This window comes from Streptomyces sp. SYP-A7185, from assembly GCF_046103685.1.
In the GTDB taxonomy this organism is placed as follows: domain Bacteria; phylum Actinomycetota; class Actinomycetes; order Streptomycetales; family Streptomycetaceae; genus Streptomyces.
The window spans coordinates 2,520,124-2,746,985 of the sequence record NZ_CP122310.1 but is presented as its reverse complement, the minus strand read 5'-3'; the positions used below and the strand labels follow the sequence as shown (position 1 = coordinate 2,746,985).

The 226,862-nt window shown below is 71.4% G+C and carries 201 protein-coding genes, 3 rRNA genes, 5 pseudogenes and 1 riboswitch (2 of these 210 only partly in view); of the genes and pseudogenes, 113 read left to right on the top strand and 96 right to left on the bottom strand.

What is annotated here, in order from left to right:
* The 4 genes from QBL25_RS12060 to QBL25_RS12045 form a co-directional block, all read left to right on the top strand.
* Positions 1-634, top strand: partial view of a hypothetical protein gene (locus tag QBL25_RS12060; protein ID WP_409057028.1) — the 3' portion only. The gene continues 35 nt to the left of window position 1, outside the view; only the last 634 of its 669 coding nucleotides appear in the window; the start codon falls outside the window, past its left edge; it ends in the stop codon at positions 632-634.
* A gap of 65 nt (positions 635-699) precedes the next feature.
* A complete protein-coding gene (locus tag QBL25_RS12055; protein WP_409057027.1) occupies positions 700-1,488 on the top strand; it encodes an SGNH/GDSL hydrolase family protein in 789 nt (262 codons plus the stop codon).
* Positions 1,489-1,567: 79 nt separating this feature from the next.
* Positions 1,568-2,164 (top strand): antibiotic biosynthesis monooxygenase, encoded by a 597-nt coding sequence (locus tag QBL25_RS12050; RefSeq protein ID WP_409057026.1) that lies wholly within the window; start codon positions 1,568-1,570, stop codon positions 2,162-2,164.
* 198 nt (positions 2,165-2,362) lie between these two features.
* Positions 2,363-3,103 (top strand): SRPBCC family protein, encoded by a 741-nt coding sequence (locus tag QBL25_RS12045; RefSeq protein ID WP_409057025.1) that lies wholly within the window; start codon positions 2,363-2,365, stop codon positions 3,101-3,103.
* Between the two features lie 55 nt (positions 3,104-3,158).
* On the opposite strand, the gene QBL25_RS12040 is transcribed toward QBL25_RS12045, so the two are convergent.
* A complete protein-coding gene (locus QBL25_RS12040; protein WP_409057024.1) occupies positions 3,159-5,018 on the bottom strand; it encodes an endonuclease/exonuclease/phosphatase family protein in 1,860 nt (619 codons plus the stop codon).
* A gap of 337 nt (positions 5,019-5,355) precedes the next feature.
* On the opposite strand from QBL25_RS12040, the gene QBL25_RS12035 reads away from it, so the two are divergent.
* Complete coding sequence (locus tag QBL25_RS12035; protein WP_409057023.1) at positions 5,356-6,816, top strand: hypothetical protein; 1,461 nt, start codon at positions 5,356-5,358, stop codon at positions 6,814-6,816.
* A gap of 92 nt (positions 6,817-6,908) precedes the next feature.
* On the opposite strand, the gene QBL25_RS12030 is transcribed toward QBL25_RS12035, so the two are convergent.
* The 4 genes from QBL25_RS12030 to QBL25_RS12015 all read right to left on the bottom strand — a co-directional run bounded on the left by QBL25_RS12030 (position 6,909) and on the right by QBL25_RS12015 (position 9,776).
* On the bottom strand, positions 6,909-7,355 hold the full coding sequence (locus QBL25_RS12030) for a hypothetical protein (RefSeq protein ID WP_409057022.1): 447 nt from the start codon (positions 7,353-7,355) through the stop codon (positions 6,909-6,911).
* Between the two features lie 28 nt (positions 7,356-7,383).
* Positions 7,384-8,538, bottom strand: coding sequence for a hypothetical protein (locus tag QBL25_RS12025; protein WP_409057021.1), 1,155 nt, complete (start codon positions 8,536-8,538; stop codon positions 7,384-7,386).
* A gap of 65 nt (positions 8,539-8,603) precedes the next feature.
* On the bottom strand, positions 8,604-8,831 hold the full coding sequence (locus QBL25_RS12020) for a hypothetical protein (protein ID WP_409057020.1): 228 nt from the start codon (positions 8,829-8,831) through the stop codon (positions 8,604-8,606).
* 177 nt (positions 8,832-9,008) lie between these two features.
* On the bottom strand, positions 9,009-9,776 hold the full coding sequence (locus tag QBL25_RS12015) for an SDR family NAD(P)-dependent oxidoreductase (protein WP_409057019.1): 768 nt from the start codon (positions 9,774-9,776) through the stop codon (positions 9,009-9,011).
* A 194-nt stretch (positions 9,777-9,970) separates the two neighbouring features.
* On the opposite strand from QBL25_RS12015, the gene QBL25_RS12010 reads away from it, so the two are divergent.
* From QBL25_RS12010 to QBL25_RS11990, 5 genes are all read left to right on the top strand, one after another.
* Entirely contained in the window at positions 9,971-11,410 is a 1,440-nt protein-coding gene (locus QBL25_RS12010) for an alkaline phosphatase PhoX (protein WP_409057018.1), read from the top strand.
* 604 nt (positions 11,411-12,014) lie between these two features.
* The gene (locus QBL25_RS12005) at positions 12,015-13,520 is read left to right on the top strand and encodes a VCBS repeat-containing protein (protein ID WP_409057017.1); all 1,506 of its coding nucleotides are present in this window, start codon (positions 12,015-12,017) and stop codon (positions 13,518-13,520) included.
* A 166-nt stretch (positions 13,521-13,686) separates the two neighbouring features.
* The gene (locus QBL25_RS12000) at positions 13,687-17,232 is read left to right on the top strand and encodes a LamG-like jellyroll fold domain-containing protein (RefSeq protein WP_409057016.1); all 3,546 of its coding nucleotides are present in this window, start codon (positions 13,687-13,689) and stop codon (positions 17,230-17,232) included.
* A 105-nt stretch (positions 17,233-17,337) separates the two neighbouring features.
* Complete coding sequence (locus tag QBL25_RS11995; protein ID WP_409057015.1) at positions 17,338-24,195, top strand: polymorphic toxin-type HINT domain-containing protein; 6,858 nt, start codon at positions 17,338-17,340, stop codon at positions 24,193-24,195.
* A complete protein-coding gene (locus QBL25_RS11990) occupies positions 24,192-24,440 on the top strand; it encodes a hypothetical protein (protein ID WP_409057014.1) in 249 nt (82 codons plus the stop codon). The genes QBL25_RS11995 and QBL25_RS11990 overlap by 4 nt, the downstream gene beginning before the upstream one ends.
* Positions 24,441-24,528: 88 nt before the next feature.
* Here the strand turns inward: QBL25_RS11990 and QBL25_RS11985 are convergent, their stop codons facing one another.
* The 3 genes and pseudogenes from QBL25_RS11985 to QBL25_RS11975 all read right to left on the bottom strand — a co-directional run.
* A complete protein-coding gene (locus QBL25_RS11985; protein WP_409057013.1) occupies positions 24,529-25,818 on the bottom strand; it encodes a tyrosine-type recombinase/integrase in 1,290 nt (429 codons plus the stop codon).
* Positions 25,818-26,042 (bottom strand): helix-turn-helix domain-containing protein, encoded by a 225-nt coding sequence (locus QBL25_RS11980; RefSeq protein WP_409057012.1) that lies wholly within the window; start codon positions 26,040-26,042, stop codon positions 25,818-25,820. The genes QBL25_RS11985 and QBL25_RS11980 overlap by 1 nt, the downstream gene beginning before the upstream one ends.
* Positions 26,042-26,299: pseudogene (locus tag QBL25_RS11975) on the bottom strand (replication initiator); the annotation flags it as partial. The pseudogene QBL25_RS11975 and the gene QBL25_RS11980, both read right to left, overlap by 1 nt.
* Positions 26,300-27,711: 1,412 nt before the next feature.
* Between QBL25_RS11975 and QBL25_RS11970 the strand changes: the two are divergent.
* The 3 genes from QBL25_RS11970 (at position 27,712) to QBL25_RS11960 (ending at position 29,301) form a co-directional block, all read left to right on the top strand.
* The gene (locus QBL25_RS11970) at positions 27,712-28,023 is read left to right on the top strand and encodes a hypothetical protein (protein WP_409057011.1); all 312 of its coding nucleotides are present in this window, start codon (positions 27,712-27,714) and stop codon (positions 28,021-28,023) included.
* Complete coding sequence (locus QBL25_RS11965) at positions 28,016-28,303, top strand: hypothetical protein (RefSeq protein ID WP_409057010.1); 288 nt, start codon at positions 28,016-28,018, stop codon at positions 28,301-28,303. The genes QBL25_RS11970 and QBL25_RS11965 overlap by 8 nt, the downstream gene beginning before the upstream one ends.
* A gap of 563 nt (positions 28,304-28,866) precedes the next feature.
* Positions 28,867-29,301 (top strand): hypothetical protein, encoded by a 435-nt coding sequence (locus tag QBL25_RS11960; protein WP_409057009.1) that lies wholly within the window; start codon positions 28,867-28,869, stop codon positions 29,299-29,301.
* A 154-nt stretch (positions 29,302-29,455) separates the two neighbouring features.
* On the opposite strand, the pseudogene QBL25_RS11955 reads toward QBL25_RS11960, so the two are convergent.
* The 3 genes and pseudogenes from QBL25_RS11955 to QBL25_RS11945 form a co-directional block, all read right to left on the bottom strand.
* Positions 29,456-30,761 (bottom strand): annotated as a pseudogene (locus QBL25_RS11955) (tyrosine-type recombinase/integrase).
* On the bottom strand, positions 30,761-30,985 hold the full coding sequence (locus QBL25_RS11950) for a helix-turn-helix domain-containing protein (protein ID WP_409057008.1): 225 nt from the start codon (positions 30,983-30,985) through the stop codon (positions 30,761-30,763). Before QBL25_RS11950 ends, QBL25_RS11955 begins: the two are co-directional and overlap by 1 nt.
* A complete protein-coding gene (locus tag QBL25_RS11945; protein ID WP_409057007.1) occupies positions 30,982-31,137 on the bottom strand; it encodes a hypothetical protein in 156 nt (51 codons plus the stop codon). The genes QBL25_RS11950 and QBL25_RS11945 overlap by 4 nt, the downstream gene beginning before the upstream one ends.
* Before the next feature lie 2 nt (positions 31,138-31,139).
* Between QBL25_RS11945 and QBL25_RS11940 the strand changes: the two genes are divergently transcribed.
* The 4 genes from QBL25_RS11940 to QBL25_RS11925 all read left to right on the top strand — a co-directional run bounded on the left by QBL25_RS11940 (position 31,140) and on the right by QBL25_RS11925 (position 34,405).
* Complete coding sequence (locus QBL25_RS11940) at positions 31,140-31,397, top strand: hypothetical protein (protein WP_409057006.1); 258 nt, start codon at positions 31,140-31,142, stop codon at positions 31,395-31,397.
* 866 nt (positions 31,398-32,263) lie between these two features.
* Positions 32,264-32,908, top strand: coding sequence for a GntR family transcriptional regulator (locus QBL25_RS11935; protein WP_409057005.1), 645 nt, complete (start codon positions 32,264-32,266; stop codon positions 32,906-32,908).
* 26 nt (positions 32,909-32,934) lie between these two features.
* A complete protein-coding gene (locus QBL25_RS11930; RefSeq protein ID WP_409057004.1) occupies positions 32,935-33,957 on the top strand; it encodes a 1-aminocyclopropane-1-carboxylate deaminase in 1,023 nt (340 codons plus the stop codon).
* 220 nt (positions 33,958-34,177) lie between these two features.
* Positions 34,178-34,405 (top strand): CarD family transcriptional regulator, encoded by a 228-nt coding sequence (locus tag QBL25_RS11925; RefSeq protein ID WP_135329399.1) that lies wholly within the window; start codon positions 34,178-34,180, stop codon positions 34,403-34,405.
* A 134-nt stretch (positions 34,406-34,539) separates the two neighbouring features.
* Here QBL25_RS11925 and QBL25_RS11920 read toward each other — a convergent pair whose 3' ends face one another.
* From QBL25_RS11920 to QBL25_RS11890, 7 genes are all read right to left on the bottom strand, one after another.
* Positions 34,540-35,775 (bottom strand): TerD family protein, encoded by a 1,236-nt coding sequence (locus QBL25_RS11920; protein WP_409062618.1) that lies wholly within the window; start codon positions 35,773-35,775, stop codon positions 34,540-34,542.
* Between the two features lie 126 nt (positions 35,776-35,901).
* Entirely contained in the window at positions 35,902-36,891 is a 990-nt protein-coding gene (locus QBL25_RS11915; protein WP_409057003.1) for a zinc-dependent alcohol dehydrogenase family protein, read from the bottom strand.
* The gene (locus tag QBL25_RS11910; protein WP_409057002.1) at positions 36,888-37,757 is read right to left on the bottom strand and encodes a carbohydrate ABC transporter permease; all 870 of its coding nucleotides are present in this window, start codon (positions 37,755-37,757) and stop codon (positions 36,888-36,890) included. Before QBL25_RS11910 ends, QBL25_RS11915 begins: the two co-directional genes overlap by 4 nt.
* On the bottom strand, positions 37,754-38,710 hold the full coding sequence (locus QBL25_RS11905; protein WP_409057001.1) for a carbohydrate ABC transporter permease: 957 nt from the start codon (positions 38,708-38,710) through the stop codon (positions 37,754-37,756). Before QBL25_RS11905 ends, QBL25_RS11910 begins: the two co-directional genes overlap by 4 nt.
* A complete protein-coding gene (locus QBL25_RS11900) occupies positions 38,707-40,074 on the bottom strand; it encodes an ABC transporter substrate-binding protein (protein WP_409057000.1) in 1,368 nt (455 codons plus the stop codon). Before QBL25_RS11900 ends, QBL25_RS11905 begins: the two co-directional genes overlap by 4 nt.
* Positions 40,075-40,294: 220 nt before the next feature.
* Positions 40,295-41,065: a DeoR/GlpR family DNA-binding transcription regulator gene (locus QBL25_RS11895; RefSeq protein ID WP_409056999.1), complete on the bottom strand. Its 771-nt coding sequence runs from the start codon at positions 41,063-41,065 to the stop codon at positions 40,295-40,297.
* A 266-nt stretch (positions 41,066-41,331) separates the two neighbouring features.
* Positions 41,332-42,141, bottom strand: coding sequence for an NAD-dependent epimerase/dehydratase family protein (locus QBL25_RS11890; protein WP_409056998.1), 810 nt, complete (start codon positions 42,139-42,141; stop codon positions 41,332-41,334).
* Positions 42,142-42,423: 282 nt separating this feature from the next.
* Here QBL25_RS11890 and QBL25_RS11885 point away from each other — a divergent pair, with 282 nt between their 5' ends.
* The 3 genes from QBL25_RS11885 (at position 42,424) to QBL25_RS11875 (ending at position 45,977) form a co-directional block, all read left to right on the top strand.
* Positions 42,424-43,377, top strand: coding sequence for a 5-dehydro-4-deoxyglucarate dehydratase (locus QBL25_RS11885; protein WP_409056997.1), 954 nt, complete (start codon positions 42,424-42,426; stop codon positions 43,375-43,377).
* On the top strand, positions 43,374-44,540 hold the full coding sequence (locus QBL25_RS11880) for a hypothetical protein (RefSeq protein ID WP_409056996.1): 1,167 nt from the start codon (positions 43,374-43,376) through the stop codon (positions 44,538-44,540). Before QBL25_RS11885 ends, QBL25_RS11880 begins: the two co-directional genes overlap by 4 nt.
* Before the next feature lie 93 nt (positions 44,541-44,633).
* Positions 44,634-45,977, top strand: a complete 1,344-nt coding sequence (locus QBL25_RS11875) for a S28 family serine protease (protein WP_409056995.1) — start codon at positions 44,634-44,636, stop codon at positions 45,975-45,977.
* Here the strand turns inward: QBL25_RS11875 and QBL25_RS11870 are convergent.
* A complete protein-coding gene (locus QBL25_RS11870) occupies positions 45,952-47,160 on the bottom strand; it encodes an MFS transporter (protein ID WP_409056994.1) in 1,209 nt (402 codons plus the stop codon). The two genes, QBL25_RS11875 and QBL25_RS11870, sit on opposite strands and share 26 nt — an antisense overlap.
* 206 nt (positions 47,161-47,366) lie before the next feature.
* Here QBL25_RS11870 and QBL25_RS11865 point away from each other — a divergent pair, with 206 nt between their 5' ends.
* On the top strand, positions 47,367-47,954 hold the full coding sequence (locus QBL25_RS11865) for a TIGR03086 family metal-binding protein (RefSeq protein ID WP_409056993.1): 588 nt from the start codon (positions 47,367-47,369) through the stop codon (positions 47,952-47,954).
* Positions 47,955-48,006: 52 nt separating this feature from the next.
* On the opposite strand, the gene QBL25_RS11860 is transcribed toward QBL25_RS11865, so the two are convergent.
* From QBL25_RS11860 to QBL25_RS11835, 6 genes are all read right to left on the bottom strand, one after another.
* Positions 48,007-49,455: a peptidoglycan D,D-transpeptidase FtsI family protein gene (locus QBL25_RS11860; protein ID WP_409056992.1), complete on the bottom strand. Its 1,449-nt coding sequence runs from the start codon at positions 49,453-49,455 to the stop codon at positions 48,007-48,009.
* A 123-nt stretch (positions 49,456-49,578) separates the two neighbouring features.
* The gene (locus tag QBL25_RS11855) at positions 49,579-50,247 is read right to left on the bottom strand and encodes a response regulator (protein WP_409056991.1); all 669 of its coding nucleotides are present in this window, start codon (positions 50,245-50,247) and stop codon (positions 49,579-49,581) included.
* Between the two features lie 76 nt (positions 50,248-50,323).
* Positions 50,324-51,610 (bottom strand): sensor histidine kinase, encoded by a 1,287-nt coding sequence (locus QBL25_RS11850; protein WP_409056990.1) that lies wholly within the window; start codon positions 51,608-51,610, stop codon positions 50,324-50,326.
* The gene (locus tag QBL25_RS11845) at positions 51,607-52,572 is read right to left on the bottom strand and encodes a hypothetical protein (RefSeq protein WP_409056989.1); all 966 of its coding nucleotides are present in this window, start codon (positions 52,570-52,572) and stop codon (positions 51,607-51,609) included. The genes QBL25_RS11850 and QBL25_RS11845 overlap by 4 nt, the downstream gene beginning before the upstream one ends.
* A 180-nt stretch (positions 52,573-52,752) precedes the next feature.
* Complete coding sequence (locus tag QBL25_RS11840) at positions 52,753-53,223, bottom strand: GNAT family N-acetyltransferase (RefSeq protein WP_409056988.1); 471 nt, start codon at positions 53,221-53,223, stop codon at positions 52,753-52,755.
* Between the two features lie 11 nt (positions 53,224-53,234).
* The gene (locus tag QBL25_RS11835; protein ID WP_160504308.1) at positions 53,235-54,005 is read right to left on the bottom strand and encodes an IclR family transcriptional regulator; all 771 of its coding nucleotides are present in this window, start codon (positions 54,003-54,005) and stop codon (positions 53,235-53,237) included.
* Between the two features lie 136 nt (positions 54,006-54,141).
* Between QBL25_RS11835 and QBL25_RS11830 the strand changes: the two genes are divergently transcribed.
* Both QBL25_RS11830 and QBL25_RS11825 read left to right on the top strand, forming a co-directional pair.
* Positions 54,142-55,671 (top strand): aldehyde dehydrogenase (NADP(+)), encoded by a 1,530-nt coding sequence (locus QBL25_RS11830; protein ID WP_409056987.1) that lies wholly within the window; start codon positions 54,142-54,144, stop codon positions 55,669-55,671.
* Positions 55,672-55,676: 5 nt separating this feature from the next.
* Positions 55,677-56,285: a DUF1349 domain-containing protein gene (locus QBL25_RS11825; protein ID WP_409056986.1), complete on the top strand. Its 609-nt coding sequence runs from the start codon at positions 55,677-55,679 to the stop codon at positions 56,283-56,285.
* Positions 56,286-56,381: 96 nt separating this feature from the next.
* Here QBL25_RS11825 and QBL25_RS11820 read toward each other — a convergent pair whose 3' ends face one another.
* Positions 56,382-57,788 carry an MFS transporter gene (locus QBL25_RS11820; protein WP_409056985.1) on the bottom strand — a complete coding sequence of 469 codons (1,407 nt, stop codon included), beginning with the start codon at positions 57,786-57,788 and terminating at the stop codon, positions 56,382-56,384.
* A gap of 71 nt (positions 57,789-57,859) precedes the next feature.
* On the opposite strand from QBL25_RS11820, the gene QBL25_RS11815 reads away from it, so the two are divergent.
* The 6 genes from QBL25_RS11815 to QBL25_RS11790 all read left to right on the top strand — a co-directional run bounded on the left by QBL25_RS11815 (position 57,860) and on the right by QBL25_RS11790 (position 63,129).
* Positions 57,860-58,864, top strand: a complete 1,005-nt coding sequence (locus tag QBL25_RS11815; protein WP_409056984.1) for a GlxA family transcriptional regulator — start codon at positions 57,860-57,862, stop codon at positions 58,862-58,864.
* A gap of 35 nt (positions 58,865-58,899) precedes the next feature.
* Positions 58,900-59,439 (top strand): GNAT family N-acetyltransferase, encoded by a 540-nt coding sequence (locus QBL25_RS11810; RefSeq protein ID WP_409056983.1) that lies wholly within the window; start codon positions 58,900-58,902, stop codon positions 59,437-59,439.
* Positions 59,440-59,517: 78 nt separating this feature from the next.
* Complete coding sequence (locus QBL25_RS11805; RefSeq protein WP_409056982.1) at positions 59,518-60,225, top strand: DsbA family oxidoreductase; 708 nt, start codon at positions 59,518-59,520, stop codon at positions 60,223-60,225.
* A gap of 85 nt (positions 60,226-60,310) precedes the next feature.
* Positions 60,311-61,357 carry an aminotransferase class V-fold PLP-dependent enzyme gene (locus tag QBL25_RS11800; RefSeq protein WP_409056981.1) on the top strand — a complete coding sequence of 349 codons (1,047 nt, stop codon included), beginning with the start codon at positions 60,311-60,313 and terminating at the stop codon, positions 61,355-61,357.
* A gap of 69 nt (positions 61,358-61,426) precedes the next feature.
* Positions 61,427-62,110 (top strand): RNA polymerase sigma factor, encoded by a 684-nt coding sequence (locus QBL25_RS11795; protein WP_409056980.1) that lies wholly within the window; start codon positions 61,427-61,429, stop codon positions 62,108-62,110.
* Positions 62,110-63,129: a maleylpyruvate isomerase family mycothiol-dependent enzyme gene (locus QBL25_RS11790; protein WP_409056979.1), complete on the top strand. Its 1,020-nt coding sequence runs from the start codon at positions 62,110-62,112 to the stop codon at positions 63,127-63,129. Before QBL25_RS11795 ends, QBL25_RS11790 begins: the two co-directional genes overlap by 1 nt.
* Positions 63,130-63,248: 119 nt before the next feature.
* Here the strand turns inward: QBL25_RS11790 and thpD are convergent, their stop codons facing one another.
* From thpD to QBL25_RS11760, 6 genes are all read right to left on the bottom strand, one after another.
* Positions 63,249-64,148, bottom strand: coding sequence for an ectoine hydroxylase (thpD, locus tag QBL25_RS11785; protein ID WP_409056978.1), 900 nt, complete (start codon positions 64,146-64,148; stop codon positions 63,249-63,251).
* Between the two features lie 146 nt (positions 64,149-64,294).
* Positions 64,295-64,699 carry an ectoine synthase gene (locus QBL25_RS11780; RefSeq protein WP_409056977.1) on the bottom strand — a complete coding sequence of 135 codons (405 nt, stop codon included), beginning with the start codon at positions 64,697-64,699 and terminating at the stop codon, positions 64,295-64,297.
* A gap of 97 nt (positions 64,700-64,796) precedes the next feature.
* On the bottom strand, positions 64,797-66,068 hold the full coding sequence (ectB, locus tag QBL25_RS11775) for a diaminobutyrate--2-oxoglutarate transaminase (protein WP_409056976.1): 1,272 nt from the start codon (positions 66,066-66,068) through the stop codon (positions 64,797-64,799).
* Between the two features lie 73 nt (positions 66,069-66,141).
* Positions 66,142-66,735 carry a diaminobutyrate acetyltransferase gene (ectA, locus tag QBL25_RS11770; protein ID WP_409056975.1) on the bottom strand — a complete coding sequence of 198 codons (594 nt, stop codon included), beginning with the start codon at positions 66,733-66,735 and terminating at the stop codon, positions 66,142-66,144.
* A 332-nt stretch (positions 66,736-67,067) separates the two neighbouring features.
* On the bottom strand, positions 67,068-67,592 hold the full coding sequence (locus tag QBL25_RS11765) for a DinB family protein (protein ID WP_409056974.1): 525 nt from the start codon (positions 67,590-67,592) through the stop codon (positions 67,068-67,070).
* Positions 67,593-67,731: 139 nt separating this feature from the next.
* Complete coding sequence (locus tag QBL25_RS11760; protein WP_409062617.1) at positions 67,732-68,832, bottom strand: pyridoxal-phosphate-dependent aminotransferase family protein; 1,101 nt, start codon at positions 68,830-68,832, stop codon at positions 67,732-67,734.
* Positions 68,833-68,908: 76 nt separating this feature from the next.
* On the opposite strand from QBL25_RS11760, the gene QBL25_RS11755 reads away from it, so the two are divergent.
* On the top strand, positions 68,909-69,997 hold the full coding sequence (locus QBL25_RS11755; protein WP_409056973.1) for an amidohydrolase family protein: 1,089 nt from the start codon (positions 68,909-68,911) through the stop codon (positions 69,995-69,997).
* Positions 69,998-70,047: 50 nt separating this feature from the next.
* Here the strand turns inward: QBL25_RS11755 and QBL25_RS11750 are convergent, their stop codons facing one another.
* Positions 70,048-70,818, bottom strand: a complete 771-nt coding sequence (locus tag QBL25_RS11750) for a 2-phosphosulfolactate phosphatase (protein ID WP_409056972.1) — start codon at positions 70,816-70,818, stop codon at positions 70,048-70,050.
* A 337-nt stretch (positions 70,819-71,155) separates the two neighbouring features.
* On the opposite strand from QBL25_RS11750, the gene QBL25_RS11745 reads away from it, so the two are divergent.
* Positions 71,156-72,100 carry an SCO1860 family LAETG-anchored protein gene (locus QBL25_RS11745; protein ID WP_409056971.1) on the top strand — a complete coding sequence of 315 codons (945 nt, stop codon included), beginning with the start codon at positions 71,156-71,158 and terminating at the stop codon, positions 72,098-72,100.
* Between the two features lie 197 nt (positions 72,101-72,297).
* On the opposite strand, the gene cobC is transcribed toward QBL25_RS11745, so the two are convergent.
* From cobC to cobM, 6 genes are read right to left on the bottom strand one after another with little or no spacing between them, the layout of a single operon-like run.
* Positions 72,298-73,422 carry an Rv2231c family pyridoxal phosphate-dependent protein CobC gene (gene cobC, locus QBL25_RS11740; RefSeq protein ID WP_409056970.1) on the bottom strand — a complete coding sequence of 375 codons (1,125 nt, stop codon included), beginning with the start codon at positions 73,420-73,422 and terminating at the stop codon, positions 72,298-72,300.
* The gene (locus tag QBL25_RS11735) at positions 73,406-74,344 is read right to left on the bottom strand and encodes a sirohydrochlorin chelatase (RefSeq protein ID WP_409056969.1); all 939 of its coding nucleotides are present in this window, start codon (positions 74,342-74,344) and stop codon (positions 73,406-73,408) included. The genes cobC and QBL25_RS11735 overlap by 17 nt, the downstream gene beginning before the upstream one ends.
* Positions 74,341-74,961 carry a precorrin-8X methylmutase gene (locus QBL25_RS11730; protein WP_409056968.1) on the bottom strand — a complete coding sequence of 207 codons (621 nt, stop codon included), beginning with the start codon at positions 74,959-74,961 and terminating at the stop codon, positions 74,341-74,343. Before QBL25_RS11730 ends, QBL25_RS11735 begins: the two co-directional genes overlap by 4 nt.
* Positions 74,958-76,706: a precorrin-3B C(17)-methyltransferase gene (cobJ, locus tag QBL25_RS11725; protein WP_409056967.1), complete on the bottom strand. Its 1,749-nt coding sequence runs from the start codon at positions 76,704-76,706 to the stop codon at positions 74,958-74,960. The genes QBL25_RS11730 and cobJ overlap by 4 nt, the downstream gene beginning before the upstream one ends.
* Positions 76,703-77,983: a precorrin-6y C5,15-methyltransferase (decarboxylating) subunit CbiE gene (gene cbiE / locus QBL25_RS11720; RefSeq protein ID WP_409056966.1), complete on the bottom strand. Its 1,281-nt coding sequence runs from the start codon at positions 77,981-77,983 to the stop codon at positions 76,703-76,705. The genes cobJ and cbiE overlap by 4 nt, the downstream gene beginning before the upstream one ends.
* Positions 77,980-78,804, bottom strand: a complete 825-nt coding sequence (cobM, locus tag QBL25_RS11715) for a precorrin-4 C(11)-methyltransferase (protein WP_409056965.1) — start codon at positions 78,802-78,804, stop codon at positions 77,980-77,982. Before cobM ends, cbiE begins: the two co-directional genes overlap by 4 nt.
* A gap of 102 nt (positions 78,805-78,906) precedes the next feature.
* Between cobM and QBL25_RS11710 the strand changes: the two genes are divergently transcribed.
* A complete protein-coding gene (locus QBL25_RS11710; protein ID WP_409056964.1) occupies positions 78,907-79,638 on the top strand; it encodes a ZIP family metal transporter in 732 nt (243 codons plus the stop codon).
* A 20-nt stretch (positions 79,639-79,658) separates the two neighbouring features.
* Here QBL25_RS11710 and cobI read toward each other — a convergent pair whose 3' ends face one another.
* From cobI to QBL25_RS11660, 10 genes are all read right to left on the bottom strand, one after another.
* Entirely contained in the window at positions 79,659-80,408 is a 750-nt protein-coding gene (gene cobI, locus QBL25_RS11705) for a precorrin-2 C(20)-methyltransferase (RefSeq protein WP_409056963.1), read from the bottom strand.
* Positions 80,405-81,778 carry a cobyrinate a,c-diamide synthase gene (locus tag QBL25_RS11700; protein ID WP_409056962.1) on the bottom strand — a complete coding sequence of 458 codons (1,374 nt, stop codon included), beginning with the start codon at positions 81,776-81,778 and terminating at the stop codon, positions 80,405-80,407. The genes cobI and QBL25_RS11700 overlap by 4 nt, the downstream gene beginning before the upstream one ends.
* A complete protein-coding gene (gene cobO, locus QBL25_RS11695; protein WP_409056961.1) occupies positions 81,772-82,380 on the bottom strand; it encodes a cob(I)yrinic acid a,c-diamide adenosyltransferase in 609 nt (202 codons plus the stop codon). Before cobO ends, QBL25_RS11700 begins: the two co-directional genes overlap by 7 nt.
* Positions 82,380-84,446 carry a putative cobaltochelatase gene (locus tag QBL25_RS11690; protein ID WP_409056960.1) on the bottom strand — a complete coding sequence of 689 codons (2,067 nt, stop codon included), beginning with the start codon at positions 84,444-84,446 and terminating at the stop codon, positions 82,380-82,382. The genes cobO and QBL25_RS11690 overlap by 1 nt, the downstream gene beginning before the upstream one ends.
* 46 nt (positions 84,447-84,492) lie before the next feature.
* Entirely contained in the window at positions 84,493-88,167 is a 3,675-nt protein-coding gene (cobN, locus tag QBL25_RS11685) for a cobaltochelatase subunit CobN (RefSeq protein ID WP_409056959.1), read from the bottom strand.
* Positions 88,164-89,696 carry a cobyric acid synthase gene (locus tag QBL25_RS11680; RefSeq protein ID WP_409056958.1) on the bottom strand — a complete coding sequence of 511 codons (1,533 nt, stop codon included), beginning with the start codon at positions 89,694-89,696 and terminating at the stop codon, positions 88,164-88,166. Before QBL25_RS11680 ends, cobN begins: the two co-directional genes overlap by 4 nt.
* Positions 89,693-90,634, bottom strand: coding sequence for a cobalamin biosynthesis protein (locus QBL25_RS11675; protein ID WP_409056957.1), 942 nt, complete (start codon positions 90,632-90,634; stop codon positions 89,693-89,695). Before QBL25_RS11675 ends, QBL25_RS11680 begins: the two co-directional genes overlap by 4 nt.
* A gap of 106 nt (positions 90,635-90,740) precedes the next feature.
* A riboswitch (cobalamin riboswitch) is annotated at positions 90,741-90,884 on the bottom strand.
* Between the two features lie 106 nt (positions 90,885-90,990).
* A complete protein-coding gene (locus tag QBL25_RS11670; protein ID WP_409056956.1) occupies positions 90,991-91,227 on the bottom strand; it encodes a hypothetical protein in 237 nt (78 codons plus the stop codon).
* 12 nt (positions 91,228-91,239) lie between these two features.
* Positions 91,240-92,508, bottom strand: a complete 1,269-nt coding sequence (locus tag QBL25_RS11665) for an anion permease (protein WP_409056955.1) — start codon at positions 92,506-92,508, stop codon at positions 91,240-91,242.
* Between the two features lie 200 nt (positions 92,509-92,708).
* Positions 92,709-93,449: a lysozyme gene (locus QBL25_RS11660; RefSeq protein ID WP_409056954.1), complete on the bottom strand. Its 741-nt coding sequence runs from the start codon at positions 93,447-93,449 to the stop codon at positions 92,709-92,711.
* Positions 93,450-93,568: 119 nt separating this feature from the next.
* Between QBL25_RS11660 and QBL25_RS11655 the strand changes: the two genes are divergently transcribed.
* The 3 genes from QBL25_RS11655 to QBL25_RS11645 all read left to right on the top strand — a co-directional run bounded on the left by QBL25_RS11655 (position 93,569) and on the right by QBL25_RS11645 (position 97,158).
* Complete coding sequence (locus QBL25_RS11655) at positions 93,569-94,246, top strand: class II aldolase/adducin family protein (RefSeq protein ID WP_409056953.1); 678 nt, start codon at positions 93,569-93,571, stop codon at positions 94,244-94,246.
* A gap of 136 nt (positions 94,247-94,382) precedes the next feature.
* Positions 94,383-95,519, top strand: a complete 1,137-nt coding sequence (locus tag QBL25_RS11650; protein WP_409056952.1) for an alpha/beta hydrolase family protein — start codon at positions 94,383-94,385, stop codon at positions 95,517-95,519.
* An 88-nt stretch (positions 95,520-95,607) separates the two neighbouring features.
* Positions 95,608-97,158 carry a hypothetical protein gene (locus tag QBL25_RS11645; RefSeq protein ID WP_409056951.1) on the top strand — a complete coding sequence of 517 codons (1,551 nt, stop codon included), beginning with the start codon at positions 95,608-95,610 and terminating at the stop codon, positions 97,156-97,158.
* A 61-nt stretch (positions 97,159-97,219) separates the two neighbouring features.
* Here the strand turns inward: QBL25_RS11645 and QBL25_RS11640 are convergent, their stop codons facing one another.
* Positions 97,220-98,110, bottom strand: a complete 891-nt coding sequence (locus QBL25_RS11640; protein ID WP_409056950.1) for a neutral zinc metallopeptidase — start codon at positions 98,108-98,110, stop codon at positions 97,220-97,222.
* A 268-nt stretch (positions 98,111-98,378) separates the two neighbouring features.
* Between QBL25_RS11640 and QBL25_RS11635 the strand changes: the two genes are divergently transcribed.
* From QBL25_RS11635 to QBL25_RS11620, 4 genes are all read left to right on the top strand, one after another.
* On the top strand, positions 98,379-99,164 hold the full coding sequence (locus QBL25_RS11635) for a PQQ-binding-like beta-propeller repeat protein (RefSeq protein ID WP_409056949.1): 786 nt from the start codon (positions 98,379-98,381) through the stop codon (positions 99,162-99,164).
* A gap of 92 nt (positions 99,165-99,256) precedes the next feature.
* Positions 99,257-100,855 (top strand): ABC-F family ATP-binding cassette domain-containing protein, encoded by a 1,599-nt coding sequence (locus QBL25_RS11630; RefSeq protein ID WP_409056948.1) that lies wholly within the window; start codon positions 99,257-99,259, stop codon positions 100,853-100,855.
* 368 nt (positions 100,856-101,223) lie between these two features.
* Entirely contained in the window at positions 101,224-101,445 is a 222-nt protein-coding gene (locus tag QBL25_RS11625; RefSeq protein WP_055550175.1) for a helix-turn-helix domain-containing protein, read from the top strand.
* Positions 101,446-101,613: 168 nt separating this feature from the next.
* Positions 101,614-102,426: an enoyl-CoA hydratase/isomerase family protein gene (locus QBL25_RS11620; RefSeq protein WP_409056947.1), complete on the top strand. Its 813-nt coding sequence runs from the start codon at positions 101,614-101,616 to the stop codon at positions 102,424-102,426.
* A 5-nt stretch (positions 102,427-102,431) separates the two neighbouring features.
* Here QBL25_RS11620 and QBL25_RS11615 read toward each other — a convergent pair whose 3' ends face one another.
* Positions 102,432-103,169, bottom strand: a complete 738-nt coding sequence (locus QBL25_RS11615; protein WP_409056946.1) for a nucleopolyhedrovirus P10 family protein — start codon at positions 103,167-103,169, stop codon at positions 102,432-102,434.
* A gap of 112 nt (positions 103,170-103,281) precedes the next feature.
* Here QBL25_RS11615 and QBL25_RS11610 point away from each other — a divergent pair, with 112 nt between their 5' ends.
* The 5 genes from QBL25_RS11610 to amaP are packed head-to-tail and all read left to right on the top strand — an operon-like array spanning position 103,282 to position 105,649.
* A complete protein-coding gene (locus tag QBL25_RS11610) occupies positions 103,282-103,779 on the top strand; it encodes an Asp23/Gls24 family envelope stress response protein (RefSeq protein WP_409056945.1) in 498 nt (165 codons plus the stop codon).
* A 60-nt stretch (positions 103,780-103,839) separates the two neighbouring features.
* A complete protein-coding gene (locus QBL25_RS11605; protein WP_249590721.1) occupies positions 103,840-104,028 on the top strand; it encodes a hypothetical protein in 189 nt (62 codons plus the stop codon).
* A gap of 3 nt (positions 104,029-104,031) precedes the next feature.
* Positions 104,032-104,376: a hypothetical protein gene (locus QBL25_RS11600; protein ID WP_409056944.1), complete on the top strand. Its 345-nt coding sequence runs from the start codon at positions 104,032-104,034 to the stop codon at positions 104,374-104,376.
* A complete protein-coding gene (locus QBL25_RS11595; protein ID WP_409056943.1) occupies positions 104,373-105,065 on the top strand; it encodes a DUF6286 domain-containing protein in 693 nt (230 codons plus the stop codon). The genes QBL25_RS11600 and QBL25_RS11595 overlap by 4 nt, the downstream gene beginning before the upstream one ends.
* 5 nt (positions 105,066-105,070) lie before the next feature.
* Positions 105,071-105,649 (top strand): alkaline shock response membrane anchor protein AmaP, encoded by a 579-nt coding sequence (gene amaP, locus QBL25_RS11590; RefSeq protein WP_409056942.1) that lies wholly within the window; start codon positions 105,071-105,073, stop codon positions 105,647-105,649.
* Positions 105,650-105,795: 146 nt separating this feature from the next.
* Here the strand turns inward: amaP and QBL25_RS11585 are convergent, their stop codons facing one another.
* The 5 genes from QBL25_RS11585 to QBL25_RS11565 form a co-directional block, all read right to left on the bottom strand.
* Entirely contained in the window at positions 105,796-106,551 is a 756-nt protein-coding gene (locus QBL25_RS11585; RefSeq protein WP_409056941.1) for an SDR family oxidoreductase, read from the bottom strand.
* 51 nt (positions 106,552-106,602) lie between these two features.
* Positions 106,603-107,391, bottom strand: a complete 789-nt coding sequence (locus QBL25_RS11580) for an SURF1 family protein (protein ID WP_409062616.1) — start codon at positions 107,389-107,391, stop codon at positions 106,603-106,605.
* 105 nt (positions 107,392-107,496) lie between these two features.
* Positions 107,497-107,730 carry a hypothetical protein gene (locus tag QBL25_RS11575; RefSeq protein ID WP_249590727.1) on the bottom strand — a complete coding sequence of 78 codons (234 nt, stop codon included), beginning with the start codon at positions 107,728-107,730 and terminating at the stop codon, positions 107,497-107,499.
* 89 nt (positions 107,731-107,819) lie between these two features.
* The gene (locus QBL25_RS11570; protein WP_409056940.1) at positions 107,820-108,827 is read right to left on the bottom strand and encodes a DEDDh family exonuclease; all 1,008 of its coding nucleotides are present in this window, start codon (positions 108,825-108,827) and stop codon (positions 107,820-107,822) included.
* A gap of 103 nt (positions 108,828-108,930) precedes the next feature.
* Positions 108,931-109,581: a TetR/AcrR family transcriptional regulator gene (locus QBL25_RS11565; protein ID WP_409056939.1), complete on the bottom strand. Its 651-nt coding sequence runs from the start codon at positions 109,579-109,581 to the stop codon at positions 108,931-108,933.
* Positions 109,582-109,665: 84 nt separating this feature from the next.
* Between QBL25_RS11565 and QBL25_RS11560 the strand changes: the two genes are divergently transcribed.
* From QBL25_RS11560 to QBL25_RS11535, 6 genes are all read left to right on the top strand, one after another.
* Positions 109,666-110,463 (top strand): acetoacetate decarboxylase family protein, encoded by a 798-nt coding sequence (locus tag QBL25_RS11560; protein ID WP_409056938.1) that lies wholly within the window; start codon positions 109,666-109,668, stop codon positions 110,461-110,463.
* A 1-nt stretch (position 110,464) separates the two neighbouring features.
* Entirely contained in the window at positions 110,465-111,349 is an 885-nt protein-coding gene (locus tag QBL25_RS11555; protein ID WP_409056937.1) for an SDR family NAD(P)-dependent oxidoreductase, read from the top strand.
* Between the two features lie 10 nt (positions 111,350-111,359).
* Positions 111,360-112,652 (top strand): amidohydrolase family protein, encoded by a 1,293-nt coding sequence (locus QBL25_RS11550; protein WP_409056936.1) that lies wholly within the window; start codon positions 111,360-111,362, stop codon positions 112,650-112,652.
* Positions 112,649-113,887: an amidohydrolase family protein gene (locus QBL25_RS11545; RefSeq protein ID WP_409056935.1), complete on the top strand. Its 1,239-nt coding sequence runs from the start codon at positions 112,649-112,651 to the stop codon at positions 113,885-113,887. Before QBL25_RS11550 ends, QBL25_RS11545 begins: the two co-directional genes overlap by 4 nt.
* 217 nt (positions 113,888-114,104) lie before the next feature.
* Entirely contained in the window at positions 114,105-115,103 is a 999-nt protein-coding gene (locus QBL25_RS11540) for a sterol desaturase family protein (RefSeq protein WP_409056934.1), read from the top strand.
* The gene (locus QBL25_RS11535) at positions 115,100-115,762 is read left to right on the top strand and encodes a lysoplasmalogenase (RefSeq protein WP_409056933.1); all 663 of its coding nucleotides are present in this window, start codon (positions 115,100-115,102) and stop codon (positions 115,760-115,762) included. The genes QBL25_RS11540 and QBL25_RS11535 overlap by 4 nt, the downstream gene beginning before the upstream one ends.
* On the opposite strand, the gene QBL25_RS11530 is transcribed toward QBL25_RS11535, so the two are convergent.
* The 4 genes from QBL25_RS11530 to QBL25_RS11515 all read right to left on the bottom strand — a co-directional run bounded on the left by QBL25_RS11530 (position 115,731) and on the right by QBL25_RS11515 (position 120,679).
* A complete protein-coding gene (locus QBL25_RS11530) occupies positions 115,731-116,741 on the bottom strand; it encodes a CopD family protein (RefSeq protein WP_409062615.1) in 1,011 nt (336 codons plus the stop codon). The two genes, QBL25_RS11535 and QBL25_RS11530, sit on opposite strands and share 32 nt — an antisense overlap.
* Positions 116,742-116,915: 174 nt before the next feature.
* Positions 116,916-117,467: a hypothetical protein gene (locus QBL25_RS11525; RefSeq protein WP_409056932.1), complete on the bottom strand. Its 552-nt coding sequence runs from the start codon at positions 117,465-117,467 to the stop codon at positions 116,916-116,918.
* A gap of 69 nt (positions 117,468-117,536) precedes the next feature.
* On the bottom strand, positions 117,537-119,123 hold the full coding sequence (locus QBL25_RS11520; protein WP_409056931.1) for a S8 family peptidase: 1,587 nt from the start codon (positions 119,121-119,123) through the stop codon (positions 117,537-117,539).
* Positions 119,124-119,137: 14 nt separating this feature from the next.
* Complete coding sequence (locus tag QBL25_RS11515; protein WP_409056930.1) at positions 119,138-120,679, bottom strand: S8 family serine peptidase; 1,542 nt, start codon at positions 120,677-120,679, stop codon at positions 119,138-119,140.
* Positions 120,680-120,955: 276 nt separating this feature from the next.
* On the opposite strand from QBL25_RS11515, the gene QBL25_RS11510 reads away from it, so the two are divergent.
* The 3 genes from QBL25_RS11510 to moaA all read left to right on the top strand — a co-directional run bounded on the left by QBL25_RS11510 (position 120,956) and on the right by moaA (position 124,195).
* On the top strand, positions 120,956-121,375 hold the full coding sequence (locus QBL25_RS11510) for a DUF485 domain-containing protein (protein ID WP_409056929.1): 420 nt from the start codon (positions 120,956-120,958) through the stop codon (positions 121,373-121,375).
* Positions 121,372-123,006: a cation acetate symporter gene (locus tag QBL25_RS11505; RefSeq protein WP_409056928.1), complete on the top strand. Its 1,635-nt coding sequence runs from the start codon at positions 121,372-121,374 to the stop codon at positions 123,004-123,006. The genes QBL25_RS11510 and QBL25_RS11505 overlap by 4 nt, the downstream gene beginning before the upstream one ends.
* Positions 123,007-123,187: 181 nt before the next feature.
* Entirely contained in the window at positions 123,188-124,195 is a 1,008-nt protein-coding gene (moaA, locus tag QBL25_RS11500) for a GTP 3',8-cyclase MoaA (RefSeq protein ID WP_409056927.1), read from the top strand.
* Here the strand turns inward: moaA and QBL25_RS11495 are convergent.
* Positions 124,192-124,407, bottom strand: coding sequence for a hypothetical protein (locus QBL25_RS11495; protein WP_409056926.1), 216 nt, complete (start codon positions 124,405-124,407; stop codon positions 124,192-124,194). The two genes, moaA and QBL25_RS11495, sit on opposite strands and share 4 nt — an antisense overlap.
* Before the next feature lie 189 nt (positions 124,408-124,596).
* Positions 124,597-124,986 carry a DUF3099 domain-containing protein gene (locus tag QBL25_RS11490; protein WP_409056925.1) on the bottom strand — a complete coding sequence of 130 codons (390 nt, stop codon included), beginning with the start codon at positions 124,984-124,986 and terminating at the stop codon, positions 124,597-124,599.
* Between the two features lie 215 nt (positions 124,987-125,201).
* On the opposite strand from QBL25_RS11490, the gene QBL25_RS11485 reads away from it, so the two are divergent.
* A complete protein-coding gene (locus tag QBL25_RS11485; RefSeq protein WP_371529949.1) occupies positions 125,202-125,477 on the top strand; it encodes a GlsB/YeaQ/YmgE family stress response membrane protein in 276 nt (91 codons plus the stop codon).
* Between the two features lie 100 nt (positions 125,478-125,577).
* Here QBL25_RS11485 and tyrS read toward each other — a convergent pair whose 3' ends face one another.
* The 3 genes from tyrS to QBL25_RS11470 form a co-directional block, all read right to left on the bottom strand.
* Positions 125,578-126,852 carry a tyrosine--tRNA ligase gene (gene tyrS / locus QBL25_RS11480; RefSeq protein WP_409056924.1) on the bottom strand — a complete coding sequence of 425 codons (1,275 nt, stop codon included), beginning with the start codon at positions 126,850-126,852 and terminating at the stop codon, positions 125,578-125,580.
* Positions 126,853-126,926: 74 nt separating this feature from the next.
* The gene (locus tag QBL25_RS11475) at positions 126,927-128,318 is read right to left on the bottom strand and encodes a metallopeptidase TldD-related protein (protein WP_409056923.1); all 1,392 of its coding nucleotides are present in this window, start codon (positions 128,316-128,318) and stop codon (positions 126,927-126,929) included.
* On the bottom strand, positions 128,315-129,838 hold the full coding sequence (locus QBL25_RS11470; RefSeq protein WP_409056922.1) for a TldD/PmbA family protein: 1,524 nt from the start codon (positions 129,836-129,838) through the stop codon (positions 128,315-128,317). Before QBL25_RS11470 ends, QBL25_RS11475 begins: the two co-directional genes overlap by 4 nt.
* A 185-nt stretch (positions 129,839-130,023) precedes the next feature.
* Here QBL25_RS11470 and fabG point away from each other — a divergent pair, with 185 nt between their 5' ends.
* The 3 genes from fabG to QBL25_RS11455 all read left to right on the top strand — a co-directional run bounded on the left by fabG (position 130,024) and on the right by QBL25_RS11455 (position 131,982).
* On the top strand, positions 130,024-130,743 hold the full coding sequence (gene fabG / locus QBL25_RS11465; protein WP_409056921.1) for a 3-oxoacyl-[acyl-carrier-protein] reductase: 720 nt from the start codon (positions 130,024-130,026) through the stop codon (positions 130,741-130,743).
* A gap of 5 nt (positions 130,744-130,748) precedes the next feature.
* Positions 130,749-131,510 carry an enoyl-ACP reductase FabI gene (gene fabI, locus QBL25_RS11460; protein ID WP_409056920.1) on the top strand — a complete coding sequence of 254 codons (762 nt, stop codon included), beginning with the start codon at positions 130,749-130,751 and terminating at the stop codon, positions 131,508-131,510.
* Between the two features lie 136 nt (positions 131,511-131,646).
* Positions 131,647-131,982, top strand: coding sequence for a hypothetical protein (locus QBL25_RS11455; RefSeq protein WP_409056919.1), 336 nt, complete (start codon positions 131,647-131,649; stop codon positions 131,980-131,982).
* A 30-nt stretch (positions 131,983-132,012) separates the two neighbouring features.
* On the opposite strand, the gene QBL25_RS11450 is transcribed toward QBL25_RS11455, so the two are convergent.
* A complete protein-coding gene (locus QBL25_RS11450) occupies positions 132,013-132,705 on the bottom strand; it encodes a FadR/GntR family transcriptional regulator (protein ID WP_409056918.1) in 693 nt (230 codons plus the stop codon).
* Positions 132,706-132,866: 161 nt separating this feature from the next.
* On the opposite strand from QBL25_RS11450, the gene QBL25_RS11445 reads away from it, so the two are divergent.
* From QBL25_RS11445 to QBL25_RS11430, 4 genes are all read left to right on the top strand, one after another.
* Entirely contained in the window at positions 132,867-134,174 is a 1,308-nt protein-coding gene (locus tag QBL25_RS11445) for a CynX/NimT family MFS transporter (protein WP_409056917.1), read from the top strand.
* A gap of 120 nt (positions 134,175-134,294) precedes the next feature.
* Positions 134,295-134,411, top strand: coding sequence for an SGM_5486 family transporter-associated protein (locus QBL25_RS11440; RefSeq protein ID WP_107059069.1), 117 nt, complete (start codon positions 134,295-134,297; stop codon positions 134,409-134,411).
* 181 nt (positions 134,412-134,592) lie between these two features.
* Complete coding sequence (locus QBL25_RS11435; RefSeq protein ID WP_409056916.1) at positions 134,593-134,817, top strand: hypothetical protein; 225 nt, start codon at positions 134,593-134,595, stop codon at positions 134,815-134,817.
* An 88-nt stretch (positions 134,818-134,905) separates the two neighbouring features.
* Positions 134,906-135,424, top strand: a complete 519-nt coding sequence (locus QBL25_RS11430; protein ID WP_409056915.1) for a SixA phosphatase family protein — start codon at positions 134,906-134,908, stop codon at positions 135,422-135,424.
* A gap of 83 nt (positions 135,425-135,507) precedes the next feature.
* Here QBL25_RS11430 and serB read toward each other — a convergent pair whose 3' ends face one another.
* A complete protein-coding gene (gene serB / locus QBL25_RS11425; protein ID WP_409056914.1) occupies positions 135,508-136,722 on the bottom strand; it encodes a phosphoserine phosphatase SerB in 1,215 nt (404 codons plus the stop codon).
* 293 nt (positions 136,723-137,015) lie between these two features.
* The gene (locus tag QBL25_RS11420; RefSeq protein WP_409056913.1) at positions 137,016-138,965 is read right to left on the bottom strand and encodes a streptophobe family protein; all 1,950 of its coding nucleotides are present in this window, start codon (positions 138,963-138,965) and stop codon (positions 137,016-137,018) included.
* 266 nt (positions 138,966-139,231) lie between these two features.
* Between QBL25_RS11420 and QBL25_RS11415 the strand changes: the two genes are divergently transcribed.
* Positions 139,232-141,829 carry an FHA domain-containing protein gene (locus QBL25_RS11415; RefSeq protein ID WP_409056912.1) on the top strand — a complete coding sequence of 866 codons (2,598 nt, stop codon included), beginning with the start codon at positions 139,232-139,234 and terminating at the stop codon, positions 141,827-141,829.
* A gap of 105 nt (positions 141,830-141,934) precedes the next feature.
* On the opposite strand, the gene QBL25_RS11410 is transcribed toward QBL25_RS11415, so the two are convergent.
* The 3 genes and pseudogenes from QBL25_RS11410 to QBL25_RS11400 form a co-directional block, all read right to left on the bottom strand.
* Complete coding sequence (locus tag QBL25_RS11410) at positions 141,935-142,654, bottom strand: transglycosylase SLT domain-containing protein (protein WP_409056911.1); 720 nt, start codon at positions 142,652-142,654, stop codon at positions 141,935-141,937.
* A gap of 295 nt (positions 142,655-142,949) precedes the next feature.
* Positions 142,950-144,032, bottom strand: a pseudogene (locus QBL25_RS11405) (S-adenosylmethionine:tRNA ribosyltransferase-isomerase).
* Entirely contained in the window at positions 144,029-144,817 is a 789-nt protein-coding gene (locus QBL25_RS11400; protein ID WP_409056910.1) for an SDR family NAD(P)-dependent oxidoreductase, read from the bottom strand. Before QBL25_RS11400 ends, QBL25_RS11405 begins: the two are co-directional and overlap by 4 nt.
* Before the next feature lie 193 nt (positions 144,818-145,010).
* Between QBL25_RS11400 and QBL25_RS11395 the strand changes: the two genes are divergently transcribed.
* The 3 genes from QBL25_RS11395 (at position 145,011) to QBL25_RS11385 (ending at position 147,227) form a co-directional block, all read left to right on the top strand.
* Positions 145,011-146,156, top strand: coding sequence for a GAF domain-containing sensor histidine kinase (locus tag QBL25_RS11395; protein WP_409056909.1), 1,146 nt, complete (start codon positions 145,011-145,013; stop codon positions 146,154-146,156).
* Positions 146,149-146,811, top strand: a complete 663-nt coding sequence (locus QBL25_RS11390) for a response regulator (RefSeq protein ID WP_409056908.1) — start codon at positions 146,149-146,151, stop codon at positions 146,809-146,811. The genes QBL25_RS11395 and QBL25_RS11390 overlap by 8 nt, the downstream gene beginning before the upstream one ends.
* 170 nt (positions 146,812-146,981) lie before the next feature.
* Positions 146,982-147,227 carry a chaplin gene (locus QBL25_RS11385; RefSeq protein WP_409056907.1) on the top strand — a complete coding sequence of 82 codons (246 nt, stop codon included), beginning with the start codon at positions 146,982-146,984 and terminating at the stop codon, positions 147,225-147,227.
* A 118-nt stretch (positions 147,228-147,345) separates the two neighbouring features.
* On the opposite strand, the gene QBL25_RS11380 is transcribed toward QBL25_RS11385, so the two are convergent.
* The gene (locus QBL25_RS11380; protein WP_409056906.1) at positions 147,346-148,131 is read right to left on the bottom strand and encodes a hypothetical protein; all 786 of its coding nucleotides are present in this window, start codon (positions 148,129-148,131) and stop codon (positions 147,346-147,348) included.
* Between the two features lie 123 nt (positions 148,132-148,254).
* Here QBL25_RS11380 and QBL25_RS11375 point away from each other — a divergent pair, with 123 nt between their 5' ends.
* From QBL25_RS11375 to QBL25_RS11365, 3 genes are all read left to right on the top strand, one after another.
* On the top strand, positions 148,255-149,052 hold the full coding sequence (locus QBL25_RS11375; protein ID WP_409056905.1) for an ABC transporter ATP-binding protein: 798 nt from the start codon (positions 148,255-148,257) through the stop codon (positions 149,050-149,052).
* 83 nt (positions 149,053-149,135) lie between these two features.
* Positions 149,136-149,564 (top strand): NfeD family protein, encoded by a 429-nt coding sequence (locus tag QBL25_RS11370; protein ID WP_409056904.1) that lies wholly within the window; start codon positions 149,136-149,138, stop codon positions 149,562-149,564.
* A gap of 119 nt (positions 149,565-149,683) precedes the next feature.
* On the top strand, positions 149,684-150,622 hold the full coding sequence (locus QBL25_RS11365; protein WP_409056903.1) for an SPFH domain-containing protein: 939 nt from the start codon (positions 149,684-149,686) through the stop codon (positions 150,620-150,622).
* A gap of 3 nt (positions 150,623-150,625) precedes the next feature.
* Here the strand turns inward: QBL25_RS11365 and QBL25_RS11360 are convergent, their stop codons facing one another.
* From QBL25_RS11360 to QBL25_RS11350, 3 genes are all read right to left on the bottom strand, one after another.
* Positions 150,626-151,132: an HNH endonuclease gene (locus tag QBL25_RS11360; RefSeq protein ID WP_409056902.1), complete on the bottom strand. Its 507-nt coding sequence runs from the start codon at positions 151,130-151,132 to the stop codon at positions 150,626-150,628.
* A 147-nt stretch (positions 151,133-151,279) separates the two neighbouring features.
* On the bottom strand, positions 151,280-151,819 hold the full coding sequence (locus QBL25_RS11355; RefSeq protein WP_409056901.1) for a YbhB/YbcL family Raf kinase inhibitor-like protein: 540 nt from the start codon (positions 151,817-151,819) through the stop codon (positions 151,280-151,282).
* A 60-nt stretch (positions 151,820-151,879) separates the two neighbouring features.
* Positions 151,880-152,662 (bottom strand): sporulation protein, encoded by a 783-nt coding sequence (locus QBL25_RS11350; RefSeq protein ID WP_409056900.1) that lies wholly within the window; start codon positions 152,660-152,662, stop codon positions 151,880-151,882.
* Between the two features lie 161 nt (positions 152,663-152,823).
* Between QBL25_RS11350 and QBL25_RS11345 the strand changes: the two genes are divergently transcribed.
* The 6 genes and pseudogenes from QBL25_RS11345 to QBL25_RS11320 all read left to right on the top strand — a co-directional run bounded on the left by QBL25_RS11345 (position 152,824) and on the right by QBL25_RS11320 (position 161,608).
* Entirely contained in the window at positions 152,824-153,465 is a 642-nt protein-coding gene (locus tag QBL25_RS11345; RefSeq protein ID WP_409056899.1) for a DNA-3-methyladenine glycosylase, read from the top strand.
* A 540-nt stretch (positions 153,466-154,005) separates the two neighbouring features.
* A 16S ribosomal RNA gene (locus tag QBL25_RS11340) occupies positions 154,006-155,530 on the top strand.
* Between the two features lie 291 nt (positions 155,531-155,821).
* Positions 155,822-158,944, top strand: a 23S ribosomal RNA gene (locus QBL25_RS11335).
* Positions 158,945-159,083: 139 nt separating this feature from the next.
* A 5S ribosomal RNA gene (gene rrf, locus QBL25_RS11330) occupies positions 159,084-159,200 on the top strand.
* Together the 16S, 23S and 5S rRNA genes form the textbook arrangement of a ribosomal RNA operon.
* 305 nt (positions 159,201-159,505) lie before the next feature.
* Positions 159,506-160,351: pseudogene (locus tag QBL25_RS11325) on the top strand (hypothetical protein); the annotation flags it as partial.
* Positions 160,352-160,744: 393 nt separating this feature from the next.
* Positions 160,745-161,608 carry a hypothetical protein gene (locus QBL25_RS11320; RefSeq protein ID WP_409062614.1) on the top strand — a complete coding sequence of 288 codons (864 nt, stop codon included), beginning with the start codon at positions 160,745-160,747 and terminating at the stop codon, positions 161,606-161,608.
* A gap of 115 nt (positions 161,609-161,723) precedes the next feature.
* Here the strand turns inward: QBL25_RS11320 and QBL25_RS11315 are convergent, their stop codons facing one another.
* The gene (locus tag QBL25_RS11315; protein WP_409056898.1) at positions 161,724-163,001 is read right to left on the bottom strand and encodes a DUF1015 domain-containing protein; all 1,278 of its coding nucleotides are present in this window, start codon (positions 162,999-163,001) and stop codon (positions 161,724-161,726) included.
* 72 nt (positions 163,002-163,073) lie between these two features.
* On the opposite strand from QBL25_RS11315, the gene QBL25_RS11310 reads away from it, so the two are divergent.
* On the top strand, positions 163,074-164,102 hold the full coding sequence (locus QBL25_RS11310) for an HAD hydrolase-like protein (protein ID WP_409056897.1): 1,029 nt from the start codon (positions 163,074-163,076) through the stop codon (positions 164,100-164,102).
* Positions 164,103-164,298: 196 nt separating this feature from the next.
* Here QBL25_RS11310 and QBL25_RS11305 read toward each other — a convergent pair whose 3' ends face one another.
* On the bottom strand, positions 164,299-165,132 hold the full coding sequence (locus QBL25_RS11305) for a siderophore-interacting protein (RefSeq protein ID WP_409056896.1): 834 nt from the start codon (positions 165,130-165,132) through the stop codon (positions 164,299-164,301).
* The gene (locus QBL25_RS11300) at positions 165,132-166,160 is read right to left on the bottom strand and encodes an ABC transporter substrate-binding protein (RefSeq protein ID WP_409056895.1); all 1,029 of its coding nucleotides are present in this window, start codon (positions 166,158-166,160) and stop codon (positions 165,132-165,134) included. Before QBL25_RS11300 ends, QBL25_RS11305 begins: the two co-directional genes overlap by 1 nt.
* Positions 166,161-166,390: 230 nt before the next feature.
* On the opposite strand from QBL25_RS11300, the gene QBL25_RS11295 reads away from it, so the two are divergent.
* From QBL25_RS11295 to QBL25_RS11285, 3 genes are read left to right on the top strand one after another with little or no spacing between them, the layout of a single operon-like run.
* Positions 166,391-167,437 (top strand): FecCD family ABC transporter permease, encoded by a 1,047-nt coding sequence (locus tag QBL25_RS11295; RefSeq protein WP_409056894.1) that lies wholly within the window; start codon positions 166,391-166,393, stop codon positions 167,435-167,437.
* Complete coding sequence (locus QBL25_RS11290; RefSeq protein ID WP_409056893.1) at positions 167,434-168,462, top strand: FecCD family ABC transporter permease; 1,029 nt, start codon at positions 167,434-167,436, stop codon at positions 168,460-168,462. Before QBL25_RS11295 ends, QBL25_RS11290 begins: the two co-directional genes overlap by 4 nt.
* Positions 168,459-169,352 (top strand): ABC transporter ATP-binding protein, encoded by an 894-nt coding sequence (locus QBL25_RS11285; RefSeq protein WP_409056892.1) that lies wholly within the window; start codon positions 168,459-168,461, stop codon positions 169,350-169,352. Before QBL25_RS11290 ends, QBL25_RS11285 begins: the two co-directional genes overlap by 4 nt.
* On the opposite strand, the gene QBL25_RS11280 is transcribed toward QBL25_RS11285, so the two are convergent.
* The gene (locus QBL25_RS11280) at positions 169,336-169,683 is read right to left on the bottom strand and encodes an SCP2 sterol-binding domain-containing protein (RefSeq protein WP_409056891.1); all 348 of its coding nucleotides are present in this window, start codon (positions 169,681-169,683) and stop codon (positions 169,336-169,338) included. The genes QBL25_RS11285 and QBL25_RS11280 overlap by 17 nt on opposite strands.
* A gap of 42 nt (positions 169,684-169,725) precedes the next feature.
* Here QBL25_RS11280 and QBL25_RS11275 point away from each other — a divergent pair, with 42 nt between their 5' ends.
* From QBL25_RS11275 to QBL25_RS11265, 3 genes are read left to right on the top strand one after another with little or no spacing between them, the layout of a single operon-like run.
* Positions 169,726-170,055: a hypothetical protein gene (locus QBL25_RS11275; RefSeq protein ID WP_409056890.1), complete on the top strand. Its 330-nt coding sequence runs from the start codon at positions 169,726-169,728 to the stop codon at positions 170,053-170,055.
* A gap of 7 nt (positions 170,056-170,062) precedes the next feature.
* Complete coding sequence (locus QBL25_RS11270; RefSeq protein WP_409056889.1) at positions 170,063-170,878, top strand: TlyA family RNA methyltransferase; 816 nt, start codon at positions 170,063-170,065, stop codon at positions 170,876-170,878.
* The gene (locus QBL25_RS11265) at positions 170,875-171,780 is read left to right on the top strand and encodes an NAD kinase (protein ID WP_409056888.1); all 906 of its coding nucleotides are present in this window, start codon (positions 170,875-170,877) and stop codon (positions 171,778-171,780) included. The genes QBL25_RS11270 and QBL25_RS11265 overlap by 4 nt, the downstream gene beginning before the upstream one ends.
* A 113-nt stretch (positions 171,781-171,893) precedes the next feature.
* Here the strand turns inward: QBL25_RS11265 and QBL25_RS11260 are convergent, their stop codons facing one another.
* The gene (locus QBL25_RS11260; protein ID WP_409056887.1) at positions 171,894-173,243 is read right to left on the bottom strand and encodes an FtsX-like permease family protein; all 1,350 of its coding nucleotides are present in this window, start codon (positions 173,241-173,243) and stop codon (positions 171,894-171,896) included.
* Between the two features lie 221 nt (positions 173,244-173,464).
* Here QBL25_RS11260 and recN point away from each other — a divergent pair, with 221 nt between their 5' ends.
* The 3 genes from recN (at position 173,465) to QBL25_RS11245 (ending at position 177,505) form a co-directional block, all read left to right on the top strand.
* Complete coding sequence (gene recN / locus QBL25_RS11255) at positions 173,465-175,192, top strand: DNA repair protein RecN (RefSeq protein WP_409062613.1); 1,728 nt, start codon at positions 173,465-173,467, stop codon at positions 175,190-175,192.
* A 118-nt stretch (positions 175,193-175,310) separates the two neighbouring features.
* Complete coding sequence (locus tag QBL25_RS11250) at positions 175,311-176,087, top strand: hypothetical protein (protein WP_409056886.1); 777 nt, start codon at positions 175,311-175,313, stop codon at positions 176,085-176,087.
* Positions 176,088-176,368: 281 nt separating this feature from the next.
* Positions 176,369-177,505, top strand: coding sequence for a glycosyltransferase family 4 protein (locus tag QBL25_RS11245; protein WP_409056885.1), 1,137 nt, complete (start codon positions 176,369-176,371; stop codon positions 177,503-177,505).
* A 22-nt stretch (positions 177,506-177,527) separates the two neighbouring features.
* On the opposite strand, the gene QBL25_RS11240 is transcribed toward QBL25_RS11245, so the two are convergent.
* The gene (locus QBL25_RS11240; RefSeq protein WP_409056884.1) at positions 177,528-179,165 is read right to left on the bottom strand and encodes a PucR family transcriptional regulator; all 1,638 of its coding nucleotides are present in this window, start codon (positions 179,163-179,165) and stop codon (positions 177,528-177,530) included.
* A 160-nt stretch (positions 179,166-179,325) separates the two neighbouring features.
* Here QBL25_RS11240 and QBL25_RS11235 point away from each other — a divergent pair, with 160 nt between their 5' ends.
* On the top strand, positions 179,326-180,837 hold the full coding sequence (locus QBL25_RS11235; protein WP_409056883.1) for an APC family permease: 1,512 nt from the start codon (positions 179,326-179,328) through the stop codon (positions 180,835-180,837).
* A gap of 10 nt (positions 180,838-180,847) precedes the next feature.
* On the opposite strand, the gene QBL25_RS11230 is transcribed toward QBL25_RS11235, so the two are convergent.
* On the bottom strand, positions 180,848-182,659 hold the full coding sequence (locus tag QBL25_RS11230; RefSeq protein WP_409056882.1) for a glycoside hydrolase family 15 protein: 1,812 nt from the start codon (positions 182,657-182,659) through the stop codon (positions 180,848-180,850).
* 413 nt (positions 182,660-183,072) lie between these two features.
* Here QBL25_RS11230 and QBL25_RS11225 point away from each other — a divergent pair, with 413 nt between their 5' ends.
* The 11 genes from QBL25_RS11225 to QBL25_RS11175 all read left to right on the top strand — a co-directional run bounded on the left by QBL25_RS11225 (position 183,073) and on the right by QBL25_RS11175 (position 195,958).
* Positions 183,073-184,737: a CTP synthase gene (locus QBL25_RS11225; RefSeq protein ID WP_409056881.1), complete on the top strand. Its 1,665-nt coding sequence runs from the start codon at positions 183,073-183,075 to the stop codon at positions 184,735-184,737.
* An 86-nt stretch (positions 184,738-184,823) separates the two neighbouring features.
* The gene (locus tag QBL25_RS11220; RefSeq protein ID WP_409056880.1) at positions 184,824-185,450 is read left to right on the top strand and encodes an NUDIX domain-containing protein; all 627 of its coding nucleotides are present in this window, start codon (positions 184,824-184,826) and stop codon (positions 185,448-185,450) included.
* Between the two features lie 208 nt (positions 185,451-185,658).
* A complete protein-coding gene (locus QBL25_RS11215; protein ID WP_409056879.1) occupies positions 185,659-187,758 on the top strand; it encodes a tetratricopeptide repeat protein in 2,100 nt (699 codons plus the stop codon).
* A 144-nt stretch (positions 187,759-187,902) separates the two neighbouring features.
* On the top strand, positions 187,903-189,018 hold the full coding sequence (ald, locus tag QBL25_RS11210) for an alanine dehydrogenase (protein ID WP_409062612.1): 1,116 nt from the start codon (positions 187,903-187,905) through the stop codon (positions 189,016-189,018).
* 366 nt (positions 189,019-189,384) lie between these two features.
* A complete protein-coding gene (locus QBL25_RS11205) occupies positions 189,385-190,527 on the top strand; it encodes a ParA family protein (RefSeq protein WP_409056878.1) in 1,143 nt (380 codons plus the stop codon).
* Positions 190,512-191,105: a hypothetical protein gene (locus QBL25_RS11200; protein ID WP_409056877.1), complete on the top strand. Its 594-nt coding sequence runs from the start codon at positions 190,512-190,514 to the stop codon at positions 191,103-191,105. Before QBL25_RS11205 ends, QBL25_RS11200 begins: the two co-directional genes overlap by 16 nt.
* A 17-nt stretch (positions 191,106-191,122) precedes the next feature.
* On the top strand, positions 191,123-192,127 hold the full coding sequence (locus tag QBL25_RS11195) for a segregation and condensation protein A (protein ID WP_409056876.1): 1,005 nt from the start codon (positions 191,123-191,125) through the stop codon (positions 192,125-192,127).
* Between the two features lie 14 nt (positions 192,128-192,141).
* Positions 192,142-192,816: an SMC-Scp complex subunit ScpB gene (gene scpB, locus QBL25_RS11190; RefSeq protein ID WP_409062611.1), complete on the top strand. Its 675-nt coding sequence runs from the start codon at positions 192,142-192,144 to the stop codon at positions 192,814-192,816.
* Positions 192,817-192,826: 10 nt separating this feature from the next.
* Positions 192,827-194,050, top strand: a complete 1,224-nt coding sequence (locus QBL25_RS11185; protein WP_409056875.1) for a pseudouridine synthase — start codon at positions 192,827-192,829, stop codon at positions 194,048-194,050.
* A gap of 136 nt (positions 194,051-194,186) precedes the next feature.
* A complete protein-coding gene (locus QBL25_RS11180) occupies positions 194,187-194,960 on the top strand; it encodes an NUDIX hydrolase (RefSeq protein WP_409056874.1) in 774 nt (257 codons plus the stop codon).
* Positions 194,957-195,958 carry an ADP-ribosylglycohydrolase family protein gene (locus QBL25_RS11175; RefSeq protein ID WP_409056873.1) on the top strand — a complete coding sequence of 334 codons (1,002 nt, stop codon included), beginning with the start codon at positions 194,957-194,959 and terminating at the stop codon, positions 195,956-195,958. Before QBL25_RS11180 ends, QBL25_RS11175 begins: the two co-directional genes overlap by 4 nt.
* On the opposite strand, the gene QBL25_RS11170 is transcribed toward QBL25_RS11175, so the two are convergent.
* The 4 genes from QBL25_RS11170 to QBL25_RS11155 are packed head-to-tail and all read right to left on the bottom strand — an operon-like array spanning position 195,931 to position 198,460.
* Positions 195,931-196,647 (bottom strand): DNA polymerase beta superfamily protein, encoded by a 717-nt coding sequence (locus QBL25_RS11170; protein ID WP_409056872.1) that lies wholly within the window; start codon positions 196,645-196,647, stop codon positions 195,931-195,933. The genes QBL25_RS11175 and QBL25_RS11170 overlap by 28 nt on opposite strands.
* Positions 196,648-196,669: 22 nt before the next feature.
* The gene (locus tag QBL25_RS11165; protein ID WP_409056871.1) at positions 196,670-197,137 is read right to left on the bottom strand and encodes a Rieske (2Fe-2S) protein; all 468 of its coding nucleotides are present in this window, start codon (positions 197,135-197,137) and stop codon (positions 196,670-196,672) included.
* Positions 197,134-197,727 carry a DUF6529 family protein gene (locus QBL25_RS11160; protein ID WP_409056870.1) on the bottom strand — a complete coding sequence of 198 codons (594 nt, stop codon included), beginning with the start codon at positions 197,725-197,727 and terminating at the stop codon, positions 197,134-197,136. The genes QBL25_RS11165 and QBL25_RS11160 overlap by 4 nt, the downstream gene beginning before the upstream one ends.
* A 28-nt stretch (positions 197,728-197,755) precedes the next feature.
* The gene (locus tag QBL25_RS11155; protein ID WP_409056869.1) at positions 197,756-198,460 is read right to left on the bottom strand and encodes a hypothetical protein; all 705 of its coding nucleotides are present in this window, start codon (positions 198,458-198,460) and stop codon (positions 197,756-197,758) included.
* 216 nt (positions 198,461-198,676) lie between these two features.
* On the opposite strand from QBL25_RS11155, the gene QBL25_RS11150 reads away from it, so the two are divergent.
* The 6 genes from QBL25_RS11150 to der all read left to right on the top strand — a co-directional run bounded on the left by QBL25_RS11150 (position 198,677) and on the right by der (position 203,716).
* Positions 198,677-199,138 carry a YidB family protein gene (locus QBL25_RS11150; RefSeq protein WP_409056868.1) on the top strand — a complete coding sequence of 154 codons (462 nt, stop codon included), beginning with the start codon at positions 198,677-198,679 and terminating at the stop codon, positions 199,136-199,138.
* 121 nt (positions 199,139-199,259) lie between these two features.
* On the top strand, positions 199,260-199,622 hold the full coding sequence (aroH, locus tag QBL25_RS11145; RefSeq protein WP_409056867.1) for a chorismate mutase: 363 nt from the start codon (positions 199,260-199,262) through the stop codon (positions 199,620-199,622).
* Positions 199,619-200,704: a prephenate dehydrogenase gene (locus QBL25_RS11140; RefSeq protein ID WP_409056866.1), complete on the top strand. Its 1,086-nt coding sequence runs from the start codon at positions 199,619-199,621 to the stop codon at positions 200,702-200,704. The genes aroH and QBL25_RS11140 overlap by 4 nt, the downstream gene beginning before the upstream one ends.
* A gap of 141 nt (positions 200,705-200,845) precedes the next feature.
* Complete coding sequence (cmk, locus tag QBL25_RS11135; protein WP_409062610.1) at positions 200,846-201,529, top strand: (d)CMP kinase; 684 nt, start codon at positions 200,846-200,848, stop codon at positions 201,527-201,529.
* Complete coding sequence (locus QBL25_RS11130; RefSeq protein ID WP_409056865.1) at positions 201,487-202,173, top strand: lysophospholipid acyltransferase family protein; 687 nt, start codon at positions 201,487-201,489, stop codon at positions 202,171-202,173. Before cmk ends, QBL25_RS11130 begins: the two co-directional genes overlap by 43 nt.
* 70 nt (positions 202,174-202,243) lie before the next feature.
* Positions 202,244-203,716, top strand: a complete 1,473-nt coding sequence (der, locus tag QBL25_RS11125; protein WP_409056864.1) for a ribosome biogenesis GTPase Der — start codon at positions 202,244-202,246, stop codon at positions 203,714-203,716.
* Between the two features lie 89 nt (positions 203,717-203,805).
* On the opposite strand, the gene QBL25_RS11120 is transcribed toward der, so the two are convergent.
* Together QBL25_RS11120 and QBL25_RS11115 are read right to left on the bottom strand one after the other, a co-directional pair.
* Positions 203,806-204,108, bottom strand: a complete 303-nt coding sequence (locus QBL25_RS11120; RefSeq protein WP_409056863.1) for a hypothetical protein — start codon at positions 204,106-204,108, stop codon at positions 203,806-203,808.
* Positions 204,109-204,285: 177 nt separating this feature from the next.
* Positions 204,286-205,092, bottom strand: coding sequence for a hypothetical protein (locus tag QBL25_RS11115; protein WP_409056862.1), 807 nt, complete (start codon positions 205,090-205,092; stop codon positions 204,286-204,288).
* Positions 205,093-205,617: 525 nt separating this feature from the next.
* Here QBL25_RS11115 and QBL25_RS11110 point away from each other — a divergent pair.
* Together QBL25_RS11110 and QBL25_RS11105 are read left to right on the top strand one after the other, a co-directional pair.
* Positions 205,618-206,271, top strand: a complete 654-nt coding sequence (locus QBL25_RS11110) for a transglycosylase family protein (RefSeq protein ID WP_409056861.1) — start codon at positions 205,618-205,620, stop codon at positions 206,269-206,271.
* A gap of 120 nt (positions 206,272-206,391) precedes the next feature.
* Entirely contained in the window at positions 206,392-207,375 is a 984-nt protein-coding gene (locus QBL25_RS11105; RefSeq protein WP_409056860.1) for a transglycosylase family protein, read from the top strand.
* Here QBL25_RS11105 and QBL25_RS11100 read toward each other — a convergent pair.
* Genes QBL25_RS11100 through QBL25_RS11090 form a run of 3 tightly spaced genes read right to left on the bottom strand, consistent with a single transcriptional unit; the run spans position 207,350 to position 211,213 of the window.
* Positions 207,350-208,057: an ABC transporter ATP-binding protein gene (locus tag QBL25_RS11100; RefSeq protein WP_409056859.1), complete on the bottom strand. Its 708-nt coding sequence runs from the start codon at positions 208,055-208,057 to the stop codon at positions 207,350-207,352. The two genes, QBL25_RS11105 and QBL25_RS11100, sit on opposite strands and share 26 nt — an antisense overlap.
* Positions 208,054-210,696, bottom strand: coding sequence for an ABC transporter permease subunit (locus tag QBL25_RS11095; protein ID WP_409056858.1), 2,643 nt, complete (start codon positions 210,694-210,696; stop codon positions 208,054-208,056). The genes QBL25_RS11100 and QBL25_RS11095 overlap by 4 nt, the downstream gene beginning before the upstream one ends.
* A gap of 4 nt (positions 210,697-210,700) precedes the next feature.
* Positions 210,701-211,213 carry a hypothetical protein gene (locus tag QBL25_RS11090; RefSeq protein WP_409062609.1) on the bottom strand — a complete coding sequence of 171 codons (513 nt, stop codon included), beginning with the start codon at positions 211,211-211,213 and terminating at the stop codon, positions 210,701-210,703.
* A gap of 201 nt (positions 211,214-211,414) precedes the next feature.
* Between QBL25_RS11090 and QBL25_RS11085 the strand changes: the two genes are divergently transcribed.
* The 5 genes from QBL25_RS11085 to QBL25_RS11065 all read left to right on the top strand — a co-directional run bounded on the left by QBL25_RS11085 (position 211,415) and on the right by QBL25_RS11065 (position 216,659).
* Positions 211,415-211,930, top strand: coding sequence for a hypothetical protein (locus QBL25_RS11085; protein WP_409056857.1), 516 nt, complete (start codon positions 211,415-211,417; stop codon positions 211,928-211,930).
* Complete coding sequence (locus QBL25_RS11080; protein WP_409056856.1) at positions 211,905-213,185, top strand: ABC transporter substrate-binding protein; 1,281 nt, start codon at positions 211,905-211,907, stop codon at positions 213,183-213,185. Before QBL25_RS11085 ends, QBL25_RS11080 begins: the two co-directional genes overlap by 26 nt.
* 163 nt (positions 213,186-213,348) lie before the next feature.
* Positions 213,349-214,629 (top strand): glycosyltransferase family 4 protein, encoded by a 1,281-nt coding sequence (locus QBL25_RS11075; protein WP_409056855.1) that lies wholly within the window; start codon positions 213,349-213,351, stop codon positions 214,627-214,629.
* Positions 214,626-215,501, top strand: coding sequence for a hypothetical protein (locus QBL25_RS11070; protein WP_409056854.1), 876 nt, complete (start codon positions 214,626-214,628; stop codon positions 215,499-215,501). The genes QBL25_RS11075 and QBL25_RS11070 overlap by 4 nt, the downstream gene beginning before the upstream one ends.
* An 87-nt stretch (positions 215,502-215,588) precedes the next feature.
* Positions 215,589-216,659, top strand: coding sequence for a helix-turn-helix transcriptional regulator (locus tag QBL25_RS11065; RefSeq protein WP_409056853.1), 1,071 nt, complete (start codon positions 215,589-215,591; stop codon positions 216,657-216,659).
* A 46-nt stretch (positions 216,660-216,705) separates the two neighbouring features.
* Here QBL25_RS11065 and ctaD read toward each other — a convergent pair.
* Positions 216,706-218,232 (bottom strand): annotated as a pseudogene (gene ctaD / locus QBL25_RS11060) (cytochrome c oxidase subunit I); the annotation flags it as partial.
* Between the two features lie 432 nt (positions 218,233-218,664).
* On the opposite strand from ctaD, the gene QBL25_RS11055 reads away from it, so the two are divergent.
* Positions 218,665-218,880, top strand: a complete 216-nt coding sequence (locus QBL25_RS11055; protein WP_409056852.1) for an I78 family peptidase inhibitor — start codon at positions 218,665-218,667, stop codon at positions 218,878-218,880.
* 154 nt (positions 218,881-219,034) lie between these two features.
* Here the strand turns inward: QBL25_RS11055 and QBL25_RS11050 are convergent, their stop codons facing one another.
* Positions 219,035-220,048 carry a phosphatase PAP2 family protein gene (locus tag QBL25_RS11050; protein WP_409056851.1) on the bottom strand — a complete coding sequence of 338 codons (1,014 nt, stop codon included), beginning with the start codon at positions 220,046-220,048 and terminating at the stop codon, positions 219,035-219,037.
* Between the two features lie 236 nt (positions 220,049-220,284).
* Positions 220,285-221,445 carry a hypothetical protein gene (locus QBL25_RS11045; protein WP_409056850.1) on the bottom strand — a complete coding sequence of 387 codons (1,161 nt, stop codon included), beginning with the start codon at positions 221,443-221,445 and terminating at the stop codon, positions 220,285-220,287.
* Positions 221,446-221,675: 230 nt separating this feature from the next.
* On the opposite strand from QBL25_RS11045, the gene QBL25_RS11040 reads away from it, so the two are divergent.
* On the top strand, positions 221,676-223,301 hold the full coding sequence (locus tag QBL25_RS11040) for an MFS transporter (RefSeq protein WP_409056849.1): 1,626 nt from the start codon (positions 221,676-221,678) through the stop codon (positions 223,299-223,301).
* A 128-nt stretch (positions 223,302-223,429) separates the two neighbouring features.
* Positions 223,430-224,626 (top strand): acyl-CoA dehydrogenase family protein, encoded by a 1,197-nt coding sequence (locus QBL25_RS11035; protein WP_409056848.1) that lies wholly within the window; start codon positions 223,430-223,432, stop codon positions 224,624-224,626.
* A gap of 13 nt (positions 224,627-224,639) precedes the next feature.
* Here QBL25_RS11035 and QBL25_RS11030 read toward each other — a convergent pair whose 3' ends face one another.
* A complete protein-coding gene (locus tag QBL25_RS11030; protein ID WP_160504177.1) occupies positions 224,640-225,083 on the bottom strand; it encodes a cell division protein SepF in 444 nt (147 codons plus the stop codon).
* 289 nt (positions 225,084-225,372) lie between these two features.
* On the opposite strand from QBL25_RS11030, the gene QBL25_RS11025 reads away from it, so the two are divergent.
* On the top strand, positions 225,373-226,644 hold the full coding sequence (locus tag QBL25_RS11025; RefSeq protein WP_409056847.1) for a DUF5685 family protein: 1,272 nt from the start codon (positions 225,373-225,375) through the stop codon (positions 226,642-226,644).
* A 62-nt stretch (positions 226,645-226,706) separates the two neighbouring features.
* On the opposite strand, the gene QBL25_RS11020 is transcribed toward QBL25_RS11025, so the two are convergent.
* Positions 226,707-226,862 carry the end of a transporter substrate-binding domain-containing protein gene (locus QBL25_RS11020; protein ID WP_409056846.1) on the bottom strand. 804 nt of this gene lie beyond the right edge of the window, so the window shows 156 of its 960 coding nt (coding positions 805-960); the start codon falls outside the window, past its right edge; the stop codon is at positions 226,707-226,709.

Genomic DNA, 226,862 nt, shown 5'->3' with positions numbered 1-226,862 from the left:
GCCGCCGACCGGATACAAGATCGCCCGCCTCGCGCTGTCCCAGGACGGCGCGAGGGCCGGGTTCACCGGCGTCTCCCTGGGCGCCGCCCTGCCCTATGGCGTGCTCGACGAGGCCCACTGCGTCTACGGCAGACGGCACGCGGCCCCGCACCGCCGCTGCGACTGCGGCTTCCACTGCGTCCACGGGCGGGCCGCGGCGGAGGCGTTCCTGTGCACCGGCGAACACCGCGGGGCGGCGCTCCTGGAAGTGACGGTGCTCGGCGCGTACATCCGCTTCGAGCAGGGCTTCCGGTACGCGCGGCAGCGGGTGCGCGCGGTGACCGTGCGGCCGTGCGGCTGCGGGGCGGGTGCCTCGGTCCTCGCGGACGCGGGGTGGGGCAGGCCGGGCTGGCGGGTGGTCGAGGGGGTGTGCGGTGCCTGCGTGGGCCGCCGTGCGGCGCTGCGGCTCGCGGAGTTCGCCCGCCTCGCGGGGGAAGGTCTCACGGTCACCGCGGCGGTGCCGGAGGCCGTGCCGGGGGTGCGCTCGCCGGCCATGGGGGTGCCCGAACTGGTCGCGGAGGCGGCGCTGCTGCAAGCCCGACTCGACGTCTTCCAGGGTGAGTTGGCGCGTCTCGCGGGTGAGGGGGCGGGCTGAGGGCCGCGGGCGCCGGTGGTCACCACCACGTTGACGTGCCCTGACCGCGGGGGGAGGCTCTGGCCATGACCACGCATGCGTACGCGCGCTATGTCGCGCTCGGCGACAGCCAGACCGAAGGGGTCGGCGACGGTGACGAGACCCACGGCTACCGCGGCTGGGCCGACCGCCTCGCCGAGATCCTGGCCGAGGGCAACCCGGACTTCGGCTACGCGAACCTCGCCGTACGGGGCAGGCTGACGGCCCGGATCAAGGCGGAGCAGCTGGCCCCGGCCCTCGCGCTGCGGCCGGACCTGGTCACCGTCATGGCGGGCATGAACGACCTGGTGCGGCCCGGCTTCGACGCGGCCCGGGTGGCGCGCGACATCGAGGACATGTTCACCGAGCTGACGGCGGCGGGCGCGCGCGTGGCCACGGTGACGTTCCCCGACCTCGGGCGGATCTCGCCGCTCGCGCGCAGGGCGCTGCCCCGCGTGCTCGACCTGAACGCCCGCATCCGCGCGGCGGCGGACCGCCACGGGGTCACCGTCCTGGACACGTTCCCGCACCGGGTCACCACGGACCCCCGGCTGTGGAGCACCGACCGGCTGCACGCGAGTCCGCTGGGGCACGCCCGGATCGCCGCCGGGATGGCGGACGCGCTGGGGGTGCCCGGCCACGAGGACTGGGTGCGGCCGGTGCTGCCCCCGGCGCCTCCGGTGTCCGCGCTGCGGGCGGTGGCGGCGGAGACGTCCTGGTTCGCCGGGTTCATGGGTCCGTGGCTGTGGCGGCGCGTCAGGGGGCGCTCGTCGGGCGACGGGCGCGCGGCGAAGCGCCCGGAGCTCGTCCCGGTGGCCTCTCCCGAACGGGCTTGACCTCAAGCAAACTTGAGGTCGCAGGGTGGACGGAGAGGGGCACGGCGCCCCCTCCCCGCCCATCTCGAAGGAGCAGGCCATGCAGGCGTACACCGACACCACCACCCTCCCCGACCCGGCCCGCGCGCACGGCGGGCTCGTCTTCCTCAGCACCTGGAGCACGGGCACGCCGGACCGGCAGCGGGCGACGGTCGAGGCGATCGCCGCAGCCTGGGGGAGCCGTCCGTGGCCGCACGAGGGGCTCCTCTCGTACACCGTGTACGCCGGTATGGACGGTTCGACGGTGGCGCACCGCTCGCACTGGCGGGACGAGGAGGCGTACGAGGACTTCTTCGCCCACGGCAGGGACGAGCGGAACTCCGAGATCGACGCGGCCGTGCCGGGCATCGAGCGCCTGCGGCTGCACAAGACGCTTCTGCGGGACGGGACACCCCGGGCGGCGGGCGACGACCGGGCGGTCCGGGCGATCGTGATGGCCGAGGGCGTGGGCGAGCGGGAGAGTGAGGGTGTGGATGCGGGCGACGGGCGGTCGGAGCGGGCGCCGGGTCTGGTATCCGCCCACGTCCACGTGACGACGGACGGCCGGCGCGTCCTGCGCTACGAGGAGTGGGCGAGCGGGGAGGGGCTGCCCGAGGAGGGCACCTACCGCCTGGCCCTCCGGATGGAGCCGCGCTGATCCCTGCCGGTGCCTGGTGCTCCCCGCGATCCTCGCGGCTCCCCGGTCATCGCGGCTCCCCGCCGTCTCGCGTCCGCGCCCGCGGTCAGTGGCGATTTCGCCCCCATTGACCCCACTTTCCCCGGTCGCGCCACGCCTCTGGACGGGAATGGTCGTCGGTGGGACGTTGAACCGACGCGGGACGTCAGGGGGGTCGCCATGGCCGCAGGCAAGGAGTTCGAGATCGCGCGGGAGTTCGAGGTCGACGCCTCTCCCGCCGAGGTCTGGGACGCGTTCACCACCGGTACCGCCTGCTGGCTCTGGCCCATGGTGGAGCACGAACCCCGCGAGGGCGGCGCCGCACCCTGTGGCGGCGTCGTCACCCACTGGGAGCCGCCGCACCGCCTCACCGACCGCGTCGACGACCCCGCGGGCCTCCCGCGGGGCCAGATCCGCAACGCGCTCGACCGCGTCATCGAGCCCCGCGACGGCGGCCGCCGCTCGTGGGTCCGCTATCTGCACAGCGGCGTCTTCACCGGCGACTGGGGCAGCCAGTACGACGGGGCCGCCAAGCACACGGACTTCTACCTGCACACCCTGCGCCAGTACCTGACGTACTTCGCGGGCCTTCCCGTCACCTTCACCAGCCTCGACGGCCCCGCGCCCGCCATGGCACCGGAGGCCTTCACCAAGCTGGGCCGCCGCCTCGGCCTCCCCGACGACGCGTCGGAGGGCGCCCGCATGCGCGTGGACGCCCCCGGCGCACTCCTCGACGCGATGATCGACTTCCGCACCCGGCACTTCATCGGCCTGCGCACGGACACCGCGCTCTACCGCTTCTTCGGCCGCAACCACTTCGGTGCCCCCGTGGCCGTCAGCATCCACGACTTCGCGCCGCACGCCGACGCCAAGGGCACCGAACTGGCCTGGCGGGACTGGCTCCTCCGGCTCTACGCGTGACCCGCCGGGTCACGCGCGGAGGCCGGCGGGTCATGCGCGTCCTTCCGGTTCGGTCCTACGGCCGGAACCGCAGCACCTGCGGGTCGTGGTCGCTGTTCTGGTCGGCGAACTCCGCGTTGATGTGCACGCTGTCGTACGCGAAGCCGCGGGCGCTCCCGACCCCGGGGCTGGTCAGGATCTGGTCCAGGACCTGCGCGTTGCCCTGGTAGACGTACGAGTAGCGCTCCGAACGGGGGAGGGACTTCACGGCCGACTTCAGCGCGCCCCCCGACTCCAGGGCCTGCGTCGTGGCCGAGAACTCGAAGTCGTTCACGTCCCCCACGACCACCACGTCCGCGTTCTTCTGCACCGTGCGCACGTCCCGCACGAAGGAGTTCACGGCCTGCGCCTGCCGCAGCCGCTTCGCCTCCGAGGACCGCACCGGCGGCTGGTGCCGCGACGTGAGGCCCTCGTCGCCGCCCTTCGACCCGAAGTGGTTGGCGACCACGATCACACTGCGCCCCCGGAAGCTGAACTCCCCGGCCAGCGGCTTGCGGCTGTCCTCCCACGCGGTGTTCGCGGGGTCGACGCGCCCGGGGGAGAGGGTCAGCGCGGCGCGCCCGGCGGACCGCACGACCCCCGTGCCCGTGGTCGCGTCCCCGTGGCCCCGGTCCGTGAAGGAGACCCGCTCGGGGTTGAACAGGAACACCTGGCGGATGTTGCCGCCCGGCTCCCCGCCGTCCTTGTTGTTCTGCGGGTCGATGGACCGCCACGCATACCGCGGCCCGCCCGCGGCGACGATCGCGTCCGTGAACTTCTTCAGGGTCGCCTCCGCCGAGACGGTCCCGTCGTTCTTCGCGCCGTTGTCGTCCTGGATCTCCTCCAGGGCGAGGATGTCGGGCGAGGCGAGGTTCGAGACGACGGCCCCGGCGAGGGCGTCGAACTTCGTCTGCGGGTCGGTGGGGTCGAGGTTCTCCACGTTGTACGTGGCGACGGCGAGCTCACCCTTGGCCTGCCGCCGCGTCTTCTCCCGTACGAGACCCTCGTCCGTGACCTTGCCGAGGGTGCGCGCGACCAGCGTATACCCGCCGAACTGGTTGAAGTCCAGGGGGCCTTCGGCGCCGCCGGACAGCGTGTCGCCGACGTTCGCCTTCGGGAAGGGCTGCTCGGAGACCGGAGCGAGCTGCTGGATCTGGAGGCGGCCGGTGTTCTGGTCGTCGTAGGACTTGTAGACCGTGCCGCCGCGCCGGTTCGGGTTCTCGTGCGGCTTCACGGTGACCCACAGCTCCGCGTACGGATCCGTGGCGCCGACCACGCGCGAGCTGCCGACGCGTACGTTCATGCCCTCCAGGGACTCGTACAGGTCCAGGGCGTACGAGCGGGGCTTCAGCGGCAGCGCGTTGATGCTGCCGCCGGCCGCGGGGTCGCCCTCGGGCGCGTACGCGGAGGGGACCGCCTTGGCGTTCACCGTGACGGGCGCGGGCAGGGCGTTGCCGGACGACTCGACCGTGACCGTCGGCTTGGTGAGCTGGGTCAGGGACTGGTTGCCGGAGGCCTCGCCGCCGGGGACGTACTCGCCGACCGTCCCGGAGACGCGCACCGCGTCACCGGCCCGCACGGTCAGGGCGGCGGAACCGGTGTAGACGAAGACGCCCTCGCTGGTGGAGGGGTCGGAGTCGGCCTTCGGGTCCTGGATCCAAAAGCCCTTCGAGCCATACGCGCGGACGCCGGTCACGATGCCCGTCACGTCCGTGACCTGCTGTCCAACGAGGGGCGAGAGGCGGGTGGTGCCCTGGATGTCGTGGACGCGCACCTCGGCGGCGGACGCGGAGGAGGAGCTCACGGCGAGCAGACCGGCCGCGAGGGCCGTGGCCACGACGGTGGAGACGGCGGCGGATCTCACGGCGGGCCGGGTGGGGCGGGATATGTGCGGCATGACGAGACTCCGGATGAGGGTGAGGTCGTATGAAGCAGATGAGGGAAACGCACGGGAGGGACAGGTGAGAGCGGCCGGGAGCCAGGAGTCAGGGAGGCTGACCGGCGGGCCCGGCGAGACCCGGTGGCGCCCGGCACTCTACGCGCGTCAATCTCTTGTGTGGCCAGGGGAGTTGTCAAGGTTCGGCGGGTGTTCTCGCCGTGTATGTCTGCTGACAGGGACATGAACCGGGCGGCATGGGTCCAAATCCGTCTAGGCTTTGGTCCTGCGACCTTTCCCCGGGCCCTCGACCTCGTGCGAGCCGGGGACGCCCCATCCTTCGGAGGAGAACCAGCCGATGTCCGTAAGTCCCGCCACCCTGCCGCCGGTGCTGCTGCACTCCGAAGCGGAACTCGCGCGGGCCGCGCTCGCCACACCGCTGCTCTCCCGTGCCGCGCGGCTCGCCCGCTGGGCGGGCCCCGAGACGCGTGTCGGCGCGGGCGGTGAGCTCGTCGAGGAGCAGCTGCCGGCCGCCGTGGCCGAGCTGGGCCTCGCGGCGGACGATCCGGACGCCGTCGCGTACACGAGCGAGGCCTGGCGCGTGGCCGTCGACACGGGCCTGGTGGACGTGACGGACGCCGACGCGTCGGAGGGCGAGGACGCGCCGGGCACGGTGGCGGCCGGCGAGGACCTCGCCGCGCTCACCTCCGGCAGCCCGCAGGACATCCTGGCCGTCTGGCTCGGCGCCCTGGACACCGTGTACGCGGACGCGACCGTGCCCGACATGGACAACCTCCTGGACGTCCTGGAGGAGAACGGCGAGCTCGACTTCGAGGAGCTGGGCTGGGACCCGCAGGCGGAGGCGGACTTCCTGGACGGCGTCCTCGGCAACCTGTACCTGCTCACCGCGGGCGAGGCCGGTGCGGGCGAGGGCCCGGTGCCGCTGCCCGCGCTCGCCGCGTCGATGATCGTGCCCGACGACATGGGCGAGCCCACGGACGACGTCCTGGAACAGGTGTCGGACGCGATGATGAAGCTCGACGACCAGTTCCGGCTCTTCGAGCCGCTCGGGCTCGTCGAGTACCAGCCGGTCGACGAGGCCCTCATGGTGGACATCGACGAGGCCGAGGCGCCGCTCCCGGACGACGCCGAGGACGTCACGCGGTACGGCATGGTCAAGCTGACGCCGCTCGGGGTGTACGGCATCCGGGCGCGGATGCTGGAGGCCGGTGTGGACGCCCCCGCGGTCGGCGATCTCACGGACAAGGGCGCCGACGCGCTGCTCGAAGGGACGGCCGGTTTCCCGCAGGCCGCCGCGCAGGCCGAGATCGAGCAGTGGCTCGCCCGGCACGAACCGCTCGCCGCAGCACGGGAGTTGCTGGCCGCGGCGCGCGGCGGTGACGAGGGGGCGCCGCTGCGCCGGCTCCGGTGCCAGCAGGCGCTCTCCCTGGTGGGCCGCGAGGCGGAGCCCGCCCTGCGGGAGGTCCTCGACGACGCCGAGCTGGGCGGGCTCGCCCGGGTGTGGCTGGCCGAGCACGGGGCGGCCGACGTGCCGGCGCCCTCCGAGGCGCTGGTCTTCTGGCTGACCATCGACACGATCGCCGCGCAGCTGGCCGCCGAGGGCAACTCGGACGAGCTCCAGGGTCTGGTGGAGGGCCTGTCCCAGCAGCACAGCGGGTTCTTCGCCGCGGCCTGGCGGGTCGAGCACCCCGCCACCGCGGACGTCCTCGAAGCGATGGGACGGCTGCACCCCGACAAGAAGGTGGCCAAGGAGGCCCGCAAGGCGGCGTTCAAGGCGCGCTCCCAGCAGGGCGCGTGACACGGCGGGGCATCTGACGCCGACGGTGGCCGGACCGCGAGGCGCGGCCCGGCCACCGTGCCGCTCGGCTCAGCGCCGAGACGGCTCTTGGCTCAGCACTTGTACAGCGTGGTGTGCTTGAACGACGAGGTCGCGCCGTCGAAGCCGTACGTGCCCCGGTAGGCCGGCGGGTTCTGGTACTCGCCGACGATCGTGATCGTGTTGGCGCAGGAGCCCTGGCCCGTGCGCTTGGCGTCCAGGCGCAGGGTGTCGCCGATGAGGCCGCCCGTGATGTCCCACGGAGCGCCGCAGATGCCGGAGGTGATCTGGCCGCCGGTCACCACGTGCGGGTAGGTGTTCGGGTTGAACTTCACCTCGACGGCGAAGGTGACCGCGCCGTTGTGCAGCTCCAGCTTGCAGGTGGTGGCGACCGCCTCGGCGGACACCTCCTGGGGCGCGGCGAAGGCCTCGTCGCGCGTCTTGACCTCGGCGCCCTGCGGGTTGTGGAAGCGGTGCTCCGCGCGGGCCTGGCCCTTCTGCTTGCGTGCCTGAGTGGTCATGGAAGCCCTCCTCTCGTGGTGCGACCGGTCAGGCCAGCTGTTCGGAGACCTCGACCCGCAGCAGCGCGCGGACGTTCTCGAAGTGGTTGAGCACGGTGACGGTCGAGGAACCGGCGAACAACAGGCCGAGCGCGACGTTGTCGAGCGAGGTCACCAGGGACCCCGAGTCGCCGCCCGCCGAGATGTTCGTCGTCAGGATCTGGTCCTTGAAGCGGGCCGTGCCCGCCGTGCCGTAGTTGACGTCGATGGTGGCGTCGACGGCGATGATCCGGCCGAAGGAGATGTTGGTGGTGCGGCCGGTCTTCTTCACCAGGTCGCCGACCGCGACGTTCGCCTTGCGGCGCCAGGCGCGCGGCGCACCGCTGAAGTACGTCTCGCGGGTGGCGTCCTGGAAGTCGACGGTGCCCAGGGCCGCGTCGACGACGTTGTTGTGCCGCTCCAGCGGAATCTGCGGGGCGAACTGGATCGTGATGAAGCGCTCCAGGGTCGCGATGCGGTCGGCCGGGTCCTGGCCGCCGTCGAAGACGCCGGGCTGCACGATCGCGCTGCCCAGCTGGGCGCGGTTGGAGTCGGCGAGCACGTGGTTGTTGGAGAGGATGTAGAACTTCGCCGGTACGCCGAGGCCGGGGCCCGGCGGGTCGACCGAGGCGCCGGGCAGGAAGTCGTAGACCACGCTGCCGAGCGTGCCCGCCGTCACGCGGACGTTGCCGACCGAGAAGCCGGAGGGGCACGGGCGCATCCGGCGCTTGAGGAGCTGCGGCTCGAACGCGCCGAGGCCGCCGAGCTCTTCGAGCATGGGCTGCGAAAGGCCCGCGAGCTGCCCGCTCACGCCGCCGTCGGGGCCGTACGTCACGGAGCGGTCCTCCGCGCGGCCCGACGTGCGCTGCTGCCGCTGGGCGGCGACATGGCCGACGGCGACGACGTCGGTGGGGGTGCCGTCGTCCATCTGGGCGGGGATGACGTCCCGCTCCGGGAGCATGGACTCCGGGACCTTCTGGGTCACGAACACGATGACCGCGGGTTCGCCGGTGGGCTCACCCTCGATCCACTTCACGCCGTGGCCGAAGCCGACGACGTTGGCCAGCGACGTCTGGGGGCCCAGGAAGTCCCCCATCGCCTGCTGGCGTGAGCTGTCGCTGAGCTGACCGCCGGTGGGTCCTCGCATCAATTCGGGCTGGCTCACCACGCCAGACCACCTCTTCCCCTTGGTTGAAGGGTGGAGTCCCGGTCGGCTCGCGCGGGTCCGTCCTACTGCGCCGCGGGCTCGCCGATGGCGAGCACGCGCACGGGGACGCCTTCGAGCACTTCCGGAACCACGTCTTCGTCCCGGAGCCGGTCACGGGGCACCTTGCGGGTCACGAACACGACGATCACGTCCGCCCCCGAGTGCTCGTCCTTCCCGATGCCGACGCCGTTGACATTGGCCAGCTTCATCAGCCGGTCCTCATGGAGGCTGCGTGCCTGCGACGCGTCCACACGGCTCGCCTCCCCCAACGGGTGATGCAGGTAGGGGATGTCTATTGCCGTGTGGAGGGCGGGTCAAGGCGTTCCGCACGAAATCTTGGCTTTACGGGTGATCCGCCCCCGTTGACCTTGTTTACGAAGTCTCTTCCGACCACTGCCGTGGGGTGCCCGCGGCGTGTGGTGTCCGCTTCACGTACGCAGGTGGGACGCGCCGTTGAGGTCGAGGACCGTGCCGGAGGCCCACTCCGCCACCGGCGAGGCGAGCCAGAGGACCGCCGCGGCGATCTCCTCCGCCGTGCCCGCCCGGCCGAACGGGCTCTGCGCGCGGATCGCCGCGCCCTCGTCCCCGCTCAGCCGGTGCGCGACCCGCTCCGTGCCGAAGAAGCCGGGTGCCACCGACGCCACCGCGATCCCGTACGGCGCGAGCGACACCGCGAGGGACTGGCCGAGTGCGTGCACGGCCGCCTTGGTCGCCCCGTACGCCGGGTGGTCGGGCTCCCCGCGGAACGCGCCGCGCGAGCCGACGTTCACGATCCGGCCGCCCGTCCCCTGGTCGATCATCCGGCGGCCCGCCAGATGGCTGAGGTTCGCCGTGGCCAGGAGGTTCACCGCCACGTGCCGCTGCCAGAGCTCCGCCCACTCCTCGTACGACGTCTCGGCGAGGGGGTGCGGCAGGTTCACGGCGGCGTTGTTGACCAGCACGTCGATTCCGCCGAGCGCGGCGGCGGCCCGCCCCGCGACGTCCGCCGCGCCCGCGGGAGCGGACAGGTCTCCGCCCACCAGCGCGTGGCCCTCGCCCGCCAGGGACGCGAGCGTGGCGCGCGCCTCCTCCTCGCGCGAGCCGTAGTGCACCGCCACGCGGTCGCCGTTGGCGGCGAAGGCCCGCGCGAGCGCTCTGCCCAGGCCTCGGGAGGCCCCGCTGATCAGTACACGGCGGCCGGTGGCAGGCAGGTTCATGGAAGGAGGCCCCTTGATGTCGGACAGCGTTCAACCGCCGTTTATACGTGAGCGGGAGCGTGACGCGGACAGCGGCCCGGCCGGCCGGCGTGCCCGCACCCGGAGCACGCGGGCCGGGACCGGCCGCCGCACGAGAGCAGTCCGCACGTACACAGTCAGCCCGTAGCCCGCTCGTACGCGCCCCAGGAGACATCATGCCGCTCACCCGCAGGGACTTCACCAGACGCTCCGCGCTCACCGGTGCGGGGGTCGCGCTGGCCGGCAGCGTCGGCGCGCTCGCCTCCGCGCCCGGTGCCCTCGCCGCCGAGGAGACCACCCAGGACGGGACCGACGCACTCGGCGGGGCCCCCGGCTACGGGCCCCTCCTGCCCGACCCGAAGGGCCTGCTCGCGCTGCCCGCCGGATTCTCGTACCGCGTCCTCACCCACAGCGGCAGAACGAGGCTGGAGAGCGGCGAGTTCACGCCGTCCCATCACGACGGCACGGCCGCCTTCGAGGGCCCGCGCGGCAGCACGCTCCTGGTCAACAACCACGAGCTGGGCGGCCCCCGCGCCAAGTGGGCGCACCCGGTCCCGCTGACCGAGGGACTCGTCTACGACCCGGCCGCGTCCGGCGGCTGCACCGTCGTCGAGGTCCGCCGCGACGGGCACACGGCCGAGTGGGTCGGCATCGCGGGCACGGCCACCAACTGCGCGGGCGGCAGCACCCCGTGGGGCACCTGGCTGACCTGCGAGGAGACCGAGGACAAGGCCGGCCAGAACGGCATGACCAAGGACCACGGCTACGTCTTCGAGGTCGACCCCCACGACGGGCGCGCCAACCGGGCCCCCAAGCCCCTCAAGGCGCTCGGCCGCTACGCCCACGAGGCCGTCGTCGTCGACCCCAAGCGCGGCGACCTCTACCTCACCGAGGACGCCTCGGGCCCCAACGGCCTGCTCTACCGCTGGACCCCGCCGCACGGCTTCCGGCACGGCCGCGGCAAGCTGCGCACCCTCGCCGACGACGCGGGCGTCCTGAAGGCGCCCAAGTGCTTCGACTCGGGCGGCCGTTTCGTGGACGACCTGTCCCGCGCCACGAAGATCGGCACGGTCTACGGCGTGGACTGGGTCGAGGTCCCCGACCGCGACGCCCGCACGGTCCCGGTGCGCGAGCAGTTCGACGACGGCGACATCACCCGCGCCCGCAAGCTCGAAGGCATGTGGTGGGGCGACGGCGGCGTCTACGTCGTCGCGTCCTTCGCCCGTGACGAGAGCCCCGTCCCGCACGACGGGCAGGTGTGGTTCTACCACCCCGCGCGCCGCACCCTCACCCTGAAGGTCCTGCTCGGCGTCAACCCCGACCCTTCCCGGGACGGCGCCTTCGACGGCCCGGACAACATCACCGTCTCGCCGTACGGCGGACTCGTCATCGCCGAGGACGGGGACGGCATCCAGCACCTCTTCGGAGCCACCGAGCGCGGGCGCACGTACCCGATCGCGCGCAACGAACTCAACGCGGGCACGCCCGAGAAGCCCTCCTACAGCGAGTTCACCGGCGTCACGTTCTCACCCGACGGCAGGACGCTCTACGCCAACATCCAGACGCCCGGCATCATGCTGGCGATCACCGGGCCTTGGCGGCGCCGACGCCACTGACCGCAGCCACACCGATCCAGAGTCGCCGCCCAGCCTGCGACTGTCGGCTCGTGGTGTTGCCGCCGTCGGCCTGAAGCGGAGGGGGCTGACCTACTTCGGGGTCCGATGGTGCCTTTGGAGGGGATAAGCCGCGGGCCACGATGACGAGCCTCTGTGTGTGCGTGTGGCGCACGTTAAGTGACAGTAGGTGCTGAAGTGAAAACGTACGGTGGCCAGTTCCAGCCTGGGTGGCTGCCCGTCCGGGTGGGGTCACAGATCCCGAACTACGTTCTGTTGAAGGTGTTTTCGCTTGCGCCCGGCCGGGGGCGGCGGACGACGTCCTTGACGATGGGGCTTGGCGCATTTGTCATGGGTGATGCGCCCGCTTCGTAACGGTGAGTAGCGAACTTCCGTGGGTCGCACTAATGGAGCAAGTCGGTCACCTATCGCTATTCCGCCTGTTCAACGCCGCAGGGAAACCTTGAAGTTGATTCAAGTTCCCATTGACGTCGGTGGCGGTTGGAGCGTTAACTCACCTCGCCTGTGAAGAAAATGTGACTCTGGGGTGGGGACTGTGGGGTTGGGCTGGGGCGTGCCTGGGTGCACGCGTGTGATCACTGTGGGGATGGCGTCCGCGTTCCTCGCTGCCGCCGGGACGTTCTGGCTCGGGGCCTCGCCTGTTGCTGCCGCTGCGTGCACAGCAGGGGCGGAATCGGACTTCAATGGCGACGGCGTGCGAGACATGGCGATCGCTGATCCGCAGGCGACGGTGGACGGCCAGGCGGGTGCTGGCCTGGTCAGGGTCGTATTCGGCGCCGGCAAGGGCGTTTTCGAGATTTCGCAGGCCCTGGGCCAGATGACTGCCAACCCCGAGGCGGGGGACCAGTTCGGATACGCGATCTCGGTCTACGACGCCGACGAGGACGGTTGCGCGGACCTGGTAGTGGGCGCTCCCTACGAGGACGTCACCACGACCGACGGTGCGCAGCAGGATGCCGGTTCGGTCTATGTCATTCACGGCACACCGACGGGCATCGGTGCCGGCTCCGCCGTGGAGAGCTACACCCAAGCAGGGCTGGACGGCTCGACCACCACCGAGGCAGGTGATCTGTTCGGCCTGTCGCTGGCGGCTGCCAAGACCTCGGGCGGCAAGCCGTTCCTGGCGATCGGGGCCCCGGGAGAAGCAATTGGATCGCTCAAGGAAGCAGGCTGCATCCATTACCTGCAGGGCACGACGAAGTCGACGGTGAACCAGGACGACCCGGGGATTCCTGGCGTCGCTGAGGCGCACGACCGATTTGGCTATGCGCTGGCGGCACGCAGCCGCTACTTCGTGGTGGGAGCGCCAGGAGAGGCGATCGGGTCGCAGTCGTTCGCGGGTTCCGTGACGGTCTTCAATCACACTTTCACCGATGGCCGCCCGACCTCGCTGGGGGCGATCGATGAGGACCAGCCTGAGCTGAAGTCGGGGACCGCGGAGAAGGATGACCGCTTCGGCACTTCCGTGGCTGTTGTCTCCTATCGCCCGGCGGGCGCCTCATCGGAGTCCGATGCTCTGGTGGCGATCGGCACGCCCAACGAGGACGTGGGCAACGTCGCCGATGCGGGTGCAGTGACCGTGGTGCACGTCAAGCCCTCGGGCGCGACGAGCGAAGTGAATCTGATCGACCGGCTGTCACCGGAGGTGGAGGGGGAGCCCGTGGTGGGCGACTTCTTCGGGCAGCGCGTGGTCATCTCCAACACCGATGCCGGTGAGGTGGGTACGGCGGCGACGGTGAAGCTGGCCGTGAGTGTGCCCAATCAGGAGGTCGGCGCGGCGGAGAACGCCGGGGCGGTGCACGTCCTGCCGGGCCTGGGCGCACCCGGCGTCGAGGACAAGATCCTGACGCGAGGCGACGGGCTGCCGGACACGGCCGAGGCGCGTGACTTTGCCGGCCTTGGCCTATGGGGAACGGGTTCGCGGCTGTACGTGGGCGTTCCCTACAGCAAGACAGCGGGAGCGCAAAAGGGCGTGATGTATTCGCTGCCATGGTCGGTGATCGGCGGTGGGACGGGCACCGTCAGCACGCTGAGGCCCGGATCGGGCGACATTCCCGATGCGGGTAAGGCATTCGGCTCGGCGATCCGCTAGCAGACCGGCAACGGCGCGGCACACAACAGGGGTGGGGAACGTGGGAAGCCGGTTTCTGAGAACGGGCCGATGGAGAACCAGACAGCGGGCTGCGATGGTGGCTTGCGCGCTGGCATCGGTGCTCGCGATGGGTGGGGGAGGCTTGTCTCCTGCTGCCGCGGCGGACGTGGCCCTGGCCACGGCCGCAGAGGATGCAGGAGCGAAGAAAAAGGCCGTGAAGCCCGCCGTGTCGGAGAGGGCGGCACGCGACGCCGCCGCCGAGTCGGGCAAGCGGGTCGAGGTCGCCACCCTGCGCGACGAGCGAAGCCAGACCTTCGCCAACCCGGACGGGACCTTTACCGTCAAGGAGTACGCGCAGCCTGTGCGCACCCGCAAGGACGGCGCGTGGGCCGATATCGACACCACGTTGGTCAAGCAGCCCGGCGGTCGTCTGACGCCCAAGGCAACGAGCGCGGCCATGAGCATCTCCGGAGGTGGGGACACCACCTTCGCGACGCTGGTGCGCGACCGCAAGACGATGTCGGTCGAGTGGCCCACGAAGCTGCCGAAGCCGGTGGTGAGCGGGGCCACGGCGACCTACACATCCGTCCTGCCTGATGTCGATCTTGTGGTCAGGGCCGAGAACGACGGCTTTTCACACGTCCTGGTGGTCAAGTCGGCCAAAGCCGCGGCCAACCCTAAGCTCTCGAAGATCACGCTACCGGTCAGGTCCGGCGGGGTTGCGGTGAGCGAGGACGACGACGGAGGCCTGGTCGCCCTGGACAAGGCGTCCGGAGGCACGGTGTTCGAGGCCCCGCAACCCGTGATGTGGGACTCGAACGGCACACTCCCGCGCAGTGCGGAGCACGCGGCCAAGGCAGGCCCCGGCCCGCCGGAGGGGGCCAAGGTGGCCGACGTAGGCCTGTCGGTCAAGCAGGATGCGATGGTCCTCAAGCCGGACACCAGCCTGCTGCGGGGCAAGGCGACGCGTTATCCGGTGTTCATCGACCCGGTGACCAAGACCGCGTCCCGCACCGGCTGGACGTGGGTGTCCTCGGCCAACCCGGGCTTGGAGGGCTGGAAGTTCTCCAACTCCAGTGACGGCATCGAGTCGGGCAAGGGTGTCGGCCGCTGCCCGGCGAACGAATCCGTGCGCTGCACCGGCACCAATGACGTGCAGCGGCAGTACTACGCGCTGCCCACCGGCAGTTTCGAGGGCAAGACGATCCTCAAGGCCGAGTTCTCGATCACGCTGGTGCACGCTTACGACAGTGAGGCCCGCTCCGTGCAGCTGCACCGGATGAACAGCTCGGGCGGCAGCGCGATCAACTCCGGCACGAACTGGTCCAACCGGCCTTCCAGCAAAGACCACATCACCTCGGAGTCGCCGACCAACCGCACGGGTTCGTGCTCGTCCACCAACCAGAACGTGCGGTTCGGTGTGACCGGCACGGTGCAGAAGGCCGCGACCAGCGGATGGGACACCACGACCTTCGGTCTGCAGGCTGCCTCGGAGGACTCTTACGGCTCCTGGAAGAGGTTCTGCAACAACGCGGCCCTGGAGGTCACCTACAACCGACCTCCTTACCAGCCCCAGCTGGATGAGCTGTCGATGAACCCTGGCGGCAAGTGCACCTACGGGCAGGCCACGAAGCACTACACGAAGAAGACGCCGACCCTGTCCGCCACCATCTGGGACCCCGACCACGGGGACAACGGCGGCAACACGGAAAAGGTCCGGGCGCAGTTCGAGATCTTTTGGACGACGTCCAGCGGCAGTACCAAGAGTTACACCGTCACCACCGACTACAAGCAGTCCAACAGCGACCGTGACCGGGACAGCGGCTGGGAACGGTTCAAGTACACCGTGGGCGACGACATACCCGGCGACGGGACCGGTGCGTTCACGCCTCCGCAGAACACCGTGATCGGCTGGTGGGTGCGCGGCAACGACGGTGAGGCGTGGGGCCCGTGGAGCAACGCGGGATCCGGCACGCGTTGTGAGTTCATCCTGGACTCGACCAAGCCCGAGGCCCCCACCGTGATGTCGGACGAGTACCCCGACGATGACCTGTGGCATGCGGGAGTGGGTGACTACGGCACCTTCGAGCTCTACTCCCCGGGCACCGATGTGACCAAGTACATCTATGAGTTCACCGGTGAGGGCGAGAAGACCATCATCCCCGACGAGCCGGGCCGCGCGGCCAAGGTGCGCTGGATGCCGGGGCGCGAAGGCCCCAAGACGCTCATCGTCAAGGCCGTCGACCAGGCGGGCAACGCGAAGCAGGCCACTGCCGGCTACACCTTCCGGGTCTCCAAGGGGCGATCTCCCAAAGCATCGTGGGCACTGTCCGATCCGGCCGGATCCACGCAGGCCACCGGCGCCGACAACGCTCCGATCGCTTCGGCCGGCTCAGGCGTCACATTCGGCGCGAAGGGCCCGCACGGTTCGGTGCGCACGGCTGCTTCGCTGGACGGAACCCCCGGTGCGTACCTCAACGCGGGGCAGCACATCGTCGACACGGACAAGACGTTCTCGGTGGCTGCGTGGGTGATGCTGCCCCAACTGCCGACCACCTCCATGAGCGTGCTGAGCCAGGACGGTTCGGCGCAATCAGGGTTCTCGCTCGGCTTCGACGCCGGTTCGAAGAAGTGGTCGTTCTTGGCACCGGACAGTGAGATCGACTCGATGGTCTCCTGGGAGGTCCTTGGCCCCAAACCAGTTCCGGGCGAGTGGACGCACCTGGTCGGCGTCTATGACATGAACGACGGCGGAGCACCGGGCACGATGCGCATGTATGTGAACGGGACGCTGGTTGCGGGGGACATCCAAAAGCGGGCCACGACCTGGAATGCCTCGGGGGCGCTGCAGATCGGTCGGGCCCTTGACCTCGCGGGCTACACGGCGAACCTCAAGGGCACCATCGCCGACGTTCAGGTCTTCGACCGGGTCGTGGCGGCCGCAGAGAGCAAGAAACTGGGTGGCATCCCGCCGCTGCAACTGGCGTACTGGGACATGGACGAAGCCGTGGGCGGATCGATTCCGGATCGCTCGGGGGGAAGCGGTCTTGCCCTGCACGGGGGAGCTTCGGTCTACCAACCCGACGACTCCTGCGACATAGGGACCGATCCCGATTGCACCGCGGTGGACCAACCTCTCTGGGGTGACGGCCACTTGGCGCTGTCCGGTACGGCTGCCTACGCGAACCGCCCGGGCGGCCTGCTGAAGTCAAAGGCAAGCTTCACCGTGGCGGCAAGGGCCCGGCTGGCCGCACCCAATCCAACGGTTGATGAGACCGTCCTGTCGTTGCCCGGCGCGGCGACATCGGCCGCGCTGGTGCGCTATGACAGGGACAGCCGCCGCTGGCAACTCTCGCTGACTGAAAAGGATGCCAAGGACGCCGTCGTCACCAATGCGGTCGCGGCCGGGGTCCAGCCGGCCAGCGACGGAGACGGCGATCATCTCGCGTTGTCCTACAACGCACTGTTCGGTGAGGTGCGGCTCTTCGTGAACGGACAGTGGACCGGCGAGGTCATCTCCTGGCCCAACGGCTGGGATCTGTCCAAGGCAGGGGTGCAGGTCGGCCGTTCCGGATCCGGCACCGGCGGCAACCAGTACTTCTCCGGTGCCGTCGATGAGGTGCGTGTCTTTGAGGGCGCATTTGACGAGCAATTGGCGGCCACCGTGGCGGGCCTGGAGTCCGGCTCGAGCCTGGGCGGATCGGTGACGTAGCGGGCGGTCGGTTGGGCGGTCCCCCCCCCGAGGGGATCGCCCGGCTCGTCGCGCCCTGTTCCATTCGCTTCGCTGCCCGCTTCACCTTCACCGGAGGAATCCGTCATGGCTACACCCCGCTGGTTTCGCTCGTCGTCCACGCCCCGCCACCGCAGCCTGCGCAGTTGCATCGTGTCCGCCCTGGGCCTGACCCTCGCGGTCGGGCTGCTGCCCCAGTACACGCCAGAGGCACAGGCCGCCGACAAGGGGCGTTCCCGACCAGGTGTGCAACAGGATCTGGGCGATCCGGTGGCGGGCAAGACGCGTAAGGCAAAGAGCCACGGCGCCAATCCGGCGGAGAAGGCCCGGGTGACCTCCCCGGCCAAGGTCACCTGGCCGAGGCCGGGCAGTGACGAGATATCTCTGCGCTCCAAGCCGGTGAAAATGGCCGGTCTACCCCTCGAAGTCGGCCCACCCAAGAAGGCGACCCGCTCCAGACCGGCCCCCACCGACGTTCACGTCGAGGTCGCCGACCGCAAGCAGACCAAAGCCGCCGGCATCGACGGCGTCCTGATGACGGTTGCCCGCTCGGATGAGTCCGAGAAGGCAGGTGAGGCCCGGGTCCAGCTGGACTACGCGGGCTTCGCCAACGCCTACGGCGCCGGTTATGGCTCCCGGCTGCGCCTGGTGCAATATCCCGCCTGCGTGCTGACCACCCCGGGCAAGAAGGAGTGCGCCACCGGGCGGCCGCTGGCCAGCACCAACAGCCCGGTGAGCCAGACGCTGAGCGCGGACGTTCCCCTGGCCGCACAGAAGTCCGGCACTGCCCCGGCGACGATGCTGGCCGCCGAGGCAGGATCCTCCGGTGACCAGGGCAGCTATGGGGCGAGCCCGCTCTCGCCCGCCGCGGAGTGGAGCGTGTCCAACTCCTCGGGCGCCTTCAACTGGTCCTACCCCATGCGGGTGCCGCCTGCCCCGGGAGGCCTGACGCCCTCCGTTTCCCTGGGCTACAACTCCCAGTCCGTGGACGGGCAGACCGCGGCCACCAACAACCAGGGCTCCTGGATCGGCGAAGGCTTCGGCTACGAACCGGGCTTCATCGAGCGCCGCTACAAGCCCTGTGCGGACGACGGACACGACAAGACCAACGGCGACCAGTGCTGGGCCTACGACAACGCCACCCTCCAGGTCGCCGGAGGCCCCTCCGGCCAGCTGATCCTGGACGACGAGACCAACAAATGGCGCCTGAGCAGCGACGACAACTCCAAGATGGAAAAGCTCACCGGCGCGAGCAACGGCGACAACAACGGCGAGCACTGGCGTCTGACCACCACCGACGGCACCCAGTACTACTTCGGCCTGGACAACCTGCCCGGCTACACCTCCGGCAACGAACAGACCGGTTCGACCTGGACCGTCCCGGTCTACGGTGACGACTCCGGGGAGCCCTGCTACAACGCGACGCTGGCCAGTGCCCACTGCACACAGGCCTGGCGCTGGAACCTCGACTACGTCGTCGACCCGCACGGCAATGCCATGTCGTACTTCTACGGCAAGGAGACCAACTACTACACGCAGGGCCTGCGGACCGGCGAGAACGGCAAGCCCTATACCCGCGGCGGCTACCTCAAGCACATCGACTACGGCCAGCGCGACGGCAAGGTTTACGACACTCCGGCCGCCGCCCGGATGGTCTTCGACACCGGCGAGCGGTGCCTTGCCGCAGCCGCCGACTGCGAACCGGGCGATCTGACAGATGCGACCGCGACCCGGTGGCCGGACGTACCCTGGGACCTCAACTGCAAGGCCGACACCAAGTGCAAGGGCCAGAACTCCCCGACCTTCTGGACCCGTAAGAAGCTGTCGAAGGTCACCACGCAGATCCGCTATGGAAGTGGCTACGCGGACGTCGACTCCTGGACGCTGGGCCACCTGTTCACCGACAACGGCGACAGCTCCAAGTCCCTGTGGCTCAACACCATCAAGCAGACCGGACACGCGGGCTCCGGAACTGCCGACATGCCCGCGGTGGAACTGCTGGGCCAACAGCTGCCCAACCGCGTCGACAAGCCCGGCGACAACATCCAGGCGATGAATCGCTTCCGTCTCTCCGGAGTCGACAACGACACCGGCGGCACGCTGGACATCATCTATCGCGACGTCGAATGCTCGGCTGCCGGCCTGCCCGCACCGGACGCCTCGACCAAGGCCTGCTACCCCGTCAAGTGGAACCCGCCAGGTGCCGAGGACCCCATCACCGACTGGTTCCACAAGTACCTCGTGCGCAAGGTCGTGCAGACCGACCTGACCGGTGGCGCACCCGACATGGTCAGCGAGTACGACTATCTCGGTGACGCCGGCTGGAAGAAGGCCAGGGCAGATGGCATCGGCAAGGACGAATACCGCACCCACAGCGACTGGCGCGGCTACGGCAAGGTCCGGGTCACCAAGTCGGCCGGTACCGTCAGCGACGCCAACCAACGCACCGAGCACGTCTTCCTGCGCGGCTTGGGCGGCGAGGTCACCGATTCCGAGGGCGTGAAGCACTCCGACGCCAACGAACTGTCGGGCCAGGAATTGGAGACGACCACCTACAACGGCGCTTACAGCGCCGACAAGGTCGTCTCGAAGAACATCAGCACCACCTGGCAGCGCACCACGGCCACCCGTAAGCACAGCTGGGCCACCGCCAACGCCTATTACGTACGCCCGGCCACCACGTCCACTTACACCACCCTGTCCGGTGGCGGTCGGCAGTTGGTCAAGTCCACCACCCGCTACGACGACGCGACCGGACGCCCCACCCAGACGGACGACTACGGAAAGGACGGCCAGAGCAGCGACAACCAGTGCATCCGCACCGAGTACGCGGACAACGCCGACAAGAACATGCTCATGCTGGTGTCCCGGGTGGAGAAGGTGGCGGTTTCCTGCGCCACCACACCCGACCGTCAGACTCAGGTGATCTCCGATGACCTGACGTTCTACGACGGCAAGGCGCTGGGCGCAGCGCCCACCAAGGGCGACACCACCAAGGTTCAGCGTCTGGCCTCGCACAACGGCACCAAGGCCACCTACGAGACCGTCACGTCCTCCGCCGTGGCGGACTTCGACCACTATGGCCGCCCGTTGAAGGTGTCCGATGCCACCGGCACTGCGACCACCTCTGTCTATACCGAGACCGACGGGCTGACCACCAAGAAGGTGGACACCAATCCCCTGGGGTGGACCGCCACCACCGAGTACGTGCGCTCATGGGGCTCGGCAGCGGCCCAGACCGACATGAACGGCAAGCGCACCGATCTCGGCTACGACGCAGTGGGCCGCCTGACCTCGGTATGGCTGCCCGACCGCCCCAAGGCCGACGACTTCTCGCCGTCGATCAAGTACAGCTACCTGATTCGCAGTACCGCCGCCACCGCCGTCAAGACCGAGAAGATCGAGAAGGACGGCACCTCCTACGGCGTCGAGTACGCCCTGTACGACGGGCTGTTGCGGCCACGCCAGCAGCAGACGGAAGGCCCGAGCGGCGGCCGCGTCATCGCGGACTCCTTCTACGACGGGCTGGGCAATGTCGTCGAGACCTACGCCGACTACTACGCCACCGGCGCCCCCCGCGACACCGTCTTTCAACCCACCGGCCAGGTGAACGGACACACCACCACCCAGTACGACGGCGCCGGCCGCAAAACAGCGGAAATTTTCAAGGTCGCCGACGAGGAGAAGTGGCGCAGCACCTACACCCACGGCGGTGACCGGGTCCACGTCGACCCGCCTGCGGGAACCGCACCCACCACCACGATCACCGACGGCCGTGGCCAGACCACGGAGATTCGCCGCTACAAGGGCGACAAGCCGCTGCCCTCGGGTACCGCGGAGGACTACGAGTCCACCCGCTACACCTACACCCCCGCGGGCCAGCTGGAATCGGTCACGGACGCCGCCTACAACACCTGGTCCTACGGCTACGACCAGCGCGGCCGCAAGACCGCAGGCACCGACCCCGACACCGGCACGTCCACCCTCACGTACGACGCGCTGGACCGTTTGACGAGCACCACGGACGCCCGCAGCAAGAAGCTCTCCACCAAGTACGACGTGCTCGGCCGCCCCGTCTCCACCTGGGAGGGCGAGCCCGACACCGGCACCAAGCTGACCGTCACCACCTACGACAAGGTGGCCAAGGGCCAGCTGCACGGCACCTACCGCTATGCCGACGGCGCCGTGCAGTCCTCGACGGTCAACACTCAGCTGGATGAGATGTACCAGCCGACCCTCACCACGCTGACAGTGGCAGGCAAGGAGGCGGCTGAACTCAAGGGGGCCTACGAGTTCGGCACGCAGTACAACCAGGACGGCACGGTCCAGACAACCCGGCTGCCCGCCGCCGGCGGATTGCCGGCGGAGACCCTCACCTACTCCTACGACGACCTGCAGCGTCCCACGACGATGACCTCGTCGCTGGGTGGCTCCTATGTCGGCGATGCGGCCTACGCCACGACCTCCCAGTTGCAGCAGCTGGCCCTGGGTGCCATCGGTACCGACGGCAAGCAGGCTTGGCTGACCTACGGATACGAGCAGGGAACCAATCGGCTGACCAACTCCCGCGTGGACGTCGAGGACGTGGCGGCGGTGACCTACGACGCCGACTACACCTACGACGACTCCGGAAACGTCACCTCCATCGCCGACAGTCCCACCGGTAGTCAGAGTGACGTCCAGTGCTTCACCTACGACTGGCAGCAGCGCCTCAAGGCTGCTTGGGCCACGTCCAACTCCTCCGACGGCGCCTCGGGTTCGGGCAAGCAGAACCAGGCGTGCGCCGCGGCACCCACGACGAGCACGCTCGGAGGCGCGGCCGCGTACTGGCAGTCCTTCGACTACGACAAGGCGGGAAACCGCACCTCGCAGGTCCTGCACGGGCTGTCGGGCGATCCTGATGTCACCCGTACCTACACCTACGGCAAGGACGCGGCCGGCAACGGCGGTCCGCACACGCTGAACAAGGTCGTGCAGAACACCCCGGCCTCCGGCAGCAAACCGGCCGTGACCAGCCAGGACACCTACACCTACGACGCGTCCGGCAACACCAGGCAGCGGGTCCTCAACGGCGACAGCCAAAACCTGACGTGGGATGCCGAGGGCAGGGTGGCCGCGGCGGGCCAGGACACGTCCTATGCCTACGATGCGGGGGGCGGCCGCCTCCTGCGCAAGGAGAAGGACAAGCAGACCCTCTACCTGCCGGGCATGGAGTTGAACCTCAACACCGCCACCCGCACGGTCGAGGCCACCCGCTACTACACCTTCGCCTCGCAGACCGTGGCTCTGCGCACTTCCAAGGGCGTCCAGTTCCTGGCCGGCGATCACCACGGCACGATGTCGGTAGCGGTCGACGCGAAGACGGGTGCGGTCACCCGCCGTCGCATGGACCCCTTCGGCAACGAGCGGGGCAAGACCACCGAGCCGTGGGTCGACGACAAGGGGTTCCTCGGCAAAACCGTCGACTCCTCAACGGGCCTGACCCACGTCGGGGCACGTGAATACGAGCCGGACAACGGCCGGTTCATCTCCGCCGACCCCATCATCGACTTCACCGATCCCCAGCAGATCAACGGCTACGCCTACGCCGCCAACAACCCGGTCACCCGCAGCGACCCCTCCGGCCTCAAGGACGACGGCTGCCTGCTGGTCGGCGTCCAGTGCTCCGCGGGCGCCAACGGCGGTTGGGACATCAAGGTCACCAAGACGTACTACACCTACTACCAGGTGCATGCGACCCCGGCGCAGAAGAAGGCCACGGCAGCCCGCTCCGAGGCCAACGCCCGTGAAACGCGCATCAAGAGAGCAGCGCAGGAACTCGCCGGCATCGTCGCCGACGAACTCGGCATCACCGACGCACTGGACTGCTTCACCACCGGCAGCCTGGGAGCTTGCGGCGCGACCATCGTCAACATCGCCACCAGCATGGTCGGCGGCATCCTCGGCAAACTCGCCAAGAAGTACGGCGTGCCCTGGAACTGGAAGAAGGGTGCCGCTCTCGCCAAGAAGATCGCCGGGCTGGTCGGAGGCCTGGTCAAGGACTTCAAGGCCTGGTTGAAGCTGGAAAAGAAGGCCGACAAACTGGAGGATGCGGCCGACAGGGCGGGAAGCTGCGTAGCCAACAGCTTCACACCAAAGACGAAAATCTTGATGGCAGACGGCAGTACCAAGGCCATCAAGAACGTCAAGATCGGTGACAGGGTCCGGGCCACCGATCCCAAGACCGGCAAGACCATCACGAAGACGGTCACCGCCGAGATCAAGGGCAAGGGCGTCAAGCGCCTCGTCAAGATCACCATCGATCCTGACGGCAAGGCAGGACCAAAGAAGACGGCCTCCGTCACCGCGACAGATGGACACCCCTTCTGGGTGCCTGAGCTGGGCGAATGGATCGACGCCACCGACCTGCGTGCAAACGAGACGCTGCGCACCAGTGCAGGCAACCGTGTCCAGATCAGTGCAGTCAAGCGATGGAGCACCCAACAGGCAACGGTCCACAACCTCACCGTTGCCGATGCCCACACGTACTATGTGCTGGCGGGGGCTACGCCGGTCCTCGTTCACAATTGCGGAAATGCGTCCGTTGACGAGCTGGCTGAGGCGGCGACTGGGCCTTACAAGAAGGCCAAAATCGACACGCGTACCGGTAAAATTGCTCGCGGTCAAAGCAATGCAGGGCGGGCGTTGCAGAAGCATGCAGACCCCAGTCGAGGGCCAGCTCATGCGAGCAAGTTCCCGACCCTCGCGTCGGATGCAGAGCGTACGGAAATGGGCGACGACATGGTCCTTGAGTTGCTGACCAATCCAGGTAGTACAGACACACTGGGTTCCGCCTCGGCGCACTATGGGGGAACTGTTCGCGACATATGGCATCCAAGCGGAAGCTACGGTGCACGCTGGAGTACGCGCGGAGGCGGACTCACGTTCGAAGGGTTCCTCGGGTGAGGATTGCAGAGATTTCCGGGCGTCAATATCGCCTCTTCATGGTGGCCAGCATTCACGAAGATGCCAGCTATGTTGAATGCCGTGCCATGGATACTGGAGATTGCGTATGCGAGATCCGTATTGATTCTCCAGAGGGGCTCTATCTGATGCCCATGGCGAGGGAGGCCGATGTGGATGTGGTCGCCGAGACGATCGCTTACGCGAAAGAAATAGCGCGCCCTTCAGCGGGTGCGGCGAGTAATTAGAGTTCATTCGCTGAATGATCGCAAAGCCCCACCGGCAGTGGTGCCGGTGGGGCTTTCGGGTGCCTTGACGGCAACGGTGACGGCAACGTCAGCGGACGATGACTGTGACGGATGGGTTGTCGGGGTCGTCGTCGCTCTGGCTGAGGGCGTTGCCGAGGGTGTCGATGGCCTGGCGCTGGAGGCGGAGTCGGACATGGGCGTAGACGCCGGCGGTGACGCCGATGTGGGCGTGGCCGAGCAGTTCCTTGATGATGACGAGGTCGATGCCCTGTTCCAGGAGCAGGGTGGCGGTCGAGTGTCGGAGGTCGTGGAACCGGATGCGGCGAAGTCCTGCACCGTTGAGGAGTCTGCTGAAGCTGCGGGTGAGGTTGGCGGGTTCGAGTGGGCCGCCGGTGGGGGTGGTGAACACGAGGCCGTTGTCCGACCAGATCGTCCCCGCGGCCCGGCGTGCTTCCTCCTGCTGTTCCCGATGAATCTTCAGGGAGTTGACGCATTCGGTGGGGAGGACGATGCGGCGTTCGGAGGCGCGGGTCTTGGTGTGCAGGATGGTCAGGCCGCCGATGCGGGTGCGCTGGAGGGAACGGTGGATGGTGGCGGTTCCCGTGTTGAGGTCAAGGTCTTCCCAGTGCAGCCCGAGGAGCTCGCCCTTGCGGAGGCCGGTGCGCAGGGCGAGTTCGTACAGGGCGTGGAGCCGGTCGCTGCTGGCGGCGTGGAGGAACTGCCGGGCCTCGCTCGCGGTGAAGGGTTTGAAGCGCCGGGGGCGGGGTGCTGGGGTCTTGACGTTGCGAGCGACGTTGCGGGGCAGGTCGTCTTCGCGGACGGCGTGCTCCAGGGCGGACTTGAGGACCGAGTGGACGTAGGTCACGGTCAGCGGGGAGAGCCGCTTGTTGCAGCACTGCCCGATTGCGCAGCAGGAGTGCCGGTCGGTGTCGCGTCCTTGGGCGCAGCACTGGCAGGTGAGGCGGAGGCGGTCGAGGAAGGTGCGGACGTCGCGGGCGGTGAGTCGGGCGAGCTTCTTGGCCCCGAGGCCGGGGTTGAGATGGAGGCGGACGCAGGCGGCGTATCGGGTGTGGGTGTTCTCCCGTATCTGACGGATGGCGACGCCGTTCAGCCAGTACTTCAGGTACGCGCTGAGGGTGATGTTGGCCGCCGCGACGGGCAGGCCGAGGTTGCTGGTGGCGATCTTCTCGGTGAGCTTGGCGAGGGCATCCTTGCGGGTGGTGCCGTAGACGCGGATGCGCTTGCGGGTGTTGCCGGGGGCGAGGATGTATCCGGCGGCTTCCCAGCGTCCGTCCTTGCGCTGGTAGACGGTCCCGTCGCCATTTGCACGGGCACGGGCACGGGAGCGGCGGGAGGAGGCGGGGCGAGGTGTGGTCATCAGGCCGCGTCCTGTTCGAGGCGGGTGCGGATGAAGTCGGTGAGGGCATGGGTGGGGATGCGGCGGGCGCGGCCGAGGGTGATTGAGGCGAGCTGGCCGGTGCGGAGCAGGTCGTAGACGGCGGAGCGGCCGAGCTGGAGACGGGCCATGACTTGTGGAACAGTCAGCAGCTCCCCCGGCGTGCTCGGCCCCTGGTGGGGTGCGGCGGCTGCCTGCATGGTCATCAGTAACCCCCTTCGGCCACGAACTGCCGTGCGATTTCTCTGCGGTGCCAGACGGCGGCGGCGAAGAGCGCGGCGCCGGGGCTGTAGCCGGTGCCGAGGTAGGCCCAGTGGCCGACGACGAGCGTGGTGGCCGGCTCGGGCTCGGGCAGGCCGGCATGAGCGCGGATCTGTTCGGTGCGCCAGGTGCGGCGGGCGTCGCGCAGCGCGCCGAGGGTGGTGGAGTAGCGGCGGGATTTGGTGGAGAAGTGGCCCCGGAAGGGACCCCCTCCCACTCAGGCCCGGAATCTGCCGGAGACTGACTCCGGCCGGCGGACGGCCGACTCCGAGGGCGCTCAGGACGCCAGCAGTTCGGCGACTTCGGGCACGTCGCGATAGGCCCGCAGTCGATCGAGCACGATCCTCGTGCGTTCCGCCGTGCGTTCGCTGCCGCTCTGCCCCAGGGCACATCCGGCCCGCTGTTCCCGCTGCGGCCTCGGGCTCGTTGGCCTCGGCGTAGGCCACTGCCAGCCAGGAAAGGTACAGCGCCAGCTCCCGGGCGTGGCTGGCGTCGTAGAGTCCGAGCACGTCCGTCAGCAGCGGCACGGCCCGCAGCGGGCGCCGCAGTTCGGTGTAGACGCGGGCCTCCATGACCTGCAACTCTCCGGCGTCCATCCAGTACAGGTACGACGGAGATTCGGTGCCGGCCGAGTCCTCGGACAGAGCCTCGGCTGCTTCCCGGAGTGCGGTCATCGCCGGGCGGTCCTGCCCGGCACGGGTATGTGCCCAGGCGACACGGTCCAGGTACAGCGCGCGTGCCTTCGCCGGGGCGTCCGGACCCGCATCCTTCAGCGCGGCGCGGGCCAGTCCCACTGCGTCCGCTGTCCGGCCGGTGTTGCTCCACTGGTAGGCCAGCGAGCCCGCCACGTTCCCGGACAGCACGCCGTCCCCGGCGGCCTGTGCGGCGCTCATGCCGAGCTGGTAGATGCGCTCCGCCTCGGCATGCTCCCCCGCATCCGAGGCCACCCACCCGGCGATCTGCGCCAACTCTCCGATGGCCCGTAGAAGTTCGCGCCCCACTTCCTCGGTGTGTGTGCCCTCGCGGTAGAGCTTCACCGCCGCTTGCAGCTCGCGCAGGGCGGGCCTGATCAGGTCCTTGCCGTAGACCACATCGTCAGCCAGCCGCAGGCCGTGGACCCTCTGGGCCAGGTCGGCCACCTGTCCCGCCCCGATCCGGCGGCCCGTACGAGCACGCAGCGGGGCCAGCGGATCGCCCTCGGGCAGAAAGTCGGCGACGGACCGCACCGACGGCGCGGACTCGACCGGCTGAACGGCCTTTGCCATCTCCAGCATCTCGCGCGGCACTTGAAGCACCTGCGCGAGGAAGGGCAGCCACTCGCGCGGAGACCGTGTCCCGATCTCCCAACGGGACACGTCATTTCGCGTCGGCGGAACGCGCCCAGGAGCAGCCTCGGCGAGCCGCCGCTGACTCCAACCACGCGCCAGACGCAGCCGCCTGACCAGTTCTCCGACTGTCTCCCGCACCCCACCAGCTTGGCAGACAGCTAGGCAGACATGCTGGCTCCTCCGCAAGGTCCACGCCAGCGGGACGCTGATCAACAACCCCTGATCGAGTCGAGGAGAGGGCAACACGATGGCTGAGCGTGCGACACCGTGGCCAGAGGGTCCCGCTATGCAGGGGCCGCGCCTACTGCAGTGGGCCACCGCCGAGGGGAAACCCTGCTACCTCAGCACCGACGGCCGCGGCTACCTCGCCACCCTCGCCGACAACATCGAGTCGGTACAACTCGGTATGGGTGCGGAACTGCTGGAGTACGCCCGAGACACCACAGCCCCCGGCGCGAAGATCCTGTCGGCCACCGAATACCGCTGGCTGGCCTGCCGGTTGACCGAAGCCCTCTCCGACGCACTCCGGGTCGCCGACTCACGCGGACAACGCCTCCCGGGCCCGGAGGAGGAAGAGGAAGCGGGCGAAGATGTCTGACTCCACGAACACCGACGCACCGGCCCGCAGTACTGCCCGTGGCCGCTTTCGATTCCGCGAGTACCACGTGACCACCGTCCCCGACACCTTGGCCCTGCCGACCGTCGCGGCGGAGTGCGTCACCGGCGAAGACCGCAACTGCGGTGGCACCTCCGGCCCCCTGCACACCCCGGACGAACTGACCCGCTGGATCGCCGGACACTGCGCCGCCACCGGCCACGAGCTGTACGAACAGACCACCCGCACCCTCCTCTGCGCTGAGCCCGGAGCCTGGCAGTAAAGTCCCCTGCCCCAGCACCACTTCAGGTACAGCGCGACCGCGCGGCCAGTACCGTCTGACGGCAGTAGCGACGGCAACACCCACGGATTCCCCCGTACAACCACGGACACCGGCGGAACCCAAAAGCGCCGCTGATCTGCGAATACGCAGATAGAGAGGGGCCGCGTAGCACACGTACTATGTACTGGCAGGACGGACGCCGGTCCTAGTTCACAACTGCAATCTCATTGATGAAGACCACGTTCATGTGAACAGCCTGAACGAGGGGCGTGACGTAGCCAGGGCAGAGGCGGGGCTGGGGGATGATGCAGTTCCGTTCAAGCAGGAGCTCGGGCCCATGAAGGACAAGGTGTATTCGGGAATGCAGAGTCCCGACGGGCTGCGTGGGTGGAGGATGGACTTCGATCCGAAGTCGCCTAAGGGTGTTCACATCAACTGGTGGGACAGGACCAGTGGACCCAAGAGGAGTTCTGGCCGGAGAGGTGGGGCAGCCATATTGGACGACATGACCGAGGGTGGCTACCGCGCAATCATGAACCGCTTCCCGCGCACCTAGGTCGGGCATGAACTACATCGAGAATGAACACTTGGCGCAGTGGATCTCATCTGGGCGGGCTTTGGTGGCTCCGCAAGAGGCTTGCGCGGAGTTCCACGACTACCTCATCGAGTTCCCGTGGCTGCCGACTCGATTGGATTGGCGCAACGTTGACCATGAGGAACTTGACGCATCGGGAGTGAGTGAGGCCGAATTTGTATCGCGTGCTATGCGATACAGGGTCGGCGCGCATTCAAACCTGCTCGCCCTGTTCTCCCCCGAGCAACCGGGAATCATCTGCTCGTTGGAGGACGGGCTTTCCAACTTGGATTACATCTACTGGAAAGCGCCAGGAATCCGATACTTCTGTGGACTTGACATCGACCCTGCGGGTGCGCCTCAGTACTGCTATGAGGATTTTGGTGAGTTCGACGGTTTCGCCGGGGTGACGTTTCGGCTGTAGTGCGGAGTATTCGCGCACCCTGCACAGGGCGGATGGTGCGGGCGCGTCGACCCCCGTAATACATTCAAGATAGTTGCAACTGTAAATCTGAGGCCCCATCGGCTGTGCCTGATGGGGCCTCAGCGGCGTTTGACGGCAGTAGTTGACGGCAACGTTAACGGACGGTGGCTCCGACGAGGGGTGGTTCGCCGCCGTCATCGGGCTTGCCGGTGATCTCGGCAGGGTTGCGGAGGGCGTGGCCGAGGAGGTCGATGGCGTCGCGTTGGAGGCGGAGTCGTACGTGGGCGTAGATGGTGGCGGTGACGCCGATGTTGGCATGACCGAGGAGTTCCTTGATCACGACGAGTTCGACGCCTGTTCCAAGAGCAGAGTGGCGGTGGAGTGGCGGAGGTCTTGGAAGCGGATGTGGCGGAGGCCGGCCTTGCGGAGGAGCGCGATGAAGGTGCGGGTCAGGTTTGTCGGGTCGATCGGTCGACCCTGCGCTGTGGTGAACACGTGCCCGCTGTGCTGCCACGCCGTGTCTGCGGTCGCACGTTCGTGCCGCTGCTGTTCGTGGTGGTGCTTCAGCGACTGGACGCAGCGGGTAGGGAGGGCGATGCGGCGTTCGGAGGCCCGGGTCTTGGTGGGCAGCGTGGTGAGCCCGCCTGCGGCCTTGCGCTGCAAGGTTCGGCGGATCGCGGCGGTGCCCGCGTCAAGGTCGAGGTCTTCCCAGTGCAGGCCGAGGAGTTCGCCCTTGCGGAGTCCGGTGCGGAGGGCGAGTTCGAACAGGGCATGCAGCCGGTGGCCTTGGACGGCGGTGAGGAACTGGCGGGCTTCCTCGGCGGTGAGGGGTTCGATGCGTCGGGGCCATGGGGTGCCGGTGCGGACGTTGCGGGCGACGTTGCGTGGGATCTCTTCTTCGCGGACGGCGTGTTCCAGGGAGGACTTGAGTACGGAGTGGATGTAGGTGAGCGTCAGCGGGGAGAGCAGCTTGTGGCAGCACTGGTCGGCTGCGCAGCAGCGGGGCTGGTCGCGTCGGGCGTCGAGGCCGCGCGTGCAGCACTGGCAGGTGGTGCGGAGCTGGTTGAGCCAGGTGCGGACGTCCTTGGCAGTGAGCTTGGCCAGCTTCTTCTTGCCGAGGCCGGGGATGAGGTACCGGTTGATGCAGGTGGTGTAGCGGGTGTGGGTGTTCTCGCGGAGGTGGTGGACGGCGACGTTCCCCAGCCAATAGGTCAGGTACGCGACCACGCTGCCCTGCGCGGAGGGGATGCGGAGGCCGCGGTTGCTGTTGGCGATCTTCTCGGTGAGCTTGGCCAGGGTTTCCTTGCGCGTCGTGCCGTAGACGCGGACGCGCTTGCGGGTGTTGCGGGGGCGAGGACGTACCCAGCGGCTTCCCAGCGGCCGTCCTTGCGCTGGTAGACGGTCCCGTCACCGTTGGCGCGCACGCGGCGGGAGGCGGAGTTGTCGCGGGGCGTGGCCATCAGGCAGCTTCCTGTTCGAGGCGGGTGCGGATGAAGTCGGTGAGGGAGTGGGCGGGGATGCGTCGGGCGCGGCCGAGGGTGATCGAGGCGAGCTGGCCGGTGCGGAGCAGGTCGTAGACGGCGGAGCGGCCGAGCTGGAGACGGGCCATGACCTGGGGCACGGTCAGCAGCTCTTCCGGCGTACTCAGTCCCCGCCGGGGCGGGGCGGGTTCCTGCGCGTTCATCCGCAGCCCTCTTCGGCGATGAACCGGCGTTCCAGTTCCCGGCGGTGCCAGACGTGGGCCGCGAGGAGCGCGCCGCCGGGGCTGTAGCCCGAGCCCTGGTAGGCCCAGTGGTCGATGACGAGGGTGGTGTCCGGGTCGTGCCCGCGAGGCACGTGTGGCCGCCACCGAGTTCGCCGACCTCAGCGACGAGGAGCTGCTGGCGCGGGAAGCAGAGCTCGACCGACGATGGGACGTGGTTCGGGAGGAGCATCAGCGGCTTTACGGCGAGCGCCGGAAGGTCAAGCGGGAGAAGAGCCGACGCGGCCTGTTCCTGCCACCCCTGCATGACGACGACGCCGAGCCGGACATGTCGCCGAGCGAGAAGCTGGCGGGATTGAAGAGCGCGAGGAGAAAGAATGTCCCTTCCGGATGATTGGGCATGGTTGGAAGAGATGCCTCCATCATGGCCTCCACCTGCCGAGCTGTCAGGGCCCACTGGGATGATCAAGGTAGATCTGCCGATCCGAATGCTTTCAAGTAATACGGTCGGAAATGATCTCATCGACTTGATTGGGCAACTCTTGAGTGAATGCGCTCGATTCAGTATTTGGCTTGGTTCTGAGGGTAAGAGTTGCTCCGCTTCCGAAAGGGAGCTAGCGGAACTGTCCTATGTGACCAATAATCAGCTCCGGAGTGTTTATGAGTCCTGGGTCTCATATTTGGATGCGTACAGGATCTCCGGGGGGAAGGTGGGCGAGTTTGATGTCGAGGAACGTTCGCTTGGGCGTTCGCTACTTGATGTGATCAGCAACATAAATGCGGCGCGTAGGCGTTTCGAGAGTAGGGGCTGACTCGTCTTTGGGTGGCAAACTCGTCGGCGAGGCGATTGCGGTTCTCTGACGATCACTCGGTAGTTCTCATCGGTAAACGCCTAGCCTCCTTCACGTCCGATATCAAGTGCTATCTCCATAGCTTCCGGCAGTAGTTGACGGCGACGGCGGCGGACATCAGGGGCGCTCGCCGCCGTTGCGTGCGTTCGTCAGGGGCGGTCGGGGGCTTGAGCGGTGAGGTGACGCCGATGTGCGCGTGACCCAACAGCTACTTGATGACGACGGGTTCGAGGCATTCCTCAACGCCCCTCCGCAACTAAGGCGACGGGATCCTCGATGCGTCGCGGGGCGACTGCCGATGAAGTTGGCGCCGGTGTGCGCGAGGGTGTCGAGCGACTGGCCTTGGTTGCGCGCGTGAGGCTGCAAGCCCCTTGTCCGTGACGGGAATTGGTATCTAACATTTCAGTGCATGGGAGCCATGCAACCGGTGCGCCGCACCCTGCTCAGGGACCAGGCGTACGCATCGATCCGTGACGCGATCGTCGGCGGCGACATCCCGCCGGGCAGCGTCGTGCGGGACGCCGACCTCGCCGCGTCGCTCGGCCTGTCCCGCGCGCCCGTCCGTGAGGCGTTCGCGCGGCTCGTCGACGAAGGCCTCCTGGAGTCCAAACCGCAGAGCCACACCCGTGTGACGCCGCTGGACGCGGCCGGCGTCCGGGACGCGGCGGCCGTCGTCCGCGCCATGCACGAGCTCGTCGCGCGCGGCGCGGTGTCCCGCCTGGAGCCCGTCCACCTCCACGCGATGCGGGAGGCCAACCGCCGGTTCGCGGCGGCCGTCGCCTCCGGTGACGTGGAGGGCGCCCTGCGGGCCGACGACGACCTGCACGGCGTCCTCGTCGCGGCCTGCGGCAACCGCGCGGCGGCGGCCACCATCACCCGCTACACCCCGCTCATCCGCCGCCTGGAGAGGCAGCGCTTCGGCGAGGGCGTGACCTGCGGCTCCGCCGAACTGCACGCGCGGCTGATCGACGCGTGCGCGGACGGCGACCCGGAAGCGGCGGCGGCCGTCACCACGGAGATCTGGCGCGGCCTGGAAGAACTCGCCCACCCCTGACGACACCGCATCCCACGGAGGCCCCCGTGCCCGCACCTCTCGACTCGTACGCCCGCTACCCCCTGCTCTTCGGCCACTCGCCCGTCCACCCGCTCGACCGGCTCACCCACCACCTCGGCGGCGCCACGCTCTGGGCCAAGCGCGAGGACTGCAACTCCGGCATCGCGTACGGCGGCAACAAGACGCGCAAGCTGGAGTACCTGGTCGCCGACGCGCTCGCCCAGGGCTGCGACACCCTCGTCTCGATCGGCGGCGTCCAGTCCAACCACACCCGCCAGGTGGCGGCCGTCGCAGCCCGCGCCGGACTCAAGTGCGTGCTGGTCCAGGAGAGCTGGGTCGACTGGCCGGATTCCGTCTACGACAAGGTCGGCAACATCCTCATCAGCCGGCTCGCGGGCGCCGACGTACGCCTCGTGCGCGCCGGATTCGGCATCGGCGTCAAGGAGAGCTGGGAGCAGGCGGTCCGCGAGGTCGAGGAGGCGGGCGGCAAGCCGTACGCGATCCCGGCGGGCTGCTCCGAGCACCGCCTCGGCGGCCTCGGCTTCGCCCAGTGGGCGTACGAAGTGGCCGAGCAGGAGGAGGACTTGGGCGTCTTCTTCGACACCGTCGTGGTCTGCTCGGTGACCGGCTCCACGCAGGCCGGCATGGTCGCCGGGTTCGCCGCGCTCGCGGAGGAGGGCGGGCGTCCCCGCCGCGTGCTCGGCATCGACGCCTCCGCCGATCCCGGCCGCACCCGTGAGCAGATCACCAGGATCACCCGCGGGACGGCCGAACTCATCGGCGTCCAGACCGAGGTCGAAGACGCCGACATCGAGCTGGACGCGCGCTACCACGCGGGCACCTACGGGCTCCCGGACGAGGCGACCCTCGACGCGATGCGGCTCGCGGCCCGCACGGAGGGCATGGTCACCGACCCGGTCTACGAGGGGAAGTCGATGGCCGGGATGATCGATCTGGTGGACCGGGGAGAGATCCCCCGCGACGCGACCGTCCTGTACGCCCACCTCGGCGGGCAGCCCACCCTGAATGCCTACAGTGCCCTGTTCTGATGAGGTTCCTCACCCGGCGCTTTCCCGCCGCCGCCCCGCGAGGACGGAAAGGCGATCGGGAGACGCGGGGCACAGATGTGCCCGTCGTGCGCGTGGGGCCACGGAACAACTACGTTCCGCTACGAGGGCCGTGCCATTGTGTGTCGGTTTGATGCCGATGTGAGGACCGTGTGAGCTCGGAGCATGGTGCGCCGGGGTCCGGAGGGCGCATACTCGGAACATGACGAGGCCCCCCGGTACCCGACGCCACCTGCCGAACAGTCCTTTCAACGTTCCGCCGCCCCCCGCACCGCCCATCGAGCAGTTCGCCGTGGGCGACCGGGTCTCCCACGACCAGTACGGACTCGGACGGATCGTCGGAGTGGAAGGCGAGGAAGCAGTGGTCATCGACTTCGCAGGCCGCCAGGGAAGGTTCCTGAGCCCCTACCCCAAGCTGGCCAAGCTCTGACCTGACGTACGCCTGCGCGCGCGTCCCCACGCACGACAAGGGGCGGCCGACGGGGAAGGTGCACCCTTCCCCGTCGGCCGCCCCTGCGCTGTCCGCCCGCGGGTCACACACCCCGCGCGGGCGCCCGCGCGGGGCTACAGCGCCTGCGCCGCGGGCTTCACCATGCCGCGCACGGTCCGTGACTTCACGAAGTCACCCATGGCGGTCATCTCCCACTCTCCGGTGAACTGCTTGATGAGCTTGGCCATCATCACGCCCGTCTGCGCCTCGGCGTTCGTGAGGTCGAAGCGGACCAGCTCCTCGCCCGTGGCCGCGTCGAGCAGGCGGCAGTAGGCCTTGGCGACCTGCGTGAACTTCTGGCCCGAGAACGAGTTCACCGTGAAGACGAGACCCGTCACGTCCTGCGGCAGCCGGCCCAGGTCCACGACGATCACCTCGTCGTCGCCGCCGCCCTCACCCGTGAGGTTGTCGCCGGAGTGCTTGATCGCGCCGTTCACGATCGACAGCTTGCCGAAGTAGCAGCTGTCCACGTGGTTGCGCTGCGGGCCGTACGCGATGACCGAGGCGTCCAGGTCGATGTCCTTGCCGCCGTACGCGGGCTCCCAGCCGAGGCCCATCTTGACCTGCGAGAGCAGCGGACGGCCGCCCTTGACCAGGGACACGGTCTGGTTCTTCTGGAGGCTGACCCGGCCCTTGTCCAGGTTGATCTTCCCGGCACCGGGGGCGGGGGCCGCGGGCGCGGGGGGAGCGGCGGGCGCGGCGGGTGCGGCCAGACGGGGGTCCGCGGCCGGCGGGGGCGGGCCCTGGACCGGGGCGCCGGACGGGGGCGCCATCGGGGCGGCGGGCGCCGCGGCGGCCGGAGCGGCCGGAGCGGCAGGCTCCTCGACCGAGACACCGAAGTCCGTCGCGATGCCGGCCAGGCCGTTCGAGTACCCCTGGCCGACGGCGCGGGCCTTCCAGGCGCCGTTGCGCAGATAGACCTCGACGATCACCAGGGCGGTCTCGCCGCCGAGCTGCGGGGGCGTGAAGGTGGCGAGGACGGAGCCGTCGTCCGCGTTGCGGATGGTGGCGGTGGGCTCGATGCCCTGGAAGGTCTGGCCCGCCGCGTCCGGGCTCGCCGTGACGACGATCTTCTCGATGCCCGCGGGCACGGCGGTGGTGTCCACCGTGATCTTGTCGGGGGTCGTGCCGCCCCCCGACGTGTAGGTCACGCCGGGGCCCGCGGGCTGGTTGAAGAAGATGAAGTCGTCGTCGGAGCGCACCTTGCCGTCGGCGGTGAGCAGCAGACCCGACACGTCGAGCCGCACCGGTGCGGCGACGTCCACCGCCACGCGGGGGGCGGTGAGAGGGATGTTCGAGCCGGGTGTCATAGCGGTCATGTCCGGGGTAACGAACGTCCCGGCTTTGCCGTTCCCTTACCTATGGAGATTTCTTCCGGGCGTTCCCCGAATGCCGGAAGGGGGCCGGAACCCGGCCCCCTTCCGGCATCCGCGCTCCTACGGCACGACCACGATCTTGCGCCCCACGCCGGAGGCGAACCGCTCCAGCGCCTGCGGGTAGGTGTCCAGCGGCATCCGGTCGCTGATGAACACCTCGGGGTCGAGGACGCCCGCGGCGAACAGCTCCGCCGCCCGCTCGTAGCTGTGCAGGACCGCCATCGACCCGGTGATGGTGATCTCCTGGTTGTAGATGCGGTACGGGTCGATGCTGACCCGGGTCGCGTAGTCGGCGACACCGAACTGGAGGAACGTCCCCGCCTTGGCGACCCGCCCGAGGCCGTCCTGGATCGCCGCCGCGTTTCCCGTGGCGTCGACCACGATGTCCCAGCCCTGCGGCCGCTCCAGCTCGTCCGCGCCCGCGGCCGACCCCGAGACGCCCAGTTGCCGGGCCGTGGCCAGGCGGTCCGCGTTGAGGTCGACGACGTCCACGCTCGCCGCGCCCGTGCGCTTGGCGAGTTCCAGCATCATCAGGCCCATCGTTCCCGAGCCGTAGATCAGGACGTGGGCGCCGAGCCGGGCGCGGAGCACGTCGTAGCCTCGCACCGCGCAGGACAGCGGTTCGATGAGGGCCGCGTCCTGGGTGCGGACGTGCTCGGGCAGCTTCACGCAGTTGGCGACCGGCGCCACCGCGTACTGGGCGGCGCCGCCCGCCGTGGTGACGCCGATGGCGGCCCAGCGCTCGCAGAGGTTGTTGTGGCCGGTGCGGCAGTAGCGGCACTCGTAGCAGTAGAGCGAGGGGTCGACCGCGACCCGGTCGCCGACCGCGAGCTCCGTGACCTCACGGCCGAGCCCCACCACCTCACCGGCGAACTCGTGCCCGGGCACCACGGGGAGCGTGGGCGCGAACTCGCCCTGGAGGATGTGCAGATCGGTCCCGCACAGACCGCACGCGGCGACCTCGACGACGACCTCGCGCGGTCCCGGAGTGGGGTCGGGCACCTCGCCGACGACGGCCTTGCCGACGGACTCGATGATGGCGGCCTTCACTTGACGGCTCCCAACGACAGGCCCTGGACCAGCTTGTCCTGGGCGGCGAACCCCGCGGCGAGCACCGGCAGGGAGATCACGAGCGACGCGGCGCACACCTTCGCCAGGAACAGGCCCTGGCTGGTGATGAAGCCGGTCAGGAACACGGGCGCGGTCTGGGCGACGACGCCCGTCAGGACCCGCGCGAAGAGCAGTTCGTTCCAGCTGAAGATGAAGCAGATCAGGGAGGTCGCCGCGATCCCCGGCAGCGCGATGGGGGCCACCACGCGCGTGAGGATGGTCGGCAGGCGCGCCCCGTCGATCTGCGCGGCCTCGATGATCGCGACCGGCACCTCGGCCAGGAAGGACTGCATCATCCACACCGCGATCGGCAGGTTCATCGACGTGTAGAGGATGACGAGCAGCCAGATGTTGTCCAGCATCTCGGTGTTCTTGGCGAAGAGGTAGATCGGCAGCAGGCCCGCCACGACGGGCAGCATCTTCGTCGACAGGAAGAAGAACAGGACGTCCGTCCACTTCTTCACCGGCCTGATGGACAGCGCGTACGCGGCGGGCAGCGCCAGGACGAGCACCAGGAGCGTCGAGGCGAGCGAGGCCACCGTCGAGTTGATCAGCGAGGGCCAGGGGCTGGCGCCGCCGCCCGAGCCGAAGAAGTCGCGGTAGCCGTCCAGGGTGAGCGAGGCGGCCAGGGACGGCGGGTTGGTGGCCGCGTCCTCCTCCGAGTGGAAGGAGGTCAGGGTCATCCAGGCGATGGGCAGGAAGAACAGGATCCCGGCCAGCCAGGCGGCGAGGCCGAGGCCCGCCGAGCCCCGGATGCGGAACCGGCTGCCGGGCCGGGCGGATGTCTGCGTCACGGCGGTGCTCATGCGCGGGACGCCTCCTCACGGAACAGGGACGAGACGACCCGCAGGGCGAAGGTCGCGATGATGATGGAGCCGATGACGACGAGGACGCCGGCGGCGGACGCCAGACCGTTCTCGTGGGCCTGGTAGAAGCTCTGGTAGACGGTGTAGGGCAGGTTGGCCGTGCCCAGACCGCCCGAGGTGATCGTGAAGACGGCGTCGAAGTTCTGCACGATGTAGATGGAGCCGAGCAGTGCCCCCAGCTCCAGATAGCGGCGCAGATGCGGGAGCGTCAGATGGCGGAACACCTGCCAGTTGCCCGCGCCGTCCATGCGGGCCGCCTCGATGAGTTCGCTGTCGCGGCTCTGCAGCCCGGCCAGCAGGATCAGCATCATGAAGGGCGTCCACTGCCAGATCAGGGAGGCCTCGATGGCGATCAGCGGGGTGTTGGAGACCCAGTCGGGCTGGGCCGCGCCGTCGCCGCCCACCCAGCGGAGCAGGCCGTTGAAGAGCCCGTACTCGGGGTTGTAGAGCACGTGCTTCCACAGCAGCGCGGCGGCCACCGGGACCAGCAGGAAAGGCGCGATGAGCAGCGTGCGCACCGCGCCGCGGCCCCGGAACCTCCGGTCCAGGAGCAGGGCGAGGCCGAGCCCGATGACGAGGCTGGCGATCACGACGGTGGCCGTGAGCACGATGGTCGTCAGGACGGACTTGCGCAGGTCCGCGTCGGTCAGGACCTCGGCGTAGTTGTCGAACCCGGCGAAGCTGCGGGCGTCGGGGTAGAGGGCGTTCCAGTCGAAGAAGGAGATCACCAGCGTGGCCACGAAGGGCAGCTGGGTGACGACGACCATGAAGATCAGGGCGGGCAGGAGCGGGGCCCTGGTGGCCCAGGCCCGCAGCCGCCCGCCCGGCTTCCTGGCCGGGGACACGCGCGCGGTCTTCGGCGCGGCGGTGGTGGTGCTCGCGGTGGCGGTCATCGTCCCTCGTACTCCTCGGCGATCTTCTCGGCGAGCTTCTGCGACTTCTTCAGGGCCGACGCGACGGACTGGCGTCCGGCGATGGCCGCGCTGATCTCCTGGGAGACCCGGGTGCCGAGGTCGGTGAACTCGGGGATGCCGACGAACTGGATGCCGGGCGCGGGCCGGGGCTGCACGCCCGGGTCACGCGGCCGTGCGCCCTCGATGGCGGCATGGGTGACGTCCTGGAAGGCGGCGGCTTCCTCGCGGTACTCGGCGTTGGCGTACGTCGAGGCGCGCTTGCCCGCGGGGACGTTCGACCAGCCGATCTTCTCGCCGACCAGTTCCTCGTACTCCTTGCTGGACGCCCAGGAGACGAACTTCCAGGCCTTGTCCGGGTTGCGCGAGGCCTTCTGGAGGCCCCAGGCCCAGGTGTAGAGCCAGCCGGAGCTCTTGGTCTTCTCCACGGGCGCCGGTACGTAACCGATCTTGTCCTTGACCGGGGACTTGGCCGACTCCAGCGAACCGGCGGCGGCCGTGGCGTCGTACCACATGGCGGTCTTGCCCTGGGTGAGGTTGTTCAGGCACTCGGCGTAGCCGGACTGGGCGGCGCCGGACTCGCCGTGCTCGCGCACGAGGTCCACGTAGAACTGCGTCGCCTTCTTGAACTCGGGGGAGTCGAGGCGGGCCTTCCAGTCCTTGTCGAACCACGTCCCGCCGAAGGTGTTGACCACGGTCGTCAGGGGCGCGATCAGCTCGCCCCAGCCCGGGAGCCCGCGCAGGCAGATGCCCTTCATGCCGGACTCGGCCCCGTCCACGTCGGCCGCGAGCTTCGCCACCTGCTGCCAGGTCGGCTTCTTCGGCATGGTGAGCCCGGCCTTCTTGAAGACGTCCTTGCGGTACATCAGGAAGGACGACTCGCCGTAGAAGGGCTGGCCGTAGAGCTTGCCGTCGTCCCCGGTGAGGGACTGGCGCATGGACGGCAGGACGTCCTTCTCGTCGTACGCCGTGTCCTTGCGGGTGTACGAGCCCAGTTCGTGCAGCCAGTCGTTCTTGGCGTAGATCGGGATCTCGTAGTTGCTGAGGGTGGCGACGTCGTACTGGCCCGCCTGGTTGGCGAAGTCCTGGCTGATCTTGTCGCGGACGTCGTTCTCGGGCAGGACCGTGAAGTTCACCTTGATGCCCGTCTCCTTGGTGAAGTGGGCGGCGGTGAGCTTTTGCAGTTCGACCATCTGCGGGTTGTTCACCATCAGGACGTTGATGGAGTCGCCGCCTGAACCGGTCCCGCCCGCCCCGGCCCAGCAGCCGGAGAGCAGCGGGGCAAGCAGCGTCCCTGCGGCTGCCGCGGCGAGTGTGCGCGACCTCCGTCGGCTCTGGGTTCGCATGAATGCTCCTGAACATATGGGGACGTGGGAGGAGTTATGGGGTGCGAGAGGGGTGTGGGTGGTGCGGCGGTGGTGCGTGCGTCGGGGCTGCGTCGGAGGCGGATGAGGGCGTGCGGGACCACGGAACGTGCGGGGGCGACACGGCGAGGGGGCTGAGGGGAGGGCCTGGGAGGAGACCGAGACCTGGCAGGAGGGCCGGCGTGTGCGGGGATTCGGGGGGTCAGACGCGGATGACCTGCGGGCCCTGGAGCGAGTAGCGGTGGGCCTCGGAGGCGGGCAGCTGCGTGCTGGTGACGATCGCCTCCAGCTCGCCCACGTGCCCGAACCGGCAGAAGCTCGTCGCCCCGAACTTGGTGTGCACGCCCGTGAACACCGTGCGCCGGGAGGCGCGGATGGCCTGCGTCTTGACCTCGCTGACCGCGGGGTCGGGCGTGGTCAGGCCGTGCTCGCGGGAGATGCCGTTGGCCCCGATGTAGGCGAGGTCGATGACGAACCCGGCCAGCATGCGCGTCGTCCAGTGGTCGACGGTGGCCAGGGTCCCGGGGCGGACGCGGCCGCCGAGGAGCAGGACGGACATGTTGTCGGCCTCGGCGAGGACGCCCGCGGTGGCCAGGGACGCGGTGACCACGGTCAGGGCGCGCCCCTTGGCGGCTTCGGGGAGGGCCTCGGCGATGAGCTGCGGGGTGAAGCCCTCGTCGACGAAGACCGTCTCGGCGTCGCCCAGGAGTTCGGCGGCCGCGGTGGCGATCCTCCGCTTCTCCGGGACGTGCATGGTGGTGCGGAAGGCGAGGGTCGTCTCGAAGCCGGCGCTCTCCACGGGGTAGGCGCCGCCGTGGGTGCGGCGGACCAGGCCGTGGTCCTCCAGGGCGCGCAGATCGCGGCGGACGGTCTCCTTGGCGACGCCCAGTTCACTGGCGAGCGCGGTGACGTCCACGGAGCCGGAGGTCCGCGCGACCCGGACGATTTCCCGCTGCCGCTCTTCCGCGGTCATGGCCGCCTCCTTCCCTCGCCGTGCCCGTTCGGGCCCTGGGGGAAAGTTCTACCGCCGGGCGGCGGTGTGTGACCAGGCTCGGAACGGGAGCGATGGTGCCCGGGTGTGCCCGTTTGGCAGGGCCGCGGCCTCTGCTTCGGGCTGAGGGCGTGCCCGTTCGGGGGGTGGAGGGTGCCCGTTCGGTGCCCGAATGGGGGCCGCGGGACGCGTTGTGGAACGCCGTACGGCCGAAAACGCAACCTGGCGGCCCCGGGGGAGGAATGCCCTCAGTGGGGCCACACCGGGGGATTCGTGCAGAAGTGGCCGCCCAGGTGCGCGTGATCCGGGTCGGCGGGGTCCAGTTCACCCTGCTCGGCGACCAGCTTCTCGGCGTACTGCTCGGAGTCGTCCCGGGGCTCGTAGCCGAGGGACCGTGCGGACGTGAGGTCCCACCACAGCCGGGTGTTCGCGGACGAGCCGTAGACCACGGTGTGTCCCACCGAGGGGGCGGTCAGCGCCGCGTGGAAGAGCCGGGCTCCGTCACCGGGGCTCAGCCAGACCGACAGCATCCGTACGCTCGTCGGCTCCAGGAAGCACGAGCCGATCCGCACCGAGACGGTCTCCGTGCCGTGCTTGTCCCAGTAGAGCTGGGCGAGATCCTCGCCGAAGGACTTCGACAGGCCGTAGAAGGTGTCCGGACGGCGCGGGGTGTCGATCGGGATCAGCGGGTCGTCGCCGACGGGCCGCGGCGTGAACCCCACCGCGTGGTTCGACGACGCGAAGACGATCCGGCCGACGCCCTCTTCGCGCGCGGCCTCGTAGAGGTTGTACGTCCCCTCGACGTTCGCCCGCAGGATCTTGTCGAAGGAGGACTCCAGGGAGATGCCGGCGAGGTGGATGACCGCGTCGACGCCCCGCACGGCCTCGCGCAGCGCCTTCTTGTCGGCGAGGTCGGCGGTGATCGCGTCCGGCTCGCCCTCGATGGGGCGCACGTCGAGCAGGCGCAGCCGGTAGCCGTAGGCCGGCAGGAGCCCCCGCATCAACGTGCCGAGGCCGCCTGCGGCGCCGGTGAGCAGGACGGTGCGGGGAGCGGGCATGAGGGGGTCTCCTCGGATCAGCGGTGGATCGGCCGACGGCGTGCGTGGCTACGACATGTGTTCGCATCCACGTATGTCATTCATATCCGTGGACAAGCTAAGGATCAACGGCTCGTCGCGTCAAGTGTCGTACGGAGGCCGCGAATCCGCTCTTGAATCGGCGGACGAATCGCGGTTCTCTTGCGGACCTTGACGCTTGACCGGGGCTCAAGGGGCGGCTTAGCGTGGGTGCGTTCAGAAATATGGACGTGGATCAGAAACGTGCACGCTAAGGGAGAGCCCGTGACGTCAGCACCCCTCGCCGCTCGACTCGACATCCCCAGCGGGCCGCTGTTCTTCCCGGTCACCGCGTACGGTCCGGACGGCGCCGTCGACCTCGACGTCTTCCGCGCGCACGTGCGCGCGGGCGTCGACGCGGGTGCCGCGGCCGTCTTCGCCTGCTGCGGCACGGGGGAGTTCCACGCCCTGACGCCCGAGGAGTTCCGGGACTGCGTCGCCGCCGCCGTCGAGGAGTCGGCGGGCCGGGTGCCGGTGGTCGCGGGCGCCGGGTACGGCACCGCGCTGGCCGTGCGGTACGCGCGCCTCGCCGAGGAGGCGGGCGCCGACGGGCTGCTCGCGATGCCGCCCTATCTCGTCGTCGCCGGGCAGGAGGGGCTGCTGCGGCACTACGCCGAACTGGCCGCCGCGACCTCCCTCGACGTCATCGTCTACCAGCGCGACAACGCCGTGTTCACGCCGGAGACCGTCGTCGGCCTCGCCCGCACCGAGGGCATCATCGGCTTCAAGGACGGCCTCGGCGACATGGACCTGATGCAGCGCGTCGTCAGCGCCGTGCGAACGGAAGTCCCCGAGGAGTTCCTCTACTTCAACGGCCTGCCCACCGCGGAGCTGACCGGCCTCGCCTACCGGGGCATCGGCGTGTCGCTCTACTCCTCGGCGGTCTTCTGCTTCGCGCCCGACATCGCGCTCGCCTTCCACCGGGCGTTCAACGCCCGCACCCCCGAGGGCGACGCCACGGTCAACCGGCTCATCGACGGCTTCTACCGCCCCTTCGTCGAACTGCGCGCCGAGGGCAGGGGATACGCCGTCTCGCTCGTCAAGGCGGGCGTACGCCTGGCCGGGCTCGACGTCGGCGGGGTCCGGACGCCGCTGCACGAGCCCGCCGACGAGCACGTCAAGCGCCTGGCCGAGCTGACCGAGCGCGGGCACGCCCTGGTGCGGGAGGAGGGCGCGTGAGGACCTCCGCCTTCCTGTACCCCTGGGACGTCGTCGGCGACCCCGCGGCCCCCGCGCGCGTCGCGGACCTCGGCGTCCAGCAGGTCACCCTCGCCTCCGCCTACCACTCCACGCGCGCGCTGACCCCGCGTCACCCGCGCCACCGCGTCGTCACCGCCGAGCACGCGGCGGTCCTCTACGAGCCCGACGGCCGCTGGGCGGGCCGGGAACCGCGCCCGTACGCCGCCGGAAGCTGGGCCCCGGGCGACGCCTACGGAGAGGCCGCCGAGGCGCTGGCGGACGCCGGGCTGGACGTGCACAGCTGGGTGGTCCTCGCCCACAACTCCCGCATGGGCGCCGAGCATCCGGACACCTCCGTCGTCAACGCCTACGGAGACCGCTACCCCTGGGCGCCCTGCATCGCACGGCCCGCCACGCGCGCGTACCTCGTCGACCTCGCGGCGGAGGCGGCCGTGCGCCCCGGCGCGCGCGGCACCGAGCTGGAGTCCCTGGGCTGGTACGGCCTCGCGCATCTGCACGCCCACGACAAGATCGCGGGGGTGCCGCTCGGGGAGGCCGGGCAGTACCTGATGTCGCTGTGCTTCTGCGCGGACTGCCGTGCCGGGTACGCCGGACAGGGGCTCGACCCGGCCGAGGCGGCGGCCGGCGTCCGCCGCGCCCTGGAGCCCGTGTGGCGGGGCGACGAACCCTCCGGCGGCTGGCAGGCGGTGGAGAAGCTCCTGGGCGCCGGCCCTGCCACCGCCACGCGCGCGTGGCGCGAGGAAACCGCCCGCACGCTCCAGGAGGCGGCCGTCGAGGCGGTGCGCGCCGCGGCCCCGGACGGCTTCCGGGTACTGCTGCACGCCGACCCGGTGGCGTACCACTGCGGGGCCAACGCGGGCGTCGACCCGGAGCACATCCTCTCCGTGGCCGACGGCGTGGTCGTGCCCTGCACCGGCGGCGCCGGAGCGCTGACGCCCTTCCACGCGCACCGCACGGCCCGCACCACCCTCGCCGCGAACCTCACCGTCGTCTCCGGCATGGGCGGCAGCCCCGCGACCCTCGCCGCCGACGCCGCGCACGCGGTCACGCTGGGCGCGGACGAACTGCGGCTCTACCACGCCGGGTTGGCGTCGGACGCGGATCTCGCGCACGTACGGACCGCCCTGGCGCAGCTGGACTGACCCCGGCGCACACGCCACGGACACCCTCTGTCGCCCGCCGAGTGGAAGCGGTTACCATCCGCCCAACCATTCGCTCCAGTACGAGGAGACAAGGTGCGCGACAAGGGGATAGCGGCGCTGGTCTGTGCCGGGATCATGGCGGGCGCGGCGGTACTGGGCGGGGCCGGACCCGCCGCCGCACGGTCCGACGACGGACAGGCCGCCGCCCCCGACATCCGGGAGCGCCTGGAGCAGATCCCCGGCATGAAGGTCGTCTCCGTGGCCGACCGGGAGGGACACCCCTTCTACACGCTCTCCTACGCCCAGCCCGTCGACCACAAAAACCCGCGCGCCGGCACGTTCACGCAGCGCGCCACGCTCTGGCACAAGGCCACGGACAAGCCGACCGTCCTGTACACCGGCGGCTACACCCTGGCGTCCAACACCACCGCGCTCACCAAGCTGATCGACGCCAACCAGGTCAGCGTCGAGCACCGCTACTTCGAGCAGTCCCGCCCCTCGGGCGCGGCCGGATCGGACTGGTCCAAGCTCACCGTGCAGCAGGAGGCCGCCGACGAGCACCGCCTCACCCGGGCCCTGCGCGGCATCGAGAAGGGCAAGTGGCTCGGCACGGGCGCCAGCAAGGGCGGCATGACGGCGACGTACCACGAGCGGTTCTACCCCGACGACCTGGACGCGGTCGTCGCGTTCGTGGCCCCGAACGACGCGAACAACAGGGACGACAGCGGCTACGAACGGTTCTTCAAGTCCGTCGGCACCGCCGAGTGCCGGGCCGCGCTCGACGCCGTGCAGCGCGAGATGCTCGTCCGCCGTGACGCGCTGATCCCCAGGTTCGAGGCGGACGCGAAGGAGGCCGGCGACACCTTCGAGGAGACGCTCGGCACCACCGACCGCGCCTACGAGTTCGCGGTGCTCGACCAGGTGTGGAACTTCTGGCAGAGCGGCACCGTCGACAACTGCCCGACCGTGCCCGACGCGAAGAAGGCCACCGACGACGAGCTCTACGACTGGTCGAAGAAGCACGGCTTCAGCGTCTACCAGGACGAGACCCTCGGCACGAACGGCACGGGCCCCTACTACCGCCAGGCCGCCACCCAGCTCGGCTGGGCCGACCTGAAGTTCAAGCACCTCAAGGACGTCCGCCGCTATCCCGACCTCTACCAGCCCAACTCCGTCCTGCCCGAGGGGATGCGCGGCTCGTACAGCAACGGGACGATCGCGGACGTCGACCACTGGGTGAAGACCCGCGGCCAGCGGATGATGTTCGTCTACGGCGAGAACGACCCGTGGAGCGCCGAGAAGTTCACCCCGAGCCACCGGGACTCCTACCGCTACGAGGCCCCGGCCTCCAACCACGGCGCCTCCATCGCCAAGCTCCCCGCGGCCGACCAGGCCGAGGCCATCGCGACGATCAAGCGGTGGGCGGACGTGAAGTAGCCCGCACCGGACGGCCCGTGAGGAGGGGCGCGGCGATCAGCAGCCGCGCCCCCGCCAGGACGGGCAGCAGGACGCGGTGGTCGACGGTCTCGACGAGTCCCGCACCCAGGGCGATGCCCAGGGCGGTCGGCGTGAACATCAGGGTGTTGGCCGTCGCCGCCGCTCGGCCCAGCAGCGCCCGCGGGGTCTCGCGCTGCACCGCGGTCAGGCCCGCGATCAGCACGCAGGGCAGCCCGAGGCCGTTGACGAAGCTGCCCGCGAGAACCGCCGCGTCGTACGGCAGCGCGTGCAGGACCACGGCGAGCGCGGTGAGCGCGATGCCCGCGCCCCCGAACCGGCGTTCTCCGAAGTGCCGCATCAGCGCACCCGACGCGAGGCCGACGAGCACCGAACCGGCGCCCTGCACGCCATACAGCACGCCCGTGTACGCGGGGGAGCGGCCGAGCCCCGCCACGACCGCGTGGACCGCCGCCCCGCTGATCCCCGAGGTCAGCATGGTCAGACCGCCCGCGAGGACGAGCGGACGCAGCCGCGGATCGCCCCACACGTGGCGTGCCCCTTCGGCGGTGCGCCCTCGCCGGCCCGAGTCGTCGCGCACGGGCGCCTCCTCACGCACCCGCAGCAGCGTGAACATCCCGGCCGCGAGCACGAAGGTGGCGGCGTCCAGGAGCGCCACCCGCGCCCCCCCGTGCGCGGCGAAGAGGCCCGCTCCGGCGAGCGGCGCGACCAGCTTCATGCCTTCGTTCGCCGCCATCCGCAGGCCGTTGAAGTCCCCCGTGAGGTCCTTGCCGACCGCCGCCGCCACCAGGGCCGCCTCCGCCGCGTCGGTGACGGCGCCGCACGCCCCGTACAGGAAGAGCACCGCGTACAGGATCCACAGGGTGCCGGCCGAGTCGACCAGCAGGAGGGTGGTCAGCAGGGCGCCCAGGGCCAGGTTCGTGGCGACGAGCAGGGGTCTGCGGCGGGTGCGGTCGGCGATCGTGCCGAGGAGAGGGCCGGCCAGGGCAGGGGCCCAGAGCGCGAAGGCGCACAGGGCGGCCAGACCGTCCGAGCCGGTCAGCTCCTTCGCCCAGATCCCGGAGACCAGCCACATCGCGGAGCTTCCGAAGCCGGAGACCAGCACCGCGCCCAGGCAGAGGCTCGCGTCGCGGTCGCGCAGGATCCGGGTGATCGTCGGTGTCATGGCAGGTGATCGTGGCTCTAAGGCACCCGGTGGGGCGTAGGGCAGGTGCGGTAGATCCCGGCTGGTCCGTGGGGGCCGCCGGGTGCGGTGCAGCCGGTGGGCCGGTTTTCCGGACGGCTTCGGCGATGAGTTGGCGGTGTCCGGGCGGTCTACAGGGCAGGGAGTGCGGTCCGCGGGGCGGGGCCGCCCGGATTTCTGGAGGACGTATGACCGAGACGATCGACTTCGCGCCGCAGGCCCGGCTCGTGGCGGCCATCGCGGAAGGGGTGCGGGACGAGCAGCTCGACGGGCCCACGCCCTGTCCGGAGTACCGGGTGCGCCAGCTGCTGGGGCATCTGGTCGGTCTGACCGGGGCGTTCCGGGACGCCGGGCGCAAGGAACTGGGCGCCCACCTCGACCAGGCCCCGGGGAACGCCGTGCCGGAGCTGGGTCCCGGGTGGCGCGCCGAGCTGCCGAAGCTGCTCGACGAACTGGTGGAGGTGTGGCGCGACCCGGCCGCCTACGAGGGCATGACCCGGGCCGGCGGCATCGATCTGCCGGGGGCCGTGGCGGGGGCGGTCGCCCTGGACGAACTCGTCGTGCACGGCTGGGACGTGGCGCGGGCGACGGGACAGGCGTACGCGCCCGACGAGACGAGCCTGCGGGTGGCCCAGGGGCTGCTCACCCCGGCGGAGGGCGACGACTCCGGGAGCAGCCTGTTCGGGCCCGTGGTCCCGGTCCCGGACGACGCCCCGCTGCTCGACCGCGTCATCGGGCTGAGCGGCCGCGACCCGGGATGGACGCCCCGGGCGTAGCCCGTCGAGGCGGGCAAGCGCCGGCACCCCGCGACGGCCGCTCACCCGGCGGTCACGACCTGAGCGCCGCCGACATCATCGCCTTGGCGATCGGCGCCGCCAGGCCGTTGCCGCTGACCTCCGACCTCGCCGCGTCCGAGGACTCGACGATGACCGCCACCGCGACCTCCTTGCCGTCGCCGCCCTTGGCGTACGACGTGAACCAGGCGTACGGCGTCTTGCTGTTGTTCTCGCCGTGCTGGGCCGTGCCCGTCTTGCCGCCCACGTCCGCGCCGCTGATCCGCGCGTTCGTGCCGGTGCCCTTCTCGACGACCGTCTCCATCGCGGACCGGAGCTGGTTCGCCGTGTCCTCGCTCATCACGCGCTCGGAGTCCGGGTCGTCGAACGATTCGAGGACGTCGCCGTTCGAGTCGGTGATCTGGGACACCATGTGCGGCGAGACCAGCTCGCCGCCGTTGGCGATCGCCCCCGACACCATCGACATCTGAAGCGGCGTCGCCGTCACGTCGAACTGGCCGATGCCGGTCAGCGCGGTCTGGGCCCGGTCCATGTCCGAGGGGTAGCCGCTCTCGGCGGCGCGCACCGGCACGTCCAGCTTGTCGGCGTTGAAGCCCATCTTCTCGGCCATCGACTTGACCTTGTCCTGGCCCAGGTCGACGGCCATCTTCGCGAAGACGTTGTTGCACGAGTACTGGAGCGCCGTACGGATCGTGGCGTCCTCGCAGGGCGCGCTCGCGCTCTCGTTCTTCAGGACCGTGGTGGTCCCGGGGAGCGTGTACGGGTTGGGGCTCGTGGTCCTGGTGTCCGCCGAGCCGTAGAGCCCGTCCTCCAGGGCCGCCGCCGCGACGACCAGCTTGAACGTCGAACCGGGCGGCAGCGGCTGCCGCAGCGCGCGGTTGACCAGCGGCTTGTCCTCGTCCTTCAGGAGCGCCTGCCACGCCTTGGAGTCCGTGGACCCGCTGATGTCCGAGGGGTCGTACGACGGGGTCGACACCATGCCGAGGATCTTGCCCGACTTCGGGTCGACGGCGACCGCCGCGCCCTTCTTGTCGCCGAGCGCCTTGTACGCGGCCTTCTGGACCGCGGGGTCGATCGTCGTGACCACGTCACCGGGGTCGGCGCGCTTGTTGGTGACCGTGTCCAGCGGGTTCTTCAGCCGGGTGTCGGTGCCGTCGAGGACGTCCTTGTAGATGCCCTCCAGCTGCGTGGCCCCGTAGACCTGCGAGCTGTAGCCCGTGACGGACGAGTACAGGTCGCCGTCCTTGTAGGTGCGCTTGTACCGGAGGTCGCCGCCCTTCGTCCGCTCGGAGCCGGTGATGGCCTCACCGCCCACGATGATGTCGCCCAGCGGGTTCGCGTACTGCTCGATCACGTTGCGCCGGTTCAGCTTGTCGTCCGCGAGTGCCTTCGAGTCGTAGAACTGCACCCACGTCGCCCGCACCAGGAGGGCGAGCACGAGCAGCAGCGTGAAGACCGAGGCGTTCCTGATCGTCTTGTTCATCCCATAAAAGGACGAGCGGCCCGGACGTATTCGTTCCGTTCTGCCGGGTTTCTTAGAGATTCCTCATACGGGGACTCACACGGGGAGCTTGGACCGCCCCGAAGCTCCCGTAGCTTTCCGGAGTCAGTCCGTCTTCATGAAGCCCGCCTCGTACGCCGCGATCACCGCCTGCGTGCGGTCCCGCGCCCCCGTCTTGGCCAGCACCGCCGCCACATGCGTCTTCACCGTCGCCGGGCCCACGCCCATCCGCCCCGCGATCTCGGCGTTGGTCAGCCCCTTGGCCATCAGCCGCAGCACCTCGCTCTCGCGCCCTGTCAGCCGGCCCACCCAGGCCGGGGCCGCGGGCGTCTCGCGCGCGTACTCGGCGGCCAAGGCGCGCACCGCCGCGGGGAAGAGCAGCGAGTCGCTGCGCGCGACGAGCCGCACGGCCTGCACGAGCGAGTCCGCGTCGGCCCGCTTCAGGAGGAACCCGGAGGCCCCGGCCCGCAGCGCCTCGTACACGTAGGAGTCGTTCTCGAAGGTCGTCACGACCACGATGCGCGGCGGGTCGGCCTGCGTCCGCAGGATCTGCTCGGTGGCGCGGATGCCGTCGGTCTCCGGCATCCGGACGTCCATGAGCACCACGTCGGGCGCCAGCTCGCGCACGACGGACACCGCCTCCGCGCCGCTCGCCGCCTCGCCGACGACCTCCAGGTCGGGCTCGGCGGAGAGGATCACGCGCAGGGCGGTGCGCACCATGCGCTCGTCGTCGGCGAGGACGACGCGGATGGGGGCTGCGGCCGTCTCGGTCATGTGCGTTCGGCTCCCTTCGGTTCGGTCGGCATACGGGTCCTCGCGGCGGTCGTCGTGGTGGCCCGCGCGACGGCCGTCACGCGGGGCCCTTCAGAGGGAGGCGTACGCGCACGCGCCACACCCCGTCGGCGGGCCCGGTCCGCACGGTGCCGCCCAGGAGCCTGGCCCGGTCGGTGATGCCGCGCAGGCCGTGGCCGCCGCCGGGGCGGGCCGCGGGGGCGCCGCGGGGCAGCGGGTTCTCCGCGAGGATCACCAGGTCGGTGCCGTCCAGGGCGATCGTGAGCGTCACCGGGGCGGCGGGGCCCGCGTGCCGCAGGGCGTTGCTCAGGCTCTCCTGGACGATGCGGTAGGCCTCGCGGGACACCATCGGGGGCAGGGCGTCCGCGCCTCGGGGGCCGAGACCGACCGTGGCGCGCACCCGCAGGCCGCCCGCGCGCGTGCGCTGGAGCAGCCCGTCGAGATCCGCGGCGAGGGTGGGTGCGGGGGCGGTGGGGCTCGCCTGGTCTCCGCCCTCCCGCAACACCCCGAGGACGGCGTCCAGTTCACCCACCGTGCGCCGGGTCGTCTCCTCGATGGCGGCCAGCGCCTCGCGGACGAACTCCGGGTCGCGGTCGAGGACCCTGCGGGCGGCGCTCGCCTGGAGCGTGACGGCGCTCAGGGCGTGGCCCACCGAGTCGTGCAGCTCCCGGGCGAGCCGGTTGCGCACCGCCAGGTCCGCGGCGCGCTGCTCGGCCGCCGCGAGCCGGTCGGCGGGCGAGGGCCCGAGGAGTTCGGGCGCCCAGCGGGCGAGCAGGCCGCCGGCCGCCGCCGCGCACCCCGCGAGCGCGACGAGGGAGAGGATCCCGAAGACCGGGCAGAGCGCGAGGACCCAGCCCTCGCCGAGGACCTCGGGCATCGCGAGCTCGCCGTCCCGCAGGGCCGCGGCGAACGGCAGCGCGATCAGCACCACCGCGAAGGGCGGCAGCGCGAGCGACATCCCGCTGATGATCCCGCCGACCCCGAGGTGCAGCGTGAACCAGGCGACGGTCCGCCCCCGCGCCTGCCGGGACCGCGCGGGCCCGTCGGCGAGCGCGTCGCCCGGCACGTCGCACAGGGCGCGTACGGCGGCCGCCGACATGGGCCGGGTGAGCGGGAAGAGCGCGGTGAGCGCGGCCAGCGGCAACCCCGCGGCGAACGCGCCGAGCTGGGAGGTGAGCGAGCCGAAGACGTCGTCCTCGCCGAGCAGCGGTCCGACGACGACGGAGCCCACGAAGACGTACGGCATGGCGAGCGCGCCGCCGAGGATCAGATGGATCCACCGGCGCCGGGCCCGCCGCCCGAACAACGCCCCCGGGGCCGCCAGGACCGCCGTGCGGGCGCTCACGCGGGGAGCCGTGTCTCCGGGGTGACCGCATTGGCCCGCTCCCGGAGGAAGCGCGCCGCGAGGGCGGCCACGAGCGTCCCGACGATCATCTGCACAGAGTAGGTCAGGAGCATTCCCGCCGTCGGGCGCCGGGCGATGTCGTCCACGCCGGCGAGCGAGGCGAACAGCGGCCAGGCGCCCCAGCAGACGAGCGCGCCCGAGCCGGTCCAGGCCAGGGCGAGCGGCACCTTGACGGGCAGGGCGGGGACCCGGCGGAAGGCGATGAGCAGCCCGCCGGCCACGGCGGAGCCGAGGTAGACCAGGTCCATCGCCTCAAGGACGAAGAAGTCGGTCGTACGTGCCTCGATCCGCGCCTCGTCGAGACCGACGGTGGAGCCGGTGATCCAGAGGAGGTGCAGGGCGGCCGGGACGAGGGCCAGGAGGGCGGCGGCGACGGCGGCGGCCCGCCCGAAGCCGTCGCGGTCCTGGCCCTCGTCCCGGCCCCGCCAGAGGTGGCCCCAGCGGTCTCGCGCGTACAGGACGAACAGGGTGCCCAGGGCGAGGCCCTGGAGGATGAAGCCGCCGTAGACGACGCCGAAGACCCACTCGTCGAGGAAGGCGCCGCCGCTGTCCTCGGAGGGCCGGGCGACGCTCCCGCCGAACGCCTTGACCAGGAGCTGGAGCGGGAACCCGGCCATGATCGGCGTGAGCAGCCCGGTGGCGGCCCACATGGGGAACGCGAGCAGCCAGGCGGGGGTGCGCAGACCCCAGGGGCGGGTCAGGAGCAGGGCGAGGAGGATGACGCACGCGTCCATCAGCACGGTGAGGCCGTTGGCGAAGGCCATCGCGACGCGGTGGTCGAGCAGGCTGCTGTCCTCGGGGATGCCGACGTGGCTTCCCGCGATCCAGGCGACCTTGAGGGTGAGGTAGGGCAGGGCGGCGAGGATCGCGAGGGCGCGTAGTGCTCGGCGGGTCTGGCTCATGCCGTCCACGCTCCCGTGAAGGGGAGCGGGGCACGTCCTGCGCGACGACGATCCGGGTCCGCCGCACGGGGGAGAGGCGGGGAGAGGCGGCCTCGGACGCAGGCCGGGCCGGGTGTTCTCGGGCCGCGCGGCGTTCGAGGACGGGCCCGGCGCGCCCGGCGACATCGGTGCCCGGGGCGCCTACGCCAGCATCAGCACGGCCTCGTCGATCTCCTCGCCCCGTGCGTGCGCGAACCCCCGGGCCGTGGACGTCACCCGGAACCCGCACTTCTCGAGCACCCGCAGGGACCCCGTGTTGTCCGCCGCCGCGCGCGCGTACAGCGGCCGTTCCGCGACCTCGTCGAGGAGCCCCCGCAGGGCAGCCGTGGCGACGCCCCGGCCCCAGTAATAGCGGTCGATCCAGTACGTGACCTCGCGCTCGCCCGGCTCCCCGTACACCGCCACGCTGCCCACCACGTCGCCGTCCGCGAGGACCGTCCGCACCACGACGTCGGCCGACTCCCGGATGCCCTTCCAGTGGGCTTCGAAGGACGTCCGGTCGGCCGTCTTCGGCGAAGTGAACGCGGCGACGCGGCTGGACTCGGGATCGTTCATCTGCCGGTAGAAGACCGGGAGATCGCTGTCGTGGACCGGGCGCAGAACGACATCCATGCTCATCATGGTCAGAGCCTACGAGTCGCCAGTGTCAGTCGGTCCCGGGCGTCGAACAACGCGTCCTTCACCATCTGTTCGTGCGCGGGCGTCAGCCGCGCCACCGGCACGGAGCAGCTGATCGCGTCCCGCGCGGGTGTCCGGTACGGGATCGCGACGCCGAAGCAGCGCAGGCCGAGCGTGTTCTCCTCGCGGTCCACCGCGAAGCCCTGCTCGCGGACCGTGCGCAGCTCCTCGATCAGCTTCTCGCGGTCGGTGATGGTGTGCTCGGTGAGCGCGGGCAGCGTCTCCGGGAGCATCTTGCGGACCTGCTCGTCGGTGTGGGTGGCCAGCAGCGCCTTGCCCAGGGACGTCGAGTGCGCCGGGAGGCGGCGGCCCACGCGCGTGAAGGGCCGCAGATAGTGCTGGGACTGGCGCGTGGCGAGGTAGACGACGTTCGTGCCGTCCAGACGCGCCAGGTGGATGGTCTCCGTGGTGTCGTCCGAGAGGCGGTCCAGCGTCGGCCGCGCCGCCGCCACCACCTCGTCGCCGTCGATGTACGAGGTGCCGACCAGCAGGGCCCGCACCCCGATGCCGTACCGCGTGCCCGTCGCGTCGGTCTCGACCCAGCCCAGCTCCACCAGCGTACGAAGGAGCATGTACAAGCTGGATTTGGGGTAGCCGACGGCTTCCTGGACGGCGGCCAAGGAGTGCATTCCGGGCCGGCCCGCGAAGTATTCGAGCAACTCCACCGTCCGCACCGCGGACTTGACCTGTGCCCCGCCAGTCTCGCCAGCCGACATCGCCCTTGACCCCTTAGTTCGACGAGAAATAGTCTCCGAAGTCTCCGCTATTCATCATCGGAGACAGCGTTCAGCATATCGAACAGCCCAGGTGGGTGGCAGCACATCTGTGGCATCACCTCTGGAGGAGCCCGCGGTGGCAGCAGCACCAGTCTGGAGTGTCGACCCCCGAACCGGGAAGCAGCGCGAGCAGGTTGCGGTCGAAGCCACGGCCCAAGAGGTGGACCAGGCGGTGCGCGCCGCCCTGGCCGCCAAGGACGCGCTGGCCGACCGCGCCGTGCGCGCCGCCTTCCTGCGCTCCGCGGCCGACCTGCTCGACGGAGCCAAGGATCACCTGGTGGAGGCCGCGGACGCGGAGACCGCGCTCGGTCCCGTCCGGCTCACCGGTGAACTCGCCCGCACCTGCTATCAGTTCCGCGCCTTCGCGGACGTGGTCGACGAGGGCGGGTTCCTCGGCGTCGTCATCGACCACCCCGACAGCAGCGCGACACCGCCCATCCCGGACCTGCGGCGCTACAAGATCCCGCTGGGCGTCGTGGCCGTCTACTCCGCGTCCAACTTCCCCTTCGCCTTCTCCGTCCCCGGCGGCGACACCGCGAGCGCGCTCGCCGCGGGCTGCCCCGTGGTCGTCAAGGCGCACCCGGACCACCCGGCCACCTCCGAGCTGGTGGCGGCGACGCTGCGGCGGGCCGCGGCCCTGCACGGCATCCCCGACGGCGTCCTCGGCCTCGTGCACGGCTTCGACGCGGGCGTGGAGCTCGTCAAGCACCCCCTCGTGTCCGGCGCCGGCTTCACGGGCTCGATCCGCGGCGGCCGCGCCCTCTTCGACGCGGCGGCGGCCCGCCCCGTGCCGATCCCCTTCCACGGCGAGCTCGGCTCCCTCAACCCGGTCGTCGTGACCGAGGCGGCGGCCGCCGAGCGCGCGGAGGAGATCGGGACGGGACTCGCGGGCTCGATGACGCTCGGCGTCGGCCAGTTCTGCGTCAAGCCCGGCCTGGTCTTCGCACCGGCGGGCGCGGGCGGCGACCGCCTCGTCAAGTCCCTCACGGCCGCGGTCAGCGACACCGAGGCCGGGGTCCTGCTCGACCACCGGATGCGGGACAACTTCGTGGCGGGCGTGCGCGAGCGCGGTGAACTGCCGGACGTGGAAGCACCGGTGACCCCGGGCGCGGGCGGCGAGCACACGGTGAGCGCGGGCTTCCTGACCGTCCCCGCGGCCAGACTCGCCACCGAGGGCGAGCACGACCTGCTCCTGGAGGAGTGCTTCGGCCCGGTCACGGTCGTCGCGCGCTACGAGGACGACGCGGAGATCACCGCCGCCCTCACCCGGCTCTCCGGCAACCTCACGGCGACGGTCCAGCTGTCCGCCGAGGAGGCCGCGGGCGAGGGGCGCGGGGCCGCGCTGCTCGCCGAGCTGACGCCGCTGGCCGGGCGCCTGCTGGTCAACGGCTGGCCGACCGGGGTCGCGGTGGCGCCCGCACAGCACCACGGGGGTCCCTACCCGGCGACGACGTCCACCTCCACCTCGGTGGGCGGCACGGCGATCGAGCGCTGGCTGCGCCCGGTGGCGTACCAGAACACGCCCGCCGCGCTGCTGCCTCCGGAGCTGCGCGACGACAACCCGCTGGGGCTCCCGCGGCGCTACGACGGGCGCCTGGAACACTGACGCCCATGGACGTCAACATCTCCGAACTGCCCTTTTCCCTGCGCACGTACGGCCCCGACGGCAACTGGTCGTACGAGGACGGGGTGCTCACCGGCTGGGCGGGCTCCCGGCAGGACCGCTTCGTCCCGCCGACGGGCGAGGCGCTGGACCCCGCGTCGGACGCACCGCGTCTGCTCGGCGCCCCCGAGGGGGACTTCCAGCTCATCGCCCGGGTCACGGTGGGCTTCGCCGCGGCGTTCGACGCGGGCGTCCTGTACGTCCACGTCGGCGACCGGGAGTGGGCGAAGCTGTGCCTGGAGCGGTCGCCGGACGAGGCGACGGTCTGCACGGTGGTCACCCGCGGCCGCTCCGACGACGCGAACGCGTTCGTCGTGGACGGCAGCAGCGTCTGGCTCCGGATAAGCCGCACCGGCTCGGCGTTCGCGTTCCACGCGTCGTCGGACGGCAAGCGGTGGACGTTCGTCCGGATCTTCTCGCTCGGCGAGGAGAAGACGGCGGGCGCGGCCCTGGTCGGCTTCATGGCGCAGTCCCCCGTGGGGGAGGGGTGCGTGGCGACGTTCGACGAGATCGAGTTCCGGCCGAACTGGCCCCAGGGCCTCAGGGACGGATCCTGACCCCCGGCCGCGCGCCCCGCTGATCAACGGGGCGCGCGGTGTCCGGCTTCACGCGCCGGATGGGCCGGCCACCTCGGCCCGTCCGGCGCCCGGGCGTCAGCGTCCCCGGCGCAGCCCCAGCGTCGCCACTCCCGTCACCGTCAGGAGCCCCGCCGCGATCAGCAGACTCACCCGCATCCCGGGAACGAAGTCCCCGGCCACGAGCCCTCCGAAGGCGGCGATCCCCAGGCCGCCGGCCACCTGGCGGGCCGAGTTGAGGACGCCCGCCGCCAGGCCCGCGCGGTCCGCGGGCACCGCCTCCATCATCGCCGCGGTGAGCGGGGGGATCGTCAGGGCGCAGCCCAGGGCCAGCGGCACCATGAGGAACGCCAGGCCGAGCGCCGGTGTCGTCGCGTCGGTGCACAGCAGGGCCAGCAGGCCCAGTACGGCCAGGCTCTGGCCCGCCAGCATCGGCAGCCGCGGGCCCACCCGCGCCGCCAGCTTCCCCGCGACGACGTTCGTGACCGCGATGAGCCCGGTCATCGGCAGGAACATCAGCCCGGCCCACAGCGCCGAACGCCCCTGCACCTCCTGGGCGAAGAGGCTGAAGACGAACACGAGCCCGTAGAAGGCGACGCTGCACGCGGCTCCGGCCGCCACGGTGATCGCGACCGTCCGGTCGCGGAAGAGGCCCAGGGGCACCACCGGATGCGCCTGGCGCTTCTCCGTCCACAGGAACAGCGCGCCTGCCGCCACCGCCACGGCCAGGGCGGCCAGACCCGTCGTACCGCCCTCGATCACCGCGAACGTCACCGCCGTCAGCGTCAGGACCGCCAGCAGCTGGCCCGGCACGTCCAGGGGCGCGGGCCGGCGCTGCGAGCGAGGCGCCCGCAGCAGCAGGACCAGCGCCGCGGCCCCCAGCGGGACGTTGATGAAGAAGATCCCGCTCCAGTTCCACGCCGTGGTCAGCGCGCCGCCCGCGACCGGGCCCAGGGCCACCGCCACCGAACCGCCCGCCGCCCACAGGGCCACCGCCCGCGCCCGCCTCGCCGCGTCGCCGTACGCCTGGCGGACGAGCGAGAGCGAGGCGGGCAGGACCACGGCGGCCGCCACGCCCTGCACGACCCGCGCGCCGATCAGCACCGGCAGCGACGGCGCGAACCCGCACGCCACCGAGGCGGCGGTGAACACCGCGATGCCGATCGCGTACGCCTTCGTCGCGCCGATCCGGTCGGAGAGGGCGCCGGTGGAGAGCATCAGGGCGGCGAAGGCCAGCGTGTAGGCGTCCACGACCCACTGGAGGCCGGACATGCCGCCGCCCAGGGAGTCGCCGATCGCGGGCAGCGCCACGTTCACCACGGAGGCGTCGAGCGTGATCAGGGCGAAGCCGAGCAGGGCCGCCGTGAGCGTGAGGCCGGGCGAGGTGCGGCCCTTGCCGGGGCCGGGCCGGGCTGCCGGGTCGGGGAGCGGGGGCGCCGGGCGGCCCGCCGAACGGGAGCCCTCGGTGAGGGAGTTCGTTGCCATGTCCATGAGTCTGGGGTCGGCCGCGCGGCTACAGTAGTGGCCTGAATGCCATACCTCCGGAGGTTCTGGCCATGCCCCGCACGCCGACCGCCCACCGGCCGCACCGCGTCGCCGTCATCGCGCCCTCACCGGTGTCGATGTTCAACCTCGCGATCCCCGAGATGCTCTTCGGCCGGGTCGAGGTGGCCGGCGGACCCGGCTACGAGGTGGTGGTCTGCACCCCTGAGCCGGGCGCCGTCGCCACCACGGGCGGCCTCACCCTCCAGGTGGAGCGCGGGCTCGACGCCGTGCGGGACGCCGACACCCTCCTGGTCGCGGGGACCGGACACCGCTACGAACCCGACCCCAGGACCGTCGCCGCCGTCCGGGAGGCCGCCGACGCGGGCCGGCGCATCGCCTCCATCTGCAGCGGCGCCTTCGTGCTGGCGGAGGCGGGCCTGCTCGACGGCCGCAGCGCCACCACGTACTGGCAGCTCGCCGAGGAGCTGCGCAGCCGCTATCCGGCGCTCGACCTCAAGGGAGACGTCCTCTACGTGGAGGACGGGCAGGTCATGACGTCCTCCGGGTACGCCGCCGGGATCGACCTGTGCCTGCACGTCATCCGCGGTGACTACGGTGCGGCCGTCGCCAACGAAGTGGCCAGAGCCGCGCTCGTCGCCCCCGTACGGCCCGGCGGCCAGACCCAGTTCACCCAGACCCCGCTGCCGCCCGAGCGCGGCACCGCCTGCTCCGACACCCGGGGCTGGGCCATGCGCCACCTCGACGAGCCGCTCACGCTCACCGACCTCGCCCGGCACGCGGGCGTCAGCGTGCGCACCCTCACCCGGCGCTTCCACGCGGAGAGCGGGGTGAGCCCGTTGCAGTGGCTCCTCCACCAGCGCGTCGAGCGGGCCAAGGAGCTCCTGGAGACGACGAAGCTCTCCATGGACCGGGTCGCGGAGGCCTGCGGGCTCGGCACCGCCGACTCGCTCCGCGGCCATCTGGTGCGCCGCACCGGGCTCACCCCGAGCGCCTACCGCGCCCAGTTCAGCCGCCTCGGAACTCACGGCTCCCGGAACACGTCTATCGCAGCGTGATCCACTCAGCACCCCCCACGACGACGCGGACCGTGATGCCGACCGTCATACGCAGCGCCCTCACCGCCGACGCCCCGGCCCTCGCGGCGCTGCACGCCCGCGCCCGTGCCACGTACTACCCCGAGGGGCTGCCGGGCGGAGGCCTCGACGCGACGGCGACGTGGCGGGCGGCCGTCGAGCGCCGGGACGGGCACGTGCTGTGCGCGGTCCGGGAGGGCCGGATCGTGGGCCTCGCGTCGTTCCGTACGCCCGAGGGCGACGCGGCGGACACCGCGAAGCTCTTCCAGTTCCACGTCGACCCCGAGCGCTGGGGCGCGGGCGTCGGCACGGACCTGCACGCCGCGTGCGTGGAGGAGTGGCGGGCCGACGGCGTCCGGGAGGTCCGCCTGGACGTGCACCGCGCGAACCGCCGGGCCCAGGCCTTCTACGCCCGCTGCGGCTGGCGCCCCGAGGAGCCGGACGCGGGGACGGGCACGCATCTGCGGATGTGGCTGCGGCTGAGGGCCGGGGTCACGGCAGGGGACACCGCCGGGGAGACGGCAGGCGAGCCCGCCGGAGAGCCCGCCGGGGAATGAAGCGGGGCAGGTCGTACGTTCTTCAACTGACCGGAGGGATCCTCCGCACTACCGTTCGACCTGAAGAGAGCTAGTCACATGCGCGTCGAGATCTGGTCCGACATCGCCTGCCCCTGGTGCTATGTCGGCAAGGCCCGCTTCGAAAAAGCCCTCGCCGCGTTCCCGCACCGCGACGACGTCGAGGTGGTGCACCGCTCCTTCGAGCTCGACCCCTCGCGCGCCAAGGGCGACAGCGGACTCGTGATCCCGATGCTCGCCAAGAAGTACGGCATGAGCGAGGAGCAGGCCCAGGAGGCCGAGCGGAACCTCGGCGTGAACGCCGCGTCCGAGGGCCTCGACTACCTCACCGAGGGCCGCGACCACGGCAGCACCTTCGACATGCACCGCCTCCTGCACCACGCCAAGGAGCAGGGCAGGCAGGACGAGCTGCTCGGGCTCCTCTACCGCGCCAACTTCGCCGAGGAGCGCTCCGTCTTCGACGACGACGAGCGGCTCGTCGAGCTGGCCGTCGCGGCCGGGCTCGACGCGGACGCCGCCCGCGCGGTGCTCGCCGACCCCACCCGCTACGCCGACGACGTACGCACCGACGAGCGCGAGGCCGCCGAGCTCGGCGCGAACGGCGTGCCGTTCTTCGTCCTCGACCGCAAGTACGGCGTCTCCGGCGCCCAGCCCGCCGACGTCTTCGCGCAGGCCCTGGAGCAGGCCTGGGACAGCCGTTCGCCGCTCACCACGCTCGCGGACGGCGACGCCTGCGGCCCCGACGGCTGCGCGGTCCCGCAGGCCTGAGGCCCGGCGCGCGGGCGTCACCGGCCGGCCACCGGGCCCGTACCGATGATGGACGTGGGCGCGAACGGAGGCGAGAGTTGATCCCATGGGGATCATCACCGGCGCCGAGTTCGCGCCCACGTCGACGTATCTGAACACGGCGAGCTGCGGCCTGCTGCCCGCCCGGGCCGTCGAGGCCATCCAGGCACTCGCCGCCGAGAACGGCGCGGGCAGACGCGGCGGGGCGGGCGACTTCGGGATCGTCGAGGAGGCCCGCGCGGCGTACGCGCGGATCGTCGGCGTGCCGCACGCGCGCGTGGCCTACGGCGGTTCGGTCGCCGTCCACACCGGACTGATCGCGGCGGCGCAGCGGCCCGGCGCCGAGATCCTCTTCCCCGAGGGGGACTTCAGCTCGATCATCAACCCCTTCGTGGTGCGCGGCGACCTCAAGATCCGCTTCGCGCCCCTCGACGAGCTCGCCGAGGAGATCCGCCCCACCACGGCCCTCGTCGTGTACTCCGGCGTGCAGTCGGCCGACGGCCGCGTCGCCGACGACGCGGCGGTGCGCGCGGCCGCCGCCGCCCACGGCGCCCGAACCCTGAACGACGCCACCCAGACCGTGGGCTGGCTGCCCTTCGACGCGGGCCTGTACGACTACACCGTCACCGGCGCCTTCAAGTGGCTGCTCTGCCCGCGCGGCACGTCCTTCCTGACGGTGAGCGAGGAGGCGCAGGAGTCCCTCGTCCCGCTGCACGGCGGCTGGCTCGCGTCGGCGGACACCTGGGACTCCATCTACGGTCCGCTGCCGGAACCGGGCCCCGACGCACACCGTTACGACGAGCCACCCGCCTTCCTCGCCTACCACGGGGCGGCCCAGGCCCTCGGGTACGTGGAGGAGACCGGTGTCGCGGCCGTGCACGCCCACGACACCGCGCTCGCGGCCCGCTACCGCGCCGGCCTCGCGGACCTGGGCCACGCACCGGTGCCCGGCACGTCCCCCATCGTCTCCGTGCCCGGACTCGCCGACCGGGAGCCGGAGTTGAGCCGGGCCGGGATCATCACGTCCGCGCGGGCGGGACACCTGCGCGCCTCGTTCCATCTGTACAACACCGAGGCGGACGTGGACCGGATCCTCGACGTGCTCTCCGGCTGAACCCTGGCGCGCCGGGCGGCGGGGCGCTAGGAAGGCAGGACGGGGTGGCCTCACGAGGCGGTGGTGTCAGTGGCTCAGCAGTCCTGTCAGGACAACGGCCTGCACCAACGCCTGGTGTACGGCGACGAGACGGCGCTCGCCGAGGTCTTCGACACCTACGGGCCCCTCGTCCACCGCGTCGCGGGGCGCGTCACCCGCAGCCCCGCCGCCGCGGAGGACGTCGCCCAGGAGGTCTTCGCCCATCTGTGGTCCCGGCCCTACGCGTTCGACGCCCGGCGGGGCAGTCTGCGCACCTGGCTGTGCATGCTGGCGCATCGCAGGGCCGTCGACTGGGTACGCGGCGAGGAGCGCCACCGCAAAGCGGCCCACGCCGACGACTCGACCCTGCACACCATCCCGACCCCGGACCCGCCCCCGGAAGACGTGGTCATGGCACGCGAACGCTCCTTGCTCCTGCACTCCGCCCTGGCGAGACTCCCGCTCCCGCAGCGCCAGGTGGTGCACCTCGCGTACTTCGCGGGCTGCACGTACCGCCAGGCCGCGGTCGAACTCGGCATCCCGGAGGGCACGGCCAAGACCCGCTTACGGGCGGCCCTGCGCAGACTGGCCGAGGCCCTGGCCGACCCCCCGGACCCGGCGGACCCCGCGGGCCCGACCGATACAGCTGCCCCATCAAGCTCCTCAGCCCCATCAGCCTCATCAGGCACATCAGACTCCGCACTTGCCGACGCTCCAGGCGAAAGAGGCGCGTGATGACCACGGATCACGAAGCCGTACAGGACCTTCTCGGGGCATGGGCCGTCGGCGCGCTCCTGCCGGGCGACGAGCGGACGCTCGCCCCGCACCTGGCCGACTGCGACCCGTGCGCGGCGGAGGCCACCCGGCTGCGGGCGGCGGTGACCGCCCTGGACGGCCCGCCCTTCGCCGACGAGCCCGCCCCCGACGGCCGGGACCGCGTCCTCGGCCTGGCCCTGCGCACCCGCCCCCCGGCCGCCCGCACGGCGCCGCACGCCGCTCCGTACGCCGCCGCCGTGGCCGGACTGAGGGCGCTCCTGGGCGAGTTGGACACGCACGAGTCCTGGGCCGTCCCCGTCGTGCACGGCTGGAACGTCCACGAGACCGTCGCGCACCTCCTGGCCGCGGACGAGCCGCTCGCCGTGCGGCTCGGGCTGCGCGAGCCCGGCCCGTACGACGCCGTGGACGAGACGCCCTGGCGCGTGGTGTGGGCGGCGCGCACGGACGCCGTCCTCGAACGGGAGCGGGCCCGCACCCCCGCGCGGACCCTGGAGTCCTGGCACGACCAGGCCGCCGCGCTCCTCGCCACACCCGAGGCGCTGGACGGCGAACTGGCCGGCCGGGCCACGACGCTGATGGGCGCCCGGCTGCCGCTGACGGACCACTTCCTGGTCAGGGCCTTCGAGGCGTGGGTGCACACGGACGACATCGGCAGGGCCCTGGACATCCCGGTGCCCCCGCCCCGCACCCCCCACCTGTGGCAGCTGGTGCGGCTGGCCGTACGGATCCTGGGCCGGGCCCTGGGCGACAAGGCACCGGCCGTCGCGCTGACCGTCGCGGGCCGGGGGGACGAGATGTCCTGGGTGCTGGGCAGCGAGGCGGATCCGGTGAGCGCGGAACTGGTCCTGGACCCCGTGGACTTCTGCCTGCTCATGGGCGGCCGCGTGGACCCCGCGGACGTGCCCAGGGGCGTCGGCGGCAGCGAGAGCGCCGCGCGGCACGTCCTGACCCGGGCGGCCTCGCTGGCCTGGCTCTAGCGGCGCGGGGAGCCGGCCGGCCCGGCTCCGGCGGCGCCGGGACGGCCCGCGGGACGAAGCAGGGCCCGGCACCCCCAGGCGCCGGGCTCCACTGTTGTGCGAATCTTGTGCGAAGTCGCTTACTTCACCGGGGTGAAGTCGCGCGCCCCGATGTACTCCGGCCGCCGGATCGGCGCCGCGAACGGCTCCACCGCCGTGTTCTCCACACTGTTGAACACGATGAAGACGTTGCTGCGCGGGAACGGCGTGATGTTGTCCCCCGAACCGTGCATGGCGTTGCAGTCGAACCAGGTCGCGGAGCCCGCCTCACCGGTGAAGAGCCGGATGCCGTAGTCGCAGGCGAGGCGCGTCAGCGTCTCGTCCGACGGGATGCCCGCGTCCTGCATCTGCAGGGACCGCTTGTAGTTGTCCTTCGGGGTGGCGCCCGCGCACCCGAGGAACGTCTTGTGCGACCCCGGCATGATCATCAGACCACCGTTGGTGTCGTGATTCTTGGTGAGCGCGATGGAGACGGAGACGGTCCGCATGTTCGCGAGGCCGTCCTCGGCGTGCCAGGTCTCGAAGTCGGAGTGCCAGTAGAACCCCGAGGCCCCGAAGCCCGGCTTGACGTTGATCCGCGACTGGTGGACGTACACGTCGGAACCCAGGATCTGCCGGGCCCGACCCACCACGCGCGGATCGGCGGCGAGCTTCGCGAACAGCTCGCTGATCTTGTGCACCTCAAAGATGGTGCGGATCTCCTGGGAACGCGGCTCCACGATCGAGCGCTCGTCCGCCCGCATCGTGGGGTCGTCGATCAACCGCGAGAGCTCCGCGTGGTAGACGCTCACCTCGTCAGGGGTGATGAGCTGGTCGATCGCCAGGAATCCGTCCCGGTCGAACCCCGCCAGTTCGTCGGCCGCGATGGGCCCCGGCGTACCCGGCTCGGACCACACGACGGGGTCCTTGCGCTCGATGAGGACCTCTTCGGTGCCTCGCGTCGGGTACAGATCGGCGGTGCGTTCGGGTGCGGTGGTCATGGTGTTGCCTGCCTCTCCTCTCGTACGGCCCTTTCCGGGATGTACACCCCCGCCGCCCAGAGGAAGAGGGCGGCGGGGGAGATCTGTGGGGCGTGCGTCGGCCCTGCGGTGCGGCGCCGGGACGCGGGCCCGGCGCCGGCCTTCCGTCAGGCCGTCTCCGGCTCCGTGAGCAGCGGGTACACGCCGTTCTCGTCGTGGTCCTCACGACCCGTGACGGGCGGGTTGAAGACACAGATGCAGTGGAAGTCCTCCTTGATCCGCATCGTGTGCTTCTCGTGCCCGTCGAGCAGGTACATCGTGCCCGGCGTGATCGTGTACTTCTTGCCGGTCGTGTCGTCGGTCAGCTCGGCCTCGCCCTTGGTGCACACGACGGCCTCGATGTGGTTGGCGTACCACATCGACGTCTCCGTACCCGCGTACAGGATGGTCTCGTGGACCGAGAAGCCCACCCGCTCCTTGGCGAGGACGATGCGCTTGCTCTCCCAGGTGCCGGACGCGGACTTCACGTGCCGGTCGGTGCCTTCAATGTCCTTGAACGAACGGACGATCACGGTGAGTTGGTTCCTTTTCTCTTACGGGGGTGAAGACGCGGGGCCGAGAGCCGCCCGGACGGCGCGAACGCACCGTCCGGGCGGCTTCCGGTACCGCTCAAGCGGTCTCGCGCACCGCGCGGGCGAGCGTACGAAGTCCCTCGTCCAGCTCGTCGGCGGTGATGGTCAGCGCCGGAAGGAGCTTGACGACCTCGCTCTCGGGGCCCGAGGTCTCGATCAGCAGGCCGAGCTCGAAGGCGCGCTTGGCGATGGCGCCCGCGCGCGCCTTGTCGAGGAACTCCATGCCCCACACGAGACCGCGGCCGCGGTACTCCTTGATGGCGCCGGGGTTCTCCTCGACGATCGCGGCGAAGGCCTCCTCGACCTGCTCGCCGCGGGCGCGGGTCTGCTTCTCCATGGCCGGGCCGTCGGACCAGTAGGTCTCCAGGGCGGCGGCAGCCGTGACGAACGCCGGGTTGTTGCCGCGGAACGTGCCGTTGTGCTCGCCCGGCTCCCAGACGTCGAGCTCCGGCTTGAACAGCGTCAGGGCCATCGGCATGCCGTAGCCGCTGATGGACTTGGACACCGTCACGATGTCCGGCACGATGCCCGCCTCCTCGAAGGAGAAGAACGCGCCGGTGCGGCCGCAGCCCATCTGGATGTCGTCGACGATGAGCAGCATGTCCCAGCGCTCGCACACGTCGGCGAGCTTGCGCAGCCACTCGGCGCGGGCGACGTTGATGCCGCCCTCGCCCTGGACCGTCTCGACGATCACGGCGGCGGGCTGGTTGAGGCCGGAGCCCTGGTCCTCGAGCAGACGCTCGAACCAGATGAAGTCGGGCGTCTTGCCGTCGAAGTAGTGGTCGAACGGCATCGGCGTGCCGTGGACCAGCGGGATGCCGGCGCCCGCGCGCTTGAAGGCGTTGCCGGTCACCGCGAGCGAGCCGAGCGACATGCCGTGGAAGGCGTTCGTGAACGACACGATCGACTCGCGGCCCTTGACCTTGCGCGCCAGCTTCAGCGCGGACTCGACGGCGTTGGTGCCCGTCGGGCCCGGGAACATGACCTTGTACGGCAGGTCACGCGGGCGCAGGATGATGTTCTGGAACGACTCGAGGAACGCGCGCTTGGCGACCGTGGACATGTCCAGGCCGTGCACGACGCTGTCGCGCTCCAGGTAGTCGATCAGGGCGCGTTTGAGGACCGGGTTGTTGTGGCCGTAGTTGAGCGAGCCGGCCCCGGCGAAGAAGTCGAGGTACGAGTGGCCGTCCTCGTCGAACATGCGGCTGCCCTGCGCACGGTCGAAGACAGTGGGCCAACCGCGGCAGTAGCTGCGCACCTCCGACTCCAGGGTCTCGAAGACGCTCAGGTCGGGCTGGGTGATGGTCACAGCAGATCTCCTGGGAGATGGAAAGACTGGGGAGTGGGGGGCGACGGGTGGTGCGTGGGGGGAGCGGCGGAACTCAGCCGACCGGCTCGACCGGTTCGATCTGCGCGACTTTCCCGGTCTGGCCTATCGGCTCGATGAGGAACAGGACCTCGGGCTCGTGCCCCTCGTCGGGGAAGAGTCCGGCATCGAAGAGCACCGTGCGCTCGACCGATGCTCCGTGGCGCTGTGCGTACGAAGTGAAGAGCCGCTGGGACGGGGCGTTGTCCGGCGTGATGGTCGTCTCGACCGAGACCAGCTCCCGGTCGGCGGCGACCTTGGCGGTCAGACCGTCCAGCAGCGCGCCGGCGAGGCCGCGGCCGCGGTGCGCCTGGTCGACGGCCACCTGCCAGACCACCAGAGTGCGTGGCCGTTCGGGCCGGATGTATCCGGTGATGAACCCGGCGGGCTCACCGTTCGAATCCCTGGCCACCACGGAGGTCGCCGCGAAGTCGCGGCACCACAGCAGGTAGCTGTACGAGGAGTTGAGGTCCAACACCTTCGAGTCGCGGGCGATGCGCCAGATCGCGGCGCCGTCGGCGACGTCGGGGGTGTCGAGTCGCAACCCCTCGGGCATTTCCAGGGAATTCGCGTGCAGGTCGGTCGGTAGATCGGCTTGTGCAGCGGTCATGCGGATTGAATTTACCGAGCAATTTCTTTAATTGCATCGCCGGGAGGGGTTACGTAAGGACGCCTCATGTGTTATCACGCGTGGGTGCGCGCCCGCAGGAATCCCCGGCATTTTGGCCTGATTTGATGGGGTCATACGGCCCATAACGGGCGCGATGTGGAGTACGTCACAGAACCGTAACTCCCTCGAAGCATGTCCGAATTGTGAGACTTCCTGCTGACGAAACCTTAGTGTTTAGGTCCCTGGAAAGCGGGCAGAAGAATACGGGAAGCTGTGCTCCTAAAGTGGATAAAGAAGCGGAGAGAATTCGTCCGTGAATTTACGTAGAGTATTTACGGCCCGGTCACCCCGTCGATGCCCTCCCGCAGGAGATCGGCGTGACCGTTGTGCCGCGCGTACTCCTCGACGAGGTGGAGCAGGATCCAGCGCAGGCTGACCTCGGCGCCACCGATCAGGGATGCGTCCTGCTCGCTCAGCCGTCCGACCGCGTCCAGCGGGAGTCCCTCGCAGAGCTCCCGGCTCACCGCCACCTCGCGTCGCCACACGGCCAGGGCCTCGTCGAGCGTCCGCTCCGGGTCCAGGGTGAAGCCCCCCGCCGGATCGTCGTACACCGTCGGCACGTCCCGCCCGCCGAGGACCTGCTGGAACCACTTCCGCTCCACCTCGGCCAGATGCTGTACGAGGCCGAGCAGGGTGAGCGAGGAGGGCGGGGCCGACGCGACGCGCGTCTGTGCGTCATCGAGCCCGGAGCACTTCAGCACGAGCGTGGCGCGGTGGAAATCCAGCCAGGTGGCCAGCATCGCCCGCTCCCCGGCGGTCGGGGCGGGAACAGGGCGGCCGTCCGGGAGCGTGGGCATGGCGGTCACGCTGCCACGCCGGCCGCTCCGGACGCCCGCTGTTCGCTGTGAGCTTGGGACCGGCCCGCACCGCATGGAATCGGCGCGAGCGGGAAGACGGGGGCGCCGCCGGGGGCAGGGGCACCCGGCGGAGGTGCGCCTACTGCCAGGCGGCCGTCACCGCGCGGCGGGCCGCCTCCAGGTCCACCGCCAGACCTGCCTCGCCCATCGCGGCACCGAGCGCGGCCAGCGAGGCGTGCACGACGCCACGGGTCGCGTCCGGGCCGTAGTGGTTGACCCGGATCATCTCCGTGGCCAGCGCGCCCCCGCCGGCGACCAGCGGAAGCACCGGGTCCGCCGCGAGTGCCTTGGCGACGAGCTCCGAGGCGTCGATCCCCTCCGGGGTCCGCAGCGTCGTGGCGACCGGAGCGGCGTCCCGCGCCTCGTGGACGTACGGCGTGAGGCCGCCGCCCAGGGCGATCGCGCCCGCGCGGGTCGCCGCGGCGGCGGTGGCGTGCCGCGCCGTCAGTGCGTCGAGCCCCTCCGCCTCGATGCGCTCCACGCACGCTTCGAGGGCGAGCATCTCCAGCTGGGCCGGGGCGTGCAGCAGGGCCTTGCGCCCGCCGTCGATCCAGCGCTCCTTCCAGTCCAGGAGGGAGAGGTACGAGCGGCGCGGCGCCTGTGGGTTGGCCGCGAGGCGCGTCCAGGCCCGCTCGCTCACCGAGACCGCCGAGACGCCCGCAGGGCCGCCCATGGCCTTCTGTGCGCCGATGACGCACAGGTCCACGCCCCACGCGTCCGGCAGGAGCGGCTCGGCGGCCACCGAGGCGACGGCGTCGAGCATGAACAGCGCGCCGTGCTCGCGGACGACCTCGCCGATCTCCGCCACCGGGTTGGTGTTGCCGGTGGCGGCCTCGGCGTGGACGAGCGAGACGAAGTCGATCTCGGGATGCGCGGCCAGGGCCTGACGCACCTGCTCGGCGGTGACAGCTGTGTGGAAGGGCACGGCCAGGTCGACGACGGTCGCGCCGCAGTCCCGCAGCCAGTTCCCGAAGGTCTGGCCGTACGGACCGGTGATGACGTTCAGCGCGGTCGTGCCGGGCCGGGCGGCACCCCGGATGCAGCCCTCCAGCGGGAGCAGGGCCTCGCCCTGCATGATCACGACGTCCTGCGAGGTGGAGAGCAGCCCGGCGACGCGCTCCTCGATGGAGGCGAAGTGCTGGGCACTCAGGGGTGCCAGGTCAAGGAAGGGGTGCGTCACGGTGGTGCTCACTTCGCTCACGAGTTCGTTCGGGCTGCCGGACCGAGCGTACCGACAGGCTCCTAAGCTGCTGTACATGAGCGATCACACGGTGCTGCACGTCAAGGGGCGGGTGCTCGTCGGCCCGGACGAGGTCCGGGACGAATTGTGGGTGGTCGGGGGCAGGGTGACGTACGACCGCCCGGCGGCGGCGCCGGACGTCACGGTCCAGGGCTGGACGCTGCCCGGCCTGGTCGACGCGCACTGCCACGTGGGCCTGGACGCGCACGGCCCGGTGGAGCCGGAGGTGGCGGAGAAGCAGGCGCTGACCGACCGCGAGATCGGCACCCTCCTGATCCGTGACGCGGGCTCACCGTCCGACACCCGCTGGATCGACGACCGCGAGGACCTCCCGAAGATCATCCGGGCGGGCCGCCACATCGCGCGCACGCGCCGCTACATCCGCAACTACGCCCACGAGATCGAGCCGTCCGACCTCGTCGCGTACGTCGCCCGGGAGGCCCGGCGCGGCGACGGCTGGGTCAAGCTGGTCGGCGACTGGATCGACCGCGACGCCGGGGACCTGACGGCGTGCTGGCCCCGCCCCGAGGTGGAGGCGGCGATCGCGGAGGCGCACCGCCTGGGCGCGCGTGTGACGGCGCACTGCTTCGCCGAGGACTCCCTGCGGGACCTGGTGGAGGCGGGCATCGACTGCATCGAGCACGCCACGGGTCTGACCGAGGAGACCATCCCGCTCTTCGCCGAGCGGGGCGTGGCGATCGTCCCGACCCTGGTGAACATCGCGACGTTCCCGCAGCTCGCCGACGGCGGCGAGTCCAAGTTCCCCCGGTGGTCGCGCCACATGCGACAGCTGTACGAGCGCCGCTACGACACCGTACGGGCCGCCTACGACGCCGGAGTACCGGTCTACGCGGGCACGGACGCGGGCGGCTCCCTGGCCCACGGCCTGGTCGCCGCCGAGGTGGCCGAGCTGAGGCTCGCCGGAATCCCGGCCCTGGACGCCCTGTCGGCGACCACCTGGGGAGCGAGGGCATGGCTGGGACGCCCGGGCCTGGAAGAGGGAGCACCGGCGGACCTGGTGGTCTACGGGGCGGACCCCCGGGAGGACGTGGGAGTACTGGGAAACCCGCGCAGGGTGGTGCTGAACGGAAGAGTGGTGGGATAGCCCCGCGGCGGCGGGGCGGGGAGCCGCGAGTGGTGGTCCCAGGGGCGCCGTCAGTGGGCGGCGTCAGGGGAGAAGAACGCTCCGTCCGTCAGTACCGGTACGCCCTGTGAAGCTCCCGTCTCCACGGCCACCTCCACGTCCTGCCCGAAGCCGTACGAGGCGAGTTCCTGCCCCGAGGCGCAGTCGGTGACCGCCGAGGCGAGGTCCGCGCACGCCGTGTAGGCGGCGGCCGCCGCCGTCGCCTCCGGTGAGACCTCCGCCCCGCGCAGCGCGGAGATGACCGCCCCCGCCCCCAGGAGGTCCTCCACGGCGGGGCGCAGGCTGTCGTCGGGCCAGCGTTCGCCGGCGGCGACCACGGCGAGGGGGCGCTCGGCGGTCCCGTAGCCCTGATCCGTCAGCCAACTCCCCACGGCCGCCGCGTTCCTGAGGCAGCCCGCGACGACGACCCCGGAGGCGCCCGCCGCCGCGGCGATCGCCGAGCCGTTGGGCGAGGGCAGCACGAGCCGGGGCGTGAACGGGGCCCGGCGCAGGGCGGCGGGGGAGAGCGACCACGGGGACCCCTCGGTCACCCCGCGCCGCCCGACCGCGAGGGCCGCGTCCCGCTCGCGGGCGAAGGCGACGGCGCTCTCGTCCCGCCACGCGTGCGGGAAGACCCTCGTCCCCGCGTCCGTCGCGACCGACACCGCCGTCGTGAACGACAGCACGTCGACGACCACCAGGCACGCCACGTCCCCGCCCGCCACCAGGCGCCGCGCTCCCTCGGGCCCCCACTCGAACCGCACTCCGTACGCGCCCTGCGCGGACCACTCCTCATTACCCATGCGTTCCGTCTGCCCCAAGTGACCCGTATTGACGCAGCGTTACGTGTAGGGGCCTCTGTTCGTTGTACACGATTCGGCCACCGGCGCGGCGTCAACCGACGTGTTCGAGCCAGGGAGTTGCCCACGTGGCTCGTGGGAACGCCCGTGCAGGGAGATTCGAAAACAAGGGCGGAAACCTCCCTTTGGAGTGAACTCACGCTTCGTCGCTGGCTATTCACTCTCAGTGCGTAAAGATTCCCTCTGTCGATGTTGCCGGTGTCGTGCTCATGCGATGTCCCCATCCAGCGAAGCGCGACGCTTCCGGCGGCTCCGTAACTCTTGTGGGGGTTCCACCACCTTGAACAGCAACACCTTCCGCCTGCCCGCACGCCGCCTCGGCGTGATCGCCACCGCCACGGTCCTCGCCGCGGGACCCGCGGCGCTCGCCACGGCGGGCACCGCCTCGGCCACGGGCGGCGACAAGGGGCGCGCGAACGCCGTCGTGCTGCGTACCGGGCTCGACGTCTCCCTGCTCAACAAGACCGTGAACGTCCCGCTCAAGGTCTCGCTCAACGAAGTGCAGGCGCCGGCCAGCGCCGCCAAGACCGCGCTCACCGCCGAGCTGAACGGCGTCAACGGCGGGCAGCCGTTCAGCGTGCTGCGGGCGGACGTCGCCACCGCGAAGGCGACCGTCGAGAAGGGCAGGGCCGAGGGGTACAGCAACATCGCGCGGGCCAAGGTGCACGTGCCCGGTCTGCCGCTGCTGTCCCTGATCGAGGTCGACCAGGTGACGTCCAAGGCGGTCTGCGCGGCGGGCAAGAAGCCGGTCGCCGAGGCGAATCTGTTGGGCGGCGTGACGGTGCTCGGCAAGAAGATCACGCTCACCGCGGGGGGAACGACCCAGGTGAAGGTGCCGGGGGTCGGCGAGGTGCGGCTCGACCTGTCGAAGACGCACACGACGTCGCGTACGGCTGCGGCGTCCGCGCTGGAGCTGACGGTCTCCGTGAACCCCCTGAAGCTGAACGTCGCGGAGGTCGAGGGCACGGTGACGCTGGCGGGCGCGTCCTGCGAGACGCCCGCGGCCGCGGCCGAGCCCGAGCCGTCGGCTCCGGTGAAGCCGCAGGGGGGCAAGGAGGCCGAGCCGGTCGCCGAGAGGCCGGAGAAGCCCGCGAAGCCGGCCGAGGCGAACCTCGCGGAGACCGGCGGGAACTCGTCCACGCCGTATCTGCTGGGCGGCGGCGCGCTGTTGCTCGCCGGGGGCGGCGGGGCGGTGGTCATGGCCCGGCGGCTGCGGAAGAGCTGAGGCAGGGTTTGGGGGTGGGGCGGCGTTGTGGCCGGGGCGGGGCCCTGCGGGGCTCTCCCCGAGCCCCCGGCCCGGGGGTTCTCGGCCCGTCCGGCGTTTGAGGACGGGCTCGGCGCAGCCGGCGACGGGCGGCGTGCAAGGCCCCCGCGCCAGAGCGGGTTTCCGGGAAGGGGCGGGGCCGGGGAGAGAGAAGAACCTCAGCCCCCCAGCTCCTCCCGCAACGCCCCGAGCAGCCGGTCCGTCGTCCCCCGGTCCCGCACCGCCACCCGCAACCACTCCGCCCCGAGGCCGGGGAACGTGTCCCCCCGCCGCAGGGCGAACCCCCGCTCCCGGAGGCGGGCGCGCAGCGCCGGGGCCTCGGGGGCCCGGAGCAGGACGAAGGGGCCCTCCGCGGGCTCCACGGCCCGGACCCCGCAGGGAGTGAACTCCCGCAATCCGGCCAGGAGATGGGCCCGGTCGGCGGCCACCCGCAGCGCGGCGGCCGCCGCCTCCTCCAGCGCCGCGGGCCCCACGCACGCCTCCGCCGCCGCCAGCGCCGGAGAGGAGACGGGCCAGAGCGGCTGCGCCCGCGAAAGCGCGGCGATCGTCCCGGAGTCGGACAGGACATAACCGATCCGCAGCCCCGCGAGGCCCCACGTCTTGGTGAGGCTGCGCAGCACCACCAGACCCGGCACGTCCGTACGGCCCGCCAGCGCCTCCCGCTCACCCGGCACCGCGTCCATGAACGCCTCGTCCACCACCAGCACCCGGCCGGGGCGGGCGAGTGCGGTGATCGAGGCCGCCGGGTGCAGGACCGACGTCGGGTTGGTCGGGTTGCCGATCACCACCAGGTCGGCGTCCTCGGGCACGCGCGCGCCGGCGAGGCGGAAACCGTCCTCCTCCCGGAGCAGCACCCGCCCCACCGCATGCCCGGCGTCCCGCAGCGCGGCCTCCGGCTCGGTGAACTGCGGGTGCACCACCACCGGGTGACGCACCTTCAGGGCGCGGGCCAGGAGCACGAACGCCTCGGCCGCGCCCGACGTGAGCAGCACCCGGTCCGGCAAAACGCCGTGCCGTCGCGCCACCGCAGCCCGTGCCGCCCGGCCGTCCGGGTAGGCGGCCAGGCCGTCCAGCGAGGCGACGAGATGCCGCTTCAGCCAGGCGGGCGGGGTGTCCGCGCGGACGTTCACCGCGAGGTCGGTGAGGCCGTCGGCGCCCCGCACCTCGGCATCCCCGTGATGCCGCAGGTCCGGTTCGCCGTCGTGCCCGGCGGCCCCGAAGGCCTCGGGGCGCCCAGGTGTCCCCGGGGCCCCGGAGGTCCCGGTCTCAGTGGGAGTGCGCATGGGACCCGTGGTGGTGGCCGTGCCCGTGGCCATGGCCGTGCGCGTGGTCCCCGTCGTCGTCCGGGTGGAAGTGCGGCTGCTGCGGCGCCCCCACCTTGTCCTCGAAGCCGGGCAGCGCGATGCGGTAGACGCAGGAGTCGCAGTTCATCCGCAGATCGCCCTTGACCGCCTCGCGGTAGCGCTCCATGACGAGGTCGAGCAGCTCCTCCTCGGGGCCGATCACGTCCGCCGAGCGCACCTCGACGTCGGGGTGGGCCGCGGCCCAGCCGTCCGTCTGCTGGCGCACGCGGTCCGGCAGGATGCCCGTGAAGAGGAAGTACGGCAGGACCACGATCCGCCGGGCGCCGAGCCGCACGCAGCGGTCCAGACCCGAGGGCACGTCCGGCGCCGCGAGGGACACGAACGCCGTCTCCACGCCCGCGTAACCGCGCCCCTCCCACAGCAGCCGCGCCGCCTTGAGCACCTCGGCGTTGGCGTCCGGGTCGGTCGAACCGCGGCCCACGAGCAGCACCGTGACGTCCGCGCGGTCCTCGGGCGTGCGGGCGGTGCCGCCGAGCGCCTCGTCCAGGCGGCGGTCGAGGACCTTCAGGAGCGAGGGGTGCGGGCCCAGCGGGCGGCCGTAGGTGTACGAGATGCCGGGGTGGCGCTCCTTCTCGCGGGTGAGCGCCGCGGGAATGTCCCCCTTGGCGTGCCCGGCGGACACCAGCATCAGCGGGACGGCGGCGAAGCGTTTGACGCCCCGCTCCACGAGGTCGGTCACCGCGTCGCCCAGCGGCGGCGGCGACAGCTCGATGAAGCCGCCGGCGACCGCGAGTTCGGGGTTGCGGCGGGCGAGCTCCTGCACGAAGTCCCGGAAGGCGGCCGCCCCGGCCTCGTCACGGGTGCCGTGTCCGGCGATGAGCAGTGCGGGCGGGGTGGTCACTGGGACTCCTTGGGTGCTTCGGTTGTGGTTTCGTTCACGTCGGCCTGCGGGGCGGGGTGGTACAGCAGCGCGTTCAACGCCGCCGCGGCCACCGCGGAACCGCCCTTCTCCGACACGTTGCTGACGGCGGGAAGACCGCTCTCGCGCAGCGCCGCCTTGGACTCCGCCGCCCCCACGAAGCCGACCGGCAGGCCGATCACCAGGGCGGGCGCGGCGTCGAGCACGAGCAGCTCCTCCAGGGCGGTCGGCGCGCAGCCGATCACCCAGAGCGCTCCGGGGCCCACTTCCTCGTACGCGAGGCGGATCGCGTGGGCCGAACGCGTCAGGCCGGGACCGGCCTGCGCGTCCTTGAGGCGGCAGACCGTCCGCCGCTTGGTGATGCCCGCGGCGACCATCTCCACGTCGGCGACGACGGGCGCGCCCGCGTGCAGCGCCGCGTGGGCGGCCACCAGGGCGTCCTCGTCGGTGACGAGGTCCGTGGCGTACTCCAGGTCGGCGGCGGAGTGGATGACGCGCTCCACGACCGCGCGGGTCAGGGGCGCGAAGTGCGAGGTGTCCAGGCGAGACCGCAGCCGCCGGAACGACTCCTGCTCGATGGGGTGGACGACACGGGTCATCGGGACACCTCCGCCTGGTCGGCCTGGTCCTGGTGGTCCGCCTGAGCCGAGGGGTCCGCGTGCTGCCAGCGGTAGCCGCGCGGGGTCACCATGCGGCCCGCTATCGCGCGGGTCGCGGTGTTGCCGACGGTCACGACCGTCATCATGTCGACCGTCGCCGGGTCGAGTGCGCCGATCGTGCTCAGGCGCGCCGACTCGTCCGGGCGGGACGCGTTGCGCACGACCCCCACCGGGGTCGTGGGCTCCCGGTGCCCGGCCAGGATCGACAGGGCCTTCGGCAGCTGCCAGTCGCGGCCCCGGCTGCGCGGGTTGTAGAAGGTCACGATGATGTCCGCCTCGGCCGCCGCGCGCACCCGGCGCTCGATGACCTCCCACGGCGTGTGCAGGTCGGACAGGCTGATGGACACGTGGTCGTGGCCGAGCGGCGCGCCCAGGATCGCCGCGGCGGCGAGCGCGGCCGTCACGCCGGGCACGCCGACGACGTCGATGTCGTCGCTCGCCTCGGCGAGCGCGGGCGAGGCCATCGCGTACACGCCCGCGTCACCGGACCCGATCAACGCGACCGCCTGACCCTTCTGGGCCTCGGCGACCGCCGTGCGGGCACGTTCCTCCTCGGCGCCCAGACCGGACTCGACGACCTTGGTGCCGGGCCTGAGCAGATCGCGGATCTGGTCGACGTACTGGTCCAGGCCGACCAGGACCGAGGCCCTGCGCAGCTCCTCACGGGCGCGCGGCGTCAGCAGGTCGCGCGCGCCGGGGCCGAGCCCGACCACGGCGAGCCGCCCGCGCGGCGCACGGCGCACGATCGCGCAGGTCGCCATGGGCGCGCGGCCCTCGGGCGCCGACTTCCGCTTGGGCACGAGGAGTTCACCGCCGCCGCGCAGGGCAGCGGCCTCCGCCACGGAGGGCGTGCCGACGGCGGCCAGCGGCGCGTCGGAGGGGTTGGGCACCTCGACGCCGGCCAGCTCGTCGGCCGCGTAGGTCACCAGGGGCACCCCGAGCCGGGCCGCCGCCCCGACGATGCCGGGCTCCTCGGCCTTCGCGTCGACGGTCGCGAGGGCGGCGACGGACGCGGGGGACAGGCCCGCGTCCCGCAGGGCGTCCTCGACGAGCCCGAGGACCTCCTCGGTGGGCGCGCCCTTGCTGGCGCCGACGCCCACGGTGAGCGAACCGGGCCGCAGCACGGCCTCGCCAGGGCCGAGCGCCAGCACCCGGTCCGTCACGCGCACGACCGGCCGTGCCTGCCCCGGCGTGACGTTGGACGGCAGCGCGGGCAGCGGGTGGGCCCACTCCGCGTCCAGGGACACCGGTTCGCCGTCCAGGATCGCGCGGGTCACCCCGGCGACGTCCCCCTCGACCGGAAGCCCGAGCGTGTCGAGCCCCGGCACGTCCACGGCGTCGGTCGCCGTCGTCACGACGGGCGTGGCCCCCAGGACGTCGCCCACCTCGCGGGCCAGGGCGTTGGCGCCCCCTTCGTGCCCGCCGAGCAGCGCGACGGCGAACCGCCCCGCCTCGTCGACGCACACGACACCGGGGTCGACGTCCTTGCCGCGCAGGAGCGGCGCGGCGAGGCGCACCACCGCGCCGGTGGCGAGGAAGCAGACCACCTGCTCGCACTCGGCGAAGGCCCGCTCCAAGGCCTCCCGCACGGGACCCTCGTACACCCGCGTCCGCGAGGACCACGTCGCGGCGAGGCGGTCGCGTGCCGCGCCGCCCGCCGCGGTGGCGGAGATCAGGCCGATCACTGAACTACTCCTTCAGACAAGGAAGACGCGGGGCGGGTGCCCCACACCAGGAAGACGGGATTGGCCGCGGCGAGCCGCGACACCTCACCGGGCAGCGGCGCGAGCCGCGACGACTGGAGCAGTACGCCGTCGCAGGCGTACCCGGCGCCGGTCAGCGCGGCTCGGACCGCCGGCACCCGGTCGATCGCCGCCATGGCCACCACGACGGTCCGCGGCGCCCGCCGGGCGCACGCGGTCACGATGGCGGGCAGCTCTCGGCCGCCGCCCCCGACGAACACGGCGTCCGGGTCCGAGAGATCGGACAGGACGGTGGGCGCGGCCCCGTGCACGGCGCGGACGTCGACGCCGTGCGCGGCGGCGTTGGCGCGCACCCGCTCGACCCCGTCGGCGGTCTTCTCCACGGCCACGACGGCCGCGCCGAAGCGCGCGCACTCCACGGCGACCGAACCGGAGCCCGCGCCGATGTCCCACACCAGGTCGCCCGGGCGCGGCCCGAGCCGGGCCAGGGCCAGGGCCCGCACCTCGAACTTGGTGATCATCGAGTCGCGGTGGGTGAACTCGTCCTCGTCCAGGGCCCACCGGTCGGGCGAGAGCCGCGGCCCGGCGACGGTCCGCACGGGCGCGAGAACCCGCTCCTCGTCCAGGCACAGGACGACGCTCACCGCGCCGCCCCAGTCACGGGCCGCGGCCTCGGCCGGCGTGACCCGCTCGACGCGCTCGTGCTCCGGGTCGCCCAGGGCGGAGGCGACGACGAGGACGCGGTTTTCGGTGCGGCGGCCCAGCTCGGCGCCGAGTTCGGCGGGGCCGCTGCCCGGGCCGGTCAGGACGGCGACCTTGGGGTGGGTGCGGCAGACGTTCACGGCGGTGCGCAGCGCGCGTCCGTGCGCGCTCACCACCACGGCGTCGTCCCACGGGAGACCGGCGCGCGCGAAGGCGGTGGCGACGGACGAGACGCCGGGCCTGACGTCCAGCGCGGCGGGCCCGAACCGCTCGGCGAGCGCCCGCACGATCCCGAAGAACCCGGGGTCCCCGGAGGCGAGCACGACCACGCCGCCGTCCACCGCGCCCGGTGCCGCTCCGTCGGCCTTGGCCAGCTGCTCCTCGATGGCGTCCAGGGCAGGGGCGAGCGGCCCCATCACCACCCGGGCCGTCCCCGGCGGCGGCGCGGCGGCGTCGATGTGCCGCCGGGCGCCGACCACGAGCCCCGCGGCGCGCACCGCTTCGAGGGCGGCGGCGTCGAGCGGCGCCCCCGTCCCCGTACCGAAGACAGTGATCATGAAGTGGCCTTCTCGGCGCGTAGCGCGGCCCGCGCCTGCGGGTCGGCCTTGCGGAAGCCGTGGAAGTGGCCCGGGTGGTACAGGTGCGAGCGGGTGCCGTGCGAGGCGAGGGCGGGGCCGACCAGGAAGAGGGTGTGCTTCCAGAGCTTGTGCTCCTTGACCGTCTCCTCCAGGGTCTCGATGGTGCAGTGCAGCACGAGCTCCTCGGGCCACGTCGCCTGGTACGCGATGACCACGGGCGTGGTCGTCGGGTAGCCGCCCTCCAGGAGCTCCCGCACCAGCTGCCCGCTGCGCGCCGTCGAGAGGAACAGCGCCATCGTCGTGCCGTGCCGCGCGAACTCCCGCACCTCCTCGCCGGGCGGCATCGGCGTCTTGCCGCCGCCGAGCCGGGTGAGGATGACGGACTGCGCGACCTCGGGGATCGTCAGCTCCCGTTGCGCGATCGCGGCGACCGCCGAGAACGACGAGACGCCGGGCACGATCTCGGTCGCCACGCCGAGCTCGGCGCACCGGTCGACCTGCTCCTGCGTGCCGCCCCACAGGGCGGGGTCGCCGGAGTGGATGCGGGCGACCTTCAGGCCCTCGGTGACGGCCCGCTCGTACACGGCGACCACCTCTTCGAGGGACATCGTCGCCGAATCGAGGATCTCTGCGCCTTCGCGTGCGTGTTCGAGTACTTCCGCCTGGACGAGGCTCGCCGCCCAGATGACGACATCGGCGTCGGCGATCGCTCGCGCGGCGCGGAAGGTGAGCAGGTCGGCGGCGCCGGGCCCTGCCCCGACAAAGGTCACCTTGCCGGTGGTGGCTTCGGCGTCGGCCATGGGTGGGGTTCCTCTCGTGAACGGACAGCATTCGGATGGGGTTCCGCCCCGCGGACGGATGTGGATGTGCGGGGCAGGGGGTCAATCGGCTAGCAAGGGCGCATGGCGGTGTTCGTGGCGCTCGGCGCTTTCGTGATGACCCTGGTGGGCGGCTGGACGGCCCAACGGGTCACTGACCGGCGCCACCTCGTCCTCGGCCTCGCGGGCGGGCTGATGCTCGGCGTGGTCGGCCTCGACCTCCTGCCGGAGGCGCTGGACGCCGCCGGCGACCCGGTCTTCGGCGTGCCGGCGGCCCTGCTCCTGTTCGTCGCGGGCTTCCTCGCCGCGCACCTCGTGGAGCGCCTCCTCGCGGGCCGGCACGCCGGGCACGGGGCGGACGAGCACACGGACGGCCGCGTGCCCCAGGTGGGCCTGACGGCGGCCGGCGCGATGGTCGGGCACAGCGCCATGGACGGCGTCGCGATCGGCGCCGCGTTCCAGGTGGGCGGCGGCATGGGAGCCGCCGTCGCCCTCGCGGTCGTCGCCCACGACTTCGCGGACGGCTTCAACACGTACACGATCACGAGCCTGTACGGGAACGCCCGCCGCAAGGCCCTGGCGATGCTCTTCGCGGACGCGGTGGCCCCCGTGGCGGGCGCCGCGTCGACGCTCCTGTTCACCATTCCGGAGCAACTGCTCGGCGGATATCTCGGCTTCTTCGGCGGCGCGCTGCTCTACCTGGCCGCCGCGGAGATCCTGCCCGAGGCGCACCACGAGCACCCGGCCCGCTCGACGCTCCTGTGCACGGTGGCGGGAGCGGCGTTCATCTGGCTGGTGGTGGGCATCGCGGAGTGAGGCCGCGGCGGGCGCCGAGCTCACAGTTTCCCGCCCCGGCCGCCTTCGCGCCGCGGGGGAGCGATGAGGGTGGACAGATAGGGCAGCGGGCCGTCGCCGAGCTCCGCGGCACCCCGGATGGACTCCTCGGGCAGCCCCAGGGCCGAGCCCCACACGGCGTCCTCGGTCCGCCCGGTCTCGCGCAGCGCGGCGGCCACCTCGTGGGCGAGCCGCCCGAACTTGTACGCCACGACCGTGCCCGGACCCGCGAGGGCGTCCTTGAGCGCGGCGGCGCCCGCGGTCACCGGCACCAGCGTCAGCGGCTCGGTGCCCTCGGTGAGGACGGCGCCGCTGCGCGCGGCGAGGTCCTGCATGGCGGTGATGCCGGGCACGGTCTCCACCTCGACGCCGGGCACCAGCTCCGCGATGGTCTGCGCGAGATAGGTGAACGTCGAGTACACGTTGGGGTCGCCGATCGTCGCGAACGCCACCGAGCCGTGCTCCCGCAGCAGGGCGGCGACGCGCTCACCGGCGGCGTCCCAGGCGGCCTCGCGGCGCCCGCGGTCGCTGCGCTCGTTGAGCGCGAACACCACGCGCACGATCTTGTCCCCGGGGGCGTAATGCAGCACGGTCGCCTCGGCCCGGCCCGGCTCCCCGCCGTCCGTCCCGTCGGCCGCGGCCATGACGGGCACGACGACGACGGCCGCGGCACGCAGGGCGTTGACGCCCTTGACGGTGACGAGCTCGGGGTCTCCGGGACCGACCCCCACACCGATCAGCTTGCTGCTCATGCTCTGCACCTCTCTGCGAACCGACGGGCGATACCGGGTTCGGCGGCCCAATGCGTGTGCAGGTAACTCGCGTGCACACCCTGTTGTACGAAGCCTTCGACGCGCCGTTCGGGGGCGTGCAGCCCCCAGGCGGGAGCCGCCCCCGCGCCCGGTTCGACGACCGTGCGGTGGAACTCGTGCCCGCGGACGCGGGTCCCGGTCTCCGCGAGCGCGCTGTCGGACACGGCCACGGCCTCGCGGTAGCCGAGGGTCAGCCGCTCGGACATGCGGGCGTGCGCGTCGAGCACCCCGCACATCGGCTTCCCGTCCAGCTCCCGGGCCAGATAGAGCAGCCCGGCGCACTCGGCGGCCACCGGCGCCCCGCGCAGGGCCAGTTCGGCGACGGCCTTGCGCAGCGGCTCGTTGGCGGAGAGCTCCGGCGCGTACACCTCGGGGAAGCCGCCCCCGATGACCAGCCCGGCGGTGCCCGGCGGCAGTTCCTCGTCGTGCAGCGGATCGAACGTGACGACGTCGGCCCCCGCGGCGGCGAGCAGCTCGGTGTGCTCGGCGTAGGAGAAGGAGAACGCGGCCCCGCCGGCGACGGCGACCACGGGCCTGCCCGCGCCGAAGGCGGCACCCGCATCCCGGGCGGCGCCCGCATCCCGGGCGGCCCCCGGGTCCCATGCCTCGCCGCTCAGCTCGGGAGCGCTGCGGGCCAGGGCGAGCAGCCCGTCGAGATCGCACCCCTCCCGCACCTGCGCGGCCAGCGCCGCCACCGACTCCACGGCTTCGGCACGCCGCTCGGCCACCGGCACGAGCCCCAGGTGCCGCGAGGGCGCCCGCACCTGCGGAGCCCGTCCCAGCGCCCCCAGCACCGGCACCCCGGACTCGTCCAGGGCCTCCCGCAGCAGCTGCTCGTGGCGCGCGGAGCCCACCTTGTTGAGGATCACGCCCCCGATCCGCACCTCCGGGTCCCAGGACGCGAAGCCGTGCACGAGCGCGGCGACCGACCGGGACTGCGAGGACGCGTCGACGACCAGGACGACCGGCGCCCGCAGCAGCTTCGACACCTGCGCGGTCGAGGCGAGTTCACCCTGCCCGGAAGCGCCGTCGTACAGCCCCATCACGCCCTCGACCACCGCGAGGTCGCACCCGCGCGACCCGTGGGCGAACAGCGGCGCCACCATGCCGGGCCCGCACAGGTACGCGTCGAGGTTCCGCCCGGGGCGGCCCGTGGCCAGTGCGTGGTACCCGGGGTCGATGTAGTCGGGCCCCACCTTGTGCGGGGACACGGCGAGCCCGGCCGCGGCGAACGCGGCCATCAACCCCGTGGCGACGGTCGTCTTCCCGCTTCCGGAAGACGGCGCGGCGACCACAAGCCGAGCTACCACTCGATGCCCCTCTGGCCCTTCTGCCCGGCGTCCATCGGATGCTTGACCTTGGACATGTCGGTGACGAGGTCGGCGAACCCGACCAGGGCCTCGGGCGCGTTGCGCCCCGTGATGATCACGTGCTGGTTGCCGGGCCGCGTCCGGAGCGTCTCGACGACCTCGTCCGTGTCGATCCATCCCCAGTGCAGGGGGTAGGCGAACTCGTCGAGGACGTACAGCTGGTACGTCTCGGCGGCGAGGTCGCGCTTGACCTGCTCCCAGCCCTCGCGGGCCTTGTCCTCGTTGCTCTGCTCGCCTTCGGCGGGCGCGCGCTGGATCCACGACCAGCCCTCGCCCATCTTGTGCCAGTCGACGGACCCGCCCTCGCCGGAGGCCCCGAGGACCTTCAGGGCGTTCTCCTCGCCGACCTTCCACTTCGCCGACTTCACGAACTGGAAGACCCCGATGGGCCACCCCTGATTCCAGGCCCGCAGCGCGAGCCCGAAGGCCGCGGTGGACTTCCCCTTGCCGATCCCGGTGTGCACGATCACCAGCGGACGGTTGCGCCGCTGACGCGTGGTCAGCCCGTCGTCCGGCACCACGCTCGGCTGCCCCTGAGGCATCAGGCCACGCTCCTCGTACGAGTTCCCTGCACATCCTTGACGAGCCCCGCGATGGACTCCGCCCGCAGCTCGTCCAGCGTCACGGCGGTCCCGCCGAGCTCACCCGCGAGCTGCCCCGCCAGCCCGAGCCGCACCGGCCCCGACTCGCAGTCCACGACCACCGAGGCGATCTGCGCCGCCGCGAACAGCCGCGCCGCGCGCCCCGCCCTGGCCACCGGCTCCACACCGCCCGTGGCCCGGCCGTCCGTCACGACCACGACCAGCGGCCGCCGCGCCGGATCCCGCATCCGCTCCACCCGCAGCACCTCGTGCGCCTTGAGCAGCCCGGCCGCGACCGGCGTACGCCCACCCGTGGGCAGCGTCTCCAGGCGCGCGGCGGCCGCGTCGACCGACGAGGTGGGCGGCAGCGCCACGTCGGCGTCGGCCCCCCGGAAGGTGACCAGGCCGACCTTGTCCCGCCGCTGGTAGGCGTCGAGCAGCAGTGACAGCACCGCGCCCTTCACCGCGCTCATCCGCTGCCGCGCGGCCATCGACCCCGAGGCGTCCACGACGAACAGCACGAGGTTGCCCTCGCGCCCCTCCCGCGTCGCCTGCCGCAGATCGTCCCGCCGCACCACGAGACCGCGCCCCGAGCGCCCGCGCGCCCGCTGGTGCGGGGCCGCCGCCTGCACGGTCGCCGCCAGGTGCAGCTTGGTGAGCGCCCCCTGGGGCCGCCGGGCCCCGGTGGTCCGCCCGTGCTCGGTCCGCGCCCGCGAGCGGCGCCCCGCGGCGCCCTCGCCGAGGCCGGGCACGCTCAGCATCTTCGTGCGGAACGGCTCGGCGGCCCGTACGGCCTGCTGCTCCCCGCCACCGGCGGCCGGCGCCCGCGCGGGGGAGGAGTCCTCGTTCCCGGAGTCCTGCCCGGCCTCGCCGTCCCCGGCCGGGGCGTCGGACGCCTCGGGGGTGTTCTCCGGGGTGCCTTCCGGGCTGTCGGGCCCGTCCTGGGGCGGCTGTCCGCCGCCCCCGCCGGGGCCGCCGCCGTCCGGGTCGTCGTCCCCGCCGTCGCCCTCGTCGTCACCGGCGGACTGCTCCAGCGTGTCGTCGAGCTTGTCCTCGTCGAGGCCCGGCGCGTCGAAGGGATTGCGGCGGCGCCGGTGCGGAAGCGCGAGCAGCGCGGCCTGCCGCACGTCCTCGGCGAGGACGTCGGTGCGCCCCGCCCAGGCCGCCAGCGCCGTCGCCGTCCGCGCCATCACGATGTCGGCCCGCATCCCGTCGACCTCGAAGGCCGCGCAGGTGGCCGCGATCTGCCGCAGCGCCCCGTCGCCGAGCCGCACCTGGGGGAGCAGCGCCCGGGCCGCGACGATGCGGGTCCGCAGCGCGGACTCCTCGTCGTGCCAGCGCGCGGCGAACCCCTCCGCGTCGTCGTCGTAGGCGAGCCGCCGCCGCACGACCTCGACGCGCTGGTCGGTCTCGCGCGAGGCGGCGACCTCCACGGTGAGGCCGAAGCGGTCGAGCAACTGCGGGCGCAGTTCGCCCTCTTCGGGGTTCATGGTGCCCACGAGCAGGAACCGCGCGGCGTGCCGCACGGACACGCCCTCGCGCTCGACGTACGAGGCGCCCATGGCGGCGGCGTCCAGCAGCAGGTCGACCAGGTGGTCGTGGAGCAGGTTCACCTCGTCGACGTAGAGGATGCCGCGGTGGGCGTCGGCGAGCAGCCCCGGCTCGAAGGCCTTGACGCCCTCGGCGAGCGCCCTCTCGATGTCGAGCGCCCCGACGAGGCGGTCCTCGGAGGCGCCGACGGGCAGTTCGACCATCCGCGCGTCCCGCACCGACGCCCCGGCGGCGTCGTGCGGGCCGTCCGGGCAGGCGGGGTCGGGAGCGGCCGGATCACAGGAGAACCGGCACCCGGCGACGACGGGCACCTGCGGCAGCAGGGCGGAGAGGGCCCGCACGGCGGTCGACTTGGCGGTGCCCTTCTCGCCGCGGACGAGGACGCCGCCGACGGCGGGCGACACCGCGTTGAGCAGCAGGGCGAGCCGCAGGTCGTCCTGACCGACGAGGGCGGTGAACGGATAGGGGGTGGTCACAAGGCCTCCATTGCGTGATCCGGGACAGGGCGGGAAACGGCGGGCCTCACCCGTCCCCCTCCAGCTCGCCCTCCAGCTCCAGGTAGGTGGCCCGGAGCCGCTCCAGCGTCGCCGCGTCCGGCTCGGCCCACAGACCGCGCTCGGCCGCCTCCAGGAGCCGCTCGGAGATCCCGCGCAGCGCCCAGGGGTTGGACTTCTGCATGAACTCCCGGTTCTCGGGGTCGAAGACGTACTCCGCGGAGAGCTTCTCGTACATCCAGTCGTCGACCACGCCCGCGGTCGCGTCGTACCCGAAGAGGTAGTCGACCGTGGCGGCCATCTCGAAGGCCCCCTTGTAGCCGTGGCGCCGCATCGCCGCCATCCAGCGCGGGTTGACCACGCGGGCCCGGAAGACGCGGTGGGTCTCCTCGCCCAGGGTGCGCGTCTTGACCTGGTCGGGCGTGGCGGAGTCGCCCACGTACGCCTCGGGGGACTCACCCGTCAGGTGCCGCACCATGGCGACCATGCCGCCGTGGTACTGGAAGTAGTCGTCGGCGTCCACCAGGTCGTGTTCCCGGGTGTCGACGTTCTTCGCGGCCACGGCGATCCGCCGGAACGCGGTCTCCATGTCGCCGCGCGCGGCCTTGCCGTCGAGGCCGCGGCCGTAGGCGTAGCCGCCCCACACCGCGTACACCTCGGCGAGGTCGGCGTCGCTGCGCCAGTTCCGCGCGTCGATCAGCGGGAGCAGGCCCGCGCCGTAGGCCCCGGGCTTGGAGCCGAAGATCCGCGATGTGGCCCGGCGCCGGTCGCCGTGCTCGGCGGTGTCCTCGTCGGAGTGCGCCCGCACGTAGTTGGTCTCCGGGGCCTCGTCCAGTTCCGCCACGGCCCGCACGGCGTCGTCGATCAAACCGATGACGTGCGGGAACGCGTCACGGAAGAAGCCGGAGATGCGGACCGTCACATCGATGCGCGGCCGTCCCAGCTCCTTTGCCGGCACGATCTCGAACCCGGTCACGCGCCGCGACGCGTCGTCCCACACGGGACGGCAGCCGAGCAGCGCCAGGATCTCCGCGATGTCGTCGCCCTGCGTCCGCATGGCCGACGTGCCCCACACGGTCAGGCCGACCGACTTCGGGTAGTCACCGGTGTCCGCCAGGTAGCGGGCGATCAGCGAGTCGGCGAGCGACTGGCCGACCTCCCAGGACAGGCGCGAGGGGATCGCCTTGGGGTCGACGGAGTAGAAGTTGCGGCCGGTCGGCAGCACGTTCACCAGGCCGCGCGTGGGCGATCCGGACGGACCGGCCGGGACGTATCCGCCGTCGAGCGCCCGCAGGATGTGCCCGATCTCGTCGGTCGTCCGCGCGAGCCGGGGCACGACCTCCTCGCACGCGAAGCCCAGCACCGCGACCGCGGGCGGCAGTTCCACGCCGACCACGTCCCGCACCAGCTCCCGCACGGCCGCCAGCTCCCAGCCGCGCTCCTCCATGCCCTCGGCCAGGCGTCGGCACAGCTGCTCCAGGAGGTCCAGGGCGTCCGCGCCGCTCCGCGCGGGCCCGTCGACCAGCGAGGTCAGGCCGTCGGCGACCTTCACCGCGGCGCCCGGCTCGGCGAGCAGCTCCTTCTCGCTGAGCCCGAAGTGATCGGCGAGGCAGGCCCGCAGACCCGGCAGGGCGTTCGCCTGGCCGCCCCACACCTGCGAGGCCCGCAGCACGGCCAGGACCAGGTTGACGCGGGCCTCGCCCTCGGGGCCGCCGCCCAGGACGTGCAGGCCGTCGCGGATCTGCACGTCCTTGATCTCGCACAGATAGCCGTCGATGTGCATGACGAACTCGTCGAACTCGCCGTCGTCGGGCTGCTCGTCGACGTGCAGGTCGTGGTGGAGCTCGGCGGCCTTCACCAGCGTCCAGATCTGCGCCCGCACGGCCGGGGCCTTCGTCGGGTCCAGGTCGCTGACGAGCGCGTACTCGTCCAGGAGCTGCTCCAGCTTCGCCAGATCGCCGTACGTGTCGGCGCGCGCCATCGGCGGCACCAGGTGGTCCACCACGGTCGCGTGCCCGCGCCGCTTGGCCTGGGTGCCCTCGCCGGGGTCGTTCACGATGAACGGGTAGATCAGCGGCAGCTCGCCGAGGACGGCGTCCGGGGCGCAGCTCCCGCTCAGGCCGAGGCCCTTGCCGGGCAGCCACTCCATCGTGCCGTGCTTGCCCATGTGGACGATCGCGTCGGCGCCGAAGGACAGTTCGAGCCAGCGGTAGGCCGCCATGTAGTGGTGCGAGGGCGGCATGTCGGGGTCGTGGTAGATCGCGATCGGGTTCTCGCCGAAGCCGCGCGGCGGCTGGATCATCACGACGACGTTCCCGAACTGGAGGGAGGCGAGCACGATGTCGTCGCCGTCCACGTACAGGTTGCCGGGCGGCTCGCCCCACGCCTCCAGCATCCCGTCGCGCAGCTCCGGGGCCAGCTTCTCGAACCACGCCCGGTAGTCCGCGAGCGGCACGCGCGCGGGCGCGGCGGCCAGCTGCTCCTCGGTGAGCCACTCGACGTCGTGGCCACCGGCGTTGATGAGCCGGTGGATCAGCTCGTCGCCGTTGTCGGGGTGGCCCTCGACGGCGTACCCGGCATCGCGCAGGGAGTCGAGCACCCGCACCGCGGAGGCGGGGGTGTCCAGGCCGACCGCGTTGCCGACGCGCGAGTGCTTGGTCGGGTACGCGGTGAAGACCAGGGCGAGCTTCTTCTCGGCGTTCGGCTTGTGCTTCAACCGGGCGTGGCGCAGGGCGATCCCGGCCACGCGGCCGGCGCGCTCGGGGTCGGCGACGTACACGGGTACGTCGTCGGGACCCTGCTCCTTGAAGGAGAACGGCACGGTGATGATCCGGCCGTCGAACTCGGGGATCGCCACCTGCATGGCCGCGTCCATGGGGGACAGCGCGGCGTCCGACGCCTCCCACGTGGCACGCGAGGAGGTCAGGCACAGCCCTTGCAGGACGGGGATGTCGAGGTCGGCGAGCGCGCCGATGTCCCAGGCCTCCTCGTCGCCGCCCGCGCTCGCGCCCGACGCGTGCGTGCCGCCCGCCGCCAGGACGGTGGCCACCAGGGCGTCCGCGCGGCCCAGGAGCTCGTACAGGCCCGCGTCCGCCCCGCGCAGCGAACCGCAGTACACGGCCAGGGCGTTGGCGCCCCGCGCCTCGATCGCGTCGCACAGCGTGTCGACGAAGCCGGTGTTCCCCGAGAGGTGGTGCGCCCGGTAGAAGAGCACGCCGACCGTCGGCCGCCCCTCGACGTACGCGCGCGTGCCGTGCACCCCGTACTCGGGCATCGTCCGCGGCTCGGCGCTCCGCCGCTCGTGCGCCTCGCCGGAGCGGGCGCGCCCCGCCGCGAGGACGTCCTCCTGGAGGAAGCGCACCAGCTCCCGCAGGTTCTCCGCGCCGCCCTCGACGAGATACCGCAGGGCTTCCGCCACCGACCCCGCGTGCACGGTCGACTCGGCCATCAGCTCGGCGTCCGGCACGGCCTCGCCGCCCAGCAGCACCGTCGGGATCCCGGCGGCCTTCAGCGCCGCGAGCCCGTCCTCCCACGCCCGCTTGCCGCCGAGCAGGCGTACGACGGCGACGTCCGCGCCCTCGATCAGCGCGGGCAGCTCGGCCTGGACGTCGACCCGGGTCGGGTTGCCGATGCGGTAGGGGGCGCCGGAGGCACGGGCGGCAAGGAGGTCCGTGTCGGCGGTGGACAGAAGCAGGACGGTCATGAGGGTGCCCCCGGTGCGATGAAGGGGAGGCCGGCGGGTGCGCCGGTCTCGATCAGGCCGAGCAGCGCGTCCGTGTCCGCGTGCTCTTCGATCAGGTCGCCGAGCAGGTCGAGCTGCTCCTCGCGCAGTGCGCCGAAGCTGGTGTCGGGCGCGGGCACGAAGCGGCGCCCGGCGGCGCGGGCCACCTCGGTGAGGAAGCGCCGCCGGAACGCGTCGGACTCCAGCGCGCCGTGCCAGTGCGTGCCCCACACCTCGCCCACGCGGCAGCCGTCCAGGCTGTATCCCTTGTCATCGGAGATGAACGCCTCCCCGCCCAGGACTTCGGCGACGCCGTGGTGGATCTCGTACCCCTCGACGGGTGCGCCGAGGGCCTCGCCGACCGGTCGGGCGAGGGTCTTCTCCCGTTCGAACCGCACGCGCACGGGCAGCAGCCCGAGCCCGTCCACGGCCCCCGCCCGCGACTCGACGTCGTCCTCGATGTGCTCGCCGAGCAGCTGGAACCCGCCGCAGATCCCGAGGACGGGACGCCCCTCGGCGGCGCGTCGCGCGATCGCGTCCGCCAGGCCGCGCTCGCGCAGCCACTCCAGGGCGCGGACCGTGCCGCGCGTCCCCGGCACGATCACGAGATCGGCGTCGACGAGTTCCTCGGCCCGGTCCATGAACCGCACGACGACACCGGGTTCGGCGGCCAGGGCGTCCACGTCGGTGAAGTTCGACATCAGCGGTACGGCGCAGACGGCGACCCGCAGCACGTCGGCGCCGACCGGGGGAGCGACGACGGACTCCCGCACGGCGCCCCGCAGGGAGACGCGCAGGCCGTCCTCCTCGTCGATGCCGAGGCCGTGCCGGAACGGCAGCACGCCGAACGTGCGCCGCCCGGTGAGCTCGTGGAGCATGTCGAGCCCCGGTTCGAGCAGCGAGACGTCGCCCCGGAACTTGTTGACGAGGTACCCGGCGACCAGGCCCTGGTCCTCGGCGCTCAGCAGGGCGGTGGTCCCGAAGAAGGAGGCGAAGACGCCTCCGCGGTCGATGTCTCCCACCACGACCACGGGGAAGCGGGCGGCCCGCGCGATCCCCATGTTCACGATGTCGGTGCGGCGCAGGTTGATCTCGGCGGGGCTGCCCGCGCCTTCGCAGATCACGGCGTCATAGCTGCCCCGAAGTTCCTCCAGGCATCCCACGACGGTGGACAGCAGCGCTTCCTGCCGCCCGCCGTGGTAGCCGCGGGCGCTCATCTCTCCCACGGGCTTGCCCATGAGGACGACCTGGCTGCTGCGGTCGCTGCCCGGCTTGAGCAGCACGGGGTTCATCAGCGCGCTCGGCTCGACCCGGGCGGCCTGCGCCTGCATGGCCTGGGCCCGCCCGATCTCGGCGCCCTCGCGCGTGACGAAGGAGTTGAGGGACATGTTCTGTGCCTTGAAGGGCGCGACGGAGACCCCCTTGCGGGCCAGCCACCGGCAGATGCCGGCGGTGACGACGCTCTTCCCGGCGTCGGACGTCGTCCCGGCGACGAGCAGTCCACCGCTCATGAGGTCCTGCCTTTCCGTAGTGTGCTCACGGCCGCCGCGACGCCGAGGGCCAGCAGCCCCACCCGCCGCGACAGCTTCACGGCCCGCTCGATGTCGGCGACCTCGACGCCCCGGCCTTCCCCGTTCAGGACGGGCCGGTGCTCGACGCGCCCCGCGTACGAGAGCGTCCCCCCGAGCCGTACGCCCAACGCCCCCGCGAAGGCGGCCTCGACGGGCCCGGCGTTGGGGCTCGGATGCCGGTCGGCGTCGTCCCGCCAGGCGCGGACGGCATCCCGCGGGCGGTCCCCGGCGGCGACCGCGAGGACGGCGGTGAGTCGCGCTCCGGGCCAGCCCATGACGTCGTCGAGCCGCGCGGAAGCCCAGCCGTAGCGGCGGTACTTCACGGACTTGTGCCCGACCATGGCGTCGAGCGTGTTCACGGCCCGGAAGGCGACGAGCCCGGGCACACCGCCCAGGGCGCCCCACACCAGCGCGCCGACCACGGCGTCGGAGGTGTTCTCGGCGACGGACTCGACCACGGCCCGCGCGATGCCGTCGCGGTCCAGCGCCTGCGGGTCGCGCCCGCACAGATGCGGCAGCCGCTCGCGGGCCACCTCGATGTCCCCGGCGGCGAGCGCACCGCCGACGGCCCGCGCCTCCCGCCCCAGGGAGGTCCCGCCGACCACGGCCCAGGTGGTGGCGGCGGTCAGCGCGAGGGAGGCGGCACGTGAGTCACGTACGAGAGAGGAGACGGCGGCCGCGGCGGCGGCCGCGCCCCCGGCGCACACCACGGCGTGCAGGGCGCCCCACCCGCGGTGGTCGCGCCACAGCACACGCTCGACGGCAGCGGCGGCCCGCCCGAACGTGGCGACCGGATGCCCGCGGCGAGGGTCGCCGAGGAACAGATCACCGAGGAGGCCGGCGGCGGCGCCGTACGCGAAGTCGCGATCGGCACGCATGGCTTCAGCCGGTCGCTGTGCCGCGACGTGAGCTGACGCTCGGGAACGGGTCCGGCAACGGGCGGCCGCGCATGGCGATATGTCCTCACTCAGGGTGTCCGCGCCCTGGTTCGACGTGATCGGCGGCGAGAGTTCCTGGCTCCCGAGGAGTCAGCTCCTCGATGACAGTGGCGGGACCGCGCCGGATTCACACCGGCTTCCTCTCCTGCTGCCGTAATGGCTCCGGCAGTCCACCACGCCCACGAACGCCCGTCAACTTGCCGTTGACCTGGGACGGGAGAGTGTGCGGAGGCCCACAGAGAAAGGTGGGGTGCGGGCCGCCGAAGCGTCCCGCACCCCACCCGAAGTTCCGGTCGTCAGGCGACGATCAGGTAGATCCCGTAGGCAACGGCTGCCGCGCACAGGGCGAAGCAGGCGTACGCGCCGGTGCGTGCCGCCGCCGCGGAGCCGCCCCCGGAGGTGGTGGCGCCGGACGTGGCCGCCTCGTGCTTGGAGAGGCCGATGATGCCGAGGGTGAAGAGGCCCACCAGGGCCACCGTCACCGCGAGGCTGACTCCGAAGACGGAGCCGAGGGCTGCCCAGTCGATGTCCATGCTGACTTTTCCTTACACCGTCGCGGGCCGGGCGGGGTCCGCCACGGTGCTGTTCGGGGCCGGGATGGTGGCCTTGACGAGGTTGACGTCCATGTTCGTCACGGCCGAACCGGTGGGCGGCGGTGTGACGGCGGCGATCGCGGTGGTCACGACACCGGCGGGCTCGGCGTCGGGGCCGTTCTCGTCGTGCGTGACGTTCGTGTGGTCGACGGCGTTGCGCCGGGAGAGGACCCAGATCACGGCCGAGCCGGTCACCAGGAGCGCGGCGGTCGCCGCGACGCCCCAGGGGCCCTGCTTGGTGAGGAACTCCGCGCCCGCGCCGACCAGACCGGCGGCCGGGAGGGTGAGGCCCCAGGCGACGAACATGCGGGTCGCCGTGGACCAGCGGACCACGCCGCCCTTGCGGCCGAGGCCCGCGCCCATCACGGCGCCCGAGCAGACCTGGGTGGTGGAGAGCGAGAAGCCGATGTGCGAGGAGGCGAGGATCGCGGTCGCGGCGCTGGTCTGGGCGGCGAAGCCCTGCTGCGGCGCGAGGTCCGTCAGGCCCTTGCCCATCGTGCGGATGATGCGCCAGCCACCGAGGTACGTGCCGAGCGCGATGGCGACACCGGCCGAGACGATGACCCACATCGGGGGGTTGGCACCCGGGTTGAGGACGCCGCCGGTGATCAGGGCGAGCGTGATGATGCCCATCGTCTTCTGCGCGTCGTTCGTGCCGTGCGCCAGCGAGACGAGGCCCGCGGAGGCGATCTGACCGGTGCGGTAGCCCTTGGCGGTCGCCTTGGTGTCGGTGTTGCGCCCGATGCGGTACGTCAGGCGCGTGGCCAGCGTCGCGGCGATGCCGGCGACGAGGGGCGCGGCGATCGCGGGGATCAGGATCTTGGTGACGACGGTGCCGCCGTCGATCGACGACCAGCCCATCGACATGACCGCGGCACCGATGAGGCCGCCGAACAGCGCGTGGGAGGAACTGGAGGGCAGGCCCACCAGCCAGGTCAGCAGGTTCCAGAGGATCGCGCCGACCAGGGCGGCGAAGATCACCTCTGTCTTCAGACCGTCCTCGTTGACGATGCCGCCGGAGATCGTCTTGGCGACTTCGACGGAGAGGAAGGCTCCGACGAGGTTGAGCACGGCGGACATGGCCACCGCCGTCTTGGGCTTGAGAGCGCCGGTCGAGATGGTGGTCGCCATCGCGTTGGCCGTGTCGTGGAAACCGTTCGTGAAATCGAACACGAGAGCGGTAACGATCACGATCCCGAGGAGAAGCGTGATGTGTTCCATTTACCCAGGCTTCTGTTGGACGTCAGTGGCAAGTGGAACGTAGGCAACCTGAGTGAACGGAAAGTGAACTGGGTCGGGCCGTGTGGTGACCCAATGCGGAGGGCCCTCGCTCCGGTTGCTCCGGGGCGCCGGCGGGGACGGTCCGCGGCGGCGGCAGGAGGCCCGGATTCCGGGCCTCCCGGGGGTCGGCGGCTGCCCGCCTACCCCCGGGCGAACCTCTTCAATCCGTCCAGGGATCCGTTGAAGAGATTCTGATCACCCGGCAGCCCGCCGCGGTCGGCGTACTGCCACAGGGTCAGGTACGGCCAGCCCCGGGGGAGCGCCCCCGGCGTCGACGACCAGCGCGCGAGCCACAGCGCGTGATCCGCCCCGAAGGCCCGGCTGCCGCCCGTGCACGCGTTCCACCACTTGGTGGTCGTGTAGATCACGGGCCGCCGCCCCGTCCGGCTCCTCACCTCGCCGCTGAAGGACTTGATCCAGCGGACGAGGGTGGCCGGACGCAGGCCGTAGCACGCGTGCGAGCTGTACGGATCGTGCTCGATGTCGAGGGCCGGCGGCAGCGTGTGGCCGTCCGCCCGCCAGTGTCCGCCGTGACGCACGAAGTACGCGGCCTGCTTCTTGCCCGACGACTTGTCCGGCCGGGCGAAGTGGTAGGCGCCGTGGAGGATCCCCGCGGCGCGGGACCCGGCGTACTGCCGCTCGAAGTAGGGGTTGCGGTAGGTGTCGGACTCGGTCGCCTTCACGTAGACGAAGCGCGCGCCCTTGCTCTTCGCCTTGCGCCAGTCGACGTTCTTCTGGTGCGAGGAGACGTCGTGCCCCCGCGGCTCGCCCGCGGCCGAAACCGGAATCTCGCCGAGGGCGGCCCCGCCCAGGGCCAGGAGCGCCGTGAGGGCCGCGGCGGCAAGGGCGCGGCGACGGAGCGGCGTACGGTCACGAGCCACATGTCCCCCGGATGGCGATGTGTCGGACAAATCACCGCAGAGGCTACGGGAGGACCGCCCCGGGCGGGCCGACCACCGGCCCCGCCGTGTCGGCCCCGCACGCCTGGCAGGATCACGGCATGACGGAGCGGCGGGACGAAGGCGGCGAAGGCCGGCAGGGCGCGGTGGAGCGGGCGTGGAGCGAGCTGGTGGCGGCCGCCCGCAGAACGGTGACGGACGGCCTGGTGGTCGGCACGTCGGGCAACGTCTCGGTGCGCGTCGGCGACACGATCCTGGTCACCCCCAGCGGCGTCCCGTACGACCGGCTGGGACCCCGGGACGCGGTCGGGGTCGACACCGACGGCCACCGCCTCTTCGGGGACCTCGCCCCCACCAGCGAACTGCCCATGCACCTGGCGGTCTACCGCACCACGCGCGCCGCGGCCGTCGTCCACACCCACGCGGTGCACGCCACCGCCGTCTCCACCCTGGTCCCCGAGCTCCCGCCCGTCCACTACATGGCGGCCGCGCTCGGCGGCCCGGTCCGCGTGGCCCGCTACGCCCCCTACGGCTCCGACGAGTTGGCCGAGAACATGCTCCGGGCCCTCAGGGACCGCACGGGCTGCCTGCTCCAGAACCACGGAACCATCACCTACGGGGACACCTTGGACCAGGCCTACGACCGCACAGCGCAGCTGGAGTGGATGGCGCGCCTGTGGCTGACGGCCAGCTCCGTCCCCGGCCACGCCCCCACCCTCCTGACCGCGGGCCAGCTGAGGGAAGCGGAGGACAGACTGCGGGGCTACGGCCAACGGTGACGCCCCGCGGGCCCCGGGCGGAGGGCGCGCCGGACCACTGATTCACGGCACCGCCCGGGGGTACGCGGTCGAGGTGACATCACCCCGCAGGTCCCGTCCACTGGCCGTACCCACCGGCCCGCCCGACACTGGGCAGGTGCGCCCAGCCAAAGCGACGGCAACGGCCGTCACCGCCGTCACCACCGCCCTCCTGGGCGGCGCAGCCGCCGTCGCCGCGGGCCGGCTCGCCAGCAACGCGGCCCTGAAGGCACCGCCCGGCCGCCCGCTGCCCACCGAGCCACGCCTCACGGTTCACTCCACGGCCGCCGGACAGATCACCCTGACCCGCGCCCTCGCCAGCCTGCGGCCCGGCACGTACGGCCTCAGCGGCAACGGCAGTCACGCGGTGATCGGCCCGGTCCTGGACGCCGCGCCGCACGAGGCGGACACCGTCGTACGCCGCCTGGAGCGCGTCACGCACGGCTCCCTGGAACCCGGTGCGAAGGTCTGGCTCACCCCGCAGGTCCACATCGGCGACCCGCACGCCGCCCTGGACCTCGACCACGCGGACGTCGACATCCCCGGCGAACTCGGCGGCCTGCCCGCCTGGTTCGTGCCGGGCGTCCGCGACACCTGGGTGATCACCGTGCACGGCCTGGGCACCACCCGCGAGCACCCCATGGTCGTCATGGACTTCCTGCACCACCAGCAGTTCCCGGTGCTCGACCTCGCCTACCGGGGCGACCTCGGCGCACCCCGCTCTCCGGACGGCCTGGGCCACCTCGGCGAGACGGAGTGGCGCGACCTGGACGCGGCCATCCGCTACGCCGTGCGCAACGGAGCGGAGAACGTCATCCTGCACGGCTGGTCCACCGGCGGCGCCATGGCCCTGCACGCCGCCGCCCACTCCGCCCTGCGCGACCGGATCAGCGGAATCGTCCTGGACTCCCCGGTGCTCGACTGGGAGGCCACCCTGCGCGCCCTCGCCTCGGCCCGCCGTACGCCGAGCGCCCTGCTGCCGCTGGCGGTACGGGCCGCCCAGGGTCGCACGGGACTGCGCGGCGACCGCATCCTGGAGGCCGCGGACCCCGCAGTGCTCAAGGTCCCCACGCTCCTCTTCCACGGCCCCGACGACGTCATCGCCCCGTGGGCGCTTTCCCGTCAACTGGCCGAGCGGCGCCCGGAACTGGTCACTCTGCACACCGTTCCGGATGCACCGCACGGCGCCATGTGGAACGCGGACCCGGCGGGCTACGAGGAGGCGCTGCGACGCTTCCTCACGCCCCTCATGTAGCGCGCGAAAGCCCCCTTACGTAGCGCTCCGGAGCTCTGCGCAGACATTCCGTTTGGGTTTTCGGACGGTCAACAGGAAGACTGCTCCCGTGACGTCCCGTATCCCGCGCGACTCAAGGCTCCGACTCGTCCGCGCTCAGTCCCCCAGGGCCGAGAGGCGAGCGGGGGTGGAGCGCGGCACAGCGCGACCCCTGACCGCCCCCGGCGCAGTGACACAGCAGCGTGCGCGCCGTCCCGCGCCCCGCCCGCCCGAGGGCACGCCCGCCCCCGGCGAGCTGGCCGGAATGGCCCGCAAAGGCCTCGCCGACGCCGTACGGGTCGCGCGCTGGGCGGACGCCTCGCTGCGCCAGGGCCAGGGCCGCCCCAAGGTCGCGAAGGCAGCCCCGCCCGCCGGAGGCTCCGCCGGGTCCCACGGCCCGGACGGCTCCCGCGGCCCGGACGGCACCGGCGGCACCGACGGCCCGGACGGCTCGGCGGGATCCAAAGGCACCCTCTCCGCCGCCACCGCCGAACGGGCCGCCGCGGAGCTCTCGCTGACCGCGGATCAGGTCCGCGCCGACTGGGACACCGCACGCCTCGCCGGCCTCATCGAGGTGCACGGCGACACCGCGCGCCCCGGCTGGCGGCTGCGCGCCTGGGACCGCGACGACGCCGCCGTGCTGCGCGGCTGGGTCGCCCTCTTCGACGCCTGGTCGCTCACGCACGCGGCTTCGCGCGAACTGGCGCCCGCCGTCGTGGCCGAGACCGTCGAGGCCATGCCGCAGCTGCTCACCCTGCTCCAGCTCTCCGCGGGCCCGGTCCCCGTGTCGCAGCTCCTGGACCTCCTCGACCAGCGCGTGACGGAACTGCGCACGGAACGCTGCGAGATCCCCTACGGCCCGCAGCCCGAACCCGAACCGGCCGACCCGGCGGACACCCCCTCCCTGGCCACCCTCCTGGACTGGGCGCTGCGCGGCCTCGCCGCCGTCGGCGCCCTGACGTACGCCGACGAGCAGGCCACCCTCACGCCCCTCGGCTCCTGGGCGGTCTGGGTCAAGCTGGAGCAGATCTGCGTGGCCGCCCAGAGCCCGGCCGGCAACATCGAGCAGTCCGCCGAGGACATGCTCCGCGGCTGTGCGCGGCTGCGCCCGAACGCGGCCCGCTCCGAGTACCGCGCCTGGCTCGCCGCCCGCCCCGTCGGCAGCGCCGTCACCGAGCTCCTGGACGCCGCCCGCGGCGAGGACGCCCTCCTGCGCGGCCTGGCCTTCGAGGCCCTGCGGGTGGTCGGCGCCCCGGCCGAGGCGGAGGTGCGGGCCGTCGTGGACGAGACCTCCCTGCGGCCCTACGCCCTGATCTGGCTGGCCGAGCAGGAGGGCGCCGACCCCGAGGACGTCCACCTGGTCCTGACGCGGGAGGAGTCGACGTGGCTGTGGGTCGACACCGCCGCGGCCGTCGCCGACCACGGGGAGATCCACCTGCTCGTACGGCATCTGGAGTCCGCGGTGCAGCCCACGGTGCCCGCGCTCCTGGACGAGGTGCGCCGCATCGGGCACCCCCGCACGGTCCAGGTCCTGGTCGCCCTCGCCGCGGCCCACCCCGACCCGGCGCTGGCCAAGGCCGTGCGCCGCGCGGCCTTCCAAGTGCACACCGGGGGCGTCTGACCCGGCGGCTCAGCGGCTCACAGCGGTTCAGCCGCTCGCAGCGGCCCGGCGGCTCAGCGCCTCACCGGAAGGTGTTGCACTGCGCCATGTCGCCGGTGCGGTAGCCCTGGTAGAACCACTGCTGCCGCTGCTCGGCCGAGCCGTGCGTCCAGGACTCCGGGGTGACCCGGCCCTGGAACTTCTCCTGGATGCGGTCGTCGCCCACGGCGGCCGCCGCGTCCAGGCCCTCGCGGATGTCCGCCTCGGTGAGGCTGGTGATCAGCGGCTTGCCCGTCTTGTCGTCGGGGGTGCGGGTCGCGTGCCGCGCCCAGACGCCCGCGTAGCAGTCGGCCTGGAGCTCGACCTTCACGGCGTTGCTGTTCTGCCCCGTGCGCCCGTCCTGGGAGCGCTGGAGCGTACCCATCAGGTTCTGCACGTGGTGCCCGTATTCGTGCGCCACGACGTACGCCTGCGCGAAGGGGCCGCCGCTGGAGCCGAACTTGGTCCGCAGCTCCTCGAAGAACCCCAGGTCCAGATAGACCTTCCGGTCACCGGGGCAGTAGAACGGGCCGACCGCCGACGTCGCCGCCCCGCACGCCGTGCCCACCCGGCCGGTGAACAGGACGGTCGATGCGGGGGAGTAGCTCCCCTGCCTGCGCCCGAACTCCGCACGCCAGTAGTCCTGCACGCTGTTGACCACCGCCACGATGCGGCAGTCCTCCTTGGTGTTCGCGTCCTGGCCCGTACGGCAGGTCTGCTGGACCTGGGCCAGGGACGAGGAGGTGGCCGCGGGCTCGTCGTTGCCCGAGGAGAGGCCGAGCTGGTCCGGGCCGACCCCGAAGAACAGCCCCAGGAGCAGCGCGATCAGGCCCGCGACGCCGCCGCCGACCGTCGCCTTGCCGCCGGGGATCCGGCTGCCCCGCACGTCCTGTACCTCGGACGTGTCCAGATCGGCGTCGTCGTCGAACTGCATGGGCGCACCACCCTCTGCCTCGCGTCCGGGACGGCGGCACGCCGCCCGGTGCCGAGATGCCGGCGCCTTCATCCTGGTACGCCCCACTCCGGGAGGCGCCGGACGGGGGTCCGAACGGGGGACCCCCGCCGGTCGGCGCGCCGTGTCGCGCCCGCCGCCCGGGGCCGCGCGATGCCGCCGCCGCTACGCTCTGCGCCTGTTCGACGGGCTTTTCCGTGGGCTTTTCCGCGAGCAGAGGTACCGGCAGATTGCCGCAGAGGGGGGCGTCGTGTCCGTTGTGCCGTTCGAGGTGACCGCCGCGGAGCCCGTGCGGCCGGTGCGCGCCCGCCGCGGCTCCCGGCTCGCCCTCCCCGTGGCCCTCGGCCTGCTCGCCCTGCCGCTCATCACCGCGGCCCACCACTCCCGGCCCGCCCCCTACGGAGACCACCTCACCGTCCACGCGCGCGTGGCCGACGGCGCCGCGGACCCCGCGCTGCGCACCCGGGGCGGCGCGGTCCAGGCGTACGACCCGGCCACCGGCCACGCCCGCTGGACCCACCGCCGGGAGGGAGCCCGCCCGCTCGCGCTGCTCCCCGCCCCCGGGCACGCCGTAGCCCTCTGGAGCGACGGCATGGTCACCGACACCGCGCGCGCCGACGGCAGCGCCGTGCGCTGGCACCGCGCCATCCCCGGCGGCGCCCCGTGGCTGCGCTCGCCCGCCGCCCGCGGCGGCGCCGGGGTCCTGCGGCCCCTCGACCCCCGGGGCCGCATGCTCGCCGTCGTCACCCCGCGGCGCATCGCCGCCTACCGCAGCGCCGACGGCGACCTGCGCTGGGTGCTGCCGGCCCGTGACGGCTGCGCCTTCGACCCCGCCCGCGCCGTACGCCGCGGCGGCGCCCTGATGCTGGCTCAGCCCTGCGGCGGCGCCGCGACGCCGTGGACCGCGCAGCTGATCGCCGTGGACGACCTCGGGCGGATCGTGCCGCGCCGCACGCCCCTGGGAAACGAGCTGCCGGGCGGTGCCCCCGGGGACGTGCGGACCCGGGCAGAAAAAGAGCTTGCATCACCCCGTTAGAATTGGCTCCATGGCCATTCTCCTCGTGCATTAGACGGCGTGATCGCCTTCAGTCCTTCCGCCGTCCATCCCCCCTGCCCAGGAGTCTGTCCGTGATCACCGCTTCCGGCATCGAGCTGCGCGCCGGCGCCCGCATCCTCATCGAGAACGCCACCTTCCGTATCGCCAAGGGCGACCGCATCGGTCTGGTGGGCCGCAACGGAGCGGGCAAGACCACGCTCACCAAGTGCCTCGCCGGTGAGGGCGTCCCGGCCGGCGGCACCATCAGCCGCTCCGGCGAGGTCGGCTACCTCCCGCAGGACCCCCGCACCGGCGACCTGGACGTGCTCGCCCGCGACCGCATCCTCTCCGCCCGCGGCCTCGACACCCTCATCCGCAAGATGCGCGAGAACGAACAGCGCATCGCCAACGGCTCGGGCGCCACCCGCGACAAGGCGATGAAGCAGTACGAGCGCCAGGAGACGGAGTTCCTCACCAAGGGCGGGTACGCCGCCGAGGCCGAGGCCGCCACCATCGCCGCCGCGCTCAGCCTCCCCGACCGCGTGCTCGGCCAGCCCCTCCACACGCTCTCCGGCGGTCAGCGCCGCCGTGTCGAGCTGGCCCGCATCCTCTTCTCGGACGCCGACACCCTGCTCCTCGACGAGCCGACGAACCACCTCGACGCCGACTCCATCGTCTGGCTGCGGGACTACCTCAAGTCCTACCGCGGCGGCTTCATCGTGATCTCCCACGACGTCGACCTGGTCGAGACGGTCGTGAACAAGGTCTTCTACCTGGACGCCAACCGCGCCCAGATCGACGTCTACAACATGGGCTGGCGGCTCTACCAGCAGCAGCGCGAGTCGGACGAGAAGCGCCGCAAGCGCGAGCGCCAGAACGCCGAGAAGAAGGCCGCGACGCTCCACTCGCAGGCCGACAAGATGCGCGCCAAGGCCACCAAGACCGTGGCCGCGCAGAACATGGCCAAGCGCGCCGACAAGCTCCTCGCGGGCCTGGAGGAGGTGCGCCAGAGCGACAAGGTCGCCAAGCTGCGCTTCCCCGACCCCTCGCCCTGCGGCAAGACCCCGCTGATGGCCGAGGGCCTGTCGAAGTCGTACGGCTCCCTGGAGATCTTCACGGACGTCGACCTCGCCATCGACAAGGGCTCGCGCGTCGTCATCCTCGGCCTCAACGGCGCCGGCAAGACCACGCTCCTGCGGCTCCTGGGCGGCGCCGAGAAGCCCGACACCGGGCAGGTCATCGAGGGCCACGGCCTCAAGCTCGGCTACTACGCGCAGGAGCACGAGACCCTGGACCCCGAGCGCACGGTCCTGGAGAACATGCGCTCGGCCGCCCCCGACCTCGACCTCGTCGCGGTGCGCAAGACGCTCGGTTCGTTCCTCTTCTCCGGCGACGACGTCGACAAGCCGGCGGGCGTCCTGTCCGGCGGCGAGAAGACCCGTCTCGCCCTGGCCACCCTCGTGGTGTCCTCCGCCAACGTCCTGCTCCTGGACGAGCCCACGAACAACCTCGACCCGGCCAGCCGCGAGGAGATCCTCGGCGCGCTGCGCACGTACAAGGGCGCGGTCGTCCTCGTCACGCACGACGAGGGCGCCGTGGAGGCGCTCCAGCCGGAGCGGATCATCCTGCTGCCCGACGGCGTCGAGGACCTGTGGGGCCAGGACTACGCGGACCTGGTCGCGCTCGCCTGATCCGGGCGGTGCGCGGGCGTCCACATTGGTTGATCGAATAACTGATCCACTGCGTATGGATCATTCGGCCGATCCGTGATCCTTCATCTGTGTGAGCTCTCCTCGTACCGAAGTGTGGGATACACGGATTTCGGCGCGGGTAGGGGAAGAGCATTCGGCTCTCGCCGGTCACCGCGCTGACCTGGCCATATGGCGCGCAATCCGGCCGACGGCGGAGAATTCGACGAGCGGAATCGTTCATTCCACTCGTGGTGTCGCCTTCTCCTGCGGGAAACCTCGTCGCACGGACCTTGCCGAATGGGTGGCCAGGAAGCCCGAGAGGGGTGATCATGAGAAGTCCAGAGCGCACTTCCCATGAGGAGGCACGGGTGGCCGAGACTCTGAAGAAGGGCAGCCGGGTAACCGGCGCCGCGCGCGACAAGCTCGCGGCAGACCTGAAGAAGAAGTACGACGGCGGTGCGAGCATCCGGGCGTTGGCCGAGGAGACCGGCCGTTCGTACGGCTTTGTGCACCGCATGCTCAGTGAGTCCGGAGTCACGCTGCGGGGACGCGGCGGGGCGACGCGAGGCAAGAAGGCCGCAGCCGGCTGACGGCTGCGGGCGGTTCACCGGCTTCGACGGTGGCCATCCGGTCGATCGTGACCCGGGTCCCTTAACGGGGCCTGGGGGAAATCGCTGTCGACCGGGTGGTTACTGTGCAGTCACTTACCGGCGCGTACGCGCGTCCGGACCGACCGCACACCACCATCGGAGGCTCCCATGGTTTCGCCCGGCAGTGAACTCGGCGGATCCGCACCGGTACTCGACAAGGACGGCGTACGCCTGACTGTCGACGAAGCCGTCGCCACGGTGACGCTGGCCAACCCGGCCAAGCGCAACGCCCAATCTCCCGCGCTGTGGAGGGCGTTGGCCGAGGCAGGCAGGATGTTGCCGGGCAGTGTCCGTGTCGTCGTGCTCCGCGGTGAGGGCAAGTCCTTCTCCGCGGGCCTCGACCGGCAGGCGTTCACGCCCGAGGGCTTCGACGGTGAGCCGTCCTTCATCGATCTGGCGCGCGGTGACGACGACGTCCTCGACGCCACGATCGCCGAATACCAGGAGGCGTTCACCTGGTGGCGGCGCAGCGACATCGTGTCGATCGCCGCCGTGCAGGGGCATGCCATCGGCGCGGGCTTCCAGCTCGCCCTCGCCTGCGACCTGCGGATCGCCGCCGACGACGTGCAGTTCGCCATGCGCGAGACCAGCCTGGGCCTGGTGCCCGACCTCACCGGCACGCACCCCCTCGTGGGTCTTGTCGGCTACGCCCGCGCGCTGGAGATCTGCGCCACCGGGCGGTTCGTCCACGCCGCCGAGGCCGAGCGCGTGGGCCTGGCCAACCTCGTCGTGCCCGCCGACCAGCTCGACGCGTCCGTGAGCGACCTCGCCGCGGCCCTCCTGACCGCGCCGCGCGACGCCGTCATCGAGACCAAGGCCCTCCTCCAGGGCGTCCCGGGCCGCACGTACGAGGAGCAGCGCACCGCCGAGCGCGCGGCCCAGGGCCGCCGTCTGCGGGACCTGGCGGGCCTCGGCGACTGACGCCGTCACTCCACCCCGGTGACCAGGACGGACACCGACGGGTGGTCCGCCAGCGCCGCCCCCACCGCCGTACGGACCGCGAGCGCCACGTCCAGGGCGCGGAGTTCGCGGTCCGCGGCCAGCTCCACGCGCGCGTGGCGGCGCGGCAAGGAGGCGTCCGCAGGCCGCGACTCCTCCAGATGGACCGCGCGGCCGAAGCCGCCCAGGGCCCCGGTCAGCCGCCGCACGCCCGGCACGTCCAGGGCGGCGCTCGCCACCCGGGCCTCGTCCCCGCTGCCGGGGGCCGCCCGCACCCCGTCCCGCGCCGCCTCGTCCGTGTCCGCCGCTACGCCGACGGGGGCCTGCCCCGCCTCCAGGAGCGTCGTCACGCTGAGGTCCACCTCCGCGACCACCAGGCCCAGTCGCTCCCCGGCTGCCGCGAAGAGCGCCGCCCGCAGCCGGGCCGCCGCCGCGGGCAGCGGTTCGGCCGGCCCGGCCGCGAACTCCGCCGTGATCCGCAGCGGCCCCGGCGGCAGCGCGCTCGGCGGCGCCGGCACGGCGGGCACGTACTCCTTCGAGGGATCGGCGAGCGCCACCCGCAGCCCGCCGAGACGCACGCCGCTCAGCTGTTCCACCGCTTGGCGCAGTACCCCGTCCGCGCACGCCTCGGTCAGCCAGGCGCCGTCACCGGGCCCGCCGAGCGGGAGAACACGCCCCAGGCCCAGTTGCCGCCGTACCGCATCGGTCCATCCGTCACCCGTCATCGCCCCAGCCTGCCGCATCCCTGGCGCGCGAGGACGGAACCGCACTTAGTGTGGGCAAAGAGAAGATCCGAGCAGATCCGAGCGGATCCCCTTCCGAAAGGGACGGACGGCGATGACCGACACCGGACAGCGGAACCCGTCGCAGGAGACCTTCACCAAGGGGTCCCCGGACGAGACGGCGGGCAGCAGCGGCACGACCAAGAGGGGCGGCGGCGACCCCGGCACCCGGGGGCGCACCACCATCGCGGACGGCGTGGTCGAGAAGATCGCCGGACTCGCGGCCCGCGACGTCGACGGCGTGCACGCCATGGGCGGCGGCCTCGCGCGGACCTTCGGGGCCGTGCGCGACCGGGTGCCCGGCGGCTCCGGCACCAAATCCGTGTCCCGCGGCGTGAAGGCCGAGGTCGGCGAGGTGCAGACCGCCCTCGACCTGGAGATCGTCGTCGAGTACGGGGTGTCCATCGCGGACGTCACGCGCGACGTGCGGGAGAACGTCATCGGCGCCGTCGAGCGCATGACCGGACTCGAGGTCGTCGAGGTGAACATCGCGGTGAGCGACGTGAAGCTCCCGGACGAGGAAGACGATGAGCCACAAGGCCGCCTCCAGTGACACCCGCACGACCGACCCGTACGGACCCGACGTCAGCCGCGTCTTGCTAAGGAGCGCACGATGAGCATGGCCGTGATCGGCATGGTGGCCGGAATGGCGCTCGGCTTCGCCGGATACTTCGGCGGATTCGGGGCGTTCTTGCTGGTGGCGGCGTTGGGCGCCATAGGGTTCGTCGCGGGCCGGTTCCTTGAGGGGGACCTGGAGCTCGGCGACTTCTTCCGTACGCGTGGCGACGACCGGCGGCGGTGAGCCGTGGCGGCACAGGTCGGGCCCGCCGAGCGCGGCGCGACCCGGATCGCCGACCGGGTCGTCGCGAAGATCGCAGCCCAGGCGGCACGCGAGGCGCTGACGGACGTGCCCGCGGACTGCTCCGCGCCGCACGCCACGGTCACCGTGCGCCACGACGTCGCCCGCGTCCGGGTCAGCGTGGAACTCGACTACCCCTCGGACATCGGCGCTCAGTGCGGCGCGGTGCGTCGCCGGGTCGCCGAGCGGGTAAAGGCGTTGGCGGGGATGGAAGTGCCCGAGGTCGCCGTCCAGGTCGAACGGCTGCACTCGGCGCACGTGCGGGCCGCGGCGCAGGGGAGGGCGAGATGAGCGAGGCTCAGGGGCCGCAGGGCGCGGGCGGGAGCGGCGGCACACAGCCGGTCCCCGTCGTCGAACGCGCCGAGAGCGAACTCGACCAGTCGGCGTCCGCGGCGTCCTACGACCCGCCGCCCACGCTGGCCGACGAGCACGAGACCAAGGCGACCCGCTTCTGGTCGCCGCGGCGCGTGCCCGCCGCCGTCCTCGCCCTCCTGATCCTCGGCGGCGCGGGCCTTGTGCTCTACGACATCGCGGCCGTGCGGGCCGGGCACTCCGCCATGGGCTGGCGGCGCGACCTCGCCCGTGAACTCTCCGCGCGGCCCCTGGACGACACGGCGGTCCTCGTCGGCGCCGCAGTGGCCGCGGCCGCCGGCCTCTGGCTGATCGTGCTCGCCGCGACACCCGGCCTGCGCGCGGTCCTCGCCATGCGGCGCGAGGACGCCGACGTCCGGGCGGGGCTGCACCGCGCCGCCGCCGCGATGGTGCTGCGGGACCGGGCGATGGACGTGTCCGGCGTGCAGTCGGTGCGGGTCCGCATGACGCGCTCGAAGGTGGACGTCCGCGCGGTCTCGCACTTCCGGGAACTCGACGACGTACGAAGCGACTTGGACGCCACGCTGGCCGACGGCATCCGGGACCTGGGCCTCGCCCGGAGCCCCGGACTCACCGTCCGGGTGGCCCGGCCCGGCAGGAAGGGCTGAGCGCGATGCTGAAGACGGTCAACCGTGTGGTGCTCGGCCTGCTCGGCCTGGTGCTCCTGCTCGGCGGCGGTTCGGTCCTCGCGGTCGGACTCGGGGCTTCGCCGCCCTCGTGGTGGGTCCACGACTCAAAGCGCGACGTCCTGCTGAGCGACGCGGACCGCTCGCGGTGGCGCGACGAGGGCTGGTTCTGGCCCACGGTGATCGCCGTGCTCGCGGTGTGCCTGCTGCTCGCCCTGTGGTGGCTGGTGGCCCAGCTGCGACGGCGCAGGCTGGCCGAGGTGCTCGTGGAGACCGGTGACGGCGAGGGCGCGCTGCTGCGGGGACGCGCCCTGGAGGGCGTGCTCGTGGGCGAGGCGGAGTCGCTTCAGGGCGTGCAGCGGGCCGGGGTGTTCCTCACCGGACGCCGCAACGCACCCGAGGCACGGGTCTCGCTGCTCCTGGAGCCCCACTCGACGCCCGGCGAGGCCCTGCACCGGCTCTCCACCGAGGCCCTGGCGCACGCGCGGGACTCCGCGGGGCTCGACCGGCTGCCGGCGGAGGTGCGGCTGCGGGCGGTGAAGCACCGGGCCGAGCGGGTCAGTTGAGGTCAGCCGAGGCTCGCCGACGTCAGCCGAGGTCCCCCGACGTCAGCCGGGGGACGCCGAGTGCTGACGGGCGGGGGCCGTGCGAGGCGGCCCCCGCCCAGTGTCGTCCGATCCCGTGAGACCCGGTCCCCTGCGGAACCCGGCCGCTAGAAGCCGTGCCGCGCCCCGCCGTCCACCGGCAGCATGATCCCCGTCAGATACGAGGCGGCGGGCGACAGCAGGAACGCCGCGGTCCGGCCGAACTCCTCCGGGGTGCCGTACCGGCGCAGCGGGATCCGCGACTCGTTGTCCGCGCGCGTGGCCTCGGGGTCCACGGAGAGCCCGTCGAGCTGGCGCACCCGGTCGGTGTCGATACGGGACGGCAGCAGGCCCACGACACGGATGCCCCGGGGCCCGAGCTCGTCGGAGAGCGACTTGGCGAAGCCCGCGAGTCCGGGCCGCAGCCCGTTGGAGATGGTGAGCCCCGGGATCGGCTCGTGCACGGAGGCGGACAGCACGAAGCCGATGACGCCCCCCTCGCCGAGCTCCGCCGCCGCCGAGCGCGCCAGGCGGACGGCCCCCAGGAAGACCGACTCGAAGGCCGACTCCCACTGCTCGTCCGTGTTGTCGGCGACGAAGCCGGGCGCGGGGCCGCCGACGCTGATCAGGACGCCGTCGAAGCGCCCGAAGTGCTTGCGCGCGGCGGCGATCAGCCGTCCCGCGACGGCCGGGTCGGCGTTGTCGGCGGCCAGGCCCCGGGCGCCCTCGCCGAGCTCGGCCGCCGCCTCGGCGACCGTCTTCTCGTCCCGGCCGGTGATCAGTACCTTCGCGCCGTCCGCGACGAGCGCCCGCGCGGCGGCGTTGCCCAGGCCACGGGTGGCGCCGGTGATGACGTAGACGCGGTCCTTCAGTCCAAGATCCATGGCTCTATCCTGCCGCCTCGCGCCGACGGTGTCTCCGGCGAGGGGGTGGCGCTACACGGCGGCGGGAGTGGCCTCCGGGGCCGGTTCGCGCGCGGCGGCCCTGCGGTCGCGGACCTCCCTGCGCACCAGGACCACCCAGCCGATGGGCACGCCCGTGCAGAACAGCCACCACTGGACCGCGTATGCCATGTGCGGGCCGATGTCGCCGTGCTCGGGCTCGCCGATCAGCTGGGGGGAGTCGCCGGGGGGCTCGGGCGAGGTCAGCTCGACGTATCCGCCGAGCACCTCCTTGCCCAGGCTGTGCGCCTGCTGGCCGCTGCTGATCAGCATGATCTGACGGTCCGGCAGGCCCTGGACGTCCTTGATGCCGCTCTGCGCGGACGTCTCGTCGGCCATCAGACGGCCGATGAGGGTGATCTCGCCCTTGGGTGCCGGGGGCACCTCGGGGAACGCGGTCTGCGGTCCGTTCGCCGGGATCCAGCCCCGGTTGACCAGCAGGACCTTGCCGTCGTCGAGGACGAAGGGGGTCAGGACGTGGAAGCCGATCTCCTCGTCCGCGTTCGTGCGGCGCCGCACGACGACCTCGTCCTTCGTGTCGTACGTGCCGTGCGCGCTGACCCTGCGGTAGCGCTCGGAGTCCGCCACGGAGTGGCCGGGCGAGGTCAGCCGCTCGGCCGGCACGGGCTTCGCGTCCAGCGCCTCGGAGATCTCCGCGTTCTGCCGGACGCGGTGCTCGTGGCGGTGCAACTGCCAGAAGCCCAGCTCGATCATCGTGGGGATGAGAACGAGGGCGATGAGGGTGAGGATCACCCACTGCCGGGACAACAGGAAGCGGTACACCCCACGACGGTACAACTCGGTCGTGGGGTGCACGGGGGTGGGGTACTCCGGAACGGAGCCGCGCGAGGCCTTCGGGGCCCCCGGGGCTCCGGGGCGGAGCCCGGGTCACACCCTGTCGACGATGCCCACCTGCCCCTCCGCCCGGGAGCAGTGCGCACCGCAGTACCACTGTCCCTCGACCTCCACGCCCTGGCCGATGATCCGGCAGCGGCAGTGCTCACAGATGGGCGCCATGCGGTGAATGGCGCAGGAGAAGCAGTCGAAGACGTGCACCGCGCCTTGCGCGTGCACCTCGAACGACATGCCGTAGTCGTTTCCGCAGACCTCGCAACGTGCCATGCGCCACAGGGTGGGACGCGCGGCGCCCGCATGCGAGCAAGCAGGCGGGTGCCGGGCCGACAATCACCCGTCTGACGCCCCTGGGCGGCTCAGCCCTCCGCCGCCGGGGCGACGTCCTGGAGGAGCTGGCCGAACGCGGCCTCGTCGATGACGGGGGTGCCGAAGCTCTTGGCCTTCACGGTCTTGGAGGTGCCCGAGTCCGGGTCGTTCGTGACGAGGAGGCTGGTCAGGCGCGACACGCTCGTCGCGATGTGCAGCCCGGCCTCGACGGCGCGGTCCTCCAGGAGATCGCGCTCGACGGAGGTGTCGCCGGAGAACGCGACCCGCATGCCCTGCTGGAGTGGTTTGCCCGTTTCGTACCGCCCGGGGTTGGGATAAGGGCAGGCGGGGCGCTTGCGCGAGGGGCGCCAACTCGACGGGCCGTACGAGGAGTAGGACGGCCCGGCGGAGCCCGGTCCGGTGGGCTGGCGGACGATGCGGGGCGCGCCGTCGGACCACTCGGTGAGCGGCCGGCACTCCAGGAGCGGCAGCCGCACCCCGCCGCCGGCGGCGGCCAGGAGACTGGGGCGGAAGGCTTCGGCGAGCACGCGCGCGTCGTCGAGGGCGTTGTGCGCGTGGCGCTGCTCGACGCCGAAGTGCGCGGCGAGCGACTCCAGCTTGTGGTTGGGCAGCGGGAGCCGCAGCTCCTTGGAGAGGGCGATGGTGCACAGGCGCTGGCGCACGGGAGCGGTGAGCTCGGCGCGTGCGTACTCCCGGGCGATCATCGACCAGTCGAAGACGGCGTTGTGCGCGACCAGGACGCGGTCGGCCAGGCGCGCGGCGAACTCCTCGGCGATGTCCTTGAAGAGCGGCGCGCCGGCGAGGAGCTCGCTGGTGAGGCCGTGGATCCAGACGGGGCCGGGGTCGCGCTGGGGGTTGACCAGGGTGTACCAGTGGTCCTCCACTTCGCCCCGGGCGTCCACGCGGTAGACGGCAGCCGACACTATGCGGTCGTCGCGGGCGAGACCCGTGGTCTCGACGTCGACGACCGCGTACCCCGTTGGGTACGCGGCCGGCCAAGAGGCTGCGGACGCTGCGGTCGTCTGGTCTTCGAGCATGGTCCATGAGGATACGGGCCGCGACTGACAGTCAGGTGCCCGGTCCGCCGCGCGGGTGGGCCGGGTGGCCGATTCCGTCGCCGTCAAAGGTGCCTGCGGCGGCTCAGGGCCGCAGGAGTCCGGACACCAGTGCCGTCACCGACAGGGTGAACAGCGCCTCGGGGTCGACGGGTCGGGCGAGCGCGCGGGCGAGCGCCGGGTCGTGTTCGGCTCGCCGGGTGCTCCACAGTTCTTCTTCGCCGGGGCTCTGCACGGGGGCGCGTTCGCGGTTGCGCTCGACCAGGACGTGGCCGACGACGTGGACCTGTACCGCGCGTACGGCGTCGGCTGCGCGGGTGCCGCGCAGCCCGGCGGCGTGCACCTCGTGGACCAGGACCTGCTGGGCGGGCAGGAACATGCGCTCGGTGAGGCCGCGTTCGTGGACCATCGCGACGAGGTGCGGGTGGTCGCGCAGCTGGCGGCGCAGGGCGCGCGCGACGGAGACGATGCGCCGGTCGGGGGTGCGGCCGGTGGGGTGGACGGCGCCGAGGTCGGCGAGGGTGCGGTCGACGAGGGCGTCGAGGAGCGATTCGCGGTTGCCGACGTGCCAGTAGATCGAGGTGACGGCGGTGCCGAGCTCGGCGGCGAGCTTGCGCATCGTCAGGGCCTGCGGGCCGTGCTGCTTGACGAGCGCCGTGGCGGCGGCGAGGACCTGCTCCCGGTCGAGAGGACCGCGTTCCCGGTCCGGATGCGTACGCGTCTCTTCACTCTTCACGAGTCCTGTTGTAACTGTGTTACAGAACCTCCCGCAAGTCCCCGTCGCGGGCTCGGCTCCCGCGCCGACGAAGGGTGGTACGACATGGCACGGGTACGGTACGGAGCGCGCACCGAGGCGGAGATCGCCGCGTCGCGCGAGGCGAGTTCGAAGCTGCCCGACATCTGGTCCACGGGTGTGGTGGCCGTCTGGGAGAGCGATCCGGACGCGGTGGCGGCCGTTCTGCCGCCGCCCCTGAAACCCACGTCCCGGCCTCTGGTGCGGGCCAACATCAGCAAGGTCGACCTGCCCGGATATCCGCTGGGCGCGGGCTCGGTGGCCGTCGCGGCCGAGCACGCCGGGGTGACGGGCTGGTATCCGCTGGTCATGCCGATGACCCACGAGCGGGCCCTGATCGGCGGGCGCGAGGTCTTCGGGGAGCCGAAGAAGCTGGGCGAGGTCGAGGTGGAGCGCGACGGTCTGGTCGTGCGTGCCTCGCTGGCCCGGCACGGCATCGCCTTCGTGGAGGTGCGCGGCGCGGTCAGCGGCGACCTGCCGCTCCCGGAGCCGGTCCAGAAGACGGACTTCTACTTCAAGTTCCTGCCGGCGGTGGACGGTTCGGGCTTCGACGCGGACCCGGTGCTCGTGCACTGCGTGCGCAACGAGAAGGTCCGCAAGCTGGAGGGCGTCACCGGCGACGTGGTCCTGCGCGAGTCGATGTACGACCCCGTGGCGGATCTGCCCGTGCGCGCGGTCGTCGAGATCACGATCGGCGAGAAGACCACCGACCAGAAGGGCCGGGTGGCCGAGCGGGTCAGCGCGCAGGCACTGCTGCCCTACATCCACCAGCGCTACGACGATCCGCGGCAGATCCTGGACGGCCCGCCCGAGGGGAGCGTCTGAGATGGAGCTGCGGGAAGGGCAGGTCGCCGTCGTCACGGGCGCGGCGAGCGGCATCGGCCTCGCCATGGCCCGGCGGTTCGCGGCGGACGGCCTGAAGGTGGTCCTCGCGGACGTCGAGGAGGGCGCCCTGGAGAAGGCGGCGGCCGGGCTGCGCGAGGACGGGGCGAGCGTGCACGCGCGCGTGGTCGACGTCGGTTCGCGCGATGAGGTCTTCGCGCTCGCCGAAGCGGCGTACGGGGCGTTCGGCGCCGTCCATGTCCTGTGCAACAACGCGGGGGTGGGCTCGGGGGCCGAGGGTCGCATGTGGGAGCACGAGCCGAACGACTGGAAGTGGGCCTTCGAGGTCAACGTGTGGGGCGTGTTCCACGGCATCCAGGCCTTCGTGCCCCGGATGATCGCGGGCGGCGAGCCGGGCCATGTCGTCAACACGTCCTCCGGTGACGGCGGCATCGCCCCGCTGCCGACGGCGTCCGTGTACGCGGTCACCAAGGCGGCCGTGGTGACGATGACGGAGTCCCTGTACGCGCATCTGAAGGCGGAGCACGCGCGCGTGGGGGCCTCCGTGCTCTTCCCGGGGCCGCACATGCTGCGCACGGGGCTGTGGGAGTCGCACCGCAACCGCCCCGACCGGTGGGCCAAGTCCCGCCCCCGCAAGACCCCTTACCGCAGCCTCGACCAGTGGGAGTCGGCGATGAAGGACGCCGGTCAGGAGGTGGAGTTCACGCCGGTCGAGGAGGTCGCGGACTTCGTGGCGCGCGGGATCGCGGCCGACCGCTTCTGGCTGCTTCCCGAGAGCGAGCACAGCGACCGGCAGATCAAGGCCAGGTCGCGGTCGATGCTGGACCGCGCGAACCCGGCGTATCTGGAGAGCTTCATTCTGGACTGAAGGGCACGTGATGACCGACCAGGATCCTTACCTGATCATCTCCTCCGACTGCCATGCCGGGCTTCCCACCGAGGAGTACCGGCCCTACCTCGACAGCCGCTTCCACCGTGATTTCGACGGGTTCCTCGGGGAGCGCGACGCCCGCCGCGCGGAGGCGACCCGGCTCGGCATCCGCAACGACGCGTTCGCCGCCAAGTGGTTCCAGGACAACGAGGAGGGCCTGCGCGGCGGCTGGGAGACCGCGCAGCGCCTCAAGGAACTCGACGGCGACGGGGTGGCCGCCGAGGTCGTCTTCCCCGACGCGGACGCCGTGGACAGCCAGACGGCCGCGCCCTTCGGGGTGGGCCTCGGGCTCTCCGGCGACCAGGACCCGGAGCTGGGGATGGCGGGCGCGCAGGCGCACAACCGCTGGCTCGCCGACTTCGTGTCCGAGCATCCCGAACGGCACTGCGGGGTGGCCCTGCTGCCCGTCACCGGGGAGGTCGACCGGGTCGTCGCCGAGGTGCACCGGGCCAAGGAGTCCGGGCTCGGCGCGCTGATGATCCCCTCCATGTGGGTCGACAAGGCGCCCTACCACGACCGGCGTTACGACCCCGTGTGGGCGGCGGCGGCTGAGTGCGCGATGCCCGTGGTGACGCACTCCGGGGCCGCGCCCCGCCACGAGTACGGCGACCATCTGGGGATCTACGTCTCCGAGGTGACCTGGTGGCCCGCGCGGCCGCTGTGGTTCATGCTCTGGTCGGGCGTCTTCGAGCGGCACCCGGGGCTGAAGTTCGGCGTCGCGGAGTCGGGCTGCTGGTGGCTGCCGAACCTCCTGTGGTTCATGGACCGCCTCTACCTGGGCGCGCACGGCGGCAAGAAGCTGTCGCCGTTCGCGGAGCTGAAGCGCCCGCCGCACGAGTACCTGGACCGGCAGATCTTCGTCTGCGCGACCAACACCAAGCGCCGCGAACTGGCCCAGCGCTACGAGATCGGCGTCGACAACATCCTGTGGGGCAGCGATTTCCCCCACCCCGAGGGGACCTGGCCCGACACGCGCGCGTGGCTGAAGAAGACCTTCCACGACATCCCGGTGGGGGAGACCCGCCGGATGCTGGGGCTCGCGGCGGCCGAGGTCTTCGGCTTCGACACCGAGAAGCTGGCGCCACTGGCCCGCAGGATCGGCCCGACGCCGGCCGAACTCGGCCAGGCCACCGACGAGGCGGGCCGGTCGGCCGTCGAGGCGTCCTGGGCGCGCTCGCGCGAGGTGGGCCGCCACTGGCTGACCGACCACGACTTCCCGGTACTGGGGGCCCAGACATGACCGAAGAGCGCTACACCGTCATCTCGGCCGACTGCCACGCCGGCGCCGACCTCCTCGACTACCGGCCCTACCTGGAGTCCCGCCACCACGAGGCGTTCGACGCCTGGGCGGCCACCTACGTCAATCCGTACGAGGACCTGCTCGCCGACACCGCCGACCGCAACTGGAACTCGGACCGCCGTGTCGCCGAGCTCGAAGCGGACGGCATCGTCGCCGAGGTCGTCTTCCCCAACACCATCCCGCCCTTCTTCCCGAGCGCCTCGCTGATGGCTCCGGCGCCCACCCGCGAGGAGTTCGAGCAGCGCTGGGCGGGCCTGCGGGCCCACAACCGCTGGCTCGCGGACTTCTGCGCGGCTGCTCCGGGGCGCAGGGCGGGCGTCTTCCAGATCCTCCTGAACGACGTCGGGGCGGCCGTCGAGGAGATCCACTGGGCGGCCGACGCGGGCCTGAACGGCGGCCTGCTGCTGCCGGGCACCCCGCCGGGCAGCGGGCTCCCGGAACTCTACTCGGAAGCGTACGACCCGATCTGGGCGGCCTGCGCCGAGCGCGGGGTGCCGGTCAACCACCATGCGGGGTCGGCCTCACCGCCGCTGGGCGAGGAACCGGCCGCGCGGGCCGTCTTCATGGTGGAGACGACGTGGTTCTCGCACCGGGCCCTGTGGCACCTGGTGTTCGGCGGTGCCTTCCGCCGCCATCCGGAGCTGCGGCTCGTGCTGACCGAGCAGGGCTCGGGATGGATCCCGGGCGTGCTCGACATGCTGGACTACTACCACGGGCGCCTGGTCGCGGCGGCCTCCCGGTCGGCCGGCGCCGGGACGGCCGAGTCGAAGTTCGGTGCGGGCCTGGCCGACGCGATGGGCAAGGGCCCCTCCGAGGTCTGGCGCGAGAACTGCTACGTCGGGGCGAGCTTCATGCGGCCGCACGAGGCGCAGATGCGGCACCGGATCGGCCTCGACAAGATCATGTGGGGCAGTGACTACCCGCACGACGAGGGCACGCATCCGTTCTCGCGCGAAGGGCTGCGCATCGCCTACGCGGGCCTCCCCAGGGACGAGATAGCCGCCATGGTCGGCGGCAACGCGGCCCGGGTCTACGGCTTCGACCTGGAGCGGCTCGGGGCGATCGCCGCGCGCGTGGGACCGACGGTCCAGGAACTGGACGAACCCCTCAAGGAGACGCCGGCCGGCGCGACGAGCCCGGTGTTCGCCCCCGGAGGGTCGGTACGCGTCTGGTGACGGCGCGCCCCGCCGGACCCGCTCACCCGGGGTGCGCCCCTCCCCGGGTGAGCGATCGGACGGCGGGGCACGCACGGCCCCGATTTTCTGATGTGCCCGTGTCTGTTTGAGCGTCCGCTTTTGGCGGAGATCACCAACGTCCGCCTCCTTACCCCAGGTAATACTTGTGGGTAACTACGTCTAGCGGCGGTCGTCCAGGGGCCTTTACGGTGCACGCATGCCGCCGAACCTGCCCGATGTCGTGCTGTGGTCCATACCTGCCTTCGTGCTGCTCACCGTCGTGGAGATCGTGAGCCACCGGATCCATCCGGACGAGGACGAAGCCGGGTACGAGACGAAGGACGCCGCCACCTCCGTCACCATGGGGCTCGGCAGCCTCGTCTTCGACTTCTTGTGGAAGATCCCCATCGTCGCGATCTACACGGCGGTGTACGCGCTGACGCCGCTGCACATCCCCGTCCTGTGGTGGACGGTCCCGCTGATGCTGCTCGCGCAGGACTTCTTCTACTACTGGTCGCACCGCGGGCACCACGTCATCCGCATCCTGTGGGCCTGCCACGTCGTGCACCACTCCAGCCGCAAGTTCAACCTCACGACGGCGCTGCGCCAGCCCTGGACGAGCCTGACGGTCTGGCCGTTCTACCTGCCGCTGATCGCGCTCGGCGTGCACCCCGCGGCGCTCGCGTTCTGCTCGTCGGCGAACCTCGTCTACCAGTTCTGGATCCACACCGAGCGCATCGGCAAGCTCCCGCGCCCCTTCGAGTTCGTCTTCAACACGCCCTCGCACCACCGCGTCCACCACGCCTCGCAGGGCGGCTACCTGGACCGCAACTTCGGCGGCATCCTGATCATCTGGGACCGCATGTTCGGCTCCTGGGTGGCGGAGACGGACCGCCCCGTCTACGGCCTCACGAAGAACATCACCACGTACAACCCGCTGCGGGTGGCCACGCACGAGTACGCGGCGATCGCCAGGGACCTCAGGACGGCCACCAGTTGGCGCGAGCGGGGCGGCAGGCTGTTCCGGGGCCCGGGCTGGCAGCCGCAGGCGCCACAGACCCAGCAGGCCCAGCAGGCCCAGCAGAAGGCACCGGAGCAGGCACTGGAGAAGGCACCGGAGACGCCGCCGGAGCAGGCACCGGCACAGGCACCCGAGCAGGCTTCGGCACAGGCACCCGGGAAGACTCCCGAGCCGGTCACGGAGAGCGCGGCGTGACGGTGGCGGGCCGGCGCCTTCTCACCGCCTTCGCCCTGACGGCGGCGGGCGACCTGGCGGCCCTCCTCGCGGGCTCGGAGACGGCCCACGCCGTCTTCAAGCCCCTCCTGATGCCGCTCCTGGCGGCGTACGTGGTCACGGCGAGAGGTCCGCGCCTGCTGACCGCCGCCCTCCTCTTCGGCTGGGGAGGTGACGTCCTGCTCCTGGGGGACGCCGATCTCGCCTTCCTCGCCGGCATGGGTTCCTTCGCGGCGGGGCACGTCTGCTACCTCGTCCTGTTCCGGCGCCTGGGCACGCCCCGCGCGCGGGGCGGATGGCTGGTCGCCGCGTACGCCGCCGCCCTCGTCGGCACGGTGGTCCTCCTCTGGCCGGATCTCCCGCCGGACATGCGCGGCCCGGTGGCGGGCTACAGCCTCCTGCTCACCGCGATGGCGTTCGGCGCCACGAGGCTGGGCGCGACCGCGGCGGCGGGCGGCGCGCTCTTCCTCCTGTCGGACACCCTCATCGCGACCGGCGTCGCCGAGTGGCCGCAGGCCCCGCGCCCCGACTTCTGGATCATGCTCACCTACATCGCCGCGCAGTTCCTGCTGGCCCGCGGCGTACTGGCGGACCGGAGCCCCGCGCCCCTCACCAGCGAATCGGCAGCGGCAGCGCGGTGAGCAGCGCCGACACGGCCACCACGGCCCCGAGGGCGACGACCTCCCACCGCGCGGGGGAGCAGGCGGCGGCCGGATCCGCAGCCCTGCGCAGCCGCCGGCGCGCGACCAGGGCGAGGACGGCCACGGCCGCCACGAGGAGCACCTTGGCGAGCAGCGTGCGCCCGTAGGCCGTCTCCGTCAGCTGGTCGAGGACCGTGCCCGGCGGCATCCGGCGCAGGGTGCTGCACACCCCCGTCACCGTGATCGCGGCGAACAGGACGGCCGCCACGCGCGCGTAGAGCCCCAGTACCGCGGCGCCCGCCTCCGGGGCCGACGTCCGCCACAGCCTCAGCATGCGCAGCACCTGGAGGAGGCCACCGGCCCACAGCACCCCGCAGGTCAGGTGCACCAGCGTCAGCCCCGTGCCGACCAACGCGCTGTCCTCCACCGGCGGGTGGGGCCGCAGCGCCTCCGCCACGATCACCGCGGCCAGCGGCAGCGCGGCGCCGGACGGGCGCCGCGAACGCGAGCAGAGCAGCGCCACGACGAAGGCGTTGACCTCCAGGAGGGCCAGCCTGCCGTCCCGGGAGGCGTAGAGACCGCCGAGGTCCATGTCGGAGAGCCGCTGCGGCACGAGGTTGCCGGTGGCCACCACCGAGGCAAGGCCCAGCGCGGCGACGATGCCGGCGACCGCCGCGTACGCCGCCCAGCTGCGCGGCGCACGCTCCAGCGGCGCTCCCGGCACCCGGCGGGCAAGGCGGGTCGCGTACACCTCGCCCAACTGCACGCAGAGCGCGGCGAACAGGACCGTCCGCAGGAACGTGATCCCGGCCGTGCCGGGCGCCCGGGCCTCGCCGGTGCCGCTGAGGGCCGTCGACGGGCCGAGCAGCGGCACGAGCGCGGCGACGGCCACCAGGACGAGGACGGCCACGGCACGGGCCGTCGAGGGACGGCGGCGCGGGGCGCGGTGCGGGGTCCGGGACGTGGCGGCCGCCGCCACGGCCGCGGCCTCGCCACCGGGGTCGGCGGACGGTTGTATGGAGCTCACCACAAGATCTTCACCAGGTGCGCCCTAAAGGGGCAAGTCCTGGCAAACAACTGGCGCAGGCCCCTTCCGCCCGGCCGTGGTCCGCCGGGTGGCGTGGGGGTGTGGAGTGACGCCGTGGGTGTGGAGTTACGCCGGGGGAGCGGCAGCCGCCCAGCCGAGCTTGATCTCCTTGGCGGGGTCGGACGGCTGGAGGTCCCAGCCCAGCGGGGCCGCCGTCCGCACGACGTAGGCGCCGCCGACACCGCGGTAGAACCGCAGCGGGACCACGCACTCCTTGGGCAGCTCCGCGGCCTTGTCGTCCTTCGGGGCGGACAGCCGCTTCGTCCACTTGTCGAGGTGCGCGTCGACCCGCGCGCGGTAGAAGTCGGCGTCCCCCTCGTGCCGCAGCTCCGGCCAGGTGACGGCCCACAGCGGCCACAGCTCCATACGGCCGAGGGTGGCGTCCATGACCTTCTCGAAGCCGCGCTCGTAGCCGGGGATGACGTAGGTGAAGATCTCCGTGATCATCGCGATCCCGACGAGGACGATCGCGAACGCGATCCACACCAGCCACCACACGGGGAGCACGATCACCGTGGCGGCGAACTGGAGCGCCAGCCGCCAGGTGGGCCGGACGGGCCGGGGCACCCAGCTCTCCGTGTCGACGGAGCCGAACGCGGGGTTCCGATACTCATACATGGGACGAGATCCTCTCGCGAAGGGCCGGGCGGCACGCAACCGCCCGGCCCGACGTGCCCTGCGGGAGGGCTACTTCCGTACGGCGTCGAGCGCGTCGATCATGCCCACGCCGTAGAAGCCGTTCTTGTTCTTGCCGCCCGCGCACACCGCGTCGACCTTGCCGTCGCCGTCGATGTCGTACGGATCGGTGCACTTCATGGCGTCGGCCTCGCCGTAGAGCAGCGCCTTCACCGTCGCCGACGACGCGTGCGGGTGGGCCGACTTGATCAGCGCGGCGACGCCCGCGGCGTGCGGTGACGCCATCGACGTACCCGCCTTGTAGCCGAACTTGCCGCCCGGGAGCGTCGACAGGATGCGGCCGTCCGTGGCCGGGGCGTCCGGCGTCTGGAACCGCGTCGAGTCACCGCCCGGCGCCGCGATGTCGATGACGCCCTTGCCGTAGTTCGAGTACGAGGACTTGATGCCCTTCGCGCCCGTGGCCGAGACGGTCACCACCCCCGGAAGCTGCGACGGAAGGTCGAGGCAGTCCGCGGTCTTGATGACCCGCTCCGTGGGCGTCGTGTCGTCCGGGCTCGAGTCGTCGACGATCTCGTCCTGCGCGAGGTCCGTCTTGGCGTTTCCTGCCGCCGCGACGTTCACCGCGCCCTTGCGCTCCGCGTACCGGGTGGCCCGCCCCACGGCGTCGACCAGGGCCTTCTGGTCGGCGTCCGTCGTGCAGTTGAACAGCCACGGGTCGGTGTAGTAGCTGGAGTTGGTGACGTCGACGCCGTGATCGGCCGCCCACATGAAGCCGCAGACCACGGCCTCGGTGTAGTACATGCCGGTCGCGGGCTCGGCCACCTTGAGGCTGGCGACCTTCACGCCCGGAGCGACACCGGTGACGCCGGTGCCGTTCTTCGCGGCGGCGATGGTGCCCGCCACGTGCATGCCGTGGTCGCTCTCCCCGCTCACCGGACGCCACGCGGCGTCCTTCTGCACGGGCACGCCGCCCAGGCAGCTCGCGGACGCCTTCGCGTCGAAGTTCGGCGCGATGTCCGGGTGCGTGTCGTCCACGCCGGAGTCCAGGACCCCCACGGTGACCTTCGGGCTGCCGAGCGACTCCTTGTGGGCCTTGTCCGCCTTGATGGCGGGCAGGTCCCACTGGAGCGGCTCCAGCTCGTCCTGGCCGGCGGCCGCCCGCCCCGCGGCCTTCTCGGCCTCGGCGGCGGTCAGCGGCCGGTCGGCCTCCAGGGCGTCGTCGGACTGCGCGGACAGCGGCGCGGTACGGGTCGCCCCGGCCGACGCCACGACCTTGACCCCGCGGATCTTGCGGGCGAAGTCCGCGTCCGACGCGTGCACGACGATCACGCCGATCCGGTCGTACGCGATGACGACCTTGCCGCCCGCCTTGGTGATGGCCCGCTTCACGTACGCCGACGTCTTGGCGGACGGTGAACCGGAGTGCCCCGAGCGGACGTTGACGACATAGCTCATCGACGTGCCGTCGGCCAGGGACGCGCCGAGCGCGGACACGGCGGACGACGCCGGGGCGCCGGGCCGCGCCGCGGCGTCGGGCTGGGCCGACGCCGTGCCCGGCAGGAAGGCCACGGCCGAGGCCACCGCCATGCCGAGCGGGAGTGCGAGCACGCGCCGGGAGCGCGTGAGAGGTGCGGTCATGGCGTGCGAGCCCCTCACTTCTTCACGGCGTCGAGCGCGTCGACGATCCCGCTGCCGTAGAAGCCGTTCTTGTTCTTGCCGCCCTCGCAGACGGCGTCGACCTTGCCGTCACCGTCGGGGTCGTACGGGGCCGTCGGGCAGCCCGGGTTGTCGGCCTGCTTCTTGAGCAGCCGCTGGAGCTCGGCGGGGCTCGCCTTGGGGTGCGTCGACTTCAGGAGCGCGGCCACGCCCGCCGCGTGCGGCGACGCCATCGAGGTGCCCTGGAGCCAGCCGTACTGGTTGCCCGGCATCGTGGAGAGGATGCGGCCGTTCTTCGACGGGGTGTCGGCCGGGATCTGGTACTTGTCGCCGCCGGGGGCCGCGACGTCGATGACGCCCTTGCCGTACGTGGAGTAGTACGACTTGAGGTCCTGCACGCCCGTCGCGCTGACGGTGACCACGCCCGGCAGCTGGGTGGGGATGTCGAAGCACTCGGACGGGTCGATGGTGCGCGGCACCGGCGTCGAGTCGTCCGGGCTCGAATCGTCCAGGATCTCGTCGGAGGCGAGGTCGTGGTTCGAGTTGCCCGCCGACGCGAGGTTCAGGGTGCCCTTCTTCTGGGCGTACAGCTGGGCCCGGTTCACCGCGTCGACGATGGCCCGCTGGTCGGGGTCGTCCATGCAGTTGTAGAGCCACGGGTCCACGTAGTAGCTGTTGTTCGTGATCTCGATGCCCTTGTCGGCGGCGAACACGAAGGCGCAGACGACGCTCTCCGGGTAGAACAGCTCGCTGACGGGGTCGGCCACCTTGATGCCCGCGACCTGCACGCCGGGCGCGACGCCCGCGACGCCCACGCCGTTGCGGGCGGCGGCTATCTCACCGGCGACGTGCGTGCCGTGGTAGTGGTCGGGCTTCTCCGGGCGCCAGGCGCCGGCGGAGGTGTCCGCCTTGCCGCCGACGCAGTTCGCCGACTGCGAGGCCGAGAAGTTGGGCGCGAGGTCCGGGTGCGTGTCGTCGACTCCGGTGTCGATGACGCCGACGGTGACCCTCTTGCTGCCCGGGTTGATCTTGGCCGCCTTGTCGGCGCCTATCGCGCGCAGATCCCACTGGTCGGCCTCGAGCGGCTCGGCCGCCGAACCCGCCTGCGCCTGCGCCGCCTTGGCCGCCTTGGCCTCGGACTTCGACAGGAGGGTCGGTGCGCCCTCCTCCGTGGTGCCCGCGGCCGTCAGGGGCGAGGTGCGGGTCGCGCCCGCGGAGTGCACGCCCTTGACCTTGCGCAGCTGCTTGCCGAAGTCGGGGTTGGCCGAGTGCGCGACGATCACGCCGATCTTCGGGTAGGCCACGACGACGGTGCCGTCCGCACGGGCGATCGCCCGCTTGACGTACGCGATCGTCTTGGCGTCCGTACGGGTGTTGACGACGTACGCGAGCTTCGGTGACTCGGCCTTCGCCGACGCGGTGGCGGGGGCGTCGGGGGCCGCTGTCGCGACGCCCGGTGCGAAGCCGACCGACGCCGCCAGCGCGATGCCGAGGGGCACGGTGAGCGCGATGCGGCGTCTGGAACGCAGATGAGCCATGGGATCTCCACATCATCCGGATACGTGAACTGCCCGAACACACCAAGTGATCGGGCAGGTACATGACGGGCTGTGCAGGGTGAAGCTATCCCCCGAACTCCCAGGCCAGCAATGGATTCCGGAAGAAAGCAGTGCGTCGCACCGCGCCGGGCGTGCCGCCGTGACGTTGAACAGGTAACGGAAGCAACATCGACCCCTGTCGGATCACGTCCCGTGGCCTTAGCATCGCCATCCGTGGCTCACGTGATCCGCATCACTGCCGGATCAGAGAGAGACATGGATCAGCTGTCCGTCCCCACCGCACCCGCACCACGAGGAGAAGACTCCGTGGCCCCCGATGCATCCCCACCGTCCAAGGACGGAGTAGCCCCCGCTCCCCATGCGCCGTCCACGGAAGAATTCCTCCAGGAGCAAGCGAGTCCCGAGTTCGGTGAACTCCGCAAGGCGCACCGCTCCTTCGCCTTCCCGCTGACCGTCGCCTTCATCGTCTGGTACCTCGCGTACGTCCTGCTGTCGAACTACGCGGGCGACTTCATGGGCACCAAGCTGTTCGGCAACATCAACGTCGCCCTGGTCCTCGGCCTCGCCCAGTTCCTGACCACGTTCCTCATCGCCTGGTTCTACTCGCGCCACGCCGCCACGAAGCTCGACCCCAAGGCCGAGGCGATCAAGTCCCGTATGGAGGCCGGCGCATGAGCCCCGCGCTGCACACCACCGTCCTGGCGGCGGCGTCCGACGCCTCCGAGCACCGGGCGCTGATCATCAGCCTCTTCGCGGCCTTCGTCGTCGCGACCCTCTTCATCACCGTGTGGGCGGGGCGCCAGACCAAGAGCGCCGCCGACTTCTACGCGGGCGGCCGCCAGTTCACCGGCTTCCAGAACGGCCTGGCGATCTCCGGCGACTACATGTCCGCCGCGTCCTTCCTCGGCATCGCGGGCGCCATCGCCCTCTTCGGGTACGACGGCTTCCTCTACTCCATCGGCTTCCTGGTCGCCTGGCTGGTGGCGCTGCTCCTGGTCGCCGAGCCGCTGCGCAACTCCGGCCGCTACACCATGGGCGACGTGCTGGCCTACCGCATGCGCCAGCGCCCGGTGCGCACCGCCGCGGGCACCTCCACCATCGTCGTCTCGATCTTCTACCTGCTCGCGCAGATGGCGGGCGCCGGCGTCCTGGTCTCGCTGCTGCTCGGCATCACCAGTGACGCGGGCAAGATCCTCATCGTCGCCCTGGTCGGCGTCCTGATGATCGTCTACGTCACCATCGGCGGCATGAAGGGCACCACCTGGGTGCAGATGGTCAAGGCCGTGCTGCTCATTGCGGGCACCGTCCTGATCACCTTCCTGATCCTGCTGAAGTTCAACTTCAACGTCTCCGACCTGCTCGGCACCGCCGCCTCCAACAGCGGCAAGGGCTCGGCCTTCCTGGAGCCCGGCCTCAAGTACGGCGCGAGCGGCACATCGAAGCTGGACTTCCTCTCGCTCGGCATCGCCCTGGTGCTGGGCACCGCGGGCCTGCCGCACATCCTGATCCGCTTCTACACGGTGCCGACCTCCAAGGCCGCGCGTAAGTCCGTGAACTGGGCGATCGGCATCATCGGCGCCTTCTACCTGATGACGATCGTCCTCGGCTTCGGCGCCGCCGCGCTGCTCAAGCCGGGCGACATCATCGCCTCGAACAAGGCGGGCAACACCGCGGCACCGCTCGCGGCCCTGGAGATCGGCGGCGGTGGCGACTCCACCGGCGGCGCGATCCTGCTCGCCGTGATCTCCGCGGTCGCCTTCGCCACGATCCTCGCGGTCGTCGCCGGCCTCACCCTGGCCTCGTCGTCCTCGTTCGCGCACGACATCTACGCGAACGTCATCCGCAAGGGCAAGGCCACCGAGAAGGAGGAGATGAAGGCCGCCCGCTGGTCGACCGTCTTCATCGGCATCGTGTCCATCGCGCTCGGCGCCCTGGCCCGAGATCTCAACGTGGCGGGCCTGGTCGCCCTCGCCTTCGCCGTCGCGGCCTCCGCGAACCTGCCGACGATCCTCTACAGCCTGTTCTGGAAGCGGTTCACCACGCAGGGCGCGCTCTGGTCCATCTACGGCGGACTGATCGCGGCCGTCGGCCTCGTGCTGTTCTCGCCGGTCGTCTCGGGCAAGCCCACCTCGATGTTCCCCGACGCGAACTTCGACTTCTTCCCGCTGGAGAACCCGGGCCTGATCTCCATCCCGCTGGGCTTCCTGCTCGGCTGGCTCGGCACGATGCTGTCGAAGGAGGAGCCGGACAAGGGCAAGTACGCGGAGCTGGAGGTACGGTCCCTCACGGGAACCGGAGCCCACTGATCCGCCTGGGTTCCACCTGAAACACGCACGTCAACGGCCGCGTCGTAGATCATTGGTAGATCTCTACGACGCGGCCGTACCGCTCCTCGTGGGATCGGGCCCCCGTCGTTGTCGGTCCCGTCACGTAGGCTCGTGGTATCTGGACCGGACCGGCTTGAGCAGGATCAGGGAGGGGGCCCACGTGCTCATCGACACCTACGGCCGAGTGGCCACCGATCTGCGGGTTTCGCTGACGGACAAGTGCAATCTGCGGTGCACGTACTGCATGCCCGAAGAAGGCCTGCAATGGCTGTCCAAGTCCGAGCTCCTCAGCGACGACGAGATCGTGCGTCTCGTCCGGATCGCCGTGACGCAGCTCGGGATCACCGAGGTCCGCTTCACCGGCGGCGAGCCGCTCCTGCGCCCCGGCCTCGTCGGCATCGTCGAGCGCTGCGCCCAGCTGGAGCCGCGCCCCCGGATGTCCCTGACGACGAACGGCATCGGACTCAAGCGCACCGCCGCCGCCCTCAAGGCCGCGGGCCTCGACCGGGTGAACGTCTCCCTGGACACGCTGCGCCCGGACGTCTTCAAGACCCTCACGCGCCGCGACCGCCACCAGGACGTCCTGGAAGGCCTGGAAGCGGCCCGTGACGCGGGCCTGACCCCGGTCAAGGTCAACACCGTCCTGATGCCGGGCCTGAACGACGACGAGGCCCCCGACCTCCTGGCCTGGGCCGTCGAGAACGACTACGAACTGCGGTTCATCGAGCAGATGCCCCTGGACGCCCAGCACGGCTGGAAGCGCGACGGCATGATCACCGCCGGCGACATCCTGGAGTCGCTGCGCACGCGCTTCGAGCTCACCGAGGAAGGCTCCGGCGAGCGCGGCTCCGCGCCGGCCGAGCGCTGGGTCGTGGACGGCGGCCCGCACCGCGTCGGCGTCATCGCCTCCGTCACGCGCCCGTTCTGCTCGGCCTGCGACCGCACCCGCCTGACGGCCGACGGCCAGGTCCGCACCTGCCTGTTCGCCACGGAGGAGACCGACCTGCGGGCGGCCCTGCGCGCGAACGACGAGAACAGCTCCGAGGGCTCGGACGAAGAGATCGCCCGTATCTGGAAGCTGGCCATGTGGGGCAAGAAGGCCGGCTCGGGCCTGGACGACCCGGCCTTCCTCCAGCCGGACCGCCCCATGTCGGCGATCGGCGGCTAGTCCTCCCGCGCTTCCCACTCGGCGAGGGGGACGGTCTCCTTCAACATCCCGCGCACGCCCAGGAACTGGGAGAGGTGCTCGCGGTGCTCCTCGCACGCGAGCCACGTCTTGCGGCGTTCCGGCGTGTGGATCTTCGGGTTGTTCCACGCGAGCACCCAGACCGCGGCGACGCGGCAGCCCTTGGCGGAACAGATCGGTGTTTCGTCGCTCACGAGTTACGTCCAAGTGCGGTCACAACAAGGCGACGCCGAGCAGCCACGGGGGGAGCTGCCCGGCGTCGGTCTGTCGCTCCGACGGGGGATGCGGAGCGCGTACGAAGTATGTCATGGAGGGCCCGGTGCCTGGCACCTGAACTACATGATTGATCTGAGCTTTTCTTGAGCTTGGCGCAACGTCGACGGTCAGTTCTGACGCCCCGACGGAGCGTCGGGATCACCCGGCGCGCGGGCCGCGCCGGCTTCCGGGACGGGTTCCGCGGACTCGTCGCGCAAGGGCGGCGGCGCGAGCATCGGCCGGGACGGCGCCGGTACGAAGGTCGACGGCAGCGAGGGCGCGTTCTCCCGGCCCGCGTTCGCGATCACCACGGAGATGTACGGGAGGAGGATGCCGAGCACCAGTGCGACGAGGGCGACGTGCCGCTCGACGTTCCACAGCACCGCCGCGGCAATGACCGAAAGAGTACGGATCGACATCGAGATCACGTACCGTCGCTGCCTGCCGCGCACGTCGTCCGCGAGTCCCTGCCGGGCCCCTGTGATCCGGAAGACCTGGGCGCCGCTCTGCTTCCGCATCACATTCCACCGCCTGCTCACAAGAAGCCGGGCGCTCCCCGGCCCGGACCTGCTCCACGTTACGCCGGGGCTGCGCAGCCTTCGAGACCGGGGCGGGCCCCTTCTCCGCGACCTGCCTGCGCCGTGCCACGTATGGGGGTGCCCGACATGCGCCGTATGGAGGATCGGTCGAGACTGGCCGTAATGCTCATGTTGAGCCGAATGAGGAGGCAGCTATGAGCTGGTTGTGGGCCATCGTCGTGGGATTCGTGCTGGGGCTGATCGCCAAGGCGATCCTGCCCGGTAAGCAGCACAGTCCGCTCTGGCTGACCACGATCTTCGGCATCATCGGCGCGATCATCGGCAACTCGCTTGCCTCCGCGTTCGGCATCGATGACACCCGGGGCATCGACTGGGGCCGACACGCCCTTCAGCTCGTGGCGGCACTCGTCGTCGTGGGCGTCGGAGACATGGCGTACAAGATGATCAAGGGCAACAGGCAACGCGCCTGACCCGCGGACACGCGCCACGCGCCCCTGAGCGCGCGGCAGGCGTGCGGGAGGGGCCGGTCCACCAGGACCGGCCCCTCCCGTATGTCCGTGCGGACCCCGATCAGCCCGCGGTGACCTCGACGGCCGCCAGGTTCTTCTTGCCCCGGCGCAGCACCAGCCAGCGCCCGTGCAGCAGGTCGTCGCGGGACGGGACGGCGTCCTCGGACGCGACCTTCGCGTTGTTCACGTAGGCCCCGCCCTCCTTGACCGTGCGCCGGGCAGCGGACTTGCTCGCCACCAGGCCGACCTCGGCGAAGAGGTCCACCACCGGGCCGAGCTCGGTGACCCGCACCCGCGGCAGCTCGGACAGGGCCGCGCTCAGCGTCGCCTCGTCCAGGTCGCCCAGCTCGCCGTCGCCCTGGCCGAACAGCGCCTTGGACGCGGCGATGACCGCGGCGCACTGGTCGGCGCCGTGCACCAGCGTCGTCAGCTCCTCGGCGAGCGCGCGCTGGGCCGCGCGGGCCTGCGGACGCTCCTCGGTGAGCTTCTCGAGCTCTTCGAGCTCCTCGCGGGACTTGAAGCTGAGGATGCGCGAGTACGTCGAGACGTCACGGTCGTCCACGTTCAGCCAGAACTGGTAGAACGCGTACGGCGTGGTCATCTCGGGGTCGAGCCAGACGGCGCCGCCCTCGGTCTTGCCGAACTTGGTGCCGTCCGCCTTGACCATCAGCGGCGTGGCGATCGCGTGCACGGTCGCGTCCGGCTCCAGGCGGTGGATCAGGTCGATGCCCGCGGTGAGGTTGCCCCACTGGTCGGATCCGCCCTGCTGCATCGTGCAGCCGTAGCGGCGGTACAGCTCCAGGAAGTCCATGCCCTGAAGGAGCTGGTAGCTGAACTCGGTGTACGAGATGCCCTCCTGCGACTCCAGGCGGCGGGCCACGGAGTCCTTGGTCAGCATCTTGTTCACGCGGAAGTGCTTGCCGATGTCCCGCAGGAACTCGATCGCGGACATCCCCGCGGTCCAGTCCAGGTTGTTGACCATCACCGCGGCGTTCTCGCCCTCGAAGGACAGGAACGGCTCGATCTGCGAGCGCAGCCGGGACACCCAGTTCGCGACCGTCTCCGGGTCGTTCAGGGTGCGCTCGGCGGTCGGCCGCGGGTCACCGATCTGGCCCGTGGCCCCGCCGACCAGCGCGAGCGGGCGGTGCCCGGCCTGCTGGAGCCTGCGGACCGTGAGGACCTGCACCAGGTGCCCGACGTGCAGGCTGGCCGCGGTCGGGTCGAAGCCGCAATAGAAGGTGACGGGGCCGTCCGCGAGCGCCTTGCGCAGTGCGTCTTCGTCCGTGGACAGGGAGAAAAGGCCCCGCCACTTCAGCTCGTCGACGATGTCCGTCACGGTTCTGTGTCTCCTCGGGAGATGCGGATGAGGTGTCCGGCCGGTACCGGTCGGTACCGGCCAGTCTATGGGCGTCACACGCCTTGGCTGACCGAGCTCATGTTGAAGTCGGGGATGCGCAGGGCGGGCATCGCGGCCCGGGTGAACCAGTCGCCCCACTCCCTGGGCAGCGTCTTCTCCGTGCGCCCGGCCTCCGCGGCCCGCGAGAGCAGGTCCACCGGCGACTCGTTGAAGCGGAAGTTGTTCACCTCGCCCACGACCTCGCCGTTCTCGACGAGGTAGACGCCGTCCCGGGTGAGCCCGGTGAGCAGCAGGGTCGCGGGGTCCACCTCGCGGATGTACCAGAGGCAGGTCAGGAGCAGCCCCCGTCCGGTGCCCGCGACCATCTCCTCCAGGGAGCGGTCGGTGCCGCCGTCCAGGATGAGGTTGTCGATGGCGGGGGCCACCGGCAGGCCGGTCAGGGCCGCGCTGTGCCGGCTGCTGGTCAGATGGGCCAGCTCGCCCGCCCGTACCCAGTCGGTGGCCGTCAGCGGGAGCCCGTTGTCGAAGACGGAGGAGTCGCCGCCCGAAGCGTGCGCGAGCACGAACGGGGCGGACTCCAGGCCCGGCTCGTGCGGGTCGCTGCGCAGCGTCAGGGGCAGCTCGGCGAGCCGGTCGCCGACTCGGGTGCCGCCGCCCGGCTTGGAGAACACCGTCCGGCCCTCCGCCGCGTCGCGGGCCGACGCCGACCACAGCTGGTAGATCAGCAGGTCGGCCACGGCGGTCGGCGGAAGAAGCGTCTCGTACCGCCCGGCCGGCAGGTCGATCCGGCGCCGGGCCCACCCCAGACGCGTGGCGAGCTCCGCGTCCAGCGCCGCCGGGTCCACGTCCGTGAAGTCCCGGGTGGCACGCCCCGCCCACGCGGACTTCGTGCGGTCGGGGGACTTGGCGTTCAGTTCCAGGGTGCCGTTGGGCTGGTCGTGCCGCAGGCGCAGGCCCGTCGACGTACCGAGGTAGCTCGACACGAGCTCGTGGTTCGCGAAGCCGTACAGCTCACGGCCGCCCGCGCGGGCCGTGGCGAAGGCCTCGCCGAGCGCCGGCGCGAAGCCGTCGAAGACCGCCGACGACGTCTCCGCGGGCGCGTCCCTGAAGTCCGCGGACTCCTTGCCCCCGGTGACCAGGGGCTGCGCGTCCTCGGCGGGTCCCGCCCCGCGCGCGGCGTGCTCGGCGGCGCGGACCAGCGGCTCCAGCTCGGCGGCGGTCACGGCCGAGCGCGACACGACGCCGGAGGCGGTGCCCTCCTTGCCGTCGACGGTCGCGATGACGGTCAGGGTGCGGCCGCGGGTGACGCCGTTCGTGGTCAGGGCGTTGCCCGCCCACCGCAGGTTCGCGGTCGAGTGCTCGTCGGCGATGACGACGCAGCCGTCGGCGGTGGACAGTTCGAGGGCGCGCTCGACGATCTCGTGCGGCTTGCTGTTACGGCTCATCGACCCGCCTCCTGCGTGGTGTTGAGGATGTTCACGCCCCGGAACAGGGCCGAGGGGCAGCCGTGCGAGACCGCGGCGACCTGGCCCGGCTGGGCCTTGCCGCAGTTGAAGGCGCCCCCGAGCACGTACGTCTGCGGGCCGCCGACCGCCGTCATCGAACCCCAGAAGTCGGTGGTCGTCGCCTGGTACGCGACATCGCGCAGCTGGCCGGTGATGCGGCCGTTCTCGATGCGGTAGAAGCGCTGCCCGGTGAACTGGAAGTTGTAGCGCTGCATGTCGATCGACCAGGACCGGTCGCCGACGACGTAGATGCCCCGGTCGACGCCACCGATCAGGTCCTCCGTGGAGAGCCCGCCGGGATCCGGCCGGAGCGACACGTTCGCCATGCGCTGCACCGGCACATGGCCGGGGGAGTCGGCGTACGCGCAGCCGTTGGACCGCTCGAAGCCGGTGAGCTTCGCGATGCGCCGGTCCAGCTGGTAGCCGACCAGGGTGCCGTCCTTCACCAGGTCCCAGGACTGCCCGGCCACGCCCTCGTCGTCGTACCCGATGGTCGCGAGCCCGTGCTCGGCCGTCCGGTCACCCGTCACGTTCATGATCGACGAGCCGTACGCCAGCTTGCCCAGCTGGTCGAAGGTGGCGAAGGACGTCCCGGCGTACGCCGCTTCGTAGCCGAGGGCGCGGTCCAGCTCGGTGGCGTGGCCGATGGACTCGTGGATGGTCAGCCAGAGGTTGGAGGGATCGACGACCAGGTCGTACGAACCGGCCTCCACGCTCGGCGCGCGCATCTTCTCGGCGAGGTGCTCGGGGATGCGCGCCAGCTCGGCGTCCCAGTCCCAGCCGGTCCCCGTGAGGTACTCCCAGCCGCGCCCCACCGGCGGCGCGATGGTCCGCATCGAGTCGAACTCGCCGCTCGACTCGTCGACCGCGACCGCCGTGAGCTGCGGGTGCAGCCGGACCCGCTGCTGCGTGGTCACCGTCCCCGCGGTGTCCGCGTAGAACTTGTTCTCGTGCACGGTGAGCAGCGAGGCGTCCACGTGCGAGACGCCGTCGGCGGCCAGGAGGCGCGCGCTCCACTCGGCGAGCAGCCCGCTCTTCTCCTCGTCCGGCACGGAGAAGGGGTCGATCTCGTAGGAGGAGACCCAGGTCTTGTCCGCGTGCACCGGCTCGGCGGCCAGCTCCACGCGCTCGTCCGAGCCCGCCGCCCTGATGACCTTGGCCGAGAGCTTGGCCATGGCCACGGCCTGGGACGCGACCTTCGCCGCCGCGTCCATCGTCAGGTCGACGCCCGAGGCGAACCCCCAGGTCCCGCCGTGCACGACCCGGACCGCGTACCCGAGGTCGGTGGTGTCCGAGGTGCCGGACGGCTTGGCGTCGCGCAGCCGCCAGGAGGCGCTGCGTACCCGCTCGAAGCGGAAGTCCGCGTGGTCGGCGCCCAGGGCGCGCGCACGGGCGAGCGCGGCGTCGGCGAGGGCCCTGAGCGGCAGCGCCGTGAAGGCTTCATCGATGGAATGAGGCACGGGTGTCTCCCTGCTGTCGGCACCGGTCGTTCAGATCATGTCGCGCGCGAGGGCCCGGCGGCCAGATATTTCTGTAGGGACCCGACAGTGAGTCCGGTACGCCACTGTCGGTCGTCGATTCTCCGTATGGAGCACCGTACCGATAGGTTTTCGAGGTACCAGACCGCTATCGAAAGGGTGATCCGTTGAGCCGCTCGGTTCTCGTCACCGGAGGAAACCGGGGCATCGGCCTCGCCATCGCCCGCGTCTTCGCCGACGCCGGTGACAAGGTCGCGATCACCTACCGCTCGGGTGAGCCGCCCCAGGTCCTCACGGAGCTCGGAGTCCTCGCCGTCAAGTGCGACATCACTGACACCGAGCAGGTGGAGCAGGCCTACAAGGAGATCGAGGAGAAGCACGGTCCGGTCGAGGTCCTGGTCGCCAACGCCGGGATCACCAAGGACCAGCTCCTCATGCGCATGTCCGAGGAGGACTTCACGTCCGTCCTCGACACCAACCTCACCGGCACCTTCCGTGTCGTGAAGCGTGCCAACCGCGGCATGCTGCGCGCCAAGAAGGGCCGCGTCGTGCTGATCTCCTCCGTCGTCGGCCTGATGGGCGGACCGGGGCAGGCGAACTACGCCGCCTCCAAGGCGGGACTGGTCGGTTTCGCGCGCTCGCTCGCCCGTGAGCTCGGCTCGCGCAACCTCACGTTCAACGTCGTCGCGCCCGGTTTTGTCGACACCGACATGACCAAGGTGCTCACCGACGAACAGCGGTCGAACATCGTGGCCCAGGTGCCGCTCGGCCGTTACGCGCAGCCCGAGGAGATCGCCGCCGCGGTGAAGTTCCTCGCCTCGGACGACGCCTCGTACATCACTGGAGCCGTCATCCCCGTTGACGGCGGATTGGGCATGGGTCACTGATCACCATGAGCGGAATTCTCGAAGGCAAGAAGATCCTCGTCACCGGTGTGCTGACGGAGGCGTCCATCGCCTTCCACGCGGCCAAGGTCGCTCAGGAGCAGGGCGCCGAGGTCATCCTGACCGCCTTCCCGCGGCCCACGCTCACCGAGCGCATCGCCAAGAAGCTCCCGAAGCCCGCCAAGGTCATCGAGCTCGACGTCACCAACCAGGAGCACCTGGACCGCCTCGCGGGCGTCGTGAAGGACGAGCTGGGCAGCCTCGACGGCATCGTGCACTCCATCGGCTTCGCCCCGCAGGGCGCCTTCAACTTCCTCGAGGCGACCTTCGAGGACGTCGCCACGGCGATGCACGTCTCGGCGTTCTCCCTGAAGTCGCTCACCATGGCCTGCCGCCCCGTGATGCCGAACGGCGGCTCCGTCGTGGGCCTCACCTTCGACGCGCAGTTCGCCTGGCCGAAGTACGACTGGATGGGCCCGGCCAAGGCCGCCCTGGAGGCAACGAGCCGCTACCTCGCCCGCGACCTGGGCAAGGAGAACATCCGCTGCAACATGATCTCGGCGGGTCCGATCGGCTCCATGGCCGCCAAGTCCATCCCGGGCTTCGGCGAGCTCGCGGACGTCTGGAACACCCGCTCCCCGCTGGACTGGGACATGGCCGACCCGGAGCCCGCGGGCCGCGGCATCGTCGCGCTGCTCTCGGACTTCTTCCCCAAGACGACGGGCGAGATCGTCCACGTCGACGGCGGCGTGCACATGATGGGCGCCTGACCAGGCATTCCGTACGCTCCTGACGCCCCGTCTACCGCACAGCGCGGGAGGCGGGGCGTCACCCGTACGGCCCACTGACCAGGCGCGGGCGGGGAACAACCGCGCACCCTGAGGTGTGCGCCCGTCACCTCCTGCGGTGCTCGCCGCTCTCACCCTGCTGATCGCCCTGCCGTACGGCGCCGCGTCGCACGCCGTCTCGGAGGCGACGCCATCCCGCGCGCGCGGGGAGGCGTCCGCGCCCAGGCCGTTCGGCGCGGAGTGCCGCACCAGCGTCGAGGGTTCGGAGGCGGTCGCGTACTGCCACAACCCGTACCCCGAGACCGACCGGGTGCGGCTGCACGTGGAGTGCGACCAGTGGTGGGACATCGACAGCGACGGCGCCCGGGTCGAGGCCGGGCCCGCGCAGACCGTGCGGCTCACCGGCCGCTGCTGGAAAGAGATCCGGACGGTCTGGGTCAGCCACGAGAAGTGAGAGCCAGGGGCGGGCGGGCCCCTGCGCGCGTCACGGCCGCGCGGTGCCGTCGAACAGTTCCCTGCGGCACATGAAGGGGTAGCCCGCGGCCTCCTTGGCCGCCGCTTCCTCGTCGTGCTCACGGATCGCGTCGACGAGCCGGGCGTGGTCCATGTGGCTCTCGGGGGTCAGCTCCTCGCCGATGTCCTCGCGCAGCCAGTCCACCATCACCTCGCCGAGGTCGGCGTACATCGCGGTCATCGCGTCGTTGTGGGACGCGGCCACGACGGCCAGGTGGAAGGTCGCGTCGGCCGCCACGAAGGCTTCCGCGTCGCCGGACGCCCAGGCCGCCTCACGGCGCTCCAGGAGGGCGTCGAGCTGCTTGAGGTCGCGCTCCGTGCGGCGGCGCGCGGCCAGCTTCGCCGCGCTCGACTCCAGCGTGCTGCGCAGCTCCGCGATGTGCCGCGGGTCCGTCCCGGCGAACCTGCGCTGCATCACGCCGGCCAGTTCGCTCGTCGCCACCACGTAGGTGCCCGAGCCCTGGCGGATGTCCAGCAGGCCGTTGTGCGCGAGGGCGCGGACCGCCTCCCGGACGGTGTTGCGCGCCACGCCCAGCTGCTCGACCAGCTCGGGCTCGGTGGGGATGCGGGAGCCGACCGGCCACTCGCCCGAGGAGATCTGGTTGCGCAGCTCGGCGATGACCTGCTCGGAGAGCGCCGAGCGGTGAGGGGTGGTCAGCGGCATGACATTCCTTCGTGCGCGAGGTGACGGGCGGGCCGTGCGGGACGGGCGGGCCGTGCGAGAACGGGACCGTGCGGGAGCGGGGCCGTGCGGGACGAGGTTAACGGGCGGTGTGACGCATTCGGATTGGACAGCCAATCATCCCATGATTCTATGATGGCCCCATGGCTAGTGAGGAAACCACGACGATGACACCGACACCCACCCCGCCGGCACGCACCGGAGCGGCGCACGGAGCGGCGGAGAAACAGCCCGCCACGCGCGCGTGGGCGACGCGTCTGGTCATGGTCGGCATCGTCCTGGCCGCCCTCAACCTCCGTCCGGGCATCACCAGCCTCGGCTCCCTCCTCGAAGAGGTGCGTGACGGGCTCGGCATGAGCGGCACGCTCGCCGGGCTCCTCACCTCCGTCCCGCCGCTCTGCTTCGCCGTCTTCGGCGTGATGGCACCCCGGCTCGCCCGCCGGTTCGGCCCCAGCGCGGTGGTCTGCGCGGGCATGGTGGCCATCGCCACGGGCCTGGCGATCCGCCCCTTCCTGGGCGGCACCGTCGGCTTCCTCGCCGCGAGCGCGCTCGCCCTCATGGGCATCGCGGTCAGCAACGTCCTGATGCCGGTGATCGTCAAGCGCTGGTTCCCCGACCGGGTCGGCTCGATGACCGGGCTCTACTCGATGGCGCTCGCGCTCGGCACGTCCCTCGCCGCGGCCGTCACGGTCCCCGTGACCGACGCGCTGGGCGGCAGTTGGCAGTCCGGGCTCGCGGTGTGGGCGGCCCTCGCCGTCGTCGCCGTCGTGCCCTGGGTACCGCTCGTGCGGGACCGCGGCGCCGCGTCGGCCGCCGCCCCGGAGCACGTCAGCCCCGAGGTGCGCCAGGAGGACGCGGGACTGCGCATCACGCGCAGCCGTACGGCGTGGGCGCTCGCCGTCTTCTTCGGGCTCCAGGCCACCGCCGCGTACATCACGATGGGCTGGATGCCGCAGATCTTCCGTGACGCCGGGGTGCCGGCGGGGGAGGCCGGCGTGCTCCTCGCCGTCATCATGGCGATGGGCGTGCCGCTGGCCTTCGTGATCCCGCGGGTCGCCACCCGGCTGCCGAACCAGGGCCCCGTGGTGGTCGTGCTCGGCGCCTGCGGTCTCGCCGGCTACGCCGGCCTCTACCTCGCCCCCGCGGGCGGCGCCTGGGTCTGGGCCCTGCTGCTCGGCGTCTCCAACTGCGCCTTCCCGCTGGCCCTCACGATGGTCGGCATGCGGGCCAAGAGCAGTGTGGGCGTCGCCAAGCTCTCCGCCTTCGCGCAGAGCACGGGCTACCTGATCTCGATCCCGGGGCCGCTCCTGGTGGGCGTGCTCTACCAGCACAGCGGTGGCTGGGGGCTGCCGATCGCGCTCATGGCGGGCCTCATGGTGCCGCAGATCGTGGTGGGCATCCTCGCGGGCCGCAACCGCACGGTCGAGGACGAGATCGCGGCGGCCGCCTGACCCGGGCGCTCCCGCGCCTCCTTCGTCCGGCCACCGAACGGCCGCTCTCGCAACCTGGGGGCGGCCGTTCGGGTCACCCCCGGCGGCAGGTCCCCGGACAAAGGGTGCGACACTCTCCCCATGCCAGTGCTCGACCCGAACCCCCAGAACGGCCAGAAGAAGCTGCTCATCGTGCTCGGCGCGATGCTGGCCATCACCGTGATCATCGGGATCATCGCCTCCATCGCCTCGCCGTGACCGCCACACCGTGAACTGACCCCGGCGCGGCCCGTGGTGGTGCTAGCACCACCATCCCCTAGGGGGTCAGTGTCAGGGTCAAGTGGGTGGATCACCGGATGTGCTGAGGGTCGCCGGATCCGTACCTTCGAGATGTGGCCGCGAGGACGCGGCACGCAGGACCGAGGACCACGGAGGCGGCATGTCGGCCCGTTCGCACACCCGGCGCGACCCGGGAGCCCGCCAGGACTCCGCGAGCGTCGAGATCCAGCTCCCGTGGTGGGCCATCGCCCTCCCCGCCGTGGCCTTCGCGGCCCTGCTCCTGCTCATCTTGAACCCCGCCGACGCACACGCCGCCGGCGGCGACCCGGTCGTCACACACGTGCTCGAACGCCTCCAGGAGACCGTGTTCCGCACGAGCCCGTGACCTGCCCCCGACGGCCGCCGTCACCCGTGGTGGGGGAGCACACCAACTCCCTGCGCCCACTGGCGGGTTTCATGCGAAGCTGGGACGCATGAGCGTCGCAGAACCCCGCAGGATTGTCCTTTTCCGGCATGCGAAGGCCGACTGGCCGCAGGTGACCGACCATGAGCGGCCCCTCGCGGAGCGCGGCCGCAAGGATGCCCCCGTCGCCGGACGCAAGCTGGCCGACAGCGGCATCCCCTTCGACCTGGCCCTCTGCTCGACCGCCGCCAGGACCCGCGAGACATGGAAGCTCGCCGTCCATGAGCTGCCGCACCGGCCCAAGACCATTTACGAGGAGCGGCTGTACGAAGCCTCTCCGGGCGAGCTGATCGCCGTGCTCAACGAAACCCCGGACGACGTCCAGAACGTCGTGCTGATCGGCCACAACCCCGGAGTGCAGGGGCTCGCCGACGTCCTCGCGGGCTCGTCCGAGGGCGACGCCCGCACGAGAATGGACCGCCGTGGCTTCCCGACGTCCGCCTTCGCCGTCCTGACGTACTCCGGCTCGTGGAAGGCCCTCGAACCGGGCGTCGGCACGCTCGCCGACTACTGGGCGCCCTCCGAGTAGACCCTCGCACACGTACGCCGATGGCCCCCGTACCGCAGTGGTACGGGGGCCATCGGCGTACGTGCGCGACCGGCGGCCCGGGCTCAGTCGGTGTGGGTGTCCGCCGCCTCGACCTCTTCCCGGGTGACGCCCAGGAGGTAGAGGACGGTGTCGAGGAAGGGGACGTTCACCGCGGTGTGCGCGGCCTCCCGGACCAGAGGCTTGGCGTTGAAGGCGACCCCGAGGCCGGCCGCGTTCAGCATGTCGAGGTCGTTGGCGCCGTCACCGATCGCGACCGTCTGCTCCAGCGGCACCCCGGCCTCGGCGGCGAAGCGGCGCAGCAGCCGGGCCTTGCCCGCGCGGTCCACGATCTCGCCGGTCACCTTGCCGGTGAGCTTGCCGTCGACGATCTCCAGGGTGTTGGCCTGGGCGAAGTCGAGACCGAGACGTTCCTTCAGATCGTCGGTCACCTGGGTGAACCCGCCCGACACGACGCCCACTTGGTAGCCCAGGCGCTTGAGCGTACGGATGAGGGTGCGGGCGCCGGGCGTGAGGCGGACCTCGGTGCGGACCTTCTCGACGACCGAGGCGTCGAGCCCCGCGAGGAGCTCCACGCGCGCGTGCAGGGACTGCTCGAAGTCCAGCTCGCCGCGCATCGCGGCCTCGGTCACCTCGGCGACCTTCTCCTCGCAGCCCGCGTGCGCCGCGAAGAGCTCGATCACCTCGTCCTGGATGAGGGTCGAGTCGACGTCCATCACGATGAGCCGCTGGGCGCGGCGGTGCAGACCCGCCGCGACGACGGCCACGTCCACGCCGAGCGCTGCGGCCTCCAGGGCGAGGGCGGTGCGCAGCGGCTCGGTCTCCGTGCCGGACACGGCGAACTCCACTGCCGTGACGGGGTACTTGGCGAGCCGGAAGATACGGTCGATGTTGCCGCCGGTGGCGGTGATGCTGGCGGCGATGGCGGCGGTCGACTCGGCGGTCAGGGGATGGCCGAGCACGGTGACGTGCGAACGGCCCAGGCCACGCGGGCGGTTGTCGCCGATGCCCGAGATGATCTCGGCCTGCATCTTCAGGGACTCGGCCCAGCTGTGCACGGTGGACCGCAGGTCGCCCTCCAGGCCGGCCGGCGGCTCGGTCACGAGCGCGCACAGCACGATGCGGCCACGGGTGACGACCTGCTCGATGTCGACGACGTCGACGGAGTAGGCGGCGAGGGTGTCGAAGAGGCCTGCGGTGATTCCGGGACGGTCCTTGCCGAAGATCTTGACGAGGAGCGTCGGGACGTCAACGGGGGGCGGGGGCTGCGAAGCGCTCATGGTGCGCCCACCGTATCCGGCGCCCCTGCCCACCCGCCGGGGTGGTCCGCGTACCGGACACGCCCCGCCCCCGCCGGGGCACCACCACGGTCCACCCTTGGCCGGGCCCTTCGGCGCCGCCGCCACGGTGGGTGGGGGGTGACTGTCGTGAGGCAGAGCAGGTGGGGTTCCGCCCTCGTGGTTTCTGCCTCGGGGGCGTGTCCGGTTCGCCGCCGGGAATCGGGTGGGCGGGTGGGGACCATCGCCGCGAAGCGGCGGCTCGCCGGGATCGCCCGGCTGCCGGGCAGCAGTTCCTAGCTCTCCTCGCCGCCCCGCGGCCCCCGCGGCCCCCGCGGCCCCCGCCTCGGCGGCGGTGGTGGTGGTGGCGGTGGCGGCGGGGGCCAGTCGCCTCCGTTGCCCGAGGAGCGCGGGCGTGGCTTCGGTTTCGGCGGCGGGGGAGGCGTCACCGGACCGATCACCGTCGGCGCCCCGGAGACGTCGCTCGGCGGCCGGAGGTAGGGGTTGGTGTCAGGGTTCGCGGGCCGGAAGGGCGCACTCGGGCTGTACGGCCCCGGGGCGCCGTGCTGCCCCGGAGCCCCAGGCTGCCCCGGAGCGCCAGCCCCTCCAGCAGTGCCGGGCTGCCCGGGACCACCAGGCTGCCCCGGAACCCCGGACTGCCCCGCAGCGCCCCGCTGCCCGGAAGCCCCAGCCGGCCCCTCAGACCCACGCGCCCCCGCAGCACCAGCCACCCCATGACCAGCCACCCCCGCACCTTCACCCCCCGGAGCCCCCGCACCCCCAGCGCCCTGCGCCCCCGCACCCGACCCCAACCCCCCAGCCACCCCCGCGGCAGCGGCCAGCGGGGATGTCCGGCCCCCCGCAGCCCCGCTCGCCACCGCGAGCAGCGCCCCCACCGCTCCCGCGCCGGCCCCCCACGCCGCCCCCAGGAGCACGGCCATGCCCAGCTGTCCGTGCAGTTCGATCCCCGCGCCGAACGCGTCGAAGCCCAGTACCGACAGTGACGCGTCCGCCGACACCCCCGTCAGCCACACCATCAGCGGCAGCGCGAGCGCCGTCAGCACGCCAAGGCGCACCGCGCACTGCCCCGCGAACCTCAGGGCGCCCGTCTCGCCCCGTGAGTAAGGAGTGCGGACGGCGGTCAGCACCCCGGCGAACAGGATCATCAGGGCCGCCGCGACGCCCAGGAGCCACACCCTGCTGTCCAGTTCGGCGAGCCGCCCCAGCGTCACCGCCTCGCCCCCCGAGCCGCCCGCGCCCCCCGACCCGGTCAGGAGGTCGTCCAGCGGATCCGGCAGGAGCTTCGCGAGCTCCCCCGTCGCCTCGCCGTCCCACGGCACGAAGAGCCCGACCGGCACCCCGAGCCACACCCCGTTCGGCGCCCCCAGGAGCGCGGCGCCCGCGATCCGCTTGGGGTGGGCGTCGCCGATCATCGCGTACAGCGCCGCCGCGAGCCCGGCGAGCACCGCCACGAGCGCCACCGTCACCAGCGCGGACGCGCCAGGCCGCACCACCCGGTGCACGGCGTCCCACCCGCGTGGCAGCGGCGTACGACGCGAGGCGAGCAGCGCGATCACCAGGACGCCGATCACCCACACCGCCCCGCCGAGCAGCGTCGGAGCCAGGTCCACCGTGAAGCCGACGTCCGCCTTCGCCTTGGCGAGATCGCCGAGCCGGTCGGGCAGCAGCCCGCCGATGTCGCCGAGCCCGTCGGGAAGTTTGTCCGTGATGTCGTCGGGGAGCTGGTCGATCCCCTTGTCGATGCCCTGATCGATCCCCAGCTGATCACCGTCGATCGTGATGATGTCGTGACCCGCCCACGCGAGCCCGCCGAGCGTCGCCAGAAAGAGGACGATCACCGCACCCGCGCGCGCCGCCAGCTCGGCGGGCGAGATCACAACTCCCGCCGCGCGCAGGGAGCGTAGGAAAAAATACGCAAGGAGAACCGCCCCCGCGAGTCCCACGCCCAGCGGCGTGACGTCGATCGCGGTGGTCGCCTCGGCGCCCTCCAGGCCGAACGCCGACACGTCACCGGACGGCGTCACCGAGCCGCCCGCGCCGAGCGCCACGACGGCGGCCGTCATCGGGCCGAGCGAGGCCACGGCGTCCGCGCCGAGAAGGTGGAGGCCGAGCGCCGCCGTACCGGCCATGCCGACCAGGGCCCAGCTCACGGCGGCGACGGCGGAGAGCAGGACATCGCCCCACCGCACGCCGCCCCGGTCTTCGACGTGATTCCCGCCGGTCATCATCAGGCCCCCCCGACTCCCGCAGCGTCGCCCCTTTCATACGGGATGTGCGCAATGCGCATGATCCGTATGCACTCATGGGCGGTTACTACTCTCCGGGCCGGTTTCTGCCCCGTCAACGGGGCGGTCCCGCGGGCCCGTACGCAGTCTTCACAAGGCCCGACTTTCGGTCAGAGGCCTCCGCCTGAAATAGTTCCTCCCGATGTTCGACATCCCTAGACTCCCCATATGGGGGCTAGCTCGGGGGACAACTCAGTGGGGCTGGAGTGCCGGAACTCGTACTGGAATTGAATGGAAGGACCTGGACGCTCGATCCGTCCAGGTCATACACCCTCGGACGTGATCCGCAGGGGGATCTCGCGCTTGACGACGCCAGGGTGTCCTGGCGTCATGCCACGATCAGCTGGAGCGGCCGCAGTTGGGTCATCGAGGACCACGGCAGCACCAACGGCACCTTTGTGCAGGGCCAGCGGATCCACCAGATGGAAATCGGCCCGGGCTCGGCCGTGAACCTGGGCAACGCGACCGACGGCCCGCGGCTGAACGTGTCCGGCAGCGCCTCGGGCGCCGCCGTCTCCGCGCCGCAGCAGGCCGCCGCCCAGCAGGCACCGGCCCACCAGGCGCCGCAGCACCATGGCCAGCAGCAGGGCGGACCCGGCTGGGCCGCCCAGGCCTCCCAGCAGCAGGCGCCGCAGTACCCGGCGCAGCAGCAGGTGCCCCAGCAGCAGGGCTGGCCGCAGCCCCAGCAGCAGGCTCAGCACCAGCAGCATCAGCAGCCCCAGCAGCAGGTCCCGCAGCAGCAGGGCCCTGGCGGGGGTTCCGGCGGTGTCGCGGGGGCCCCGCCGGTCTACGGTGATCGCAGCCCCACGACGTTCCACCAGCTCTCGCTCGGCCGCAAGATGCGCATCGGCCGCGCCCTGGAGAACGAACTGGTCGTCTCCGACCTCCAGGTCTCCCGGCACCACGCCGAGTTCACGGCCACTCCGGACGGCCGCTTCGAGATCCACGACCTCGGCTCGCACAACGGCACGTACATCAACGGTCAGCCGGTCGCGAAGTCGGGCACGGCCCTCATCGGCCCGAACGACATCGTCAGCGTCGGCCACTCGACGTTCCGGCTCGTCGGCGACCGGCTCGAGGAGTTCGTCGACACCGGTGAGATCTCCTTCTCCGCCCGCCACCTGACGGTGACGGTCGACGGCGGCAAGGACATCCTCAAGGACGTCTCCTTCGGCGTCCCGGAGAAGTCGCTCATCGCGGTCATCGGCCCCTCGGGCTCCGGAAAGTCCACGCTCCTCAAGGCGCTCACCGGTTACCGGCCCGCCAACAAGGGCGACGTCCTCTACGACAACCGGAACCTCTACAAGCAGTTCGCCGAGCTGCGCCAGCGCATCGGTCTGGTCCCGCAGGACGACATCCTGCACAAGGAACTGACCGTCAAGAAGGCCCTCAAGTACGCCGCCAAGCTGCGCTTCCCCTCGGACACCAGCGAGCAGGAGCGCGAGCAGCGGATCGACGAGGTCCTGCGCGAGCTCAAGCTGGACATCCACAAGGAGAAGAAGGTCACCTCCCTCTCCGGTGGCCAGCGCAAGCGCGTCTCGGTGGCCCTGGAGCTCCTCACCAAGCCGTCGCTGATCTTCCTGGACGAGCCCACCTCGGGCCTCGACCCGGGCATGGACCGTGACGTCATGCAGCTCCTGCGCGGCCTCGCGGACGACGGCCGTACGGTCCTGGTCGTCACGCACTCGGTCGCCGAGCTGGCGATCTGCGACAAGCTCCTGGTGATGGCGCCGGGCGGCTCGGTCGCGTACTTCGGTCCGCCGGAGGAAGCGCTCAACTTCTTCGGCTACCAGACGTGGGCGGACGTGTTCTCGGCGTTCGAGAACTACCGCGACTACGACTGGGCGGGCCGCTGGAAGGGCTCGCAGCACTACCAGATGTACGCCGCCGACATCGACGCCGTGGCCGCGCAGTCGGTCCACATGCCGCCGCCGCAGGCGATCAGGCCGCCCAAGCCGCAGGGCTGGGGCTCGCAGCTGTGGACCCTGATCCGCCGCTACACCTCGGTGATCGCCTCGGACAAGGGCTTCCTGGGCCTGATGGTGATCCTGCCCGCGGTCCTCGGCATCGTCAGCGTCGTCATTCCGGCCGACTTCGGGCTCGGCCCGCCCAAGCCGCCGTCCAAGTTCAACGGCGACGCGGGAACGATCATGCTGATCCTCGCGGTCGGCATGTGCTTCTCGGGCGCCGCCAACTCCGTACGAGAGCTGATCAAGGAACGGGTCATCTACGAACGGGAGCGGGCCACCGGCCTCTCCCGCTCGGCGTACCTGATGTCCAAGGTCATCGTCCTCGGCGTGATCACGGCCTTCCAGGGCGTCATCATCTGCGGAATCGGTTTCGCGACGCGCGACATGCCGGCCGAGGGCCTGATCATGCCGCCGGCCGTCGAGATCTGCCTGGTCATCATCGCCCTGGGCTTCACCTCGATGATGTTCGGCCTGGTCATCTCCTCGCTGGTGAAGACCGCCGAGAAGACCATGCCGCTCCTGGTGATGTTCGCGATCGTCCAGGTCGTCTTCACCGGCGTGCTCTTCCAGGTCTACGGCTCGCCGGGCCTGGAGCAGTTCGCCTGGCTGATGCCGTCGCGCTGGGCCATCGCCGGCGCCGGCGCCACGCTGGACCTCGCGCACCTCATGCCGCCGTGGGACCCGAAGAAGCCGGGCGACCTCGACCCGCTGTGGGAGCACTCCGCGGGCCAGTGGGGTCTGAACATCACGATCCTGCTCCTGATCGGTGTCGCCTGCGGCTTCGCGGTGGCGCGGCTGCTGCGCCGCCACGAGCCCGAGGTCATGCGCAAGTAAGCACGCCTCGCCGGACAGGCGAGAAGGGCGGCACCCCGTGTGGGGTGCCGCCCTTCGGCGTCCGCAGAGCCTCGGTGAAGAGGTCCGTTGATCAGAAGATCAGGCTCAGTAGGCGCTGTTCACGTTGTCCATCGAGCCGTAGCGGTCGGCCGCGTAGTTGGCCGCGGCCGTGATGTTGGCGACCGGGTCGTAGATGTTCGTGGACGTGCCCTCGACGTGGTACGCGTCGAACGTCGGCTGGATGACCTGGAGCAGGCCGACGGACGGGGTGCCGTTGATGGCGTTGATGTCCCAGCCGTTCTTGGCGTTCGGGTTGCCCGCGGACTCCCGGATGATGTTGCGGTGCAGGCCCTCGTAGGAGCCGGGGATGCCCTTGGACTTCATGATGTCCAGGGACTGGCGGATCCAGCCGTCGAGGTTGTTGGCGTAGACCGGCTTGCGCGCGGCGGCACGGCTCGCGGCTTCCTTGGCCTTGCGCTCGTCCTCGGCCTTCTTCTTGGCCGCGGCCTCCTCGTCGGCCCGCTTCTTCGCGGCGGCGTCGGCCTCGGCCTTCGCCTTCGCGGCGGCGGCGTCCTTGGCCTGCTTGTCGGCGGTGTTCCGCTGCTTGATGACACCGGCGTGGACGGCCTGCTGGGCGTCGACGTTCTGCTTGAAGGCCACCGGGGCGGCCTCGATGCTCCCGGTCTCGGTTCCGGCGTCGGCGCTGCCCGGCACGAGCGAGAACGCGAGGGCGGCGGCGCCGAGCGTGGCGACACCGGCGATCGTGAACTTCTGGGTCTTGGTCGGCGCGGGGCGACTATGACCAGGGGTGCTGAGCTTGGACATGCGGAGGGACCTCTTCAGAATCGCGGAGGTCGCTCTGGCCGGCGGGGACAGTTGCTGCTCCGGCACAAACGCCGCGGTGCGAGGACCGCGGCGCCGAGCGACGGGAGCAATTCTTAGCGGCCGCAAAATTCTGTGGCAAAGGAGTGACATACGAAGCCGGGTAGTGGATCAGGGGCGGCGCCCTGGTCATTTATGGCGGTACACCCCCCACCGATAAAGAACTTTCCTACCAACTAGGGACCTTCGTACGTGATGCACGTCCTATGTGCGGGCTCACATCGAACACGTAACAACCTCACCAGCAGTTGCCGTCGCAATTCTCTGCGTGAGCAAACTCCTCCGGAAGGAGGAGATGTGTGTCGCCGAACTCGTGCCACAGGTAGAGACGGCGTACGGCCTCGGCATAAGCCCGGTCCACGGCGGCCCGTCCCGCCACCGCCTCCAGCATCAGCAGATGCGAGGCCTGCGGCTCGTGCAGCCCCGTGAGGAGCCCGTCCACCACGCGCACGCCCCGCTCGGGCGTCACCACGAGCTCCGTACGGCCCGCCGCGGCCCGGACCACCCCGTCGGGGCCCGCGGCCGACTCCACGGCGCGTACGGCCGTCGTACCGACCGCTATGACGCGTCCGCCGCCCGCCCTCGCGGCGTTGGCCAGCCGCGCGGACGCCTCGGGCACCTCGAAGAGCTCGGGATACGGCGGCTCGTGCGCCTCGGGCGACGCCACCCCCGTGTGCAGGACGACCGGCGCGAACTGCACCCCCCGCTCACCAGCCGCGCCACCAGGCCCGCGGTGAACGGCCGGGCCGCGCTCGGCGTCTCCGCGCTGCCCGCCCCGTCGGCCGAGGGCAGCGCGAACACGGTCTGATGCGCGGCCAGCGGCTGGTCCCGCTCCGTATAGGAGTAACGGATGGGGCACCCGTGCTCCCGCAGCAGCGAGGGCACGTCGGCCGGCACCCGGGCCCACCACAGCCGCCCGCTCCCCGGGGCCAGCGGCTCCTCCAGGGCGAGGCGTACGCCCCCCGGGGAGGTGCACGACTGAATCCGCGGGCCCGCCCGCCCGCGCGCGCGTGGTGCCCCGGCCGTCCGGATCCCGCAACTCGACGGCCCACCGTCCGTCGTCGCCCCGCGTCGAGAAATGCACCACCACGCGCGCGTGCCCGAGAGTCCCGTCGACCGCGGCGGGCAGCGTCCGCGAGGTGTTCACGATCAGCAGGTCCCCGGCCCGCAGCAGCGCGGGCAGGTCGGCGAACGCATGATGCGAGACCGCGGTCCCGCGCGACACGAGCAGCCGCACCGCGTCCCTGCCGCGCCCCGGCCCCCGCTGCTCGGCGGGGACGCGTGCCGCCAGCTCCCCGGGCACCCGCACGGCCGGCGTCATCGCGCGTCCGGAGAAGCCGGAGAAGCCATGGGAGTCATAGGAGCCGCAGAAGCCGCAGAAGCCGGAGAAGCCGGAGAAGCCGGAGACGAAGGAGTGCTCAGCAAGGCGGGTGCGGCGTACCGCCCGCTCGCCGGGCGCTCGTCGAGCAGCCGCAGGAAGGCGGGCACCACCGTCCCGGGGGAGGGCCGCCCCGAGGCGTCGTCGTCCGGGACGGCCGCCGCGTAGAGATCGGTGTCCAGGTCACCGGGGTCGACCGCCCACACCCTGATCCCCGGTTCCTCCACGGCGAGGACCGCCGACAGCTGATCGAGGGCGGCCTTGGACGCCCCGTACCCGCCCCACGTCTCGTACGCCTCCACGGCAGCGTCCGAACTGACGTCGATCACGGCGCCCGCCCCCGAGGCCCGCAACAGGGGCAGCGCCTCACGGACCAGCCCCAGCGGGGCCACCACATTGGTCTCCAGCGCCCGCCGCAGCCCGTCGACCGCGAGCGCGTCGAGCCGGACGAGGGGCTCCGCGCCCAGCGCGCTCGCGTTGTTCACCAGCAGGTCGAGACCGCCGAGCCGGTGCGCCGCCGCCACCAGGTCCGCCCGGTGCCGGGCCTCCGTGACGTCCCCGGCGACGCCCTCCACGCGCGTGCCGTGCCCCGCCGGCTCGCGTACGGCTTCGGCGAGGACGGCGGCCGTCCTCGCGTCGAGCACCAGATCCCAGCCCCGCTCGGCGAGCGCCGCGCCCAGCGCGCGCCCCAGTCCCTTCGAAGCCCCCGTGATGATCGCTACCGGCATGACGTCCGTCCCCTCGGGTCGCCCGGGTGGCCGCTGCTCCAGCGGCTGACCCCACGCCAGGAACGGACCCGCCCCGGCCGCCTCGTGCCCGGGCCGCAACGGCTCAGGGCCCTTCGGCCTACGCCCACCGCCCTAGGCGACGGCAGCCACAGGTCCGATACGCACTGTCACACCCCGCCGGTACGGTGAGGCCATGAGTCAAGGTCCCCGGTCCGGCCTGGACGCGGTCAGTTCCGCGCTTCTGGCCATGAGCAGGCAGCTCGAAGTGCGCGACGTCCTCAAGACGATCGTCGCCTCGGCCCGCGAGCTGCTCGACGCGGAGTATGCGGCGCTCGGCGTCCCGGACGACCACGGCGGGTTCGCCCAGTTCGTCGTCGACGGCGTCAGCGACGAGCAGTGGCGCGCCATCGGCCCGCTGCCCCGGCAGCACGGCATCCTCGCCGCGATGCTGCACAAGGCGGAGCCCGAGCGCCTTGCCGACGTGCGCAAGGACCCCCGCTTCGAGGGCTGGCCCTCCGCCCACCCGGACATGTCCGACTTCCTCGGCCTGCCCATCCGGTATGGCGGCGAGACGCTCGGCGCCCTCTTCCTCGCCAACAAGAACTGCCCCAAGCCGGACGGCGGCTGCGGCTTCACCGCCGACGACGAGGAGCTTCTCTCGATCCTCGCCCAGCACGCCGCGATCGCCCTCACGAACGCCCGCCTCTACGAACGCAGCCGCGAGCTGACCATCGCCGAGGAGCGCTCGCGCCTGGCCCACGAACTGCACGACGCCGTGAGCCAGAAGCTGTTCTCGCTGCGCCTGACGGCCCAGGCCGCGGCCGCCCTCGTGGACCGCGACCCCGCCCGGGCCAAGGGCGAACTCCAGCAGGTGGCCGTGCTCGCCGCCGAGGCCGCGGACGAACTGCGCGCCGCCGTGGTGGAGTTGCGCCCCGCGGCCCTGGACGAGGACGGCCTGGTGGCCACCTTGCGCACGCACACGCAGGTCCTGGACCGCGCGCACTCCGCCGCGGTCACCTTCGAGAGCCACGCGGTCCGCGCCCTGCCCGCGGCCCAGGAGGAGGCGATGCTGCGCGTCGCCCAGGAAGCCCTGCACAATGCCTTGCGCCACTCCGGCGCGGAGCGCGTCCGCGTGACCCTGGTGCGCCGCGGAACCGGCGCCGTGCTGAGCGTCTCGGACGACGGATGCGGCTTCGAGCCGCGCGAGATCCGGCGCGCGGGGCGGCACTTGGGCCTGGTCTCCATGCGGGACAGGGCCGGCGGGGTCGGCGGACGGCTGACCGTGGAATCGGAGCCCGGAAAGGGCACGACGATCGAGATGGAGGTTCCCGGTGGCTGATGCCGTGTTCCGTCCCAGGACGGGGATCCGGGTGCTGCTGGTCGACGACCACCAGGTGGTCCGCCGCGGCCTGCGCACGTTCCTGGAGGTGCAGGACGACATCGAGGTCGTGGGCGAGGCGTCGGACGGCGTCGAAGGGGTCGAGCAGGCCGAGAAGCTGCGGCCGGACGTCGTCCTCATGGACGTCAAGATGCCGGGCATGGACGGCGTCGAGGCGCTGCGCAAGCTCCGCGAACTGGCCAACCCCGCGCGCGTGCTCATCGTCACCAGCTTCACCGAGCAGCGCACGGTCGTCCCGGCCCTGCGCGCGGGCGCCGCCGGGTATGTGTACAAGGACGTCGACCCGGACGCGCTGGCGGGCGCCATCCGCTCCGTGCACGCGGGCCATGTGCTGCTCCAGCCCGAGGTGGCGGGAGCGCTGCTCTCCCAGGAGGAGGCCAACACCGGCCAGGGGAGGGGCGGTTCGCTCACCGAGCGGGAGCGCGAGGTCCTGTGCCTCATCGCCGACGGCCGCTCGAACCGCGAGATCGCGCGCGCCCTCGTGCTCTCCGAGAAGACCGTCAAGACCCACGTCTCGAACATCCTGATGAAACTGGACCTGGCCGACCGCACCCAGGCCGCCCTCTGGGCCGTACGGCACGGGGTGACCGGCTGATCAGCGCTTCTGCACACTTCGTCAACCGGCGGAGCGGAACGTCGCGTTCCGGGCTGAGATTCATACCGTCGTGTCAATGTCCCCCACTTGGCGCAACCTCCGCGCCGCCGGACCGTTCTCCAGTGCGTGCTGCGGCGGCTGGCCGCGGCAATCGCTAGGAGGGTCCAGAAGTGAAGAACCTGAAGAAGGCCGCTGCCGTCACGATGGTGGCGGGTGGCCTCGTCGTCGCCGGTGCCGGTCTCGCCTCCGCCACGGGCGGCGCGCACGCGGACGGCAAGGCCGTGAAGTCGCCGGGCGTCGGCTCGGGCAACCTCGTCCAGGCGCCGGTGCACATCCCCGTGAACGCCGTGGGCAACACCGTCTCCGTCATCGGTGCCCTCAACCCCGCCTTCGCGAACCACGGCCTCAACGCCTGACGTACGCCCTGGGCGCAGCAACGACAGACCGGCCTCCCGGGCCCTCCCCGGGGGGCCGGTCCGTCTTTACCCGCAGGGCGCGGGGGAACTGCCCGGCAGGTCAGCAACGACCTCCGGGCTACTTCTCCCGCTCCCGCTCTTCCACGTAGGCGTTGTAGGCGGCCACCTGTGCCCGCCGAGCCGTCCGTTCCACCGGCCGGAGCGCCTCACCCCGCGCCGCCATCTCCGAGGCGCTCACGGCCCCGCCGTGGCCGTTCTCGTACGCCACCGAGATCAGCAGGCCGACCCGCTGGGCCAGCTCCAACACCCGTACTGCACGCGGCGGATATCCGGGGGCGAGCGCCTCCCGGCCCCGCTCGGCCCGCGCCCGGTAGGCGTCCACCGCGGCCTCGGCGACCGGCCCCGAGCCCGCGACGTCCAGCCGCGAGAGCACCTCCGTCGCGTCCCGCAGCGCCTCCGCGAGCTCGCGCTCCGCCTCGCCCAGCGAGGGCACGTCGGCCGGCGGCGCCTCCCGTACGGGCAGGCAGTGCCAGAGGACCTCCACGTGTACGTCACCGGCGGGCCCCGCCTCGGACACCTCGGGCACCAGGCCGTACGGCGCCCCGTAGGCGACGACCGCCTCCTCGGCGTCCAGGGCCCGCGCGTTGAAGGCGGGCGGGCCGCTCAGGCCGAGCGGATGCCCCGGCGCGGGCAGCGCGACGCGGAGCCCGGTCACCCCGAGCGTGCGGAATCGTCCGAGGGCGAGCGTGAGACCGACGGGCCCCGACTCGCCGGGCAGACCTTCGACCCGGTGCGCGGCGTCGTCGCCCACGATGGCGAGCACCGCGTCATCCGGTGAGACAAGTCCGGCAAGAAGGGCATTTCCCCATGCCGCCAAGCGTCCTGAGCGTGGTTCCGAGAGCATGCCTACAGCCTAAGGACCGGGCTAAGGACTGGAGTGCTCGGCCGGTGGCGTAGGTTTTCTCCCAGGGGACTGCGCCCACAGGCGCAAGCGACAGCCGAGACTGCAATGGGAGACAACGCGCTCATGAGCGATGTACTGGAGCTGGAGGACGTATCCGTGGTCCGCGAGGGCCGGGCTCTGGTGGACCAGGTCTCCTGGTCGGTCAAGGAGGGTGAGCGCTGGGTCATCCTCGGACCGAACGGCGCGGGGAAGACCACCCTCCTGAACGTCGCGTCCAGCTACCTCTACCCGAGCACCGGAACCGCCACCATCCTCGGCGAGACCCTCGGCAAGCCCGGCACGGACGTCTTCGAGCTGCGCCCGCGCATCGGCGTCGCCGGGATCGCGATGGCCGAGAAGCTGCCCAAGGGCCAGACGGTCCTCCAGACGGTGCTCACGGCCGCGTACGGCATGACCGCCGGCTGGCACGAGAACTACGAGGAGGTCGACGAGCAGCGCGCCCGCGCCTTCCTCGACCGCCTCGGCATGACCGACTACCTGGACCGCAAGTTCGGCACCCTCTCCGAGGGAGAGCGCAAGCGCACCCTGATCGCGCGCGCCCTGATGACCGACCCCGAGCTGCTCCTCCTGGACGAGCCCGCCGCGGGCCTCGACCTCGGCGGCCGCGAAGACCTCGTACGCCGTCTCGGCCGCCTCGCCCGTGACCCGATCGCCCCTTCGATGATCATGGTCACGCACCACGTCGAGGAAATCGCCCCGGGCTTCACCCACGTCCTCATGATCCGCCAGGGCAAGATCATGGCCGCGGGACCGCTGGAGCTCGAACTCACCTCCCGCAACCTCTCCCTGTGCTTCGGACTGCCCCTGGTGGTCGAGGAGCGGGGCGAGCGCTGGAGCGCCCAGGGCCTTCCGCTCGGCTGACACCGGCGCGCACGGCCGGGCCCGCGCCCGCCGATTGATCACGTGCCCTGTGCGAGAAGGTCCCGCGGTCCTACCATGACCATGTGGACATCGACGCATGGGTGTGGTGGCTGATCGGAGCCGTCGCGCTCGGAATCCCGCTCGTACTGACCGCGATGCCGGAGTTCGGCATGCTCTCGGTGGGCGCCGTCGCGGGCGCCGTGACCGCGGGCCTCGGCGGCGGCACCGTCCTGCAAGTCGTGGTCTTCGCTGCGGTGTCGGTCGCGCTCATCGCGGTCGTCCGCCCGGTGGCGGCCAGACACCGCGCCCAACGACCCGAACTGGCCACGGGCGTGGAGGCGTTGAAGGGCAAGACGGCCGTCGTCCTGGAACGGGTCGACGCCTCCGGCGGCCGGATCAAACTCGCCGGCGAGATCTGGTCGGCCCGCTCGCTCGACACCGCCCAGAGTTATGAGGCGGGACGCGAAGTGGATGTCGTCGAGATCGACGGAGCGACGGCCATCGTCATGTGAATGCACCACGGGCGGTGCGGCGGTCTGTCAGACTCGACGAGCAAGATCTTCGCCGACCCGCGTGCCGGCTCTGCGGATCTTCCGGGAACACCGAGGCAAGAGGGGTACGGGGAACAACGATGCAACCAATCATCATCGTCCTGATCATTCTGGTGGTGCTGGTCTTCATCGCCCTGATCAAGACGATCCAGGTGATCCCGCAGGCCAGCGCGGCGATCGTCGAGCGCTTCGGCCGCTACACCCGCACACTGAACGCGGGCCTGAACATCGTCGTCCCGTTCATCGACTCGATCCGCAACCGCATCGACCTCCGTGAACAGGTCGTCCCCTTCCCGCCCCAGCCGGTGATCACCCAGGACAACCTCGTGGTGAACATCGACACCGTCATCTACTACCAGGTGACCGACGCCCGCGCCGCGACGTACGAAGTCGCCAGCTACATCCAGGCGATCGAGCAGCTCACCGTCACCACCCTGCGCAACATCATCGGTGGCATGGACCTGGAGCGGACCCTGACCTCCCGCGAGGAGATCAACGCAGCGCTGCGCGGCGTCCTGGACGAGGCCACCGGCAAGTGGGGCATCCGCGTCAACCGCGTCGAGCTCAAGGCCATCGAGCCGCCGACCTCCATCCAGGACTCGATGGAGAAGCAGATGCGCGCCGACCGCGACAAGCGCGCCGCGATCCTCCAGGCCGAAGGTGTACGACAGTCGGAGATCCTGCGCGCCGAGGGCGAGAAGCAGTCCGCGATCCTGCGCGCCGAGGGTGAGGCCAAGGCCGCGGCCCTGCGTGCCGAGGGCGAGGCCCAGGCGATCCGTACGGTCTTCGAGTCCATCCACGCCGGAGACCCGGACCAAAAGCTCCTCTCGTACCAGTACCTCCAGATGCTCCCGAAGATCGCCGAGGGCGACGCCAACAAGCTCTGGATCGTCCCCAGCGAGATCGGCGACGCACTCAAGGGCCTCGGCGGCGCGCTCGGCAACTTCAACCCCATGGGCGGCGGTTCGGGCGGCACCCCCGCCCCCAGGGAGCGCCGCGAACAGCCCCCGATCGACTGACGCTCAGGCGGCGGGCGTCGCCAGCCACTCCGGGAGGGCGGCCCAGCCGTCCCGGCCGAGCGCCAGGAGCATCGCGTCCGCGGGAGTCGGCTCGAACGGCTGCCGCAGCAGCGGCATCCCCGCCTCCTCCGGCGTCCGGTCAGCCTTGCGGTGATTGTCCGTCGCGCACGAAGCGACCGTGTTCAGCCACGTGTCCCCACCGCCCTGGGCCCGCGGCACCACGTGGTCCACGGTCGTCGCCCGCCTCCCGCAGTACGCGCACCTGTGCTGGTCCCGTACGAGAACACCCCTGCGCGACCACGGAGCCCGTCTTCGGAACGGCACCCGCACATACCGGCAGAGCCTGATCACCCGCGGCACCGGTATCTCGACGGCCGCCGCGCGCACACGGAGTCCGGGGTGGGCCTGCTCGACGACGGCCTTGTCGCTGAGGACCAGCACGACGGCACGGTTGAGCGTCACCGTCGACAGGGGCTCGAAGCTCGCGTTCAGCACCAGCGTGTCCCGCATTTCGCCCACCTCCCGTATGCACACCGACCCACCCCCTGGCGGGCTGGGATCAACTCTGGCCGGGCACGCCGAGATGGACAACGCAATAAAAAATGCCCGCCCCTGATCACTTCCATGACCAGGGGCGGGCAAACGTTCAGTGAACGCTCAGCTACCCGCGGGAGCCGCGTACTCGGCGAGCACCTGCGCCCGCGCGAGCGTGTGGAACCGGAGATTGAATCCGACGACGGCCGGCGAAGCATCGGAGTCCGGGCCGAGCTTCTCCGAGTCCACCGCGTACACCGTGAACACATAGCGGTGCGCCGGGTCACCGGGCGGCGGCGCCGCGCCGCCGAAGTCCTTCGTCCCGTAGTCGTTGCGCACCTGCACCGCGCCCTCGGGCAGCCCCTCGAACTTGCCGCTGCCCGCACCGGTGGGCAGCTCCGTCACCGACACCGGGATGTCGATCACGGACCAGTGCCAGAACCCGCTGCCCGTGGGCGCGTCCGGGTCGAAGCACGTCACGGCGAAGCTCTTGGTCTCCGGCGGGAAGCCTTCCCACCGCAGGTGCGGCGAGGTGTTCCCGGCCGCCTGGACCTGAGCGTCCTTAAGGACCGCACCCGGCTCGAAGTCCTCGCTCACGACCGTGAACGAGGGCACGGGCGGATGGAAGTCATGGGGAAGCGGCGGCCTCTTGAGCTCGGTCACGTCGGCACCTCCTGGTTGGTTCCTGCTCGGTGGCAGCTGTACGACTCTGCTTCCCCGAGCCTAGAACCAGTTGCGCTTGCTGCCGACCTGGGACAGCCACTCGTTGAGGTACGCCGCCCAGTCCGTGCCCTGGAAGTCGTTCAGACCGACCTGGAACGAGCGGAAGGAGTCGCTGCCCTCGCTGAAGAGACCCGGCTTCTTGTCCATCTCCAGGATGACGTCCATCTCGCGGTCGTCGGCCACGAAGCTCAGCTCGACCTGGTTCAGGCCGCGGTACTGCTGCGGCGGGAAGAACTCGATCTCCTGGTAGAACGGCAGCTTCTGCCGCGTGCCGCGGATGTGACCGCGCTCCATGTCCGCGCTCTTGAAGCGGAAACCCAGCTGGATGAAGGCGTCCAGAATGGCCTGCTGCGCCGGCAGCGGGTGCACGTTGATCGGGTCCAGGTCGCCGGAGTCCACGGCACGCGCGATCTCGAGCTCGGTGGTCACACCGATGTTCATGCCGCGCAGCTGCTGTCCGTCGATCGAGGTGACCGGCGTCTCCCAGGGGATCTCCAGGCCGAACGGCACCGCGTGCACCTGGTTCGCCTGGAGCGTGAAGGCCCCACCGAGGCGCAGCTTGGTGAACTCGATGTCCTGCTTCGTCTCCTGGTCCTGGCCCTCGACCTCGACCCGCGCCTGAAGACCGACGGACAGGCCCTCGATCTCCTGGGCCACGGACCCGCCCTGGATGCGCACCTCACCCTGGACGACACCACCCGGTACGACGTTGACCTCGGTCAGCACCGTCTCCACCGAGGCACCGCCGGCCCCCAGGCTCGCAAGCAGCTTCTTGAACCCCATGACTCTCCTCCCCAGGCCCCGCCTGTGGTTCGACTCGACTTTGAATCCTTGATCCATACAAACGCGGTGAACCCGCGTCCGGTTCCGTGCACTCACCCCGGCAATCCGTCCACCGGGCGGCCACCCGCCCGTCCGGACCGTCTCCAGTACGCTCGGACGCCATGATCGAGGCCCCTGACCGTACGCCCCTCAGCCATGACTTCTTCGAGCGCCCCGTCCTCGAAGTGGCCCCTGATCTGCTGGGCCGCGTCCTCGTCCGCTCCTCACCGGACGGTCCGATCGAACTGCGCCTGACAGAGGTGGAGGCCTACGCGGGCGAGGCCGATCCCGGATCGCACGCCTATCGCGGCCCCACCGCCCGCAACGGCGTGATGTTCGGTCCCCCCGGCTACGCCTACGTCTACTTCACCTACGGCATGTGGCACTGCCTCAACGTGGTGTGCGGCCCGGAGGGCGAGGCGGGCGGTGTCCTGCTCAGGGCCGGTGAGATCACGACCGGCGCCGAGATCGCCCGCAAGCGCCGGCTCGCGGCCCGCAACGACAGGGAGCTCGCCAAGGGCCCGGCCCGCCTCGCCACGGCCCTTGACGTGGACCGAAGCCTGAACGGCACCGACCTCTGCAAGGGAGGGGACGCACCCCTCACCTTCCTTACGGGCACCCCCGTCGGTCCCGACCGGATCGACAACGGTCCCCGCACGGGAGTCGGCGGCGAGGGAGCCGTCCACCCCTGGCGCTTCTGGATCCCCAACGACCCGACGGTGAGCCCTTATCGGGCCCATGCGCCACGGCGGCGCCGAACTTGACGCGGCCCTGGGCGGACCGTAATGTAGCCCGAGCCGCTTGACCCGGGTACGGCAATCTGCCAGCAGCCGGAAGCGGCCAACCACTACCTACGACTTCCCCTCAGCGGGGGCGCATTTCGCATGCTCGCATGCCGGAATTCGAACTCGCGGAACTCGATTATGAGTTGCCGAGGGAATCCGCTAACGTAGTGAACACGCCGAAAGGCAAAGGCCCCCAACGGCCACCGGAAATGAAATCCGAACCGGGAACGGAACGGAAAACGGATCTGGTAGAGTTGGAAACGCAAGAACAAAAGAAACACCGAAGGGAAGCGCCCGGAGGAAAGCCCGAGAGGGTGAGTACAAAGGAAGCGTCCGTTCCTTGAGAACTCAACAGCGTGCCAAAAGTCAACGCCAGATATGTTGATACCCCGTCTTCGGCCGTCATGGTCGGGACGAGGTTCCTTTGAAGAAAACATCAGCGAGGACGCTGTGAACCGGAAGATTATTCCTCTTCCTGGTTCCGCTCAACGCGGATGCGATCCCGATTACGGGAAAACATTCACGGAGAGTTTGATCCTGGCTCAGGACGAACGCTGGCGGCGTGCTTAACACATGCAAGTCGAACGATGAAGCCCTTCGGGGTGGATTAGTGGCGAACGGGTGAGTAACACGTGGGCAATCTGCCCTGCACTCTGGGACAAGCCCTGGAAACGGGGTCTAATACCGGATGACACTTTCTCTCGCATGGGAGAAGGTTGAAAGCTCCGGCGGTGCAGGATGAGCCCGCGGCCTATCAGCTAGTTGGTGAGGTAGAAGCTCACCAAGGCGACGACGGGTAGCCGGCCTGAGAGGGCGACCGGCCACACTGGGACTGAGACACGGCCCAGACTCCTACGGGAGGCAGCAGTGGGGAATATTGCACAATGGGCGAAAGCCTGATGCAGCGACGCCGCGTGAGGGATGACGGCCTTCGGGTTGTAAACCTCTTTCAGCAGGGAAGAAGCGCAAGTGACGGTACCTGCAGAAGAAGCGCCGGCTAACTACGTGCCAGCAGCCGCGGTAATACGTAGGGCGCAAGCGTTGTCCGGAATTATTGGGCGTAAAGAGCTCGTAGGCGGCTTGTCACGTCGGTTGTGAAAGCCCGGGCTTAACCCCGGGTCTGCAGTCGATACGGGCAGGCTAGAGTGTGGTAGGGGAGATCGGAATTCCTGGTGTAGCGGTGAAATGCGCAGATATCAGGAGGAACACCGGTGGCGAAGGCGGATCTCTGGGCCATTACTGACGCTGAGGAGCGAAAGCGTGGGGAGCGAACAGGATTAGATACCCTGGTAGTCCACGCCGTAAACGGTGGGAACTAGGTGTTGGCGACATTCCACGTCGTCGGTGCCGCAGCTAACGCATTAAGTTCCCCGCCTGGGGAGTACGGCCGCAAGGCTAAAACTCAAAGGAATTGACGGGGGCCCGCACAAGCAGCGGAGCATGTGGCTTAATTCGACGCAACGCGAAGAACCTTACCAAGGCTTGACATATACCGGAAAGCATCAGAGATGGTGCCCCCCTTGTGGTCGGTATACAGGTGGTGCATGGCTGTCGTCAGCTCGTGTCGTGAGATGTTGGGTTAAGTCCCGCAACGAGCGCAACCCTTGTTCTGTGTTGCCAGCATGCCCTTCGGGGTGATGGGGACTCACAGGAGACTGCCGGGGTCAACTCGGAGGAAGGTGGGGACGACGTCAAGTCATCATGCCCCTTATGTCTTGGGCTGCACACGTGCTACAATGGCAGGTACAATGAGCTGCGAAGCCGTAAGGCGGAGCGAATCTCAAAAAGCCTGTCTCAGTTCGGATTGGGGTCTGCAACTCGACCCCATGAAGTCGGAGTTGCTAGTAATCGCAGATCAGCATTGCTGCGGTGAATACGTTCCCGGGCCTTGTACACACCGCCCGTCACGTCACGAAAGTCGGTAACACCCGAAGCCGGTGGCCCAACCCCTTGTGGGAGGGAGCTGTCGAAGGTGGGACTGGCGATTGGGACGAAGTCGTAACAAGGTAGCCGTACCGGAAGGTGCGGCTGGATCACCTCCTTTCTAAGGAGCACTTCTTACCAACTCCGGTTGGTCAGAGACCACTACGTCGGCAAATGTTCGACGGTGGTTGCTCATGGGTGGAACGTTGACTATTCGGCACGATCGGTTGGACCTGTAAGTACTGCTTCGGCGTGGAACACAGAGTTTGATGGGTCGGGCCGGGCACGCTGTTGGGTATCTGAAGGTATGGCCGTAAGGCTGCCTTCACTGCCGACCCCAGTGCATCGCGCTGGGGGGGTGATGGGTGGTTGGTCGTTGTTTGAGAACTGCACAGTGGACGCGAGCATCTGTGGCCAAGTTTTTAAGGGCGCACGGTGGATGCCTTGGCACCAGGAACCGATGAAGGACGTGGGAGGCCACGATAGTCCCCGGGGAGTCGTCAACCAGGCTTTGATCCGGGGGTTTCCGAATGGGGAAACCCGGCAGTCGTCATGGGCTGTCACCCGCTGCTGAACACATAGGCAGTGTGGAGGGAACGCGGGGAAGTGAAACATCTCAGTACCCGCAGGAAGAGAAAACAACCGTGATTCCGGGAGTAGTGGCGAGCGAAACCGGATGAGGCCAAACCGTATACGTGTGAGACCCGGCAGGGGTTGCGTGTGCGGGGTTGTGGGATCTCTCTTTCACAGTCTGCCGGCTGTGAGACGAGTCAGAAACCGTTGATGTAGGCGAAGGACATGCGAAAGGTCCGGCGTAGAGGGTAAGACCCCCGTAGTCGAAACATCAGCGGCTCGTTTGAGAGACACCCAAGTAGCACGGGGCCCGAGAAATCCCGTGTGAATCTGGCGGGACCACCCGTTAAGCCTAAATATTCCCTGGTGACCGATAGCGGATAGTACCGTGAGGGAATGGTGAAAAGTACCGCGGGAGCGGAGTGAAATAGTACCTGAAACCGTGTGCCTACAAGCCGTGGGAGCGTCGCTGTATGTGCTTGCACATACAGTCGTGACTGCGTGCCTTTTGAAGAATGAGCCTGCGAGTTTGCGGTGCGTTGCGAGGTTAACCCGTGTGGGGAAGCCGTAGCGAAAGCGAGTCCGAATAGGGCGTTTCAGTAGCGCGCTCAAGACCCGAAGCGGAGTGATCTAGCCATGGGCAGGTTGAAGCGGCTGTAAGAGGTCGTGGAGGACCGAACCCACCAGGGTTGAAAACCTGGGGGATGACCTGTGGTTAGGGGTGAAAGGCCAATCAAACTCCGTGATAGCTGGTTCTCCCCGAAATGCATTTAGGTGCAGCGTCGTGTGTTTCTTGCCGGAGGTAGAGCACTGGATAGGCGATGGGCCCTACCGGGTTACTGACCTTAGCCAAACTCCGAATGCCGGTAAGTGAGAGCGCGGCAGTGAGACTGTGGGGGATAAGCTCCATGGTCGAGAGGGAAACAGCCCAGAGCATCGACTAAGGCCCCTAAGCGTACGCTAAGTGGGAAAGGATGTGGAGTCGCACAGACAACCAGGAGGTTGGCTTAGAAGCAGCCACCCTTGAAAGAGTGCGTAATAGCTCACTGGTCAAGTGATTCCGCGCCGACAATGTAGCGGGGCTCAAGCGTACCGCCGAAGTCGTGTCATTCCAGCAATAGGGCCAACGCCTGCTGGGATGGGTAGGGGAGCGTCGTGTGCCGGGTGAAGCTGCAGCGGAAGCTAGTGGTGGACGGTTCACGAGTGAGAATGCAGGCATGAGTAGCGATACATACGTGAGAAACGTGTGCGCCGATTGACTAAGGGTTCCTGGGTCAAGCTGATCTGCCCAGGGTAAGTCGGGACCTAAGGCGAGGCCGACAGGCGTAGTCGATGGATAACCGGTTGATATTCCGGTACCCGCTGTGAAGCGTCAAACATCGAGCCCATTAATGCTAAGGCCGTGAAGCCGTCCTGGAGCCTTCGGGCAAAGGGAAGTGGTGGAGCCGCCGACCCAAGGTGGTAGTAGGTGAGTGATGGGGTGACGCAGGAAGGTAGTCCAGCCCGGGCGGTGGTAGTCCCGGGGTAAGGGTGTAGCCCGTCATCTAGGTAAATCCGGATGACATGAGGGTGAGACCTGATGCCGAGCCGATTGTGGTGAAGTGGATGATCCTATGCTGTCGAGAAAAGCCTCTAGCGAGTTTCATGGCGGCCCGTACCCTAAACCGACTCAGGTGGTCAGGTAGAGAATACCGAGGCGTTCGGGTGAACTATGGTTAAGGAACTCGGCAAAATGCCCCCGTAACTTCGGGAGAAGGGGGGCCATCACTGGTGATTGGATTTACTCCATGAGCTGGGGGTGGCCGCAGAGACCAGCGAGAAGCGACTGTTTACTAAAAACACAGGTCCGTGCGAAGCCGTAAGGCGATGTATACGGACTGACGCCTGCCCGGTGCTGGAACGTTAAGGGGACCGGTTAGTGCACTTTCGGGTGTGCGAAGCTGAGAACTTAAGCGCCAGTAAACGGCGGTGGTAACTATAACCATCCTAAGGTAGCGAAATTCCTTGTCGGGTAAGTTCCGACCTGCACGAATGGCGTAACGACTTCTCGACTGTCTCAACCATAGGCCCGGTGAAATTGCACTACGAGTAAAGATGCTCGTTTCGCGCAGCAGGACGGAAAGACCCCGGGACCTTTACTACAGTTTGATATTGGTGTTCGGTTCGGCTTGTGTAGGATAGGTGGGAGACTGTGAAGCGGGCACGCCAGTGTTCGTGGAGTCAACGTTGAAATACCACTCTGGTCGTGCTGGATGTCTAACCTGGGTCCGTGATCCGGATCAGGGACAGTGTCTGATGGGTAGTTTAACTGGGGCGGTTGCCTCCCAAAGAGTAACGGAGGCGCCCAAAGGTTCCCTCAGCCTGGTTGGTAATCAGGTGTTGAGTGTAAGTGCACAAGGGAGCTTGACTGTGAGACCGACGGGTCGAGCAGGGACGAAAGTCGGGACTAGTGATCCGGCGGTGGCTTGTGGAAGCGCCGTCGCTCAACGGATAAAAGGTACCCCGGGGATAACAGGCTGATCTTCCCCAAGAGTCCATATCGACGGGATGGTTTGGCACCTCGATGTCGGCTCGTCGCATCCTGGGGCTGGAGTCGGTCCCAAGGGTTGGGCTGTTCGCCCATTAAAGCGGTACGCGAGCTGGGTTTAGAACGTCGTGAGACAGTTCGGTCCCTATCCGCTGTGCGCGTAGGAATATTGAGAAGGGCTGTCCCTAGTACGAGAGGACCGGGACGGACGAACCTCTGGTGTGCCAGTTGTCCTGCCAAGGGCATGGCTGGTTGGCTACGTTCGGAAAGGATAACCGCTGAAAGCATCTAAGCGGGAAGCCTGCTTCGAGATGAGTATTCCCACCCCCTTTGAGGGGTTAAGGCTCCCAGTAGACGACTGGGTTGATAGGCCAGATCTGGAAGCCCGGTAACGGGTGGAGGTGACTGGTACTAATAGGCCGAGGGCTTGTCCTCAGTTGCTCGCGTCCACTGTGTTAGTTCTGAAACAACGAACAGTTGTGTCGGCTGAACAGCTACACCACTTAATTGAAGAGTGTGCTTGTTCGCTGCCCTGTTTGAGATCCCGCTTTTGCGGCGGGATATTTCATAGGGTTTCGGTGGTCATAGCATGAGGGAAACGCCCGGTTACATTCCGAACCCGGAAGCTAAGCCTCATAGCGCCGATGGTACTGCAGGGGGGACCCTGTGGGAGAGTAGGACGCCGCCGAACAATCTTTGGAGGACCCTTGGTCCCAGCGTCCACGCTGGGACCAAGGGTCCTTTTTGTTTTGTCGAAGCGCGCCGGCTACCCGGCTGCGCAAGAATGACTGCGGTACCGAAGACTAGGAGTCACCGATGTCCACCAACTCTCCCGACGAGCGACCGGAGCGCGGGCAGCGCAGCCGGGACGGTGGCGACCGTGGCGGTTACCGTGGCGGCGCGCCGCGTCGCGACAACGACCGCAGCGGTGGCGGGCGTCCTCCGTTCCGTCGCGATGACCGCCCCACTTCCGGTGGTCCCCGCCGCGACGACCGTGACCGTGGTGGTCCGCGTCGTGACGACCGTGGCGGCGAGCGCGGTGGGTTCCGCCGTGACGACAACCGTGGTGGCGGCGGTGACCGTGGCGGTTTCCGTCGCGATGACAACCGTGGCGGTGGCGGTGACCGTGGTGGCTTCCGTCGCGATGACAACCGTGGTGGCGGCGGTGACCGTCTCCCGTTCCGCCGTGACGACCGCTCGACCTCCGGCGGCCCGCGCCGCGACGACAACCGTGGTGGTGGCGACCGTCCCCCCTTCCGTCGTGACGACCGCCGGGATGACCGGCGTGACGACCGTGGCGGTGACCGTGGTGGCTTCCGCCGTGACGACAACCGTGGCGGCGGCGACCGTGGCGGCTTCCGTGGGCGTGACGACCGCGAGGGCGGGCGTCCTCCGTTCCGCCGCGACGACCGCTCGACCTCCGGCGGCCCGCGCCGCGACGACAGCCGTGGTGGTGACCGTCCCGCGTTCCGCCGCGACGACCGCTCGACCTCCGGCGGCCCGCGCCGCGACGACAGCCGTGGTGGTGACCGTCCCGCGTTCCGCCGTGACGACCGCTCCACCTCCGGGGCCCCGCGCCGTGACGGCGACCGTCCTCCCTTCCGTCGTGACGACCGCCGGGATGACCGGCGCGACGACCGTGGCGGTGACCGCGGCGGCTTCCGCCGTGACGACAACCGTGGTGGCAGCGATCGCGGTGGCGACCGTGGTGGCTTCCGTCGCGACGACAACCGTGGCAGCGGCGACCGTCCCCCCTTCCGCCGTGACGACCGGCGCGACGACCGCAGCGGCGACCGTCCTCCCTTCCGTCGTGACGATCGCCGTGATGACCGTCGTGACGACCGCCCCCGTGGCGGCGACCGGCCGGCGTTCCAGCGTGATGACCGCCGTGACGACAACCGTGGCGGTGGCGATCGCGGTGGGTTCCGTCGTGACGACAACCGCGGCGGCAGCGACCGTGGCGGCGACCGCGGTGGGTTCCGTGGGCGTGACGACCGTGGCGGCAGTGATCGCGGCGGCGACCGCGGTGGTGACCGTGGTGGCTTCCGTCGCGACGACAACCGTGGCGGCGGCGACCGTGGCGGCTTCCGTGGGCGTGACGACCGGGGTGGGCCCCGTCGCGATGACCGCGGTGGACGTCCCGGCGGGTTCCGTGGCCGCGACGACCGGCGTGACGGCGGCGACCGCGGTGGATACCGCGGGCGTGACGACCGTGACCGGGAGCCGATCAAGCGGCTGCCGATCCCCGATGACGTCACGGGCCACGAGATCGACAAGGACGTTCAGCAGGAGCTGCAGAGCCTTCCCAAGGGTCTCGCCGAGGACGTCGCCAGGAACCTGGTGATGGTCGCCAACCTCATCGACGAGGACCCCGAGCAGGCCTACGAGTACTCGCGGATCGCCCTGCGGCTCGCTTCCCGTGTCGCCGCCGTACGCGAGGCGGCGGGCTTCGCCGCGTACGCGACCCAGAAGTACAACGAGGCGCTCGGTGAGTTCCGGGCCGCCAAGCGGATGACCGGCAGCGTCGAGCTCTGGCCCGTCATGGCGGACTGCGAGCGCGGCATGGGCCGGCCCGAGAAGGCGCTGGACATGGCCGGTGCGCCCGAGGTGCAGAAGCTGGACAAGCCGGGCCAGGTCGAGATGCGTCTCGTCGCCGCCGGCGCACGGCGTGACCTGGGGCAGATCGATGCCGCCATCGTGACCCTCCAGGGCCCCGAGCTGGCGTCGAACTCCGTCCAGCCGTGGACCGCGCGGCTGCGATACGCGTACGCCGACGCGCTGCTCGCCGCGGGACGTGAGGACGAGGCGCGTGAGTGGTTCGCCAAGGTCATCGAGTCCGACAAGGACGGCAGCACCGACGCGTCGGACCGCCTCGCCGAGCTGGACGGCGTCGAGTTCGTCGACGCGCTCCAGGAGGACGCGCCGACGCCGGTCGTCGAGACCGTGACCGTCGTGGAGACGGCGCCCGCCCCGCAGACCGAGGCTGTCTTCGTCGCTCCTCCCGTCCAGGAGGACGAGGATGAGGACGATGAAGATGGCGAGGATGAGGGTGACGACGAGCGGGACGATGACGGTGATGACGCGGACCGCAAGGTCTGAGCGTTGATCTAGTCGCACGACAACGGGCGGGATCCCCTGGGGGGTCCCGCCCGTTGTCGTATGCAGGAAGGAAAGTGCAGGAAAAGCGCAGAAAGGAAAATGCAGGCGAGGGAGGTCAGAAGTCCAGGCTGCGCAGGACCAGGCCCGAGGCCGGCTTGGGGCCGAAGGACGTGGACTTGCGGGGCATCGTGACTCCCTGGCGGGCCAGGTCGCGTACGACCTCTTCGCGGACCGGGTGCATCAGGACCGCCGTGCCGCCGTCGCGTTCGGCTTTCTCCACGGTGGCCTCGGTGTCGTGGATGTACGCGATGTGCTCCGGTGCGTCCGGGATCTTCCAGATGTGGTCGAGGAGCGTGGAGTGCAGGACCGTCGCGTCCAGGGTGCGCCAGGCCTCAGGGGGGTCGGCGGGGATCGTACGGGCCAGCAGGTCCGGGTCGGGGCGGTCTATGAGGTGGAAGGCGCCGTCACCCACGAGGAGGAAGGCGTTGCCTTCGGCCGCCGCCTCGGCCAGGGCTTCCAGCGCGCGCGGCAGGGGGCCTTCGACGGTGCGTACCCGGAAGGAGCCCGTGAGGGCGCCGAGGGCTTCGGAGACCGGGAGCCGGTGCAGGTAGCGGTGGATGGAGCGGACCCGGAGCGGGTAGCGCGCGGTGTCCACCAGGAGCACCAGGCCGTAGTCCCACGGGCCGGCCGGCGGGTGCTCGGAGCGGAGCCGGAGGTAGGTCGCCCAGCGGTGGTGGCCGTCCGCGATCAGGGCCTGGTGGTGGGCGAGATCTGACCGGATCTCGGTGACGTCGGCGGGGTCGTCGACGGCCCACAGGCGGTGGCTGAAACCGTCCTCCGTGGTCGTCGACAGGAGCGGCTCGGTCGTCACGACGCGCTCGATGACGGCTGCCGCTCCCGTGGGGGCGCCGTTCGAGCGGTAGGTCAGGAGCAGCGGTTCGAGGTTGGCGCTCGTCGCGCGCATCAGGGCCGCGCGGTCCTCCACGACGTGCGTCATGACGCCTTCGTGGGGCAGGACGATGCCTTCCTCCGCCTCGGAGAGGCGCAGGGCGCCGATGACTCCGCGCTGGAGGATGCCCGCGTCGCGCTGTTCGTAGACGTAGAGGCAGGGCTCGGGGTCGGGCGCCAGGATGTGCTGGGAGAGCCAGGCGTGCAGGGTCTCGGCCGCCTGCTGGTTGCGGGCCGCGGGCGTGGTCGCCTGGGGCAGGATCAGCCGGACGATGTTGTGCGGGTCGGCTGACTCCAGGTGGAGCAGGCCGTCGGGCCGTACGACCACGTCGTACGGCGGGGACGTCACGGCGGCAAGGCTGCCGACCTGCTCGGGGACGTAACGCACGCCTCGGAACGGGATCAGGTCGAGGCCTTGGTCGTCGGTATGACCCGCTGTCTTCATTGCTGCATCGTATGTGTGTCGGAGGGATGAGCGATGATCGGGGGAGCGGGATCGATCGAGGAGCGATGTGTAATGAGCCAGACCGTCAGGACGCGGCCCGAAGGCAGCCGGAGTGTGCTGAGCGAGGCGTACGACACGGCGCTGCTCGACCTGGACGGGGTGGTGTACGCGGGGGGCCACGCGATCGACCACGCCGTCGAGTCGCTGGGGACGGCGCGGTCCGGCGGGATGCGTCTGGCGTACGTGACGAACAACGCGCTGCGTACGCCGGACGCCGTGGCCGGGCATCTGACGGAGCTCGGCATCCCGACCGGGGCGGCGGACGTCATCACGTCCGCGCAGGCCGCTGCGCGGCTGGTGAGCGAGCAGGTTCCCGCGGGGGCGCGGGTGCTCGTGATCGGCGGTGAGGGGCTGCGGGTCGCGCTGCGGGAGCGTGGGCTGGAGCCGGTGGAGTCGGCGGAGGACGCTCCGGTGGCGGTCGTGCAGGGGTACGGCGGTCCTGACATGGCGTGGGGCCGTTTCGCCGAGGCTTGTTACGCGATCGCGCGGGGAGTGCCGTGGTTCGCGTCGAACACGGACCTGACGATTCCCAGTGCGCGGGGGATCGCGCCGGGCAATGGCGCGGCGGTCGAGGTCGTGCGCATCGCGACGGGCGCGGAGCCGCAGGTGGCGGGCAAGCCGCTGCCTCCGATGCACCGCGAGACGATTCTGCGGACGGGCGCCGAGCGGCCGCTGGTCGTGGGGGACCGGCTCGACACGGACATCGAGGGCGCGTTCAACGGCGAGGTGGACTCGCTGCTCGTCCTGACCGGCGTCACGGACGGGGCCCAGCTTCTGGCGGCCCCGCCCGAGCACCGGCCCACGTACGTGGACGCGGATCTGCGCGGCATGCTGACCGGCCAGCCCGAAGTGACCCCGGTCGAGGGCGGCTTCGGCTGCGGCGGTTGGACGACCGTGGCGCGGGGGCAGGAACTGGTCCTCGACGGCGAGGGCGACGCCATGGACGGGCTGCGGGCGCTGTGCGCGGCGGCCTGGACGGAGGCGGGATCCGGGACGTGCACGCTGGACGGGGAGAAGGCGTTGTCGCGGCTGGGGCTTTAGCGGGCCGGGGCGGGAGCAGCCAGGCTAGGGAAGGCCAGGTCAGTCCGCCGCAGCTCCTGGTCGCGCTCGGTCCTTTTCCCCGGGGCCGGTCTCCCCGGGGCCGCTCTCCCCGTCGTCAAGCCTGTGGCCGTCTCGCGCCGACGCCCCGGCCGTCAGGCGGCCGGGGCGTCGGTGAGGTGTGGAAGGGGCGGGGCCCTCAGGCTGCCTCGTTGCGGTCTATCAGTTCGTCCGTCGTCGTGCCCCTGCGCCAGTAGCCGGCGAACGAGACGCGCTTGCGGTCGAAGCCGCGGTCGCCGACCAGGTGGCGGCGGACCGTCTTGACCGTCGCGGACTCGCCCGTGACCCAGGCGTACGGCGTGCCCGGCGGCAGCTCGGCGGCGCGGATGGCGGCTGGCGTGCCGCCCTGCTCGGTGAGCCAGGTGATCTCGGCGGCGGCCTCGGTGGACAGCTCCTGCTGGTCCGCCGGGTCGTGGAGCTCGATCCAGACGCGGGTCGGCGTGCCCGCCGGAAGCGTCTCCAGGATGGCCGCGACCGCCGGGAGCGCCGACTCGTCGGCGGTCAGGAGGACCCAGTCGGTGTCCTGCGGCGGCCTGAAGTCGTAGGCGCCGTTCTCCTCCTCGACCGGGGCGAGCACGCCGATCCGCGCGCCGGGGCGTGCGGCCCGCGCCCAGCTGGTGGCCGGGCCGTCGTCGGGCGAGGGAGCCGGGCCGTGGACCGCGAAGTCGACGACCAGCTCGTCCGGGTCGCGGCGCAGTTCACGGGTGGTGTAGGTGCGCATGATGCCCCGGACGTCGGGGTCGAGGGCGAGCCAGTCGGTGTACCAGTTCGCCGCGTTCCCCTCCGTCGTGTCCGGCATGACGGGGGCGTCCTGTCCCGGGTGCGGCAGGAACACCTTGATGCGCTGGTCGCGCCCCGCGGAGGCCATCCGGGCCAGGCCGTCTCCGCCGAGGGTCACGCGGATCATGGAGGGCGTGACGTACTCGGTGCGCAGGACGTGGACATCGAAGAAGTGGTACGGGGAGTCAGTCATCAGGTGAGCCTCTTCGACTTCTCGATGGCGGCGGCGAGTTGTTCGAGCACGGGGGCGTACCCGGCGTAGCTGTAGCGCTCCTCCATCGACCAGGGCACGGTCTGGCCGGCCTTGACGGCGGGGAGCAGGGCCCAGGTGGGTTTCTTCGCGAGCTCCTTGGGCGGCAGCGCGCTCGACCGGTTGTCGATCATGATGAGATCGGCGTGGTATTTGTCGGCGTTCTCCCAGCTGAGGAACTCCCAGAAGCCCCAGTCGTCGCTCTTCTTGCCCTCGACGAACTCGACGCCGAGATCCTTGAAGTAGTTGAGGTCGCAGTAGGAGTCCGGGACGGCGACGTACATCTGGTCGGCGTCGCCCGTCATCGCGAGGACCTTCAGGCCGCGGTTGGCCTTCGCCGCCTTGCGCAGCGTGCGCTCGGCCTTGTCGAAGCGGGCCTTGGCGGCGCGCACCTTCTCCGTCTCCAGGTCCGCGCCCAGGGACTCGGCGAGCTCGGTGTAGCGCTTGAGGGGTTCCAGGAGGGATGCGCGGGCGCCGTTGATGCCGACGGTGGGCGCGAGGGCCTCGATTTTCTTTGCGCTGTCCGCGGGCACGAACCACAGGGCGGGCGCCGGGAACATGTTGCTGATCAGGAGGTCCGGTTCGAGCGTCGCGTACTTCTCGATGTTGAACTGGTTGAAGGACTCGCCGAGGCTGGTCAGTTCGCCGACGTCGAGGTCGCCCGCCTGGGGGTTGGGCTTGCCGTCCACGGGCTTGGAGGGGCCGAAGATCCCGGTGCAGGAGACGCCGTAGTCGTGCAGGGCGGCGGCGGTGCTGACGAAGGCGACGATGCTCTTCGGGGTGTGGCCCACCTTGGCGGTCTTGCCGCGGTCGTCCTTGAAGCTCCAGGGCTTGGACCCCGGGCTCTTACCGGACTTCTCCTCGCTCCCGCAGGCGCTGAGCAGCGCGCCGAGGCCGAGGGCTCCGCCGGACGCGAGCAGGCCGCGGCGTGACATGCCGCTGCGGGCGAGGGGGCGGTGGGTGGTGGGCATCGGGCTGCCGCCTTCGTGGACTTGTCGACGGCTGCCGCGTGCCGCTCGAAGAGAGGCGCGTAGCCGGCGAGACGGGAAGTGCGCTTCGCCGGGCCGGGCGGTGGCCCGGACCGCCTTGACCGCGGGGAGTTCCGGGCGGCACCCTCGGAATCGGGCGCATCGGGCCGGGGGACGCACCGGTGGTGCTTCTCTCGTCGAAGTCAAGTGCGAGGGTAGGCTAACCTAACCTGGTGTTGGTCGACAGTCCCCCCGAAGCCGGCGCGGAGTCCGCCCCCGCCGCGCCACCCAACCGCCGCGCGATACGCAGCGCCGGGCTCCTCGTCTCGCTCTGCGTCCTGCTCCTCGTCGTCGTGGCGAGCATCGCGGTCGGTGCCAAACAGATGTCCCTGGACCAGGTCTGGCACGGCCTCTTCCAGGACACCGGCACGTACGGCGACGTGGTCGTCGGAGAGCGGCTGTCGCGGACGCTGCTCGGCGTGCTCGTCGGCGTTGCCCTGGGCCTCGCGGGCGCCGTCCTCCAGGCGCTGACCCGCAATCCGCTGGCCGACCCGGGCCTGCTCGGCATCAACCTCGGCGCGTCCGCCGCCGTTGTCACCGCGATCAGCTTCTTCGGGGTCACCTCGCTGAGTGGCTACGTGTGGTTCGCCTTCGTGGGTGCGGCCGTCGTCGGCGTCGCCGTCTATGTCCTGGGCGGCACGCGCAACGCCACCCCGGTGCGGCTCGCGCTCGCCGGTACCGCGCTGAGCGCCGCGCTCTACGGCTATCTCCAGGCCGTGATGATCGCGGACAGCGCGGCGCTCAACAAGATGCGCTTCTGGACGGTCGGCTCCCTGGCGTCGGCCAAGACCGAGACCATCCTCCAGGTCCTGCCCTTCCTCGTGATCGGCATCGTGCTCGCCCTCGGTCTGGCCCGGCCGCTGAACGCCATGGCCATGGGCGACGACACCGCCCGCGCGCTCGGCGCCCACCTCAACCGCACCCGCGCCCTGTCCATGGCCGCCGCGACCCTGCTCTGCGGGGCCGCCACCGCGGCCTGCGGGCCGATCATGTTCGTCGGCCTGATGGTGCCGCACGTGGTGCGCTCGTTCACCGGGCCCGACATGCGCTGGATCCTGCCGTACGCGGCGATCCTCTCGCCGGTGCTGCTGCTCGGCGCCGACGTCGTCGGACGCGTCGTCGCACGCCCCGCGGAACTTCAGGTCGGCATCATCACCGCGCTGATCGGCGCTCCGGTCTTCATCTTTCTCGTACGACGGCGGAGGCTGGCCCAGCTGTGAAGGCGATACGCACCCGGGGCGGACTCAGCTTCCGTCTCGACGTCCGCACGGCCGTGGTCGTCGGCGTGCTCATCCTGGCCGCGCTCGCCGCGAGCGTCCTCCTGATCGGCACCGGCGACTTCCCCATCCCGGCCGCCGACGTCATCCGTACGCTGCTCGGCGACGGAGACGCCGGGCAGGAGTTCATCATCAACGACCTGCGCCTGCCGCGGGTCATCGTCGGCCTCCTCGTGGGGGCCGCGCTCGGGCTCGGCGGCGCGATCTTCCAGTCCATCTCCCGCAATCCGCTCGGCAGCCCGGACATCCTGGGCCTCGGGCAGGGGTCCACGGCGGGCGCGCTCACCATGATCGTCCTCTTCCAGGGCACCGCGGTGCAGGTCGCGGGCGGCGCCCTCGTGGGCGGTCTGGTGACCGGCTTCGCGATCTACGTGCTGGCCTGGAAGCGGGGCGTGCACGGCTTCCGGTTCGTCCTGGTCGGCATCGGCGTCTCCGCCTTCGTCACCGCGATCAACGGTTATCTGCTCACCAAGGCGGACCTCGTCGACGCCGCCCGCGCCGTCGTCTGGATGACCGGCTCGCTCAACGGCCGGGACTGGGACCAGGTCTGGCCGCTGCTCGTCCTGTGCGCCGTCCTCGTACCGCTCGTCATGACGTACGCACGGCCGCTGCGGATGCTGGAGATGGGCGACGACGTCGGGTACGCGCTCGGTGTGCCCGTCGAGCGCACCCGCATCGTCCTGATGGCCTCGGCCGTGCTCCTCACCGCCGCCGCCACCGCGGCCGCCGGGCCCGTCAGCTTCGTCGCGCTCACCGCGCCGCAGCTGGCCAGGCGGCTCACCCGATCGCCGGGACCGAACCTGATGCCCGCGATGTTCATGGGCGCGACCCTGCTGGTCGTCGCCGACTGGGCCTCGCAGCGGGCCTTCGGCGCCGACCAGCTGCCCGTCGGCGTGGTCACGGGCGTCCTCGGCGGCCTCTATCTGCTGTGGCTACTGGTCATCGAGCGCAAGGCGGGGCGGATATGAAGAAGCCCACGGACCCCCAAACCTCCCAGAGCACCGACAGGCAGGAGCGTGCCGCAGTGAACCGGCTCGTCGCGGACGACGTGACCCTTGGCTACGACCAGCGCGTCATCGCGGAGAAGTTGTCCGTCGAGATCCCCGACCACTCCTTCACGGTGATCGTCGGCCCGAACGCCTGCGGCAAGTCCACCCTGCTGCGCGCCCTGTCCAGGATGCTCAAGCCCTCCCAGGGCCGTGTCCTGCTCGACGGGAACGTCATCCAGTCGATGCCCGCGAAGAAGGTGGCGCGCACGCTGGGCCTGCTCCCGCAGTCCTCCATCGCGCCCGACGGGATCACCGTGGGCGACCTGGTGGCCCGCGGCCGCTACCCCCACCAGGGACTCCTGCGGCAGTGGTCGGCGCAGGACGAGAAGATCGTCGGCGAGTCGATGGCCTCGACCGGAGTGGCCGAACTGGCCGACCGCTATGTCGACGAGCTCTCGGGCGGCCAGCGCCAGCGCGTGTGGATCGCCATGGCGCTCGCCCAGCAGACCCCGCTCCTCCTCCTGGACGAGCCGACGACGTTCCTGGACATCCAGCACCAGATCGACGTGCTCGACCTGTGCGCCGAACTCCACGAGGAACAGGGCCGCACGCTCGTCGCCGTCCTGCACGACCTCAACCACGCCGCCCGGTACGCGACCCACCTCATCGCCCTGCGCGACGGCGCGGTCGTCGCCGAGGGCGCGCCGGCCGACGTCGTCACCACGGAGCTGGTGCGCGACACCTTCGGGATGGACTGCCAGATCATCGACGACCCCGAGACGGGGACACCGCTCGTGGTGCCCGCGGCACGGCGGGGACGCAAGAAGCCCGCGGACGCGGCCGGCGCGGTGGCTAAAGCAGCGACCTGAGGCGGAGCATGTCGCGCAGGCCCGCCTCCAGCTTGACCCGGCCGGAGGCCCAGGCCTTCGCGAAGTTCAGCTCGCCGTCCACCATCGACACGAGATCGTCGCCGGACATGGCGAGGCGGATCTCGGCCTTCTCGCGCGGCGGGCCGGGAAGCGTGTCGAGCACCATGATCCGGCCGTTCTGGAGCCGGCCCGTGAAGGTCACGTCCAGATCGGTGATGCGGCAGCTCAGCGAGCGGTCGAGCGCGGCGGCGCCGCGCACGCCGTCGTCGGCGCCCGCCAGATTGTCCGAGAGTGTGTCGAGCGCCGTGCGGCACTCTTCGATCGTCGCCATCGTGATCGACGGTACCGCAGCGCTTCGCGGTAGCGTCGTGGCATGAGCGACTCGTCGCCGGGCCCCGAGCCCGAGCAGGTGGAGCCCGAGGCCGCCGAGGCCGGGGCGCAGACGTACGACCCCGCGGGGCCCTCGCCCCTCGGGGTGGAGCGGGTCCCGACCGGTGACGCGGAGGTGGACGGCCTGCTGCGGCGCCTGGGCGACGCCGACCACCTCGCCACGGACGGCCACATCGAGGTGTACGAGGATGTACACCGGGGCCTGCGGGACGCGCTGACCGCGCTCGACGCACGCCCCGGGCCGCCGGCGCCCTCACCCCTGGGGACGCCCGCTGCTCTGTCCCCGCACTCACCCCCGTACAACAGGAGCTGAACAGAACGTGGCAGGAGTGGCACGCCGCCGCCTCGACGCCGAACTGGTCCGGCGCAAGCTGGCGCGCTCGCGCGAGCACGCCAGCCAGCTGATCGCCGCCGGGCGGGTGAGCGTCGACAAGAACACCGCGACGAAGCCCGCGACGCAGGTGGAGACCGCGGCAGCCATCGTGGTCGCGACCGACGACAGCGATCCCGACTACGTCTCGCGCGGCGGCCACAAGCTGGCGGGCGCGTTCGCCGCGTTCGTGCCGCAGGGCCTTGTCGTCGAGGGGCGGCGCGCGCTCGACGCGGGCGCGTCCACCGGCGGCTTCACCGATGTGCTGCTGCGCGCCGGAGCCTCCGGCGTCGTCGCCGTGGACGTCGGGTACGGCCAGCTCGCCTGGTCGTTGCAGAGCGACGACCGGGTCACCGTCAAGGACCGCACGAACGTACGTGAGTTGACGCTGGAGGCCATCGACGGGACCCCCGTCGACCTGATCGTCGGCGATCTGTCCTTCATCCCGCTCGGCCTGGTGCTGCCCGCCCTCGTGCGCTGCGCGGCCCCGGACGCCGACCTGGTCCTGATGGTCAAGCCGCAGTTCGAGGTCGGCAAGGAGCGCCTGGGCAGCGGCGGCGTGGTGCGCGGTGCGGAGCTGCGGGCCGACGCCGTCCGCGGTGTGGCGCGCCAGGCGTGGGGGCTCGGACTCGGGGTGCGTGGCGTGACCGCGAGCCCCCTGCCCGGGCCTTCCGGAAATGTCGAGTACTTTCTGTGGCTGCGTGCCGGGGCGCCCGAACTCGACCCGGCGGACGTTGACCGTGCCGTGGCGGAGGGGCCCCGTTGACTGAGACCCGAGCTCGTACTGTTTTCCTGCTCGCGCACACCGGACGGCCTGCCGCCATCCGCAGTGCCGAACTCGTCGTCCAAGGACTGCTGCGCAGCGGCATCGGCGTACGGGTCCTGGAGGCGGAGGCGGCCGATCTGCCGCTGCCGCCCGAGGTGGGCACCGTGAAGGAGGCCACCCCCCAGTGCCTCGACGGCTGTGAGCTGCTCGTCGTGCTCGGCGGCGACGGCACGCTGCTGCGCGGCGCCGAGTTCGCCCGCGCCTCCGGCGTGCCGATGCTCGGCGTCAACCTCGGCCGCGTCGGCTTCCTCGCCGAGGCCGAGCGCGATGACCTGGACAAGGTCGTCGACCGGGTGGTGACGAAGGCGTACGAGGTCGAGGAGCGCATGACGATCGACGTCGTCGTGCACAGCAACGGCGACGTCGTGCACCGCGACTGGGCGCTCAACGAGGCGGCCGTGCAGAAGATGTCGGCCGAGCGGATGCTGGAGGTCGTCCTGGAGATCGACGGCCGTCCGGTCACCGGCTTCGGCTGCGACGGCATCGTGTGCGCCACCCCGACCGGCTCCACCGCGTACGCCTTCTCCGCGGGCGGGCCCGTGGTGTGGCCGGAGGTGGAGGCGCTGCTCATGGTGCCGATCAGCGCGCACGCCCTGTTCGCCAAGCCCCTGGTGACCTCGCCGGACTCGGTGCTCGCCGTCGAGGTCCAGCACCACACGCCGCACGGCGTCCTGTGGTGCGACGGGCGGCGGACCGTGGAGCTGCCGCCCGGCGCGCGGGTCGAGGTGCGCAGGGGCGGGGTGCCGGTGCGGCTCGCGCGGCTGCACCACGCGTCGTTCACCGACCGGCTCGTCGCGAAGTTCGCCCTGCCGGTGTCCGGGTGGCGCGGGGCGCCGCACTAGCGCTCCGCTGGACGGGCGGTTCGTGTGGGCGGCGTCGGTGCGGAATCTGCGGGTGGGTGGGGGCTGGTCGCGCGGTTCCCCGCGCCCCTCACGGGGGCCCGCACCCTCTGCGGTTACGTTGCGCTGACCACGGAGATCGCCCGCCGCCGCATCACCGATGCCACTGGCAGCCCCGTCGCCAGCAGCGTCAGGAGCAGCGTGCCCGCCGCGATGCCCGCCGGCACGCCCCACGGCAGGTGGGGGAGCGCGGAGCCGAAGGCCGTGCTGAGGAGGGGGGCCAGCGTGCCGAGGGCGATGGCGGTGCCGAGCAGCAGGGCGGTCCCCGCGACGACCACGGACTCCCAGGCGGCCATCGCCCGCACCTGGGCGCGCCGGCTGCCCACCACCCGCAGCAGGGCCACGTCGCGGCGGCGCTCGAAGGAGATCATGGCGAGGGTGTTCGCCGCGGCGATGGCGGCGAAGCCCGCGTAGAGCCCGGTGCCCACGTAGTCGAGCCAGACCTCGCCCGTGCTGCCCGCGGAGCCCGTGTGGTGCCGGGCCGTCGTGTGCATGCCTATCTTGGTGAGGCCGAAGGCCACGACCAGGACGAGCGGCACCACCGCGGCGGAGAAACGGCGGGGCTGCGAGCGGACGGTGAGCATGGCCAGGCGCGCGCTGCCGCTCAGCCGGCCCACCAGCGCGGAGACCAGCCAGGCCGCGGGCCCGATGAGGCGCGGGCCGAGCAGCCCGGCGCCGGCGCAGAACAGGATCAGGACGAGGAAGGCCCCCTCGCCCGCCTCGGCCGCCGGCTGCTTCGACAGGAGCACCGAGACCGCGCAGGCCCCCGCGACCGCCGTCAGGCCGAGCGGCGCCCGCAGCACCCCGAGCCCCCTCCGCCCGTGCGCCGCCTCGGCGAGGGCGCGGGCCGGGCGCAGCAGCGAGAAGCGCAGCGCCGACAGGAACGCGGCGAGGGTCGTCGTCACCACGGCCACGCCGAGGCACACCGGAAGCGCCACCCAGCCGAACCGGAAGTCCGCCTCCGCGGGGAGCAGTCCGTGCGCCACCATGCCCGCGTGCCACCAGCGCGCGAGGAAGCCGCCGAGGACGAAGCCGGCAAGTGCCGCCGGGACCGACGCGGCGAGGGCCTGAGCGGCCACCGCGCGGCGGACCTGACGGGGTCTGGCGCCGAGGGAACGGACCAGGGCCAGCTCGCGGTGCTGCTGCGTGACGGCCGTGCCCATCGTCGACACGACCACGAATATCGACATATAGACAGATCCGATGAGCAGGACGACGGCCATGTCGCCGACGCCGTTCGCCGTGATCTGCCTGCGTGCCCGCGCGGACAGTCCGTCCGTGCCCGTCGTGCCCAGCATCATCGTCGACGCGCTGACCACCGTCGCCGCGAAGAGCGCCGCCACGGCCGTGCCCACGAAGGCCGGGCGGTGGGCCCGCAGCGCCGCCCGCGCCAGTCCTGTTCCCATACCGATCATCGTGGGCCGCCGGGCCACCCGTCCGCCAGGAGGCTGTCCGGAAGATCGAGGTGGGGGAAAACCCCACCTCGGACACCCCCACCCCTGAGGGTGACGCGTCCGTTCGGTCCGCCTTTGCCACCTGCGTCTTCGTGACGGGAAGGGGGAAGGACACCGGCCGCCGTCGCACACCTGCCCCACGACCTCGTAAGGTCGTGTCCGTGTTGGAGGAGATGCGGATACGGTCGCTCGGAGTCATCGACGACGCGGTGGTCGAGCTGTCGCCGGGATTCACCGCCGTGACCGGCGAGACCGGTGCGGGCAAGACGATGGTGGTCACCAGCCTTGGCCTGCTGCTCGGCGGACGCGCGGATCCCGCGTTGGTGCGGATCGGCGCCAAGGCGGCTGTGGTGGAGGGGCGGATCACTGTGCCCGCGGATGCCACGGCTGCCGTGCGCGCGGAGGAGGCGGGCGCCGAACTCGACGACGGCGCGCTGCTCATCAGCCGTACGGTCTCGGCGGAGGGGCGCTCCCGCGCGCACCTCGGCGGCCGTTCGGTCCCGGTGGGCCTGCTGTCCGAACTCGCCGACGACCTCGTCGCGGTGCACGGGCAGACGGACCAGCAGGGCCTGCTCAAACCGGCGAGACAGCGCGGCGCCCTGGACCGGTACGCCGGCGACGCGGTCACCGTGCCGCTGGCCAAGTACACGGCCGCGTACCGCAGGCTGCGGGCCGTGACGACCGAGGTCGACGAGATCACCACGCGTGCGCGGGAACGGGCCCAGGAGGCCGATCTGCTGCGCTTCGGCCTCGAAGAGATCGCGGGCGTGGAGCCGCGCGAGGGCGAGGACACCGAACTGGCCGCCGAGGCCGAGCGGCTCGGCCACGCGGAGGCGCTCGCCTCCGCCGCGACATCGGCGCACGCCGCGCTCGCGGGCATCCCCGAGGACCCGGAGGCGGTCGACGCCACGACGCTCGTGGCGGGCGCCCACCGGGCCCTGGAAGCGGTGCGCTCGCACGACCCGGCCCTGGCCGCGCTCGCCGAGCGGATCGGTGAGATCGGGATCCTGCTGGGCGACGTGGCGGGCGAACTCGCGGGGTACGCCGACGACCTCGACGCTGATCCACTGCGCCTGGCGGCGGTGGAGGAGCGGCGGGCCGCGCTCACCCAGCTGACCCGGAAGTACGGCTCCGACATCGACACCGTGCTCGCCTGGGCCCAGGAGGGCGCCGCGCGGCTCACCGAACTCGAGGGCGACGACGACCGTCTCGAGGAGCTGACCGCGGAGCGGGACGCGCTGCGGGGCGAACTCGCCGGGCTCGCCCAGGCGTTGACCGACGCCCGCCAGGAGGCCGCGTCGCGGTTCGCCGCGGCCGTCACCGAAGAGCTGGCCTCGCTGGCGATGCCGCACGCGCGCGTGACGATCGACATCACCAGCACGGAGGTGCCCGAGGGCGCGGACGGCGTGCCGGTCGGCGGACGGGTCGTGGCGTACGGCCCCGCGGGCGTCGACGAGGTGGAACTCCTCCTCGCCCCGCACCCGGGAGCTCCGCCCCGGCCGATCGCCAAGGGCGCGTCCGGCGGTGAGCTGTCGCGCGTGATGCTGGCCGTGGAGGTCGTCTTCGCGGGCACGGACCCCGTGCCGACGTACCTCTTCGACGAGGTCGACGCGGGGGTCGGCGGCAAGGCCGCGGTCGAGATCGGCCGCAGGCTCGCCAAACTCGCCAAGTCGGCGCAGGTCGTGGTGGTGACGCACCTGCCGCAGGTGGCCGCGTTCGCCGACCGGCAGCTGCTGGTCGAGAAGACGAACGACGGGTCCGTGACGCGGTCCGGTGTCCTCGTGCTCGAAGGGGAGGACCGGGTGCGGGAGTTGTCCCGGATGCTGGCGGGCCAGGAGGACTCGGAGACGGCCCGGGCCCACGCGGAGGAACTGCTGGCCACGGCTCGGGGGGACAGGTAGGGCGTCGGCCGGGGGAAACCCCGACGGAGCCCCGCCGCGGGTCCGCCGTCGGTTCGCCGCAAGCCCCGCCGCGTACCGCACGCCGGGGCGGCCCGGTCCCGGCCGTACGCTGGGGCGCATGATCGACCGCGCGTCCGTCCGCCGCCCCGCCGCCCTCCTCGCCGCGGCCGCCGTCACGCGCGTGGCCACCACCGCCCTGCGCGCACGGGCTCCCGGCGGCCCCGGCCGCTGGCAGCGGAGAAACTACGCCGGGCGTGCGGTGGAGCTGTACGCCGGGCCCGCCGCCGCCCTCGGTGCGGTGGCCGGGGCCATGGCGCTGCCCGCCCGGGACCGGGCCGCCGCCACGCTCGCCGTGCTCGCGGCGGGAGCCTGCGGGGCGTACGACGACACGGCGGGGGAGGGCGATCCGCGCCGGGGCTTCCGTGCGCATCTGGGCGCGCTGCGGGCCGGCGAAGTGACCAGCGGGGCCGTGAAGTTGTCCGGGATCTCCGCGGCGGCGCTCGTCGCGGGCGCGCTGCTCAAGGAGCGCCCGGCGGACAAGGTCCTCGCGGGCGTCGTCATCGCGGGCACCGCCCACCTCGTGAACCTCGTCGACGTACGTCCGGGCCGGGCCGCCGGAGCGGTCATCGCCCTGGGGGCGCCGGGACTGCTGCGCCGGGGCCCTGCCGGAATCCTCTCCGCGGCTTCCGTGGGGGCCGCGGCCGCGGTGCTCCCGGACGACCTCGGGGAGCGCGCCATGATCGGCGACGCGGGGGCGCACGCCCTGGGTGCGGTCCTCGGCACCGCCGTCGTCGCGGGCAACGCCCGCGCGGGGCTCGTGGCCCACGCGGTGGCTCTGGTGGCGGCAGCGGCGTACGGGGAGAAGGTCAGCTCGGCTGTGCGGGGCGGGGCCTAGCGGGTCGGCCTGCCGCCCGGCTCTCCCCGGCCTGTCCATCCAAGGTCATGCCGGGCCCGTACTCCGGAAAGCCTTCCGTCGGGGGTGCCGGCGCTGCGAAGATGCGGGGGCCGTAGGTCGTCCTCGGTGTTGAATCCCCGTTGTCCTCACCCGTGTGGGTGATCCGGGTCAGGGAGTTGCCCGCCCCGACACGGAAGAGACCTTTCGGCGGTGCCGGAACGTCCGTACGGACTGGCATCCTTGGCGCAGCCCCCCGACGCCGACCCAGGAGCCCCGGCTACGTGAGCCACGTGAGCAGCCACTCACCGCACGGTCAGACCCCGCTGCACACCGTGCAGGTGCTGGGCGGTGGCAGCGCGGGCAGCAGTGCCCACGTCAGGTCGCTCGCCGCGGGACTCGCGGCGCGGGGCGTGCGGGTCACGGTCTGCGCCCCCACCGAGGCGGCCGGCGCCTACGACCTGACGGGCACCGGCGCCCGGCACGTGCACGTGCCCCGCAGCAGCGACCCCGCCTCCGTCGCGTCCCTCCGGCTGGCCTGCGCCGACGCCGACCTCGTGCACGCCCACGGACTGCACGCCGCGCTCCGCGCCACCCTCGCGCTCACCGGCCGCCGCATCCCCCTCGTCGTCACCTGGCACACCCGGGCGCACGCGGAAGGCGCGCGCGCCCGGCTCCTGCACCTCCTGGAGCGACGCGTGGCCCGCGCCGCCGCCGTGGTCCTCGGCACCTCGTCGGACCTGGTCGACCGCGCCCGCAGCCGGGGTGCGCGGGACGCCCGTCTCGCCCCCGTCACCTTCCCCGCGCCGCGCGCGGCGGCCGGGCCCGCCGAGGACGCCGAGGGACTGCGGCACAAGGCCCTGGCCGAACTCGGAGCCGTCGGACGCCCGCTGGTCGTCACGGTCGGCACGCTCGAACGGCAGCGGGGCTACGACGTCCTCCTGGACGCCGCGCGTGCGTGGCGCCACCTCGACCCGCTGCCGCTCCTGGTCATCGCGGGCGAAGGACCCGAGCGGGGCGCCTTGCAGCGCCGTATCGAGGCCGAGGGCCTGGCGGTCCGGCTCGTCGGGCGGCGCGACGACGTGCCCGCGATGCTCGCGGCGGCCGACCTCGTGGTGCTGCCCAGCAGCTGGGAGTCCCGCTCCGTGCTGGCCCAGGAAGCCCTGCACGCGCGCGTGCCGCTCGTCGCCACCGCCGTCGGCGGCATCCCCGAACTGGTCGGCGACGCCGCCGAACTCGTCCCGTACGGCGACGCCGGGGCCCTGGCCACCGCCGTGGCGCGGCTCCTCGCCGACCCGGCACGCCGGGAGCTGCTCAAGGACAGGGGCTCGGCCCAGGCGGCGACCTGGCCCACGGAGGACGAGACGGTCACCCAGGTCCTGAGCGTCTACGACGAGCTGACGCAACCCTTCGCGACTTAGCCCGCGGCGGCACGCGCCCCCGTCACGCCACGTGTCTGCGCGCCCGCAGCGCCAGGCTCAGCGCGAGGACCGTCTGCGGGTCGTCCAGGTCCGTGCCCAGGAGTTCACTGATCCGGGCGAGGCGGTTGTAGAGGGTCTGACGGTTCAGGTGCAGTTCGCGCGCTGTCTCCGCCTTGCGTCCCGCATGGGCCAGATACGTCTGCAAGGTGGGCAGCAGCGGCGGCTTCGAGCGCAGGTCATGGGCCCGCAGCGGGCCGATCGCACGGTCCACGAAGGCCGCGAGCGCCGAGTCGTCGTAGTTGTGCAGGCGCCACAGGAGCAGGTCGATGTCCAGGCGCCGCGCGTCGTACCAAGGGCGGTCCGACAGGCCCTGCGCGGCCGTCGCCGTCTCCGCCGCGTGCCGCAGCCCCGCCGACGCCGCCGCCCAGCCGCCCGCGACGCCGACCACCACCACCGGCGGCAGCGCCCCGGCCCGCTGCATCCCCGCCCGCTCCACGCCGGCCCGCAGCGCGGCGGCGACCCGGTCGGCCACCGCGGTGCGCTCGGTCTCCGAACGCAGCCCGAGCAGCAGCGGGACGCGCCCCTCGACCGGACGGACGCCGAGCAGCACCGGCACCCCCACCGCGGCGAGTTCCTCCGCCACGGCCCGCGCGAGCACCGCCCAGCCGCCCCCGGGCGGAAGACCGTCCGCGAGCCGCATCACCACCGGGAGCAGCGGGCTCTCGCCGGGCTTGAAACCGAGGACCCGCGCCTGGGCGGGCGCGTCGTCGGCCTTGATGCGCCCCTCCGCCAGATCGGTCAGGAAGTCGCCCCGGCCCCGCGCGGCCAGCTCCTCCTCCTGGCGTGCCTGCATCAGAACCACCGCGAGCGAGCCGGCGGCCCGCTCCGCCGCGATCCGGTGCACCGGGAGCAGCGCGGACTCCACGGCGAGCAGCACGAGGCGGGCGCGCACCGAGCCCGTGCCGGGACCGCCGCCCGGCACGTCGACGAGCAGCGCGCCCGCGGGCGGCCCGTCCTTGTGCTGGCCCCGCAGGCCCTCCCACACCTGGAGCGGATCGGCGCACTCCGTGCCCGCCCCGGCGGCGTACAGGAGCTGGCCGTCCGGCGACTCCAGGAACACCGGGTTGCCGCTGAAGCCCGCGAGGACGTTCAGGACCTGGGGCACGCCGCCCCCGCCGAGCAGCGCCTCCGTGCAGCGCCGGTGGACCTCATCGGCCCGCTGGAGCAGCGCGTAGTGGCCGTTGACGATCTCGGTGTGGATCTCTTCGGTCACCGTCACGAAGGGCACCTCGCGGTGCAGCTGCACCAGCGGAAGGCCCGCGGCGCGCGCGGTCTCCACTATGGCCGCGGGCAGCCGCGTGAAGCGCGGGCCCAGCTCGACGACGAGGGCCGCGATGCCGCGCTCGGCGAGCTTGCGCACGAAGACGCGCTGTTCGGCGGGGCGCGCGCCCAGGCCGAGGCCCGTGGTCAGGAGCAGTTCCCCGCCCTTGAGCAGCGAGGCGATGTTGGGCACCTCGCCCGCGTGCACCCAGCGGACCGTGCGCTGCAACCGTTCCGCGCCCGCGACGACTTCGGGGAGCCCACCGCGGAGACCGGGGAGCTCCAGGGCCCGCTGCACGGTGATGCCGCCCTGGGTGCCCTGCGTGCCCTGACTTTCCATGGGGCGGACGGTACCTGCGCTCACGTGCCGGGAACATCTCCGACCGGTTACGGGAATGATCTGATCCGCTCATACCCCGACAACTCGTCGCCCCCGGACGACATTTGCGTGACCCCCTGCCGGGTTGTGGCGTGCGTCACTCCAGGGCAGGGTGCCCGCCATGCCAGAGCAACCCACCACACCCGAGGTCCACCGCCTCAAGGCGAACTCCGTCGGCCTCGTCGGCGTCGTCTTCATGGCGGTCGCCACCGCGGCTCCCATCACGGCGATGACCGGCAACCTCCCCATCGCCGTGGGCGCGGGCAACGGCACCGGAGCCCCCGCCGGCTACCTCTTCGCGACGCTCGTCCTGACCGTGTTCTCGGTCGGATACGTCGCCATGGCCAAGCGCATCACGGCCGCCGGCGCCTTCTACGGCTACATCTCGCACGGCCTCGGCCGCATCGCGGGCATGGCGTCCGGAATGCTCGCCGTCCTCGCGTACATCGTCTTCGAGGCGTCGATCGTCGGTGTCTTCTCCTACTTCGCCCGGACCACCGTCCACGACCAGCTCGGCGTCGACCTGCCGTGGATCCTCTACGCGGGCGCGATGCTCGCGGTCACCGTCGTCCTGTCGTACTTCGACATCAACCTCACCGCCAAGGCGCTCGGCGTGATGCTGATCGCCGAGATCGCGGTCCTCTTCGCCGTCGCCACCGCCGTCCTGATCCACGGCGGCGGCCCCGACGGCATCCCCGTCGAGCCGGTCAACCCGAAGAACGCCTTCACCGGCACCTCGGCGGGCCTCGGCCTCTTCTTCGCCTTCTGGTCCTGGGTCGGCTTCGAGTCCACCGCCATGTACGGCGAGGAGTCCCGCAACCCCAAGAAGGTCATCCCGCGCGCCACCCTCGTCTCGGTCGTCGGCGTCGGCCTCTTCTACATCTACGTCTCCTGGATGACCATCGCGGGCAACGGCCTGGCCGGTTCGGTCGAGGTCTCGCAGTCCACGAGCCCGCTGGATTTGTTCTTCGACCCGGCCCACGCCTTCATCGGCGCCTGGGCGGTCGACACCTTCCAATGGCTCCTGATCACCGGCTCGTTCGCCTGCGGCATGGCCTTCCACCAGTGCGCGTCGCGCTATCTGTACGCGATCGGGCGCGAGGGGTTCCTGCACCGCGGCCTCGGCCGCACCCATCCCCGGCACGGCTCGCCGTACATCGCCTCGTACGTCCAGTCCGCGATAGCCGTCGCGCTGGTGGCCGCCTTCTGGCTCACCGGCCAGGACCCGTACATCCACCTGTACACGCTGCTCGCGATCCTCGGCACGATGGCGATCCTCATCGTGCAGACGCTCTGCTCGTTCGCCGTCATCGGCTACTTCCGCACGCACCACCCCGAGGACCGGCACTGGTTCACGACCCTGGTCGCGCCGCTGCTCGGCGGCGTCGGGATGATCGCCGTCGTCGTCCTGCTCGTGATCAACATGGACACGGCGGCCGGTTCGGCGGCGGACTCCCTGTTCTTCGGGGCCATCCCGTGGATCGTCGGCCTGGTCTTCTTCGGGGGACTCGGCCTCGGCCTGTACCTGAAGGCGAAACGGCCCGCCCGCTACGAGATCATCGGCCGGATCGTCCTGGAGGACGCGGCCGAACGCACGGACGGCGACGGGAAACCCGTCGCCGTCCGGAGCTGAAGGGGGTCCGCTAGCCGCCGTACGCCCCGCTGGCCGTCAGCCGCAGTGCCGTGTCGATCAGCGGCACGTGGCTGAAGGCCTGCGGGAAGTTGCCGACCTGGCGCTGGAGCCGGGGGTCCCACTCCTCGGCGAGCAGCCCCAGGTCGTTGCGGAGCGCGAGCAGCTTCTCGAAAAGCTTGCGGGCCTCGTCCACCCGGCCGATCATCGCCAGGTCGTCGGCCATCCAGAACGAGCAGGCCAGGAAGGCGCCTTCGTCGCCCTCCAGACCGTCCACACCCGCGTCGTCGCCCGTCGTGGGGTAGCGCAGGATGAAGCCGTCCGACGTCGAGAGCTCCCGCTGGATCGCCTCGATCGTGCCGATGACGCGCTTGTCGTCGGGCGGCAGGAAGCCCATCTGCGGGATGAGCAGCAGCGAGGCGTCCAGCTCCTTGGAGCCGTACGACTGCGTGAAGGTGTTGCGCTCCTTGTCGTAACCCTTCTCACAGACGTCCCGGTGGATGTCGTCCCGCAGGTCGCGCCACTTCTCCAGGGGGCCGTCCGCGTCGCCGGACTCGATGAGCTTGATCGTGCGGTCCACGGCGACCCAGACCATCACCTTGGAGTGCACGAAGTGGCGGCGCGGGCCGCGCACCTCCCAGATGCCCTCGTCCGGCTGGTCCCAGTTGGTCTCCAGGTACCGGATGAGCTTGAGCTGGAGCAGCGAGGCGTAGTCACTGCGGGCCAGGCCCGTCATGTGCGCCAGGTGCAGGGCCTCGGTGACCTCGCCGTACACGTCGAGCTGGAGCTGGTGCGCGGCGCCGTTGCCCGCCCGGACCGGGGTCGAGCCCTCGTACCCGGGAAGCCAGTCGAGTTCCGCCTCGCCGAGCTCGCGCTCGCCCGCGATGCCGTACATGATCTGGAGGTTCTCGGGGTCGCCGGCCACCGCGCGCAGGAGCCACTCGCGCCAGGCGCGGGCCTCCTCGCGGTAGCCGGTGCGCAGCAGCGAGGAGAGCGTGATGGCCGCGTCGCGCAGCCAGGTGTAGCGGTAGTCCCAGTTCCGGGAGCCGCCGATGTCCTCGGGCAGCGATGTCGTGGGCGCCGCGACGATGCCGCCCGTCGGGGCGTACGTCAGGGCCTTCAGGGTGATCAGCGAGCGGACCACGGCCTCGCGGTAGGGGCCGTGGTAGGTGCAGTGGTCCACCCACTCCCGCCAGAAGTCCTCCGTGGCCACCAGGGCGTTCTCGGGCTCCGGCAGCGCGGGCGGCTCCTTGTGCGAGGGCTGCCACGAGATGGTGAACGCGATCCGGTCACCGGGGGCGACCGTGAAGTCCGAGTACGTCGTGAGGTCCTTGCCGAAGGTCTCGGCCGACGTGTCCAGCCACACCGAGTCGGGACCGGCGACGGCCACCGTGCGCCCGTCGACCTTGTGCACCCAGGGCACCACGCGGCCGTAGCTGAAACGCATCCGCAGGGCGGAGCGCATGGGCACCCGGCCGCTGACGCCCTCGACGATCCGCACCAGCTGCGGGGCGTCCGTGTCGCGCGGCGGCATGAAATCGGTCACGCGGACCGTGCCGCGCGGGGTGTCCCACTCGGATTCCAGGATCAGCGAGTCGCCGCGGTAGGTGCGCCGCGCGGCGGTCGGCGGTGGTGCGTCGGGGCTGTGAGCGGGCCCGAGACGCCAGAATCCGTGCTCCTCCGTGCCGAGCAATCCGGCGAAGATGGCGTGAGAGTCGAAGCGGGGCAGGCACAGCCAGTCGACTGTGCCGTCCCGGCAGACCAGGGCAGCGGTCTGCATGTCTCCGATGAGTGCGTAGTCCTCGATGCGCCCGGCCACGTGCATCTCCAGTCAAACGGCCACGTCGCCCTCGCGGGGGCGGTCGCTCTACGGTCAAGGGTTCGCTGTAAAACGAACTGCACGAGCCTCTTGTTCCGGGGAACGGGCGGGGGGTGATTGCCGTTGATCGGTCCGGCTCGGCAGTGAGTGTCCGAGCAGGATACGACGCACCCAGGTGATCTGCGCGCCGCTCCCGGCAACGAGCCTGCGCCGAACGGGTGAGCGCCAGGTGAGGGAGGTGTGACGTGGGTGTCCGAGCGTGGCCGGAAGCAGCCTCCTCTCGTCGCTGATACCCTGGTAGCCCGTGAGCCGGTGGTCATAGAACCCCCGAACCGCAGCGACGGCACCTCCTCCAGACCCCTTTGGACGACGCCGGTACGCACCCTCCAGACCGCGACCACGGGAGCCCCCTCTTGGCCATGCAGCCCAAAGCCACGACGACCAAGCACATCTTCGTCACCGGGGGTGTCGCCTCCTCCCTCGGCAAGGGACTGACGGCGTCCAGCCTCGGCGCGCTGCTCAAGGCCAGGGGCCTGAGGGTCACCATGCAGAAGCTGGACCCTTACCTGAACGTCGACCCCGGCACGATGAACCCCTTCCAGCACGGTGAGGTCTTCGTCACGAACGACGGCGCCGAGACCGACCTGGACATCGGCCACTACGAGCGCTTCCTCGACGTCGACCTGGACGGCTCGGCCAACGTCACCACCGGCCAGGTCTACTCGCAGGTCATCGCCAAGGAGCGGCGCGGCGAGTACCTCGGCGACACGGTGCAGGTCATCCCGCACATCACGAACGAGATCAAGCACCGCATCCGCCGCATGGCCACCGACGACGTCGACGTCGTCATCACGGAGGTCGGCGGCACGGTCGGCGACATCGAGTCCCTGCCCTTCCTGGAGACCGTCCGCCAGGTCCGCCACGAGGTCGGCCGCGACAACGTCTTCGTCGTGCACATCTCGCTGCTCCCGTACATCGGCCCGTCCGGTGAGCTGAAGACCAAGCCGACCCAGCACTCCGTCGCGGCCCTGCGCAACATCGGTATCCAGCCGGACGCCATCGTGCTGCGCGCCGACCGCGACGTGCCGACCGCCATCAAGCGCAAGATCTCGCTGATGTGCGACGTCGACGAGGACGCGGTGGTCGCCGCCATCGACGCCAAGTCGATCTACGACATCCCGAAGGTCCTGCACACCGAGGGCCTCGACGCCTACGTGGTGCGCAAGCTCGACCTGCCGTTCCGCGACGTGAACTGGACCCAGTGGGAGGACCTCCTCGACCGGGTGCACAACCCGGACCACGAGGTCACGATCGCGCTGGTCGGCAAGTACATCGACCTGCCCGACGCCTACCTGTCGGTGACCGAGGCGCTGCGCGCGGGCGGCTTCGCCAACCGTGCCCGCGTCAAGGTCAAGTGGGTCACCTCGGACGACTGCAAGACCGTGGCCGGCGCCGCCAAGCAGCTCGGCGACGTCGACGCGATCTGCATCCCCGGCGGCTTCGGCGACCGCGGCGTGACCGGCAAGGTCGGCGCGATCACCTTCGCCCGCGAGAACAAGATCCCGCTGCTCGGCCTCTGCCTGGGCCTCCAGTGCATCGTGATCGAGGCCGCCCGCAACCTCGCGGACATCCCCGACGCCAACTCCACGGAGTTCGACGCCGCGACCGCCCACCCGGTCATCTCGACCATGGCGGAGCAGCTGGACATCGTCGCCGGTGAGGGCGACATGGGCGGCACGATGCGGCTGGGCATGTACCCGGCGAAGCTCGCCGAGGGTTCCATCGCCCGTGAGGTGTACGACGGCAAGGAGTACGTCGAGGAGCGCCACCGTCACCGCTACGAGGTGAACAACTCCTACCGCGCCGAGCTCGAGAAGAAGGCCGGCATCCTCTTCTCCGGCACGTCCCCGGACGGCAAGCTCGTCGAGTACGTCGAGTACCCGCGCGAGGTCCACCCCTACCTGGTCGCCACCCAGGCGCACCCGGAGCTGCGCTCGCGCCCGACGCGTCCGCACCCGCTCTTCGCGGGCCTGGTGAAGGCGGCGGTCGCACGGCAGGAAGCAGAGCGCCAGACGGGTCAGTAGGACCAGAGCGATACGGTTGCCGGGGTACGTGCCTTCTGAGGCGCGTGCCCCGGTTTCTGTTTGCACGTGTGGGAGGACAGGGCGACATGACGATCAAGGACACCGCCGAGGAGTGGCAGGTCACGGCGACCCAGACGCCCTTCGTGGGGAACAAGACCTCCGTCCGTACGGACGACGTGGTCATGCCCGACGGAACCGTCGTCCACCGCGACTACCAGGTGCACCCCGGCTCGGTCGCCGTGCTCGCCCTGGACGACGAGGGCCGCGTCCTGGTCCTGCGCCAGTACCGCCACCCCGTGCGCCACAAGCTCTGGGAGATCCCGGCCGGGCTGCTCGACGTCCCCGGCGAGAACCCCCTGCACGCCGCCCAGCGCGAGCTCTACGAGGAGGCGCACGTCAAGGCCGAGGACTGGCGCGTCCTGACCGACGTGTACACCACCCCCGGCGGCTGCGACGAGGCCGTGCGCGTCTTCCTGGCCCGCGATCTGTCCGAGGCCGAGGGGGAGCGCTTCGAGGTCTCCGAGGAGGAGGCCGACATGGAGCTGGCGCGCGTACCGCTCGACGAGCTCGTACGCGGCGTGCTCGCCGGTGAGCTGCACAACAACTGCCTGGTCGTGGGCGCCCTGTCGCTGACCGCCGCGCTGGCGGGTGACGGCGTCGACGCGCTGCGTCCGGCAGACGCGCCCTGGCCGGCGCGCCCCTTCGAGGCCTGAGGAGCCGTCAGGGGCTGTCAGGGTTCATCGGGGGCCGGCAGGGGCCATCAGGGTGCATGAGGGTTCTCCAGTGTGACGATCTGCTGATCCGATCGGGGGACTTGTGCGCGCCGCGTGCCGGGGGAGGCACCAGGGCCTGAACTAGGCTCTGGAAGCGTCCCGACCGGAGTCCCGGCGGGTTCGCGCGCAGGCGGACGGAGCATGGCCCGTGACGGATCAGGCGGTCGACACGGACGGTTCGGCGGCGGGCGGCGCGGTGCCGCGGCCCGCTCCGGCCCAGACTTCCGAGGGCGGCCACTTCGTGGGCCGGCGCCGGGAGTTGAAAGAGCTCCGTGCCGACATCGACCGCGCGGGGCTCGACACGATCTCGGGCCGCAAGGCGCCACGGGCCCGCGTGCTGCTCGTCGCGGGCCGCGCCGGCTCCGGCCGTACCGCACTCGCCGAGGAACTCGTCCGGCAGGTCGCCGACGCCTACCCCGACGGGGTGCTGCGCGCCCACCTCACCGAACCCGACGGCACCCGCGTCCCCACGGAACGCACCGCGAGGGAGCTCCTGGACGCCCTCGGTGTCCCGGCCCCCGCCGGAGCCGACGAGGACGAACTCGCCGAAGTGCTCCGCGGCGCCCTGGCCGACCGCAGGGCCCTGCTGCTCCTGGACGGGGCCGCGGACGCCGAGCAGGTCGACCCGCTGCTCCCGGACGCGCCCGAGTGCCTGGTCGTCGCGGTGTCCGAGGGCCCGCTCACCGGGATCCCGGACGTCCGGCCGTGCACGCTGGGCGGCCTGGACACCGCCGCGGGCGTCGAACTGCTCTCCCGCGCGGCGGGCCCCGTCCGCATCACCGTCGACCCGCGGTCCGCGGAGAGCCTGGTCGAGGCGTGCGCCGCGCACCCCGCCGCGCTCGTCCTGGCCGGCGGCTGGCTCTCCGGGCGGCCCAAGGCGGCCGTCGCCGACCTGGCCAAGCAGGTGCACGACCGGCCCGAGGACGAGTCGGCGCCCGGCGCGCTCTCCCGCATGTTCCAGCTCTCGTACGCCTCGCTGCCCGGGGCGGCGGCGCGGATACTGCGCTACCTCTCGCTCGCCCCGGCCGGTCACGTCGACCCGCACACCGCGTCCGCGCTCGCGGGCTGCTCGGTCTCCGCGGCCCGCACGACCCTGGACGACTTCGTGAAGCTCGGCCTGGTCAGGGCCGTGGACTCACCGCTTCCGCAGTACGAGGTGCCGGGCTGCCTGGTGCCGCTGCTGCGCGCCCGCACCGAGAGCCAGGACCGGGCCGCCGAGGTGCAGCTCGCCCGGGCCAGGATGCTGGAGCGGACCGTGCGCCTGCTCCAGTCCTGCCGGGCGGTCACGGAGCCGGACGGCTCGGGGGCCCGCAAGAAGCTCGCGGGGTTGCCGCGCGCCCTGCGGTTCCCCAGCCAGGCCGCCGCCGCCGAGTGGCTGCGCATCCGCCAGCCCGCGCTGCTCGCCGCCGCCCGGCTCGCGGTGGCCGACGGGGAGCTCGACACCCTCGCGCGGCGCCTGATGGCCGCCCTGACGCGGGCCCTGGTCGCCCACCGGGGCACGGAGGACGCGGCTCCCGAGCTGTACGGCATCCACCGGCTCGTCCTGGACGTCGCCGAGCGCCGGAACCTGCCCCGCGAGAAGGCGGCGGCCCTCCTGAACCTCGCGGATCTGGACGCGCGGACGGGGCGGACGCAGGAGGCGCTGGTGCGCTATCGGCTCGCTCTGGACGCCGGACGCGAAGCAAATGACCCGTACGCGACCGGCCGCGCGATGGAATCCGTAGGCGGTGCCTACCAGGAGCTGGGGGACTGGTCACGGGCCTCCGACTGGTTCGGGCGCGCTCTGGCCCACCGGCTCGCGCGCGACGAGCGCACCGACGCCGCCCGCCTCTACGGCCGCATCGCGACGGCCCACACCTACGCGGGCCGCTACGGCGAGGCGCTGCGCAACTGGAGCTCGGCCGTCACCGGCCACCGCAAGACCGGCGATGTGGCGGGCCAGGCGCGGGCGTTGAGCGAGCTGGCGCGGGTGCAGGAATACGCGGGGCGGCCCGAGGAGTCGCTGCGCACCTGCCAGGAAGCCGTCGAGTGGGCGCGGCAGGCCGGGGACGTACGGCTCCAGGCCGCGTTGCAGCTCAGGCTGGCCGACACCCTGGACCGGCTCGGCGACCCGGCGGCCGCCCGGCTGCACCGCGCCGCCGCCGAGCGCATGCTGGGAACGGGGACCGAGGAGGTCACAGGGCTTGCATCGAAGGACGGACCACGGGCTTCCGCCTACGAAATCCGTAGCACTTCCGCAGAAGATTGATGCATTGAAAGGCTAGACAGCGAGAAGTCCTTCATTAGACTGGCTCCGCCGCGTACTTCCGTGGTGTCTCCGATGCGCCCTCTTGTGTATCGGTATGAAGTGCTTTGCCCGAAAAATCCCTGAGCCAAGAGGACCGTGATCGACGTGAAGGTCGGCATCCCCCGCGAGGTCAAGAACAACGAGTTCCGGGTGGCCATCACCCCCGCCGGTGTGCACGAGCTGGTGCGCCACGGCCACCAGGTCGTCATCGAGCGGAACGCCGGTGTCGGCTCCTCGATCACGGACGCGGAGTACGTCTCCGCCGGCGCCCGGATCCTGGACACCGCCGACGAGGTCTGGGCCACCGCCGACCTCCTCCTGAAGGTCAAGGAGCCGGTCGCGGAGGAGTACCACCGCCTCCGCAAGGACCAGACCCTCTTCACCTACCTGCACCTGGCCGCGTCCAAGGAGTGCACCGACGCGCTCCTGGAGTCCGGCACGACCGCCATCGCGTACGAGACCGTCGAGACCGCGAACCGCGCGCTCCCGCTGCTCGCCCCGATGTCCGAGGTCGCGGGCCGCCTGGCCCCGCAGGTCGGCGCCTACCACCTGATGGCCGCCAACGGCGGCCGCGGCGTCCTGCCCGGCGGCGTCCCCGGCGTCGCGGCCGGCAAGGCCGTCGTCATCGGCGGCGGCGTCTCCGGCTGGAACGCCGCGCAGATCGCCATCGGCATGGGCTTCCACGTGACCCTGCTCGACAAGGACATCAACAAGCTCAAGGAGGCGGACAAGATCTTCGGCACGAAGATCCAGACCGTCGTCTCCAACGCCTTCGAGCTGGAGAAGGCCTGCCTCGACGCCGACCTCGTCATCGGCGCCGTCCTCATCCCGGGTGCCAAGGCGCCGAAGCTGGTCACCAACGAGCTCGTGTCGCGGATGAAGCCCGGAAGTGTCCTTGTCGACATCGCGATCGACCAGGGCGGCTGCTTCGAGGACTCGCACCCGACGACGCACGCCGAGCCGACCTTCCCGATCCACAACTCGGTGTTCTACTGCGTCGCCAACATGCCCGGCGCGGTGCCCAACACCTCGACGTACGCGCTGACCAACGCGACGATGCCGTACATCGTCGAGCTGGCGAACCGCGGCTGGGTCGAGGCGCTCCGCCGCGACAAGGCGCTCGCCCTGGGTCTCAACACCCATGACGGCAAGGTCGTTTACAAGGAGGTCGCCGAGTCGCACGGCCTCGAGCACGTCGAGCTCGAGACGCTCCTCGGCTGAACCTGACCGCTTTCGTCAACGAAAGTCGTCAATCTCACGCCAACGGCCGGACCTTGAGAGGGGTCCGGCCGTATGCGTATGTCCGTGGACATGGTCAACTCGCCTTGAACGTAACCCTTTAACCGATTCGCACACCCCGGAATCGCGGTGAAGGCACGCCTCGCGCCCTTGACATGGGGGCGTTCGATTGCCGACACATCGGGCCGGGTCCGGCGGATTGTGTTGCTGCGGAGCGGTGACACGCCATAGAGTCGCCAACCGTCGGCATGGTGCCACGCTGACCTATCGAGAAATTTCCTGGTCACCAAGGAGGTAAGACGACTTGTGAATGAGTCGACATTTGCTCCCGGGGGTGGTCAACCAGGAATGTCTGAGCGGGGCCAAGGACCCGTGGGGCTCGAGGCTGTCGGCTCCGTCGCTGTCCGCACCTTCGAAGCCCGCCAGAAACCGCAGCCGACGCAACCGACATCGTCTGCACCCCAGAGCATGGATGGCCATCACGTGAACGCCATGGCCGGCGACCGGAGTGGCGAGAACACCACCCACACCCAACTCGCCGACTACGAGGAACTGCCCCAGGGGCACTTCTACGACCCTGACGCCGAGTACGAGCCCGATCCCGAGTACGCGGCCACGCTGGCCCCGGACGCGGCCCGTCAGCGCCGTGAGCGCATCGGTCCCACGGGACGCCCGCTGCCGTACTTCCCGATTCCGGGTCCGCTGACGGACCACGGTCCCGCGAAGATCATCGCGATGTGCAACCAGAAGGGCGGCGTGGGCAAGACGACGTCGACCATCAACCTGGGTGCCGCGCTCGCGGAGTACGGACGCCGGGTCCTGCTGGTCGACTTCGACCCGCAGGGCGCGCTGTCGGTGGGCCTCGGGGTGAACCCGATGGAGCTGGACCTGACGGTCTACAACCTGCTCATGGAGCGGGGCATGTCGGCCGACGAGGTGCTGCTGAAGACGGCGGTCCCGAACATGGACCTGCTGCCCAGCAACATCGACCTGTCGGCCGCCGAGGTCCAGCTGGTGAGCGAGGTCGCGCGCGAGTCCACGCTCCAGCGGGCCCTGAAGCCGCTGATGCAGGACTACGACTACATCGTGATCGACTGCCAGCCCTCGCTCGGCCTGCTCACCGTGAACGCCCTGACGGCGGCTCACAAGGTGATCGTGCCGCTCGAGTGCGAGTTCTTCGCGCTGCGCGGTGTGGCCCTGCTGACGGAGACCATCGAGAAGGTCCAGGAGCGGCTCAACCCCGACCTGGAGCTCGACGGCATCCTGGCCACCATGTACGACTCCCGCACGGTGCACAGCCGTGAGGTGCTCGCGCGGGTGGTCGAGGCCTTCGACGATCACGTGTACCACACGGTGATCGGACGCACGGTCCGCTTCCCGGAGACCACGGTCGCCGGTGAGCCGATCACGACGTACGCATCCAACTCGGTCGGCGCGGCCGCTTATCGCCAGCTCGCCAGGGAGGTGCTCGCCCGGTGTCACGCCGAGTGAGTCTGCCGGGGGCCGACGAACTGTTCCGTACGACCGGGGGGATGGCGCTGCAGTCGTCGTCCCCGCGACGCCAGGCGAACGGCGAGGCGCGGGTGCCCGCACCCGCGGGCGAGAGCGACGAGGCCGCCGCCGTCGACGCGCACGGCAGTGTCTCGGGGGGCGGCGGTGACGCCGCCGAACACGGGGCCGCCGACGCGGAGTCGGGCGAGTCCCGCAGCCGTTCGGCCACGGCCGAGGGCGAGAAGGACGGGCGCAGGCCCGCCCAGGGGCAGGAAGACGCCGCAGCGCAGGGCGGTGGCCGGTCCGCGAACTCCGCCTCGTCGGCGCAGGCACGGCGGCGCGCACGGGCGGCCAACCGGCGGCCCAGCGGGCGCGAGCGGCACGACGAGAAGATCACCGTGTACGTCTCCGCCGAGGAGCTGATGGACCTGGAGCACGCGCGCCTGGTCCTGCGCGGCGAGCACGGCCTGGCGGTCGACCGCGGGCGCATCGTCCGCGAGGCGGTGGCGGTCGTGCTCGCGGATCTCGAGTCCCGCGGGGACGCGAGCATTCTCGTACGACGGTTGCGCGGGCGGTAGCGGTAGCGTTCCCGGCGATGCCCCAGAACGACGATTCCGCACCGGTCGCCCGTCGGCGTGCTCTGGGGCGCGGCCCCGGAGCCGAGCCTTCGGCCCCAGCTGCCGAGGTTCCTGCGGCGGAGGCTCCTGAGTCGGAGGCCCCTGAGGCGGATGCCCCCGCGGCCGAGGCCCCTGAGGCGGATGCCCCCGCGGCCGAGCCGGACGACGGGCGGTTCAAGGTCCGGCTCGCCAACTTCGAGGGCCCCTTCGATCTGCTGCTCCAGCTCATCTCGAAGCACAAGATGGACGTCACCGAGGTGGCGCTGTCCACGGTGACCGACGAGTTCATGGCGCACATCCGCGCCATGGGTCCCGACTGGGACCTGGACCAGACCACCGAGTTCCTCGTGGTCGCCGCCACCCTGCTCGACCTCAAGGCGGCCCGGCTGCTGCCCTCCGCCGAGGTCGAGGACGAGGCGGATCTCGCGCTGCTCGAAGCGCGGGACCTGCTCTTCGCGCGGCTCCTTCAGTACCGCGCGTACAAGCGGATCGCCGACATCTTCAGCGAGCGGCTCGAAGCGGAGGCGCGGCGCTATCCGCGGACGGTGGGCCTGGAGGCCCACCACGCCGAGCTGCTGCCCGAGGTCGTCATCAGCATCGGCGCCGCGGGGTTCGCCGCGCTCGCCGTGAAGGCCATGCAGCCCCGGGCCAAGCCCCAGGTGTACGTCGACCACATCCATGCCCCGCTGGTCTCCGTGCAGGAGCAGGCCGGGGTGGTCGTGGCGCGGCTGCGGGAGCGGGGCGAGGTCAGCTTCCAGGTGCTCGTGGAGGACGCGGGGGACACCCTCACCGTCGTCGCCCGCTTCCTGGCCCTCCTGGAGCTGTACCGCGAGAAGGCCGTCGAGCTGGACCAGGAGACCGCCCTGGGCGAGCTGATGGTGCGCTGGACCGGCGGGGACGGCGACGGGCAGCCGACGGTGACCGACGAGTTCGACCGCGCACCCGATCCGCCGGGTGAGACGAGTGAGGAGACGGTCACATGACCCCCACGAGCCCCATGGAAGCCGCGGGCCCCACGGAAGCCTTGGGCCCCACGGGCGACCTGGCGGGCGCCGTCGCCGAGCTGGAGCTGCGGCCCGCCCTGGAGGCGGTGCTCATGGTCGTCGACGAGCCGGCCACGGAGGAGCACCTCGCCAAGATCCTCGACCGGCCCCGGCGGCAGGTCGCCGACGCCCTGCGCGAGCTGGCCGACGAGTACACCGTGCAGAAGCGGGGCTTCGAGCTGCGGCTCGTGGCGGGGGGCTGGCGGTTCTACACCCGGCCCCGGTACGCCGCGGCGGTGGAGCGCTTCGTCCTGGACGGGCAGCAGGCGCGGCTCACCCAGGCGGCCCTGGAGACGCTCGCGGTCGTCGCGTACCGCCAGCCGGTCAGCCGTTCCCGGGTCTCCGCGGTGCGCGGAGTGAACTGTGACGGCGTGATGCGGACGCTTCTCCAGAGGGGTCTGGTGGAGGAGGCGGGCGCGGAACCCGAAACAGGTGCGATCCTGTACAGGACGACGAACTACTTTCTGGAGCGGATGGGCCTGCGTGGCCTGGACGAGCTCCCGGAGCTCGCGCCCTTCCTCCCCGAGGCGGAGGCGATCGAGGCCGAGACGCAGGAGGGTGTTCCGTCGTTCGACCCGGATGCGCCCGATGCGCCGGGTTACGAGCACACCCAGGACACAGTCGACTAACGGAAATTTGATGCGAAGCAGCAACGGCAGGAACAGCAGCGGAAACAACGGCGGGAGCCGTGGTGGCAACAGCGGCAGCCGTGGCAGCAGCGGTGGTCGCCCCAGCAGCGGTGGCCGACCGAGCGGTGGTGGCCGCCCGAGCGGCGGCGGCCGGGGCAACAGCGGTGGCGGCCGCGACTACCGGGGTTCCGGAAACAGCCCCGACCGGCAGGGACGCGGCGCCGGTGGCGCGCGCGACGACCAGCCGCCGAAGCGTGAGAGCAAGCCCCGCCCCGAGGAGCGCCGCTACGACGTGGGCGGTGACGCCTCCCGCAAGGGCCGTGGCGCCTCGGCGCGCGGCGGCGCCAAGGGCGGCCCCCGGGCGCCCCAGAGCTCGGACCGGGGCACCCGGCGCGGCGCGGGAGCTCCCGCGACGTCCCGTGAGTACGACGCGCGGCAGGAAGAGCGCAACCGCGAGCGGTACGCGGGCAAGCCGAAGGTCAGCCCGCCCAAGACCTTCCCGGGCGCCGAGCAGGAGGGCGAGCGGCTCCAGAAGGTCCTCGCCCGCGCCGGCTACGGCTCGCGCCGTGCCTGCGAGGAGCTGGTCGAGCAGGCCCGCGTCGAGGTCAACGGCGAGATCGTGCTCGAACAGGGCATGCGGGTCCAGCCGGAGCAGGACGAGATCAAGGTCGACGGCCTGACGGTCGCCACCCAGTCGTACCAGTTCTTCTCCCTGAACAAGCCCGCCGGTGTGGTCTCCACCATGGAGGACACCGAGGGACGCCAGTGCCTGGGCGACTACGTGACCAACCGCGAGACGCGGCTGTTCCACGTCGGCCGCCTTGACACCGAGACCGAGGGCGTCATCCTGCTCACCAACCACGGTGAGCTGGCCCACCGCCTCACGCACCCGAAGTACGGCGTGAAGAAGGTCTACCTCGCGCACATCGTCGGTCCGATCCCGCGCGACCTGGGCAAGCAGCTCAAGGACGGCATCCAGCTCGAGGACGGGTACGCCCGCGCGGACCACTTCCGCGTCGTCGAGCAGACCGGCAAGAACTACCTGGTCGAGGTGACGCTGCACGAGGGCCGCAAGCACATCGTGCGCCGCATGCTCGCCGAGGCGGGCTTCCCGGTCGACAAGCTGGTGCGGACGTCCTTCGGGCCGATCACGCTGGGCGACCAGAAGTCGGGCTGGCTGCGACGCCTGTCCAACACCGAGGTCGGCATGCTGATGCAGGAGGTCGACCTCTAGGCCTCAGGCCTCAGGTCTCAGGTCTCAGGTCTCGTCCGGGCCCCGGCGCCGGACCGAGGCCGGTGAAGGCGGCCGTTCCCGCACCCGCGGGGACGGCCGCCTTTTCGTGTCTTGCGCGGCACCCCTCCCTCCCTTTATGGTCAGAGCGACTCTAAAGGGGAGGAGGGGAGCCGTGCAGGGCTACGACAAGCACGCCTTCGAGCCGTTCGCCGTCACCGTGGACCTCGCCGTCTTCACCGTCCGCGCGGGCCGCCTGCACGTCCTGCTCGTCGAGCGGGGCCAGGATCCCTACGCCGGGCGGTGGGCGCTGCCCGGCGGTTTCGTGCTCCCGGAGGAGTCCGCCGAGACGGCGGCGGGACGCGAGCTCGCCGAGGAGACCGGCCTCACCGACAGCGCCGGACTCCACCTGGAGCAGCTGCGCACCTACAGCGAACCGGACCGCGACCCCCGGATGCGCGTCGTCTCGGTCGCCTTCGCGGCGCTCGTCCCCGACCCGCCCGAGGCGCGCGCCGGCAGCGACGCGGCCCGCGCGGAGTGGCTGCCCCACGGCGCCCGGGGACCGCTCGCCTTCGACCACGACCGCATCCTGGCCGACGCCCACGACCGCGTCCGCGCGAAGTTCGAGTACACCGGCCTCGCCACCGCCTTCTGCCCGCCCGAGTTCACCCTCGGCGAGCTGCGGCAGGTCTACGAGACCGTGTGGGGCGCCGAACTCGACCCGGCCAACTTCCGGCGCAAGGTCCTCGGCACGTCCGGCTTCGTCGAGGCGATCCCCGGGGCCGCGCGCCTGACGGGCGGCCGGGGCAAACCGGCGGCCCTCTACCGCGCGGGCCCGGCCACCTCCCTGCACCCGCCCCTGCTCCGGCCCTCGACGGCCACCGCCGTCCCTGCGGAAGGAAAGCCCTCATGAAGCGTGCCGCCACCGGATCCCTCCTGGGCCTCGCCCTGGGGGACGCGCTCGGCTTCCCGACCGAGTTCAACGACGTACCGTCGATCCTCGCCAAGTGCGGGCCCTGGCGGGAGATGGAGCTGCCCACGCCCGCGATCGTCACGGACGACACGCAGATGACGCTGGCGCTGGGCCGCGGCCTGCGGACCGCCACGGAACGCGGGCCGCTCGGGCCCAAGCGGATGGAGCGGCCGGTGCGCGAGGAGTTCGTGGACTGGTACCGGTCCCCGGAGAACAACCGCGCGCCCGGCAACACCTGCCTGAAGGCCTGCCACCTCCTCAAGACCGGCAGACCATGGGAAGAGGCGAGCCAGGTCCACTCCAAGGGCTGCGGCGCCAACATGCGCGTCGCACCCGTCGGGCTCGTCCCGGGCCTGAGCGACGAGCAGCGGGCGGGAGCCGCCCAGTTGCAGTCCGCGCTGACCCACGGCCACCCCACGGCGCTCGCCGCCTCGGACCTCACGGCCCACGCCGTGCGGCTGCTCGCCCAGGGCGCCGAGCCGACGGGCCTGGTGGGGCTGCTGCGCTCCTACGCGTACGACAACCGCCGGACGTACCACGCGCGCTGGCTCGGCGAGCTGTGGACGCGGGACGGCGACCCGACGCCCGAGACGTTCATGGCCCGCGGCTGGGACGAGTGCCTGGCCGTCCTCGAACGCCTTGAGGGAGCACTGCGGGACGCCAACCCGGAGACGGACCCCTGCCTGGCCACCGGAGCGGGCTGGATCGCGGAAGAGGCGCTCGCCACGGGGCTGCTGTGCTTCCTCCAGTTCGTGGACGAGCCCCTCCTGGCCCTGCGCCGGGCGGCCTGCACCTCCGGTGACTCCGACTCCATCGCCTGCCTGGCCGGTGCCTTCGCCGGTGCCCACCTGGGCGCGGACGCCTGGCCCGCCGAGTGGGCCGGGCGGATCGAGTACCGGCAGGAGCTGCTTCAGCTCGGGGCGCTCTGGGACTCCTGAGCCAGGGCCGACGCGCGGCGCACCCGGAAGAGGAAGTCCTCGACCCGGCGGCGGTCCGGCTCGGCGGGGAGCGGTGTGCGCCCGGCCGCCTCGTCCACCTCCCTCGCGAGGCGGTCCATGCGGGACTCGACGTCCTGCCAGGACACCTCGCCGCGCTTGACCGCCAGCAGGGGGCCGCGCTGCTCGCCGACGTCGAGCGTCAGCGTCCCGGTGCGCAGCAGGTCGCGGCAGCTCGTCAGGAGGCGCAGCAGGTGCATCGCGTGCTTCCAGCGGGGCGTGCCGTACCGGCGTACGTCCGTCTCCAGCTTCTTGTGCTGGCCCAGCGCATAGCCGGCGAAGGTGGTGTGGACCTGGCGGGACAGGAAAGCCTCGCGCAGGGCGAGGAGTTCGCGGCCGGTGTCCGTCACCTCTTCCACGAGCGGGGAGTGCAGGCACTCCAGGACGTTCGGGTTGGCGCGCAGGGCCAGCTCGCAGAAGCGCTCCAGCTCCCAGCTGAACTGCTCCCGCGCCGGGCCGTCCACGTGCGTCGGCGGCTTCTCGAAGCGCCAGAAGAGCGCGGTGGGGGCCAGGAAGACGCCCCTGCGGTCGGTGTCGCTGCCGTCCGTGGCCAGACCGAAGGCGCGCGAGCCCATCACGCAGGCGTAGACGGTGTGGTCGCGCACGAGGTCCGTGCCGGTGGGGCGGTTCATGCGGTGAGCGTACGGCGGGGACCTAGCCGAGGGTGATCGAATTTCCGGTGACGTCGATCTTCCGCGGGGGGAGCGGGCGCGGCGCGGGACCGCCCGCCACCGAGGCGTCGGCCACGCGGTACTTGCTGCCGTGGCAGGCGCAGTTGATCGTGCCGTCCGCGACCTCGGCGACCGTGCAGCCGGAGTGCGTGCAGACCGCCGAGAAGGCCTTGAAGTCGCCCTTCCGCGGCTGCGTGACGACCACCTTCTCGTCCTTGAAGACCTTCCCGCCGCCGACCGGGATGTCGGAGGTCTTGGCCAGCTCGTCCGCCGCGGGCGGCGGCTCGTCCTTCCCGCCCGGCTTCTTCGCCGAGGAGGAGGCCGCCGTCGGCTGCGACGCCGGCGGCTCGGGCTCCGCGCCCTCGTCCCCGTACTTGCTGCATCCGGCGGTCAGCGCGATCGCGCCGCCGGTCGCCAGGAGGGTGCGCCGGGTCGGGCGCGCCCCGCTCACGTCGTCACCCCGAACGTGCGGAAGAACCACAGCGCCGACGTCAGCCAGACCACCGTGAGGACCACCAACACCAGGCCGCCGACCACCGGGAGCAGCCAGCCGGGCAGCTTCTCCGAGCGGAGCAGCAGCATCTTGGCGCTGAAGGCCCCGTAGAAGAAGCAGCCCAGCAGCGAGTGCCACATCACCCGCGTCGAGTACGTCTGGTAGCCGAGGCCGTAGAGGCAGTGGACCGCCACCGGGACCGACACCAGGAACGCGATCCGGCCCGACCAGCGGTGCAGCGCCGCCGACCAGGAGGGGCCCGGCAGCCGCCCGTACACCATGAACGCCGAGACGACCTGGACCAGCGCGAAGGCGAACGCCGTCGTGCCCAGCCAGGACTTGACCGCGCTCGTGCTGCTGAACCCGGCGAGGTTGAAGGCCGTGCCCTCCGGGTCGTGCGCCTTGCCGTACGCCCCGAGGCCGATCGCGACCGCCGCGGCGACCAGGGCGGGGAGGAGATAGCGGGCGGCACCGGGGCGGCGGTGGTCGCCCGCGGCGGGTGGCGGGGTGAAGCCGCCCTGCGTGGCGGCGTTCGGGTCGACGCTCATGGCGGCTCCCTGGTCGGGGCGGAGCGGATCAGGGCACGACGGAACGGGCGGTGAGACGGTCGCCGTCGACCACGACGACGCCGGTCTCCGGGTCGAGGAGCGGGGCCTTGCGGGGCGTGCCGTCGCGCTTGACGATGCCGACCTGCCGCCCGTCCGGCAGGACGATCCAGCCGCCGTCGATCTCGGCGCCGCGCACCTCGGTGGTCGCGCGGTACAGACCGGAGGGCTTCTTCGCCCGGGCGGCGGTGAAGTCCCGCGGCTGCTTGCCTACCTCGACCGTGCCGCGGACCGCGTTGTCGGCGAGGGTGCCCTCCAGCTTCGCGCCGTTCTTGCCGGTCAGGCGCATGGAGCCGTCGTCCTCGACGTCGCCCTTCAGCCAGGACTCCGCGTCGCGGCCGTTGCAGTAGTACGCGATGGCCTTGTCGTCACGGACCGAGACGGAGACCGCGGCGACGTCGTCGGCCGTGCGGCCCGCGTACTCGGACTTCCCGGGCGGCCGCTTCGACGGGCTCTTCGACGGGCTTTCCGAGGGACTCCGCGAGGCGCTCTCGGTGGGCGTGGCGGACGGCGCGTCCTTGGCGGGCTTCGAGGCGGAGGGCGCCGGTGACGCGCCGCCGGGCGCGTCCCCTCCGTACGACGTGCTGCGCGTCCCCGTCGTCGCGTTGAGCGACAGCATGAACAGGGCGAGCAGCAGCCCCCCGAGAAGCGTGTAGAGCGGTCCTGAGCGCTTCATGCGGCCTCCCCCGAGGCGTGGGCCTTGCCGGCCCCTCCGTGCAAACCCCTCCGTGCAACCCCTCCATGCAAGCGGACCCGTGCCCCGGCGTCCATAGTTGAACGCCCACCAATCGGGCCAAGTGGCGACAGGGGGCGATTCGGGTGACATTGGCATGGTCTGAGGCCCGCGCCCCTCCGTGGCGCCGGCCCGGCCCCTCACTCGAAAGGCGCGACCATGGCGGGTAACGATCTGGGAAGCCTTCTCGGCGGTCTCCTCGGCGGCGGTCAGGGCGGTCAGGGCGGTCAAGCCGGCTCCGGAGGCGGCAACGTCCTCGGCTCGCTGCTCGGCGGACTGCTGGGCGGCGGCGCGGGCGGCAGCGGCGGCCAGGGCGGCGCCGGCGGCGGCAACCCGCTGGGCGGCCTGATGGACATGATCACGAAGTCGGGCCTGGTCAGCCAGGACCAGCTGGACTCCTGGGTCGGCAAGGGCGACAACCAGCCGCTGAGCCCGGACCAGGTCAAGCAGGCCGTCCCCGACGAGACCCTGGACAAGGTCGCCACCGACGCCGGCGTCAGCCGGGACGAGGCCGCCGACCAGATCGCACGGCAGCTGCCCCAGGCCGTCGACAAACTGACCCCCGAGGGCCAGGTCCCCACGGGATCCCTCGAGGACATCATCAAGGAGCAGAAGCTCTGACCCCACCCCGGTCAGGCACGCGGCGTCCGTCTCGGCAGGCGGGCGCCGCGCACTCGTCCCCGGGGCGCTGACTACCCTTGGTCCGTACAGCAGTCGTACGAAGCGAACGAGGAGCGGCACAGTGGCGGTACGAGCGGTCCGGGGCGCCGTCCAACTGGAGCGGGACGCCGCCGACCACATGGACGAGCAGGTCGGCGAGCTGCTCACCGCCGTCATCGAGCGGAACGGGCTGACCCAGGAGGACCTGATCAGCATCTGGTTCACCGCGACGCCCGACCTGCACAGCGACTTCCCCGCGGCCGCCGCCCGCCGGCTCGGCATCGTGGACGTCCCGCTGATCTGCGCGCAGGAGCTGGACGTCGAGGGCGCCCTGCCCCGGGTCGTCCGCGTCCTCGCGCACATAGAGTCCCCCAAGCCCCGCGCCGAGATCACGCACGTCTACCTCGGCGCCGCCGCCACCCTGCGCAAGGACATCGCCCAGTGAGGACCGCGCTCGTCATCGGCACCGGCCTGATCGGCACCTCCGCCGCCCTGGCCCTCGTCTCGCGCGGCGTGACCGTGCACCTCGCCGACCACGACCCCGGGCAGGCCCGCACGGCCGCCGCGCTCGGCGCGGGCACCGACGAGGCGCCCGAGGGACCGGTCGACCTGTGCGTCGTCGCCGTACCGCCCGCGCACGTCGCCGCGACCCTGGCCGACGTCATGCGCCGCGGGGCGGCCCGCGGCTACCTCGACGTGGCGAGCGTCAAGGGCGGCCCGCGCCGCGAGCTCGAAGCGCTCGGCGTCGACCTCACCCCGTACATCGGCACGCACCCCATGTCCGGGCGCGAGCGCAGCGGTCCGCTCGCCGCCACCGCCGACCTCTTCGAGGGCCGGCCCTGGGTCCTGACACCCACCCGCGACACCGACACCGAGGTCCTCAACCTCGCCCTGGAGCTCGTCGCCCTGTGCCGTGCCGTGCCGGTCGTCATGGACGCCGACGCGCACGACCGCGCGGTCGCGCTCGTCTCGCACATGCCGCACCTGGTCTCCAGCATGGTCGCCGCGCGTCTCGAGGACGCCGAGGAGACGGCGGTGCGCCTGTGCGGGCAGGGCATCCGCGACGTCACGCGCATCGCCGCGTCGGACCCGCGGATGTGGATCGACATCCTGTCGGCCAACCCCGGCCCCGTCGCCGACCTGCTGTCCGCCGTCGCCACCGATCTCGACGAGACGGTCACCGCGCTGCGGGCGCTCCAGTCGGCCGACGACGCCAAGCGGCGCGAGGGCGCCGCGGGCGTCGAGGGCATGCTGCGCCGGGGCAACGCGGGCCAGGTCCGGGTCCCCGGCAAGCACGGGGCGGCCCCGGCCGCGTACGAGGTCGTCGCGGTGCTCATCGACGACCAGCCGGGGCAGCTGGCCAGGATCTTCGGCGACGCGGACCAGGCCGGCGTGAACATCGAGGACGTCCGCATCGAGCACGCCACGGGCCGGCAGGCGGGCCTCGTCCAGCTCCTCGTCGAGCCGAAGGCGGTCCCGGTCCTCACCGCGGCGCTGCGGGAGCGGGGCTGGTCGATCCGGCAGTAGCCGCCGCGGGGCGACCGGGACAGGGGCTTCCCACCGGGCAGTAAGAGGCACCCGTGGGAGCCAGTAACCTTGTCCAGGGCAGGAATGCCGCCCCGCTCCAGCCCCGTGCACACAGAAAGGTGCCCGCAGCCCGTGGAAACCGTGGAAACCGCCCCGGCAGCAGTGATCGTCGCCATCGACGGGCCCTCCGGCACGGGCAAGTCGAGCACCTCGAAGGCCGTCGCCGCCCAGCTCGCCCTGAGCTACCTGGACACCGGTGCCCAGTACCGCGCGATCACCTGGTGGATGGTGCACAACGGCATCGACCTGACGGACCCCACCGCCATCGCCGCGGTCGCGGGCAAGCCCGAGATCGTCTCCGGCACCGACCCGCTCGCCCCGACCATCACGGTCGACGGCACGGATGTCGCGGGGCCGATCCGCACCACCGACGTCACCTCGAAGGTCAGCGCGGTCAGCGCCGTCCCCGAGGTGCGCGCCCGCATCACGGAGCTCCAGCGCACCATCGCCGCGTCCGCCGAGAAGGGCATCGTCGTCGAGGGGCGCGACATCGGTACGACCGTCCTGCCCGACGCCGACCTGAAGATCTTCCTCACGGCTTCGCCCGAGGCCCGCGCCGCCCGCCGCAGCGGCGAGCTCAAGGGCGCCGACGTCGCCGCCACGCGCGAGGCGCTCATCAAGCGGGACACGGCCGACTCCAGCCGCAAGACGTCCCCGCTGGCCAAGGCCGACGACGCCGTCGAGGTGGACACCACCGAGCTCACGCTCCAGCAGGTCATCGAGTGCGTCGTCACCCTCGTCGAGGAGAAGCGGGCCGCGAAGTGACCGCGGCGCCGTCGGAACGGGGTGCGGAGGTCGGCCGCCGCATCGGCGTCGGCCTCATGTACGGCCTGTGGAAGCCCCGCGTCCTCGGCGCCTGGAAGGTCCCCACGACCGGCCCGGTGATCCTGGCCGTGAACCACTCCCACAACGTCGACGGCCCGATGGTGATGGGGACGGCACCCAGGCCGACGCACTTCCTCATCAAGAAGGAAGCGTTCATCGGCCCCCTTGACCGCTTCCTGCGCGGCATCGGACAGGTCAAGGTGGACCGTGAGATCGCCGATCGCACGGCCATCACCCAGGCGCTCGGCGTCCTCGACGACGGCGGCGTCCTCGGGATCTTCCCCGAGGGCACCCGGGGCGAGGGGAACTTCGCCTCGCTGCGCGCCGGCCTCGCGTACTTCGCCGTACGGAGCGGGGCGCCGATCGTCCCGGTCGCCGTTCTGGGAAGCACGGAGAAGCACGGACGGTTGTTGAAGGGGCTGCCCCCGCTGCGCAGCAGGGTCGACGTCATCTTCGGCGACCCCTTCGAGGCGGGCGACGACAACGGACGGCGGACGCGCAAGGCGCTGGACGAGGCGACCGTGCGCATCCAGGAGCGGCTGACCGCGCACCTGGCCGACGCCAGGCGCCTGACCGGGCGCTGAGCGAGACTTTCAGTAGTGGACCCCTCCGAGGCGGTCCACCGATCACGAATACGACAGAGGTACGGACTTCATGAACGACCAGATCCAGCCCGAAGGCTCGGCTGAACACGAGCACGGGGCGCTTGGCGACGCCGAGTACGCGGAGTTCATGGAGCTCGCCGCGGAGGAGGGCTTCGACGTCGAGGACGTCGAAGGCGCGATCGACGCGGCGGGCCACGGCCCGCTGCCCGCCCTCGCGGTGATCGGCCGTCCGAACGTCGGCAAGTCGACCCTCGTCAACCGCATCATCGGCCGCCGCGAGGCCGTCGTCGAGGACCGCCCCGGCGTGACCCGCGACCGCGTGACGTACGAGGCCGAGTGGGCGGGCCGCCGCTTCAAGCTCGTCGACACCGGCGGCTGGGAGCAGGACGTCCTCGGCATCGACGCGTCCGTGGCCGCCCAGGCGGAGTACGCGATCGAGGCCGCCGACGCGGTCGTCTTCGTCGTGGACGCCACGGTCGGCGCCACCGACACGGACGAAGCCGTCGTGCGCCTCCTGCGCAAGTCCGGCAAGCCCGTCGTCCTGTGCGCCAACAAGGTCGACGGCCCCTCCGGCGAAGCCGACGCCACCGCCCTGTGGGCGCTCGGCCTCGGCGAGCCGCACCCGGTCTCCGCGCTGCACGGCCGCGGCACCGGCGACATGCTGGACGCCGTCCTGGACGCGCTGCCCGAGGCGCCCGCCCAGTCCTTCGGCACCGCCATCGGCGGCCCGCGCCGCATCGCGCTCATCGGCCGTCCGAACGTCGGCAAGTCGTCGCTCCTGAACAAGGTGGCCAACGAGAACCGCGTGGTCGTCAACGAGATCGCGGGCACCACCCGTGACCCGGTCGACGAGCTCATCGAGCTCGGCGGCGTCGTCTGGAAGTTCGTGGACACCGCGGGCATCCGCAAGCGCGTCCACCTCCAGCAGGGCGCCGACTACTACGCCTCGCTGCGTACGGCCGCCGCCGTCGAGAAGGCGGAGGTCGCGGTCATCCTGATCGACGCCAGCGAGTCGATCAGCGTCCAGGACCAGCGCATCGTGACGATGGCCGTCGAGGCGGGCCGCGCCATCGTCGTCGCGTACAACAAGTGGGACACCCTCGACGAGGAGCGCCGCTACTACCTGGAGCGGGAGATCGAGACCGAGCTCCTCCAGGTCGCGTGGGCGCCCCGCGTGAACGTGTCCGCCGAGACCGGCCGCCACATGGAGAAGCTCGTCCCGGCGATCGAGACGGCCCTCGCGGGCTGGGAGACGCGCGTCCCGACGGGCCGCCTCAACGCCTTCCTCGGCGAGCTCGTGGCGTCCCACCCGCACCCGATCCGGGGCGGCAAGCAGCCCCGCATCCTCTTCGGCACGCAGGCGGGCACGAAGCCGCCGCGGTTCGTGCTCTTCTCCTCCGGCTTCATCGAGCACGGCTACCGCCGCTTCGTGGAGCGCAGGCTGCGCGAGGAGTTCGGCTTCGAGGGCACGCCGATCCACATCTCGGTGCGGGTGCGCGAGAAGCGCGGCCGCAAGAAGTAGTCCCCTCAAGCAGCCGCGGACGGACCAAAGGGCCGGGCCCCGCCTTCTCGACGAAGACGGGGCCCGGCCCTTTGACGCGCTGTCCGTCCTCAGAACCCCCTGCGCGGTCCCGGCGGCAGCGCCGCGGGGAACTGCTGGTGCACCGTGCCGTGCTGCTCGTGGCCGTAGCGGCTGACGTGCAGCTGGCCGAAGGTGTGGTGCCGGGAGTCGTGCCGGTCGCCTGCCCGGTGCATGCCGTAGGGCGCGTTGCCGAACGACGTGAAGCCCAGGTCCTCCTCGCCGGTCCGGTCTCCCGGAAGGGCCTTGAACGACCTGCGGTACTCCGAGTAGAGCGCGTCGTAGATCGGTGTGGCCGAGTACTCGCCCCCCGTGTCCTGCTGCGCCGTGCGCATGGAGGGGATGGGGGTCTGGTACGCCGGCCGGGGGCGGGAGGGGTCGTATGTGTGCACGTCTGTGCCAACGACCCCGTGGTCGTACGGATGCGGGGGCCGCGCCGCTTTCACGGGGCGCCGGGAGCGTGCCCGGCGCGCGCGTGCCCCGGGGCGGGGCGGTGCGCGGCCCCCACGGGCTCAGGTGCCCGCGAGCGGCATCGCCGCCGCGACCAGGCGTCCGTGCGCCGCCGCCTTGTCCAGGGCGCCGCGCAGCAGGTCCTCGCGGGGCTGGCGGCCGATGGAGCCGACCGGGGCCGCGAACAGGAGCACGCTCTGGAGCTTGTTCGCCGCCGAGCGCCAGTCCTCGGTGACCTGGAGCGGGTGGTGCGCCTGCCACCAGGCGACGGGGGAGCCGCCGCCCGCCGCGGGCTGGAGCACCGCGTGCAGCTGGCCCGCGGCGAGCAGCACGGACCAGCCGTGCAGCACCGGGGGCACGCCGTCGAGCGAGGCCACGGGGCTGAAGCCCTGCTCCACCAGGAGCTGGAGGAAGTCGTCGCCGCCGCCGGGGGCGGCCCCGGGGCGCGCGATGGCGCCGGTCGGCTCGACCACGAGCGCGGGCCGCAGCTCGCCCTCGATGAGGACGAGACCGCTGGTCACGCCGAGGACCGCCTGGTCGGGCACTCCTTCGCCGGGACCGGCTCCCGCGACACCGGCGAGACCGGTGCCGTCCTCGCCGGTGATGGAGCGCACGGCGCCCTGGAGCTGCTCCTCGGAGACCTGGACGATCTGCGAGGGCAGGCAGGTGGCGTGGGCGAAGGCGAGCACTGCGGTCTCGTCTCCGATGAACAGGACCGTGCTGGTGCGTTCCTGTTCGGTGTCGCCCGGAGTACGGCAGGAGGTGCAGTCGTAACTGCCCGGGGCGTTCTCTCCGGCGAGCAGCCGGTCGGCTTCTTCGTCGCCGATCTCGGCGCGTACGTCGTCGCCGACGTCGAGCATGCGCGGCACGGGGGGCTCCTCGGAATCGTTGCGTGCGGACCGGGGGTGCCCGGCTCATAAGAAGACAACGGGCGATCAGTGGCGCAAGTCACGCGCGGAGGCGAACGGAATCGAACCATCCGCAGCGGAGGGTGAGTTGCCCCGCGGAATCCGTCACTCCGCGCCAACGTCTTCTGCGTACAGGCAAGTTGCCCCGGTGAGCTGGGTCACAGATCGCTCTGCCGACAGGTCGACAAATACGGAAATCAGGGAATTAAGTGGCTGGCTGGAAATCGCCGATACTGCCGGTAACGTCCAACTGGCCTGGAATGACAAGGAGTTGGTTGATATCGGGGCGAGCAGGCACCTAGATTCCACCGCCGTGTGCAGCGAGCACCGCTCGGGTATGTCCGCCGGCCGCGCCGGGCAGCCAGCTGGGGCACCACGGCACGAACGTGCCGGACTCCGGCGGACGGGGTGAGCGGACCTCCGGCGTCAGATGCGCGGGAGGTCCGGGACACCTGGGGGACCCCGGGTCCTTCGAGAGGGATATTCATGTCCGCACGTCCCAAGTGCGTTCGCAGGACAGCAGTGATCGGCGGAGCGGCGTTGCTCGCCCCGCTGGGACTGCTCGCCGCCACCGGCCAGGCCGGGGCGGCGGACAGCGGAGTGTGGGATCGCATCGCTCAGTGCGAGAGCGGCGGAAACTGGCACATCAACACCGGGAACGGCTACTACGGAGGACTCCAGTTCTCCGCGTCCACCTGGCGCGCGTACGGCGGGGGCGCCTATGCGGCGACCGCCGACCAGGCGTCCAAGGCGCAGCAGATCGCTGTCGCCTCGAAGGTCCAGCGCGCCCAGGGGTGGGGCGCGTGGCCCAGCTGTTCGGCACGGGCGGGTGCGTCCGGGAGCGCGCCGGGGGCGGCAGCCGCTCCGGCGGCCCCCAAGGCCGCCAAGGCACCGCAGGCACCCAAGGCGGCCCAGGCGGCACCCAAGGCGGCGAAGCAGCGGCCCGCCGAGCCGCAGCGGACGCCGGGTCACGCGAACCGGGGATCCGGGCGCGGTGACTACACCGTTCGGCAGGGGGACACCCTCAGCCGGATCGCGGCCGCGCACGGCGTCGGCTGGCAGCAGGTGTACGCCGCCAACAAGGCGGTCATCGGCGGGGATCCGAACGTGATCCTGCCCGGCCAGCGGCTCGATCTCTGAGCCGCGGCCACTCAGAGGCGCGGTCCCGCCCGGTCCTCCGACCGGGTGGGGCCGCGCCCGTGGCGGCGCGGCACGGCTCCGCGCCGCGGGGGCGCTGCCTAGCGTGGGCGGATGTATCCGATGCCGATCAAGAGTCTCCGGTCGTCGTGGCCCGCTGGTCTGGTCATCGCCGCTGCCGCCTCGCTGCTGCTGCCCCTGCCCGCGTCCGCGGCCCCGACCCCGCCGCGGCCCCTGCCGGGACCGGGGGCCGCTCTCGCCGCGTACGACTGCTCGCGCACCGGGGGGCGCTGGAACTGCCTCGCGGAGTGCGAGAGTACCGGCCGGTGGCACGTGAACACGGGGAACGGGTTCTACGGGGGCTTGCAGTTCAAGCAGTCCACCTGGGAGGAGTTCGGCGGGCTCAAGTACGCGCGGCGCGCCGACCTGGCCACCAAGGCGGAGCAGATCAAGGTCGCCGAGGCGGTGCTGCGGGTCCAGGGGTGGAAGGCCTGGCCCGTGTGCTCCAAGAGGATCCCCCGGGAGATCCGGGAAGGCTGGGGCGTCGTGCACGTCGTGAAGGCGGGGGAGACGCTGAGCTCCATCGCCCGGCGGTACGACGTGAAGGGCGGATGGGAAGCCCTGTATCGAGCCAATCGCGAGGAGGTCGGGAGCAGTCCTGACCGGTTGTCCGTGGGGGCGCGGCTGGTGATCCCGAAGAAGACGGCGAAGGGGTCCGAGCTGACGAAGGAGGGGAAGCCGGACAAGACTGGTAAGCCGGGCAAGAATGGCAAGCCGGGCAAGGACGGCATGGCCGGTAAGGGCGATAAGCCGGGTGCCGGCAAGGATGCGGACAAGCAACCGAAGCCTTCGGAGTCCGCGAAGCCTTCGGAGTCCGCGAAGCCTGGGGCTTCGGTGAAGCCATCGGGGTCGGCGAAGCCATCGGCGTCCGCGAAGCCTTCGGGGTCGGCCAAGCCTTCGGAGTCGGCTGAGCCCGTCGAGTCGGTGAAGCCTTCCGGCGTCGTCAAGCCCGGCTCTACGCCTCCGCCTGCATCGACACCGTCACCCACACCCACACCGACACCCACACCCACACCCACGTCTACGTCTCCGGTGTCCGGCGGCTGAGTTCTGCTGCTTCGCCGCTGAACACGACCGCGCCACGGCGCAGCTCGTGCACGACCACCGCCGTCCGGCCCGCGTGTTCGCGCAGGCCGGACGGCAGCCGCTGTTCCGCGGTCATGACGCAGGTGGGCGGGTCGCGCCTGCTCAGACCGGCGAGGAGCGCGTACGTCCGGGACGCGACGGCGGGGGACATGCCCTGGGTGGGTTCGTCGACCAGGATCACCCGGGCGCCGGCGGTCAGGAGGGCGCGGGAGACCGCGAGCATGCGCTGTTCGCCGCCGGAGAGGGTGCCTGCCGGGCGGGGCAGGAGGGGGCGCAGCTCGGGGTAGGCGTCCAGGGCCGGGGAGAGGTCGCCCCCGGGGCCGGAACCGGGTGCGGAGAGCCGGAGGTTCTCGGCGACCGTGAGGTGGCCGAAGACCGCTTGTCCGTCCGGTACGAAGCACAGGCCGCGCCGGGCGCGTGCGTGGGCGGGGAGCCGGGTGACGTCGGTGCCGTCCCAGGTGACGGCGCCGGTGGTGAGGGGAGCCGTGCCGGCGAGGGCGCGCAGGGTGGTGGTGCGGCCCGAGCCGTTGCGGCCCAGGAGGATGGTCAGGCCCGGTGCCGGGGCGGCGAGGGTCACGCCGTGCAGGGCTTCGAGGGGGCCGTAGCGGACGCGGGCCCGACGCAGTTCGATGCCGTTCCTCATGGGGCCGCCGCCCGGTCCAGGACCTCGGTCGGCGGGCCCGACGCGACGATGCGGCCGGCGGCCATGACGTGCACGGTGTCGGCGAGGTCGGCGACCAGGTCGATGTCGTGCTCGACCACCAGGATCGCCGTGCCGTCGGCGGCCAGGGCGCGCAGGACGCGGGCCAGGGCGGCCACTTCGGCGGTGTCCAGGCCTGCCGCGGGTTCGTCGAGGAGGAGGGTGTGGGGGTTTCCCGCGAGCGCTCGGGCCAGTTCCACGCGGCGGAGGGTGCCGGTGGGGAGGTCCGCGGCGGGGTGGTGGCGGGTCGTGTCGTGGTGGAGGGAGAGGAGGCGCAGGGTGTGGGCGGTGGCGCGGGGGTGACTGCGTCGGGCCTGGTCCGCGCCCACCTGGACGTTCTCGGTGACGGTCAGGGAGGGGAACACGGCCAGCTGCTGGAACGTGCGGGCCAGGCCGAGACGGGTGCGGGCGTGGGCGGGGGTACGGGTGATGTCGTGGCCGCCGAGGGTGATGCGGCCGGAGTCGGGCCGCAGGGTGCCGGCGAGGCAGTGGAAGAGGGTGCTCTTGCCCGCGCCGTTGGGTCCGACCACGGCGGTGATGCGGCCGGGGGGCACGGAGAGATCCACACCACCGAGAGCGGTGAAGCCGTCGTAGGAGGCGGTGAGGTGGTGAGCGGCGAGAGGGGCGAAGCCACGGGGCAATCGGGCAGGTGACCGGGAGAGCTTGTCGGTAAGGATGAGGCCACGAGGCAATCGGGCGGGTGGGCGGGAGAGCTTGTTCGTGAGGATGACGCCACGGGGCAACCGGGCAGGCGGGCGGGGCCGAAGGGAAAGAGGGAGAGCCCCCCGGGCCCGCAGGCCCACCGGGGTCAGAGAGGGGCGACGCCGCCGGGCGAACGGCAGCGCCCGGGACGTCAGCACCGCGAGAACGCCGATCAAGGCCGCCGCCACCCCACCCCGCGCCCCCGCGTCGAGCCCCACCAGCAGCGCCGCCGCCACACACGCCCCCAGCAGACTGTCCGCCCCCAGGACCACCACCGCCGCGAACCAGAGAAGCCCCCGCACGGGGTCGTACGCGGCGGGGTCGAAGGCCCGTAACCCCATGCCCAGCATCCCGCCCCCCAGGGCGGCCAGCGCCGCACCGGCCACGAACGCCGTGAGCTTCAGGGACCGTACCGGCACCCCCGCGGCCGCCGCCCCCGCCTCGTGATCCCGCATCGCGGCCAGCGCCCGCCCCGTGCGGCCCCGGCGCAGGCCCGCCGCGAAGAGCAACGCCCCGGCGAGCAGGACCAGTTCGAGGACGTAGTACGCCCGGTCGCCGTCGAACCCCGCGGGTCGCTCCAGGCCCAGGCCCGACGTCGCGTACGGCTGGGCGAAGACGAAGCGGCTGACCCCGACGCCGACCGCGAACGTCGCCAGGGCCAGCGCGAGGCCGCGGCGGCTGATCGCGGGCCAGCCGGTGACCAGGCCGAGGGGGGCCACCAGGAGGACGGCCACGGCCAGGGCGAGCAGCTGGGGGAGCTGGGGCAGGCCCGGGAAGCGGCCCGCCGCCAGGAGCGCGGTGAAGAGCGCGCCCAGACCCGCGTACGCCGCCTGGCCCAGGGATATCTGGCCGCCCCTGCCCGTGACGATGACCAGCGAGAGGAGGATGACGGCCAGGGCCGGCACCTGGACCGACGTGGTCAGGTCCGAGCCCGCGAAGCCCAGGGGGATGAGGAAGAGGACCGCCGCCACGATCCACGCGCCCGGCGGGGCCGGGAAGCGCGCCGTCGCCGCGCGGGGGAGCGTGGTCCGCGCGCCGGCGCCGGGGAGGACCAGGGCCGCGACGAGCAGGGCCACCACGAAGAGGTTCGCGCCCAGGGACTGCACGAGGGGCTCCGCCCAGCCGGACGGGTGCAGGCGGGTCAGCTGGCTCTGGGCCACGCCGAGCCCGAGGGCCACCACGACCGCGACGGACAGGCTCCGCATCCGGGCCGCCACCGCGACCGCCATCACCTCCATGACCAGCAGCGGCAGGCCGTAGGGGTCCAGACGTACGAAGGGGGCGAGCAGGGTGCCCGTGAGGCCCGCGGTGAAGGCGCCGAACGCCCAGCCCACGGAGGCCACCCGGTCCGCGTCGATGCCGCCGAGCACCGCGAGGGGGCGGTTGTCGACCACGGCCCGCAGTTCGGCGCCGAAGCGGGTCCAGCGGGTCACCGCCCAGACCGTCGCGGCGATGGCCGCAGTCACGGCCAACGGAGCCCAGGGGTCCGCCGAGAGGGTCGGCGCGTCGGACCGCGCTCCCGGGCCCCAGACCAGCGCGGCGCCCCCGACCAGGAGCACGAAGACGCCGATGGAGGCCACCAGGGTCTGGGCCGGGTCGCTGCCCAGGATCGACAGGGGGCGGAAGACGGCCTTCTCCAGGAGCAGGCCGATGGCCGGGGCGACCAGAAGGAGCGTGAGCGCCGTGGCCAGGGGCAGCGGCCAGTGCCACTCCACCACCAGCTGGCGCAGGAGGTACGCGCAGACCATCGCGATCGCGCCGTGCGCGAAGTTCAGGACGCCGGTCGCGCGGTAGGTGACGATCAGGCCGATGCCGGTGAGGGCCGCCGCGCTGCCGACCGCGAGCCCGGCCAGCGTCAGGTCGTAGCTCAGGGAGGACACCGGGTCAGTGCTCCGGTGCCGGGGTGATCGGGGTCGCCTTCGGTTCGCAGATGGGGCAGGGGCTCAGATCGCCGGTCGCCAGGATGTGGGCGTCCGCGGGGACCGCCTCCGGTTTGTCCGCCACCAGGGGGCAGTCCGCGCGGTGCCAGAGCGTGCCGCCCGGGATCATCAGCAGGTCGCCGCCGGCCGCCACCGGGTCCGGCTGTTCCTCCGGAGCGGGGGCCGTGCCCGCCGTGACCAGGAGCTCGTACAGCTCCTCGACGCGGGCCGTGGCCAGGGTGCTCCTGCCGTGGGCGAGGAGCACCGCCCCCGCGACGATCAGGGCGGCGCCCGGCACCGTGCACGAGGCGAGGTAGGGGAGTTGGCGCTCGGCGAAGCGTTCGCCGGACATGCCGTACCAGCCGATCACGCAGAGCACCGCACCGGCGGCGAGGGCGGCGAAGGCGGCCCAGAGGACGGGGCGCACGGCACGGAGCCCGGCCGAACGAGAGGTCTGATCCGGTTGAGCCGCCCGCATCTGCGCCCCCTGGGACACGTTCGTAGCGTCGGTGGGCTGTCCATGTCAGCCGATGGATTGCACTATGCCTTCTGCAAGCCGACCCTGAAAGCTCCGGGCCCTGATGACCCGGACCGATACCCGGTGGTGAGCCAGATGGTGCTCTGGACAAGCCCCAAGCGGGGGAGCGTTCGCAGGCGGGGAAGGGCGCGGAGCGCGGCGATGGCGGCTGCCGTGGTCCTGCTGGTCGCCCCGGCCGCCGTCGCGTGCGGCGACGACAGCGGCGGGGGCGGCGACAGCGCGCCGCCCGAGCCGTCCGCGGAGAAGTCGAGCGAGGAATCCCCCTCCGAAGCCCCTTCGGACGACGCGAGCGCCCCCGCGGATCCGGCGGCGGCCGAGAAAGAGGTCAAGAAGAACTTCGAGAAGTTCTTCGATCCCGCCGTCCCCGTCAAGGAGAAGGAGGACGTCCTGGAGAACGGGGCGAAGATGCGGGGCGTCCTGGACGGCTTCAGCGGCGACGAGCGCGGCAAGCAGGTCAGCGCCGACGTCAACAAGGTCGTGTTCGGCTCGGCGACCGAGGCGGACGTGACGTACGCCCTGACCCTGAAGGGTGCCACCGCGCTGCCCGACGCCTCGGGCACCTCCGTCCTCCAGGACGGCACCTGGAAGGTGTCCGTCAAGACGCTCTGCGCCCTGGTGAAGCTGAGCGGCAATGAGTCGCCCGGTCCGGGCTGCTGAGGCACTGGCCGCGGTCGCGCTGCTGGTGGTGGCGGCCGGGTGCGGCAGCCGGCTTCCCGAGAGCGACTTCGAGGACAGGAGCACGGCGCCCGCCCCTTCGGGGGCGCCGGTCCGCGTCGGCATCATCACCAGCGCGACCAGTCCGGTCGGCGGCTCCGCGTTCACCGGGCCCAGGGACGGCGCCAAGGCGTACTTCGAGCGGCTGAACGCGCGGGGCGGCATCGCGGGGCGCGAGGTCGAGGTGCGCACGTGCGACGACGGCGGCAGCGGTGTCGGCAACAACGAGTGCGTGCACAAGCTGATCGACGAGGAGCACGTCGTCGCGCTCGTCGCGACCACCTCGCTCGACTACGCGGGGGCCTCCCGGGTCTCCGCCGCCGGGGTGCCCGACGTCGGGGGCCAGCCGATCGGGTCCGCGTACGACACCTATCCGCATCTCTACGGGATCTACGGCAGCGTCGCCCCGCGCAACGGGAAGCCCGGCTGGGGCGGCAAGCTGGTCGGCGGGACCGAGGTCTACCGCTACTTCAAGCGCGAGCAGGGGGCGCGCACCGCCGCCGTCGTCTCCTACAACCAGGCCTCGTCCGCCGCGTACGCCCGGCTCGTCACCCGGGGCCTGAAGGCCGAGGGCTACAAGGTGGTCACCGAGCAGGTCGACTTCGCGCTGCCCAACTTCCGCGCGGTGGCGGCCGACCTGAAGGAACAGGGCGCCGACCTCGTCTTCGACGCGCTGGACACCCACGGCAACGCCCGGCTGTGCGAGGCGATGGACGACGTGGGCGTGCGCGTGACCGCCAAGGTCACCAACGTGCAGAACTGGACGTCCGCGGTGCCCGGCGACTACAAGGACGCACCGCGCTGCCGCAACGCTCTGTGGGCCACCGGCGCGAGCCGCAACCACGAGGACACCGACCGGCCGGCCGTACGCGAGTTCCGTGCCGCCATGAAGGGGCACGAGGAGCTGTCGCAGTGGCAGCTGGAGGGCTGGGCCGCCGCCATGTGGTTCACGGACGCGGCGGCGTCCTGCCGGGGTGAGGTCACGCGCGCGTGCGTGGACCGCTTCATGGACCGGGGCGAGTCGTACACCGCGCGGGGGCTGCTCCTGCCGGTGACGTACGAGCGGCGGGCCGATCCGCCCAGGACCCGCAGGACCTGTGTGTCGGTGGCGCGCTGGAAGGACGGTGAGGGCTGGGTCACACAGGGGGACATGAACGACAACTGCTTCGATGTGCCGCAGCTCTCCTACCAGCCATGATGCGTGCATCTAGCAGGAAGTTCCCGGAACCGGGTACCGATAGCACAACTGTTCAGGAACAAGATGATGATGAAACCCAACCCTCGGGCCGTAATCCCCGTCTAACCCTGCGGTAGGCGGACGAGAGGGATTGTCCGCGGGGAAGCGTGGGATACGGGGACGCATGCATATCTCTTTCCTGATTCATAACGCGTACGGAATCGGCGGGACGATCCGGACGACGTACAACTTGGCGAACACACTCGCCGAGCAGCACGACGTCGAGATCGTCTCCGTCTTCCGGCACCGCGACGACCCCGTGTTCTCGCCCGGCTCCCGCGTCCGGCTGAGCCACCTGGTCGACCTGCGCAAGGAAAGCCCCGGCTACGAAGGCGAGAGCCCCGAAGCCCTGCGGCCCGCGCGGACGTTTCCCAGCGCGGAGGGCCGCTACGACCAGTACAGCGCCCTGACCGACCGGCGCATCGCCGAACACCTCTCCTCCGTCAGCGCGGACGTGGTGGTCGGCACGCGCCCCGGCCTGAACGTGCACCTCGCCCGGGAGACCGCCCGCGGGCCGCTGCGCGTCGGCCAGGAGCACCTCACGCTCGACAGCCACTCCAAGGAGCTCCGCCGCCAGCTGCGCAGCGTCTACCCCCGCCTCGACGTCCTGACCACGACGACCGAGGCCGACGCCCGTGCCTACCGCCGCAAGATGCGCCTGCCCGGCGTCCATGTGCAGGCCGTGCCCAACCCCGTGCCCGCACCCGGCATCGAGCCCGCCGACGGCTCCCAGAAGTGGGTCGTCGCGGCGGGGCGGCTCGCCCCCGTCAAGCGGTACGACCTGCTGATACGGGCCTTCGACCAGGTGCGCGCGGAGCGCCCGGACTGGCGGCTGCGGATCTACGGCGGCGGCAAGCAGAAGGACAAGCTGCGCGCCCTGATAGACGAACTCGGCCTCTACAACCACGTCTTCCTCATGGGCCCGGCCCACCCCATCGAGCCCGAGTGGGCCAAGGGCTCCATCGCGGCCGTCACCTCCAGCCTCGAATCCTTCGGCATGACCATCGTCGAGGCCATGCGCTGCGGACTGCCCGTGGTGGCCACGGACTGCCCGCACGGCCCGGGCGAGATCATCGACAACGGTGTCGACGGACGCCTCGTCGAGGTCGGCAACCCCGACGCGATCGCGGGCGGCCTGCTCGAACTGATCAACAACGACCCGCTGCGCCACCGCATGGCGGGCGCCGCGCTCCAGGATTCCGAGCGCTTCGACCCGGCCCGCATCGCCGAACGCTACGACGCGATGTTCACCGGCATGCTCGACCGCGGCAGCTCCTTCGGCGGCCGGCTGCGCGGCTCGCTGCACCGCACCCGCGGCGCGCTGCTCGGCGGCGCCTACGCCGTGCGGGACATCGGACACGGGGTACCCCACACCGGCATAAAGACGAAGGGATTCACCGCATGACGGCTCTGGCCACCTCGGACGCCTCATCGCCCTGCGACACCGGTGCCGATCAGGACGTCGCGGCGGCACCGCGCGCCGACTGCATCGCGGACTCCGCCGGAGGCCTCACCTTCGACGTCACCGACCCCGGTGGCAAGGGCGCCGCCTACCTGCTGCTGCGCCGCCGCGACGCGGCCTCGGCCGCCGAGGACGTACGGCTGCCGCTGTCGCCCGCGGCCGACGGCAGGCTGCGGGCCGCGCTGCCCAGCAGCGTGCAGCTGGCCGAGGGCCGCTGGAACGCCTACGCGGAGGTCGGCGGCGGCACCCCGCGCCGCCTGGCGCCCGGCGTCAACGACCTGCGCTCGCTGGTCGACCGCGCCCCCAGCGGCGCCCGCGGCCACATCGCCGTCCGCATCCCGTACGCGACCAAGCAGGGCAACCTCTCCGTGCGCAGCTGGCTGCGCGCCCCGCACGCCGAGGTCGGGGAGCTGGAGATCGCCGGGACCGAGGTGACCGCGCAGGGCCGCGTCTACGGCACCGCGCTGACCGGCGCCGCGTACGCCGAGGCGACCCGGCGTGCCGCGCCCGAGCGGACCGAGCGCTCCGAAGTGAGCGCCGACGGCGTGGAGTTCAGCTTCGGCCTGCGCTGCGACGTGCTCGCGGCCGAGGGCCCGGGCCCCTGGGACCTCTGGCTGCGCCCCGCGGGCGAGAGCGGGCCCCGGATCCGGCTCGCACGGCTCCTGGACGACGTGCCGGACAAGAAGCAGATCTTCACCTACCCGGCGGTCCGGGTCGACACCGCGGCGCACGGCCCGCTGGAGGCGGGCCCGTACTACACGAACGACAACGACCTCTCGGTGCGGATCCGCGAGGCCAACACGGTCGAGGGCTGACCTCGGCGCGGGCCGGCGCCCGAGGCCGGCGGGGGACGGCGCCGTCGCGGACCGTGGCTGTCCGCGACGCCGGGCACAATCGGCCCCATGTTGGAGACCTCCGCACGCCTGCTCCGTCTGCTCTCGCTGCTCCAGGCCCACCGCGACTGGCCGGGCGCCGACCTGGCCGAGCGGCTCGGCGTCACCCCGCGCACCGTGCGGCGCGACGTGGACCGGCTGCGCGAGCTCGGCTACCCGGTCCACGCGAGCCCCGGCACGGGCGGCGGCTACCGGCTCGGGGCGGGCGCGGAACTGCCGCCGCTGCTCCTGGACGACGACGAGGCGGTCGCCGTGGCCGTCGGCCTGCGCACCGCCGCCGGACAGGGCATCGAGGGCATCGGCGAGACCTCCGTACGCGCCCTGGGCAAGCTGGAGCAGGTCCTGCCCGGCAGGCTGCGGCGCCGGGTGGGCGCCCTGACGGCGTACACCGTGCCGATGCTCACGGCCCCGCGGCAGCAGACCGTCGACCCCTCGGTCCTGACCGAACTCGCCCACGCCTGCCGGGACGCGGAGCGCCTGCGCTTCGACTACCGCGACCACGGCGGCAGTTCGACCCGCCGCACGGTGGAACCGCACCGCATCGTCTGCACCGAGCGCCGCTGGTACCTGGTCGCCTGGGACCTGGACCGCGGCGACTGGCGCACGTTCCGCGTGGACCGCGTCACCCCGAGGCCGCCGCACGGACCGCGCTTCGCGCCGCGCACCCCGCCCGCCGACGACCTCGCCGCGTACGTCTCCCGGGGCGTCTCCACGCACGCGTACGCCGCCCGGGCGGTGTTCCGGCTCCTGGTGCCCCTGGAGGAGGCGGCCCAGCGGGTCACCCCGTCGGACGGCACCCTGGAGGCCGAGACCGGGCACAGCTGCCTGCTGCGCACGGGCGCGATGAGCCTGGACGTCATGGTGATCCACGTGCTCCTGATGGGCTTCGAGTTCGAGGTCGTCGAGCCCGAAGACTTCACCGGGCGGATCAGCGAGGCTCGGGACCTCCTGAGCCGGGCCCTGGACCGGGGTGTTCGGTCTGCGGGTCCGGATACTGCGCCTGGGGCGGATGGAACGCCGCGAACTCAGGGTGGTGCAGGTCGAACGCCGGGGACTCCGAGCGGATCCGGGGCAGGGTGACGAAGTTGTGGCGCGGCGCCGGGCAGGCGGTGGCCCACTCCAGGGAGCGGCCGAAGCCCCAGGGGTCGTCGACGTCGACCTTCCGGCCGTACCTGGCGGTCTTCCAGACGTTGTAGAGGAACGGCAGCGTGGACATGCCCAGCAGGAACGCCCCCATGGACGAGACGGTGTTGAGCGCCGTGAAGCCGTCCGCCGCGAGGTAGTCCGCGTACCGCCGGGGCATGCCCTCCGCGCCCAGCCAGTGCTGCACCAGGAACGTCAGGTGGAAACCGGCGAAGAGCGTCCAGAAGTGGATCTTCCCGAGCCTCTCGTCGAGCATCTTCCCGGTGAGCTTGGGCCACCAGAAGTAGAAGCCGCCGAAGGTCGCGAAGACCACGGTGCCGAACACGACGTAGTGGAAGTGCGCCACGACGAAGTACGTGTCGGTGACGTGGAAGTCCAGGGGCGGCGAGGCCAGGATGACGCCGGTCAGACCGCCGAAGAGGAAGCTCACCAGGAAGCCGATCGCCCACAGCATCGGTGTCTCGAAGGACAGGGAGCCCTTGAGCATCGTTCCCGTCCAGTTGAAGAACTTCACGCCCGTGGGGACCGCGATCAGGAAGGACATGAAGGAGAAGAAGGGCAGGAGGACCGCGCCCGTCGCGAACATGTGGTGCGCCCACACGACGACCGAGAGCCCGGTGATGGCCATCGTCGCGCCGACCAGCGGCAGATATCCGAAGATCGGCTTCCGGCTGAAGACCGGGATGATCTCCGTGATGATCCCGAAGAACGGCAGCGCGATGATGTAGACCTCGGGGTGCCCGAAGAACCAGAAGAGGTGCTGCCACAGCAGCGCACCGCCGTTCTCCGGGGCGAACACCATGGAGCCGAAGCGCCGGTCCGCCTCCAGGACGAGCAGGGCGGCGGCCAGCACGGGGAACGCCAGGAGCACCAGGATCGAGGTGAACAGGACGTTCCAGGTGAAGACGGGCATCCGGAACATCGTCATGCCGGGGGCCCGCATCCCGATGATGGTCGTCAGGAAGTTCACCGAGCCGAGGATCGTGCCGAACCCGGAGAGCGCGAGGCCCATGATCCACAGATCGGCGCCGATCCCCGGCGACCGCTCCATGCTGTTGAGCGGCGCGTAGGCGAACCAGCCGAAGTTGGCGGGCCCGCCGGGCACCAGGAACGAGCCGAGCACCATCAGGCCGCCGAAGAGGAACAGCCAGTACGACAGCATGTTGAGCCGGGGGAAGGCCACGTCGGGGGCGCCGATCTGGAGCGGCATGATCTCGTTGGCGAAGCCCGCGAAGGTCGGCGTCGCGAAGAGCAGCAGCATGATCGTGCCGTGCATGGTGAACAGCTGGTTGAACTCGTCGTTCGACATCAGCTGAAGGCCCGGCCGGGCGAGTTCGGCCCGCATCGCCAGCGCCATCAGGCCCGCGGCGAGGAAGAACACGAACGACGTGATCAGGTACAGGTGCCCGATCTTCTTGTGGTCCGTGGTGGTCAGCCAGTCCACGAGGACCCGGCCCGGAGTCTTCTGCCGGAGTGGCGGTGCCGCCGCGGTCGCGGTCTCGGTCCCCATCGCTCGCCCCTTCGCCGTCGTGCTGCTCGCTGACCCTGCTCGAAGCACCCGCCATGATGCTCGCGTCGGACCCGGATCCGACAGGGGGCGTACGGGCCGGCTGTGCTGGAACCCTGAATTCCCTATACGGCGTCACCTCGCGCCGGGCGCACTGGATTCCGAATGGGGGAGGGTCTGTAAAAGGCTGGTCCGCTGTCTGTCCGGCACGCTATTAGGGTGGTATCGGCGTGCTCCCGATGAGCTTCCGGGGACCTCGCGGGAAATGCGGAAATGCCGTCGGAACAACTCCGGAACCGCCCGTACGTGTGACGGAGTTAAGGCGAAACGCACGTCGTGATCCTGTGACAGAAGCGTGACCGGAGGGGGACCGGTGACGCATGGTGTCCGGCTACGGCCTTCCCCGGCCGGGGCGGGCGGCCTAACGTGGCGTGCATGGCACCTATACCGACCCCTCCCGCCGAACCCCAGGACAGCTTGGACGCCTACGTCGGCGTCGCCGCCGAGGCCGCCGAGCGGCAGGCCCGCGAGCGCGGCTGGTCCACCGTCAGGTCGCTGCCGCCGGGCGCGATCATCACCATGGAGTACCTCGCGGGGCGGCTCAACTTCGAGGTCAAGGAAGGCGTCGTGATCCGCTGCTGGAAGGGCTGACCGCTCCGGAGGGCCTCGGCGGCCCTCGGCGGCCCTCGGCGGCCTCCGGCGGCGCAAGACCACGGCACGGCGAAAGGCCCCGGTTCCTGGACGGAACCGGGGCCTTCGCGGTGCGGGGGATGGGTTGTGCGTACCGGCCCCCGCTGTCTTGGGGCTAGCCGCCCGCCACCGGGCGGGGCGACGTGGCGGCGCGTGAGGAGCGCTCGGAGTGCGGCGGGCGGCGGCTGCCGGCCGGGGTGACCGGGCTGCGCTCGGAGCGCGGCGTGTGCGGGCCCGGCGCGAGGTAGGCCGGGGCGCGGGCGGGGCGGGCGGCACCGACCGGCTCGCGGGGCGGGGCGTCGCCGCCGGGCGCGGGCGCGGGCTGCGGCATCCTGGCCGGGGCCGGGGCGACCGGGGGCGCGAGGCCGGCGCGGCGGGCGCGCCACAGCTCCCGCACGCTGAAGATCCAGCCCTCGACCCGGGTGAGCAGCGGCTCCACCCAGGGCAGCGCGAGCAGGACGAGCAGACCCGCGGCCCAGCCGAGGAAGACGTCGCTCAGCCAGTGCGTGCCGAGGTAGACGGTGGTCAGGCCGACGCTGAGGGAGACCACGGCGGAGAGCGCCGAGAGATAGCGGCGGGTGCGCGGGGTGGAGGCCATGTAGGCCAGGATTCCCCAGGTCACCACGGCGTTGGCGGTGTGACCGGAGGGGAATATATCGCCGCCGAGCCACATCTCGTTGGCGCCGATCGTGGTGGCGTAGTGCGGGCCGAGGCGGCCCATGCCGATCTTGGCGGCGCCGACGGTGACGTTGAGCAGCAGCAGCGCGGCGCCGAACGTCAGGAGCGGGCGGATCGTGTGCTGGCGCCAGGAGCGCCAGCCCAGCCAGGCCGCGACCATCACGGCGGTGGGGCCGCGCTGGCCCAGGACCACCCAGTAGTCGAGGAAGGCGTGGATCTCGGGCCACTGCTGGTAGGGCCGGAAGAACATGACCTGCCAGTCGAACCGCACCAGCCACGACGTGGTCAGCACGGCGACCACGATGGCGAGGTAGAAGGCCAGGGTCGCGCTGAAGAGCACGATCCTGTGTCTGCTCATCCTCGGCAGGTCGAGGCCGGCCGGTCGTTCCGGCTCCCGGTCGAGACGGGCGAAGACCCGGTCCAGACGGGTGAGGTTTCGTTCGGTACGCACCCAATCGACGTTACAGCGAGTGAGTGCGGGACTAGGCCGAATCAGTGGCTTTGTGATGACGATGTGATGTGGCATTGATCTCAGACGCGGCTTTATTCCGGCGGTTTACCTATTACGAGATCGCACCCTTACCGAATTCGTAGATCATTCACACCGCCGTTTTATGCCCCTTATTAATTCGTTCACCGGGGGCTGGTGCGGAATTTCCCGCCCGCTCACCGGGCGCCCGGAAATGATCATGGCGGACCCGAGCCGTTCAGCCAGAACGCCCCGTACGCCGCGCTCACCGCGGCCACACCCCCCAGCACCAGCGCCGACCTGGACGTACGCAGTCGGGCGAGGGCCACGGCGAGGGGCATCAGCAGGGGGAAGGCGGGCAGCAGGAGGCGCGGCTTCGAGCCGAAATAGCCCGCGGCGCACAGCGCGAGCGCCACGACGGTCCCGCAGTACACGAGCAGGGGCAGCGGCTGCTTCTGCCGTACGCCGACGACGTACAGCCAGACCACCAGGGCGACCCCGACGATCAGGCCGACCCCCGCGAGGGCCGCGGGGAAGCCGGTGAACTTCTCGCCGACGAAGCGGGCGAAGGCGTAACCGAAGTCGAAGCCGTTGCCCCAGCCCGCCTGGACGTCGAGATAGCCGAGCAGGCCGTCGCCGGTGCGACGGCCGACCCACAGGACGTAACCGGCGGCCCCGAGCGGGGCGAGGACCACCCCGAGGATCATGCGTGCGTCCGGCCGGCGCTCCCGGTACAGGCGGACGGCGGCCGTCACCCAGATCGCGGCGACGACCGCCGCGCCGACCGGCCGGGTCAGACCCGCGCACGAGGCGAGCACGCCCGCCCACACCCAGCGTCCGGTGAGCACCGCGTACAGCGACCAGGCCGCGAGCGCCGTGAACAGTGACTCGCTGTACGCCATCGACTGCACGATCCCCACGGGCAGGACCGCCCACAGGGTGACCGCGCAGATCCCCGCCCGTCGCCCGTAGAGGTGATCGGCGATCGCGAAGATCCCCCCGGCCGCGCAGAGCGAGGCGAGCCAGCTCACCACGAGGCCCGCGTCGGCGTACGACAAGGGGCTGATCGCCGAGACGAGCCGTTCCAGCCACGGCAGCAGCGGGAAGAAGGCGAGGTTCGAGTGGACGCCGCCGTCCGGGAGCGTCACCTGCCAGCCGTAGCCGTGCTCGGCGACGCGGGTGTACCAGAGCGAGTCCCAGCGGGCCGTGAGGAGCGTGTGCGCGCTCTTGCCCGCCGCCGCGCTCCACGCCGCGAGGACCGCGACCCCCAGGGCCCGCACCCCCGCGTAGGCGAGGAGGGCGGGCGCCGCACGGCGCAGCGCGGCGCTCGCACGGGCGCCGTACGACGGCGGGGGCGGGCGTTGATCCAGGTCAGTCACGGGCTCGATTATCGGCGCAGCCGGGAACCGGCCCACAGACCGGGGGCGTGGTCCATGCGTGGGCAGCGTGGCGTACGCCACACCCTCTCCGCTCAACCATGAGAGGTCCGCCACGCGCCACGGCCGTGAACTCGCGTACTCTGACGGCTCACTCGCCTTTCGCCGCCGCCAGCTGGGAGATCACGTTCCGCGGGGCCGCCGATGCGAGGGATCACTGGGAGGTATCGCACATGTCGGGTTCAACCACGGCCACCGCTCCTTCCGGCCGTCGGGTACCCGGGTCGCAGGGCGGCGCCAACCGCTGGCTGGTGCTCGTCGTTCTCTGTGTCAGCCTGCTGCTCGTCGCCGTGGACGCCACCGTCCTGCACGTGGCGGTGCCCGCCGTCACCGAGGACCTGAAGCCCGGCGGCATCGAGCTGCTGTGGATCGTGGACGTCTATCCGCTGGTCTGCGCCTCGCTGCTCATCCTCTTCGGCACGCTCGGCGACCGGGTGGGCCGCAGACGCGTGCTCCTCCTCGGGTACGCGCTCTTCGGCGTGGCCTCGGCCGTCGCGGCCATGGCGGACAACGCCCAGATCCTGATCGCGGCCCGCGCCCTGCTCGGCATCGGCGGCGCGATGATCATGCCCGCGACCCTCTCGATCCTGCGCCAGGTCTTCCCCGACCGGCGTGAGCGCGCCGTCGCCATCGGGGTGTGGAGCGCGGTGGCCGGCATCGGCGCCGCGGGCGGGCCGCTGCTCGGCGGCTTCCTCCTGGAGCACTTCTGGTGGGGCTCGGTCTTCCTCATAAACATCCCGCTGATGCTGGTCAGCCTGCCCATCGGGCGCCTGCTCCTGCCCGAGTCGACGGGCGACCGCGACGGGCCGTGGGACGTCGTCGGCGCGCTGATGGCCGCGGGCGGCCTCTTCGGCCTGGTGTTCGCGGTCAAGCGGGCGGGCGGCGGCGAGTCGCCGTTCGGCATGACCACCCTCCTCTCGTTCTTCCTCGGCGCGGTCCTCCTGGTCGGCTTCGTGCGCAGGCAGCGGCGGCGCACGCACCCGCTCATCGACCTGTCGATGTTCGCGCGGCCCGCGTTCAGCACCTCGCTCGGCTGCATCGTGCTCGCGATGCTCGCCCTGGTGGGCCTTGAGCTGGTCGCCGCGCAGTACCTCCAGCTGGTGCTCGGCCTGTCCCCGCTGGAGACCGGCATGCGGCTCGTGCCGCTCACCGTCGCCGCGATGGTCGCGGGCCTGGCCGGATCGAAGTTCCTGCACCGCTTCGGGCCGCGCACGATGGTCGCCTCCGGCTTCACCCTGACCGCGGTGGCGGTGGTGGTGCTCACCGGGATGGGCGACCAGCTCAACGACCCGCTGATGATCACCAGCTTCGTGCTGCTCGGCCTCGGCCTCCAGACCACCCTCTTCGGGTCGTACGAGTCGATGCTCAGCGAGGCGCCCCAGGCGCAGGCGGGCGGCGCCGCCGCGATCGGCGAGACCTCGTACCAGCTGGGCGCGGGCATCGGCATCGCGCTGCTCGGCAGCGTCATGAACGCGGCGTACGCGCCCGGCCTGTCGTCCGTGCCGGGCGTCCCCGCCAAGGAGAGCGCCGCCGCGGGCCACTCGCTGGGCGAGGCGTACGAAGTCGCCGCGGGGCTCGGCGGCCGGGCGGGCGAGGCGCTGCGCAGCGCGGCGCGCGAGTCCTTCGTGCACGGACTGCACGTGACCCTGCTGGTCAGCGCGGGGCTGCTGCTGCTCGGCGCGCTGATGGCCCTGAAGCTGCCGCGCACCATGGAGTGCGGGGGCGCGGAGGCGCTTCCCGACCAGGGGGTGCCCTCGCCCCGGGGCGAGGCGGGGGTCCCCGCGGAATCCGTCCGCTGACGCCTCCCGGCCCCGGCCGGAGGGTGCGCCGCCCACCCGCCCTTGTTCCTGCGTGACCCCGCGTCGTAACGTCAACCCGAGCCGTAAGTAACTACCACTGCTAGTTTTTGCACCGCCGGAGGCCCGAGATGTCCGCACGCAGCCGTACGCCCCTGCCGCCCTTCGACCCCGCCGACCCCCTCGGCATCGACGACCTCCTGGAGCCGGAGGACCTCGCGATCCGCGGGACCGTCCGCACCTGGGCCGCCGACCGCGTCCTGCCGCACATCGCCGACTGGTACGAGAAGGGCGAGCTGCCCGGCATCCGCGAGCTGGCCCGTGAGCTCGGCTCGCTCGGCGCGCTCGGCATGTCCCTGGAGGGCTACGGCTGCGCCGGGGCGAGCTCCGTGCAGTACGGGCTCGCGTGCCTGGAGCTGGAGGCCGCCGACTCCGGCATCCGCTCGCTCGTCTCCGTGCAGGGCTCCCTGGCCATGTACGCCATCCACCGCTTCGGCTCCGAGGAGCAGAAGCAGCGCTGGCTGCCCGGCATGGCCGCGGGCGAGATCATCGGCTGCTTCGGCCTGACCGAGCCCGACCACGGGTCCGACCCGGCCTCCATGCGCACCTTCGCCAAGAAGGACGGCACCGACTGGGTGCTCACCGGGCGCAAGATGTGGATCACCAACGGCTCGGTGGCCGGTGTCGCCGTGGTCTGGGCGCACACCGACGACGGGATCAGGGGCTTCGTCGTCCCCACCGACGCCCCCGGCTTCTCGGCTCCCGAGATCAAGCACAAGTGGTCGCTGCGCGCGAGCGTCACCAGCGAACTGGTGCTGGACGAGGTCCGGCTGCCCGCCGACGCGGTGCTGCCCGAGGTCACCGGGCTCAAGGGCCCCCTGAGCTGTCTCTCCCACGCGCGCTACGGCATCGTCTGGGGAGCCATGGGCGCCGCCCGCTCCTCCTTCGAGGCGGCCGTCGCGTACTCCAAGACCCGCGAGCAGTTCGGCAGGCCCATCGGCGGCTTCCAGCTCACCCAGGCCAAGCTCGCCGACATGGCGGTCGAGCTGCACAAGGGCATCCTGCTCGCGCACCACCTCGGCCGGCGCCTGGACGCGGGCAGGCTCCGACCCGAGCAGGTCAGCTTCGGCAAGCTCAACAACGTACGAGAAGCGATCGAGATCTGCCGCACGTCCCGGACGATCCTGGGCGCGAACGGGATCTCGCTCGAGTACCCCGTGATGCGGCATGCGACGAACCTCGAATCGGTGCTCACCTATGAGGGCACCGTCGAGATGCATCAACTCGTGTTGGGCAAGGCGCTCACCGGCCTCGACGCCTTCCGGTGAGCGGCCTCGCCCGCTAGCTCTGGTTGAAGAAACCGTCCGTCGGACGGCTCGTCGCCTCCCCGTTGACGATATGCGTGTCGGCGGGGGTGAGCAGGAAGACCCGCGTCGCCACGCGCTCGATGGAGCCGCGCAGCCCGAACGTCAGGCCCGCCGCGAAGTCCACGACGCGCTTGGCGTCGCCGGGCTCCATCGACGTGAGGTTGATGATGACCGGCACACCGTCCCGGAAGAGCTCACCGATGCCCCGCGCGTCCCGGAAGCTGTCCGGGGTCACGGTGCCGATCCGGCGGCCTTCCTCTTCGGCGGCCTCGGCGACCACCCGCACCCGCGGGTCGGTCACCCAGGCTTCGCCGGGCCCCTCGGCCCCGTCGTCGTCGTAGCCGTCGTAGTAACGCTCGTCATTGTTGTTGTCGTCGACGAGGCCAAGCCAGGCACTCGCCTTGCGCACCGATCCCATGGACGCCTCCTCTCACAGCGGGCTTTCTGCGATCCCTATCCCCATGTTCGTCCATGATGCGGATAGTGCGCCAAGTGGATAGTCGCCGCGCGGGGTTTTCGTGACGGTACTGGTGCAGAGTCAACACGCCGTGACGCGTGATTCCGCAAGGGTCCTGCTGTGTACGGCTGCTGACAGTGAGTGAAATATGATTCTTCACGGCGTATGGGTGACGACCGGTGCGTCCGGGTGAACGGACCCCTCGATACGATGCCCGAGTTGATCAGCGGCAGGCTCACGGGGGAGTCGTATGTTCGGAATCGTCAGGCCATGCAGCCATCGTCTCGGCGAGAGCCTGAAGACACAATGGATGGCGCATCTGTGCGGTCTCTGCCTCGCGCTGCGCGGTGACCACGGGCAGTTCGCCCGTGTCGTGACGAACTACGACGGCCTGATCATCTCGGTTCTGACGGAGGCTCAGGCCCAGCAGTCGACCGGCCGGCGCCGTACCGCGGGCCCCTGTCCGCTGCGCGGCATGCGCACCGCGTCCGTCGCGCGGGGCGAGGGCGCACGGCTCGCCGCCGCCGTCTCGCTGGTGCTCGCCTCGGCGAAGGTGCGCGACCACGTCGTCGACGGGGACGGCATCCTGGCGCGCCGGCCGGTGGCCGCCGCCGCCCGGAAGGTCGCCCGCGGCTGGGACCGGGCGGGCGCCCGCACCGGCGCCGACGTGGGCTTCGACACGGCGGTCCTGCTCGACGCCGTCGAACGGCAGGCCGGGATCGAGGGCTTGGCCGGGCCCGGCACCTCCCTGCTCACGGTCACCGAGCCCACCGAGACCGCGACCGCCGCGGCCTTCGCGCACACCGCCGTCCTCGCGGGCAGGCCGGAGAACGCGGAGCCGCTCGCCGAGGCCGGACGGCTCTTCGGCAGGCTCGCGCACCTCCTGGACGCCGTGGAGGACAAGGAAGCTGACGCCGCGTCGGGCGCGTGGAACCCCCTGACGGCCACCGGCACCGGCCTGGCCGAGGCCCGGCGCCTGGCCGACGACGCCCTGCACGGCATCCGGCTCGCGCTGCGCGACGCCACGTTCACCGACGGCAAGCTCGCCCACGTGCTGCTCGCGCACGAGCTGGAGCGCTCGGTCGACCGGGCCTTCGGCACCGACGCGTGCGGACACGCCCACGAGGTGACGGCTCATCAGGCCGGTTCCTTCGGCCCGCCGCCGGACCAGGGCGGACCGTACGGACCTCCCTCCAGCGGTCCGTACGGCCCGCGGTCCCCGTACGGAGGTGGCAATCCGTACGGAGGCGGGGTGCCGGGCGCCCCGGGTGGTCCCGGGGGTCCCGGCGGGTTCGGGGGAGGGCCCGGGTCCGGGCCCCAGCCGCCGAAGCCGGGCAAGCGGGGCTTCTGGGCGGGGTGCGCGGTCGCCATCGGCCTCTGCTGCACCTGCAAGCTGTGCTGCGCCGACTCCTACGAGGGCCCCTGGTCCCGCAAGAAGCGCGAGGGCTGCTGCGCCAACTGCGGCGACTGCGGCTGCTGCGGTGTCTGCGAGTGCTGCCAGTGCTGTGACTGCGGGCTGTAGGAACCCCGCGGCCCGCCGCGACGAACCCCGCGGCCGGCCGCGACCGGCCCGCGGGCGGCGGCTCAGTCCTTGATCTCCGGCGGGGAGATCCGTGACGTCTTGATCGCCGAGTCCTCGGTGCCCCACTTCTTCAGGATGCGGTCGTAGGTCCCGTCCTCGATCAGCTGGTTCACCGCGGCCCGGAAGGCCGGCGCCAGCTTCGTGCCCTTCTTGAAGGC

Bases quoted from the DNA above. Each gene is read 5' to 3' on its own strand.
- QBL25_RS12055 (WP_409057027.1), top strand. From the start codon at position 700: ATGACCACGCATGCGTACGCGCGCTATGTCGCGCTCGGCGACAGCCAG.
- QBL25_RS12050 (WP_409057026.1), top strand. From the start codon at position 1,568: ATGCAGGCGTACACCGACACCACCACCCTCCCCGACCCGGCCCGCGCG.
- QBL25_RS12045 (WP_409057025.1), top strand. From the start codon at position 2,363: ATGGCCGCAGGCAAGGAGTTCGAGATCGCGCGGGAGTTCGAGGTCGAC.
- QBL25_RS12040 (WP_409057024.1), bottom strand. From the start codon at position 5,018: ATGCCGCACATATCCCGCCCCACCCGGCCCGCCGTGAGATCCGCCGCC.
- QBL25_RS12035 (WP_409057023.1), top strand. From the start codon at position 5,356: ATGTCCGTAAGTCCCGCCACCCTGCCGCCGGTGCTGCTGCACTCCGAA.
- QBL25_RS12030 (WP_409057022.1), bottom strand. From the start codon at position 7,355: ATGACCACTCAGGCACGCAAGCAGAAGGGCCAGGCCCGCGCGGAGCAC.
- QBL25_RS12015 (WP_409057019.1), bottom strand. From the start codon at position 9,776: ATGAACCTGCCTGCCACCGGCCGCCGTGTACTGATCAGCGGGGCCTCC.
- QBL25_RS12010 (WP_409057018.1), top strand. From the start codon at position 9,971: ATGCCGCTCACCCGCAGGGACTTCACCAGACGCTCCGCGCTCACCGGT.
- QBL25_RS12005 (WP_409057017.1), top strand. From the start codon at position 12,015: ATGGCGTCCGCGTTCCTCGCTGCCGCCGGGACGTTCTGGCTCGGGGCC.
- QBL25_RS11995 (WP_409057015.1), top strand. From the start codon at position 17,338: ATGGCTACACCCCGCTGGTTTCGCTCGTCGTCCACGCCCCGCCACCGC.
- QBL25_RS11985 (WP_409057013.1), bottom strand. From the start codon at position 25,818: ATGACCACACCTCGCCCCGCCTCCTCCCGCCGCTCCCGTGCCCGTGCC.
- QBL25_RS11980 (WP_409057012.1), bottom strand. From the start codon at position 26,042: ATGACCATGCAGGCAGCCGCCGCACCCCACCAGGGGCCGAGCACGCCG.
- QBL25_RS11970 (WP_409057011.1), top strand. From the start codon at position 27,712: ATGCAGGGGCCGCGCCTACTGCAGTGGGCCACCGCCGAGGGGAAACCC.
- QBL25_RS11965 (WP_409057010.1), top strand. From the start codon at position 28,016: ATGTCTGACTCCACGAACACCGACGCACCGGCCCGCAGTACTGCCCGT.
- QBL25_RS11960 (WP_409057009.1), top strand. From the start codon at position 28,867: ATGAACTACATCGAGAATGAACACTTGGCGCAGTGGATCTCATCTGGG.
- QBL25_RS11950 (WP_409057008.1), bottom strand. From the start codon at position 30,985: ATGAACGCGCAGGAACCCGCCCCGCCCCGGCGGGGACTGAGTACGCCG.
- QBL25_RS11935 (WP_409057005.1), top strand. From the start codon at position 32,264: ATGGGAGCCATGCAACCGGTGCGCCGCACCCTGCTCAGGGACCAGGCG.
- QBL25_RS11925 (WP_135329399.1), top strand. From the start codon at position 34,178: ATGACGAGGCCCCCCGGTACCCGACGCCACCTGCCGAACAGTCCTTTC.
- QBL25_RS11920 (WP_409062618.1), bottom strand. From the start codon at position 35,775: ATGACACCCGGCTCGAACATCCCTCTCACCGCCCCCCGCGTGGCGGTG.
- QBL25_RS11910 (WP_409057002.1), bottom strand. From the start codon at position 37,757: ATGAGCACCGCCGTGACGCAGACATCCGCCCGGCCCGGCAGCCGGTTC.
- QBL25_RS11905 (WP_409057001.1), bottom strand. From the start codon at position 38,710: ATGACCGCCACCGCGAGCACCACCACCGCCGCGCCGAAGACCGCGCGC.
- QBL25_RS11900 (WP_409057000.1), bottom strand. From the start codon at position 40,074: ATGCGAACCCAGAGCCGACGGAGGTCGCGCACACTCGCCGCGGCAGCC.
- QBL25_RS11895 (WP_409056999.1), bottom strand. From the start codon at position 41,065: ATGACCGCGGAAGAGCGGCAGCGGGAAATCGTCCGGGTCGCGCGGACC.
- QBL25_RS11890 (WP_409056998.1), bottom strand. From the start codon at position 42,141: ATGCCCGCTCCCCGCACCGTCCTGCTCACCGGCGCCGCAGGCGGCCTC.
- QBL25_RS11870 (WP_409056994.1), bottom strand. From the start codon at position 47,160: ATGACACCGACGATCACCCGGATCCTGCGCGACCGCGACGCGAGCCTC.
- QBL25_RS11865 (WP_409056993.1), top strand. From the start codon at position 47,367: ATGACCGAGACGATCGACTTCGCGCCGCAGGCCCGGCTCGTGGCGGCC.
- QBL25_RS11860 (WP_409056992.1), bottom strand. From the start codon at position 49,455: ATGAACAAGACGATCAGGAACGCCTCGGTCTTCACGCTGCTGCTCGTG.
- QBL25_RS11855 (WP_409056991.1), bottom strand. From the start codon at position 50,247: ATGACCGAGACGGCCGCAGCCCCCATCCGCGTCGTCCTCGCCGACGAC.
- QBL25_RS11845 (WP_409056989.1), bottom strand. From the start codon at position 52,572: ATGAGCCAGACCCGCCGAGCACTACGCGCCCTCGCGATCCTCGCCGCC.
- QBL25_RS11840 (WP_409056988.1), bottom strand. From the start codon at position 53,223: ATGGATGTCGTTCTGCGCCCGGTCCACGACAGCGATCTCCCGGTCTTC.
- QBL25_RS11835 (WP_160504308.1), bottom strand. From the start codon at position 54,005: ATGTCGGCTGGCGAGACTGGCGGGGCACAGGTCAAGTCCGCGGTGCGG.
- QBL25_RS11825 (WP_409056986.1), top strand. From the start codon at position 55,677: ATGGACGTCAACATCTCCGAACTGCCCTTTTCCCTGCGCACGTACGGC.
- QBL25_RS11820 (WP_409056985.1), bottom strand. From the start codon at position 57,788: ATGGCAACGAACTCCCTCACCGAGGGCTCCCGTTCGGCGGGCCGCCCG.
- QBL25_RS11815 (WP_409056984.1), top strand. From the start codon at position 57,860: ATGCCCCGCACGCCGACCGCCCACCGGCCGCACCGCGTCGCCGTCATC.
- QBL25_RS11810 (WP_409056983.1), top strand. From the start codon at position 58,900: ATGCCGACCGTCATACGCAGCGCCCTCACCGCCGACGCCCCGGCCCTC.
- QBL25_RS11805 (WP_409056982.1), top strand. From the start codon at position 59,518: ATGCGCGTCGAGATCTGGTCCGACATCGCCTGCCCCTGGTGCTATGTC.
- QBL25_RS11800 (WP_409056981.1), top strand. From the start codon at position 60,311: ATGGGGATCATCACCGGCGCCGAGTTCGCGCCCACGTCGACGTATCTG.
- QBL25_RS11790 (WP_409056979.1), top strand. From the start codon at position 62,110: ATGACCACGGATCACGAAGCCGTACAGGACCTTCTCGGGGCATGGGCC.
- thpD (WP_409056978.1), bottom strand. From the start codon at position 64,148: ATGACCACCGCACCCGAACGCACCGCCGATCTGTACCCGACGCGAGGC.
- ectA (WP_409056975.1), bottom strand. From the start codon at position 66,735: ATGACCGCTGCACAAGCCGATCTACCGACCGACCTGCACGCGAATTCC.
- QBL25_RS11765 (WP_409056974.1), bottom strand. From the start codon at position 67,592: ATGCCCACGCTCCCGGACGGCCGCCCTGTTCCCGCCCCGACCGCCGGG.
- QBL25_RS11755 (WP_409056973.1), top strand. From the start codon at position 68,909: ATGAGCGATCACACGGTGCTGCACGTCAAGGGGCGGGTGCTCGTCGGC.
- QBL25_RS11750 (WP_409056972.1), bottom strand. From the start codon at position 70,818: ATGGGTAATGAGGAGTGGTCCGCGCAGGGCGCGTACGGAGTGCGGTTC.
- cobC (WP_409056970.1), bottom strand. From the start codon at position 73,422: ATGCGCACTCCCACTGAGACCGGGACCTCCGGGGCCCCGGGGACACCT.
- QBL25_RS11730 (WP_409056968.1), bottom strand. From the start codon at position 74,961: ATGACCCGTGTCGTCCACCCCATCGAGCAGGAGTCGTTCCGGCGGCTG.
- cbiE (WP_409056966.1), bottom strand. From the start codon at position 77,983: ATGATCACTGTCTTCGGTACGGGGACGGGGGCGCCGCTCGACGCCGCC.
- cobM (WP_409056965.1), bottom strand. From the start codon at position 78,804: ATGGCCGACGCCGAAGCCACCACCGGCAAGGTGACCTTTGTCGGGGCA.
- QBL25_RS11710 (WP_409056964.1), top strand. From the start codon at position 78,907: ATGGCGGTGTTCGTGGCGCTCGGCGCTTTCGTGATGACCCTGGTGGGC.
- cobI (WP_409056963.1), bottom strand. From the start codon at position 80,408: ATGAGCAGCAAGCTGATCGGTGTGGGGGTCGGTCCCGGAGACCCCGAG.
- cobO (WP_409056961.1), bottom strand. From the start codon at position 82,380: ATGCCTCAGGGGCAGCCGAGCGTGGTGCCGGACGACGGGCTGACCACG.
- cobN (WP_409056959.1), bottom strand. From the start codon at position 88,167: ATGACCGTCCTGCTTCTGTCCACCGCCGACACGGACCTCCTTGCCGCC.
- QBL25_RS11680 (WP_409056958.1), bottom strand. From the start codon at position 89,696: ATGAGCGGTGGACTGCTCGTCGCCGGGACGACGTCCGACGCCGGGAAG.
- QBL25_RS11675 (WP_409056957.1), bottom strand. From the start codon at position 90,634: ATGCGTGCCGATCGCGACTTCGCGTACGGCGCCGCCGCCGGCCTCCTC.
- QBL25_RS11670 (WP_409056956.1), bottom strand. From the start codon at position 91,227: ATGGACATCGACTGGGCAGCCCTCGGCTCCGTCTTCGGAGTCAGCCTC.
- QBL25_RS11665 (WP_409056955.1), bottom strand. From the start codon at position 92,508: ATGGAACACATCACGCTTCTCCTCGGGATCGTGATCGTTACCGCTCTC.
- QBL25_RS11655 (WP_409056953.1), top strand. From the start codon at position 93,569: ATGACGGAGCGGCGGGACGAAGGCGGCGAAGGCCGGCAGGGCGCGGTG.
- QBL25_RS11640 (WP_409056950.1), bottom strand. From the start codon at position 98,110: ATGCAGTTCGACGACGACGCCGATCTGGACACGTCCGAGGTACAGGAC.
- QBL25_RS11620 (WP_409056947.1), top strand. From the start codon at position 101,614: ATGGTTTCGCCCGGCAGTGAACTCGGCGGATCCGCACCGGTACTCGAC.
- QBL25_RS11615 (WP_409056946.1), bottom strand. From the start codon at position 103,169: ATGACGGGTGACGGATGGACCGATGCGGTACGGCGGCAACTGGGCCTG.
- QBL25_RS11610 (WP_409056945.1), top strand. From the start codon at position 103,282: ATGACCGACACCGGACAGCGGAACCCGTCGCAGGAGACCTTCACCAAG.
- QBL25_RS11605 (WP_249590721.1), top strand. From the start codon at position 103,840: ATGAGCATGGCCGTGATCGGCATGGTGGCCGGAATGGCGCTCGGCTTC.
- QBL25_RS11595 (WP_409056943.1), top strand. From the start codon at position 104,373: ATGAGCGAGGCTCAGGGGCCGCAGGGCGCGGGCGGGAGCGGCGGCACA.
- amaP (WP_409056942.1), top strand. From the start codon at position 105,071: ATGCTGAAGACGGTCAACCGTGTGGTGCTCGGCCTGCTCGGCCTGGTG.
- QBL25_RS11585 (WP_409056941.1), bottom strand. From the start codon at position 106,551: ATGGATCTTGGACTGAAGGACCGCGTCTACGTCATCACCGGCGCCACC.
- QBL25_RS11575 (WP_249590727.1), bottom strand. From the start codon at position 107,730: ATGGCACGTTGCGAGGTCTGCGGAAACGACTACGGCATGTCGTTCGAG.
- QBL25_RS11570 (WP_409056940.1), bottom strand. From the start codon at position 108,827: ATGCTCGAAGACCAGACGACCGCAGCGTCCGCAGCCTCTTGGCCGGCC.
- QBL25_RS11560 (WP_409056938.1), top strand. From the start codon at position 109,666: ATGGCACGGGTACGGTACGGAGCGCGCACCGAGGCGGAGATCGCCGCG.
- QBL25_RS11555 (WP_409056937.1), top strand. From the start codon at position 110,465: ATGGAGCTGCGGGAAGGGCAGGTCGCCGTCGTCACGGGCGCGGCGAGC.
- QBL25_RS11550 (WP_409056936.1), top strand. From the start codon at position 111,360: ATGACCGACCAGGATCCTTACCTGATCATCTCCTCCGACTGCCATGCC.
- QBL25_RS11545 (WP_409056935.1), top strand. From the start codon at position 112,649: ATGACCGAAGAGCGCTACACCGTCATCTCGGCCGACTGCCACGCCGGC.
- QBL25_RS11540 (WP_409056934.1), top strand. From the start codon at position 114,105: ATGCCGCCGAACCTGCCCGATGTCGTGCTGTGGTCCATACCTGCCTTC.
- QBL25_RS11525 (WP_409056932.1), bottom strand. From the start codon at position 117,467: ATGTATGAGTATCGGAACCCCGCGTTCGGCTCCGTCGACACGGAGAGC.
- QBL25_RS11520 (WP_409056931.1), bottom strand. From the start codon at position 119,123: ATGACCGCACCTCTCACGCGCTCCCGGCGCGTGCTCGCACTCCCGCTC.
- QBL25_RS11515 (WP_409056930.1), bottom strand. From the start codon at position 120,679: ATGGCTCATCTGCGTTCCAGACGCCGCATCGCGCTCACCGTGCCCCTC.
- QBL25_RS11510 (WP_409056929.1), top strand. From the start codon at position 120,956: ATGGATCAGCTGTCCGTCCCCACCGCACCCGCACCACGAGGAGAAGAC.
- QBL25_RS11505 (WP_409056928.1), top strand. From the start codon at position 121,372: ATGAGCCCCGCGCTGCACACCACCGTCCTGGCGGCGGCGTCCGACGCC.
- QBL25_RS11490 (WP_409056925.1), bottom strand. From the start codon at position 124,986: ATGCGGAAGCAGAGCGGCGCCCAGGTCTTCCGGATCACAGGGGCCCGG.
- QBL25_RS11485 (WP_371529949.1), top strand. From the start codon at position 125,202: ATGAGCTGGTTGTGGGCCATCGTCGTGGGATTCGTGCTGGGGCTGATC.
- QBL25_RS11475 (WP_409056923.1), bottom strand. From the start codon at position 128,318: ATGAGCCGTAACAGCAAGCCGCACGAGATCGTCGAGCGCGCCCTCGAA.
- fabI (WP_409056920.1), top strand. From the start codon at position 130,749: ATGAGCGGAATTCTCGAAGGCAAGAAGATCCTCGTCACCGGTGTGCTG.
- QBL25_RS11450 (WP_409056918.1), bottom strand. From the start codon at position 132,705: ATGCCGCTGACCACCCCTCACCGCTCGGCGCTCTCCGAGCAGGTCATC.
- QBL25_RS11445 (WP_409056917.1), top strand. From the start codon at position 132,867: ATGGCTAGTGAGGAAACCACGACGATGACACCGACACCCACCCCGCCG.
- QBL25_RS11440 (WP_107059069.1), top strand. From the start codon at position 134,295: ATGCCAGTGCTCGACCCGAACCCCCAGAACGGCCAGAAGAAGCTGCTC.
- QBL25_RS11435 (WP_409056916.1), top strand. From the start codon at position 134,593: ATGTCGGCCCGTTCGCACACCCGGCGCGACCCGGGAGCCCGCCAGGAC.
- QBL25_RS11430 (WP_409056915.1), top strand. From the start codon at position 134,906: ATGAGCGTCGCAGAACCCCGCAGGATTGTCCTTTTCCGGCATGCGAAG.
- serB (WP_409056914.1), bottom strand. From the start codon at position 136,722: ATGAGCGCTTCGCAGCCCCCGCCCCCCGTTGACGTCCCGACGCTCCTC.
- QBL25_RS11420 (WP_409056913.1), bottom strand. From the start codon at position 138,965: ATGACCGGCGGGAATCACGTCGAAGACCGGGGCGGCGTGCGGTGGGGC.
- QBL25_RS11410 (WP_409056911.1), bottom strand. From the start codon at position 142,654: ATGTCCAAGCTCAGCACCCCTGGTCATAGTCGCCCCGCGCCGACCAAG.
- QBL25_RS11400 (WP_409056910.1), bottom strand. From the start codon at position 144,817: ATGCCGGTAGCGATCATCACGGGGGCTTCGAAGGGACTGGGGCGCGCG.
- QBL25_RS11395 (WP_409056909.1), top strand. From the start codon at position 145,011: ATGAGTCAAGGTCCCCGGTCCGGCCTGGACGCGGTCAGTTCCGCGCTT.
- QBL25_RS11380 (WP_409056906.1), bottom strand. From the start codon at position 148,131: ATGCTCTCGGAACCACGCTCAGGACGCTTGGCGGCATGGGGAAATGCC.
- QBL25_RS11375 (WP_409056905.1), top strand. From the start codon at position 148,255: ATGAGCGATGTACTGGAGCTGGAGGACGTATCCGTGGTCCGCGAGGGC.
- QBL25_RS11365 (WP_409056903.1), top strand. From the start codon at position 149,684: ATGCAACCAATCATCATCGTCCTGATCATTCTGGTGGTGCTGGTCTTC.
- QBL25_RS11360 (WP_409056902.1), bottom strand. From the start codon at position 151,132: ATGCGGGACACGCTGGTGCTGAACGCGAGCTTCGAGCCCCTGTCGACG.
- QBL25_RS11350 (WP_409056900.1), bottom strand. From the start codon at position 152,662: ATGGGGTTCAAGAAGCTGCTTGCGAGCCTGGGGGCCGGCGGTGCCTCG.
- QBL25_RS11345 (WP_409056899.1), top strand. From the start codon at position 152,824: ATGATCGAGGCCCCTGACCGTACGCCCCTCAGCCATGACTTCTTCGAG.
- QBL25_RS11315 (WP_409056898.1), bottom strand. From the start codon at position 163,001: ATGAAGACAGCGGGTCATACCGACGACCAAGGCCTCGACCTGATCCCG.
- QBL25_RS11310 (WP_409056897.1), top strand. From the start codon at position 163,074: ATGAGCCAGACCGTCAGGACGCGGCCCGAAGGCAGCCGGAGTGTGCTG.
- QBL25_RS11305 (WP_409056896.1), bottom strand. From the start codon at position 165,132: ATGACTGACTCCCCGTACCACTTCTTCGATGTCCACGTCCTGCGCACC.
- QBL25_RS11300 (WP_409056895.1), bottom strand. From the start codon at position 166,160: ATGCCCACCACCCACCGCCCCCTCGCCCGCAGCGGCATGTCACGCCGC.
- QBL25_RS11285 (WP_409056892.1), top strand. From the start codon at position 168,459: ATGAAGAAGCCCACGGACCCCCAAACCTCCCAGAGCACCGACAGGCAG.
- QBL25_RS11280 (WP_409056891.1), bottom strand. From the start codon at position 169,683: ATGGCGACGATCGAAGAGTGCCGCACGGCGCTCGACACACTCTCGGAC.
- QBL25_RS11275 (WP_409056890.1), top strand. From the start codon at position 169,726: ATGAGCGACTCGTCGCCGGGCCCCGAGCCCGAGCAGGTGGAGCCCGAG.
- QBL25_RS11260 (WP_409056887.1), bottom strand. From the start codon at position 173,243: ATGGGAACAGGACTGGCGCGGGCGGCGCTGCGGGCCCACCGCCCGGCC.
- recN (WP_409062613.1), top strand. From the start codon at position 173,465: ATGCGGATACGGTCGCTCGGAGTCATCGACGACGCGGTGGTCGAGCTG.
- QBL25_RS11250 (WP_409056886.1), top strand. From the start codon at position 175,311: ATGATCGACCGCGCGTCCGTCCGCCGCCCCGCCGCCCTCCTCGCCGCG.
- QBL25_RS11240 (WP_409056884.1), bottom strand. From the start codon at position 179,165: ATGGAAAGTCAGGGCACGCAGGGCACCCAGGGCGGCATCACCGTGCAG.
- QBL25_RS11235 (WP_409056883.1), top strand. From the start codon at position 179,326: ATGCCAGAGCAACCCACCACACCCGAGGTCCACCGCCTCAAGGCGAAC.
- QBL25_RS11230 (WP_409056882.1), bottom strand. From the start codon at position 182,659: ATGCACGTGGCCGGGCGCATCGAGGACTACGCACTCATCGGAGACATG.
- QBL25_RS11225 (WP_409056881.1), top strand. From the start codon at position 183,073: ATGCAGCCCAAAGCCACGACGACCAAGCACATCTTCGTCACCGGGGGT.
- QBL25_RS11220 (WP_409056880.1), top strand. From the start codon at position 184,824: ATGACGATCAAGGACACCGCCGAGGAGTGGCAGGTCACGGCGACCCAG.
- QBL25_RS11205 (WP_409056878.1), top strand. From the start codon at position 189,385: ATGTCTGAGCGGGGCCAAGGACCCGTGGGGCTCGAGGCTGTCGGCTCC.
- QBL25_RS11195 (WP_409056876.1), top strand. From the start codon at position 191,123: ATGCCCCAGAACGACGATTCCGCACCGGTCGCCCGTCGGCGTGCTCTG.
- scpB (WP_409062611.1), top strand. From the start codon at position 192,142: ATGGAAGCCGCGGGCCCCACGGAAGCCTTGGGCCCCACGGGCGACCTG.
- QBL25_RS11185 (WP_409056875.1), top strand. From the start codon at position 192,827: ATGCGAAGCAGCAACGGCAGGAACAGCAGCGGAAACAACGGCGGGAGC.
- QBL25_RS11180 (WP_409056874.1), top strand. From the start codon at position 194,187: ATGGTCAGAGCGACTCTAAAGGGGAGGAGGGGAGCCGTGCAGGGCTAC.
- QBL25_RS11175 (WP_409056873.1), top strand. From the start codon at position 194,957: ATGAAGCGTGCCGCCACCGGATCCCTCCTGGGCCTCGCCCTGGGGGAC.
- QBL25_RS11170 (WP_409056872.1), bottom strand. From the start codon at position 196,647: ATGAACCGCCCCACCGGCACGGACCTCGTGCGCGACCACACCGTCTAC.
- QBL25_RS11160 (WP_409056870.1), bottom strand. From the start codon at position 197,727: ATGAGCGTCGACCCGAACGCCGCCACGCAGGGCGGCTTCACCCCGCCA.
- QBL25_RS11155 (WP_409056869.1), bottom strand. From the start codon at position 198,460: ATGAAGCGCTCAGGACCGCTCTACACGCTTCTCGGGGGGCTGCTGCTC.
- QBL25_RS11150 (WP_409056868.1), top strand. From the start codon at position 198,677: ATGGCGGGTAACGATCTGGGAAGCCTTCTCGGCGGTCTCCTCGGCGGC.
- der (WP_409056864.1), top strand. From the start codon at position 202,244: ATGAACGACCAGATCCAGCCCGAAGGCTCGGCTGAACACGAGCACGGG.
- QBL25_RS11120 (WP_409056863.1), bottom strand. From the start codon at position 204,108: ATGCGCACGGCGCAGCAGGACACGGGGGGCGAGTACTCGGCCACACCG.
- QBL25_RS11110 (WP_409056861.1), top strand. From the start codon at position 205,618: ATGTCCGCACGTCCCAAGTGCGTTCGCAGGACAGCAGTGATCGGCGGA.
- QBL25_RS11105 (WP_409056860.1), top strand. From the start codon at position 206,392: ATGCCGATCAAGAGTCTCCGGTCGTCGTGGCCCGCTGGTCTGGTCATC.
- QBL25_RS11100 (WP_409056859.1), bottom strand. From the start codon at position 208,057: ATGAGGAACGGCATCGAACTGCGTCGGGCCCGCGTCCGCTACGGCCCC.
- QBL25_RS11090 (WP_409062609.1), bottom strand. From the start codon at position 211,213: ATGCGGGCGGCTCAACCGGATCAGACCTCTCGTTCGGCCGGGCTCCGT.
- QBL25_RS11085 (WP_409056857.1), top strand. From the start codon at position 211,415: ATGGCGGCTGCCGTGGTCCTGCTGGTCGCCCCGGCCGCCGTCGCGTGC.
- QBL25_RS11080 (WP_409056856.1), top strand. From the start codon at position 211,905: ATGAGTCGCCCGGTCCGGGCTGCTGAGGCACTGGCCGCGGTCGCGCTG.
- QBL25_RS11075 (WP_409056855.1), top strand. From the start codon at position 213,349: ATGCATATCTCTTTCCTGATTCATAACGCGTACGGAATCGGCGGGACG.
- QBL25_RS11070 (WP_409056854.1), top strand. From the start codon at position 214,626: ATGACGGCTCTGGCCACCTCGGACGCCTCATCGCCCTGCGACACCGGT.
- QBL25_RS11065 (WP_409056853.1), top strand. From the start codon at position 215,589: ATGTTGGAGACCTCCGCACGCCTGCTCCGTCTGCTCTCGCTGCTCCAG.
- QBL25_RS11055 (WP_409056852.1), top strand. From the start codon at position 218,665: ATGGCACCTATACCGACCCCTCCCGCCGAACCCCAGGACAGCTTGGAC.
- QBL25_RS11040 (WP_409056849.1), top strand. From the start codon at position 221,676: ATGTCGGGTTCAACCACGGCCACCGCTCCTTCCGGCCGTCGGGTACCC.
- QBL25_RS11035 (WP_409056848.1), top strand. From the start codon at position 223,430: ATGTCCGCACGCAGCCGTACGCCCCTGCCGCCCTTCGACCCCGCCGAC.
- QBL25_RS11030 (WP_160504177.1), bottom strand. From the start codon at position 225,083: ATGGGATCGGTGCGCAAGGCGAGTGCCTGGCTTGGCCTCGTCGACGAC.
- QBL25_RS11025 (WP_409056847.1), top strand. From the start codon at position 225,373: ATGTTCGGAATCGTCAGGCCATGCAGCCATCGTCTCGGCGAGAGCCTG.